The following is a 229759-nucleotide window of genomic DNA, read 5'->3' on the forward strand; positions in this document are numbered from 1 at the left end:
GATGCTCAGAAGTCGTTCACTTCCTACTGATGTGTACTCCGATCCCTGATTAGCCAGCGAAATCCCGTTAGCTGCTGATACGGGATAGTCATTGTATTTCTTATAGAAGGTCTCGAAAGTGAATCGCAAAGAATTCTTTGGCAGGAACTGTGTACCTACTACATAATGGGTAGACTGAATGTAATCAAGTGCTTTGTTGACGTTTACACCGTTATTGTCGGCGTATCCCAGCGCCGTATAGGGCGGAATCTTGAAGTAAGTACCTACTGAAGCATTGATATCCCAGCGTGAGTTCAGGTGATAGGCAAAGGACAGGCGGGGCGACAAGGTCTTTAGCGGATTGGTGCCCGCGTCCGTAAACGTATTCATGTCCGTACGCACTCCCCCTGAGACCAGGAGCTTGTCGTTCAAGATGTTTTTTGATGCCTGCAGAAAGACGCCATATTTCCAGAAGTCAATAGAGTTGTTGAAATTAAGCACTCTTCCCGGTGTAATGAGCGTGCCCTCTTCGTCAAGAATATCATTTGAAAGTTTATTGAAGATATCGCCCCTGTAACCTACGTATTGCGTGCTCAGTCCTGCTGATAGCTTCCATCCGTTGATAAATTGGTTCACATCGAAACGCAGCTTATTCTCCACCTCCTGCGACTCCACCAGCAATGTTCTGGTCGATTCAATCTTGCGGTCATCTTCAAACTTGTCCAGGTTGTTCTCAAACATATTTCGGCTCAGAGAAACATTCATGTAGCCATTCCTGATTTTATGGTTCAGGTTGAATCCAACCGTATAGTTCCACTGGTTGATATAAGGCGTAGACCTTAATACGTAGGTGTTTTCTGGCGTAGACTCCCGCGTAGGGGCGAAGCTGAAATGATCGAGGGCTCCTAGTCCAATCGCTGTAAGGGTGGTCTTCGGACTGAATTTATGCGTGACCTTATATTGAAAATCTTCAAAATCCGGACGTATTGGTAAATCGATTAGTTTAAACAACAGGCTTAGGTACGATTTCCTTGCGGAAGCAAGGAAGGTCGTCTTCTCCGAAAGCGGTCCTTCCAGTGTTAACACCGACTCGGTAAAGCTGATCCTGGCATTCCCTGACAAACGCTCGGAATTCCCGTCCCGCTGTGTGATCACGAATGTAGAGGCCAGCGGATTATCATACCGCGCGTCGAAGGCGGAAGAGGATAGCTTCAGGCTCTCGATGAAGGAAACATTGAGGATACCTTGAGCGCCGCCCGAGCTTCCCTGCGTCTGGAAGTGATTCAAGACCGGGATCTCGATGCCGTCCAGATAATACACGTTCTCATTAGGAGCACCACCGCGTACGATGATGTCGTTCCGTTCACCCACCCCGTTGCTGATCCCTACTCCCGGTAGTGTTTGTACAACCTTCGACACATCAAAGTTTCCCCCCGGGTTGCTCTTGATTTCCTCCGTCGTCAGTTGCTGCACTGACAGGGGAGTGACCATGTCTGTTGCAATGGCCGACCGTCCCTTGTTAAAGTTCACCTGTACCTCGTTCAGGCTATTAACCAGAGGTTCTAAACGGAAATTAACAATTTGTGCATTTCCTGTTGATACCACTACATTGTATTTCTCTTCACCCAGATAACCCATATATCCGGCACTGATTGTATAGGTGCCCACGGGTAAACTGATCCGGAACTTACCCAGACTATCTGTCGCCGTGCTGATGCTGCTTCCTTTTACCGTTATGGTAGAGCCCAAAATCGTCCCGTTCGTGATCCGGTCAACCACCGTTCCGGTTACAATACCTGTTCGTTGTGCTGAAGCTCGCAGACTGAAAACTAAGCAAATTAAAATAATAAAGGTGCTGGCCTGGTAACGTTTTGTCATGTGTGTCGTTGTGAATGGTAAAACTACTAATAATCAAGTGATTATGTTTTACTCCATGCTTAAAAAAGGAGTAAGCACTGCAGGCTATAACAGTATATTACATCAGGCACATCCTCAAAGATACTCTAACCTCTGTAAACAACATAGTTGTTACAAATAATTTACCAAATCTCTTGACAGCTCTGTTTTATTTATATATTTGTCTATTAAAACTATAGAGTATGAGTGTATATTTATCTTCACTGCATCTGCACCCTGTTTGGCCTAAGAAAATAACCTGTTGTCGTTGTCGGTTAAACTAACTCATCATCCAGATTAATCCACTATATATCGGCTATACGACACATGAAAATTTCAAATATTTATTTTATCCTAACCTTATTATTGTTTCCGGGAATTCTCTTTGCTCAGGGGAACAATTTCATCCTTGTTGATGGAACCATTGTTCAACAGGAAACGAAAACGCCCCTTCAGGGCGTCAGCGTTCTCGTAAAAGGTACTGTAACAGGTACTCTGACAGACGCCAAAGGCGACTTTAGTCTGAAGACCCGCGCTAAATACCCATTCACGCTGGTATTTTCCAGTGTCGGCTTCGAAACACAGGAGTTCGAGGTGACCGGCCCCGAATCCAAATTGAACATCCAGCTTTTAACCCAGACCGTTCTCGGTAAGGAGGTTGTAGTTACGGCTTCCAGGGTTGCAGAAAGTATCCTTAAGTCGCCCGTAGCCATCGAGAAACTCGACATCCGTGCCATCAGAGAAAGTCCAGCTCCCGGATTTTACGATGCGCTCGAGAATGTAAAGGGTGTGCAGATGACCACCTCCAGTCTGACTTTCAAGGTGCCTAACACCAGAGGGTTCAACATTCCCAACAACTTTCGTTTCGTGCAGCTGGTTGATGGCGTAGACATGCAGGCAGGAACCCTGGGTGTTCCGCTGGGCAATGCCATTGGTCCCACTGAACTTGATATCGCCAGCGTGGAAATCACTCCCGGCGCAGCATCTGCCCTTTATGGTATGAGTGCCATCAACGGTATGGCTAACCTGCTTACCAAGAGCCCGTTTTTGTATCAGGGACTAAGTGTGTACACTCGTAACGGCGTCAACCACGTAGGTGGCACAGGCCGCGATGCGGGACTGCTTACCGAGAGTGCCCTTCGTTACGCCCAGGCGTTCAAGAACAAATTTGCCTTTAAAATTAACCTGAGCTACATGCGCGGTACCGACTGGCTTTCTGATACCCGTACCAATCAGAATCCCAATACTTTAAATACCGCTAATCCACGCTTCTCAGAGTTGAACGCGGACGCTGATAACCCAGCCTACGACGCCTGGAACAAATATGGTGATGATAACGGGAGTAATGCCGTAACCATCAGCGGACTGACCATCCCCGGCCAGACCGGCGCGCAAAGCATCATCGTACGCCGTACGGGCTACTGGGAAAGGGATGTAGTGAAACCCATTGTCGATAATATCAAGTTCGACGCTGCCCTACACTACCGTTTGTCTGATAATGCTGAGCTATCCTATGGCTACCGTATAGGAAAGCTGGACGGTCTCTTCCAAAGAGGAAATAAGATCCAGATGGATAACGTAACCGTGCAGAACCATAAGCTCGAACTGAAAGGCTCGAACTACTTTATCAAATCTTACGTGTCGATAGAGGATACAGGCGACTCATACAATATCAAACCGCTTGTAGATAATCTGGACATTACCAGCGGCGGAAAAAACTCAGTATGGCAGGCGAAATATAAAACAGCCCTTCAAAATGCACTCAATGCAGGTTCTTCTCTGGCCGATGCATTGAAGATCGGTCGTGTCGCTGCTGATGCCGGAAGAGCAGAGCCGGGAACCGCCTACTTCAATGAACTAAAAAATACCATCACCGGCATCAACAACTGGGATCACAAGGAAGTAGTGGGCGGCGACGCTCCTGAAACCGGCGGTGCCTGGTTGAACCAGATGAGCCGTACCTACCATACCGATGCGCAATGGGATCTGTCCAGCAAAGTGAAGATCTTCGATTTACTCGTCGGTGGTGATATGCGCATCTATGAAGTGATTCCGGATGGTAATAACTTCGTAGACTTCAAACGTCCTCTGGCCGACCGGAACAATCCACTTGCCGATGGAAGCTTTGGCGATAACGTCTATTACAAAAAGTTTGGTGGTTTCGCCCAGGTGACCAAAACACTGTTCGATGAAAAACTGAAGCTGTTCGGATCTCTGCGACTCGACTACAACCCAGAATTCGACGCGAAATTTAACCCACGCATTGCAGCGGTATATACCCTGGCTGAAAAGCATAACTTCCGTGCTTCCCTGCAGAACGGTTACCGTTTCCCTGCGCTTTTTGAAGCCATTTCTTTCGTAAACAATGGTAACATCAGACGGGTAGGTGGTCTCTCTTACATTAATGAAGGATTAAACTACCTGGACAATTCTTATACGCTCGCCTCCAGCGATATTTTTAACGCGGCTGTAAACGCCGATGTTGCGGCGGGGATGACGGCGAATAATGCAGCGCTAAAGAATAAAGGACTGCTTGCCGCCACCTCTTTGTCAGCAACCGAGCCTGAACGGATCAACTCTTTTGAGGTTGGATATAAGAGTGTCCTGCTTGAAAATAAGCTGGTCGTTGATGTAGATGCATATATCAACCAGTACGAAGGGTTTCTCGGGCAGGTTGAAGTATCTGTTCCTTATAAAAAAGCAGTATCGGGAGGTCCAAACTTCGCAGAGCAGGCACCTGTTGGAAGTGATGACGCGGTTCTCGCCATGCTGAGGGCAAACCGTGACGCACAGCAAACCCGTTACAGAGTGTACACCAATGCAAAGAACAAGTACAATAACTATGGTGCGGCTCTGGGTTTGACCTATAACTTCTTCCAGAAATACACCATCTCCGGGAACGCCAGCTATAACAACATTTCCGAAAATACGCAGCCTGATGTATTCGTGACAGGCTTCAATACCCCAAAATGGTCTACTAACGTATCTTTCGGAAACCGTGAGGTGGTAAAGAACCTCGGCTTTAACCTCGTCTACAGATGGCAGCAGGAGTTTTTATGGGAAAGCCCATTGGTTAATGGTACCGTTCCCGCTTTCGGAACAGTTGATGCCCAGGCAACCTATAAAATTCCAAAGCATAAAGCCACCGTGAAGATCGGAGGAACCAATGTATTCAACAATAACTACGTGCAATACGCAGGGGGACCTACTCTCGGTGGTTTATACTACGTAGCCATTACACTGGACGGACTACTGCAGAAATAGTTGATTAGATTATATTGTTGTGAAAGCTAGGATGCCGCGCAAAGCAGCTCCTGGCTTTTTTGCTGAAGGGTTGAGGGGGTTATTCTCTTTGAGGGCAGGGGCGCACGGAAATAGACTTCTTACGCCGCTCCTCAGACCTTGGCCGTACGGATCATCTCTACAATGCCGGACGTGCATGGGTCTCGCGTAGCAGAATACTCCGGATAACAACTGGATTCCGCCTTCCCTGGAAGATACCCGGGATAGTATGTCTGGGTGCTGAGTCCATGTCGAGTCCATATGGAGTCCGACTCTGCTATATAGAAAGTCGGACTCAACACGGATTCAACACCTACTCTTTATACCCGGAAACAAAAGAAGGCCTTCACCACTTGGCTTCGAATTCACTAGCCCACTTAGCGGAGATAGTCAGATTTTGATACGATTTGTATAAACTTTGAAAGTATTGTACTGGTTTGTGTGCTCCGGAATTCGGTCCTTTGAGAAAGGAATCTGTCTTCAAGCATTACTCATAAACGGGAGCCGACAACTGCGTCCGTATCCCTGGTGTTTGAAGGAAGCCAGAACGTACACTAACTAACCAGTTGAATTATGAAAATCCTCAGCACTTTTTTTTGCTTGACATGGCTCACGGCCATTAGCTTGTATGCACAAGAGTCTGCATGGAAGCCTGTACCTGGTAAAATACAAACATCATGGGCAGAACAAGTTGATCCGGTCAACCCCCATCCGGAATATCCGCGCCCGCATCTGGTGCGTGGGAACTGGAAAAGTCTGAACGGACTTTGGAACTACGCTATCCGCCCAAAGGGCGAAAACAGACCAAAGTCATATGAAGGGAAGATACTGGTGCCCTTTGCTGTGGAGTCCTCCCTTTCGGGAGTAGGGCGCAATGTGGGCAAAGACAGCATTCTTTGGTATCAGACCCGTTTTTCCGTTCCCTCATCTATGAAAGGTAAGCGCCTTATCCTGCATATGGGTGGGGTAGACTGGGAAGCAAAAGTCTCCGTAAACGGGAAGGAGGCCGGGACCCATCAGGGTGGCAATGATCCATTCTCTTTCGATATTACCTCCCTGGTAAAGGGGGGAGGGCAGCAGGACCTTTCTGTGCGTGTGTGGGATCCAACAGATGAGGGACCTCAGCCTCGCGGCAAGCAGGTGCGTAAACCCGAAGGCATCTGGTATACTCCTGTCACCGGAATATGGCAAACCGTCTGGTTAGAGGCCGTACCGGAAACCTATATCCAGTCAACGAAACAAACTCCGGATGTAGATAAGGGACAACTTAAGGTCACTGCGCAGGTTAAAGACCTCAAAGCCGGTGATCGGATCAGGATCTCGGCTTGGGATGGCCAGACAAAGGTTGCGGAGCAAGAGGTGAGCGGAGGTGCGACTGCAAGCCTGGATGTTGCTAATGCCAAGCTCTGGTCTCCGGCCAATCCTTTCCTGTACAAGCTGCGGATAGCTGTGTTGCGTAATGGCAAAGCCGTGGATGAAGCCGGAAGCTATTTTGCTATGCGGAAATCGTCTCTGGGACAGGATAACAAGGGTATTCAGAGGATGCTGCTGAACAATAAGTTCTTGTTCCAATACGGCCCGCTCGATCAGGGATGGTGGCCGGACGGCTTATACACGGCGCCGACCGATGAGGCTTTGAAGTTTGATATCCAAAAGACCAAAGAAATGGGCTTTAACATGATCCGGAAGCACATCAAGGTGGAGCCTGCGAGATGGTACTATTACTGTGATTCGATAGGAATGATGGTATGGCAGGACATGCCAAGCGGAGATCTGGGTAACCAGTGGGAACCGCGCCCGGGTGTATTGGGCAAGGGGACTGAACAAAAGCGTTCACCCGAATCTGAAGGTTACTACCGTAAAGAGTGGAACGCCATAATGGATGCGCTGCATAATTTCCCTTCCATCGTAGTATGGGTGCCTTTCAATGAAGCGTGGGGGCAGTTTAAAACAGTCGAGATAACCAACTGGACGATGAAGAAAGATCCTTCGCGGCTGGTGAACAGTGCCAGTGGAGGGAATTTCTTCCCGGCAGGACATATAGTCGATCTGCATAACTACCCCGAACCGGCTATGCCGCGGCCTGACCTCTTTGGATCCCGGCAGGCTGTGGTGCTGGGTGAATTCGGAGGCTTGGGTCTTCCGGTCGACGGGCATGTATGGCAGCAGAAAGATAATTGGGGCTATCAGAGCTTTAAGACCGCTGATGATCTGCTTAACCGGTATTCCACGTTCATGACCAGGATGCAGGATCTGATCAGAAACGGCTTGTCTGCCGCCGTGTATACTCAGACGACAGACGTAGAGATCGAGACCAACGGACTCATGACCTATGATCGTAAGGTGATCAAGGTGCCGGAGGCGAAGCTGAAGAGTCTGCACGATCTTCTTTATAAAACGGAATAGCGACAGCCCCGCGCTCGGCCATCTTCATCTGCATATAGTCGGTGGGTGGCATGCCGAACTGCTTGGCGAAGCATCTTCCGAAATGTGTCTGTGAGCTGTATCCAACCATTTCGGAGATCTCATAGATTTTGTATTCATTAGCTGCCAGTAGTTCGGCGGCTCGTTTAAGGCGGGCGATATTGATCAGCTCGTGAGGTGTCAGGTTGGAGATGGCTTTAATCTTTCTGTATAGCGTCGGCTTGCTCATGTTCATGGAGTCGGCCAGATGCTCTACGTCGAGATCGATGTTGGCGATATTCCTGTTAACAGCCTCATTCAGTTTTTCCAGGAATTGCTCGTCGGCTTTGGAGTAGGCCATGGTCTTGATATGAACCAGAGGGGAGTTCGCAAAGTACTCCTTGATCTTACTTCGGTTAACGAGCAGGTTGGCAATCTGAACCTGCAGATGTTCGGGCGAGAAGGGCTTGTCGATATAGGCATCTGCGCCGAGTTCAAGTCCCTGGATCTTCGATTGCAGCGTGTTCTTTGCGGTGAGCAGAATTACGGGAATATGGCTGTACTCGAAGTCTGACTTGATGCGGCTACAAAGTTCAAAGCCATCAATTCCGGGCATCATCACGTCGCTTACGACGAGCTGTACGGAGTGCTGACTTAAGCGTTCTAGGGCGGTCTCGCCATTTGCTGCAGTCAGGATATTGTATTTCTCATCCAGATCATCCGAGATAAAGTCTAATATTTCTTCATTGTCGTCCACTAAAAGAATTGTAGGGCGACTTGTAAGCTCTTCTTTCATAATATTCCTGGTTGGCATCAGTTGTTCATGACGGGGTTGAATTCAATTTGCTGGTGGAGCGGCAGTGTAACGGCAAAGACGTTGCAGCCATTTTCGGGTGGTCTCAATTCGAGGTTACCTTTATGCAGTTCGGCGAGCGAGCGGGAAATGGCTAATCCCAGTCCGCTTCCTGGTTGGTTCTCAGTCGGTTTCATGCGGTAAAACGTTTCAAAGATCTTTTCTTTCATGTGGATCGGGATGATATAGCCGTCGTTCCTGATCAGCACGGTGAAGTTTGCCTCGGTTTCCATGACAGGCAAAACTTCAACAGACGCAAACTGATCGCTGTATTTTATGGCGTTGTTAATCAGGTTGCTGATGATCTTGTCGAACGCTTCCGTATCGATATAGGCGAAGAAGCTCCTTGAAGGCAGCTTCAGGACGAAGCGGATGTTCTGCTGCTCTGCGGCGGGCTTGAAGCGCAGATAGTTGTCTTTGATCAGTTCGCAGATGTCTGCCCTGACAAAGTTGAGGCTGAACTCTTTTGTTTCCGTTTTCCGGAAGTCCAGCAGCTGGTTGGTGAGGTTCAGAAGGCGCTCGGTGTTCTTCTGCATGATCAGCAGGTTATTCTTAATGGAGGGCACTTCCTCTGCCCGTTTGATGATCTTCTCCATGGGACCCTTAATCAAGGTAAGCGGTGTGCGGATCTCGTGAGCAACATTGGTGAAGAATTCGATTTTCGCCTGGTAGATCTCCTTTTCCTTTTTGTGCTCGAGTGCCTCAAGCCTTCTTTTGTTCTTGGCTTTAATCCGTTGGTCATAGCTGCGGATGATAAGGTAGCCAAGGGCGATGAGCGATAGACCGTATCCGATCCGGGCCCACTTGCTTTTCCAGAGAGGTGGGATGATTTCAATTTCCAGCTGTGTTTCATCGTTGTTCCAGATGCCGCTGTTGTTGGCCGCTTTTACTTTGAAAACATAGTTTCCGGGTGGCAGAGAGGTGAAATAGGCCTTCCGGTTTGTTTTCAGATAGGTCCAGTCGTTATCCAGTCCCTCCATTTTATAGGCGTACTCTGTCGTATTCAGGGAGGTGTAGCTAAGAGCAGAGAAGTCGATGCTGAACGACGACTGCTCATGCGTCAGCTGGATCTTCTTCGTGAATGTGATCGACTCTTTGAGCGGTGAGCCCGCCGTACGGATGTCGATCTCCTGATCATAGATCTGAAAACCGGTGATGTAAACAGGCGGCTTATAGGTGTTCCTGAGGAAGGTTCGTGGATGGAACCTGATCAGGCCGTTTACACTCCCGAAGTACATACGGCCTGATGAGTCTCTGAATGCGGAGTTATAGTTGAACTGGTCGCTGAGGAGGCCTCGTGCTCTAGTATAAGTCCTTATTTTTTCGGTGTCAGGGTCGAGCACTGCAAGTCCCCTGGATGTGCTTATCCAGAGCTGCCCTCCATCGTCCTGAAGCATGGATAGAATGAGATTGCTGGGGAGGCCGTTACGCGTGGTAAAGCGGCTGAACTTGCCGCTGCGGGGATTCATTTTGCATAGTCCGCCTTCAGTAGCCAGCCAGATGTTATGACGGTGGTCTTCGAAGATCTTGTTTATCCGGTTATTGCTCGGGCTGTTCGTGTCATTTCTTTTGTAGGAGTAGGATCCTGACCGGCTTGTGCGGGGATTGAAATAGTAGAGACCTTCCCGATAGGATCCCAGCCAGAACGTTCCATTACTGTCTTCGAGCATGGTGCTGTAGAACATGCGTTCAGGTACTGCCCGGATATGAATGAAGTTATCTTCCCGGCGGTTGTACCGAAAAAGCCCTCCTGTGGTGCAGAAGTAAATATCTCCTGAACGGCTTCGGTAAATGGTATATATAAAATTGCTTTTGAGGGATTTACTTCCCGCACCTGCCGAATAATGTTTGATGATCTTCCCGGTTCTGATGTCCATAAGATCAAGGCCGTTCTCAAATGTGCCGATCCAGAGTGAGTCGCCTTCAGGCAACAGTCCGTGTATGTTGGTAGACGCGATGTCACCTTTCTTACCGCGGGGCCTGAAGTGCGTAAACTCCAGGGGTGCCACAGCCAGCTTGTTCAATCCGGCATCTTCTGTGCCTATCCAAAGGTTGGAATATTTATCCTGAACGATTTCGCGGACGATATTGCCACTCAGCGAATTCTCTCCCGGCATGGGGAAAAACTTCTCAAATGAATTGTATTGTTTGGGGTAATAGTTGAGGCCGCCGAAGTATGTTCCTGCCCAGATCCCGCCTTCACGGTCTTTACAGAATGTATATACGGCATTGTCGGACAGCGAGTAGGGGTTATTGTATTGTTTCTTAATGTTGAAGGCTTTGCCCGTGCTCAGGCTGTACAGGTAGATGCCGGATTCGGTTGCAATCCAGTAGCAGTCAGCTGTCTCACGCATGAAGTTCCTCGCAAAGATCTCCGTATTATCGGGGTTCTTCGTCAGGATGTTCGTGTATGTCCTGGTACGCAGATCAAACAGCTTGACCCCCTGGTTAGAGGTACCGATCAGCAGGGAGCCTTTGCCCGTATCAAAGATCTTTTCGATCCATTTAGATGTGATGTCAGGGGAGCTGTAAGATACGTTAAAGCTGCTGAATGACTGGGTAGCGGGAAGGTACTTCTCCAGTGTGCCGTAGCGGGTAGATGCCCAGATTTCACCATCCTGAAGAATGCTGAGAGAGGTAGCTTCAAAATATCTTTCGGTTGGGAATACAGAAAGCTTCTGGCGCCGTTCATCATATCTGAAAAGAGTAAAGCCGGCGATAAACCAGATGTTTCCATTCGGTTCGACCTGGATTTCACGTATATCTTCAGCGGGGCAGCCTTTCAGGAGCCTGAAGCTCTCTGTTAGCGGGTTATACATGAAAAGGCCCCGGTCTGTACCTACCCACATGCGTCCTTTCTGATCTTCGGACAGGCTGTGAATAAAATTACTTCCTATACTGGAGGGATTTGCGGCGTCATCGCGGAAGGTTTTGAAGGTGTATCCATCGAAGCGGTTCAGGCCGTCTTTGGTACCAAACCATAAAAATCCTTTTTTGTCCTGCATGCTGCAGATCACGGTATTGTTAGACAGACCGTCTTCTACCTGATAGCGACTGAAATAATAAGGCACTGAACCCATAGTGCGCAACGCATACAGGAGAGCAAACAGGAGGATTATGGTTCTGACTGGTTTCAAGGTTGAGTTTAAATCAAATATAAGATAGTAGAACGAAATAGTTCCGGAGATTTCACGTCCCTGCATATTGCTGCTCCGTGAAATTATGGGAACAGGGCTACACTTTTCAGTCTTTTTCTTCTTGGGATGCTATTCTTAGTAATTTTCAAGCGTATTGGAGAATTCATTTGTTCTCCGCAACATCAAAATGCCTTATGAAGATTGTCTTTTTTTGTGGTTCTCTGGAAGATGGCAAAGATGGTGTAGGAGATTATACCAGGCGGCTGGCATTAAAGCTGGTAGAAGGCGGCTGCTATGTGGGCATTGTCGCCGTGCATGATCAGTATGTAGGCGAACCTCTGAAGATGGAGGATTCTGCAGGCCTGAAGATGCTTCGCTTACCCAAGGAGCTATCCTGGAGGGAACGAAGCGGCCTCTCGGCTCAATTCGTTGATCGGATCGGTCCGCAGTGGATCAGCCTGCAGTATGTGGGCTTTGCCTATGATCGCTACGGTCTGCCCTGGCAGATGATCCCGCTGATCAGGCGAGTCTCCCGGAACAGAGATTTTCACTTGATGTTCCACGAACTCTGGTGTGGAATGTCATCTTCAGCACCATTGAAGGAATCAATTCTTGGAGGGCTACAATATTGTTTTATAAGGGCCATGCTGAACAGGCTCAAACCGTCGAAAATATTTACGAACATCGAACGCTACGCAACAAAGCTCAGTGCTTTCGGAGCGGCATCTCGTCAGGTGCCCGTGTTCAGTAATATACCATTAGCTGAGAAGGTCTCCGACCTGGTTTGGCAACAGGTTTGTGCAGAGAAGGGATTAGAGTCTCTGCTCGAAAAGCCGCAAACTAAGCTGATAGCAGGCTTTTTCGGTACCATCTATGGCATACCGGGTTTTCCGTCGCTGATTGAACGGATCGAGCAGGCAGCAGCCGGTCTTGGACTGGAATGCTGTATGTTGCTGATAGGTAATAGCAAAAAGGAGGATCTGATGAGATTAGCAGGAGGAACCATTACTGCCCGGATCTTTGAGCTCGGCCTGCAATCGCCGGGAATTATTAATCGCGCGATGGATTTGGTTCATTTCGGTGTGGTGACCACTCCTATAGACGGGATTAACAAAAGCGGTGGTGCTGCTGCCTGGATGGAGCGCGGGGTTCCGATGGTGATATCGGGCGAAGATGCGACTTATAAGGGCGAGGATACCGAGGCGCTATATGGTGTGTTCAGGGTGCAATCTCAGGAGGATGTGCTTAAGGCCTTTCTGAGGGAGCGAAATACGGAAAATCAGGAGCGGCTCAGTAGCGTGGCAAATTCATATATAGAGTCCCTCATAATAAAGAAAGCTGCATACCAGGTCTTGTCCTGATATGCAGCTTTTATATATTAATGGTCAAACCTGCGTTTACTGCTCGATGATAGGAGGCATGCTCACGCTATAGCTGATGGACTTATTAGCCAATTTGTTAATATTTCCCTTAGCCTGTACGTTGGTGAACGTATTGGTGATAACACCCAGCCAGGTATAACCTTGTTCGATGGTATTCCGCAGAAGATAAATATCTTTGCTTCCCGGAAGCGACTGGAGTCTGATGCCGTGTGCATTTGTATAGATGGTATTAGCTTCAACTGTTACGTTGCTTACAACACGGGGGATACCATAGGTACCTACTACGATACCTGAGGAATTGCCTTTCGACAGTCGGGTATCTACGATGTTATTTCTAACGGTAATATCGCGAAGGTTGTATCCTCCATTTCCCATCTGGATACCGCCAACATTATCACCTTTAGTTTTAACAGTATTGTCGCTGATCATGATGCCGAAACCATCTTCCTTTAAGCCCGGAGCGATGGCTATGCTTCCTGCAGACAAGGTATTGAAGGTCATGGTGTTTTTTTGTCCGAAGATTTCCAGACCGCTACGGTGGTTTCCATTACCTCCCTCGAATACGTTACGGGTGATGAGCGTGTTCTTGTAATATCCGGAGATACCACTACCACCAAGGTTGTTCGGGTCGTTCAGTCTGTTGTTGCTGATCTCTGCATCGATCACATAAGCGGCTGCACATTCGATGGCAAACTGCTTTCCAAACTTGTTATTGAAGGTATTGTTGGTGATACGGGTACTGTAGTTGTCCTGGCTCTGTAGTTGAATAGCAGGCGAGTTGGCATTTTGAGAGCCCCAGTCGGCGAATACGCAGTTGTTAACAGTGACATCACGTGTACCTCTCATCTCGAGACTGGTACGTCCGGCTTCAGAAAACGTACAGTTCAGGAAGCTGACGTTCTTCACCTGCCAGTCGTTCAACCCTTTGATCTGTACGGCACCACGGTCTCTACCGCCGGCGAAAGTCACGTTTTCAAAGTATAAGCCACTTACGTTATCAGTAACATATAAGGCGACCAGATCAGCGCCGGTGTTGGCTGCCTGGTTGGCGTTGATGGTGATGTTCTTCAAGCGCACATTGGTTGCGCGGGTAGGAATCCGGAATACATTGCGTCCGGAGCGGGTTCCTGCTGTAAGCTTAATTTCTGTTGCGTTACCTTCGATGGAGATATTGGAAGGAAGGATGATTTCATCAGAAATCGTGAACCTTCCGGCTGGCAGTACCAAGGTCTCTTTTTTGGCAGCGAAAGAATTGATCAGATCCTGAAGTTCTTTACGCTGATCCTGTCCGCTGGACACGATCGCACTGTTAGGTGCTGTGCTGGAAACGGCGCTATCCTGAATAGTGGGAGGGGTCTGAAGAAGCTCCTCAGATGACTCCTTCTTGCATGCAAAATTGATGGTAGCAAGAAGAAGAATTAAGATCATAATTGAATTTCTCATAGATATTGATTTCGTACTGCATACGAAATCAATATCATTAGGTTACTAAACCGTAAAAGTTTCTTCTACTTTTTTAAGTGCCAGACCTACAACGTGATGCATATCATAATATTTGTAGTCGGCAAGGCGTCCACCGAAGATAGTGTTCGCTTCCTGACGGGCAAGTTCTTTGTAATTCTTGAACATTTCATTGTTCTTTTCGTCATTCACAGGATAGTACGGCTCGTCTTTTTTAGTCCACTCGAGAGGATACTCTTTGGTGATCACGGTATGTTCCTGTTCTCCGAACTCAAAGTGCTTATGTTCGATGATGCGGGTATAGGGAATCTCTGAATTGATGTAGTTCACCACTGCATTTCCCTGGTAGTTGGGAATATCCAGCTTCTCATGCTCAAAGCGAAGACTGCGGTATTCGAGTACGCCGTGTTGGTAGTTGAAATATTCATCGATCATACCGGTGTAGACCTTTGTTTCGGCGAGTGCATCCAGCTCTTCGCGAGAGTCGAAATAATTTACGCCTAAACGTACTTCAGTCCCTTCCAGAAGGGCGTCGATCAGCTTGTTGTAGCCTCCGATGGGAATTCCCTGGTACAGGTCATTGAAGTAGTTGTTGTCAAATGTAAAGCGTACAGGCAGGCGCTTGATGATAAATGCAGGAAGCTCTGTGGCCTTTCTTCCCCACTGCTTTTCTGTATACTCTTTGATGAGGGTATTGTAGATATCTGCTCCTACGAGTGAGAGCGCCTGTTCCTCGAGGTTTTGTGGGTTTTCAATGCCTGCTTCTTTAACCTGCTGATCGATAATTGCCTTTGCTTCAGCCGGAGTTTTAACCTTCCAAAGCTGGTAGAACGTGTTCATGTTGAAAGGCAGGTTGTACAGATTGCCGTTGTAGTTGGCCACCGGACTGTTGGTGTAACGATTAAACTCTACAAAGGAATTTACATAGTCCCAGATCTTTTTGTTGCTGGTGTGGAAGATGTGAGCGCCGTATTTATGGACGTTTATCCCGTTTACATTTTCGCAATAGATATTGCCACCGATATGCGGTCTTTTATCAATCACCAAACATTTTTTTCCTCTTTTTTTTGCTTCATGAGCGAATATCGCTCCGTATAAACCTGATCCTATAATTAAGTAGTCGTATTCTTTCATTCGTTTAGTTTAGTCAATTCATCGCTGTCAAAATCGGGCCTCTTTGCTGCAGAGGGGCGTTTTTAAGCTCAGCGTACAGTAGGAACCTTGATCACCTTGGTTTGTTTTACCAGGGTATGTGGAATAACTAACGTTTTTTTAAGTTTTTTGTTCAGCAGGATGAATACGAAGTAGGGACCATAGTACAGGTACCTCTTCCACATGCGGCCCGGTTCATTCACCAGCCTGATCAACCACTCAAGCTTCATATTGATCCAAAATTGAGAGGGTCTTTTGATGGTTCCTGCATAGAAGTCGAATACTGCTCCTACGGCGCAGATGGTCTGAGCATCAATCTCCTTGTAGTGTTGGTGAGCCCATTTTTCCTGTTTGGGAGCGGTCATGCCGATGAAAAGAACATCAGGCTTCACCCTGTTGATGGCGTCGATCATAGCCTGATTATCTTCATCAGTAAACTCCTTTTTGAATGGGGGAGAGTAGGAGTTCACGCGGATTGCCGGGAACTCACTTCGCAGATGTTCTTTGATCTTTTCAAGGGTGGACTCTGAGGAACCCAGATAAAAGCAGCTGCCGCCTTCTTGCTGGAGCTTCTCCAATAGGTAGTGATGCAATTCTGCACCTGCAACCTTGTTCACCTTAATGCCGTTCAAAAATTTAGAAGCCACTGTCATGCCGACGCCATCGGGGAGCAGGACATGTGACATCAGCGCTTCTTTGAAGGCGGGGTCTTTGGTAGTCATCACGTAGGAATACTGGTTGATCGTGTTGATGACCGTTTTGTTCTTCAGGTCGATTTTATCAAGCGGTGCGCTGAAAACCGGAAAGTCAAGTACCATCGTTTCCATATGCTGATCGTTTTCTGTGACAGTAGGGCTGCTGGCCTGAATGGTTGAGCTGTAGATATGGAGAAGTTTGTTCAGGTTATTTTCAGGAGTGTAATGACTTTCATAAGTCTGGCGGGCATGAATGCTCCTGATCGACCTGCTTAGCGAGTCAAGGGATTCCCAGCGGGCGATGTTCGCACGCAGACTCAATATATCTCCCGGAGTGAACAGATAGCCATTATAATCATCCGCGATCAGGCTTTCCATCGCACCCAGCTTGCTGCCTATGACAAAGGTTCCTGTAGAAAATGCTTCGAGAATGGTCATAGGCATCCCTTCGAACCATATGGATGGAAAGATTAATGCGTTGGCGCTTTTCATCAGGCTCCTGATCGATTCATTGGAACACGCCCCCAGATACGTGATGTTCTCGTTCTCCTTTGCGGCTTGTTCCACATTTTTGCGCAGCGGGCCATCTCCAACTATGCGGATCTTATAACTGGTATTGGAGAATGCAGCAAGAAGGGTCGGAAGGCCTTTTTCCGGGCTCAGTCTGCCAACATAGAGGTAGTAAGACTCCCTTTGCTTAACGTTGTAGCCGCTGTCGCTGACAAAGTTTGCTTTCACATCGATCTGGCTTTCCTTAAGATGAAGGTCTGATTTGAGGAACAGCTGTTTCGAAAACTCATTCAGGGTGATATAACGATCTACACTCTGCCATGTCTTCAGTCGTTTATGCCAATAGGTGATCCCGGCGAGCCAGAAGGTTTGAAGCCAGGAGTCCCGGTAGACTTTGTTGCTGATAGCCTTCCAGGGAAAGTGCTCCTTCAGGCTCTCTGTGAACAGCTTCCCATTGTGGAAGAGAGTTGCAGAAGGACATAGAAGCCTGTAGTTGTGGAGTGTCACGACCACCGGGATCTTTAACTTTTTTGCAGCCCTGATCAAAATGGGCGAAGCCGCAAAATGCCAGTTGTGAATATGGATCACATCGGGTCTGTCGGTCTTGATCGCTGCCTTGAATTTTGCAAGAGAGAGGACATTAAATGGTCCGAGTATGAAGTTAAGAAGAACGTGGATCTTTTTTCCTCCATTGTTAAAACACAATTGTCGGGCATCAGCTGCATAGGAGAGCAACTCGCACTCATTCTTGAATACCTGGTCTTCGCCACCTCCTTGTCCATAAAAAGTATGAATAAGTAATATTTTCACAACTAGAGTTTTAATGGTTATGCTTTGATTGTTTTGCTGATCAAAGACCTGTCGATCGGAGCGGTCTTTTTGGAGAACTTAGAAAGTGCGTTGAGCGCTCTGTTAGAGTGCCTCTGAAAGTAGTGTATGTAGTTGGGTCTGTCGTGTTTACGGATGAGGTCCGCATCGACGGTGCCCTGAAAAGGAACAAATGAAGTAGATGTTAAGAGAACGGAAGGACTAATGAAAGCCCTCGTGTTGTGTATTCGGATTTTCCTTTTCTGAAAGTGGATATAAGCAAGCTCCCTGTGCCGGGTTTGCCCCTCGTGGATAAAATATTGTTTCACCAGTCCATCTTCCCACACGAACAGCTGCTTTGCGTAGTTCTCAATATTGCTGCAGGTATATCTCGCTTTATTGGGATGAATATCAGCGATGCATTCCTCGTGATACTGTGGGATATTGAATTCTTTGAATATCTGATGAATGCCGTGCCACTCATCGAAGATGAAGCAGGCGGGTGATTCCATTATCGACTGTGCATCGATAAGCCTGGAAGAGCGGTACAGCTGATTGATCCGACTGTCGTTTCTGAATAGCGTAAAGTGCCCGCGGTTGAAGATCTTTTCGTAAGAGGAGAGAATGTCGTCTGTGATGAAGTGCGACAGCTTGCCAAACATGAGGTCAACGTCACAGTAACCCCAAAAGTCGTAGCCCGCAAGCTGAGGTTCGAAAAGCTCTCCAAAGGCCGGCCTAAAATCGCAGAGCTTGTAAGAGAAACGGAATGTGGGCCGTATGTGGAGCCTTTGATGGATTGTTTCCTTTAAATCTTCAAGTGTCAGCTTTTCGACTTTCAGATTTTTCGGTATGGTGGAGCGGTCCATCTCCTGATCAGTAAAAAGGAGGAAATCGTAGTCCCCGTTTACTTCCAGAGATCGCATCCATAGCTTGAAATAATCGCGCACAGGACCGAACCACAGTACTATGACTGCAATTTTTTTCATTGGTAGATAATTTGTTTATAGCTCTGCTGAAGCTATCCATGAGTGTGATACTCATGCTGGTTCATAGATGTAATCGTTTCAGATGGAGCTCTGAAGAAGAGACGTCAGATCGATATGAGCGACAATGCTTTGTATTTCAGGCGCGTGATGACACTGTACCTCTTGACGAACTGTTTGATCAGGGCCTGATTCAGACTGACGAAAGGACTCAGTTTGAAGGTCTCTGAGCCGGTCTTGTCAAGTGAAGTAGCAAATCTGGATTGCTGGATGGAGGCTGTGTGGGTTGCTGCTTCCCCGAACCCAATGTTCTGTACTTTGGATAAAGCCGGGAATGCCGTATATGTATCTGTTTTGAACTGGTGATAACACCACCGGATTGCCCATGAGCTGATCTTACCTCTCATTTGCTTGTCGAGCATAGCTGCCATATCACTTCCCATCATGTTGAATCTTTTACGTGCCAGGGTGCTCGTGGTGAATTCCTGATAATCTTTCACTTCCCAGTCTACTGCATTCCATCGGTTGCGCCAGGTTCCCCAACCCCATGAGGAGCTTCGCCGCGTGAAGTAGTTGTCGTAAACGTATACCTGGGGGAAGGAGATGGGAAATGTATATCCGGAAACGGAGAGCACCTTCTTGTTACTTTGATAAAATGAGAGACTCTCGTTCATGTAGCTCAGGAAATTCGTGCTGGTGAGCAGGTCATCTTCGAGCACAATGACCGCTTCGTGCTTTGTCAATACCTCCGTTACACCTTCAATGATGGATCTGGCCAGGCCTTTATTTTCGGCAGAGCTGGCCACATTTACCTGTTTAAAGCCAGTGATCGAAGGCAGGTAGCTGCGTACAGCAGCAACTTTATCCACGTCGGCAGCTTTCGACGGACCGTCGGAAAAAACGTAAAGCTCCGTATGAGCTGCCAGCGTGTTAAGCTGCAGGTTTTCGACAGTACGCTGCAAGTTATCGAGTCTGTTATAACAGAAAATAATGACGGGACTGAGCATGTTATTTACTTTTTGAAGGTGTCCCATAAGACAGGGAATAGCGTTTTCAGCCAGAGCTTTGAGAAGACTGCCGGGTAAGAAAGCGGAAAATGGGAGCGGATGAAACCAAGATATTCTGAATAGGCGAGTCCCTTTGGACTTTTCAGAAAGGCTATTCTCTCCCGAAGATGTACCTTTGAGCTCTTCCAGTTTTTGTCATGATCGTGGATACACGTTCCGAGAAAACCTGGTGCGACAAGGACGTCAATGCCCGCCTTTCTTGCTTTCAACGTGTAGTCGTAATCAGCGATCCCGTGAGTGAAGGCGCTTGATAGAATGCCGATCCGCTTTACTGCGAGTGCGGGAACCAGCATGATATTGGCATTGCCGAGGTCGCATGGTTTAAATTCCTCCTCACTGAATATGAATTTGCCCTGAAGTGCGTACCTCGAGGTCAGCGCTTTGCCACCGTAGGTGATGTTGCCATTGTGATCGCAGGTGCTTCCTACGCATATCGCAGTAGGCTGGATGTTTGCTGCTGCCTGCATATTGTACCGGAGCAGCGTGTCGATAGCATTGTCTTTCAGGAGGGTGTCGTCATTCAGCAGGAGATAGTAGTCGTAATTTCCAGGAAGCGCAGCGTTCCATGAGTTGCGCATGCCGCCAGCCCAGAAGAGGGAGCCGCTGCCCTTCAGCAGATGTACCTCAGGGTAATGGAAGGCGACAGCCTCGGCCGTACCGTCAGGCGAATTATCATCAGTAAGGAAGATGTCCACCTGAGCTGCATCGGGCAGTTTCTGCCTCTTCAGGCAACGCAGACAGGACAGCGTTTTTTGTTTCCTGTTAAACGTGGTGAGCAAAATGGCAATCTTCATATTCGTCAAAAATGTGGTCAATGTGCTCCTGCGTATTTCAGGATGCGTTTGGTAATCGCTTTATAGTAGCTGATGGAATAATAGCGGATCCTGCGTGTTGTGCGTAAGCGCGGTATTCCGGTGGCCTTTCGAACCAGGCCCAGAAAGCTTCGGTCGGAAATGTTATTTCCGTAATTATCCAGGCGGAAAAGCAGGTAGTCATACAGGCGTGCGATTCCAAAGGTCTTTTCTGCCGGAAGATGCCACAAGGTAAGCCTCAGGTCAGTAGGGGCAACGTTCCTGTAGAATACGGGATTGGTCCAGATCCTCTTCATAAAAGGATTTTGCGCTGCTGCGTTCCATCCGTTTTTAAAGTAAAGATAGCTGAGGGTATGCGCCTCCTCGTTCAGCTTGCTGAGTCCTTTTTGATGCCGGTTGAGCAGCACCGGCCAGAGTTCAAGAAAGTCGGCATACAGCTTCCTTATATGGGCATTGCTGCATAGCAGAAATTCGCCCAGATGATAGGAGGGGATCTCATCGACTTTTTTACCCAGCAATTCCGCAAAAAGTACCTGCATGTCGAGTCTGCTTAAGCCATTGATCTTATGATGAACAGGACTGTCAATTTCAAAGGATATAAAGCCCTGCCGGACGGCCTCTGCAAAAAGGCGTTTGGCAGGCTTAATGAACAGGCAATCAGAGTCTGCAATAAGGTACAGGTCCTGTTCGTTTTTCCCGTTCAAAGCGATGTACTCCAGAATGGAAAATTCAAAGAACTGATTCTGGAAAGATCCGAAGTAGCCTTTTGGGGTTTTGTATTTGAAGTCGACGTGTATGACTTCAACTCCCAGTTCCTTCAGAATATCCGATACCTGTTTGCCATCCACAATTGGGAGCTGCTTTACATTTGTAAAAAGCAGGTGTTTTTCCTCCTTGTTGAATCGGGAGCTGCTGATGTAAAAAACGATGAGACATCTCCAATAGATGTTCTGATGACTTTGACTGGAGGACTTTTTCCCGGACTGGGGAAAATCACTTTCTTCTCCCTTTTCATCAGCGCATAGCCATGTACAGATGTGGTTCATAATTATGATTTGTAATTTTTATTTGTTTCCAGATAATAGAGACACATTCCAACGTGTCCCCAGTAGATCAGGGGAGCAACATAGCTCAGAGAGAATATGAGTCCGCTTAAACAGAAGGGAATAAGGACTACTGCCCGGTTGGAAATGTTGCTGCTGAACGCTTTATAGGCGATGTATATCAGGAAGGAAAACTTAAACAGTAGTCCGATGATGCCGTGATAAAACAGTATTTCAATAAAACCCTCGTGAAAATGATGGCCCGTATTGGCGTCCCACCAATCTACAAGCGGGTTGGGAAGGCTGTAGCCCTCGAATGTCCATCCGAGCAAGGGTTTCTCCCGGATGAAGTTCATGTACATTTCACGCTGTTCGATGCGGAATCCACCTGTGCCACTTTCTGTTGAGGGATTCAAGATCTCGGCGAAGCGATTGGAGAAGAAGTCCAGTAATCCCGGTGAGATGCTCGAAACGTAATAGAGTGCAATGATCGTCACCAGGAAGCTAGTTACCGTCAGACTCGCGATACCTGTAAGTGCTTTTTTGTTGGTACGAAGTACCAGAAAGAAATAGATGAGCGTGGCGAAAATGGCACTGCTCCATACAGACCGGTGCTGATGTATAAGGATGATGGTAAAGCAGAGAGCAAATAGAAAGAAAGACTGCAACGTTTGCCTGGTAATGAATTTATTCAGGTACCAGAGAAAGGGGATAATCATCATGAATATTGAATGCGCATGTATAATCCTGGTGTCTCCTGAAAACGGACCGCTATTGGGTTCTATATGTTCGAGGCTGAACGAAAAGCGGTGGCCGAAGAGAGCCATAAAGACCAGATAGGTAACCAGGTAAAAGCCTGCAACGAAGCCGAGAAGGTCTGCATTCATCTTCCTCATCACCGATTTGATAAATACCGTATAGACAATTGGAAAGATCACCGTGTAGATTTCGAAGTTGCGGAAAGGTACCTGGTATTCTATAAATGACTGGAGGATAAGCTTGACGATGAGGACGGAAAATAAGCCCACATAAATCTTCTCCTTCCAGTGCAGGTTTTTGAAGTCGATAAGCACGTATCCATAGATGAGAAGGCTGAGCGCTTTTACGGCTACGACATTGACGTAGGCATTTTGCGTGAAAAACCAGGCAAAACATTTTTCGACAATCAGGTAGCAGAACAAAATGATCAGCAGTTCCTGCAGGTATATGCGGTAGTTGAAAATTTTAACTGAAGTTATCATCGTTTACCAGTAACATCCATCCTCTATGCTTTCTATTCCCTGTGGGGTTTCACTCCGTTGGGGCCTTACCCAGTGTTCGTTCATCATATCTGCCACCCTTCCATGTACTTTCTTTGTTTCCCATCGTTTACCCTTAATACCGAAGAGCGTTTGCGTTGCACCTCCGAGGTGAATGGCTTTTTTACCCATCCGTTTGACGTGCGCCGCGAGTGGGAAGCCGTAGGCTCCGCAACCGATGATACCGATGTCAAAGTCGATATCTGATATCTGCTCTTTCATGTGGGAGAGCGCCTCAAACCAGTTTTTAAATCCGGTGCGTGTGTTTGCAATAGACTGCACCGCCCTTAGCGTGAGCAGCTCAAATTCCGGAAGCACCTGATGTTTGCTGAAGATGAGTTCTTTTCTGCCGTACTGCTCACGGATACTTGTCGCGAATGGGTGCACCACGAGTACCTTTTTGCCCTCGAGAGATAGAGACCATGGATTATCGTGATTGTAGGGCTCTAGATCTTGGAGGCCGATCCTGGTGGCATTCCGGAGTTCCTCTTTGAATAATTGTTCCTGCCAAACCCAGGAGCCCAGGATATCTACCTGGGTCATGTCGTCTAACATGAGTAAAGCAAATCTTTCGAGCATCTTCGGTTCTGCAGGAAAGAAGCCAGCATTGTTGGCCATCAGTTTCATTGAATTTTCCTCCCACCAGAATGCTTCGGCTCTGCCACGTATATAATTCAGCTTCTTGTTCTGCTGACTATGGATGCTCTTGTAGATGCCGATGCAGGATGCTTCTACCGCTCCCAGTCTGGCGATCATGACAGGCTGCGGACTGTTGATCGCATCTGTGATGGCTTTATTGGCTTCCTGGTTTCGGAGAACCCCATCTGCATCATAAAGCTCCTTATGGTCTGGGAAGACTCTCATGTAGATCTTCCTGGCCAATTTGAAGCATTGAATCATACTTGTATTCATCGAATTGTTTATGTTACTCACTCAACTTAAATCTAAATCCATCGCGCATCGCCCTTGCAACGGTTGAAACGTGTTCCGGGAAGTCGTTGAATGTTTTCTTTCTGAGAGAGAGCTTCCCAATGGCAAGGACACGTTGTACATTCATGAATGCGGCCCGACTGACTGCGATATACGGATTGCCGAACTTACGGTCGATAATGATCTGGTTCCGGATGCGGTAATAGAGCTTCCAGTCGACAGAGATACCGTTGAGCGGTGGGTTTATCATTTTAGTCATGATTGCGTCGCGTACAAATCCAACCTTAAATCCCGCCTGATGTACCCTTGCAGAGTAGTCTGTATCATCGTAGAAGATGAAGTAGCGTTTATCCACCCAGCCTACTTTCTCAATTACTTTCCTCGAAAACATGGGTCCCTCGAAAGGGAAGGAAACGATTGTCTTTATTTTCTCCTGGTCGAGGAAGTCGGATGACTTAACCGGAATGGTGGCCTCAGGCTTGAAGGGGTTTCTGAAATTGAATTTCGAACCGTATCTCCATTCTGATTCCGAGTTAAAGAATTTCCTGTCGGGTTGCAGTACGTCGAATTGATTTTTATAGACCGCATTAGCGGTGATCATCTTTTCTAGGCAATTGATAAGCGGATCGACATCATCGTCCATCATCCAGATCCAGTCGAAATTTCTGGCATAAGCTTCTTTCATTCCCCGATAGAAACCTGCTGCACCACCACCATTCTCCTGGTGGATAACGGTCAGATCGGGTTGTGCATCAAGCCATTGTTTTGTTCCGTCTGTGCTGCTGTTGTTGATGACAATGATGGCATCAAGTGGCTTGGTTTGCTTTCGGAGGGAATCGATGCATCCCTTTAAGAGAGCAAGCCTGTTGAAGGTAACGACTACTGCGGCGTATGTATTCATTTATATCTGTTTATAAACCTTTTTTTTTAGTGCGAAGACGAATGGTCTCAGAAGCTGGAAGAGGTGACTCGGGCGGAAGTAGTTGATGTCGATCAGCCGGATCTTTCGCAGGTACAGGAAGATCCACATGGTTGATGTGATGAAAACCTCTGTCAGCAGCCAGGCCCAGGCGGTGCCTGTTGCTCCGGTCTGTTTAGAGAGAAAGTAGTTCAGTATCAATCCTACGCCTGCTCCTACGAGCGTGATGTTGAAAAACTGCTTGTCCATCTTCAGGTTGATCATGGTCTGAATCCCGAAGAGATCACCCAAAGCAAGAATCAAGGGTACAAAGCACAGGATGCGTAATACGGTGGCAGCCTCGCCAAACTGGCTTCCGTAGAACATCTGGATCATCCATGGAGCCAGAATCCAGATGAGGGCACCTGAAACGGCAGTAAAGATGGTGATGAAAGGGACGAGCTGGCTAACTTTGGCCACGCCCTGAGCCTGGCTCTTTCCAAAGCTTTCGCCTATAAAGGGGAATAGCGAGAGCCGCAATGGCAGGGAGACAAAGGTTTGCATGATCATAATGAGTTTCCAGCCGGCGGTATAAAAAGCCACATCTGTGTTTGTTTGCACGAGTCCCAGGATGATCGTATTCGTTGTGGTATAGAGCGTTACCACAATCATGGAAAAGAAGATCATCTTCTCCGTCCACAGTAATGAAAGGATCTTTTTTAGCCTGACTACAAAGATCCGCAGGTCGTACTTTTTAATTGCCCAAAGAAAGGAGCCCAGGCCCACAGCGATCTGCGATAAGCTCAAAATCAGCGGCTGCAGTGCATAATCCTCTTCTTTTTTTACGATAAACAGAATCGATAGGGTGAAAAGCAGTTTTGATACAAAGTTGAATACCGCGATCTGGTGCAGCTCCTGCATCCCCTGATAAAGCCAGTTGGGTGTGATGACAAGCGAAAAGCACGCGATATAGGTGTATATAAAAAGTGCTTTATCTGCAGCGATAGCCGGAACCAGGAAAAGTGAGGGTATGAAGACCAGAAGGGAGAGGATAAGTAAGAAAACTTTAGCGAACAAGATCTCGCTGAAAATTCTGTTCCGTTCTTCCTGGTCGTGGGGAGCCCTCGCAATTGCACGTGTTGCCGTTAAGTCAAAACCATAATTAATGAGTAGTGAAAAATAGGTGACAATGGCGGCAGCGAAGTTTATCGCTCCAAATTTATCAGGACCAATAATCCTGGCGATGACGGGTACAGTTAACAGCGGCAGGAAGTTGTTGGCAAATTGAACAAGGCTTAACGAGAAGAAGTTCCTGGCCAGCCTTTTTCCTGAGCTGAGTTGTTTCGTTGACTCCAAGTTAGGTATTGCTAAGTAAAAGGCGATTGGATACCTCTCTGACCAGCGAGTGCAGCGAGTGTTTTTTCTGCGTGTTCATAGCAGTGTAATATTCATATCCGTACTTGTATTCTCCGCGCTTCTGAATAGCATTGAAGACGATCTGCATCCGGGGAAGCTTGTGTTCCTTAAAGATCTTCTTCACAAAGCCGAGATGTTTACGATAGGAGAAGTTCTGTCTGACGACATATAAAGAGGCATCGGCAACACGTGAAATGATCATGGCATCAGTCACCAGGAATATCGGCGGCGTATCCAGGATAATGTCGTCGTACTCAGAGCGAAGCCATTCTATCAATTCATCTATCTCGATTTGCTCGAGAAGCTCCGATGGATTTTCCGGCAACGTTCCTGTGCCGATGATGGATAAGTTGGGATGGAGTGCGGAAGATCTGGTTATCTGATCGATCGATGCGTGACCGTCAAGGAAGTCACTTAATCCGGGTCCTGTGCCGACGTTAAAGTTCGTGGCGATTTTAGGTTTGCGCAGATCGAGCTCCAGGATAACTGTTTTTCTTCCCGAGGCTGCGAGAGCCACTCCGAGATTGCTGGCAACAAAGCTTTTTCCTTCTCCCGCTATGCTGGAAGTGATGAGGGTAACCCGTCCGCTCTTTTTCTTGTCATGGAGATAGAGGAGATTGGTGCGCAGTGAGCGGAACTGTTCTCCGATAGCAAAGCGGCTTTTGTTATGCACCACGATCGGCGACTTGGAATATTCATACACGAGTTCTGCTGTGACAGGTACCCCGGTACGTTCGATCTGTTCTGTGGATACGATCTTGTTGTTCAGTAGTTGCCGGCCAAAGAGGATAGACGCGGGTAGCAGGATACCTATGAAAAGAGCAAGCGAGTAGGTCAGCGGCTTCTTATATGTATCGAGGTAGGCGCTATCGACAGTCTGGCTGAAAGCCAGGGTCGATGCGTGGCTCAGGGCCGCTTCTTCACGTTTCTGTAGAAGATAGAGGTAGAGGTTCTCCTTGATGCTTTGCTGGCGCTTGATACTTACAAGCTGGCGTTCGTCGCTGGGCAGACTGCGTATGGAACCCTTGAACCCGGAGTTGAAGGATTCTAGTTGACGGCGGGTCGATACTAATGAACCTTTTATGTTGTTGATGTTCTGCTTGATCGCATTTTTTGTGCTGGCAATCTGTTGTCTGATCGGCTCAAAAGCAGGGTTCTTTTCAGGGAGGGTACCCATGAGCTGCTGATACTGAAGCTGAAGATCGATCAACTTGCTTACCCAGGACGTGAGAGCCGGATCGTCGATTCCAATGGTCGAAGGTGCACTGGTGTTGGCGTTATCGGGCGAATTGACGTAGCGTTCGATTCCCTTGATGACGTTCAGCTGTACGTCGACCTCATTCAGGTGGGCATCGTTCACCCGGACATTATCCAGATAGACCTTCGATTCAGATGAGATATCGGTTAATCCTCTACTGCTTCTGAAGCCTTCAACATCTTTTTCGACGGCGTTCAATTCGCCGGTTAATGAGGCAAGGCGTTCGTCGATAAACTTCAGTGCTGTGCCGGCGACTCTTTCCTTTTCCTTTTCAGAGGCCAGATTGTACTGAACAATCAGTTGGTTCAGTATGTCTTTTCCACGTTTCAAAACATTTTCCTGAATGCTTAGCTCCACCACAGAGGCGTTCTTGTTGACCTCTGCTGCTTGTATACGTCCGAGTAGCTGGTCTGTAGCGATTTCGGGATCCTTGATCCTGACGCTGATCACTTTGCCGACGTAATTTTCAAAATTTGGTGTTTTCTGAAGCTTCCATGAACCGAATTTGTTTTTAAGCTGATCGGAGAAACGGAACTCACGTACATTACCTTCCTCATCTTTCAGAGAAAAGATATCGTCGTTGATAATGGTGATCAGGAAATTACGGGATTCAAAGTCCTGGCCTTTGCGTACCAGAACGAACTTGACAGGTGATTGTCCGTAAAGATCTTCACTCACTATTTTGCCCTTTTCCTCGTAGTTCGTCCAGAGTTCCAGGTTTTTAACTACCTGCTGTATCACAGAGCGTGATTTCAGTATTTCGATCTCATCTTCTACACTTTTACCCGTCTGATAAGGCTTGATAATCTCGTTAAGTGATGACTCGGAGCTGGGATTACTTTTTTCTGCCTTTATGAGCAGTTTTGCTTTGACGATATATTCAGGTTTAGCATAGTGTAAATAGACATATGCGACAGCCAGAGAGCTGATGATACATACAAGAAACAAAGGCCAATAGTATAGGTACTTCGATATGGTTTCCCCAAAGTTACCCGAGCCGTTCTCTTCGTCTTTTTCTATAAAGCGCGTAAGGGGTGTGTTTTCACTATTCATTTGATGATTATTTTGGGGTTTTAGCGGGTCAGCAGGATAACCACGATGGACAGGGCAGAAAGCAATATGCTGATGTTCCTGTAGCTGTTATCCACGCTTGCGTACTTGTTTTTGCCTGGCTGTATATAGAGGATGTCGTTTGTCTTCAGGTAGTAATAGGGGGAGTTGAAAAGCTTTTTCGATGTCAAATCTATCGGGATATACTCGCGATTGCCTTCTTGCTCTCTGATGAGTATTATGTTGCTGCGCAAGGCAGTTATGTTGAGATCGCCCGCCAGGGTTATTGCTTCGGGTATGCTTATGCGCTGGTTCGTAACAGGATACACGCCCGGGCGCAGTACGTCGCCCATAACAGACACCTTAAAGTTCAACAATCGAACATTTACGACAGGCTGCTTCAGGTATTCGGTGAGCTGCTGCTGGATTTTTTCTCTTACACCCGAAATGGTGAGGCCAGAAACCTTTACACTTCCGATCAAAGGCAATTGTACCTGTCCCTTTTCGTCCACCAGATATCCCACTACCGGGTTATTGGCATTTTGAGCTGTTCCTGTTATAGTGTTTAAATTATAGTTGAAGACGGAGGAGGCTTCTGAGTTGAGGCTGCTCACGCTAATACCCAGGATGTCCTCGGGCTGTATGGTAATGGGATTGAAGTTGGAGATCGATTCTTTAGCCGGCGCATTTTGATTGAGGTCCTGAAAGTAGGGGACCCCCTTATAGCTGCATGCCGGAAGAAGAAGAACGAAAAGGACGGATAAAAAAATAAGATGTTTATACATAGTTGAGGATTTAAAGTCGCAGAGCTTCGCCACTCCAGTTACATGTAACTGCTTTTATGATAGGGAATAGGATGGTAGATGGCGTAAAACAATTCAAAAGTAGCTGAAAATCAACATCTAAAAATTGCTTCTCCGCGTTTGTTGAATGTTCTGTGGAATTTGAGCAAATACCTTTCTCTGCGTGATTTTAAATTTCGCAGCTGGTTAATTTTTGTTCGCGCAATGGCTCGCAATCTTATCGTTTGCAGAAAAAGTGTCTCAGAAATCAGACAGCCCGGCCGATGAATCCCGACCTTTTCCGATGCCGCTGGTCTGGTCCTGAGTAAAGGTTAAAACCTGAATTTCATATTTTGGTCAGGAGGTTCTCAAAACCTCGTTCCCGTTGCTTCACAATACTTTACAATATCGTACTCATATCCCCCCAGTGTCGCTTTTTTCTGCTCAAGCCGCTTTACTTTAGCTCTAAATCAGGCAGAGATAAACAGATAATATTTAAAAAAAACACATATGAAAGCAGTAATACTCGCAGGGGGTTATGGTACCAGAATTAGTGAGGAAAGTGGTGTCAGACCAAAGCCGATGGTAGAAATCGGAGGCAGGCCAATTCTATGGCACATCATGAAGATTTATTCACACTATGGCATCAATGACTTTATTATCTGTTGCGGGTATAAGGGTCATGTCATAAAGGAATATTTTGCAAATTACTTCCTATACAACTCAGATGTGACCTTCGACATGTCGAATAACAGCATGGAGGTGCATAGAGTGCATTCAGAACCCTGGAAGGTGACGTTGGTAAATACTGGCTATAATACCATGACCGGCGGCCGACTCAAGCGGGTTAAAGAATATTTGGGAAATGAGACGTTCTGTATGACCTACGGCGATGGAATGAGCGACCTGGATATCGGTGCAGTCATTTCATTTCACCGTATGCAGGGTACCCTGGCCACCCTTACTGCGGTTCAGCAGCCGGGACGTTTTGGCGCGTTCAATCTGGGTGCAGAAGATACTAAGGTCAGCAGGTTTCAGGAGAAGCCTCACGGGGAAGAAATGCCCTGGATAAATGGAGGCTTTTTCGTTTTGGAGCCCGAAGTGATCGATTATATTCAGGGAGATGAAAGCATTTGGGAGCGCGAACCACTCGAAATGCTCTCCAAGGAAGGTGAGCTTTCAGCGTACCGCCACAATGGCTTCTGGCAGCCTATGGATACCTTACGTGACAAGACCGCTCTGGAAGACATGTGGCAGCAAGGCAAGGCCCCCTGGTACAACAAGATCATGTCCACTAATCAAGTAAGCTACTAAATCTACAATCGCTTTATATGAAAATTTTAATTACCGGTAATATGGGATACGTAGGCCCAGGCGTTATCAGCCATCTACGTAAGACGTTTCCTGATGCTACTCTCGTCGGATACGATATGGCTTATTTTGCATCGTCCCTGACGAACGCAGTTGTGCTTCCTGAACATAATCTTGATGTCCAGTTGTTTGGCGATGTAAGATGTATGTCGCCTGAGATCCTCGAAGGTGTAACTGCTGTTGTCCACCTGGCCGCGATCTCCAATGATCCCATGGGAAATAAATACGAAAAGATCACGCTTGACGTAAATTACCGTTCATCAATTGTTATCGCCAAGATGGCGAAAGCAGCTGGTGTCAGCTCTTTCATTTTCGCTTCCAGCTGCAGTGTGTATGGCGCTGCAGGAGATCAGGCGAAAATAGAAAGTTCCGCATTGAATCCGCTGACGGCTTATGCTAAGTCGAAGGTATTTACAGAATTGGATTTGGAACACCTTGCAGATGATCAGTTTACAATAACGTGTTTGCGGTTCGCAACGGCATGCGGGATGAGTGACCGTTTGCGTCTTGACCTTGTTTTGAACGACTTTGTCGCTGCTGCTGTAGTCTCCGGACAGATCAGTATCCTGAGTGACGGAAGCCCATGGCGCCCTTTGATCCATGTGAAGGATATGGCAAGAGCAATAGAGTGGGGAATTAAAAGGGAGACCGCAAATGGCGGTGAGTTCCTGTCAGTAAATGCAGGATCAGACGAATGGAACTATCAGGTAAAGGATCTTGCAGAAGCCGTTGTAGCGGTAATTCCGGGAACTACCGTTCACTTGAATACCGAGGCGCTTCCTGACAAGCGTTCTTACCGTGTGAGTTTCGAGCAATTCAGAAGGCTTGCTCCCGATCACCAGCCGTTATATACTTTGAAGCAGACCGTTGGTGAGCTGTACGAAGGGCTTACTTCCATGAAGTTCTCCAATCGGGAGTTCAGGGATTCTTTGCTGATGAGGCTGAAATTGCTGACCAGCTTGCAGGAGCGGGAATTTATCAACGAAGACCTCGAGTGGCAGCACAAGCGGAAGCAAAGTTTCAATATACAATCTTCACTGGAAACCGTTTAATCAATATCAGATGATTTTTACAGAAACAAAATTAAAAGGCGCATTTGTAATAGACGTGAAGCGACTGGAAGACGAACGTGGTTTTTTTGGCCGTTCTTATTGCCAGACGGAGTTTGAAAAATATGGACTGAACACCTCTGTGGTTCAGGCTAACGTGAGCTATAATTTACAAAAAGGCACGCTGAGAGGCATGCATATGCAGCTTGCCCCTTTTGAAGAGACCAAGCTGGTGCGTTGTACCAGAGGGGCTATTTACGACGTAATCGTTGACCTGCGGGGAGATTCGGCGACATTCAGGCAGTGGATAGGTGTAGAACTAAGAGCCGATAGTTATAAAATGCTATACGTTCCTGAAGGGTTTGCACATGGCTTTATCACACTGGAAGATAATACGGATGTAACGTATCAGGTAACTCAATTTTATACAGCAGGTTCAGAAAGAGGATACCGGTTTGATGATCCCGCTTTCGGAATTGTCTGGCCGATTGAACCGCTTGTAATTTCTCCAAAAGACCTCAGTCACCCATTATTCGAGTCTGTACTGGCATCCTAAAGGAATGCCGGTTCAGAATTGGTTAAAATAATACGTAAATGATGAGCTACGATGAAAAAAATCGTCTATATCCCGCTGCAAAGGTTTTTATAACCTCTGCGTATAACGACCCTGAACCAATCTCGTCCTTCATGCAGTTTGCCAGGCAGGACAAGGTTAAAAGGCATGTTCTGGTAGATAGTCCCGAAGAAGCAGATATTATACTGTTTGTTGAGAACTCGCGATACCATTTTGATCCTTCCTTTAGTGTGTTAAAAAACAACATATTGGTGAAGAAGTATGGTACTAAGGTTTTTATGTATAATCCGCATGACAAGCCCTGGTTTGTACTAAGGGGGCTGTACGCGTGCATGCCGCAAAGGCGTCATAACCGTGAACTGATCGCCGCTACACCGTACTTTGAAACTACCAATGCTTTTATCGAATGTGATTTTAGTATCAAACCGAGGTTTCTGTTCTCCTTCATGGGGAGCCTGAGCTCTCCGATTAGAAAAAAAATTGTCAAGCTTAGTCACCCGCGGGGGTGTGTCAATGACTCGTTCGGCGAATCCTTTGGAAATCATGGTGTTTCATCTAAAATGCAATACGCGAACCTGTTTTCTGAAAGCAAATTTGTGCTTTGTCCCCGTGGTTTCGGACCCTCATCTATCCGTTTGTTTGAGGCCATGCGGGCGGGAAGAGTACCCGTTATTATTTCAGATGAATGGGTAAGTCCTGGAGGATTGCCATGGTCGGAGTTCGCTGTGTTTATACCAGAAAGCCGTGTAGATGAAATTCCGGAGCTACTAGAGAGGGAAGAGCCTGACTGGGAGAGAAAAGCGAAGCTGGCCAGGCAGGTTTGGGAGGAGAACTTTGCTCCTGATACCCTCTTTAATTATAGTATAAACAATCTGCTCACGCTAAAGAAAACAACGGCGACAGATATGAACATCTACCTGCGACTAAGCCATACAATAGCTTTTCTAAGGTATTGCTTCGGCAAGCGCGTGGTACAGGAAATAAGATCTTCACTTCACCTTTAAAAAAAATCATGATAATCGTTGATACAGCTCTGGCGAAGCGCCAGGAAGAAAACAGACCGGTAAGAGTCGGTATGGTAGGCGCGGGCTTTATGGGCAGAGGAATTGCTCTTCAGATTGCTCAGTACGTGCCGGGAATGGAATTGGTGGCTATTGCTAACCGTACCCTTGGTAATGCAGGACGAGCTTATACAGAGGCAGGTATTTCAGAGATCAATACTGTCTCTACACTGGAAGGCCTGGAAGCCAACATCCGGAATTCTGTGGTGAGTATTACAGATGACGCGATGTTGCTCTGTGAAGCAGAGGGCATAGATGCGGTGATCGAAGTTACCGGAGCCGTTGAGTTTGGTGCTAAGGTTGCGTTGGCGGCTATCCGTAATAAAAAGCATATCATCCTGATGGATGCAGAAGTGGATGGAACCGTAGGTCCCATTTTAAAAGTCTACGCGGATCAGCAGGGCGTGGTATTTACGAATGTTGACGGTGATCAGCCAGGTGTTGAGATGAACCTTTACCGCTTCGTGAAATCCCTTGGGGTAAAACCTGTGCTCTGTGGGAACATCAAGGGTTTGCACGACCCATACCGTAACCCAACTACTCAGGAGGGATTTGCTAAGAAATGGGGGCAGAAGCCCGCGATGGTAGCTTCATTCGCAGATGGAAGCAAGATCTCTTTTGAGCAGGCAATAGTAGCTAATGGTACAGGCATGCGCGTTGCGAAAAGAGGAATGCACGGTCCGAGTCTGCCTTCGGGAACACCTTTGAAAGAAGTGCTCAGTGCTTATCCCCTGGAGGATCTGCTGGAAGGACCCGGAATTGTCGACTATGTAGTTGGCGCAGAACCAGGTCCGGGTGTATTCGTATTAGGTACACATGATCACCCCGCCCAGAAGCATTACCTGAACCTCTATAAGCTCGGGGAGGGACCACTCTATCTTTTCTATACCCCATATCACCTCTGCCATTTCGAGGTACCATTAACCGTTGCACGAGCGGTCTTGTTTCAAGATGCAGCCCTCGCCCCCTTAGGTGCGCCTTGCGTTGAAGTTGTGGCTACAGCAAAGATCGACCTTAAAGCAGGTGAAGTTATCGACGGTATAGGCCATTATATGACTTACGGCTTATGTGAGAACGCAGATACCACAGCGACGCAAAACTTGTTACCGCTTGGTGTTGCAGAAGGTTGTATCCTGAAAAACGATATTGCGAAAGATCAGGTCATCACATATGATGATGTTATTCTTCCTGAAGGAAGACTCATCGACCAGTTAAGAGCTGAACAGGTTCAGTACTTCGGACGACTTCGTGAAACAGAGGAGTTGTTGAGCAGCATTTGATTTCATTCTGACAGAAATAGACAATAACATCATCAAGGGTGGTATGATCATCATATCACCCTTGCTTTGGTATTTCGAACACCTGCCTAATCGATACTCTGCCGCCCAAAAGTAGCAGAAATAACGCGTTCCAATCCTCCAGTTGAAGCTAACTTATACCTAAAATCAATTAAACATTAATATATTTGGGTCAAGAAAAGCTGCTTTTCTTCTTTCCGTTCTCAGCATTCAATGAAAACTCGCTATTCGTATCTTTTTCACTACTTACTGATTATAACAGATCTTCTGGTTGTAAATCTTGCGTTTTTTCTTGCATGGTATTATGTCTTTGGAGTAAAATCTTCATTTGAGTTGTCATATCGAAATATCCTACTGGTTACTAACCTGGTGTGGCTTTCATTGGCGAGCTTTTTTGGCATGTACCGCCGGACCCGGTTGGGGACACTTCGAGCTATCTTTAAGTCTTGTGCTAAAGCATATTTCGGTCACATCATCCTGATGGGATTTTATTTGTTTTTTTCCGGATTGAAGCCCATGGTGCCAGATAACTTTATCATCGCGTATTATGTCGGCCTCGGATCCATGTTTTTCATCAGCCGTCTTGGAGCAGCGTTTATCGAACTGGGCTTGTTCCGGTATCTGAATGTTAGAAGGCCGGTACTTATTATTCCACAGAATAGTATGGGACTTCGGCTTGCTTCTAATCTTGAAATGAACCAGAACTATCATTTTAGAGGCTTTAAATTTACAAGTGATACGGACCTTTTTGATTCCAGGACAGGTGCTTTGAATCCTGAAGTGTCTAAGGTATTCAGTGAATGTTCTGCAAAGGGGATCAATGATATCTATGTTATACTTAACTATGAGCATCTGAAATACGGGCCTGCTCTTGATGAAGAGGCTGAGCGCGCATGTGTACGTTTAAATATAGTGCCTGACCTCGTTGGAAAACTGTCTATGCCCTATAGCACCGAGCACATGGGGCAGTTTACCGTCATCAGCCTGCGGCATGAGCCTTTGGAAAGTATCCAGAACCGCTTCAAGAAACGGGTGTTTGATCTTATATTCAGCAGCCTGGTTATCTGCTTTCTCATGAGCTGGCTTGTTCCTTTGCTGGCAATCATTATCAAGGCTCAGAGCAGAGGCCCTGTTTTCTTTAAGCAGCTCAGGAGCGGCAGGAATAATGAACCGTTTTACTGCTATAAGTTTAGGAGTATGCGTGTAAATGACGACAGTAACTCCAGACAGGCTACCAAAAATGACGATCGAATAACGGCCATAGGAAAATTCATGAGGCGAACGAGTATAGATGAACTTCCTCAATTCTTCAATGTGTTAATCGGAAATATGAGTGTGATCGGGCCTAGGCCACACATGTTAAAGCATACAGAGCAATATAGTGCAATCATTGACCAATATATGGTAAGGCAGTTTCTGAAGCCAGGCATCAGCGGCTTAGCACAAGTGAATGGGTTTAGAGGAGAAACCGAGGACCCCGAATTGATGAGGAAGCGTGTAGAGTATGACTTAATGTATATGGAGAGCTGGCGCCTGTCTCTCGACGTAAAGCTTGTACTTCTAACCATTATCAACACCTTTAAGAAAGAAGAAAGGGCTTATTAGTCTGTCATTGTTTCATGTTCTTTTGGTTAAACATGTAATAATGACATATTTAAGAGTCGTAAGCGTCCTAAAAAACAGTAATTTCCCTGATGGCATTTCCTTTGAAAAGAGAGTTTAGTAATTAAAAACTAAAGGAGAAAAGATATGTCACTCATAAAATTCAGCAACACCCGAAGACCACAGTTTACACCAGCATTCAACGACCTTTTTGAGTCTGTCTTCAATGATTCATCAATCTCAGGCAGATTAATGTCAAAGATTCCGGCGGTAAATATCAGTGAGAACAAAGAAAAGTACTTTATAGACCTTGCAGCGCCTGGGCTAACAAAGGAAGACTTTAAAATCGAGCTTGATAAAAATCTGCTGACTATTTCAGTAGAACCAAAGGCGGAAACTCAGGTCGACCCGAAGCGTTATAGTAGACGTGAGTTCAACTACAGTTCTTTTTCGCGTTCGTTTGCACTGCCTGAAAGTGCTGATGATTCGGGAATTGACGCCGAATATCTTCAGGGAGTTCTATCAATCCACGTAGCAAAGAAGGAGCAGGCAAAACCAGTTTCCAGGAAAATTGAAATTAAATAATCGCTGAAATATGCGAGTCGTAAGCCGCCGGACATCGTTAAGGCGGCTTTTTTGCGTTTCTGCTATTCAGATTAAGGGGTGAAGTAAGACTTCGGTAACTGATACCAGAGGGATTTATCCGTAACGGAATTGTGTATTTGATCTGAAAGTCTTATTGAATGGGTACTTTTGCGCAAAACCAACACACTTAGTATTGATGAAGCGTTACTTTTTATTATTCATCCAGATGGCATTCAGTTGTCTGATCTTTGCACAAGCGATTCCTGAGAGGCTATCCTCTATACCTCACAAGTCGCAAGTCGGTGCATCTAATATGCCGCGCGAAATTGCCCCTGTTATCGCTCCGTTCACCATGCCGCAGTTTAAAAGGCCAGTTTTTCCATCCCGTAGATTGAGCATCACGAAAATGGGAGCGAAGCGAAACAGGATGTCGACGGGAGCAATTCAGTCGGCGATCGATAAGTTGAACAGCCAGGGCGGCGGCATAGTCATTGTGCCCAAAGGTATCTGGAAAACAGGGAGGATATCTTTGAAGAGCAATGTGAACCTGCATCTGGAAGAAGGTGCCGAACTACATTTTAGTTCAGAAGTGGAAGATTACCGTCCCGCGGTGTTTACCCGGAATGAAGGTATTGAGCTTATGTCGCTCGGCGCATGTATTTATGCAAATGGTCAGACCAATATCGCAGTGACAGGTAAAGGGAAGCTCGTAGGCCCCGGACAGGGTTCTGTACGCAAGCAGGTGATGGAGGTAGATGTTATCGAGAACGTTGTGCCCTGGGATAAGCCTGTTTCAGAGCGCGTGTATGAAGGATATAACGGCGAGTTTATTTTCCTTCCGATGTTTATATCACCCATTAACTGTAAAGATGTTTTCATAGAGGGAGTTTCATTGGAAAATACCGCCTTTTGGAATATCGTTCCGGTTTATTGTGAGGGGGTAATTATCAGAGGAGTTACAGTTAACTCCGTTGGTATTCCCAGGGGGGATGGCATTGATGTGGAGTCATCAAGGAATGTGCTGATTGAATATTGTACACTGGCGTCGGGTGATGATTGCTTCACCATTAAGGCAGGAAGGAGTAAAGACGGTCTCCGTGTGAACAAGCCTACAGAGAACGTTGTGATCCGTTATAGCCTAGCCCGAAAAGGTCATGGCGGTATTACCTGCGGAAGTGAAACTGCCGGTATGATCCGCAACCTTTATGTTCATGATTGCGTCTTTGACGAAACAGGAGTGGGCATCCGCTTCAAGACCCGTAGGAACCGCGGGGGTGGGGGAGAGAATATCACCTATGAGCGTATCCGGATGAACCTGGAACATACGGCCTTCAATTGGGATATGCTGGGTAGTACTACGCATATGGGTGATCTGGCCAGCAGATTTCCGGCAAGGGAGCTTAACGAACTAACCCCGGTGTTTCGTAACATCACCATCCGGGATATTATTGTAGAGAGGTCTTCGCAATTTATTAAGATCAACAGTATTCCAGAGTCTCCATTGAATAATGTTACCCTCGACAATATCTCCGTGGTTTCAGATAAACTCATCACTATCAATGATGCTCAGAATATCCTGATCAGGAATGCAAGTGTTCTGTCAAAAGACTCAGAGATACGAATTGACGCTTCCAAAAACGTTGTTTTCGACAAGATGAGTGTAGAGGTACAGGCTGCTAAGTAGTTACCTCAGAAGGTGGGTGGAGTCCTTCTGCCCACCTCTTCATGTTTTTAGCTAAAATGATACAGAGTTATGAATATATTCTACAATGAGAATTGTTCAAACGGTTGTACATTTGTCTCATTATAATACCTTATTCCCTTCAAACAGCATTCACGGTGGTTTGTTTGCGCTGCTATTTATGGTGCCGCAAGGGATGTAAGTTTTTTGTTATACTATATTAACCATATTTATGATTTATTTATTCGAAAGTGTTGCATCTGGCAGGTCCTCTTGCCGGAGCATCTTCAGAACATTGAAGATGGTCACTGTGTTGCTGTTGACTGGCGTGATCCAGGCAGGCGCCGTTGATCGTCCGTTCTATTCATCCGAATTGATGTCTTCATCTGCCGCTCCTATCACAGGAACGGTAGTTGCCTCTGACGGCGAGCCCCTGCCGGGTGCCAGCATCCTGGTAAAAGGTACTACCCAGGGAGCCTCTACTGATATCAACGGTAAGTTCCGCTTGAACCTTACATCAAACGGACCGGTAACCCTCGTAGTAAAATATGTTGGTTTCAAAACCAAGGAAGTAGTTGTAAATGGAGGTCAGGCAAATGTGACGATCACCCTTGATAGCGATGATTCTATCCTTGATGAAGTTGTAGTAATCGGTTACGGTACTGTAAAGAAGAGAGATCTCACCGGATCTGTTGCTTCTGTAAAGACCGAAGATATCACACGCGTGCCTACTCACAATGCCGTTGATGCGATCCAGGGTAAAGTTGCGGGTGCCGACATTACGCGTAGCTCAGGTGCTGCAGGTGGTACCCCTAATATCACCATCCGTGGTAACAGAACCATCCTGGGGGCACAGAACGGACCGCTTACCATTATTGACGGTTATCAGGGTGGAAACATCAACGACCTGAATCCAAATGATATCGAGTCTATCGATGTATTAAAGGATGCATCTTCTACAGCAATCTATGGTGCGCAGGGTGCAAACGGGGTAATTATTGTTACCACCAAAAAGGGTGCTGAAGGGAAAGCCAAAGTATCTTATGATGCGTACTATGGCGTCAACAACTATATGTTCCCTGAAGGCCGCAGCGGACAAGATTACATCAATCTTCGCCGTGAAGCGTATCGGACCAGCGGCCTCTGGAAATCAGAAGCAGATGATCGCCTGATCTTCTCTGAACTTCCCGGAGAATGGGAAGCTTTACAGGCCGGTCAGTGGGTTAACTGGGTAGATGAGTTGAAACAAACCGGCTCTCAGCAAAGCCACGCAATATCTGTAACTGCCGGATCTGAAAATACAAAGATTTTCGCTTCAGGAGGTGTCTTCCAGGAAGATGGTATGTTGAAGAACAATGACTATACCCGTTACAACGGAAGGTTTAATATTGATCAGAAGATCAACGACTGGGCAAAAATCGGCGTACTTACGCAGGCAACTTACTCCAAGCAGAACACACGTGTTGACCCTATGGGAAGAGCAATAAGCACCAGCCCTTTCGGAACGGCATATGACGCAAACGGTATGGTTGTTACGTATCCGATCGTATCTGACGCAACGACAATCAGTCCACTTGCTGACGAAAAGAACGAGCACATTGCACGCAACAACACTTTAAGGTCTAACATGATGGTGAACGGGTTTGTGGAGTTGAAGCCTGTAAAAGGTCTGACCATCCGCAGTAGCCTGGGAACGAACATCACTTCCACTCGTCAGGGTGTTTATAATGACGGACAGTCGCTGCAACGCTACAACCAGAGAACTTCTTTCGCATCATCAGAGAGCGGTTTAGACAGAAACCTGAACTGGGATAACGTAGTAACCTATAACAAGGAGGTAAACGACCACTCATTTACCGTTACTGGAATCACCAGCTACATTCAGGGCGATTACGATGGTACATATGCAGATGGCGTTGGTCAGTTATTAGGATCTCAATTATTCTATGGGTTAAACTCTACATCGACAGCGAACGTACGGAACATCCGTTCCCCGTATACTGCTTGGAATAACATGGCTTACGCCGGTAGATTAAACTATAGCTATAAAGGAAAATATTTACTTACAGCGTCAGGACGTTATGACGGATCATCCCGTCTGGCACCAGGAAACAAATGGGATTTCTTCCCCTCAGTTGCTCTTGGATGGAATATCAAGGATGAATCATTCCTGAAAGATGTCAGAGCGATCAGTAACCTGAAACTTCGCGCAAGCTATGGGGTATCAGGTAATTTTGCCCTTCCAGTTTACGGAACCCAGGGGGTTGTAGATTTCGGCACACAAATGAGTTTCGGTGAAGTTGCCGCTCCGATCTATACTTTCGCTGCAACCGCAGGAAACCAGAAGCTTGGATGGGAGAAGTCAGCTACTACTGATATCGGTTTTGATCTTGGATTGTTGGGCAACCGTATTAACATTACGGCAGATTACTACAATACCATTACATCTGATATCCTGTTACAGCGCACATTGCCACTTTCTTCAGGTGTTTCTAACGTTTTTGAAAACATCGGAGAAACCAGAAATCGTGGTATCGAGCTCGGTATTACGTCTGAGAACATCAGAAATAATAACCTGAGATGGTCTACTACTCTAACGTTCTCCAAGAACAAGGAAGAGATTACCGAACTGATCAACGGTGTTGACCTGATAAGCGGTGAGCGTAATTCCCTACTGATCGGCAGACCTGTAAAATCATTCTATACGTTCAGAAAACTAGGTATCTGGCAGACTGAAGAAGCTGATCTTGCTAAACAATATACTTTTGAAGGTAAGCCTTTCCAACCCGGCGATATCAAGCTTGCGGATTTGAACGGCGACGGAAAGATCACAGCTGATGCCGACCGCGAATACATCGGATCAACTGTTCCGAAGTGGGTAGCAGGTTTACAAAACACCGTAAGCTACAAATCTTTTGACTTTAACGTGTTTGCTGTAGTTCGTTACGGACAGATGCTTGATGCTCAGGTTCTGGGTCGCTACAACACCTCAGGAACAGGAAACGGCCCGGCAAGTTTAGATTACTGGACACCGGAAAACCCAACAAACGATTATCCTCGTCCGAAAAACGGTACTACAATCAGCAACTATGCAGGTTATCAGACTTTGAGCTTCGTTGATGGTTCTTACTTCAAGATCAGAAACGTAACCCTCGGTTACACCCTGCCTACGGCCGTTGCGAACAAAATGAAGGTTAGTAAGCTACGCTTCTATGCGACAGCCTCAAACTTGTTCACTATCTCAAAGAGTCATCTCGTAAAGGATTACGATCCTGAAAGAGGAGGTAACGAGTCTAATCCACTGGGTAGTCAATTCGTATTCGGTTTAAACTTTAACCTGTAAGATTAACAACAATGAAATTAAGAAATATAGCAATCGCGGGGATGGTAAGTGTAACCTTATTTTCCTGTAGAGATCTCGAAGAATATAACCCATCTGGCAGCACAGCTGAAGCAGTATGGAACACTCCCGAAGGATTTGTTACCCTGGTGAACTCAGCTTACCAGCAGCAAAGAAACTGGTACGGTAAGGAAGACGGCGTATTTATGTCGGAATCCGGATCAGACCTTTGGTATAACAGCGATAAAGGCAGCTATGCTGCTCAGCTTACACAATATGCCGGACTTGGAGCTGCGACAGGTAACCCGAACCGTGCTGCATGGACCCTTCTCTGGAGAGGTATCAACCAGTGTAATGCTGGTATCAACAGAATCGATCAAGCTGGTTTCACCAACGAGGCGGAAAAGAACAAGCGTTTAGCTGAACTTCGTTTCATGCGCGCTTTTTACTACTGGCATGTGGTTGAAACATGGGGTGGTGTGATGCTCAGAACCGAGGAAACTAACGATCCTGCAGGTGTACTGACTGCTAAACGCAGCTCCGTGGAAGATTTCTACACTCTGATTCTTTCAGACCTGCAGTTCGCTTCTGAAAACCTTCCTTTAAAGAAAGACTGGGGTAACGAATACAGCCGTGCCAGCAAGCAGGCGGCCCTCGGATTTCTGGCAAGAGCATACCTGTCAAGAGCATACTATGCATCAGGTACGGAGCGTGCAGACTTCTTTACCAAAGCACGTAATACGGCTAATGAGGTCATTAATAAAAAAGGTGAATTTGGCGTAGACCTTTGGGCGAACTATGCCGATATGTGGAAACCTTCTAACAATAAAGGAAACAAAGAAGCATTGTATGTGATCAGTAACTCTTCAAACTTCGGTTTGAACGCTGACCTGAATGGTAACCGTTTATACCAGGTTTTCCAGGCGCCATACAACGGCAGACCCGGTCTGGAGAGAGATCTCGCCAACGGATACGAGAGCAGCCGTCGCCTGATGTCTTCATTACACTTACTTGACCTTTTTGATGCAAGCAAAGATGCGCGTTATAATGGCAGCTTTCAGGAAGTATGGATTGCGAACAAGGCTTATACGTGGACAGCGGCTGATGTTACAGCCTATGGAAAAGACGCAAGCCTTGTAGGAAAGAAGATCAATATCGGCGATACTGCCATGGTTGCTACCAAAAACGTTATACCAAACAAGGCACTTAAGACCTACGTGGTATATGACAGGAACGATGTCTATAATTCCAACAGAACTATTGTGAACGGTCGTTTCTATGTAAACATGAAGAAATTCATGGATCCGGATCGTACCAACGCAAACGCACAGCCAGGGTTCAAAGACGTGATCGTGATGCGTCTTGCTGAAATGTACCTGATCTCCGCAGAGGCTGAAATGGAGCTCGGAAACAAGGGTGCGGCCGCAGAGATGATCAACGTATTGCGCAGACGTGCAGCTGTAAAAGCTCCTGCAGACCGTACTGCAGAGATGCTGGTTACCGCATCTGACATCAATAAAGAATTCATTCTTGATGAAAGAGCACGTGAGTTAGCTGGTGAGCATATCAGATGGTTTGACTTGAAGCGTATGCTGGGCAGCGGAACTAACGGAGATGCTTTCGCGGCTTATATCAGAGCGAAGAATCCGGATATTACCGAAGTTAAGAACTTCCATATCCTTCGTCCGATCAGACAAGAAGAGCTAAACTCTCTTCTGAATGGTGCTGAATTCGGGCAAAATCCAGGTTACTAAGCAAGGAATTTTTATATGAGGTTGAATAGGCTGTCCCCAAAAAGGGCAGCCTATTTTGTTTTAAGGGATTTTGTAGTCCGATTTTTAGGCGTAATTATTACCATCCCGCGTCTAAACAGATACACAGATAGGTTCCCGCGTTGTACTGCCGAAAGGTGAAATCTACATCTCGGATTCGCTCAGCGTTCAGGGTCTGGGATCAGTCGGCTTCGGCTGAGTTGGTGGTGCTATAGGTTTTGGACCTGGCTCCGTTGGTCTGGGATCCAGTGGGGTTGGTGATGGATGCGGGCTTGGAGTAGAGTCACTGGGCAGGGGAGTAGGGGCAGGCGTCGGTACAGGATTTACGTTTGTATCTACGGTATCCTGACTGACGATGCGTTGACTGATTAACACCTTGCTGCCTGACGCACTCAATGAAAGGAGCGCTATAGAAATGATAGCTAAAATAGGAACGATGAAATGTTTCATAGTAGTAGAATTAAGTAGTAGATATTGATGACTTATCTAAAACTGTGCCACTACTAGATTACTACTGGTTGATTCCTAATAGATTGACGATTCGTAATTGGCTGTCTTGCTCGTCTCAGAACAATTCAGGGAATCATCAAACATAAATTTTAAAAGTGTTGTTGTAGGACCATGTACCTAATGAAGACACCATAACTATCCGGTAAACACTGGTATCCATCGGTGCGTGTACTAAAGTAAGAGTTCTGTAAGTGATTTAAATAACAAAGATTGCATGAATGATTTGAATGGTAGAAAGCGCGTTGTGATCAGTAACATATCCCCGAACGTAGAGGATGGACGGTATCCGGCAAAATCTGCAGAAGGCGAGTATGTGACGATTTCCGCAGATGTATTCAGTGACGGTCACGACGAGATTGACGCAAGCGTGTTAGTTCAATATCCCGGGAGTGAGGGCTGGATCGAATTCTATATGGATCCGACCTTCAATGATCATTGGACTTTCCGGCTGAAGACCAGCAGCACCGGTGTTTACAGCTTCAAAATACAGGGTTGGGTAGATCATTATGCAACCTGGCGCAAAGGACTGAAGAAGAAGTATGAGGCTGGTCAGGATCTGCAGGTAGAGTTGCTTATCGGTGCTGACCTGCTTACCCAGGCCTTGAACAAGGCTGGAAAAGATCATAAAAAGCTCCTGAACTCCTGGGTCAAGGTATTGAAAAAGACAAAAAGCGTCGAAGAGGCCGTTGCCTTGGCACTGCAAAGCGATGTATACAATGTCGTCAGGCAGTATAAAGATCCCCAACTTATTACTGATTCTCCTTCCCTTAGGATTGAAACGGAAAGAAAGAAGGCAGCTTATAGTACCTGGTATGAACTATTTCCGCGTTCTGCCGCTGCTGTTGAAGGCGCACATGGAACATTTCAGGATGTGAAGCGCCTCCTTCCTCGTGTTTCGAAAATGGGTTTTGATGTGCTGTATTTTCCGCCCATACACCCTATTGGAGAGAAAAACCGAAAGGGGAGGAATAATTCTCTAACACCTGTGGAAGGTGATCCGGGATCTCCCTGGGCAATAGGCAACCGTATGGGGGGGCACAAGGATATCCATCCTGAACTGGGTACACTGGAGGATTTTATGGAACTTGTTGCAGAAGCAAGGAGTCAGAATATCGAGGTAGCCATGGATATCGCTTACCAGTGTGCTCCTGATCATCCTTACGTCAAGGAGCATCCTCAATGGTTTAAGTGGCGTCCTGATGGCTCTGTGCAGTATGCAGAAAATCCGCCAAAGAAATACGAGGATATCCTCCCCATCAATTTTGAGACCGAGGATTGGGAGAACTTGTGGAGTGAGCTAAAGAGCGTAATTGATTACTGGATTGATAAGGGAGTGACCATCTTTCGGATCGATAATCCGCATACAAAAGCATTTCCGTTTTGGGAATGGATGATTGGCGAAGTGCGAAAGGTGCATCCTAAGATTATTTTCCTGGCAGAAGCTTTCACCCGTCCGCGTTTAATGGAGCGGCTTGGAAAAGCAGGTTTTAATCAGTCGTATACCTATTTTACATGGAGAAACACGAAGACGGAGCTGCAGGAATATATGAATGAGCTGACAGCTTCACCTATGCGTTATTTTTTCAGGCCCAACTTCTGGCCGAATACACCAGATATTCTGCCGCCTTCACTCTCCTCCGGAGGGGAGAATGCGCACATTATGCGACTCATATTGGCCGCTACGCTTTCCTCCAGCTACGGAATCTATGGTCCGGTCTATGAGTTCGGTATCAATACCCCTCATCCAGGAAAGGAGGAGTACACTGATAACGAAAAGTATGAGATTAAAACCTGGGACTGGGGCCATTATACCCGTATCAAGGAGATTATTGTGAGGGTGAACAAGATCAGGCAGCAAAACCCGGCTTTTCAAACAACGTGGAATATCACTTTCGCAGAGACAACCAGTGAGCATATACTGTGCTTTGTGAAATATGACCCGGATTCAAAAAACAGGATGGTGGTGGTTGTAAATCTCGATGTTCATCATCTGCAAGGGGCTCACGTGCGTCTTCCTCTGGCTGAACTCGGAATGGTTCAGGGAGAGGCCTATAAGTTGAAGGACCTTTTGAGTGGAAGCACCTATACCTGGCAGGAGGAGTGGAATTACGTTCAGTTGAATCCCTACGAAATGCCTGCACATATATTTAAAATCGAACCTATAAAAATCTAACCTATAAGACATGCCCGAGAAGATAACTCAATTGGACGACAAGCTGCACTGGTATAAGGATGCAGTGATATATGAACTGCATATAAAGGCATTTAATGATGGAAATTGCGACGGGATTGGAGATTTTCAAGGGCTTCTGCAGAAGCTGGATTACCTGCAGGATCTGGGTATAACGGCTATATGGCTGTTGCCTTTCTACCCTTCACCATTAAGAGATGATGGTTATGATATAGCTGATTACTACAACATCAATCCCTCTTATGGAACGATAAAAGAGTTTCGGTTGCTGCTGAAAGAGGCACATAAGCGAAATTTGAAAGTCATTACTGAGCTTGTTATCAATCATACATCTGATCAGCATCCATGGTTTCAGCGTGCGCGAAAGGCGCCCAAGGGCTCACCGCACAGAGAGTACTATGTGTGGACAGATGATCCGACCCAATACAAAGACGCCCGGATCATCTTTCAAGACTTCGAGGCATCTAACTGGTCCTGGGATCCGGTGGCTCAACAATACTATTGGCATCGTTTTTTCTTTCATCAACCCGACCTGAACTACGATAACCCTGCGGTTCAGGAGGAAGTATTTAAGATGATGGATTATTGGTGTAAAATGGGCGTTGATGGGTTTCGCCTGGACGCTGTGCCGTATCTTTTTGAGCGCGACGGTACAAACTGCGAGAATCTGCCTGAGACGCATGCATTTCTGAAGCGCCTCCGGAGCTACGTTGATGAACGGTATCCCGGAACCTTATTGCTGGCGGAAGCCAATATGTGGCCGGAAGATTCCGCGTCTTATTTTGGCGATGGGGACGAGTGTCAGATGAATTATCATTTCCCTGTTATGCCCCGAATGTTTATGGCGGTGCAGATGGAAGACCGTTATCCAATCACAGATATTTTCGACCAGACACCAGAAATCCCTGAAACCTGCCAATGGGCTATATTCTTGAGGAATCACGATGAACTGACGCTGGAAATGGTGACAGACGAGGAGCGGGATTATATGTACAAAACGTATGTCAAGGATCCGAAGGCCCGCATCAACCTGGGGATAAGACATCGTTTAGCTCCTTTGATGGAGAACAATCGCAATAAGATTGAACTGTTGAATTCGTTACTCTTCACCTTGCCAGGAACACCTGTATTGTATTATGGTGATGAGATTGGTATGGGTGATAATTTCTACCTCGGTGATCGCGACGGTGTACGTACCCCAATGCAATGGGATGCAGACCGGAATGGCGGTTTTTCTAAGGCTAATCCGCAGCAGCTGTATCTGCCGATGATTTTGGATCCGCAGTACCATTATTCATCAGTAAACGTTGAGCTTCAGCGTACAAACACATCGTCTCTCTTGTGGTGGACTAAGCGTGTCATCAGCATGCGTAAGAAATATAAGGCCTTAAGCCGGGGAGACATGAAGTTTATTCATTCGGAAAACTCGAAGGTTCTTGCTTTCATCCGCTGCTACGAGGACCAGAAAGTGCTTGTCGTAGCCAATCTATCACGGTTCATTCAATCTGCTGAACTGGACCTTGACGAATATGCAGGTCACGTGCCGATGGAAGTTTTTAGTCACAACCGTTTCCCTGTTATTAAGCTGGAGCAGCCTTATATGTTTATGCTGAGTCCACATTCCTGTCAGTGCTTTGTTCTGCATGATGAACGGGTAGAGGTGCTAGATAAAGAACATTCAGAGGTACTTGAGATAGGAAAGTGGAAAGAACTGACTGAGTCACAAAATCTGGAGTTTCTTGAGACGAAAGTATTGCCTGATTATATGATGAGAATGCGCTGGTTTGGTGGGAAAGGGCGTGGAGTAGAGCGTATTGAGATTATTGATCATGCACCTGTACCTCTGGCGGAAAATTCCGCTGTGTTTCTTCTAATTGAGGTGTCCTACCAGAATGGGCTGCCAGATCTCTATCAGTTACCGGTAACTTTAGGAAGGGGGCAATTCTCTTTCAAAATTCAGGAAAGCTGTCCGCAGTCTATTATTGCTGCGATACGGGTAGGTTCTGAGGATGCTATCCTCTATGATGCCCTGTATGGTTTTGACCTTCAGGACGCCTTGATCCGGAGAATAGGAAATAATCAGGATGTAACCCTAAAGAATGGGGAGCTTACATTTGGTGGCACCCGTGAGCTGAAGAAATATGTTAACAGCCACGAAAAGATTAAACCGAGAGTAGTATCAGCAGAGCAAAGTAATACGTCGCTGACTTACGATAATTGTTTCTTCATGAAGTTCTACCGGAAGGTCGATCTCGCCATTAACGCGGATATGGAGGTGACACATTATCTGACCAAGCATGCGAAGTTCAAGCATATACCAGCCTTTATCGGATCTGTAGAGTGGAAATTTAAAAAAGGCACTATGGTTCTTGCGATGATGCAGGAGATGGTTCAGAGCAACAGCGACGGGTGGACATATATGCTTGATCGTTTGAATGACTTCAACGACAGTATCTTGTCTAATCCCAACCTGGGGGCAATTAGCACGGAAGTAAAAGGAAATTTACTACATCCGGCGACGTATGAAGAAATCCCTGAAGACTTCAAAGCACTTCTTGACGGAAGGGTTTCCGATAATGTACGATTACTCGGGATCCGCACCGCGGAAATGCACCTGGCACTTGCTTCAGGAGAAAAACTGGAAGCCTTCAAGTCTGAAGATTACTCGCTTCATTATCAGCGATCTCTTTTCTCATCCCTTCAGTCTTTGGTAAGGGTGACTTTCCAAAGCCTGAATAAGAATTTGAAGAAGCTGCCTGAGAAATACAGGAGTGAAGCATCAGAGTTGCTGGGCATGAAAGAAGAAATTCTATCCGTACTAAAGCTTATATATAAAAGAAAGATAGATGTGACCAAGATCCGGATACATGGAGATTATCATCTTGGCCAGGTTCTTTTTACGGGAAAGGATTTTATTATACTCGATTTTGAAGGGGAACCCGCAAAGAGCTATAGCGAGCGACGGTTGAAATACTCTCCACTGAGAGATGTTGCCGGGATGATAGAATCATTGCGATATGCGGCTTATGGAAGCTTGTTCCTGGATAACCTGATACGTGAAGAAGATGTGAGTAAGCTGCTGCCTTATGCAGAACAATGGTATCATTACATGAGCGGATTTTTCATGCAGGCGTATCTGGAGCGTGTGAAGGGAGCGAGATTTATTCCGAAGGAAAAAGAGGATCTTGGCGTGTTGTTACAGACATTTCTTCTTCAGAAAGCTATTTATGAGCTTAACTATGAGTTGAATAACCGTCCGGGATGGGTATTGGTGCCAATGAGGGGGATCAAGGCCATAATGAGTAATTATCGTGCTCATCAAACTAAATCTAATCAGAATGAACATGTCAGGTAGTCTTCCGAATACGCATTTTTCTATGTTTACCGATTTCGATATATCATTATTCAGGGCCGGTAAACATTATCATCTGTATAACAAGCTGGGTGCACACCCGATTCGCTACCAGGAGACGGAAGGGACGTATTTTGCTGTTTGGGCGCCAAACGCCCGTTTTGTTTCCGTTATCGGGAATTTCAATGGCTGGGACAGGCAAAGGCACCCGATGAACGTAAGGTGGGATGGATCAGGAATCTGGGAGGCTTTTGTTCCAGGGGTGGGACCTACTGAATATTTTAAGTATTTCATTGAGGGAGTGAATGGCTATAGTGTTGAAAAGGGTGATCCATATGCTTTTCACTGGGAAACCCCTCCGCAGACGGCGTCTGTCGTCTGGGATTGTCAATATATCTGGGAAGACGGAGAGTGGATGCAAAGTCGCCAACGGCAGCATGCATTGAAAAAGCCGATATCTATCTATGAGATGCACATCGGCTCATGGAGAAAGAACGGAGAGGACGGAAGTTTTCTAACCTATCGTGAAGTGGCAGAGCAACTTCCGCAATATTGTGTATATATGGGCTTCACTCATGTGGAGTTTATGCCGGTAATGGAGCATCCTTTTTTCGGCTCATGGGGATATCAGTTGACCGGTTATTTCGCTCCTTCGAGCCGTTTCGGTACACCTGAAGATTTCATGTACCTGATTGATCAGTTGCATCAGGCAGGGATAGGTGTTATTCTGGATTGGGTTCCCTCGCATTTTCCGGTTGATGAACATGGGTTAGGGTACTTCGACGGAACACATTTGTATGAATATGCCGATCCAAGAAAAGGATTTCACCCGGACTGGAAAAGCAACATTTTCAATTTGGAGAGAAATGAGGTTAGAGAGTTTCTCATATCGAATGCATTTTATTGGTTGGATAAGTTTCATATTGATGGATTACGGGTTGACGCTGTAGCTTCTATGCTATATCTGGACTATTCGAGATCAGAAGGGGAATGGATACCGAATATATACGGAGGAAGAGAAAATCTGGAAGCTATTAGTTTCCTTCAGGAATTTAATGAGGCAGTTCATCACTTCTTTCCTGATGTTATTACCATTGCAGAAGAGTCAACATCATGGCCGGGGGTTACACATCCTGTATCGGAAGGAGGACTGGGCTTTGATCTCAAATGGATGATGGGCTGGATGCATGACTCGCTTAGTTATCTGCAGAAAGAACCCATTTATCGCCAATATCATCATGGCCAGTTAACTTTCAGTCTCGTATATGCTTTTTCTGAAAAGTTCTGCTTACCCCTTTCTCATGACGAGGTAGTTCATGGGAAGGCATCATTGATCAACAAGATGCCCGGTGACGCTTGGCAAAAGGCTGCTAATTTGAGGCTGATGTACGCTTACATGTATGGACACCCCGGAGCGAAGCTGATCTTCATGGGAGGCGAGTTTGGTCAGGCACACGAGTGGCAACATGACTATAGTCTCGACTGGCATGAGAATCATCACCCGTTGAATAAGGGTATACAGACCTTGGTCAAAGATCTCAATGCTCTTTATAGAAGCCCTTCAATGTATGAGCTAAACTTCAGTCCGGAAGGATTCAGATGGATTGATTGCTGCGATGCGGAACGTAGTGTGCTAAGCTGGATTCGAAGAGGAGAGTCGGGTGCAGAAGAGCTACTGTTTATTGCCAACTTTACGCCTGAGGCGCAACATAATTATAGAGTTGGTGTTCCGACTCCCGGCTTTTATGAAGAAGTACTAAATTCCGACAATTTAAAATATGGCGGCAGTGATCTACTGAATCATGGAGACCTTGAAGCTTTCCCGGTGCCGGTAAGTGGTTTCACACATTCGCTTTCCGTTTCCGTGCCTCCATTAGGTGTAACGGTACTCAGGTTTTTGCGTGGGAACCCTGATTATATCTTTTGATGTATGAGCAGGTATCGCAGGACTTTTTTTTGCAGAAACAGCTTGTCGATCGTTTTCCTGTTCTTGTTTGTAGTGACCTGGATGGCACAGGCCTGGACAGGCTGGAGGGAACACAATGAAGATCTTGCGACAGGCGGGGCACAACAGCTTTTGTTTTCAGATTACCTGTCTTCCGGGCATTTCATCTCGGCAACGTTCGAGAACTTCCAAAGTGAATTTCTGCAGATGGCGCTATACGTTGTGCTAACGATTAGTCTACGTCAGCGCGGCTCAGCTGAGTCCAAGCAGCTGGAAGGAGAGGAAGAGGTAGACAGAACGCCACAGCCATCACCCAACGCGCCATGGGCGGTTCGTAAAGGAGGCTGGGTGCTGAAGCTTTACAGCAACTCGCTTTCGATCGCATTTATTACTTTGTTTTTTGTGAGCTGGGGGCTTCATCTTTACGGAAGCTGGCAGGACTACAATGTGGAACAAGCATTGGATCAAAAGCCTGCGGTCGACATATTTGCTTTTCTTTCGGAGCCAATTTTCTGGTTTGAGACTTTCCAAAACTGGCAAAGTGAATTCTTGTCTGTGGCCTCCATCGTGATACTGACAATCTATCTGCGTCAAAAAGGGTCCCCGGAGTCCAAGCCTGTAGACGCTCCCCATTCAGAGACGGGAAAGTAAAATAATCTCAACAAAAGATATCGTAAGCTGTTAATTCTTTACATCTTATAAATGAACATGCCATGTTAGAAAACGTAAATCCAACACACAAAGAAGGGCCCGTTGCGAGGGTAATTGAGGAGCAAACAGCCAAAATACCGTCAGACGTATTTTTATGGGCTGCTTTAGCTTCGATGGGAGTATCCCTTACATTAAAATGTATGAACAAAAAGCACACTGCTTTATTCGTTGGCCAGTGGGCTGCACCATTTCTTCTGCTCGGAATTTACAACAAGATTGTAAAGACTGAAGGACACGATTAATTCTGAACGAGCCGGAATCAAGTATTTTAAACGATTCCGGCTTTTCTTCCTTTATCTCGCGGGTATATCTCCTGTACCCGAATCTAAACCTGCGTTTCCGGCGAGTCTAAGCCGGCACAGCTTCCCCGGACAAAATACGATTCTTCCAAAAACTTATTCCGCCTCGTCTGTTTATAGGAGACAATCTATTTATATGATGACATCAGAAAATACACCCGGCTACCCGAATCAACGGGATGCTAAGACAAAAAGCTTATGGCAACGCAATGATCCCAGTTCCCGACTGACGCAGTCAGAAGAAGGAGAGGTTTCAAAAACGTTCGATGTGGTTGTCGTTGGTGGAGGTATCACCGGATTGACAACTGCATTATTGTTGCAGGAAGAAGGTCTAAACTGTGTAGTTACTGAGGCGGAGAAACTTGGTTTCGGCACTACAGGTGGTACGACATCTCACATTAACACCATGCTGGATACCTCCTACGATATTATCGAGAGAGACTTTGGTCCTGATAATGCCAAGTTGGTTGCAGCTGCAACAATGGAGTCCATAGCGCTGATGTATAATCTGATCAAGAAGTATAATATCGACTGTGATTTTAGTTTTCGCGATGGTTATATGTTTGCAGAAAACGAAGAAGAGGCACAGAGCTTGAAAGAAGTTCTCGCAGCTTCTCAGAGGGCAGGTGTAGATGTTGAGGAAGCCGGCCGTTTGCCCATTCCGCTCGAATATGAATCTGTCATCGTATTCAAAAACCAGGCGCAAATACATCCGATCAAATATCTCGACGGCTTGGCGAAGGCCTTCACATCTCAAGGGGGGCTGCTTTTGGAAAATAACAAAGTACAGGAAACGCACTTGGAGGAGGGTATCCACACACTTACCTGTGAGCGGATTACTCTCCGCGCGAGGAAAATAGTATACGCAACACATATTCCACCCGGGATCAATATTCTTCATTTGAGGTGTGCTCCTTATCGCAGCTACGTCCTGGCAGCTCAACTGGAAGATGGCTGTCCAGACGAGTTGATATACGACATGAAGGATCCCTATCACTACTTCAGATCACATGAGATAGAGGGTAAGAAATATCTTATACTCGGAGGTGAGGATCATAAAACAGGACACTCGGAACCCGAAGAATCGTTTGCAAGGTTGGAGCAGTATCTACGTGCCCATTTTCGCGTAAAGTCTGTAGATTACAGATGGTCAGCTCAGTATTATGAGTCGGCTGATGGTTTACCGTATATCGGAGAATTGCCTTCTGCAGATAAGGGAGTTTATACAGCTACAGGCTTTAGTGGAAACGGAATCACCTGGGGAAGCTTTTCTGGATTGCTTTTGAAAGATATTTTACTGGAACGTGAGAGTCCTTTCAGCTCCCTATTTGTTCCGGCACGTCTGAAGCCCGTAGCGGGCTTTAAGGAGTTTGTGCGGGAGAATGCAGATGTAGCCTATCGCTATATTGCAGACCGGGTAAAGATTTCAAAATTAGATTCTGTCAGTTCACTTGCAGCAGATTCAGGAACCGTGGTGAAATACGAGGATAAAAAAATTGCTGTATATAAAGACGGAGACGGAGGGGTCCATGCATTAGACCCGGTGTGCACTCATGCCGGCTGTATTGTAAAATGGAATGGTACGGAGAAGAGCTGGGATTGCCCATGTCATGGAGGACGTTTTGACATCCATGGGAAGGTACTTACAGGTCCTCCCCGGAAAGACTTACAAAAGATCGATATTAACGAATAAAAGCATGATATCTCACTTTGATGAACCTTTTCATGTTCTGGTCAATACAGAGGGTTTGATAAGGAACTTTTTTATCACCCCTGTATATCATAAAATAAATACCGAGGCGACATTTGCCGTGTCGACAGATGGAAAAGACCTGGGAAAGTTGAAAAGGCAAACACCCGGCCGCTGGATCTGGACCGAAGGCAAAGCCGATGAAGATCTGGCCGATGAGATCGGGCTTCGTATTGATGATCATTTTAACTGATTACTTCTTTACGAGGCCTCTGACCAGGCTTTTCCATTGAAGCTTGGACACCCCCAACATAGCGCCCAGGGCCACAAACACGTTTCTTACCTTACCCCACAGGCTTCCGGCATGTGTGTTGGGTACTTCGTTTCGTCCATGAACCTCTGCCTGTATAAATGATCGGCTCCTCTTCACAAGGAAAGTCGAACTTGTTTCAGGCTCGAAAAAATGAGCCACGGCCCTTTTGCTGTTTAAAGGACTTTTAGTCGGATGTACCTTAATCGCCAGGTATTCTTCGTCCGAAGAAGAATCGCTTTGATCGTCTACCTGCTCTATCATCACCCATTCGTAACCTTCGCCATCATCTGTTTTCGGTGGAGGTAGATCAATTCTGATGTGATCTCCTGGAGCCGGCTTCCTTGTTACAGGATTGCCGAACGCGTCTGTCAGCTTGAAATTCGCTGAGGCTCTCCCACAGACTTTATCCCACTCTGATATATTGAGCAGCCGGGCTTTGACCACCAGGAAATGTTCAATTGCCCCTCTTTCGGACTCGTGTTTGACTGACGAGATCGTATCTGTTTGGATACCCTCGTGCTGTTCAGGAATATTTTTATTCTCGTGTTTCATTGATTTTTTTATCTGGTAGAATTTCAACACGTTATTAACAAATTTTAACATGAAAGGTGCTGCAACAGCGGATGAAAATTTCTATTATTGATAAACCTTTAAACCTATATGAAATTAACCTTCCTTATCATTATTTGCGTGTTTATCACTATGCCGTTGATGGCTCAGCAGATGCACACCCTTCGAGGCTCCGTAATTGACACTGCTTCCAATATCAAGATGGTCAATGTTTCCGTAAGCATGATGAGTGCTAAAGATTCTATTCTAAAGGATTTTGGCCGGACCAATGCAAATGGAGAGTTTCAGTTGAGTAAGCTTAAGCCAGGCAGGCATATTCTGATGATGACCTATCCCGGTTATGCAGATTATATCGAATATATCCAGATTGATTCGACAAAGAAGGAAAAGGATATAGGACAGGTTAAGCTTATTTTGAAGGCTAATCTCCTGGCAGAGGTTCTTGTAAAAGCAAAAGCTGTAGCCGTGAAGGTGAAGGGAGATACAACCGAATTTAATGCAGGCAGTTTTGAGATCCAGCCTAATTCAAGGGTGGAGGATCTGTTGAAGCAATTTCCTGGCATTCAGGTAGACAAAGACGGTAAGATCACGGCCCAGGGCGAGACCGTTAAAAAGGTTTTGGTAGACGGAGAGGAGTTCTTTGGAGATGATCCGACTTTGGTAACTAAGAATATCCGTGCGGATATGGTTGATAAAGTGCAGTTGTATGATAAGAAGAGTGATCAGGCAACTTTTACCGGTATTGATGATGGTGAGAAAACCAAGACTTTGAACATCAAGCTGAAGGAAGATAAGAAAAGTGGCTATTTTGGAAAGCTCGAGGCGGGCGGCGGTACGGATGATTTTTACCGGGGACAGTCGATGATCAATATATTTAAAGGTAAGCGGAAGTTTTCGGCTTATGGGTTGGGGGGCAATGATGGAACGGTCAGCCTGGGTTGGGAAGATGCAGGTAAATACAGCAGTGGAGTGCAGGTAAGTGATGGGGGAGGCATCTATATTTCGGGTGAGCGGTCAGATTACAACGGGCAAGGAATACCGGTTTCGAGAAATGGAGGATTGCATTACGATGCAAAATGGAACGACGACAAGCAGTCGATTAATACCAACTACAAGATATCTCATCTGGACGTTGATGGTAATTCAAGTACGGTAACCCAGAATAATCTCCCTACAGGAACTATCAATAGCAATGCCACAAGTGACTACAATAACATGACCTTTAGACAAAAGTTAGATGCCACTTATGAGGTTAAACTTGACACCAGTAGTACAATAAGAGTTATCGTCGACGGTGGGGTCTCGGACGTTGACAGGAATGAATCTTATTTTTCCACAGGTGGCCGGGGGGATGGAACGCTGCTGAATACTAGCAGACGAACAAATACAAATGAAGGAACGGAACAACAGTTCTTTGCCAGTGCGCTTTATACGAAAAAGCTAAAAAAGAAAGGTCGGACATTCTCGCTTTTAGCAAGTCAGGATCTGAGAAAGAATGAAACAACCGGTTACCTTAATTCGACAAATGAATTTTTTGGACAGAATGGGGAGAGAGAGGGAACACAAGTTATTGATCAGTTAAAGAAAAATGACAGCAGAAACTCTTCCTTCCGCACGAACGTCACTTACACAGAACCTTTGAATACATCACTCTCTCTGATATTCAATTATGGTTTAAACCTTCGGAATAGTGCAGCAGACAGAAGGTCTTACAACATGTCTTCATCAGGAGAATATGACCGTCTTGATTCGGCGTTCAGCAATAATTTTGAGGTGGACGAAACGTATCATGAGGGTGGTGCGAGCTTCAACTATAAGAAGGATAAGGCGACATTCAATGCAGGAACAAAAGCAAGTACCGTGGATTTTAGCCAAAAGGATCTTTATAGTGGACAGGTGTATTCACGAAACTTTATTAACTGGAATCCTCAGGCCAGCTATCAATACCGCTTTTCACAGCAGAATCTTTCCGTGTCAGTTATTCGGGAAATACCTCACAACCCTCTATTAATCAGATACAGCCTATACGGGTGAATGATGATCCTTTGAATGTAGTTGAAGGAAACCCTGACTTGCGTCCCTCGTTTAGAAGCAGGTTTGATATGAATTATAGTTCCTATAAAGTGATGAGTGAGCAATATATATCGCTTTATAGCAGCTATTCGTTTACGTCAAATCAGATCGTTCAGAACACGACAACGGATTCTGCTGGAAGGACGGTATACAGATCGGTGAACTTATCTAGTAAGCAGCCGTCTAATTTATCTTTAAATGCTTATTTCGACAGAAAGCTTTTCGGCATTATCAACGTGGGTCTAAATCTGGGTGTATATGGTAATACATTTTATAACTACGCGAATGAAGCACTAAATAAGACTGAATCCTATAACTATAACGGAGGGCTGCAAATTTCAAAGTATAAACAGAAGAAATACGAATTTTCGATATCGTTCAATCCGGGCTACAGTACAAATGAATCATCGCTGCAGCCGGATGTAGATAATAACGGATATACATTCAATTCCTACGGAGCTTTTGCCGTCTATTTACCTGGTAAGTTCCAGATTGCCTCGAATGCTCGATACGAATTCCGGGAAAAGACGCAGTCTTTTAATGAGGATTTTGAAAGGTTGATTATAGATGCGCGAATCGAGAAAAAGTTTTTCAAGTCGGAAGCTTTCAGGCTTACGTTACGTGGTAATGATCTTCTAAATCAAAATAAAGGGATAAACAGGAGCTCGTATAATAACATCGTAGTCGAGAACAGGTATAATACAATAAGACGCAATTATATGATATCAGCTATCTGGGACTTTAACAAAATGGGAGGAGGAGTAAAGAAATGATAAAAAGGTATGTTTTAATGATGGCAGCACTGCTTTTGCTGGGCGTGTCAGGTATGGCCCAGCACGCACGATTTGTGGGTGAGGGAGTCATTGAATATGAGAAGAAGATAAACATGTATGCAAAGATCAAGAAGAGGATTAATAAGGAGAATGAGATGTACATGTCTAAGGTATATGATCAGTTTGTCAAAAACCAGCCCCAGTTTACGACGGTTAAAAGCAATCTTGTTTTTACAGCTGCTAAAAGCTTGTACACGCCTGTTGTGGTAACCGTGAACGCACAGAATAGCGCGTTTGGTATGGATCCGAATGGTAACCAGCCGAATCAGGTTTTTACAGATTTTTCCAGTGGCATGTCCACTATTCAGAAATCGATCTTTGAAGAGACTTACCTGGTTAAGGACAGCATGAGACAGATCACATGGAAGTTAACAGGTGAAACACGTGAAATTGCAGGTTATCAATGCCGGAGAGCAAATGGGTTGATGCTTGACTCGGTCTATGTTGTGGCTTTTTACTCGGAAGAAATTCCCGTATCCGGAGGACCGGAATCGTTTGGAGGGCTGCCTGGAATGATATTGGGTGTTGCAATTCCATATGAAAACGTCACATGGTTTGCTACTCAGGTTTTTGATAAGACAGTTGATAAAGCCGCTATTAAGGCTCCTCAAAAAGGTAAACTGATGACATTTAGTGACCTTAAGAAAAGGTTGAATGAGCTTGTAAAGCGATGGGGAGATGAGGCCAGGACTATGCTTTTCGACTATCTGATATAACAAACGGGACTTCTAAGATCCCGTTTGTTAGTCAGTTCAGATGACTGTTTTATTATTCTTCGGCAGCTTGCTCATTAACAAAGCCTTCTGCGACTTCTGTAAGGGCAACATCAGTAGCTTTCTCATTCTCGAGGATTTCGGTGAGCAAGTTTACAACATCTGTATGTCCCATGTTTTCTGCGAAGGTCTTTAATGAGCCATAGGTAGCGATTTCGTAATGTTCTACCTTTTGGGCTGCGAGGATTAATGCTGCATCCCGCACCATTGAGCCATCTTCAGTTTCTTCGATCATGCTGGTTGCTTCTTCAAGAAGTCCTTCCATCGCGTCGCACTTCTTTGCTGAAGCTTTTTCTTCAAGCAGACCGAATACTTCTTCTACCTTTGCGATATGTTCCTGTGTTTCGGCAGTGTGCTTTTCAAAAGCAGCTGCAAGCTCTGGGCTTGTTGATGCTTTTTGCATTTTTGGGAGAGCTTTCGCTAAGTGTTTTTCCGCCCAATAAATATCCTTCAATCCGTCTACAAAGAATTTATGAAATTCTGAATCTTTCATTTTTCCTGTAACGCCTGTTGGTTTTTTTTTGGTTGATTTCGAGGTAGTTGCCATGATTTATGTTTGTTTAATAGGTTATTAAAATGTTCTTAAGTAACCTCGGCCTACGGAAATTGTTTACTAATTTTTTATTTAGCCATGGCCGGGAGAGCTATCATGCTGGTGGGCGGCACTCCGAAAATGTGCGGTTATAAGCACATCAGCGAGGTAAAAAGCATCGTGACGAACCAGCTATGGCTGATGTTGAGTCTATTATTGTTACTTTTGCACACCTTTTATTTACAAGGTTGGATTATGAACAAAGATGAACTATCCATGGCGATGGTGGAAAAGCAGATCGAGGATAGAAAGAGAACTTTTAAGGACAGAAAAAGAACTAATATTTTAAAAAGCACAGAGCAGAAGGCCATCTCCTGGCTTGTGTGCAGAATGCCCGGAGTTGTCACCCCTGATATTCTTACCGGAATTGGGTTGCTTGGGAGCATTCTTGTTCTTGCAGGCTTTCTGATGGCAACGTATGTCGATGTAAGATACCTGCTGATGGGTATTGCCGGGCTTTTTATTAATTGGTTTGGCGATTCACTGGACGGCAGGATTGCCTACTTCAGAAATATTCCGAGAAAATGGTACGGCTTTTCGCTAGATATAATTATGGACTGGATAAGTACCATCCTGATGGGCTTTGGATTCCTGGTTTATATCAAAAACGAGTTCGAGATCGTTGCCTTTCTTTTCGTTGCCTTCTACGGATGGGCTATGATTATATCACAAGTGCGCTATAAGATTACCGACAAGTATACCATCGACTCAGGAATGTTCGGTCCGACTGAGGTGAGGTTTATTATATGTGCAGTACTCATTTCAGAGGTGCTCTTTGTTGGATCAATGAAGTGGTTTGGTGTGATCATGTGTCTCGCCCTTTTCATCATCAACTTAATCGATACCCGTACCTTGTTGCAACTGGGAGATAAGCGGGATCTCGCAGAGAAGGCTGCTCTGGCCAATGCAAAATGATCAATAGAAGAGGTCTGCTAACCTTTCTCAAAGCGCAGTTTTCTGCATTTATGGGAGGAATAATCGATATTCTGACAATGATATTTTGCACGGAAGTCCTTGGGCTTCACTACACGCTTTCTATCGCTGTCGGGGGAGTGGTGGGTGCTATTGTGAACTTCTCCATCAACCGCAACTGGACTTTTAAGCTGAAGGGGCAGAGATACAGGACAGTAGACGCTCAGCTAATCCGGTTCTTTGTAGTGGTTGGCGGGAGTATACTGCTGAAGTCAGCAGGAACTTTTGGCCTGACGGAATCGTTGGGTATGGACTATAGGTTAAGCAGGATTTTGACGGATATAGTGGTTTCTCTTGGATTTAATTATACTTTGCAGAAGCACTGGGTATTTGTACCGGTCCGTTCTTCTGATGCTATCAGGCGAAGATCTCGGGATAGTCGAGATATGCTTTAAAGATAAAGGCTACAGTGTCTGAAGTCTGGATCAAGCCTTCCCTGACTAGCCTGATTGTCTCCTTTGGCGATATGGTGAGCAGTTCAATTTGTTCTGTACTATCCAATCGTTGTGCAGAATTTATCTCAGCATCCTTCACCAGGAAACCGTACGTGATTTGATTGGTCTTTGTCGGGTTATTCGCAACCTTACCCAGAGCAATCAGTTTATCTTGGCTTATTCTGATGCCTGTTTCCTCTTCCAGTTCTGCAATTGCGGATTCCTTGATGCTTTTTCCATCCTGCTGCATTCCGCCGGGAAGCTCAATGAATATGTTCTGAAGGCCGTGCTTGTATTGTTTGACCAGTATGAAGTTGCCGTCGGGTGTTAAAGGAAGGATCATCACGACGTTGCCTATCGGAGAAAAAAAGTAATCATCTATGACTGTGCCGTCAGGTAGCTTTACTTTGTGCTGTAAAACCGGAAACCACCTGCTTGGGGAGACATCTTTCTCTTCAAGTACTTGCCATGACATGTTTACATTCATACCTTAAATGTATAAAAACTTAGGAATAACATTGGTCCCAATCTTTCCATACGGGCTCATACCCTTGTCGCCTGATAACTTCAGCAATCTCGGCAGCACTGCGGTCGTCTGAGATCTCAAATTGTTCAAGGGAATCGGGTGCCGAGGAGTAGCCTCCTGGATTGGTCCTTGAACCTGCACTGATGCTGGTTATTCCGAGACTGATAATGTTGTCGCGGAAGCTCGGTTCTTCTCGCGTTGAAATCGAAATTTCCAGGTTTTCATTAAATAGCCTCCATGCACAGATGAGTTGGACCAGCTCCCGGTCATTCATGTAGTTCTTCGGTCCTGGCGCATATGAATGCATGTCTCCGCCCACCTGTATTGGTCTTAACCGAGGAAAAGATACTGAGAATTTTGTTTTCCAGTATGTCCTTTCCAAGTACTGGAGATGCAGGGCTGTAAAGAAGCAATCGGTACGCCAGTCCTCAAGGCCAATGAGTGTTCCGAGACCTATCTTGTGAACTTCAGCTTTTCCGAGCCTGTCAGGTGTGTCCAACCGATAATCGAAATTGGACTTTTTGCCCTTAGGATGGTGCACCTTATACCGCTCCCGATTATAGGTTTCCTGATATACGAGCACAGTATTTAATCCTTCTTTTATCAATTCACTATAGTCTGTTTCCTCTAGTGGTTGTACTTCCAGTGAAATACTCGAAAAGAAGGGTTTTAGTATGCTGATGGTCTTTTTAAGGTAGGGAACGCCCACCGTTAGATTGGCTTCACCTGTTACAAGAAGGATGTGATCATATCCCATGCTTTTAATGATATCCGCTTCACGCAGTATTTCACCAGTGCTAAGGGTCTTGCGGCTTATCTTGTTATCGAGGCTGAAAGCGCAATACGTGCAAATATTTTGACATTCGTTGCTGAGGTACATCGGGATATACATTTGCAGGGTTTTGCCGAACCGCTTCTGAGTAAGCCTTTGGCTCTTCTGTGCCATTTGCTCCAAAAAAGGCAAGGCTGCTGGAGAGACCAGCGCTTTAAAATCGTCAATAGTCAACTTCTCTTTAGTCAGAGCGCTCTCTACATCTTTGGACGTTTTATTTAGAATATCAGCCTTTTGGTGCTCCCAATGATACTGATTGAAGATCTCTTTGAACATGGATTAGCTGTTTAAAAAGGATGTAAGGGGACTGCTGGCTTGCGCATGTTGTGCGAGATTCCCGAGTCGTGATTCGTAAGCGATTCTGCCAGCCTCCGTGGCTAATCTGAACGCTGAGGCCATCATCTCGGGATCTTCAGAAACCGCAATAGCTGTGTTGACGAGGACAGCGTCTGCACCAATCTCCATTGCCTTCGCCGCATCAGAGGGAGCGCCCAGGCCTGCATCAATAATCACGGGAACTTGGCTCTGTTCGATAATGATTTCAAGAAAGTCGAGTGTGCGAAGACCCTTATTGGTTCCGATGGGAGCTCCCAACGGCATTACCGCTGATGTACCGGCATTCTCAAGCTGTTTACAAAGGACAGGATCAGCATGTATATAGGGTAGGATGATGAACCCGAGTCTTGCCAGTTCTTCGGTTGCTTTTAGCGTCTCAAATGCGTCTGGCATAAGATACCTGGGATCCGGATGGATTTCAAGTTTCAGCCAGTTTGTTTCTAAAGCTTCGCGAGCTAGCTGTGCTGCGAAGATGGCTTCCTTTGCATTTCGTGCTCCCGATGTATTTGGCAGCAATTGTGTATTGGTATCTTGCAAATGCTCGATCAGCGAATCGGTTTCAGTTTGGAAGTCAATTCGTTTGAGGGCAACGGTGACCATATTGGTGAATGAAGACAATACAGCCTTCCTCATTAGTTCAGGACTGCCAAATTTTCCCGTGCCGAGAAACAGCCTGGAGTTAAATTCCTGGCCCGCTATGGTTAACTTTTTCATTGGGAGTGGATAATAAATGTTTGATAATGGACGATTGTTGACGCGAATCTGTGAGTGCGCTTGATATGGCAACACCCTGAATACCCGTGTTCAGGATCTCACTGATATCTTCTAGTTGTATTCCTCCAATGGCATAAACAGGAGTTTTCCGTTCCATTTCAGTAAGCTGGCCTAAAATGCTTTGGTAACCGGCCAGGCCGAGGATAGGGCTTAACTTTTCTTTTGTTGAGGTATACCTGAAAGGTCCTAATCCAATATAATTGCAGGTCTCTTTTATACGCTGGCGTATATGCTGAATAGTGTTTGCGGTTCCGCCTATTATTTTGTTTCCGAGAACTAATCTCGCCTGAAAGACATCGGTATCCTGTAGTCCTAAATGAACGCCGTCGGCATCAACGTCTTTCGCTATCTGCACATGATCGTTAATAATCAATGTGGCACCGTATCCTGATGTGAGCAACCTGATTTCTTCAGCCAGCAGCGAAACCTCGCGGAGTGCTTCGTTTTTAAATCTCAACTGAATCCATGTGCACCCGTGATCGAGTACCTTTCTGATGTTGAGAACCTGTTCATCCTTTGACTGGCCTTGAGAGATATATTGAAGTTTACTATACATAATGGTAAGCTAAGAGATTTGGAGTGCTCGCTAGCACTCTTTCGATATAGGATTTAGCATGAATGCAGGCGCTTTCTGTGCTTTCGCCCCTTGCGAGAATGCATGCGATAGAAGAGGAGAGCACACATCCTGATCCGTGTTTAGGATGTATTATTTGCTCGGCGGGGGTTAATGTTGTTACTCTGGATTTCACGAACAAATGGTCGGTTCCCGGATTAGTGGGATGATGACCGCCCTTGAGGAGAACATTGGTGTAGATGGATAGTGCCCTTGCCGCGTCTACCGCGTCGTCAACTTTCGCCAGACGGGTTGCTTCTTGTAGATTTGGAGTGATTAAGCTGATCTTAACGAGCTGTGTGAGCAGCTCGTTAAGATCGCCGTGATTGTAGAAGTTAAAGCCTGAAGAGGCCGATAATACAGGGTCCCATACGATCTTGTGGATTCCTGCTGCTCTTAAGGTGTCGAGGAGATGTCCGAGTACCTGACTATTTTCAATAAGTCCGATTTTGACAGCAGCAATCTTGTACTGTTCAAGCAGAGGTTTGGCCTGGGAAAGGATCTCCTCGATTGAAAGCCATCTCACACTTTCAAATCTATCTTCTGTTTGGCAGCTGATAGCGGTAGTCACGCCAAAGCCAAGACACATATGTTGCTCAATCGTCTTTATATCAGCAAGGAGACCTGCTCCGCCGCAAGGATCGAGTCCGGCAAAGCTAAGCACTATTGGTCTTTCGTATTCCATATTCTTCTTATTTGACGGAACTGGTATATGGGCGTGGTCGAGGACCAGATCGATCCCAGCACTGCTGCTCCATCGAATGACTCCTTCAACTGATGGATATTGGAGGCATTTATGCCGCCAATGGCTACGGCTTTGACACGTTGATGTGAACTCCGTTTAGAGAGGTCGATTTGTGCGGTGTAGCCCGGTTTGGAAATACTGTCGAACACTGGTCCGATCAAAGCATAGCTGAATACATTGCTAAGAAGTTCCAGACCTTGGATACTATGAACGGAAGTGGATAGCTCGTAACCTCTGCTACTCATGCTGTGAAGTGTTTCGTGGCTCAAGGTGATACGCTCTTGTTCATTGTAATGTATCCGGTTTATTCCATAGTCAGTGGCGACGTGGTGGTGCTGATGGATGCTGACTTTCTTGAGATGTTGGTTGTGGATTTTTTCTATGAGAGCCCTGGTGTCCTGTTCGCTACCTTGAGGCCTCCTAAGATGGAAAAGATCAAGGCCTTCATCGAAAAGGCGATTGATGAGGATCGCTTCTTCAGCTACTTTGGACGGACTGGATATCAGGATCAGCATTATGAATAAATTGAACTTCCCTTGGTCTTGAACTCTTCTGCTTTCTCAAACATGCCGTTCGCTGCTGATTCACGGATTTCCTGGGTGATCTTCATCGAACAAAATTTTGGACCACACATGGAGCAGAAGTGTGCGATTTTGGCGCCCTCGGCAGGCAGAGTTTCGTCATGAAATTCACGGGCTGTATCCGGATCCAAGGACAGGTTGAACTGATCTTGCCAGCGGAACTCGAATCTGGCTTTACTTAATGCATTGTCACGATACTGTGCTCCTGGATGTCCTTTGGCGAGGTCAGCAGCATGAGCGGCAAGCTTGTAAGTAATTACGCCGTCTTTCACGTCCTTTTTGTTTGGAAGACCCAAGTGCTCTTTCGGAGTGACATAGCAAAGCATAGCCGTCCCGAACCACCCGATCATAGCTGCACCGATGGCGGAGGTTATATGGTCATACCCCGGGGCTATATCAGTTGTCAGAGGTCCAAGGGTGTAGAAAGGCGCCTCATGACACTCTTTCAACTGTTTGTCCATGTTTTCTTTTATCAAATGCATGGGGACATGTCCTGGTCCCTCTATCATCGTTTGTACATCATGTTTCCAGGCGATCTTTGTAAGTTCTCCCAATGTTTCCAACTCGGCAAATTGCGCTTCGTCATTAGCATCGGCAATTGATCCGGGGCGTAGCCCGTCGCCTAATGAAAATGCGACGTCGTACTTTTTCATGATTTCGCATATGTCCTCGAAGTGCGTGTAGAGAAAGTTCTCCTGATGATGTGCCAGACACCACTTAGCCATAATGCTGCCTCCGCGTGAAACGATTCCCGTAAGGCGTTTTGCGGTTAGTGGAATGTACCTCAAGAGTACACCAGCATGTATTGTGAAATAGGAAACACCTTGCTCCGCCTGTTCTATAAGGGTATCCCTGAAGAGTTCCCATGTCAAGTCTTCTGCTTTTCCGTTCACTTTTTCCAATGCCTGATAAATAGGTACGGTTCCAATAGGGACCGGTGAGTTGCGGATGATCCATTCCCTGGTTTCGTGTATGTTTTTTCCTGTTGAAAGATCCATAATGGTATCTGCTCCCCAGCGACAGGCCCATACCGCTTTGTCGACTTCCTCATCTATGCTTGACGTTACCGCACTATTGCCAATGTTTGCATTGATTTTGACGAGAAAGTTGCGCCCGATGATCATAGGTTCACTCTCAGGATGATTGATATTGTTGGGTATGATAGCTCTTCCTGCGGCGATCTCGTCTCTGACAAACTCAGGGGTAATGAAGCCTTTTGGTGTATTAGCACCGAAACTCATACCCCCGTGTTGATGGAGAAGCGGACTATCTGCATCATGTATTTGTTCGTTGACCGCCTCGAAACGCTGGTTTTCTCTGATGGCAACGTACTCCATTTCTGCGGTGATGATACCTTTTTTGGCGTAATGTAGCTGAGTTACGTTTGCTCCGGCTTTAGCGCACAGCGGTGGTTTGATGTGCTCGAAACGCAGAGGATCCAGGTTCTTGTCGGCGTATCTCAACTTTCCGTATGATGAGCTTACTTGTGTAAGCTGTTCTACGTCTTTGCGTTCAAAAATCCAGGACTCTCTCAGGCGAGGAAGGCCTTTGCGGATATCCAGCTCCATGTTTTCATCAGTAAAGGGGCCACTCGAGTCGTATACTATAACTGGTGGATTGACCTCCTTTTCGCCATTAGAAAGGAATGTAGGAGAGAGATTAATCTCTCTCATCGCGACTCGAATGTTATGGAGAGAACCAGGAACGTAAACCTTACGTGAGCCTGGTAGAGACTTTTTTATCATACTTAGCCTCCCTGAGTTGCTTGGATGATGATAATTGAGTCGTTAGGCTGTAACAAGTAACTGTTTTGCACCGCTTTCGCTATGACAGTATCGTTGACAGCAACGGCTATACCTTTCGTATTTCCATCGAGCTTGTCGGAAATAATAGCCTGTAGGGTAGCTGATTCAGCCACCTCGAATGTTTGTTGATTGATAGTGATTTTCATTCCTAAATAGATTAGACTTTAGGAATGACTATAGGAGCGAATACAGGGATTCCTGCACACGTTGTCATTGAACTTTTCCCTTCGGCAGTACTAGCTGCATCAGGTTCAAAGGGTTTTATCTCAGCCTACAGGCACCCCTAAAGTTTTATAAAAGTATATTATATATTTTGAAGATCCAAATGGTCTAAGCGTATTGTTCTCCAAACTTCGATTTTACATCCGCGACAATTTGCTTGACCTCCTGTTCGCTATCCCTTGGAATGATCATCAATGTATCGTTAGACTCAGCGATGATATAATCCTGGAGACCGCTAACGATCAGTTTTTTCCCTTCTGGTATGTTGATCATACAGCGGGATGTCTGGTTGAGGATTGTTCCGCTTGAAGGGATTACAACGTTCTGATTCTCGTCTTTGCCCGATAGCGAATACAATGATGCCCATGTCCCCAGATCAGACCATCCGAATTCAACAGGTAAAACATATACGTTTTGAGCTTTCTCCATAATCCCGTAATCAATGGAGATATTCTCGCAGGCTGGGTAATTTTCTTTAAGAAATGCAGGTTCGCCTTCTGTATTGTAGACATGTCTTCCTTGCAGAAAAAGCTCGTTCATTTCAGGCAGCTGGGCTTCAAATGCCTTCAGTATCGCAGCTGCGCTCCAGATAAAGATGCCGGCGTTCCATAGGTAATCTCCACTTTCGATAAATGCTTGAGCTCGCTCTTTGTCGGGCTTTTCTGTAAACTGAGCCACTTTTTTAAAACCTTCACCGAGCTCTTCGTTATTGAAACGAATGTATCCATATCCGGTATCGGGCCTGGAAGGTTGGATGCCCAGGGTGATCAGACATGAGTTTGCTTCTGCAGTTTGCAATGCTTTCGATACATCCGCGCCGAATTGAGTAGGGTTGAGGATGAGGTGGTCAGATGGTGCTACAACAATTGATGCATTTGGGTTAAGCTCACTTATTTTGTGGCATGCGTATGCAATGCATGGAGCTGTATTGCGCATAACAGGCTCACATAAGATTTGATATTCCTGAATGCCTTTTAATTGTTCGGCAACAAGATCTTTGTACTTCTCGTTTGTTAGGATGTAAATATTCTGCTCCGGAACTATGTTCTTGAATCGTTCGTAAGTAGCCTGTATCAGGCTCATTCCTGTGCCCGCTATATCAATAAATTGTTTGGGTTTAGCTGTACGGCTCACGGGCCAGAATCTGCTTCCGACTCCGCCTGCCATGATGACCGCATAGTGGTTTGAGCTCGAGTTATGTTTCATCGATGTTTATATACGTTAAATGTTGCTTGAAAATTATGTAAAAGTATAATTTTCTAAATAGGGATTCTCAGATGGGAATCGTTTTATGAAAAACAGGGTAATCTTGATCTTCATAAGGAAGTCAGGATTGGGCATGTGAGAGCTGAAGAAAGTTGATTACAAACTTTTCGACACTTGTGACTGAAGTACATGAAATGTATGGAAGCATTTTTCGCATTTATATTTTCGAACGTCTCTCCCCATGCTTAGGAATTTACCGGCGAAAGACCGTTTGATTCTAATTACATCTGCGGACTTGCACTTGGGGCATTTCTTGTCGGGCGAAAAGATCTTGATCATAGCACTGCATGTTTGAGTCTCTGTAAAGGTCGGAAGAGATGTCAATGAAGTCAAGGTTTCACGAACTTTTGATAAAATGGTAAATTCTGATAGTGCTGAAGATCAACTTGGGGCATTATGAGGCACACTAAACAATGTTCGTGAACTTTTGTTGATAATTTCTCAAAAAAATACAGAGAAAGGTGAGTGATTGGTAGAGGTTGTTGTTGTTTGTTGAAATTTATAAAAAAAACGTTATATTTGGTCGACATTTAATCTTTGAATATGCAAACACGATACTTATACCTACTGCGTTTCGTGCTTTTGGTTACAGATATCATCCTGATAAATGTTTCTTTTTTTTTCTCATTTTACGCGATTTTCGGTGTTGACTCCTCTCCTCTAGAAGGATCATATAAAAACTATCTGCTGGTTTGTAATTTGATCTGGTTTTTTACTTCTAATCTCTGCGGGCTTTATCGAAATGAATCTCTTAGTCAAATTGTGAGTATCTACCGGGCAACTTGGCGAGCTGTTGCTCTTCATGCTGTCATCTTTGTGTTCTATTTGACTTTCTCAGACAATTATACTATCTCCCGGCCTTTTATCATCTCTCTCTACGTCGCTATGGGTGTCGGCTTTCTATTGAGTCGGTTTGCTGGAACATTTTTTGAATTTGTGCTTTATAGGCACTTCAAAGTAAGCAAGCCTGTCGCAGTACTAGGAAAGAACCATACGGGGCTTCGTCTTGCCGGATATCTTGAAAAGAGCCAAAACTTCAAGTTTGAAGGTTTTCTTCATGACGATGAGGATACTCTATTTGTTAAGGAGGACGGCTCATTGATGCCTTCTACCTGCAAACATATCGCAGATGCAGCGAGTCGTGGTATCAAAGATGTCTATGTATCTCTGACACCGGATCGGATGGTTGATGCGAAGTATCTTCTTGAAGAAGCCGAAAAGCAATGTGTAAGGCTAAAGTTTGTTCCAGACCTGAGTGGCTCTCTTGCGGCACCATTTACTGTTAGCTACCTCGGGGAGTTTCCTGTAATTAGCATGAGACATGAGCCCCTGGAGAACATGCAAAACAGGTTTAAGAAGAGGGTGTTCGATGTTATGGTTAGTTCCCTGGTTATTATCTTCATCATGAGCTGGCTCGTTCCTATCATCGGAATTATCATAAAGGCTCAGAGCCGGGGCCCGATATTCTTCAGGCAGCTAAGAAGTGGCAGAAACAATGAGCCCTTTTGGTGCTACAAGTTTAGAAGCATGCGGATGAACAACGATAGCGACAATAAACAGGCTCGGAGAGGAGATGATAGGATTACTCCCATAGGTCGATTCCTCAGAAAAACGAGTCTGGATGAATTTCCGCAGTTCTTCAATGTTCTCAAAGGCAACATGAGTGTTATTGGTCCCCGGCCCCATATGCTTAAACATACAGAACAATATAGCGCGATTATAGACCGATATATGGTAAGACAGTTTCTTAAACCAGGGATCAGTGGTTGGGCGCAGGTGAATGGTTACAGAGGAGAGACTGAAGATCCGAAGTTAATGGAAAAACGTGTTGAGCACGATATCTGGTACATGGAGAATTGGAGTTCCATGCTTGACGTAAAGATTATCTTTATGACAGTAATCAATATTTTCAAAGGGGAGGAGAACGCTTTTTAATTACGAATTTCGTATAAATCTCTGTAATTTTTATAACGGACTGAAAAACAATTTATTGTTTTTGCTATTATATGAATATCTTTGAACCCAATAAAAAACAACAACTTATAGACAACAATCTATATTACATCGCTCAAACTGTAAACAAATAAATATGAAATCATCGCTCTTAATGCTTATGACAGGATGCTGCATGCTGGTCAGCACTCTCACGTTTGCTCAACAAGAATGGCTACCGGACGGTACCCTTGGACATCCAGCTTTCAAAAACTCGGTAGGTATCACCGTAGGGACACAGGGAATTGGCGCCGAAGTTGGCGTGCCTCTATCAACTAGATTCAATTTACGTGTAGGAACCAGTCTGCTTCCTTATGAAGGAGACGTAGTGAAGAAATTCAACAGTACTTACGATTACAACACTGATTTCAAGGTTGAATTTATGAACTTCAGTGCTCTCTTAGACTGGCAGCCGTTTCCAAATGCAGGATCGTTCTTCCGCAAGTTTGCTTTAACTGCAGGAGGTGCGTATTTCTACAAGGCAGGTGGTACTGCTAATGTAATGCTTAAGGATGACTACTATGTAGGATTGATTCCATTTACACCCGAAGAAGTTGGTGAGATCAACACGGTTGTAGATTGGAAAGGTTGGGCTCCTTATGCAGGTCTGGGATGGCATAACATAACTATCGCAGATAACTTCAACTTAGGTCTCAACCTGGGAGCTTATTACATTGGATCGCCAGACATCAACATGACTGCCACCAATTGGTTATCATCTAATCCGGAAATTAACGAGCCAATCTTAAGAAGAAATCTTAAAGACTACAAATGGCTTCCAAAATTTGAAATCAAGTTCGCATACAACTACTAATACCTAGAAGGTCATGAAAAAAATATTTTACTTATCACTTATGGCATTTATAGGCACATTCGCTGCCTGTAAGAATCCTACGGACGATATCACTATTAGAATCGAGCCGAATGTTTTTAACTATTCTACCGCTATCAAGGTAGACGATATTACCGGCAACGCTTTGCCATCAGGTTTAAAGGTTGAAGTGTCTGGTCCGGATGCTGATGCAATTTATACTCTATCAGGAACCAAGGATTTTGAAGTTAAAGATGGTTATATCTACACAGCTGTAGATCCTCATAGAGATCCAAAGACAAACAGCCCTATCGAATTTAATGTTAAGGTGAGCGGAGACGCGATCATGGACGTAAATATTCCGTTTGAAGTAGTCGAAGGACAAGGTTACCAAATGAAGCCGATCAAGATTTTAAATCTGAATAATCCTCCGGTTGGCGCGTCTGTCGCAAAGCCCGTAGTAACACTTGCTACATTGGCTCAACAGGATCAGGCGATTTCGACAAATCCTAATGCTTCTCTTGTGACAAGATTGGAACTTGAACAAGGAACTCAGTTCTTGAATGCTGCCGGTCAGGTTTTAACAGGTACAAATTTATCTACGATATTGGTTAACCTTGATCCTAGAACAGCAGCAGGTATTGCTCTTTTCCCTGGTGGAAGTTTGGCAAGTTCATCTATCGTAAATGCTGCTGGACAAACTATCGAAGGTGCATTCAACCCTGCAGCAGTTACTAATATCGAATTCTTTGTGAATGATCAGGGAGTTAAGACCTTTAATAAACCTGTTCGTGTTTATCAAAACATAGATCCTTCTTATATCAATCCAAATACAAACGCTGTTATTAAGGCTGGCGATTTCCTGGAAATATATAGTTATGAGGTTGAGACAGGCTTTTTCACCTTTGAAACAACTGCTCAGGTTGTAAACTATCAGGGTAGGTTATCTGCAGTATATGACATCGACCACTTGACAACTTACATTGCTGGTTATCTCGAAGGTGCATGTCCTCAGGCAAGTGTCAACTTAGTAGCTGACTGGATGACAGAAGGTGTATCTTATCCTTTGAACGTGAAGTTTGTTAACGCAGCTCAACAAACTATTTCTGAACAGGTGGTATCGGTAGCTACAAAGAACACAAGCATCTCTGTTCCTGCTATTCCTTCTGGATCTACCTTGATCGTAACTCACTCAGCTACTGGCCAGGTATTATTTAGTGGCGCTGTTAACATTACATGCGGTAGTTCTGTAAACGTAACATTAGCTAGTGTTCCACAGCAACCGGTTGTTACTATGCAGCTATATGTAGTGTGCCCTGGCAAAACCGTGAGGGTAGAAGCATTGCCATCCTTCCAGTTATACTACAGACTCGCAGGATCTAATGCATCTTTCATGCCATTAGGTGAGGTTGTAAATGGATATATCTCTACTACAAGTCTTGATGTAACCAAGAGATATGACTTCAGAGGTGTTTGGAACGACAGAATAAAGACTGTGGGTAACAAGGCTATTGAAGCAAACAATTCTACAACAGTAGGACCAGAAGGAGGTTTCTTAGGAAATATTGCTCCTGCAAATAATCTTCAAATGCTTACCGAGGCTTGTGCTGAGATAGGTCAATAGAAAGAAGTAAAATATAAATAAAAGCCATCCTGCGAAAAGCAGGGTGGCTTTTTTGTTTTATTGGGCGCCCTCGCCAATAATGATCTTCGTCACTTTTTTTGTTTTCCACTTTTATATGAGTTTTACTTACAACATTTAGGAAAAATAAAAATTATGAAAAGATCTCTTTTACTCCCAATTTTGCTTTTTTCGTTATTTTCATGTGAAAGTTCATCAGAGGACTCAGCTCAGGATGAAGCGTCCAACACTCATCTTGTTGAATTTAAAATTGGAAACATTTATGAAGATCTGCCCGAACTGAAAGCAGCATCCTCGTTTTCTTCGGCAGACTCGACATTAAATCAATTTGGTTTCTTATACTATCTTGTGTTTGATGCTACAGGTAAATTTCTTCATCAGATCAAACAGACTAAAGGTGATGCTTCTTTCGGCCTAGTATCCGACCAGCTCAAAATCGGGGAATATACCGCGGTGCTGGTGAGTTGCACTAACGAAATCCTAATAAGTCCAAACTTGACCTTGTTAAATAGTACAAAGCTTAGATCAACATCGAATACAGGGGATATTTTCTATAAGAAGGTTTCTTTCAATGTTACCGCTGATGGTTTTTCGCAACCCGTATTGCTAGAGCGAATTATTGGATGCGTAGAGATGAGAATTACAGATAGGATTGCTGATAATGTGGCAAAGATCGAATTCGCGATCGAGAACGAGATGCAGTTCTTTAATGTGAATACAAATCAGGTGGAAACAACTACCATTGAATTTCGTTCAACCAGCGCTGAGCTAACATCATCCAATCGAAATACGTTTAAGCTCAACTTGCTCATCTTGAATGATCAGGTTCCGCTCATTGCAACTGTAAAGCTTTTCGATTCGTCGAATGGTGTCATTAAGGCAAAGAAGATCACGGGTATTCAGAATGTCCGGCGAAAAAAGACGATACTTTTAGGGAAAATGTCAGATTTTTTAAGTGGGGGATTTTCGGTTGGGTATGATGACGCTTGGTCGCCTGACTCTACGATAATTAATTTCTGAAATTCAGAATGCGCTTTGAGAATTGCGCGCCCTATGGTGATTATCAGAGACTCTGATACAAGTAAGAGGCTGTATCACAAACAAGTGATCAGCCTCTTTATTTTCTTATTTATATTTCCTCTGTTCCTGAAACAGCTGCACGTATCTTAGCTTCAAGCTCATCTGCGAGTTCTACATTGTCAAATAAAACCTGCTTCACAGCATCTCGTCCTTGTCCAAGTTTAGTATCATTATAGCTAAACCAGGAGCCGGATTTTTTTATCACTTCGTACTCAACTCCCAGGTCGATGATCTCACCCACTTTTGAGATACCCTGCCCGAACATGATGTCAAACTCGGCTATTCTGAAAGGAGGAGCTACCTTGTTCTTTACGATTTTTACTTTTGTGCGATTACCCGAAACTTCATCGGAATCTTTGATTTGTGACGTCCGGCGTACATCAAGGCGAATAGAAGAATAGAATTTCAATGCATTTCCCCCGGTCGTTGTTTCCGGATTTCCAAACATCACGCCAATCTTCTCACGTAACTGGTTGATGAAGATACAGCAGCAGCCTGTTTTAGATATCGTACCGGTAAGCTTTCTAAGTGCCTGGGACATCAGACGAGCCTGAAGCCCCATCTTGGACTCTCCCATTTCACCTTCAATTTCACCTTTCGGTACTAACGCAGCCACCGAGTCGATTACAATAATATCAATTGCACCGGAACGGATCAGATTATCAGCGATTTCCAGAGCTTGTTCTCCGTTATCGGGCTGGGATATTAACAGGTTTTCTACGTCTACGCCCAGTTTCTGCGCGTAAAATTTATCAAAGGCGTGCTCCGCATCTATAAATGCAGCAATTCCACCTTTTTTCTGACACTCAGCTATCGCATGAATAGCCAATGTGGTTTTACCGGATGATTCAGGGCCGTAAATCTCAATGATACGGCCTTTTGGCAATCCGCCAATACCTAGCGCTACATCAAGTCCGATCGACCCTGTGGATATTGCTTCCACAGCTTCAACTGCCTTGTCCCCTAACTTCATGATAGTCCCCTTTCCGTACGACTTTTCAAGTTTATCCAGGGTTAGTTGAAGTGCCTTTAATTTATCTGAGTTGCTCATGTATTTAGTATAATTAGTGTCAAAGATAGTTATAAATTCCTAATGCTAATTTTTTTATCAAAATAAAAATTATTTTTTTGATGCTGTTGATGATACAAGTATCTGTAAACGAAAATTGAAAACAAATACCTAAGCAACAATAATTGGCGAAAGCGTCGGCAATATGTGTTTCCCAAAGTATTTACAAAATGACTTAAGCGGGCAGATATCACATTTGGGACTTCTCGCTACGCAAATATACCTTCCATGCAGTATGAGCCAGTGGTGGGCAACGCCAAGCGTCTCTTTCGGCAGGTATTTTACTAACTGTTTTTCTACAGCCAAAGGCGTAGTTGCCCTTGTAGTCAGTCCCAGCCTGTTGGCGACTCTGAAGACGTGCGTATCTACTGCAATTGCAGGAGCATCATAGATGACCGAAGCAATTACATTAGCAGTTTTTCTGCCTACTCCCGGCAGTTTTTGCAGTTGTTCGACGTCTGAGGGGATGACTCCGTTAAAATCCGATATAAGCATTTTGGCCATACCGACAAGATGCTTCGCCTTATTATTCGGATAGCTGACTGACCTGATGTACGTGAAGACCTCATCCGAAGTGGATGCCGCGAGCGAATATGCATCAGGAAAGCGATCAAATAAGGCAGGTGTTATCTGATTTATTCTTTTATCAGTACATTGGGCTGAAAGAATTACAGCCACAAGCAGCTCGTAAGAATTGGAATAGCGAAGCTCTGTTTGAGCATCTGGTTGATGCGCAGAAAAGTAATCAACAAAAGCCTTCACACGGTCTTTTTTTCGCATGAGCAAAGTAACGAATACGCTTTATAATTTTTGCGTCAGAGAATAGGCTTTTATAAAATTGATTGATGTTTCTGAGGGCTCTCTAATCTCCTTGTCTAATTCTTCCTTTAAAAGCATGTAGAACGAAAGCTCGTCCGAAGTTAAAGCCTCAAGGGTTTCACTTTGAAAGTCATCGGCTGGATAAAGGCCGGAAGAGAGTGTAGAGAATTGTATCATAAGCAATGCCGTTGTTATATTAAACTAACGGCATTGCTAGGTAAATTATTTTGAAGACCTTAAAATAATGTTCTTGTCAAATAGATTTGATACTCAGTTCCTTAGCTTCAAACATCTTTCTTAGGTTGTTCAGAGCGTAACGCATCCTCCCAAGAGCAGTGTTGATGCTGACATGTGTTATCTCAGCAATCTCCTTAAAACTCATATCTCCGTAATGTCTCATGATCAAAACCTCTTTCTGCTCATCCGGCAGTAGTTGGATCATTTTTCTCAAGTCTTGATGAGTCTGATCTCTTACCATTTGATCCTCGATGCTTTCATCATAGAAGCCCAGCACATCAAAGATGTCAAACCCATCTCCGTTGGTAATAACAGGGGTTCGCTTTTCCTTTCTGAAATAGTCGATAACCAGGTTATGAGCTATCCTTAACACCCATGGTAGAAACTTACCTTCCTCGTTGTATTTTCCGGTTTTTAAGGTGTTGATGACTTTGATGAAGGTGTCCTGGAAAATATCCTCTGCCAGATATTGATCCTTAACCAACATGTAAATAGATGTATATATCTTGGATTTGTGTCTGCTAACCAACTCTTCCAAACCCGTCTCCTGACCAGCTATATAAATATGTATAAGCTCCTGGTCGCTTTTCCCTTGAAGTTTCATAGGACTCCTCTCTTAATTTGCTTATTATAATTACTAAAAAGTATAGAGTAGAGTTTTATCCAAATTGTCTTTTTATGCTAAAGAGTTGTGTGTGTAGAGAATAATTATATCAAATATAACAAAATATAATCTTTCATGTGACAATATTTTTGTTACAACCAGGTTATAGTAACTGGCTCCGCTTTGTGTGTCTTTATCCTTTTTCTTTGATAAAATTACCGAAAAAAGAGCTGATTAAAGTGCCTCAAATGTTAAGATATGTTAAAGCACTGACCCTACCTTGGGCGACTAACGCTTACCTTTGTATCAAACCAAGATCATTGCATGAATATTGAATCAGAACAAGATCCAAGACACGCTATTCTAATTAAGGGCGCACGCGTTCATAATTTAAAAAACATAGATGTAAATATTCCAAAAAATAAGCTGGTGGTTATAACCGGTTTGTCAGGCTCTGGCAAGTCCTCCCTAGCTTTCGATACGCTCTATGCTGAGGGGCAACGTCGCTACGTGGAAAGTCTTTCATCCTACGCAAGGCAATTCATGGGTAGGATGAACAAGCCGGATGTCGATTACATCCGCGGGATTGCACCCGCCATTGCGATTGAACAAAAAGTAATTACCAGTAATCCACGTTCTACGGTTGGAACTTCTACGGAGATATATGACTATCTGAAGCTGTTGTTCTCTCGTATAGGGAAGACGATTTCGCCCGTTTCAGGACAAGTAGTAAAGCGCGATTCTGTAACAACGGTTATCAACTACATCACCTCTTTACCTGAAGGAGATTCCGTAACAATTCTTTGCCCTCTCCATCCGCATAACAACCGTAGCCTGAAAGAAGAGCTTGCAGTCCTTCTACAAAAAGGATTTGTACGCGTCCAGAAAGACGATAAGCTCACGCGTATAGAGGAACTTCTGGAAGATTCAAGCCTGAAAAACGATAAGCTGACAAATAGCGACCTTGTAAAAATAGTAATCGACCGTATAACAATCAGTGAAGACGACGATACCGTCAGCCGCCTCGGCGATTCTATTCAGACGGCGTTCTTTGAAGGTAAAGGCGACTGCTTTGTCGAATATAAAGGCGATATGCGGTTTTTCTGCGATCGCTTCGAACTCGATGGAATCCGTTTTGAAGAACCAAGCCCTAATTTTTTCAGTTTCAATAATCCATACGGTGCTTGTAAGCGCTGCGAAGGATTCGGAAGGGTTATCGGCATAGATGAAGACCTTGTCGTTCCGGATAAGAGTAAGTCCGTCTACGATGGCGCAATCGCTCCATGGAGAGGGGAGAAGATGGGGACCTGGCTTCAGGAATTTTTAAAAAGCGCGCTAAAGTTCAACTTTCCGGTACACCGCGCGTTCAATCAGCTTACGGATGAAGAACGGCAATTGCTTTGGACAGGAAATAAATACTTCAGGGGACTAAATGATTTTTTCGCAGAACTCGAATCTCAAACATATAAGATTCAATATCGCGTGATGCTCTCCAGGTACCGTGGAAAGACGAATTGCCCTGAGTGTAAAGGGAGTCGGCTCAGAAAGGATGCCTCTTACGTAAAGATCGCAGGAAAGTCGATTACCGATCTTGTTCTCATGCCACTTGATTCCTCTTTAGACTTCTTCAATTCACTAGACCTGACAGCTAACGAAACCAAAATAGCAAAGCGCCTGCTTGCTGAAATTACGAGCCGTGTCAGCTTTCTAAATGACGTTGGTCTTGGTTACCTAACTCTTAACCGACTTTCCAACACCCTTTCCGGTGGAGAGTCCCAACGAATCAATCTGGCAACCTCTTTAGGTAGCTCACTGGTTGGTTCCGTCTATGTTCTTGATGAACCGAGTATAGGTCTTCATCCAAGAGATACGCATAGATTAATCGGAGTACTCAAATCCCTCCGCAATGTCGGTAACACGGTATTGGTGGTGGAGCATGAAGAAGAAATGATGAAGGCAGCAGACCATTTAATCGACATCGGCCCTGATGCAGGAACTAACGGTGGACATCTCGTTTTTTCGGGAGATTACCAGCAGATCTTAACCGATGAGAAGAGTCTGACCGGAAAATATCTAAGTGGACGGGAGGAAATTGCAGTTCCATCAAAACGACGTAACTGGACAGACTTTATCGAAGTAAAAGGAGCGAGAGAGAATAACCTCAAAAGTATTGATGTGAAATTCCCCCTTAACGTGTTTACATGCGTTACCGGAGTTTCCGGATCTGGCAAGACCTCATTGGTGAAAAGGATTTTACAACCTGCTCTGCAGAAAGTTATCGGTAACTACTCAGGCGAGCAGACTGGCGCATACGATAGCCTCGAAGGAAACTTCGACAGCATTGATCATGTGGAATTGGTAGATCAGAATCCGATCGGCCGTTCTTCCCGCTCAAACCCGGTGACATATGTGAAGGCTTATGATGATATAAGAAACCTTTTCGCTTCTCAACCCTCCGCTAAGGCAGCTGGACTCAAACCCGCAGCTTTCTCATTCAACGTAGAAGGTGGACGCTGCGACGTTTGTCAGGGTGAGGGTGAGGTGAAGATAGAAATGCAGTTCATGGCCGACTTATTCCTGCCCTGTGAAGCATGTCAGGGCCAGAGGTTCAAGCAACACGTTCTCGATATTGAATACAAAGAGAAAAATATATCCGCGGTTCTCGATTTCACCATTGAAGAGGCGCTGGAGTTTTTCAAAGATGAACCTAAGATCACCAGCAAGATTCAGCCTTTGGTAGACGTAGGTCTGGGATATGTGCATCTGGGTCAGTCATCTAATACGCTCTCCGGGGGTGAAGCTCAGCGCATCAAGTTGGCATCGTTCCTGATCAAGGGAAATAACCGTAGTAAAACCTTGTTTATCTTCGATGAGCCAACAACAGGCTTGCATTTTCACGATATAAAGAAGCTGCTTCAATCTCTAAATGCACTTTTAGATCAGGGGAACACCATCCTGGTCATAGAGCATAATGTCGATGTTATTAAATGTGCCGATTGGGTGATCGACATCGGTCCCGAAGGGGGAGACCGGGGCGGAAATCTTGTCTTTGAAGGTCTCCCGGAAGATCTTGCCAAGGTAAGCGAATCTTATACAGGCGCTTTCCTTAAAGATGTGTTAGCATGATATAAACATTAGATAGCCAATTGTGAAAATCTATGGCCCGGCTCCAGGATTATCACTATATTGGCTATCCTCAATGATTTAGGGAAATCCGGTTATTCCTATAACTGGTCCCCTATAGATTCAATAATTCAAAATGAACGAACAATCCAAACTAATTCGTATTCAGGCAGAACGAAGCCCTAATCGTGAACATTCTGTGCCCTTATATCTTACTTCCAGCTTCGTCTTCGATGACGCTGAGCAAGGAAGAGCCGTATTTGCAGACGAAGAACCAGGGATCATTTACTCCCGTTATTCCAATCCCAATACAAACGAATTAATTGATAAAGTGTGTATGCTCGAGGGGGCAGAAGCCGGTCTCGCCTTTTCATCAGGTATGGCCGCAGTATTTGCTTCCTTGGCCGGACTTCTTAAAAGTGGAGACCACGTCCTTGCCTGCAGGTCAATTTTTGGCTCTACGCATCAGCTATTGACGCAGTTACTTCCCAGGTGGGGCATAACCAGCTCCTACGTGGATGCACTAGCTCCCGAAACATGGGAAGCTGCCATAAGACCAGAAACAAAGATGATATTTCTGGAAACTCCTTCAAACCCAGGCCTCGAGCTCGTTGATCTTGAATGGCTGGGAAGCCTGAAGAAAAAGTACCCTCATATCATTCTGAATGTTGATAACTGCTTCGCAACTCCATATCTGCAGAAACCTCTGCAGTACGGTATTGACATCGTGTCACACTCCGCAACCAAATATATGGACGGCCAGGGGAGAGTGCTCGGTGGTCTTATTGCTGGTAGGGGTGACCTGATAAAAGAACTTCTTTTCTTCATCAGACATACCGGACCTGCCATGTCTGCCTTCAACGCCTGGATTTTTTCGAAAAGTCTGGAGACTCTACCTATCCGTATGGACAGGCACTGTAGTTCTGCTCTTAAACTGGCGCAAATGCTGGATACACATCCCGAAATTGAGGTGGTGAGATATCCTCATCTGCCTTCCCATCCGCAGTACGAACTGGCTAAACGGCAAATGAAGCAGGGAGGTGGGATCGTAACTTTCATCGTAAAAGGTGGATTCGATCGGGCGAAGAAATTTCTGGATGCATTGCAGATGGTTCTGATCACATCTAACCTCGGTGATTCTCGTACTATAGGAACACACCCGGCTTCTACAACGCATTCAAAGCTGTCAGAGAATGAAAGACAGGCCATAGGTATTTACCCTGGGTCTATACGCGTTTCTGTGGGTCTGGAAGATGCCGACGATATTATTAACGATATTAACCAAGCACTAGAACGTTCTAAATAATCAGATATGAAAATCGAGTTAAACCGGTTAAATAATGCTGTGCACCTGGCTGCTACAGCGCCTTCTTCTCCAGTTAAAGTTCATATTGACGGATCTCCGGAAATCGGAGGTGAAGGACTTGGAGTAAGACCCATGGAGCTCGTATTGATGGCTCTGGGCTCCTGCAGCTCCTTCGACCTGATATCTATTTTGAATAAACAGCGGCAGGAAATTCAGGATATATCTGTCGACGTGGAAGCAGATAGGGCTGATGCTGTACCTGCCGTATTCACGCACATCAGGATGGCTTTTAAGCTAAAGGGAAATATCGATCAGGCAAAGGCTGAGAAAGCAGCAGAACTCGCCGTAAAGAAATACTGCTCTGTGCATGATATGCTGGCAGCAGGAGGCGTGAAGATCGACTATATGATTCAGATCGTTCCGGCTACTTAAGATTCCAGATCTTCTCGGCTTTACACCCGATAAGCCAGAAAGAAATAGCTAGTATTCCGAAGAATATGGCTTTATCCGTCCTGTCCCACATGTATTCAAAATACCGTGTGTAGATATTAATAAGCAGAAAGGTGATCCCAAATTCCCTGGCGATTTCATCTTTCTGCTTTAAACCATAGAGCATCACACCTAATGATGCGACCGAGGATATAATCCCCCAGGATACCAGGTCTACCTGATCTGTTTTCAACCAGTCTTCAATCGTTGCAAGATTCCCGAAAATAGAGAGGATCCATAAAGAGATGAAGAAGTAGAATAAACCAATTACGTATGTGAGTGAGTTAAACCCAGGTAGCTTTCTATAGTGCTCAAGTAGTAGCCCCGCAGCAGTCAGCACAGCACCAAATACCACGAATCTGAGCGGGTAATTTAATCCGAAGAAATAATTTCCCCAATTTGTCTGATAGCCGGTTTCGGTACCAAACCAGCTGCCTAAAGATATCAAAGCGAAAGCCCAGATCAGCTTTGACTGGAATTTCAAGGCCAGCGCACCGTATACAAAAACGGAAAGCAGGAAGAGAGATGAGAAGTGTCCTGACCCATTATCAAGTGCCTTCCCCACAAATGCAATACTGATCGCTGTGAAAAGTACCCCGGAGAAGAGTGTGGCTTCATTACTAAACTGTCTTTCAGGAAACCTGGCCTTCTGACGCTGGCCATAGTAGTACATCCAGGCCGCAATCCCGGCTGCAGCAACACTGATCAGTATATCAGGGGTATTATACAGACTTTGCAGAAGGTCGATAATCGCATCATTGATAACCAGAGAAGCCACGGCTATCAGTCCGCAGGCAAGTGCAATCCAGAAGGAATACTGTGCCAGTCGCCGCCAGTCAAATTGCTTAACGGCGTAAGAAGAACGTAACTGCTCTGCTTTCGCCGCATCAATCAGTCCTTCTTCTTCCCAGTATTTAATCGTACTGTCCAGGAATTCTGCTTCAGGTTTATCAATGTTTAGGTTTTTCATAGGCGATCGGTGCTAACGCAAGAGGTTTAAAACAGCGACTTTGTCCTGGCTGATCTGGTCAGTCAGCTTCTGGAGTGAATGGAACTTCATATCCCCCCTTAAAAAGTACAGAAAGTGCACGCGTATGTTCTGGCCGTAGATATCTCTATCAAAATCGAAAATATTGATCTCAATATTTCTACTCATGCCATTTAGGGTTGGTCGGGTGCCAATATATCCCATTCCCTTGTACAATCCCTTACTTTCCGGATATTCCTCTACCATAACTGCGTAAATTCCATCTGCAGGGATCAGCTTGTAAGTCTCCTGGAGAAACAGGTTAGCTGTTGGAAAACCAATAGTCCGGCCTATTTGATCGCCTTTAATAACAAGGCCTGTCAAATGAAAAGGATAGCCAAGGAAGTCCTGTGCCGTAGTCACGTCACCCGCCGTCAGAGCCTGTCTTACTTTGGTCGAACTTACTGCAACATCATGAATATCTTCTTCTGTAATCTCTTCAACCTGGAATCCGAATAAAGGTGCGCATGCCTCCAATTTGGCAAAATCACCCTCTCTATCCTTACCAAAGTGATGGTCATAACCGATGATAATCTTTTTTGTGCCGATCTTATTGACCAAAATTTGACTGATGTAATCGTTTGGAGAGAGATTTGAAAAATCTCTCGTGAAAGGGGTCACAATGAGATGATCTACTCCCAATTCCTCAATAAGCTCTTGCTTCTCTTCAATTGTGGTAATCAGCTTCAGACTCTGGTCTTCGGGGTGAAGAATCATCCTGGGATGTGGAAAGAACGTAAGGATGACACTCTCGCCCCCCATGCGCTTCGCTTCTTCTACAAGTCTTTTGATGATCTTGCGGTGGCCCTGATGAACGCCATCAAACGTACCTATGGTGACAACAGCAGTTTCAAGCTTTTGAAACTCATCAATGTGCTTATAGACTTTCATTCTCTTTCAGACTTCTGATATGTCCGGAAAGCTCCATAACTTCAAATGCTTTTTCTATCCGGAAATCTCCGCTCCTTGTTCTTCTCAATCTCGACAGATAGGCACCGTTGTTCAGTTTTCTGCCGAAATCATAAACCAGCGACCGGATATAGGTTCCTTTGCTGCATACTACGCGGAACTCTACTTCCGGCAATTCAATCCTCGTAATCTCAAATGATGAAATGGTCACCTGTCTCGATTTCATCTCAACAGCTTCGCCCCTTCTCGCCTTTTGATAAACGCGCTCGCCGTCAATCTTTACTGCAGAAAATGCAGGGGGAAACTGCGTTATTTCACCAATGAACGCGTTGCAGGTGTCCCGTATAGATTCTTCACTTAGTCCGTCGATCGGATAAGTGGCATCCACTTCCGTCTCCAGATCATAAGATGGCGTTGTTGCCCCAAGGATCATAGTTCCGGTATATTCCTTCTCCTGAGCCTGAAATTCGTCTATTTTTTTGGTGAGTTTACCTGTGCAGATAATCAATAATCCCGTGGCTAAAGGATCCAGCGTGCCCGCGTGTCCAACCTTCAGTTTCAGTGGTTTGAAAGCATTTCTGATCTTACTTACCACGTCAAAACTCGTCCAGCGGTAAGGCTTATTCACTAACAGGAGTTCTCCGTCTACAAAATTGAATGGCGGGAACTCAGTTTTCTTTTCTTCTATATCCATCACATAACCTGCAGATCAATGCCTGCCAGGAGCAAAATTACAATAATCCCGCCAACAACGATGCGGTACCAGCCGAAGGCTCTGAATCCATATTTCGTTACAAAGCCAATAAAGCTCTTGATTGCGATGATCGCAACAACAAAACCAATGATGTTCCCGATCAGTAACAGGTTAATTTGTTCCCCGCTTAGTTCATAACCGCTCTTGTAAAAATCATAAAGCTTCTTGCTGGTCGCGCCAAACATGGTCGGCACGGCAAGAAAGAATGAAAACTCGGCCGCAGCTTTACGGGATAGCTTTTGAGACATACCACCTACGATAGTAGCTCCCGAACGGGAAACACCCGGAATCATAGCCAGGCACTGTAACAGACCGATCTTGAAAGCAGTAGGATAGGTGATTTCATCCGTAGAATCAATGGTAGGCTTATTGAACCACTTGTCTGCAAACAACAGGATGATTCCTCCTAATACCAATGATATCGCTACAGCCAGCGGACTTTCCAGCAGCTGGTCGATCGTATCGCTCAGCAATAAGCCAAAAACGGCAGCCGGGATAAACGCAACCAGGAGTTTGAAGTAGAAATCAAAACTTTGGAAAAAGCGTTTGAAGTACAATACAACAACAGAAAGGATCGTCCCCAACTGGATCACGATAGTGAATAGCTTTACGAATTCATCATTTGCGATTCCCATGAGGGAAGAGCCGATGATCATATGGCCGGTCGAAGAAACAGGCAAAAACTCGGTAAGGCCTTCAATGATGGCCAGAATAATAGCTTCAATAAAGTTCATTTTTCCTATTTACGCTTTTTCAAAATGGCGAAAAAGCCGATAGTAAAGCCGATAACTACCACGATCGGGGCCAGAACGATCTTACGGAATTCGTAGATGTCTGTCGTGCCGCTCATGAGAAAAAAACCAATCGTAACAACTGCTATGCTCAGCAGTAAAAGACGGTAATTGCTTTTGTCGAAAACAAACTGAGCTTGTTTCTGCTCGGTGGTTTCCAGAAGAGGTTTCTTTGCCATTATTTATAGAGATCGTAAATTTTCAAACGTAAATATTTGCTCACTGCGAACCATGTACTGGCTGTTGAGATCAGAATTCCTGTTCCCAAAACAATCAGGAACACAACTCCGAATTCAAACCAGTTCCGGAGAATCACCAGTTCCGGTATCTGCTGCTGAGCCAGATACAAGGTCAGCAATAGTAATATGATAGCAATTAAGCCTCCCAGGAAGCCGTGAAGGATTCCGTAACCAATAAAAGGCGCACGGATAAACCCTTTGGTGGCGCCCACCAGCTGCATACTTTTAATCAGGAACCTTTGCGAATAGATCGCCAGACGTATGGTATTATTGATCAGCGCCACGGCAATGATCATCAATACACCTGCAAAAGCCAAAATAACAAGACCGATCAGCTTCAGGTTCTGGTTCACCATATCAATTAACGACTTCTGATAGATCACCTCCTTCACAAGCGGATTCTTTGTCAGTTCTCCGCTCAGTTTCTCGATGCTCGCGTTATTCGCATAGTCCGCCCGCATGTAAACATCAATGGAAGATAGCAGGGGGTTGTAGCCAAGAAACTCCACAAATTCCTCTCCAAGATCCTTTTGTAAATTCCTCGCAGCAAGTTCTTTACTTACATACTGTGTTTTCAGAATGTAAGGGTTTGTATCCAGCTGCTTCTGAAGAGCAAGTACGTCAACCTCCTTCGCCCCGTCGCTAACAATGATATTTAAAACGATGTTTTCTTTCACATAGTTAGACAAGTTCCGGGCATGAACAAGGATCAGTCCCAGAAGGCCTATCATTAACAAAACCAGTGCAATACTGATCACTGTTGATATATAAACCGGCTTGGTCTTTTTTGAGTAAGCGCTCCTCTCGAATTCTTCCATAGTGCTTTTTTAAGATATGCGAAAATAGGAAATAGTTTGGAAGTATGGAAGTTGGCTCCCGCGACTCTAAATCAATTTTACTATTTTCGCAATCCAAAGAATTTGAATCACATGGATTACCAGTTTAGAGACATTGAAAACAAGTGGCAGCAGTTCTGGGCCGAAAACCAAACGTACAAAGTAGACAATGCATCAGAAAAACCAAAGTATTATGTACTCGATATGTTTCCTTACCCTTCAGGGGCAGGACTTCACGTAGGACATCCCCTTGGCTATATTGCATCTGATATTTTTGCCCGCTTTAAAAGACTGCGCGGTTTCAATGTGCTTCATCCGATGGGTTATGATTCATTCGGACTTCCGGCAGAGCAGTACGCTATTCAAACCGGTCAGCACCCCGCAATTACCACTGTTGATAATATCGCTACATATCGCCGTCAGCTTGATCAGTTAGGCTTCTCTTTTGACTGGAGCCGCGAAGTACGTACCAGTGATCCTGAATATTACAAATGGACGCAGTGGATCTTCATGCAGCTGTTCAACTCATGGTATGATATGGAAGCAGACAAGGCAAAATCTGTCGACCTGCTTATTGAACATTTCCGCACAAACGGAAGTGCAGGCATCTCTGCAGTGTCAGACGAGGATACCCGATCTTTTACTGCTGACGAATGGAACAGTATGTCTGAACAGGAACAACAGCAGGAACTGCTGAAATACCGTCTGACATTCCTTAAAGAGAGTACCGTCAACTGGTGCCCTGCATTGGGGACCGTTCTCGCGAACGACGAAGTGAAAGAAGGTTTTTCTGAGCGCGGTGGTCACCCTGTCGAACAAAAGAAAATGTGGCAGTGGAGCATGCGGATTACCGCTTATGCTGATCGCCTCCTGAAAGGTATCGACTGTATCGACTGGCCGGAACCGCTTAAGGAAATGCAGCGCAACTGGATTGGTAAGAGCATAGGTGCATCCGTGAAGTTCCCGGTGGAGAACAGCGACAAGATCATCGAGGTCTTCACTACCCGTGTAGATACCATCTATGGCGTAAGCTTTCTCGTGATTGCACCCGAACATGAATTCGTTAGCTCCCTCACCACTGCTGAGCAAAAGAACGAGATCGAGGATTATATCAATAAAACAAAAAAGAAGTCAGAGCTTGACCGCATGGCTGATACCAAAACCGTATCAGGCGCATTTACCGGCACATACGCATTGAACCCATTAAACGGAGAGAAGATTCCGGTCTGGATCGCAGACTATGTTCTTGCCGGCTACGGAACAGGTGCTGTAATGGCTGTGCCTTCGGGAGATCAGCGCGATTGGCTTTTTGCAAAGCAATTCAACCTTCCTGTCATTCAGATCCTCGACGCTCAGAAAGATATAGAGGAAACGGCCGACGCTACCAAGGAAGGTAAATATATTAACTCCGGTATCATTAACGGCCTTACTTATGAAGAAGCGCTTCCTGTCTTGATCCAGAAGCTCGAAGAGCTTGGTGCAGGAAGAGCAAAAATTCAGTACCGTATGCGCGATGCCATCTTTGGTCGCCAGAGATACTGGGGCGAACCGGTTCCTGTATATTTCAAAGACAACTTGCCTTATCTGATCGATGAAGCTGAACTTCCTTTGTTGCTTCCCGAAGTAGATAAATACCTGCCTACAGAAGCGGGAGATCCGCCGCTGGGTCGCGCGCTCGACTGGAAGTACAAAGGGCAGTATGCTTATGAATTAAGCACCATGCCGGGATGGGCAGGATCAAGCTGGTATTGGTACCGTTACATGGCTTCTCCGGATGAACGTAAAGAAAATGCCTTCGCTTCAAAACAAGCTATAGGGTACTGGAAAGATGTGGATCTTTATATCGGAGGTTCAGAACATGCAACGGGACACCTTCTGTACAGCCGCTTCTGGAACAAGTTCCTGAAAGATTTGGGTTATGTTAATGAAGAAGAGCCTTTCAAGAAACTGATCAACCAGGGAATGATTCAGGGTAGATCGAACTTTGTCTATCGTGTGGCTGATGAAGAGGGAAGGGGAACCAACACCTTTGTATCCCACGGGCTAAGGGACCAGTATAAAACGACTGCTTTGCATGTCGACGTAAATATCGTGGAGAACGACATACTTGACCTGGAGAAGTTTAAAACCTTCCGTTCTGAGTTTGCAGATGCTGAATTTATCCTCGAAGGTGGAAAATACATCTGTGGCGTAGAAGTGGAAAAGATGTCAAAGTCGAAATTCAATGTCGTAAACCCTGATGATATCGTTGAACGCTACGGCGCTGACACTTTGAGACTTTATGAAATGTTCCTCGGACCGCTTGAACAAAGTAAGCCATGGAACACAAACGGTATCGAAGGCGTTTTCAAGTTTCTGAGAAAGTTCTGGAAACTGTTCCACGATGACCAGTTTAACTTCCGTGTCACAGATGCTGAGCCAACAAAGGCCGAGTTGAAGTCGCTTCACAAGATCATTAAAAAAGTAGAGGAAGATATCGAACGGTTCTCGTTCAATACCTCGGTCTCCAGCTTCATGATCTGCGTAAATGAACTGACGGAACTGAAATGCAACAAGCGTGCTATTCTGCAGGAACTCGTTATTGTTCTCGCGCCTTATGCACCCCATATCACAGAAGAACTGTGGCACTTACTTGGGCATCCGCAAGGATCCTTAAGCCACGCAGATTTTCCAAAGTTTGTGGCCGAATATCTTGTCGAAGATGAGTTTGCTTATCCGATCTCTGTAAATGGAAAAATGAGGATGAATCTGACTGTTTCATTGTCCCTTGAACCGGCAGAAGTTGAAAAGCTGGTTCTTCAGAATCAGGATGTGCAGAAATATCTTGACGGCAAATCACCAAAGAAAGTAATCGTCGTTAAGGGACGCATTGTTAATATCGTGGTCTGATAGAATAAAGCCGGTAGGACATAAAGGAGGGTGTATCATAAATCATGATCACCCTCTTTTCCGTTTAAGAGCTTTTCAGTTGAAAAGCTTAATCAAGTGCTGGGCTAATACAAGTGCCACCTTATGCGAATGAATCCTCGCTGACAACCGCAGGTAATCATGTCTATACTAAGCTGCAACCAAGCTGACAGAAACTGGTGACCTGCTTAGGTGTGTAGCCGCATTGTAGGCACCTTGTAGCCACGGTGTAGCCACGTTTTGCCGGGAAAAGGTGGCTACACCGTGGCTACAAGGTGGGGTCACCGTTGTTACACCCCTAAATAGGTCACACAGAAACCTCATGAAGATCCTTCCTTCGTTACACACAGAACCCCAGAAATAACTTAACAAGACTAGAGAATTTATGGAAGATGCCTCTAGTCCCCTCGGAACGAAAAGAGTGATCATGGTATATGATACACCCTCTTTTCGTTATATGATTATACTTGCACACGCTTTGCCACAACAAAGCCGGACTTCCGCTGTTAAGTTTAAAAAGTTGTCATGAATCGCATAAAGACGCTTGCCCTTTTAAACTTTCTGTTTTACATCATTGCTTTCGCTGTCTCCACACTGAGTCAGACAAATCTTATCAACAACAAGGACATCGGAGACGTGTCTGATAAGTACGATACGCTTTTTACTCCTGCGGGAATCACTTTCTCTATCTGGGGAGTGATCTACATAGCTTTGTTTGCATTCACTATTTATCATATCATCAAGGCCTTCCGGGAAGATCTCCTTTCAGAAGCCAATAAAGATACCGGCAGAATGGGAGTGATGTTCATGATCAACAACATCGCCACCGCTGCCTGGGTATTTGCCTGGGTTAACGAGCAGTTTATTCTCTCAGTGCTGCTGATGTTGATTCAGCTGACTACATTGATTGCTATCAACGTTCGGTTGAAAATTTTCAATCCGCACCGCTCTGTTTACGCTAAGATCTTTACCCATTTCCCGCTGGGTATCTATTTTGCCTGGATCTGCATCGCTACCATTGCCAACATCAGCTCAGCCCTTGTCGGTCTCGGCTGGGACGGCGGGGGCATCTCTCCCCGGTACTGGACCATTATCCTTATTGCAGGGGCAACCCTTATATCCACAGCAATCATCATCCTGAAAAAAAACGTATTCTTCGGTCTGGTGGTTATATGGGCTTTTTACGGGATCATCTTAAAGCACAATGAAGGCGACCCATCCCTCTACAAGGAGATAATCAGCGCAGCATGGGGCGGAATAGCCTGGGTGGGACTGGCAGAATGCATCCAGCTCTACATCAACTATACGCAGGCACAGAAAAGGCTCAATAAGTTGGCAGATCCAGATCAGCCTCCAGTATCAGATTGATCAGACCTCCTTTGAGGTTATACAGATTATTAAAGCCATACTTTTCCTGGAGTATCTCTATGGCGCGAACACTGCGAACACCCGACTTGCATATGAGCACTACCTTCTTGTCGCGTGCTACCTTGTCGCCTTTATCAGATATTTCTGCAAGCGGTATCAGCGTTCCGCCGATGTTCACGAGCTCAAATTCGTGGGGCTCACGTACGTCAATGATCTCCATCTCGACGCCTTCATCCTGCCAGTCCTGGAACTCGGCCGCTGAAATTTCCTTAAGAGGTGCTGCCTGCTTCCTGATGCCGCAGAAATGTTCATAATCGATCAATTCATTTATCGAAGGGTTCTCGCCGTTCAAGGGATTAGCGGGATCCCTTTTCAACTTAAATGTGCGTGATTCGAAACTTAATGCATCAAACGTGTAGAATCTGCCACTCAGGGGTTCACCTACGCCAGTAATTACCTTGATGACCTCCAGCGCTTGCAGACTCCCGATGATCCCGGGTAGAACGCCCAATACTCCTGCTTCTGCACAGTTCGGCACGGCGCCTGCTTCCGGGGGATTGGGATAGAGGTCTCTGTAGTTAGGTCCCCGTTCTCCCGCAGCATTCACGTAGTTGAAAACCGATACATGGCCTTCAAACTGATAAATAGATGCATACACATTGGGCTTATCCAGCAGGACGCTTACATCATTGACCAGATATCGAGTCGGGAAATTATCAGTACCGTCGGCAATCACATCATAATCGTGGGCAATCTCCAAAGCGTTTGCAGATGTAAAGAGGATTTGATATACTTCGATCTCAATATAGGGATTAAGAGAAAGCAATCGCTTCTTCGCTGCTTCAACTTTAGCTGTGCCCAGCTCTTCTACGCCGAAAAGCACCTGCCTGTGCAGGTTACTATCCTCTACAATGTCAGCGTCTATGATCCCGATATGTCCTACCCCTGCAGCAGCCAGGTAAAGGAGGAGAGGGCTGCCCAGGCCGCCTGCACCAACAACAAGAACGCGTGCGTTTTTTAGCTTCTCCTGAGCTGCCATGCCGAAATCCGGCATGATCACATGGCGGTTATAGCGTAGAAGTTCTTCTTTTGAAAACATAAATTCTTCTATTCTGATATTGCATTGCCGCCCGCAATTGCAGGAATGATGCTGATGAAAGATTCGTCGTGTACCTGAGTGTGATGACTGTCCAGTGTCCTGATGTCATCCTCACCTACGAAAATATTAATAAATGGGCGAATTGCACCGCTATTATCCTGAATGTGTTTTCTTACATCGGGATACGCCTGGTTGAGATTTTCAATGACTTCCTGAACCGTGCTGCCCGAAATGATAATTCTGGAGGTGTTGGAAGTGAACTTTCTTAAAGGTGTAGGAATAATTACTGTTGCCATATTGATGTTTGAGATGATTGAGGTATAGTGATGTTCAGGTGAAGCTCTTTGAACTCGCCGGAGCCGTCCAGGATCCAGCATCGTTCTTCCTTCACCATATTCCCCTTTAGTGGTATAATGATGTAAAAAAAGTTAGGTAAGGCCATCTTGGTATCCTCGGTAGACGGTATGGCCGGTGAATCAGGATGGGAGTGAAATATGCCAAGCAATGTCAGACCATGTGATTCAGCGAATTTTTCGGCCGCTATATAGGCCGATGAATTGATTCGAAAATGACTCTTCCTGTCGCCTGCGGAAACATTGTCGACCTCTGCAGCAAATAGTATGGATTTTCCATCTCCCCATAAAAAACCGCAGCACTCGTTGGGATAAGCTCCTTTGGCACTGATGCGGATCAAACTGTGAACAGCTGGATCCATCTGGACGCCACTGTCAAAATGCATAGTTCAGAGCTTTCAGTTCTTCCATTAGCGGAGATCCGGATAATGTCTCCTTAAGGAGAGAGGTAATGGCATTAAAATCACTGACTGAGCTCCCTTCCGCGGAAAGATGCTCCGGCTGAAGCCCCCATTTAAGGATCCTGACGGTATCTATTGGGTCAACCTCCCGAAGCGCACTTTGCGTAATTTCTCTTAAGCCGGACAAGAGAATATCGCGCGTTTCCTGCTCCCCTCCCAATGTTTCGAGGGTTCTGAGCAAAGCAAAGAGTGCGCCTGGATCTGCGGGCGGCAGTTGTGAAATAACGATGTCCCCTTCAGTATTCACCGACCGGGTTTTGCACTCATATACATTGATTAGCAGATTTAAATCCCCCGGATCTGACCAGTCCAGCTGACCTCTGAAAAACTTCTCGCAATATCCCTTAGGGTTGCCCTGGAAGATAACCGGTATGCGGCTTCCCCGCTGTTTGATGTAAAATAAAGCCACCTCCAGACTCTCAACCGGCCACTCCAGGTGACGTACGAGCGAAAACCTGCATTGTCCCTCACTGGAGCTAACGAGCGCATTTAGAAGAAGGTCTCCGGCTTCGGACACATTCTGGGCGGTAACGTACTTGCCTGGACTGTGAACGGAAAGGTAGGCCGCATCGACCGCATCTCTGAAGCCCATATTCATCAGGCTGTTTTCCAGAATATGGGTAAATCGAACCATCGAATATCTTACATGGCTTCGCCTGGCATAGGTATCCAGAATATACTCACAAACCTTCTTGGTTGCAGCATATACCTCCTCGGTATAATACCGGCTCGCTTTTCCTGTTGAAGAAAATGTACATTGTTTAACAAAGGAATAGCGCTCGCATGTTTTGATCAGGTTCCAGGTGCCCAGAATATTCGCTACAACAGTCTCCCTGACGTGGGTTTCAGCCCAACCAGGGTCACGCTGCGCGGCTGTATGAAAGATGAACTCAGGCCGGTAGAGCTCAAAAAGAGATTCCAGATCCTGCTCGTTGGACACGTCGGCCTGGACGTATCTGACATTATCATTTAAAAGGCCACCGCCGGGCGCCGGCTTCATGTCGACCACCACAATCAGTTTAATGCCGAATGCATCAAGCTTTTCCACCAGACACTGTCCTACGCAACCATAGCCAGTGACCAAACACACCGATCCGGCAAGCATATCCTGAAGTTCCATTTGAGGAACAGATAAGGTTCTTTTTGTTGTCGGCGTGAATGGATTTTCATCCAACCGCCCATCCTGATCGTATATTTCAATCAGATCACGGGTTAGATCTGTTAGTTCAGCCAAGGCTTCTTTTTCATGCACAAAAGGTGATAGTCCCCATATCTTCGCGTGTATAGTTTTCACCATATATTGTTGTCTTTATACCCATGGGTAAATATAGCTATATCGCGTGCTAGTAGATTACACGATACTTACACGATTTTTTTCCATGATTTCTCCATTTTTCTCTACAATGTCTTCCTCAAAAAAGATGTCGCCTGTATAAACCTGTGGGGCCGGCATTTGTATTAATATCATGGACAGAGATTAACAACATCGTCCGGTTTGTTAGCTTTACAGCTCCTTAAACTTAAAAACAGATAATGGAAATATTGATAATAGGGATTTTGATCTTGCTTAACGGAATCTTTTCCATGAGTGAAATAGCCCTTGTTTCTTCAAGCAGGTTCAAGCTCGAGCGCTCTGCAAAGCGCGGACATGCAGGAGCCCGTAAAGCACTTGCCCTTGCCGAAAATCCCAATACATTCCTCTCCACCGTTCAGATCGGGATCACCCTGATCGGGATTCTCACAGGTATTTACAGCGGAGATAAAATAACCGACGACCTCGACAGGCTCGTCAGCCGTGTGGACTTCCTTGAACCCTATTCTGATTCCCTCTCTGTGGGCCTTGTCGTTGTGATACTGACCTATTTCTCTATTGTCTTCGGAGAATTATTGCCAAAGCGGATCGGCCTTGCTTTTCCTGAAAAAGTAGCCTCCCTTGTTGCTACGCCCATGCAAATCATTTCGCTGGTGACAAAACCATTCATCTGGTTGCTCGCGAAAACCAACGATGCCTGTCTGAAGATTCTAGGTATATCCCAAAAAAAGGAGGGCCCGATCTCGGAGGAAGAGATCAACTCCATTATCCGGGAGAGCACACTTCACGGAGAGATTGAACAGATCGAACAGGATATCGTAAGCCGCGTTTTTGCTCTGGGCAACAGGAAAGCATCCGAACTCATGACACACAAGAGTGATCTGGTTTGGTTTGATGTGAATGAAGATCCTGAAGCTATACGCAGCAAAATGCAGCTCCAGGTACATTCAGTATATCCGGTGGCGAATAAGAGCCTTGATAAGATCGTTGGCGTGCTCTACGTCAAAGAACTGTTTCCGCGTGATCTCAGCGGCAAGTCATTCAACCTGAAGAGCTATCTCCGGAAACCCCTTTTCGTGCATGAAAATTTGCCAGCCTATCAGGTGCTTGAGCAATTCAAAAGCGCGAAAGTACACCATGCCATCGTCGTAGACGAGTACGGGTCGGTTGAAGGAATGATCACCATGAACGACATCGTCGAAGAAATTGTGGGTGATCAGACAGAGCAGCCCGACGACGAACTGAAGATCGTTACTCGCGACGAGAACTCCTGGTTGGTCGACGGACAGTATCCCTACTATGAGCTCCTCGAATTTTTGCATATAGAAGACAATTCGGAAATGAACTTTACAACAGTTGGCGGGTTAATCTTACATCTGCTCCGCTCAATACCGGTTGAAGGAGAAAAGGTCCAATGGCTTAATTTCGAAATAGAGGTCATGGACATGGATGGTCAGCGCATCGACAAAGTGATGATCTCCAGGAAACACAAAGATCATCAGGTTATATCATAAACTTTTGCAAGAAGATGAAATATAGAAATTTTAAAGACAAACAGATATCTGAGATAGGCCTGGGAACATGGCAGTTAGGTAGCTCAGACTGGGGGCCCGTGAATGAGGACCACGCGCTGAGCGTTTTATCAGCCTTTGCGGAAGCTGGCGGTAACTTTATCGACACGGCCGATGTGTATGGTATGGGAGTGAGTGAAACGGTGATCGGAAAGTTTCTTACGACTATAGATAAAGAGTTCTTCGTGGCTTCTAAACTGGGCAGAAGACATGACGGCGACAATGCCTGGCCACAAAACTTCACTTATGAAAAAATGCGTGCTCATGTGGAAAGCTCTCTGGAGCATCTCCAGCTTGACTCGCTGTTCCTGGAGCAGCTGCATTGCATCCCGACTACAGAACTGGAGGCCGGACGGGTGTTTGATCATCTGCGCAGGCTACAACAGGATAAGCTGATCCAACACTGGGGAGTAAGCGTAGAAACTGCCGAAGAAGCAAAAATTTGCCTTCAGCAAAGCGGAATCGCATCTTTGCAGATCATTTTCAACTTGTTCCGGCAGCATTATGCTGAAGAGTTCTTTGTCGAAGCACAGGAGAAAGAGGTAGCCATTATCGCACGGGTTCCCCTGGCAAGTGGTTTGCTGAGCGGCAAATACAAAAAAGACAGTCAGTTCCTTCCCACAGATCACCGTAGCTATAATGCAAATGGAGAGGCCTTCAATGCAGGAGAAACATTTTCCGGCATCGAGTTTCAGAAAGGTGTAGACCTGGCCGTACAAATTGCCGCTATGTTCCCTGACGAGCGGACTCCTCAATGGGCCATCCGCTGGATTCTCGATCATCCTGGAGTGACCACAGTAATTCCGGGAGCTTCATCACCTGAGCAGGTACGATCAAATGCATCAGCCTCTTCGATGGACAGTTTGCCGTCTTCGGTCCACCAGCAATTGAAGGCACTCTACCAATCGGAAATCCGTCCCGGAATCCGCGGACATTTTTAATCATCATCATGCGCCGGGAAATCATCTTTCCCGGCACACTTTGAAGGTCAGAATTTGTAGCTTTACCGCGAAATAACCTGTTAGGCTCATATATTCCGCCAGAAGGCAGAGTCGAAGACCTCTAAAGTCGATTTAAGCATGATACAACCGATCACTCATGTGATTACCTGCTGCATTCTTTGCACATTGTTTCTTCTCCATATCCGAAGCCGTATCCCCGGGCTTTTTACTATCTGCCTGCTCTTATTTAGTTTACCGCTTTCTTCCCAGCAACGGGAGGTGCTGAAACACTATTCAACTGAACAGGGACTCTCTCATGACGGGGTTTTATGCATTACCCGCGACAAGGATGGCTTTATGTGGTTCGGTACCTGGGATGGACTGAACAAGTTCGACGGGAACACCTTTACTATCTATAAAAGTTATCCTGGCGACAGTTCCAGCCTGACCAACAACAAGTTCAGGAACATCATCGAAGATAAAAAAGGCTATCTGTGGGTTAAAACATACGACCATAATGTCTACCGTTTTGACAAGAATACAGGGAGATTTCTCGCGATCAACCGCCGGAATAACGTACGGAGCCTCAATATCAGCCGTATCTTTCTGTCAGATGACGGGAGTGCCTGGCTGACTACAGCCGACAAGGGTTTGCTGCATGTCGTCTTCAGTCCTTCGAAGAACGAACCGGCTATACATCATTATACAAGATCTGCCCTGGCTGCATTTAAGCTTCCGTCCGACTCTATAAGCTTCTTTTTTGAGGACAAGCAAAGGAACGCCTGGGTCGGTACAAATGCGGGACTGGTCAGAATAAGTCCATCTTCTTCCGAGGCAAGTTCCGCAAAGGCCCCTGCACAGCTGCCGAAGGTCTTTTCGCCACAGCTATCGTTCACTTGCGTAGCGGCGCAGGGAAAGAACCTCTACTTCGGCACGCGTGACGGAAGACTGGTCACATTTAACACGAACTCTAATCAGTTTCTCGTCAGGGACCTATGTCCGGGAAATTCCATAAATGCCCTTCATGTATCCCGTAGCCGCAGGCTCTATGCCACCACTTCGGGAAGGGGCTTGATCAGCATGGATCTCGAGACGCTGACGCCCACTATCGCCGGCAAGCAGCCGGGTAGCGCTTTTTTCTCGATCTATGAAGACCGGGGAGGCCGCCTCTGGCTTGAACCGGAGAAAATCGGCATCGTTAAATACGACCCTGCGAGCAGCACGTTCAAGACCTTCACACAGAAGAAAGACTCCCATTCGGTTAGTCCAAGCAACAGCTATATGGTTTTTGAGGACTCAGGGGGCAAACTCTGGACCCGCCTAAAAGACGGAGGTTTCGGGTATTATAATAGTACAGGGGATAAGATCGACTATTTTTATAACGAACCCGGATCTTCAGATCAGCAGTTCTCGAACATTGTTACAGCCGTTTACCCGGATCCTTCAGGCATCCTCTGGCTCGCTACTATTGATGGGGGCGTTAATAAAATTACTTTTCCGGGAAGCTACTTCAACCAGAGACTGATGGTGAAGAATCCCGTTAACAAGTCCCAAAATGAGGTGAGGGTCTTGTTTGAAGATTCACGTCGCCGCCACTGGGTGGGAACCAAAGCGGGAGAGCTGAGCGTTTTCCTCAACGGCAAAAAGCAAACGAACATCTTCGAAGGGATTGAGGCTTCTGCCATTGGGAAAGTCTACACTATCATGGAAGACAGTGATGGTGTGGTCTGGATGGGCACGAAAGGTTCGGGGCTGCTCACTGCTACTCCTCTCAACGCTTCCCGCACCCGTTACAATCTGAAGCTGTATCTCGCAGATCCGGATAACCCCGGTAGCCTGAGCCACAATACCGTTTATTCAATCGTTCAGGACAGTAGGAAGCGGATCTGGATAGGATCATTTGGCGGCGGTATCAATGAGGCCGTGAAGAGCTCCTCGGGAGTGTACTTTCGTAATAAGAATAATTTCTTCGCTTCATATCCAACCCGTGCCAACTACATCAGACACCTCTGTGAAGATCCGACCGGAAAGTTGTGGATTGCCACGACTAACGGCCTCGTTATTGCCGACACACGGAATCAGAAACTGAAGGCGAATTTCAAGTTGATCAGAAAGATTCCCAGCGACAGTACAAGTCTCGGAAATAATGAAGTACAGTTTATTTTCAGAGATCGCAGCAAGGCCATGTGGCTGGGCACCTTTGGCGGCGGTTTGAATAAGCTCGTGTCCGACTTAAAATCAGAAACGAGGAAGTTTCGTTCGTACACACAGCGTGATGGTCTTCCCAACGATGTTATTTTAAGCATCGCGGAAGATCAGTCCGGTAAGCTATGGGTGGCCACGGGCAAGGGACTAGTGCGTTTTGACAGCAAAGCGGGCACCTTCAGCAACTACGATTCCTATGATGGGCTCGGACAAGCTAAATTTTCGGAAGCTGCTGCTTTCAGATCGTTTAATGGCGATATGTATTTCGGCTGTCTCGAAGGCTACATTTCGTTCAATCCTTACAAAGTCGAAAACAAAAGAATAAAGGCCGGCATGGCACTCACCAATATTCAGCTGTACAATACAGATGTTATTCCGGGAGCACCAGGTTCGCCGCTGAGTAAGTCGCTGAACAATACCTCGCATCTGGAGCTTAGGTACAACCAGGACGTGATTAGCATTGACTACGCCGTCCTCGATTACAGGGCTGGTCATAAGATCAGCTATGCTTATATTCTCCGCGGGTATGATAAAGGCTGGCATATCGTCGGGAACCAGCGCAAGGCAACTTATACCAATCTTCCGCCGGGAGATTATGAGTTCGTTGTCAGGAGCCTGAATAAAGATATGTTCAGCAATGTGCCGGAAAAGAGTATCCGGATTACTGTCCTCCCTCCGCCCTGGCTTACCGTATGGGCATACCTGGTTTACGTGCTTGTTGCCTTGGCTCTCCTTGAAGGAGCCCGCAGGATTGTCGTCGCCATGATCAGGCTGCGTAACAAGGTGATTGTGGAAAAGAAGATGACCGACCTGAAACTGCAGTTCTTTACCAATATTTCCCATGAGCTCAGAACCCCTCTGACGCTGATCGTCAGTCCGCTCGACGAAATCAGCCGTACGGAACAGATTTCAGATCAGGGTAAGCACTATATTCATACGATCCGGAAGAATGCCGACCGTATGATTCGCTTCGTGAATCAACTGCTCGACTTCAGAAAGGTCCAGAGCGGCAAGATGCGTCTGGACATCTCACAGGTCGATGTGGTATCCTTGCTTCGTGGTATCGCCGCTCATTTCGATGGACTGGCCAAAGAAAAGAAGATTACCTTGTCTCTCGATTCAAACGACAGTACATTGCTGGCCTGGCTTGATCCTGCAAAAATTGACATTGTCGTTTATAACATCCTGTCCAATGCTTTCAAATTCAGTCCTGCGGGAAGCCAGATCACGATCCATGTCGCACGTAAAGAAGAAGACAGGTTTGAGATCCTGATCAGAGACCAGGGTCCCGGAGTTCCGGAAGATAAACTGCAGGAGATATTCGACCTCTACTATGAAGGCGATGCCTCGAGCAACAAGCTTAAGGGAACAGGTATCGGCCTGGCACTCTCTTCAGAACTCATCCGGGCCCATAAAGGGCATATTTCCGCCAGCAATAACCCGGAAGGTGGAATGACTTTCACTTTGTCTCTCCGGCTGGGTAAAGGCCATTTCTCCGAAGACGAGGTCAGTTTCGTGGAGTCGGAGAGCGCTTCCCCACATCCGCTTTACTCCGGGGTGGAGCATGTACCTACTCCAGTTTCGGAACTACTCAGTCAGGATGATTATATGGAACGTTTCCATGTGCTGCTCGTCGAAGACAACGTTGACCTGAGAACCTTTATGGCGGGCCAACTATCCACTTTCTGCAGGGTGTCTCAAGCCGGTCATGGTGGCGAGGGACTCGCGCTGGTTGAAATGTCTATGCCTGACCTCATCATCAGTGATGTTATGATGCCTGAGATGGACGGTATCCAGATGCTTGACCAGCTGAAGAATAATCCCGCTACCAGTCATATCCCGGTAATTCTGCTTACCGCAAAATCGTCAATAGAAGCGCAGATCGAAGGCCTGAACTATGGTGCAGACTTTTACGTCACCAAGCCTTTCGATATGCAATATCTTCTGGCACTCGTCGGGAATTTCCTGAAACGACGCGCGCAGCACGTAGCGTCTCTGGTGGCGGACGACAAAAAAATCGTTACGCTCCAGCCCGACGAAATTCTGATTAGCTCCAGAGACGAAGAATTTGTTAAGCAGGTCATCAGGATCGTGGAGACATCCATGGAAGACAGCAATTTCAACATTGACAGCGTTGCAGAAGCTGTAGGCTTTGGAAGAACCACCTTCTATAAGAAATTGAAGAGCCTCACGGGTATGGCACCCGTCGAGTTTGTCCGCGAAATGCGACTGAAGCGCAGTAAACAACTTCTCGATGCCGGAGAATACACCATTTCGGAAGTTGCTTATATGACCGGGTTCAAGAGCTCCGGCTATTTCAGCACCTGCTTCAGAGAGAAGTTCAAGCAGTCGCCTTCCGCCTATTTGAAAAGTGTCAAAGAAGATACTTATCCGGGCGAGATCTGACAATAGGAGCGGCTCCTGTGTTGAAATGCAGGAGCTTTGCCAAAAATTGAAAGTCTTACGTCAATTTCTGAATGTCACACGGACTTATATCGGATACTTTTGATTGATATACCAATTTGCTATGAACCCACACACCAAATTAACCGGCATTGCCTTGCGGAAGCTTCTGCCTTGTCTTTTTTTATTGCTATCGGCCACTATCCTGCTTGCAGCTCCAAAGCCCCCGGCATGGGTAGCGAAAGTCGGATCAGCTACCCTGAAGTTCAAAAAGCAAACCTTCCTGGCGAACAATTATGGTGCCCGGCCTGATGGCTACACGCTAAATACGCAAGCCATCCAGAAAGCAATTGATGAATGTGCGGCAAAGGGTGGGGGTGTAGTGAAATTCAGTCCCGGAAAATACCTGACGGGTTCACTGTTTGTACGGAAAAATGTCAACCTTCAGATCGATAAAGGTGTGGAAATTTTGGGTAGCCAGAACATCGCCGACTATCCCGAAATCGACACGCGTGTTGCCGGTATCGAGATGAAGTGGCCCGCCGCCCTGATCAATATCATCGGTCAGCAAAAAGCTGCCGTTACAGGTGATGGTATCGTCAATGCACAGGGTAAACCCTTCTGGGATTTCTACTGGAACCTCAGAAAAGAATATGAACCAAAAGGACTACGCTGGATCGTCGATTACGACGCAAAAAGACCCCGCACCCTGCTGGTTGCGGAGTCGTCTGATATTCTGATCAAAGGACCTGAATTCCAGCAGGCCGGTTTCTGGACCATTCAACTGCTTTATTCAACCCGCGTAACTGTAGACGGTGTGACCATCCGGAATAATATCGGTGGTCATGGACCGAGTACAGATGGTATAGATGTCGATTCTTCATCCTGGGTGTTGATCCAGAATAGTGATATAGACTGCAATGATGATAACTTCTGCTTAAAGGCAGGACGCGACTGGGATGGGCTGCGTGTGAACAGACCTACCGAGTATGTGGTCATCCGCGATTGTGTCGCCGGTGCAGGAGCGGGACTCCTGACGCTGGGTAGCGAGACCGCCGGAAGCATCAGGCATGTATGGGCTTCTAATCTGAAAGGGACAGGGACGGGAAACGGACTCAATATCAAATCCGCTACCACGCGGGGAGGTATTGTGGAAGATATCTGGTTTACCGATATCGAAATGACCAATGTGGCCAATATGTTAAAAGTAAGTATGAACTGGAATCCTGCCTACAGTTATTCCACGCTTCCTGCAGGTTATACGTTTGACAATATTCCTCCTCATTGGAAGGCCATGCTGACCAAGGTGGAGCCAGCTTCCAAAGGTATCCCTACTTTTAGAAACGTCAATATTTCCAATGTTCGGGTAAATGGTGTCAGAAACAAGGCGATCTGGGCAGAGGGACTTCCCGAGTCTATGGTAAGCGGATTTCAGTTTCAGGACATCACCGTGAACGCTGCAGCCAGTGCAGGATCGATCGACTACGCCAAAGACTGGACGTTTCAAAATGTGATGATCGAAACGCTGGATAGCAGTACCGTCGTCATCACCAACTCCAAAGAGGTAAGCATGCAAGCGAAGAGCAGATAGTAGGTGCAATTCTCGCATTTACAGGCCCAGGCGACAGTTTTTAAAACATTTCCGCCAATTTTTAAAAGCCGGTGAATGGCGCTGAGAATACATTTGTGCACCAGAAAACCAATATAACAAACAAATTATAGATGAAAGGAAGAAGTACAATCAGGGCGCTCTCGTAGCGTCCGAGGCTGTTTATAAACCACCACAAGAAAGGTGCGGTCCACAACCAGGATCGCCGGTCCGGCTGAGCTTACTCAGAAAACAACAGAGCTGTAAAGCCCGGCCAGTACGAAGCGGTCTCGCTTCAACTACGCAATTATTCACTAACAAAATTCATTATGGTAAAAATTAATTTACTAATCTGCTGTCTGCTTTTCTGCCTCTTCAACTCTTCTATTGCCCAGGTCAAAGAGATCTCCGGCGTCGTAAAGGAGAAAAGTAATGGCATGCCCATGGTGGGCGTGACTGTCATGGTCAAAGGTACCAGGCAGGGTAGCCAGACTGATGCTCAGGGAAGATATAGAATACCTGTTGCCGGAAAGCTTCCTGTCACACTTACCTTCAGCTCACTTGGTTTCAAAACATTCGAGAGAACTGTTACAGCGTTCCAGCCTGTCAACGTTAGCCTGGAAGAAGATGTAAGCAGTCTCGAACAGGTTGTTGTTATCGGTTATGCCAAGGTTAAACGTAAAAACCTGACCGGTGCCTCCTCATCGGTGGGTGCTAATGAGCTGGCTATTGCTCCCGTAACTACCGCCGCTCAGGCCCTGACCGGAAAAGCTGCCGGTGTAAACATCGTCACTCAAAGTGGTGCTCCGGGAGCTGACGTGAACATTACGATCCGCGGTGGTACTTCCATCACGCAAAGCACCGAGCCTCTGTATATTGTTGACGGTTTCCAGATGGATAACGCATTGCGCAATGTCGACATCAACGATATCGAGAGCATTGACGTAATGAAGGATGCATCCTCTACGGCTATCTACGGTGCCCGTGGTGCAAATGGGGTGGTTCTGATTACGACCAAGTCAGGAAAGTCAGGAAAAACGGAAGTGAGCTATAACGGTTACATGGGTATTGAAAAGCTCGGCAAGGAGCTTAGCCTGCTCGGACCTGAAGATTATACCAAATACCAGTTTGAATTTCAGAGTCTGGCCGGAAAGGAAACCAATTGGGCGACCTACTTCGGAGGAGATCCTTCAGCACCTGATTTCTATACAGGTGCCTATAGCCGGATCGCAAGCGACTATGGCACAAGAGAAGGCATCAATTGGCAGGACGTGGTTTTTGGCGGTTCGGCCATGAATAGAAACCACAACGTCAACATCAACGGAGGAACGGACAAAACCCGGTTCATGCTCAGCTATAACAATACGGGACAAGATGGTTTGATCAAAAAATTTGGCTACAACAAGAATGGTGTCCGTTTGAAGCTGAACCACGAGCTTTTTAAGGGTGTTCGCTCTGATTTTAACCTGAACTTTCAGGATACGCGGCTTGAAGGCGGCGGCTCTCTGGGAGGTGCACTTAAAATGACGATACTTCAGCCGGTTACAGGTGGTAAACTCTATACCAATGAGCAGCTGATCGGTACTGATATCAGCGACGATATGCTTGCTTACGATTCACAGTACGACGTATTCAATCCGATCATCACCAACGATGCAGTAACGAAGATCAACAGGAACCGTCAGTTCACCGGTAACGGTGGAGTGGAGGTCGACATTACCAAAGACCTGATGTTCCGTACTGCAGGAAGTTATCTGTGGAGACAGGTGAGATACGACTTCTGGGATGACGGCCGTACCAAATCGGCTGAGAACCTGGGTGGCCCTTATGGAAGCCGCGATAATAGCGAGCGGTTCACCTGGCAAATCACCAATACCCTGAACTGGGGACATAATTTCAACGATCATCAGGTGAATGCCTTACTGGGCCAGGAAAGTTATTACAATGAAGGAATGAACCTGGACAATTCTTATTATGAGTTCCCGCTCAATAACTTCGGCTTGAATGACGTGAGCATGGCTAAAAATAAGTTAAAGGCTAATGCGGGATCAGGGAAGAATGCCAATAGTATCTCTTCCTTCTTCGGTCGTGGTTCCTACAGCTATAAAGGTAAATACATTGCCAACTTTACGCTTCGTGCTGATGGTTCCTCCAAGTTTTCCGAAGGGAATAAGTGGGGATACTTTCCATCTGCTTCTGCAGCATGGCGCATCTCCGACGAGAAATTCATGGCCGGAAAGACAGTGATCAATAACCTGAAGCTTCGTGTAGGTTTCGGTACCTCAGGTAACTGTGAGATCGATAATAATATGTACGCCACCGACTACGGATCAGGAAGCTACGCCATTAACAACGGTGCGTTCCCTACACTGGTTCCCGGAAACGTCGTAGGTAATCCCAAGCTGGTATGGGAAAAGACGGTTTCTACAAATATCGGTCTGGATATCGACCTGTTTAGAAGCCGCATCAGCATGGGCTTTGACGTCTACAATAACGAATCCAACGATTTGCTGATCAGAAACAAGGTTCCTGAGTCTACAGGATACAGCTACCAATATCAGAATATCGGATCCGTAAGGAACCGTGGTCTTGAAATGGTTCTGAATACAGAAAATATTCGCTCTAATAATTTCAGATGGAACACCAATTTCAACATTGGCATGAACCGTTCGAAGGTACTGGCCATCTATGGAAGAGGTGATGCAGATTATCTGCAGCAGAATTATGACAGCCGCGTTGACTTTAGATTGGAAATAGGAAAGCCGCTCGGTCAGATGTATGGTTACCGTTATGACGGAGTGTACACGACGGACGATTTCATCCAAAACGCTAACGGCACGTATAAGCTGAAAGATGGTGTCGCTCGTGCGAAAGGAGCTTCGGTTGCTAATATTAAACCGGGAGATGTTAAATACAAGACATCGAGTGTCGATGCCAACGGAAATCCGGAATGGTCAACCAATGATCGCACCATCATTGGTAACGCCCAGCCTAAGTTCCAGGGCGGTATGTCGAATACCTTTGCATATAAAGGTCTTGATCTGACCGTGTTCATGAACTTTACCGTTGGCAACGACGTTTTCAACATGAGTTCACAGCGTTTTATCGGGCCATACCTGCCAAATCAGAATACACTCGATGTCATGAATGATCGCTTTACGCTGATCGATCCGCTAACAGGACGTGAAACCAAAGATCTGAGCAGATTGGCGGCCATGAACCCACAGCAATATGATGCAAATGCCATGTGGAGCCTGAATTCAAACAATAAAATTGCGATTACTGATGCCCTCGACTACTATGTTGAAGATGGCTCATTTCTCAGAATCAATACGGTAACTCTAGGTTATTCATTGCCGAAGCTTGCACTCAAGAAAGTGAAGATTAAAAATGCAAGGGTGTATTGTACGCTCAACAACCTGCATACTTTCACCAATTACAGCGGTTACGATCCTGAAGTATCAGCAACCTCAAGTGCGCTTACTGCCGGCGTCGATAACTCGGCATTTCCACGCGCAAAAAGTGTTGTTTTTGGTCTCAACCTAACATTTTAATCACGCAGATCATGAAAAGAATATTAAATATCACCTGTATAGCCGCTGCGGCATTGATGTTATCCTCCTGCAAGGAGTATTTGGAGATTCCCTCCGAAACGAAGTTTGACAGTGAAACCATTTTTCAAACTGTAGACCGGGCGGAGATGGTTGTGGTAGGAGCTTACTCCCAGACCTTTAACCGCGAGTTATATTATCAGTTGGGAATGGGCACTGACGAGTGTTTTTCGACCGAAGGCGAAACAAACAGTAAGAACCAGGTAGCCAATTACGTTTACACCACTTCAAATATTCCGACTTCTACCTATACATCCATGTATGCCGGTATCGAGTATGCAAACGTGGCGATCAGCGGACTTCAGAAAATGGATGTATCCACTGAAGCTGAGAAACGCAAGATCAACATGCTGCTGGGAGAAGCGTATGCTATCCGGGCGATGAACTACCTGAATATCGTACGATTCTTTGGCGATGTACCTTACGCAACAAAACCGGTTGCCGAAACAGGTATTTTCGAGTCTTCACGCGTTAGTCGCGATACCATCTATGATGGTTGTGTGGCCGACCTGCAAAAAGCTGTTGAGCTGCTGCCCTGGAAAGGCGAAGGGATGGTGCCCACACCTGAACGCTTCACAAAGAATTCCGCTTACGGAATATTGGCGAGAACAGCACTCTATGCTGCCGGATACTCACTCCGCTGGGATTTGAACAGCTACGCACCGGGTTCGGTAACTATAGCAAAGCGCTCGGATGCTACCCGCATCAAAGAGCTTTATAAAATCTCGGCAGATGCCTGCAAGGCTGTGATCGACAGAGGTGAGAACGCACTCCTTCCTAAATACGAAACCGTCTTCAGGGATCTGGTGAACGCACGCTACAATGCGGAGTCTATGCTTGAATACGGTCAGTATGGGAATGATAACAACGGATCCTCTGCCGGATATACCAACGGCATTTTTGTCCATACATCTTCCATGTTCGGAAAGAGTCAGCCCGCTATGGCGGCTCTGCCAACCTACTGGTTTGACTTCGGGAACGGCGATACCCGCCGCGACGTGACCATCTGCAATTACGGCATCAACAGCGACAACAGTCGCCAGATGAATTCCTACAGCAGCAACACTATCGGTAAGTTCCGCGTGAACTGGGCAGAAAAGATGGGTACCGCGATCAACAAGCGTGATATCAACTGGCCGGTACTGCGTTATTCTGATGTCCTGCTGATGTATGCGGAGGCCCTTAACGAATACAATAACGCACCTACGGCCGAGGCGAAAGCCGCATTTGAGAAAGTACGGGCACGCGGATATGCCGGAAATACGGCTGCTATGGGCACCACTCCAGGCGATTATGAAGGCTTCAAAAAAGCAATCATCAACGAACGTAAGCTCGAGCTGGGTTTTGAATCATGGAGAAGAACGGATCTGGCACGCTGGGGAATTCTGTATGAGACCTTAAGCGAAACCAAGGAGAAACTGGTCAGGTTAGCCGGCAAGACTCAGGAGTTTGCTGATGTTGATGCTTACCGGGTATATAAAAAGACGGTGGCTAACTCATTCTCCGATCCGGTTGTTGCTATACCCTATACAGGATATAAGCAAATGACGAGTGCAGACTCAACCCAAATGGTGAAAGACGGATTTGTCGTGTTGAGAATGCATGGCGCATCACCGCTGTACTCTCAAGGGGCACTTACCCCAACAGCCGCTGTAGTGAACAACCTGTTCCGCGGTCTGGAGAAGAACAAAGTGGAACTTCTTCCGCTGGCCATATCGATTATCGATGTGAACTCGGGGTTGGCGGGACAACAGCACCCTAAATACTAAAACCTAAATACTAAAGCATACAAGACTAAAGGCCTCCAGGGGCCTTTAGTCTTTTTTACACTTTGCCAGAGTCATGCCGTAAATCATGTGCGCTATGAGCAGCTGACCATAGAAACGCGTATACGGAATCTTCGGTTCTCGTGGATGCATTCTGAAAGTCAGCTCCCAAACCGTTATTCCTCCCAAACCGGCAACAGCACCGCTAATTAGGCCGTTCAGTAATGTCTGGCGCGTATGGGTTTTCTGCCAGTAAGCCTGCAGAGCAAGCCCAAGTCCCATTCCCACCTGATAGTGCGCCATCCATCCGATGGGAAGTGCCATCTTCTCGGCTGATCCGGGCAGGAAATCATCGGCAAGTTCAGCAAGCAACTCCGGCTCACGGAAGTTCTCCTCTTTTTTTCTCGCAACAGCATAGCTGTAGAGCGTCATCGCCGATGTGGCGACAATTCCGGACAATAATGTTTTGACTACATTCATATCAGTGTTTTTAAGACTAGTGCCATATTCTGTGCCAGTTTATATTCAAATCGTCAGAACCATCTCTCCAGTTTCAATCCGTAGGTGAGCAGGAGGTTCTCACTATCGGTCACCTCGATCCGGTTATAAGCGAGCGAACTGTTTAAGCTCAGCCAGGAGTTGAGTTTGAACCCCAGGTTGAAAGTAGAACGGAGATTGTAATCCCGTTTCCGGGTAAGTGAAGGTTGCCAGAACGTACCCCCATCCATCGTGAGCAGCTTTTTTACAATGAAACGGAACTGTAGCCTGAGTGAATTGCGATAGGTATGGTAGTTCACACGCGTGGTATCGTTCAGATGCAGATCACTCAGGTCATAGAGAATCCCGTCGCTGATATTCAGGTAAGCGTTCGGCCGGTCTACTATGCTGTAGGCCACGCCTGCGCCAGCCAGTAGCTGGTTGTTTATACGCAGGGAATAGCTGGTATTGTAGGTAGCAAGTCCCCAATAGTAGAAGTCCCTTCTCTTACCGTAAAGATTGAAATCGAGGGATGAGGAAAAGTCGTTATTGGTCAGGGTGCTGTTCGATTTACCATAGGCCCAGCTGTTGCCGAAGTTCAGCAGGATCTTTTTCTTCTTCATTTCAAAACGGACCTGATTATTCAGCAGGTAGGAGCTGCCGTCTTTTGCCCGGTTTATCGAACCCGTTGAGTTGAACAGCGCATGGTATTGAGTAGAATCATTAAACTGCGCGGAAAGCGGCGAGGGTATTGAAATGAGCAACAGCAGAGAGAGAAATTTATGCATATTCATCGGCGGTAGATCCATCATAGCGACAAATAAAATTGTGCATTGTTTTGATTCAGGTAATTGACGCAATCCCTTGCGGAAAGTGCTCTGATTCTCAAATTGCATACCTGTTTTCCTGTTTGTGCCAACTATTTGCACAGGATGTTGTTTCTCTTATATGATTGTACAAATGCATAATGATGAAACCTCGAAAGAACTTTCAGCAATCGAAAAGTTACTCTCTTATTCTCTTGAGGAAGTAAGCATTTTCGATGAGCTTGCCGAGGATAAGGCCAGCGGAAAGTTCCGCTCTGCCTTTGCCAGGTATTCGTTCCTGCGCGAACAACAGGCGATGAGCATGAAGTTTTACCTTCGTTCAAAAGGCTTACGTCTGAAACCTACGTCGGACGGCGCCGGTGACAAGGAAGGACATTCGTGGGATGAATTGAAGCAAGCACTTGGACGCTCAGATTACGCTGCCATCGCGCGCATTACTGGCAAGGCTGCCAGACACACAGTGCACCTCTATCTCGATGCACTGAAAAACACACATACCCGCAATGCGTCCATACGCAGGATGCTGACTGAGCATCTTAAGCAAATTAAAAAAATCAACGCTTCCCGGTCCTAAGATCGGAAAATCCTCAGGAGGTGCCGGTCTACTAAGTGCGGGCATCTTCTGATCATCTTCTCTATGAGTATCCCCTGAAAGCGTAGTGACTCCACTTGGATTATTCGCTCCAACTTCCAAACCTAAATTGACCAATATGGAAATTAAGTAGCGATCAATCTGAGCGAAGCGCAGCCGACGGAAGAAGAGAGAGAAGTCCTGGCGTCAATGAACTACTACGGGAATAAGATTTTGGCGGCGTTGCTGCCCCTGTCAGGATAAAGGCGCGGACTAACCCCGGAGTGCGGCAGCTAAACAGCACAGAACGAACGTTATCGGGGAAAGGGCAACACCTGGAAAAGATGATGCTCCGATTATAAAAGGCAGGAGAATTAGTATTTAGAAAAACGTATGTTTGCGCCCTGCTGAAAAGGACCCAGGCTGTCTAAGAGGATGATAATGTTATCTTTTTTGTAACATAATGGCTTTTTCTGCAACTAACTACAAAAAAATAACGCAATCAAATGAAACTCTTATCTCTCCTGTGCGCACTCTTTATTTCAATCAACGTCTTTGCACAGATGCCTCCGGCAGCAGCAACCAAGGGACGGATCTCGGGTGTAGTGATCGACTCGCTAACGAAAAAGCCGGTCGAATATGCTTCGGTTGCACTAACCATTGCCGGAGCAGCAAAAAGCGTTAATGGCGCACTGACGGATGCCAAGGGTGCTTTCGTTATGGACAACGTTGTTCCCGGAAAATACAAAGTCAGCGTAAGCTTCATGGGCTATAAGCAGAAAGAAGTGAACGATGTAGTTACTACAGGAGCGAAGCCCGATAAAAACCTGGGCCGGGTCATTCTGGCGCCGTCGTCTAACCTGCTGAAAGAAGTGGCCGTTACGGGTGAAGTGCCGATGGTCGAGAACCGGGTGGATAAGGTGGTTTATAATGCCGAAAAGGACGCAACGGTTTCCGGTGGAAATGCGGGTGACGTTTTAAGAAAGGTGCCGATGTTATCGGTTGATCAGGATGGAAATGTTTCGCTCAGAGGAAGTCAAAACGTGCGGATCCTCATCAACGGAAAGCCTTCGGGTGCGGTAGCGGCGAGCACAGCAGATGCGATGCGGATGTTGCCGGCTGACCAGATCAAGAATGTTGAGGTTATCACCAGCCCTTCCGCCAAATATGATGCAGAGGGAACCGGCGGTATCATCAATATCATCACTAAAAAAAGGGAAATATCAGGTGTAAGCGGATCCGTCAGCGGCGGTGTTGGTACTCGTCAGAATAATGGAAATGCCAACCTGAACATCAACAAGAACCGTTTAAGCATCACAGCTAACCTCGGAGGGAATGGTTCATGGCCACAGACAACCAGGACGATGAACAACAGCTTTGCCCCGGTATTAGGTACAAGATCCATACAACAGGGCGAGAGTAATACAAAGCGTTTTGGCGTAATGGGTTCGGGCAATGTGAGCTATGATTTTAACGACTATAACAGCCTGTCTACAGGGATACGCGTGAACCGGGGACAGTTCAAAACCGACGGGTCCTCTTTTAACAGCAGAACCTTCCTGAGGGAAGACGTGATGCAGAGTGAGGAGTATTCTTTTGATAATCTGAATAAGACCACTTTCAGCGGTTTTGACTGGAATGCTGATTATACGCATAAGTTTAAAACTCAGGGTCATGAACTGAGCCTTGCAGGGCAGTGGAGTCACAGCAAGAATGAGACGGATTTTTCGTCTTTGTATTCTATACTGACCCGTGCCGATCAGATGGGTAATAATGACGCTTCGAACGATGAATATACCGTTCAGCTAGACTATAGCCTGCCGCTGAATAAAGTGTTCAAACTGGAGCTAGGTGGAAAAACTATCACCCGGGAGATTACCAGTAATTCCCTTTTCAATACAGCGGTAAATGGCGGTGCCTTTGAATATAATCCGCTGCTTTCTAATATCTATGATTATAATCAGGACGTCCTCTCGGGATACTCAGTCTTGAGTATACAAGCAAGCAAAAGTGTAGGCATCCAGGTGGGGGGACGTCTGGAACGTACCGAGATTGAAGGACAGTCGGCAGCCGGATCTTCAGAGCAGTTAGCTGTATCCAATGACTACACGAATTTTATTCCGAGTTTCGCTATCTCAAAAACGTTTAAGAACTTTCAGACTCTCCGTCTAAGCTATAGCAAACGCATTCAGCGTCCGAGCCTGCAATATCTGAATCCATTCCGTGATATCAGTAATGACCAGTTCCAGAGGCAGGGTAATCCGGCTTTGTCGCCAGAGGTATCACAGACTGTTGAGCTCGGTTTTTCCAAAATGATTAAAACCTCTATGATCAATACCTCTGTGTATTTCAGACACACGGCGGATATTATCGAGAGCATCACACGTCCGGATCAATATGAAGGCCGTTCCGTTACTCTGACATCATATGATAATATTGGAACCAATAACTCCGTAGGAGCAAGCTTTTTCGGCTCTGTAAGTCCTGTAAAGGGAACTACCATCCGCGGTAACTTTGATATTTACTCGTATAAACCAAGTACGGGTATGTCGTTTTCCGATCTGGCTGGCGAATCTAAAACCTATGCCCTGTATAAAGCGTATATCAGCGGGTCAGTTACCTTACCTAAGGACCTGATTGCGGAGACGTTCTACATCCTGAACTCACCAAGAAGGACATTCCAGGGAGAGAGCCCATCTTTCAGCATGTGGCAGGTTTCCTTCAGTAAGCAGATTCTGAACAAGAAGGCTAAAATCGGACTGAATGTGATTGATCCGTTCAATGAAACGAAACACTTCAAGTCGAATATCAACAGTCCCGAGTTAGTTCAGGTTCAGGATTTCGGAATTCCGTTCCGCTCCGTGGGGATCAACTTCAGCTATACGTTTGGTAAAACGAACTTCAATCCACAGCCGAGAAAGAAGAGAGGCGTTAGCAATGATGACCTGAAACAGGATGGTGGACAGACAGGTCAGGGTGGTATGACGAATTGATTTTTCGTACCTTCGCGAAAAATTAATTTTCATGTCTGAGCTAAGCATTTTCTCGTATCTGCCAGCAGACGATCCAGAAGTTCTGGAGCAGCTGCAGGACCGGATAGAACTCGTTAGGCACAAGCTTAAATTTGTTGAGCTTGTGCCAACTGTCGCCTGTATAAGCAGCCTGTCGCCCCTGAAATTAGCGGGAGGTTTGGTTCCTGAACTGATCAGGCTTGCAGGCGGGACGCCGGTTGAACTTGAGGATCTTGCTGCTGCAGACCCGCAATACATCATCGTTGCGCTGGAGGGTTCTCCTCTTAACACAGCGATGAGCGAGGTAGAAACGCTTATGGCGCTGCCTGGATGGGAATCTCTTGACGCCGTGAAGAATGGCAGGATCTATCTTGCAGACGGTGAGGGTCATTTCTCTGACTCGCCAGCAGGCATTGTGGAGACGATTGAAATGATCGGAGAGATCCTTAATCCCAAGCAGTTCGCGTTTGGTTATGAAGGTGAAGGCTGGATAAAGTTCGGCGTCTAAAACAGAACCTCTGTCGGGCTGTTCATAAAGAAAAACATCCATGGCGATTTTATTTGAGCCTATTCAAGTCAGGAGCATTGAGTTCCGGAACCGCATCGTTGTGTCTCCGATGTGTCAATATTCAGCAGAAGAAGGTTATGCCAACGACTGGCACCTGGTCCATCTGGGGAGCAGAGCAGTTGGCGGTGCAGGATTAGTCATCGCGGAAGCGACTGCGGTCTCTCCCGAAGGCCGGATCTCACCGGGCGATCTCGGGATCTGGCTGGACGATCATATCCCTATGCTTAGCCGGATAGCAGCTTTCATCCATGAACAGGGCTCCGTAGCAGGTATCCAGATTGCGCATGCCGGACGGAAAGCCAGTCACGATGCCCCCTGGAAAGGCGGCTCTTTTCTTTCAGAAGATGAAGGAGGATGGAAGACTGTCGGACCTTCAGCTTTGCCCTTTGCCGCGGGAGATTCTCTTCCTCACGCGTTAACAGCTGAAGGGCTGGAGAACGTAATAATTGATTTTCATGCTGCTGCTAAACGAGCGCTGGAGGCAGGTTTCAAGGTTCTTGAAATACATGCCGCACACGGCTACTTACTTCACGAATTTTTGTCGCCTTTGTCAAACTTCCGGACCGACGAGTATGGAGGTTCTTTTGAAAACCGTAGCCGTTTGCTGGTGGAAGTAACCGAAGCAGTGAGGAAGGTCTGGCCGGAAGAGCTGCCTTTGTTTGTGCGCATCTCTGCCAGCGACTGGGTTGAGGGGGGCTGGACACCGGATGACTCAGCGCAACTTGCAATTATTCTGAAGGAAAAAGGTGTCGATGTTGTTGATTGCTCATCAGGCGGGAACGTGCCGAATGCTCAAATTCCTGCAGGTCCGAACTACCAGGTTCCATTTGCAGAACAGGTGAGGCGTGATGCTAATATTCTGACTGGTGCCGTGGGCATCATTACTGATGCTCATCAGGCTGAAGATATATTACAAAAAAGGCAAGCAGATTTTGTTCTGCTTGCCCGTGAGATGTTAAGGGATCCTTATTTCCCCATGCATGCTGCACAGCAGCTGGGTGTTGAAATGGATTGGCCTGTACAATATGAAAGAGCTAAAAGATCACGTTAAGATTCTTAAGCACCCGCGGCCAGTATCTGCTGGTCGGCGGATATAAATTTGTTCAGTGCTGATTCAAGATTCAGATAGTCGGATACATAATCCACTTTCTGAGGACCGTTAATGAACAGAGTTGTCTGATTTTTAATCGTGTTGATGATGGCTGGTGTAAGCTCTTCAGGAAGAGCAGGACAGCCGAGGCTACGACCCAGACGGCCATGTTGTTTAACGAAATCCTCGTTCACGTAGGATGCTCCGTGGATAACGACTGCACGATTAAGTGCATTTGAATTATAAGCATTATCCATTCCGTTTATCTTCAGCGACAAACCATGTTTACCGTGGTAAGTATTTGCAGTCACATAGAATCCCAGACTACTTTTGTTGGACTCGGCGATATTGGAGAAGCTGGTGGCATAGTTGTCGCCACTTCCTTTACCATGTGCTACGAGTGTGTGAAACAGCAGCTTTTTGGCGTTCAGGTCGATGATCCACATTCTTTTCTCGGAGCTGGGTTTATTGAAATCGACAACAGATAGTATCTGTTTGGTATCTGATAGGCGACCTGCATCTTTCAGGTTATAATACCCTGTGATAGCTTTGGCAAACACGTCATAGTCAAGAGATGCGTCGGCAAGTCCCGCAGCTGTATAAACACCAGATATATACTGGTCAAACAGACTGGCTGCAGACATTACTTTTTCTTCTTTAACTGTAGACTGGCTTATTTCTTTCCTGATTTCGGGATGGTTGCTGATCTCTGTATCTGACTTCAATCCCCATCCGATTGCCGGAATGCTGAGTGCTAAAATGATGTAAGTTGCCCCTTTTAAAATCCTGTTCTTCATAAATTCCCCCCGTTGATTTGAAAAGTAAGGTTTCTTTCTATAAGCAGATGAATTAGGTTGTGTGTGTAGCGGTTAACAGTACAAATATACGGAAATTATTTTGGATGTCAAATAGTTAGGTCACGGGAAGGTCAGAATCGTGGGACAATTAGCCGCTATCCTAACCCTCCCGTGATCGATCAGCGTGAACATACATGAATACCTATAATCAATTCATTAGGTATGAATTTAGCATAAAGGTTCCGCTTTGGCAGCTGATCTTTCCCTCAGCCAGACGTTCTTATGGATTTTTGAAAAGATCAAGGTTTACAGCTTCTCCCATTCTTTTGTAGCCGGCTTCGTTAGGGTGCAGGAAATCATTATCGTGCATATTGGGTAATATTACCCCGGGTTCCCCGCTGACCATAGCCTTATCAAAATCGATCACACCATCGAATTTTCCACTGTTTCTGATCCACTCGTTTACATAGGTGCGAGCTTCCTGACGGAAAGGCGCATCATAGAAGGATTTGGCAAAGGGAAGAATGGTAGCGCCATAGACTTTGATTCCTCGGGCATGGGCCTTATTGATCATCGTTTCGTAAGCCTCGGTTAGCATTTTGGCCAGAATAGGCGCGTTTTCGGCGTTTCTGATGCCGCCAATATCATTAATGCCCTCCAGGATGATGAGCCACTTTACTCCTTGCTGGTCGAGTATGTTGTAGTCGAAGCGTTCGAGGGCTGTCGGGCCCAGCCCCCCTCTGAGCACGCAGTTGCCCCCGATGCCGAAGTTGAGAACGCTGATGTTCTTTGTACGGGAGTCTGCGAGCAGTCTTTGAGAAAGGATGTCGGTCCACCTGTTTTGTTTATTTGTACCAGAGCCTCGTCCGTCAGTGATCGAGTTTCCCATTACTGCGACAGCAGCTGAATGTTTGCTGGCATTGACGTCGATGTTCATGATGCTGTACCAGTGATCGGTTTTAATCGGAGTGTCAAAAACGGCCTTCGCTGACTGGTCGCCTCTTACGAGGTAGGAAGTAGTACGGGATCCCGGATGTCCGCTGACTGTCTTGCCGGCTTTACCATAAAAAATCGTAATTGCCAGCAGGGAGTTAGGTTTCAGGTTGAAGCTGAGCGGATCAGAGTAGATGTCAGCTCCGGGTGCGAGCGCAAATCCCTTTTGATTGCTGAAGCTTAGGCTCCGGATGCTTTCCGGAATAACCTGGCAACTATCTGCAGGTAAGGCGACGGACACGGCATTTACGACCAGGGAATCCTTGCTGTAGGCATTAGAAAGCCGTAAACGGATGTTTTTACCTCCAATCGAAACTCTTACAATCTGTCTCAGGGTGTTGCTGGACAGGCCGGGATCGGGTGGCATATTATGCGGTTCTACCTGCATAGGGGCCGTGGCCCATGTTCCCACCCAGCCGGAGGATCTCTCTGCAGAGGCTGAAGAAGATTTTTTTAACGAACAGGAGAGGGACAGACTCAGCAGGGAGCATATTAGTAGCGTGTGTTTAATCAGTTTCATTGCAGAATGGGTGCTTAGGTTATGGTATAAATCGGTTAGTTTTTACAGGTCTTGGATAAGCAAATGTAATGAAGCGGCCTGCGTTCTCTTGCGATTTTTATTCGGGAAAATGGCATAAATGTTCATATCCCCGGCAAAGGAGTACACCGCACCGTGTGCTGTCAGGGCTTACGAGCGGATGCGTGAACGAGCGGGAAAGAAGGCGAGGAGGGCTGCAAGGGGAAGGACCGAGTCTGTTGCTTAACATTTGTTCTATGATTATAACATTAATAACCCCTGAAAATCACTATTAATACCGTTTTTGGCTGTGTGAAAACTAGTCGTAATATCATTCAGCCTGAAGGGTAGCTTTCGGTGTGTGTGAAACGATTAAGACCCATTATTAACCAGTTAACATTAAGCGTTTTGAACAGTAAATTTCTACTCTCGTTCCTGTTCCTTCTGGCACATTTAGTTGCTTTAGGAGGTGAAAAGGAAAATTCCGGTTTTGTTTATTTCAAGGATCAGGGAAACTACTTCCCGCTTACAGAAGGAGGTGTACCCATTCCTGTTGTTGTTGATGATCTCGACTTCAAAGGTGTTCTTCATGCGGTAGGGAACTTGCGGGAAGATTTCAAAAGAGTGACCGGACATGCTCCTCAGTCATCAGGCGGGAAGTACCGGATCATTATCGGAACGGCAGGTAAGTCGGCCGTTATAGACGGTCTGATCAGGTCAGGTAAAATAGCAAAGAAAAATTTGGTTGGTAAGAACGAAAAATTTATTATCGAAGTTGTCAAAAATCCTGTGCCAGGTGTAGAATCTGCCCTGATTATTGCTGGCAGCGACAAGAGAGGAACGATCTATGGAACGTATGAACTCTCCACCCAGATAGGCGTGTCGCCCTGGTATTACTGGGCAGACGTTCCTGTGAAGAAGCACACAGAGCTGTATGTCAAGCCTGGAACATATACGCAAGGCGAGCCAGCAGTGAAGTATCGTGGGATATTTCTGAATGACGAAGCTCCGGCTTTGAGTGGTTGGAGCAAAGCCACTTTCGGAGGGTATAACCATCAGTTCTATGAGAAAGTATTTGAGCTGATTCTGAGACTTAAAGGAAATTTCCTTTGGCCTGCTATGTGGGGTAATGCCTTCTATGATGACGATCCGAAAAATGGACAGCTTGCCGATGATCTTGGTATTGTTATGGGAACCTCCCACCACGAGCCGCTTGCCAGGGCGCAGCAGGAGTGGAAGCGTCATGGAAACGGAGGTGCATGGGATTATAGTGCTAATGCGGCTGGTTTGAAGGAATTCTGGAAGGGGGGAATGGAACGTGCGAAGAACTGGGAAAGCCTGATCACCATTGCGATGCGTGGCGATGGAGATGAACCAATGAGTGAAGATCAGAATAAGGATTTGCTGGAGAGGATCGTCAAAGATCAGCGCCAGGTCATACAGGAAGTTACAGGTAAGAAAGCGGAGATGACACCGCAGGTCTGGGCTTTGTATAAAGAGGTGCAAGACTATTACGATTCAGGTATGCGGGTTCCAGATGATGTTACACTTTTATTTTGTGACGACAACTGGGGTAACGTGAGAAAGCTACCGGAGCTGACTGCTAAAAAGCGTAAGGGAGGCTATGGGATGTATTATCATTTCGACTATGTTGGTGCACCCCGAAACTCAAAATGGATAAACGTTAGCCAGGTGCAACGCGTCTGGGAACAGATGAACCTAACTTATCAATATGGAGTGGACCGTATCTGGGTAGTGAATGTGGGCGACTTAAAACCGATGGAGTACCCCATTTCCTTCTTCCTGGATATGGCCTGGAATCCTAACCGCTTCAATGCAAATAACCTTTTGCAGCATACTGAAGAATGGTCTGCGCAGCAATTCGGCGATCAGTATGCGAAAGAAGCAGCTAGATTAATCAACTTATATACGAAGTATAATCACCGGGTCACCCCGGAACTGCTGGATGATAGAACATTTAGCCTGGCCAACTACAACGAATTTGAAACAGTGGTGAAAGACTATCGCAATCTGGTTATCGACGCTATGCGCTTATATTATCTCATCCCTAATGAATATAAGGATGCATTTGATCAGCTGGTGGTATTCCCGATCAACGCATGTTCCAATGTTTATGAGATGTATTATGCTGTCGCAAAGAATAAGTTCTACGCAGCAAAAGGGGATGAGCAGGCGAATTATTGGGCCGATAAAGCGAAGGAGCACTTTCTTCAGGATTCCGTTCTAACCCTTCATTATAACCAGGATATCGCAAACGGCAAATGGCCTCACATGATGGACCAGGTGCGTATCGGGTACAGAAGCTGGAATAATCCGCCGAAGAGTATTATGCCGAAAGTACAATATGTGCAGGCAAAGGCACCGGCAGAAAAGGTATTTGTGGAGGAAGAAGGGGTCGTATCTATTGAAGCGGAAAATTTCAGAACATCTTCGAATAGTAAAAAGGTGAGCTGGACAGTGATTCCAGATCTGGGTAAAACGCTATCGGGACTGACAACGATGCCTGTGACGGAGACTCCGGATAAGCAGGTTTATGTGGAATACGAAATGGATATTAAAACGACTGGAAAAGCAAAGCTGATCGTCTTAACATCTCCAACACTGAACTATAATGCGAACCGTGGTTTGCGCTATGCGGTGTCTGTAGATGGCGGTGCGGAGCAGGTAGTCAATATCAACGGGCACTACAGGGGTGAGCTGGGTCGCTGGCAGGCGCAAAGGATCATTGAATCGACCACCGAGCACGAGATCGGTAAAGCAGGATTGCATAGGATCCGCATCCGCCCACTGGAACCAGGGATCGTTTTTCAAAAGATCATGCTGGATCTCGGCGGACTTAAGCCATCATATATGGGAGCGCCGGAAAGCAAGCGCAGTCAGAACTAAATTCAAGCCAGGTTAGGCGCTCGTTATAAATCAAAATGCCGGTCCATTGTGTTGGACCGGCATTTTGATTTTGTACCAGACGTTTTTGACGCTTCTGCAAACGTAGTAGTTCTGTTATTTATCGGGATATAACAGATATTTCTTTCTCATCTTTCTGAATTCTTTTAAGCCTGGTTCCCAGCTTTTGCGAATCTCGGCTTCGGATTTACCGGCGATGATGCTTTCTCTTAAGGTGGCGGTGCCTGAGCGGTAGTCGAAGCTGCCAACAGCCGGATGAAGAGTATGATCAAAGAACTTCTTTTTATCCGGAAAAGCATTATACATCTCGATAAGCCATGACAGGTTGATTTGCCCGGTCTTCCTGAGTATATTGGTGTCGTAGTTCCGAAGATCTATTCCGTAGCAAACGCTGTCTTTGTATAGTGGGTTTTCACTCATTCCCTTGATACCGACCGGTTTGAAGGAGAACTCGTATTTTTCCTTCAAATCAGGTGCACCCAATACAGTAAAGGGCATATATGTGCCTCTCCCATAGTTGATCATGGTTCCTTCGAACAGACACATGGAGGGGTAAAGTAGAATGGACTGCTGGGTGTTTAAGTTCGGGGAGGGGTTGACAGGAAGCTCATAAGGCATGCTGTGGTTGTAATTGGCCACTTTGATGATATTGAGTTTGCATTTTGGGTACTTGTCCATATAGCCCTCTCCGTTAAGCATCAGAGCAAACTCACCAATAGTCATGGCGTGGGTAATGGGGATTTTATGCTGGCCGATGCCTGACTTGAATTTGTCTTCGAGAATCGGTCCATCGATAAAGTAACCGTTTGGATTCGGGCGGTCGAAGATCATGAGCTCTTTGCCGTTTTCAGCACAGGCCTCCATGACATCTTCCAGTGTATTCAGATTAGTATAGAACCTGCAGCCTACATCCTGAATATCAAAAATTACCAGGTCTACGTCTTTAAGTTGCTCCTTAGAAGGCTTCTTAGCTTTTCCATACAGAGAGAAGATGGGGATGCCGGTCTTTGCGTCCACTTCATCATCAACGTGATCTCCATTGCTGGCATTTCCTCTGAAGCCGTGTTCAGGTCCGAATACCTTTACGATTTTGATGCCCAGGCTTAACAGGCTGTCTACGCTGAGCTTGTTGCCGATGATGGATGTTTGGTTAGCCACCATTGCCACGCGTTTCCCTTTCAGGTAGGAGAGGTATTTGTCCGTCTGGTCTGCACCGGTGATGATTGATGTTTTCCCTTTTGGGGCATCCGCTTGTGTTTTGGCCAGTAGCTCAGGACAGAGACCAGTCAGGAGTAAAAGTAAAATTAGGAACGAGGCGGCTTTCTTCATTTTTCAAAATGCTGAGTAAGGGTGAGTTGATTCTCTAAGCTAAATAAAATAAACAGCACAAGCAAGAGTTTGCGTTTTTATCATGATTGTGGCATAAAGCAGCATTTAGACTCGATGAGGAATCGGCTCACAAATAAAAAGGCCTGAGATCTTGCGATTTCAGGCCTTTCGTTGAATTTTTTGAGATTATTTAGGAAAGCAGATTTCTCCAGCTTACGCGTTCTCCGATGATTCTTTCTAATTGATCTGCAGCAACACGCTCCTGTTCCATTGAGTCGCGGTGACGGATCGTCACTGTATTATCTTCTAAGGTTTGATGATCTACCGTGATACAGAAAGGAGTACCGATTGCATCCTGACGGCGGTAGCGTTTTCCGATAGCGTCTTTTTCTTCGTAGATAACATTATGATCAAGTTTCAGCAGATTCATGATCTCTCTAGCTTTTTCAGGTAAGCCATCTTTCTTCGTCAAGGGGAAGATAGCTGCCTTTACAGGAGCCAGGGCAGGGTGTAAACGCAACAGGGTACGGCTGTCCTTTTTGTCTTCGGTGCTGATATCCTGCTCTTCGAAAGCGTTGATCATGGTCAGCAGGAACATACGGTCAAGACCTATAGAAGTTTCGATTACGTAAGGTACATAGTTGCCGTAAGGTTTGCCTTCTTCATTCAGATCGTTATCGAAGTACTGCATTTTCTTCCCTGAGTATTCCTGGTGCTGTGTCAGATCGAAGTCTGTACGGCTGTGGATACCTTCTACTTCTTTGAATCCGAATGGGAATTGGAATTCGATGTCGGTAGCGGCGTTTGCATAATGCGCTAATTTAGTATGATCGTGGAAACGGTATTTCTCAGGAGAAGTACCCAAAGCCTGGTGCCATTTCAGACGTGCGGTCTTCCAGTAGTCGAACCACTTCTTGTCTTCTCCGGGGCGTACAAAGAATTGCATCTCCATCTGTTCGAATTCACGCATACGCATGATGAACTGGCGTGCGATAACCTCATTACGGAATGCCTTACCGATTTGTGCGATTCCGAAAGGGATCTTCATACGACCTGACTTCTGCACATTGAGGAAATTGACGAAGATCCCCTGAGCAGTTTCCGGACGAAGGAAAACTTCTTCGCTTCCTTCCGCCATCGCACCGAACTGAGTGCTGAACATCAGGTTAAACTGGCGTACTTCAGTCCAGTTGCGCGTGCCTGAAACCGGGCAAGCGATTTCATGGCTGACGATCAGGTCACGAAGAGTACTCAGGTTTTCTGATTTCAACGCGGCGTCCATGTCAGCCTGCAACTGGTCGGCCTTATCTTGTTTGCCGTCTTTTTCGTAGCGGGCGATCTTATCTTCTAAAAGCTGATCAGCACGGTAACGCTTTTTAGAATCTTTATTATCGATCATCGGATCGTTGAAGCCATCAACGTGTCCGCTGGCCTTCCATACTTTAGGGTGCATGAAGATGGCAGCGTCAATGCCTACAATGTTTTCGTGCATCTGCACCATTGCTTTCCACCAGTATGTTTTGATGTTATTTTTTAGTTCAGCGCCTAGTTGCCCATAATCGTAAACGGCACTTAAGCCATCATAAATTTCGCTGGATTGAAATACGAAGCCATATTCTTTGGCATGGGAGATCACATTCTTAAAGATCTCGTCGTTATTTTTACTCATGATGCTACAAACTTAAATTTTTTATACGATTATCGTATATACTCCTGGCGTTTGTTTGCTCCTAAAAACTGCCCAGGTTTACTAATTTAGCGCGATCGGAGGCGTTTTTCCGAATCAACGGTATAGGATTTTCACATATATGAGCATAGTAGTTAAACACCTGACGAAAGTTTACGGCGCGCAGAAAGCGATAGACGGGATTTCTTTTTCGGCCAATAAGGGCGAAATACTGGGTTTTCTTGGTCCGAATGGTGCCGGGAAGTCGACTACCATGAAGATCCTATCCTGCTTTATTCCACAGACTTCCGGATGTGCAGAAGTTGCCGGCTTTGATGTAAGCAGTCAAGCGATGGAAGTGCGCCGGCATCTGGGTTATCTTCCCGAGCATAATCCTTTGTATCTGGATATGTACGTGAAGGAGTCGCTGGGCTTCATAGCCGACATTCATCGGATTGGGCGTAAGCAGGAGCGAATTGCTGAAATTATAGACATTGCCGGCTTGGGCAGGGAACAGCATAAGCGTGTGGGTGAGCTTTCAAAAGGATACCGGCAGCGGCTGGGTATTGCACAGGCGCTGATCCATGATCCTCAGGTGTTGATACTGGATGAACCGACCTCGGGTCTGGATCCGGCACAGCTTGTCGGTTTGCGGGCATTAATCAAAGAGTTAGGGAAAGAAAAGACCATCATTTTCTCCACCCATATCATGCAGGAGGCCGAGGTGCTCTGCGATCGCGCGGTTATCATCCATGAAGGCAGGATCGTTTCAGACTCGACGCTTCCGGACCTGATGAATAGTTATCCGGGACTCAAGTTAGAGGACATTTTTCTGCGTCTGATCGGATCGATTCTGTAAAAGTATCAACAAATTGTTAGTGGGGACGTTAGTGTTTTGACAATTAAAGTCTTACCTAACAACAACACTATGAAAAATGTATTTCTATCTTTCGCATTTGCGTTGGTTGCCGGTTTTGCCAGCGCACAGGTCACCACGCCACAGACATCTTCTGCCTCCCAGGAAGCGGCGATCTCTGAGGGAAACTGGATGATTGGAGCCGGAATAGGATCGACGAATTACAATTTCGATACAGAAACGTTTAATATTAGTCTGGAACCACGGGCTGCGTATTTCATCACGGATAATGTAGCTGTCGGTGCTCAGGTAAAATTAGGACTAACCGCTTATGACGGCGGTTCCGTATTCGAATACGGGGTAGCACCATTAATCAGATATTATTTTCCGGAAGGGGCAACCCCGACCAGCAGATGGTTTGCTGAAGGTACAGTGGGTGTAGGTGGAAGTCATATCAAGGACAATGATAATGACGAGCCTGTTTCGCTGCTGATCGGTATCAGCGGAGGATATTCCCATTTCGTGAGTCGTACTGTAGCACTTGAAGCAGCTCTTGGATATACCTATAATAAGTCAGATGTGGGTGCTGGCAGTGGAATGTCAGGATTAGCATTGACGCTAGGATTCAATATCTATCTGCCAGGGCAGGCCAGGTAAGCGAGATTATCACCCAATCATTGAATTAACCGGACTGGATCCGGAAATTCAAAGCGGGCTTTTGAACATCTTTTCAGAGTCCGCTTTGAGATTCCTGCAACTATTGTTGAAGATAGCGGTTTAACCACCTCCGAAATATAAATTTTATCTGCGTTGTAGGATAAGATTGATTTACTTTGTACTACAGATATGAAAAGAATAGTCATTGGCTTGTTGTTTGGATTCATCGTTCAGGAATCTATAGCCCAGCAAACTTCGAACACTCCGTATCCTGTCAGACCCCGTGTCAATATGGATCTGGAGGTTTCGTTTCCGGGGGGGACGTATGGGGACCTGTTCGATATTGGCTTTGGAGGTTCAGGTGGTCTCGATATTCCCGTTACCAGAGCGCTCTATGCAACTGGTACAGCTGGTGTTACGTCTTTCTACCGGAAAGATTCTGAAACGCGTACGTTTATTCCAATGAAAGTTGGAGCTAAATATTATATAACCAGAATGATCTATGGTCAAGCAGAGATCGGGACCAGTGTGGGTGTGCAGCAGGGGGCAGGTACGGCCTTTATTTTTGCTCCCGGAGTTGGGCTATCGTATCCGATGACGGAGAGAAGCTCCGTTAACGCAGGTTTTAGATATGAATCCTGGGCACGCGACGGCGGTAATATTGAACAGCTGGCAATTAAAATAGGTTACCAATTTTAATCCATGTTTGCTGTATTCATCAAGGAATTTTCCGGTTTCTTCAGTTCCCTCGTAGCCTATATTGCTATAGGCGCTTTTCTTGCAATGACCGGTTTGTTCTTGTGGGTGTTTCCGGAGTCAGCTATCCTGGAGAATGGTTACGCTACGCTGGATAGTCTGTTTGGTATTGTGCCTTATCTCTTTATCTTTTTAATTCCCGCTATCACTATGCGTTCTCTCGCGGAGGAGAAGAAGGACGGCACGTTTGAGTTGCTGGCTACCCGGCCCCTCAGTGATATTGAAATTATCGGCGGCAAGTTTCTGGCCTGCCTCGGTGTCGTGATATTTACGCTCCTGCTAACTCTTGTCTATTATTTCACCATACGATCCATTAGTGTGCCTGAGGGACAAGTGGATTCGGGAGCGATTGCCGGATCTTATATCGGTTTGCTTCTTTTGGGTGCCTCATACATCTCCATCGGGATGTTCGCCTCTTCTATCAGCAAGAACCAGATTGTTTCGTTTTCGCTTGCGGTATTCCTTTCCTTTTTCGCATTTAGTGGATTTGACTCTCTGAGCATGCTGTTGTCATTGCAGCATGTAGATGCGTTTATCAGCTCCCTTGGAATCAGTGAGCACTACCAGTCATTAGGCAGGGGAGTGGTAGACTCGAGGGATGTACTCTATTTTGCGTGTTTCACTGTGTTCTTTCTGATGCTTACGAAGACTGTTTTGGGAGGAAGAAAGTGGTGAGCAGGAAGAGGAAAGCTATTCGGGAACTTGGGGCGCTGATCATAGTCATCGTGATCCTGTCAGTTTTATCCCAGCATTATTTTCTGAGATTGGATCTGACATCAGACAAGCGGTTCACACTGTCCGATATTACCAAAAAGGAACTTGCTGATCTTGACCAGGATATTCAGGTACAGATTTATCTCGACGGGGAGTTTCCGGCAGGGTTTAAACGTTTACGCAATGCAGTAAGTGACCTGATGGTCGATTATCGATCCTATTCAGATCGAAAACTAAGCTATGTGTTTGTGAATCCAGCAGAAGGAGGACAGGAACAGCAGGCTGGTCTGATGCAGGAGCTGAGTGCACGCGGACTGATGGCTACAAACCTGAGTGTTAAAACAGAAGAGGGATTTTCGCAAAAAATTATTTTTCCATCAGCTCTGATCCGGTATCAGGGTAGAGAAATCCCGGTCAACTTTCTTCAGTCGCGTATGGGGACCTCTCCTGAAGAGGTCTTGAATAACTCTATTCAGAATCTGGAGTACGCGTTCACCAGTGCGATACGGAAATTGAAAAAAGGTGGCCGGCAGAATATTGGATTTACAGAAGGTCATCAGGAACTGAACGATCTGCAGCTGGCAGACGCGATGGGCTCGCTCCAAAGTGCCTACCAGGTGGGAAGGGTTGACCTGAAGAGCATCAGTCTGAAGGGAATGGAAAGCCTGTCGCTCCTGATCATTCCCAAGCCCCAGCACGGGTTTACCGAAGCTGAGAAATTTAAGATTGACTACTTCGTGAGCCGGGGAGGAAGTGTGTTGTGGGCAATAGATCAGGTAAACGCAGAGTTAGATAGCTTGCGGGGCCAGGGAACACAACTGGCTTTTGTGAAGTCGCTGAATCTGGATGATATGCTCTTCCGCTATGGATTGAAGCTGAATTACAATCTTCTAGCCGATATGAACTGCGCACAGATCCCGTTGAAACTAGGCGGGAATGGTGGCGGCCAGGCACAAATGCAAATGGTTCCCTGGATGTATTATCCACTATTTGTTCCTGTTAGTCACCATCCGGTAGTTAAAAATATTGAAGCCGTCAGATCAGAGTTTTCTGGTACGATCGATACGTTGCCGCTTCGTGGGGTGAAGAAGGAAGTTCTGTTAAGCTCCTCGCCGTTTAGCCGGGTACTTCAGGTACCTGTGTTGATCTCGCTACAACAGGTAGAGCAGGAGCCGGATCCTCAACAATTTAGGGGGCAAGCGCAGATCACGGGTGTTGCGTTAGAAGGGGAGTTTCCGAAGGTGTTTGAAAACAGACCGGTTCCAGAGGGTGTTACTGGGAATTTGCCGGCAGGGCGACCCAGAGCGGCAAAGATGATTGTTCTTTCTGACGGTGATATCCTGAAAAATCAGGTAAGCGCGCAGGACAGTTCTCCTTTTCCGCTGGGATTCGACCGTTTTTCAGGGCAGCAGTTTGGAAATAAGACCCTGCTCATGAACATGGTCGACTATCTGACAGATGACTCATCTATCATTGCGCTACGCAGTAGAGAGGTAAAGAACTATCTGCTTGACCGGGCCCGAATCAAGTCTGAGAAGCTGCAGTGGCAGATACTCAACGTGGGACTACCGCTGATCCTGCTGGCTATTACGGGGCTGTTGGTTCAGGGTTTTCGTAAGCGCAAGTATTCAAGGTAATTGAGGCTGCCGCCTGGGGCCAATATGTGGATAAGGAATAGTGAATTGTGTATAAATCGCGTCGGGAGCGTACGGTTTAATTTCTTGTTTCATGGAAATTCTTTTCTATTTTTGATGCATACATAATCATATATGAGATTCATCGTTTCGACTTCAACCTTATTAAAGCAATTACAGGCGGTAAACGGAGCATCAAGCAGTAGTACTGTGCTTCCGATACTGGAAAATTTTCTTTTTGAGATAAAAGACGGAATTTTAACCATCTCCGCCACAGATCTGCAAACCAGCATGACGACATCCCTTCCTGTGGAGTCGAAAGAAGAAGGCAAGATTGCCATTCCTTCAAAGATCCTGCTGGAAACATTGAAAACTTTACCGGATCAACCGATTGCTTTCCATGTTGACGATTCTACATTTGCAATTGAAATTAATGCGGGCGATGGAAAATATAAGCTCAGCGGAGAGAATGGGGATGACTTCCCGAAAATCCCTAGCGTGGAAAACGCTTCGGCGGTAAGTCTGTCTGCTTCTGTATTGTCTGAAGCGATCAACAAAACGATATTTGCAGTAAGTAACGATGAATTACGTCCCGCTATGACGGGTGTGTTCTGTCAGCTTACTCCAAGCAATTTTACTTTCGTATCTACTGATGCGCATAAACTGGTGAGATACCGTCGCTTTGACGCAAAAGCAGAGCAAGCAGCTTCATTTATCCTTCCAAAGAAGGCGCTGACCTTGCTGAAGTCATCTTTGCCGACTGAGGATGTGGCCGTATCTATCGAGTATAATAATACCAGTGCATTTTTTCGCTTTGGGAATATCAATCTGATCTGCAGATTGATTGACGAGCGTTATCCGGATTATGAAGCTGTTATTCCGCAGAGCAATAACAATCGAATGACGATAGACCGCGCTTTATTTTTAAGTTCTCTTCGTCGTGTTGTGATTTTCGCGAATAAAACGACGCATCAGGTTCGTTTGAAGATTACAGGAAGCGAACTGAATATATCGTCTGAAGATATCGACTTCTCGAACGAGGCACATGAGCGCCTGAGCTGCCAGTATGAAGGTGAAGATCTGGAAATCGGCTTCAATGCACGTTTCCTGATCGAGATGCTGAACAACCTGAGCGGTGAAGAAGTGACTCTGGAGATGAGTACGCCGAACCGTGCAGGACTACTAGTTCCGCAAACTAATGATGAGAACGAAAACGTGTTGATGCTGGTTATGCCCGTAATGCTGAACACTTATGCATAGTATTTTGTACAATCTTGAAGTAGGCTCATCATCTGACAGGACGCGCGCTTAAGATTGCCGGAATTATCAACGGAATTTGTTGAATAACAAAGCATTTTGTTGGAAAAACGGAAATGGCACTGCCGTTTCCGTTTTTTTTATGCTCCTGATTATCAGGCGGGATGGTGGAGCTGGATTGAGCCTGGTATATAGTGTGGTCTGATAGTTGAACTAGGGGGGGTACTTAATCACCGCGAAGGGGAGTAAGCAAGAGAAAAGAAGCGCAGGCCCCTAGCACAAATTGTACAACTATGAAAAAATCAAACACGTTAAGTAAATTTCTATTATTCGCTGCGGCGGGAGTTACTCTAGGTTTAAGCTCATGTTCTGATGACGACGGCATCACCGCCGGAGAGTCTGTTAATGTTAAAATTGTAAATGCTGCGGAGTCGTCTCCGGCACAGGATGTTTATATTGAAGGAACAAAGATCAATAGTTCTGCTGTAGCGTATCTTGAAACCACGAACTACATTACGACGCCAAACTCTGGTAAGGATAGGAAAATTGAGTTCCGTACCTCTTCAGGATCATCTGACGTATATGAGACTGAAAAGGCAGATCTAAGGTCAAACAAGAACTATACACTTTTCCTGACTGGAACAGGATCATCAGCTGATATTGAGGTTACGGAAGATAATTTAAGTGCTCCTGCTTCCGGAAAAGCAAAGGTGCGTTTTGTGCACATAAGTAGTGGTTCATCAGAGAAAGTGGATATCTACAACGGAACTACAAAAGTTCTTGCAGGTGCAGAGCGTGGTGATGTAACCAACTTTGTTGAGGTTGATGGTGGCCTGAAAGCAATAGGGGTCACCACAGCTGGAAATACAGACGTTAACTCCATTAAGTCGTTAACTGTCCAAAATCTCGAAGCTGGCAAGATTTATTCAGTTATTATCTATGGTAGCACGAACGTAAGCACAAGAGTGATTGCTCATAACTAATTTCTTATTCATCTACTTATTTCAAAGTCCGGCCACGAAAAGTGGTCGGACTTTTGATTTATATACCAGCATGTATCGTTTCGAATGGTTTGTGCGTAACCCTATTATACACTAAGAAATACCTTATAAAGAGTTATTACTATGAAACTATTCCATTTACTACCTAAGAAAAGCAAGTTTTTTTCCATGAGCCTGGCACTACTTGCTTCGGCGACCTTATTCACCTCGTGTTTGAAAAATGACGGTGATGATGGTATCGATCAACCCATTTCAGGATTAAGCTTCGTTCATGCAGCGGCATCGCAGTCAGCTGTGGGAATCTATGTTGACGGAAGAATCCTTTTTCAATCTGCAGTTCAATACGGAGGAGCATCTCAGTATTTGTCTGCCGTATCGGGCAATCACCTCGTTCAGACGACCATTGGCGGAACCGTTCAGAAATTATCGGAAGCAACGATAGCCCTGGCAGAAGGTAAGTATTATACGGTGTTTGTGGCCGACAGACAACCTGTAGGTGATTCACTTACCACTGTGATGATTCAGGATGCTATAGATGTTAAACCAACAGAGGGTAAAGCGAAGGTTCGTTTCGTTCAACTGAGTCCTGGCGCAGAAGAGTATGATCTTTATATCCAGGGTGGCCAGAAGCTTTTCGATTCAAAAGCCTACAAGGAAAGCTCAGACTTTATGGAGATTAATCCTGCTAAGTACAAATTTGCTATTCGCCTAGCCGCAGGAGCCGAAGATAAGGCCGTTTCGGATGAGGTTAATGTGGAAGCCGGGAAGTTTTATACCATCGTGGTTGGAGGATCTGCTGCAGGCACGGGAAATAAAGGTCTCAAGGTTTTTCCGGTGTTAGCACGATAGTTGCAATATACAAGTAGAAGAAAGGGCGCAAGCCCTTTTTTTATGAGGTTTTTTATGCGAATGTACAGGGGTGTCATTACCTTTATTGGAAATAGGTACAAAGGTCTCTATGAAATATTTCAGCTTACTGCTTCTTGCCATAACTTTAACATCCTGTCTTGAAGGAGACGATGATTCGTTTCAAACAACCTCTTCGGTATTGTTTATGAACGTGTATAATGATGCTGAAAGTGGAATCGATATCCGGGTGAATGGAAGCAGCTGGCAAAACGGATTCAGGGCCTATGGAGAACCAGAAGGTTATAGTTCCTTCTATTCGGGCGAGATCACGTTTGCTGCCTACCCAAAGGGCTCTTCCGAGGGGAATGCTTTGGCAAGTGTCACTCAAGCGCTTGATCCGGACTCGAAGTACACTTGTTTTTTAACCGGGCGCTCAGGTGAAGCGAAAATGATTTTATTGCCCGATACAATGAGATCTCCTGCCGCAAATAAGGCCTTGATCAGATTCGTTAATCTCAGTCCTGGTCTTTCAAAGGCCGATATCGGGATTGCCGACAGTGGCACCGTTATCAGAAACCTCGACTATCTCAGCACAGCTTATATGACACTGGATACCGGGCTTAATGTGGTAAATGCATATCGTGTAGGCGTTGCCCAACCTCTTGCTTCGTTCAGGTTCAGAGCTGCATCACGGGGTATTTATACCATGTATCTCAGAGGTCTCCAGGAACGTGAGGGGAAAGATTCGCTTGCTATCGGAAATTATCTTCAGCCTTAGGAAAGCGTAACAATATCAGTCAACAGGACGGATAATACGGACATATTTTTACTTTTGTAGAAATACATAACGCTTTGGAATTTATTCAGACATTAATCGATTTTGTTCTTCATATTGACAAGCATCTCGTTGAGATTGTCAGCGAATATCAGACCTGGACGTATCTCATCCTCTTTCTGATCATCTTTGCGGAAACCGGCTTTGTTGTTACTCCTTTTCTGCCTGGAGACTCCTTATTGTTTGCTGCAGGGGCGATTATTGCTCGTCCGGAAAGTGGGCTCAATATATTTCTAATGATGATCCTGCTGATTATCGCGGCAATTTTAGGCGATTTGGTTAACTATCACATAGGTGATTATGTAGGTCCGAAGGCTTTTAGTGGGAAGTACAAGCTGCTCAAGAAGGAGTATCTGGAGAAAACTCAGAACTTCTATATCAAGCACGGTGGAAAGACAATTATCTACGCGCGGTTTGTGCCTATCGTACGCACTTTTGCTCCTTTCATTGCCGGTATCGGGACGATGAGCTATGGACGTTTTGCATCTTACAATGTTGTAGGAGCCATTGCCTGGGTGGCCAGCTTCCTGCTTATCGGTTATTTCTTCGGAGGGTTGCCTATTATAAAACAGAACTTTACCTATGTCATCTTTGGAATTATCATTATTTCGTTGATTCCACCTTTGCTGGAGATTCTGAAGAAGAAAAAGTAAGGTCGGGCTGACCTGCGTCTACCCACGCAGAGAACCAATAGCTACCAGTCTTCTTTATTGCAGCCCTCATTTGTCTTTCGATCATGCCATTGAGTGCCTGGTGAAACGCTGCGGCATATTCCCGTGAGTATTGTTTAGTTACTATTCCCCGGCGTTCAGAGAAGCTATACTTCATGTCTGAAGGGAAGGAGGCACTGAGTCTTGCTTCAATGCTGAACACGCTGTCTTTATACAGATGGGAGTTCTTTACGATGGTCCAGGCCTCTTTTAGCGGGTTTGAGATGTATTCAGCACGTCCGACGAAGTAGTTGTAATCATCGCTGAATAATTCAGGCAGGCGGCTTTCCCAGAACCCGTGGATGCCGGTTTGTTTGGTAAACTGCCCGTTGTAGTTCCAGGTCACGTGAAGGGGAACATGAGCATCACTGATGTAATGACCCAAGTGTGCGGAAATACGAAGGATAGCCAGGGAATCTCTACGTTGGAATGCTTTGACCAGGCTGTAGTAGGTTTTTTCTATCTGCCAGGGCACCGTGCCGTAAGCAGCCAGGGTGTCTTCGGTGTATTTGGCGACGGCATCTTTCCACCTCTCGGGGAGGCTGTCAAAAGGTGACTGACCATAACGTTCGGTGTCGAGAAAATGTCGTGGTCCCTCGTTGATATCAGTATACCTTCGCTTATCAGGATCTGTAGAATGTTCAGTTAAATAGCCTGCATTGTACTTGTAGAACCGGATCATGCCTCTAGGTAGCGTGAAAATCGCCATGCGATTAATCCGCTGATGGGCGAAGAAGCCCCAGGAACCGCAGAGCATCCACAGAAAGACACAGGATACAAAGACCAGACTCGGCTTTAGATTCATATTGTTTTTTCATGTCCCCTGTATTCTCTGGTAGTGTAGATGATAAAGATATGAAATCTTGGGGAAGTTGTATTTTAATCGTTACGGAGTACGAACCATAAGTTGGCAGCGTTTTATTCTTTTTTGCTAAACTAATACGTCAGATCAAATGAAATGTCCTAATTGTAACGAGACCCTGCTAATGAGCGAAAAGCACGGGGTGGAAATTGACTACTGTCCCAATTGCCGGGGAATTTGGCTGGACCGTGGGGAGCTTGATAAGATTATTGAACATTCGGCCGACCATTATTCAAGGAAGGACAATTATGAAAGTGATTATAAGAAGTACGGCTATAATGACTATGATAAGGACTATTACAAGCGACACCCGCATAAAAAGAAGAAGTCTTTCCTGAATGATTTTTTTGATTTTTAATAATAATCCTCAGAAAATTACTCAGCCTGTTTGATTATTAAATATATACGATTATATTTGCAGTCCCAAAAACAGGAACGGAATAAAAGCTTACAAATGGCAAATCATAAATCATCGATCAAGAGAATTAGATCAAACTCAGCGAAGCGCTTACGTAACCGCTACCAGGCAAAGACAACCCGTAACGCTATAAAGACATTACGCAGTGCTACAACTAAAGAAGATGCAGCACCTCTTTTAACGAAAGTAATATCTATGCTGGATCGTCTTGCTAAAAAGAACGTTATTCACAAGAATAAAGCGTCAAACAATAAATCAAAGCTGACTAAGTTTGTTAACAAACTAGCTTAAGCTCGACATATCTATTCTTCTTTAATAGTAGTTGGAACAACAAAAGCCTGGATATGCATTCAGGCTTTTGTTGTTTCTGGCAAGAAGGCGGGCACCTTTGCGGTTGATATTGCAATGAGCTGAGCGATTGTGCTTCAGATCATTTTTTCTTCAAAAGTGTATGTCTAGTTTTCGTTTATGGAAAGCTATGACAGAAAGATCACGATCAAGTCCTGGGCGGAAGAAGACAGGCCCCGTGAGAAGTTGCTCAGCCAGGGCAGAAGAATCCTTTCGGACGCAGAACTCATAGCGATTCTGATCGGCTCTGGCAGCAGGAGTGAAACTGCGGTAGAATTAAGCAGGCGTATTCTCGCTTCGCTCGACAACGATCTGGAGAAGCTCGGTAAGTTGTCAGTTTCGGAGCTTTCCAGATTTAAAGGCATTGGAGAAGCCAAGGCGATCAGTATTATTTCGGCTCTTGAGTTAGGCAGGAGAAGGAGGGAGAGCAGCACAAGTTTCACAGACCAGATCACATCGAGCAGAGACGTATACGAATTGCTTAGGAGGCAATTTGCTGATCTGAACCACGAGGAGTTCTGGATTGTTCTTTTAAATCGTTCTAATAAGGTTTTGTCATGCCATCTGATCAGCAAAGGAGGGCAGGCAGGAACGATAGCGGATCCAAAGATCATCTTTCAAACTGCGCTGGAGAACCATTCGGCGAGTATCATTTTAAGTCATAATCATCCTTCGGGAAATCTCAAACCCAGTCAGGCGGACCTCCAATTAACCAGGAAGTTGAAGGACGCTGGTGAGCTCCTGGATATTTCAGTTCTCGATCACCTGATCTTCACGGATGCGTCCTATCTGAGTTTCGCAGATGAGGGCCTGATGTAATTAGGGTTATTTTGTCGTATTTTCTATCTTTGTGCTTTATTAGTCGAGAATTTACATGAAGATTTCATATAACTGGTTAAGTCAATTTATTCAAACAACCAAAACCCCGGATGAGATATCGCTGATCCTGACGGATATAGGTCTGGAAGTGGAAAGTCTTGAAAAAGTACAAACCATTCCCGGAGGTCTGGAAGGCTTGGTTGTTGGATATGTAAAGGAATGCGTTCAGCATCCGAATGCTGACCGGTTAAGGATAACCAAAGTAAATGTCGGAGGGGTCGAAGACCTTCAGGTGGTTTGTGGCGCGGCGAATGTTGCTGCAGGGCAAAAGGTTATTGTGGCCACTGTAGGTACAACCGTTTACCCCGTTACGGGCGAACCATTCAAGATCAGCAAATCTAAAATCCGTGGAGAAGTTTCGGAAGGAATGATATGTGCCGAAGATGAAATTGGACTTGGATCATCGCATGATGGTATTATGGTGCTGGATGAGTCGGCTGTGCCGGGAACGCCTGCTTCTACATTCTTCGAACTAAAAGACGATTATCTTTTTGAGATAGGGCTCACGCCGAACCGGGCGGATGCGGCTTCTCACCTGGGAGTAGCACGTGATCTGGCAGCGTATCTGCGTACCGGTATCAGCATGCCGGATGTTTCCAGATTCAAACCCGATAATTTGTTGCTTCCTATCCCTTTTGAGGTCATGAATGATGAGGCTTGTCCCCGTTATTCATCTCTCACCATAAGTGGAGTTCAGGTAGCAGAGTCGCCTGAGTGGTTAAAAGAGAAACTGCAGGTGATTGGTGTGCGTCCGATCAACAACATTGTTGATGTAACCAATTATGTACTTCATGAACTGGGACAACCCTTGCATGCCTTTGACGCGGGTGTTATTACCGGTGGAAAAGTACTAGTGCGCAATGCCAAGGAAGATGAAGTGTTTGTGACGCTCGACGGCACAGAACGTAAGTTGCACCAGGACGATCTGATGATCTGTAATGCAGAAAGGCCGATGTGTATTGCGGGCGTTTTTGGAGGAGCAGAGTCGGGGGTTAAGCAAACAACGACTTCGGTCTTTCTGGAGAGTGCTTACTTTAACGCTGTGTCTGTGCGTAAGACGTCTAAACGACATGGTTTGAAGACAGATGCATCATTCCGATATGAGCGTGGTACGGATCCTGAAATGACGATCTATGCGCTGAAGCGCGCAGCCTTGCTGATTAAAGAAGTTGCGGGGGGACAGATCTCTTCAGAAATAGTTGATTTCTATCCTAATCCAGTTCAGCCTTTCGCCATTACGTTACGTTATCAGCATGTGAACCGACTGATAGGGGAAGTCATTCCGGAGGAAACGGTGAAGGCTATCATCGAAGCATTAGGTATACGGATAGTTTCAGCTGATGCAGAAGGTATGGAGCTGGAAGTTCCTTCGTACAAAGTAGATGTTACGCGTGAGGTGGACGTTATTGAAGAGATCCTAAGGATCTATGGATATAATACCATCGCTATTCCAACTCAGATAAGGGCATCTATGAACTATGGTACGAAGCCGGATAAAGAGTCGGTAAGAAATCATATCGCAGAATTACTGAGCTCAAACGCTTTTTCGGAAATATTAACCAACTCGTTGACGAAGTCGGCGTATTCCGATTCTCCTGAGACCGCTGTCAAGATACTTAACCCGTTAAGCAGTGATCTGGATGCAATGAGACAGAGCCTGCTCTTTACAGGCTTGGAAGCTATTGCATATAACCAGAACAGACGCAACTCGGATCTGAAGTTCTATGAGTTTGGTAAGGTGTACGAGAAGCTGGTGGAAGGGTTTTCTGAGACGCAACGCCTGTCGGTTTTCATGACTGGATCCAGGCTGACAGCCCAGTGGAACCATGAAGCTAAGGCGGTCAATATTTTTAATCTGAAGGCCGTTGTTGAGGCTGTGCTCAGACGACTAAATGTAAAGGGACTAACAGAGGCTGAATTCAGCTCTGCTGTTTTCGGACAGGCGTCTCAGTATAAGAAGGGAGATAAAACCCTGGTTTATTTCGGAGCCGTTTCAAAAAATGTGCTGAAAAGGATGGATATTGAAAATCCGGTCTACTATGCAGATTTTGATTGGGACATGATCCTGAAAGCGATCCGTAAAAACAAGATCAGCTATAACGAAGTTTCTAAGTTTCCGGCTGTAAAAAGAGATCTGTCGCTTTTAGTTGACAAGTCGGTCAGTTTTAATCAGTTGAAACAACTGGCATTCAGGACAGAGAAGTCGCTGCTTAAAGAGGTGAGTGTATTTGATGTTTACGAAGGGGATAAGCTTCCGGCTGGTAAGAAGTCTTACGCGATAAGCTTCCTGTTGCAGGACGAGGAAAAAACGCTTACCGATAAGCAAATAGATTCTGTAATGAATAAATTAATTTTTACTTTCGGGAAGGAAGTTCAGGCAGAAATCAGAAAATAAGGGCTTTGATTCTGAATTAAGTTTTATACATTAAATTAACGTATGTCGCTTGCCGGACAATTAAATAGTGTACTAGACAGGACTCATCGTTTGATTGAGCTTTGTGAAGCTTTACAGGAAGAAAATGATCTGTTAAAGCTTGAAAACCAATCATTGCAGGTGGCCGTAGAAACAGGCAAGACGAAGGCTGTTGAGATGGAGGAGAAGATGAAAGTGCTCAAACTGGCACGTTCATTAGAGGGGATCACAGTGAAAAAAATAAGTCCCGACGAAAAAACGCTTGACATAAAGCAAAAAATTAGCGAATTTGTGCGGGAAATAGACAAGTGCATTGTATTACTGAAGAAGTAGTGTAATCGTGAAACAAAAGCTCAATGGGAGAGATCTCCATAAAAATAAATATTGCTGACCGTGTTTATCCGTTAAAGATAAATATGGAAGAGGAGGAAATAGTGAGGAAGGCAGCTAAAATGATTAATGATCGTATAAAGGAATACCAGGAGAATTATGCGGTCAGAGATAAACAGGATTTACTATCCATGAGTGTGCTGCATTATGCGACAGCAACATTAAGGGCAGAAAAGAAATTAGCAGAGGGTGATACAGAGGCTTCTGAAACTGTTTATAAGCTAGATCAGTTGCTGTCGGATTTCTTCTCGAAGTAATATTCGTTCTTTATATAATAAGAGCATTAAGACTTAACCGCAGTTAATTCTTGAGTTTCACTATTGTATTAAACTTAACGCTTCAATATCAAAAGAGTTAAAAAATGTAAATCACTTGGCATGACCACTTGATTATGATTAATACTCTAATCTTACATTGATGAAGTTTTACAGTACATGGGGTTCAGGTTTAACCGCGGTTTTTTTATTTAGAAGAAGAATATGGATATAGTACTTTACATTTTATTAGGTGTTGCGGTTGGGATCGTGATAGGGAGGTATATGCTCCGGAAGCTGTTGAAAAGCCAGGAGCTTTCAGCGCAGAACAAGGTAAAAAAGATATTGAAGGACGCGGAGAACAACGCGGAGATATTAAAGAAGAATAAGCTTCTTGAAGCAAAGGAGAAGTTTCTTCAGCTGAAGGCCGATCATGAGCAGGAAGTGAATGCGCGTAATAATGCCATCAATCAGCGTGAGAATTCCATCAAGCAAAAAGAGCAGTCGCTGAACCAAAAGCTGGAGAATGCGAACAAGAAGGATCAGGAGCTTGATAACCTCAGAAAGAATCTGGAGAAGCAGATTGAAACTTCGAAGGCTAAGCAGGAGGAAGTGGAGCAGCTTAAGCTTGAGCATATCACTAAACTGGAAGCAATTGCTGGCCTTTCTGCTGAAGAGGCGAAGAATCAGTTAGTGGACAGCCTTCGCGAAGAGGCCCGTACAAAAGCCATGATTCAGATCAAGGATATTGTAGACGAGGCTAAGTTAACCGCCAGCAAGGAAGCTAAGAAAGTGGTTATCCAAACGATACAGCGTACTGCGACCGAGTCGGCCATTGAAAATACAGTTTCGATTTTCAATATTGAGAATGACGAAATCAAAGGACGTGTTATTGGTCGCGAGGGACGTAATATCCGCGCCTTAGAGGCAGCTACAGGAGTCGAGATCATTGTGGATGATACCCCAGAGGCAATCATTTTATCTGGTTTTGATCCGGTAAGAAGAGAGATCGCACGATTGGCACTGCATCGTTTGGTAACAGACGGGCGTATCCACCCAGCACGTATTGAGGAGGTGGTAGCGAAGACCAAGAAACAGATTGAAGATGAAATCGTTGAAATAGGTGAGCGTACAGTAATTGACCTGGGAATCCATGGATTGCATCCGGAGTTGATCAGAATGGTAGGGCGCATGCGGTACCGTTCATCATACGGACAGAATTTGTTGCAGCACTCCAGAGAGGTTGCTAATTTCTGTGCGACGATGGCATCTGAGCTGGGCTTAAATGTGAAGCTTGCTAAGCGTGCCGGATTGCTGCATGATATTGGTAAGGTGCCTGATGATAACCCTGAACTGCCACACGCTATTCTGGGTATGCAGCTGGCTGAAAAATATAAAGAACATCCGGAAGTATGTAATGCGATTGGAGCTCACCACGATGAGGTGGAGATGACGTCGATGATATCTCCGATCGTTCAGGCTTGTGATGCGATATCAGGTGCTCGTCCGGGCGCACGTCGTGAGGTTGTGGAAAGCTATATCAAGAGATTGAAGGAACTGGAGGCACTTGCGCTTTCATATCCTGGCGTTGAGAAGACCTTCGCTATACAAGCTGGTCGCGAGTTACGTGTGGTGGTAGAAAGTGAGCGTATTACAGATGCACAGTCTGAGATCCTTGCTACAGACATTTCCAATCGTATTCAAACGGAGATGACTTATCCAGGTCAGATTAAAGTTACGGTAATCCGCGAGACACGTTCTGTTTCTTACGCGAAATAGTCTTATTTTTGGAGCCAGTCTTCCCTTGAGGGGGAAGACTGGCTTTTTTATTTTATATGGGCAAGAAAAACATACACGATTCGACTCCAATCAGCCGGATCATCAACCGGTTCTCTGAAAGTCATACTACCTCTGTTAATAAGCTCATACACTACATCACTATTCCCCTTGTCAGCTTCTCTATACTGGCCATTGTGTGGGCAATACCCTTCCCTTACCTTGGTTTCCTGGGCAAGTATAATGGCTTTGTTAACTGGGCATCGTTTCTCATTGCGGGCACGGTTTATTATTATTACCGGATGTCGCCTTTTCTGACCTATGGGATATTGCTTCTGGTGTTTGCCTATTCGGCTATGATTGTTTCTCTGGAGAAATTTCATTTGCAAGGTGGGCCTGAGCTGCATATTATTCCGATGGCTATATTGCTGCCAGCTCTGTTGGCGCAGGTTGCGGGACATCGAAGTGAGCGTTCGACCCCTGATGCCGCATCAAGTTTCAGATCCTTACTGGACGGACCGCTCTGGTTGATGAACATCTTGTTCAGGAAAGTTGGTATTCTGAAAAGTCGTTAACAATAGGTTAACATTTTGCTGACGTTTTGGTAATTAACCTCTAACACCTCCTTAACATTGTGGTAATACTTTTGTGATGATAAAACAACGCAAAAGTGAAACGACTATTTGATCTTAAGTTTACAGCATTCCTTATTTTTTTGTTATTGCAGGTGTTTTCTGCTGCTGCACAGTCTCTTGGTAAGATTGCCGGAAAGGTAACTGACAAGAAGACCGGTGAAGCATTAATAGGTTTGACTGTGAAAGTCCAGGGGAGTACTAAAGGTACTTCTACCGATGTGGAGGGCCGATACAGCCTATCTGGCTTAACAGCAGGGAAACACACCTTGGTGTTTTCTTATGTGGGTTATACAAGCAAAAATGTTTCTGATGTCTCCGTAAGGGCTTCGCAAGTTACCAATATGGATATCGTGATGGAGGAAGCCGAGGGTAACAGTTTGAATGAGGTGGTGATTACTGCATCTGCGAAGCAGGAGAGCGTTGGTGCTCTGTATGCGATGCAACGTGTGAATGTAAGAGTGTCGGACGGTATATCCGCAGAGCAGATCAGGAGGTCGCCCGATAGAAATACCAGTGATGTCTTAAAACGGGTGAGTGGCGCAAGTATTCAGGAGAACAAGTTTCTTTTAATTCGCGGATTGAGCGATCGTTATAATACTACCCTTTTGAATAATGCTCCCCTACCCAGTTCAGAGCCTGATCGTAAAGCTTTTTCTTTTGATATCATTCCGTCTAACCTTGTTGATCAGATTGTAGTAAACAAAACTGCTGCCGCAGATCTGCCAGGAGACTTCGCCGGTGGTGTGATTCAAATTAAAACGAGGGATTTCCCTGAACAGAGATTAATCAGTCTGAATTATAGCGCATCATATAATACACAGTCAACGTTTAAAGATTTTAAAGGAGGGAAAAGAGGGGGTATTGATTTTCTGGGTTTTGATGACGGATTAAGGAAAATGCCCTCGTCATTTCCTTCAAATAGAACCAATTATGTAAACTCCTCTCTGGATCAGCGGGTAGCTTATACGAAGTCGTTCAAGAATAATTGGGGAGTTGAAGATTTCGGAGCAGCTCTGCCAACTCAAAGCTTGCAATTCACTTACGGAGATTCATACTTGCAAAGTAATATGAACAAATTTGGGTTCATTGCTGCATTATCATATCGGAATGGAAACAATATCACGGATCAAACCAGGGCTGATATTGAGCAAATTGGGGATGAATCTTTTAGCTTCCGTGACGACGTATACAAAAATACCGTAAATGTTGGCGGACTAGCGAACTTTGCCTATGCGTTCAATAACTCCAAAATAGCATTTAAGAACATCTATAATCGTGTTTTTGAAGATGCCTACACGAGTCGTGTAGGAGTTGCTTTAGAAGAGCCGAACTTCGATAATCAGAACTCCCAGTTTCAGCTGCTACAGAAATCATTACTCAGTTCTATTCTGGAAGGCGAGCATTCTTTTGCAAACAGAAGGAAATTAGATTGGAATTTGTCTTTCAGTGCGAGCAGTCAGGATCAGCCCGATTTGAGAAGAATCTATTACTCACGGCCAAGCGGTTCTTTGGAACCGTTTAAGGCGAGTATCAATGCTGGTTCGGGCAGTACAAAGAATGCGGGGCGTTTCTATTCAGATTTGCAGGACTACGTCTATGCAGGAGCCGTAAACTACACTCATCCCTTCAAGTTAGGGGAGCTTGATCAAACCCTTAAAGTTGGTGCGCTATCACAGTATCGTACCCGGGATTTTTCGGCGAGAGAACTCGGTTACGTAAGAACTACGGCGAATGCGGAGAGCGAAAGCTATTTGTCTCTTCCGCAGGACGAAATCTTTTCACCGCAGTATATCAGCAGAACCGGGTTTATTTTTGATGAGATCACGAATCCGAGCAACTCATATGATGCGAATGTATTTGTGAATTCGGGGTTCCTGATGTTGACCAATGAGCTGTCGCCTAAATGGAAGCTTAATTGGGGTTTACGGGTGGAGTCCTATCAGGAAAAGCTGAATTCAGCAAGTGTATTTGGAAGGCCTGTCACGGTGGATAATAGCTATGTCGATTTTCTTCCTTCAGCCAATCTTATCTTCAGTGTTGACGAGCAAACTAATTTGCGTGCCAGTTACTCAAATACAGTAGCCCGCGCTGAATTCAGGGAGTTGGCGCCCTTCTCCTTCTTCGACTTCGAGAGTAATAACGTGATCATAGGAAACGCTAATCTAAAGAGGACTCGTATTAACAACTTCGATCTTCGCTTCGAGCATTTTTCCCCCGGTGGACAAATATTTTCGTTGACCACCTTCTATAAAGAATTCAAGAATCCAATAGAGCAGGTGTTTAATAAAGGGACGGTAGCTGCCAGCAAAACAGCATCATTCCAGAATGCGACTAAAGCTACACTCTTTGGAGTAGAGATGGAGCTCAGACAGCGGCTAAGTTTCATCAAAGAATCTGATTTCTTCAATAATACATCAATATATACCAATCTTGCTTTTATGAAGTCTGACGTTCAGCTAAATCGCGAGGTGTTTTCGAATATCAATGACAGTCGCGCGCTGCAAGGACAATCTCCCTACCTGATAAACGGGGGTATCCAGTACAATGATAACAAGTGGGGGTTCAATGTACTCTATAATCGTATCGGAAGGCGTATCAATATTGTAGGATTCGGCAGGTACGATACGGACGGATTCCAATACGAGTATCCTGATATCTACGAAAATCCGAGAGATGTTATTGATCTTCAGATCTCTCGCAAGTTATTCAACAACCGGGCAGATTTGAAGATAAATGCAGGAGATCTTTTAAATCAGAAGGGTATTCTGTATCAGGATAACAACAACGATAAAACGTTCACCAAAGGAACGGATCAGTCTATCCGGACGATTAAGTATGGAACCAACTTTAGCATATCACTTGGGTACAACTTTTAATTAACAATTACTTAATGATTCCTTGAGCCTGAGGCAATCTGGGAGGGATATTTTTGGACTATAAGAAAAACTTAAAGATGAAAAAACTTAAATTTTTAGCGGTTGCACTGTTTGGTATCGCTAGTATCTTAACTTCTTGCAGCAGTAACGATGATGGCGGGGACCCGATTGCGGTTGAACCTTCAACATTATCAGGCAATATTACAACGAACACTACCCTTACAGCAGATAAAGCATGGATCTTGAACGGAGTGGTACGGGTGATGGACGGAGCGATCTTAACGATCGAGCCTGGCACAACTATTAAAGGCGACAAGGCATCAAAGGCGGCGTTAATTATTGAAAGGGGCGGTAAAATCAATGCGGTTGGTACCGCTAGCAAGCCTATTGTATTTACATCAAATCAGTTGGTAAACGAGCGTGGTATTGGCGACTGGGCTGGCGTGATCATTTGTGGCAAAGCCCCTATCAACCAAGCTGGTGGTACTGCTCAGTATGAGGGCGGTATTCTGGGAGCGGATGTTGCCAACTATGGTGGTACAGACGCCCAGGACAACTCGGGTATAATGAAGTATGTTCGTATTGAATATGCAGGGATCGCATACGCGACAGATAAAGAGATTAATAGCCTGACGTTGGCAGCTGTTGGAGCGGGTACAGTTCTGGAGAACATACAGGTTTCTTTTGGTGGTGATGATGGGTTTGAGTTTTTTGGTGGTACAGTGAATGCAAAGAACCTGATCGCTTACAGATGTACCGATGATGACTTTGATTTTGAATATGGATACAGAGGCCGGATTCAGTATGCAATCTCAATCAAGGATCCACTTGTTTTTGATAATTCATCAAGTGGTGCGTCAAATGGGATCGAGTGCGATAACGGGAGTACAGTTGACGTGACTCCTGTAAACAGACCAATGTTGTCTAACTTTACATTTATTGGTCCGGGCGTTGGTGCTAACGCTAAGCACAACTCAGGTGTGATTTTTAGAAAGGGGACTTCGTTTGTTTTAAGGAACTCGATCATAATTGACCATTTGAAAGGAGGTTTAGAACTTGCAACTCCAAAGGCCGGAGATCGTTTGTTCGGGGGTGAATCAGAGTTCAAATATAATCTGGTTTTTGCAAATGAGGCAAGTTTCAAGGCGAATGATGCTGGGACCAACTTTGCAAATAATGCTGCCCTGATGACTTTCCTTACGTCTGCAGCTAACGGTAATGTGGCTTTGGCAAATGCAGCGGCAGCGGGGATCACGAGTACCAGCCTGACTGCTCCAAATCTGTTGCTTACAAGTACATCACCGGCAAAGACAGGTGCAAACTTTCAGGATCTTACGGGTTTCGAAGCTGTTGCTTATAGAGGCGCTATGGATACCACGGACTGGACTGCTGGTTGGGCAAGCTGGACGCCTGGGACTAACGTTTATTAGAAAATAGTTCTGATAGCAAGGGGCTGGGGGAGAATACCCTCAGCCCCTTCTTCGTATGTAAGAGAGAAGGTTTCTTTGAAACAAGGACTTCAAACAACCATTCGGTTTTACCCTAAAGTCAATTCGAGAAATTTTCACGCAGTTAAGTAAACCGGCGATTGTTTTTACAGCTCGTTTCAGCTTTTGTTGAGGAACTTATTATCTAGGTCGATAGAGATCGATGATCTTCACCGACCTTTTTTGGCCTTTTACCGAGTTTTCGTCTGGATCAGCCTAGTCGCTATTGCCGGGACCTACGATTCCCTCTATATTTGATGAAAAGAATTAAGAATGGAAAACTCAAATCCGATATATAATAAAAAGACGGCGGCAGGGAAGCAGTGGGCAGGGCTCATATTTTTACTTTTGGGTATCGTACTGTTGATACGTTCATTTGGTGGCTTTATTCCGGACTGGATAACAAGCTGGCCAATGGTTCTCATACTCATTGGGGTTTTTACGGGAAGCCGGCATAATTACCGGAATCCGGGTTCCATCATTCTTATCTCTCTAGGCGTGTTATTTCTGATCGGAAGGGTAATTCCGGGGATTGACCTGCATGATTTTGTCTTTCCGGTTATTATCATCGGGCTTGGATTATATCTCATATTGGGTAAAACGAAGTTTAATAAGCACTTCGTTCACCGTGGCCGGATGAGGAATGACGTAATTTGGGATAAGCGTGTTAATGTACCTGAAGGGGAAAAGGTTACAGCAGATAGTGCAACTGTGGAACAGGAGCCTTTAAAGGATGCTGCTGATGGGAACACATTCGATACATCCTCTGCTTCTTCTGAGAAACAATATTATGATTACGCAGGAGCGACTGCGGGCGGCCCGGAAGATTACCTGGATACGGTTTCGATTTTTGGTGGGATAAAAAAGAATATTGTGTCGAAGGATTTCAAAGGCGGTGATATTGTGACGATCATGGGCGGTGCGGAGATCAATCTGACACAGGCTGATATTCATGGTACTATAGTCATCGACATTACGCAGGTATTTGGAGGGACAAAACTAATTCTTCCTCCGCAATGGAAAGTATCTTCGGATTTGGCTGCCTTGTTTGGGGGAATTGAAGATAAACGTCCGATTGTTCAGGCCATTCACCTGGCTGATGATAAGGTGGTTATATTGAGGGGCACATCGGTATTTGGTGGTATAGATATTCGTAGCTATTAATCAGAAGTTGTGTCATTACCATCATTTTCATCGACACGAGTGATTACCTATATCGGCGCAGCCTGGCTGATATGGACGGCTATGCACGCAGGTTCGCTATATCTGCTGGGGTTCAGTGTCAAAGTATCTGTCATTGATGCTGTTATCTGCAATACTTTGCTATTACTGGCTTCCTCCGTCGTGAGCAACACGCTTCGATTTTATCAACCGGGAAAAGGTCAATATCTCAACATTGTGGCCTGGTGCGCACTCCTGGCAGGTATGTGGCTTTTCCTTTCAAGATGGCTGCTGCTTTATATACTGAAAGGGGAGGAAATCTACGCCGACGTGTTGAATAGTTCGCTGCTGATGAGGGGAAGCACGGGCTTTTTGCTGATATGCGGTTCTGCTCTAGTCAGTATGTTGTATTATACGCAGCAGGAGCAGAAGGAGAATGAACGACGGAAGCGCGATGCCGAGAAGCTTGCCCGGGAGGCAGAGCTTTTTAACCTGAGACAACAATTGCAGCCTCACTTTCTTTTTAATAGTTTGAATTCTATAAGTGCGCTAATCGGGCGTCGTCCTGAAGAGGCGAGGACTATGATCTATCAGTTATCCGACTTTTTGCGTGGTACTCTTAGGAAGGAGGAAAATGAGGTAGTGACCCTGGAGGAGGAGTTTCAGCATTTGCAGCTATATCTGGATATTGAAAAGGTGAGATTCGGGCACCGGCTTAAGACGGAAATTACCCGTGATGAAAATTGCGGCAAATTGGTATTGCCAGCTATGCTACTGCAGCCGCTTGTGGAAAACGCCATTAAATTCGGACTTTACGATACGACCGGAGAGGTTACGATCAGTATAGAAGCGCGGTGTGCGAACCAATATTTGGAGATTCGTATTCGCAACCCTTACGATATTGATACGGTAAGGCCAAAGAGTGGTACAGGATTCGGTATCACCGGTATAAAAAGACGCCTTTATTTACTTTTTGCACGCACCGACCTGCTTGAAACAAGCGGAGAAAATGATATTTTTACAACCGTAGTAAGAATTCCACAGATATGACCAGGGCAATTTTGATAGACGACGAGCCTTTAGCAAGGGAAGTTGTCAAAGAGTATCTTGAGGATTATCCCGAGATCGAGGTAGTTGCCGAATGCGGTGACGGTTTTGAAGGCGTGAAGGCGATCGCTCAGCATCAGCCGGATCTTATTTTTTTAGATATTCAGATGCCTAAGATCACCGGCTTTGAAATGCTAGAATTGGTGGATTCACGACCCGCTGTGATCTTCACCTCCGCTTTTGACGAATATGCGATAAAGGCGTTTGAAACACATGCGGTCGACTATTTGCTGAAGCCTTTTGCCAAGGCCCGTTTTAAAGTGGCTGTGGACCGGTGGCTGGAAAAACAACATTTGGAGGAGACCAAGCAACACGTTCAGTCTTTGATGGAAAGTAGCGCAGCTGCGCCCGCGTATAATGAACGTATCGTGGTGAAGGTAGGTAGTACGATTAAGATCATACCATCGACAGATATTATATTTCTGGAAGCTTATGATGATTACGTTAAGATCAATACAAAGGATGGTACTTTCTTGAAAAATAAGACGATGCAATTCTTTGAAACAAATCTGGATGAAAAGCAGTTCGTTCGTGTTCATCGTTCTTTTATTGTTCAGGTTCCATTTATCACTGGACTGGTTCCGTATGAAAAGGAATCTTACAAATTGATTTTAAAGACAGGGGATAAGTTACCGGTCAGCAAGACTGGTTATACTAAATTGAAAAAGCTTCTGCAGATTTAAGACTATTCAGCAAGGCTCCGTCAGCGTCGTTTATTCCCAGCACATTCCTATAGAAACCCCCTTCTCATAAGGTTACGTGCCTGTGGAGATGCGCTGATCGTCTCCCAGTCCTAGGCTGACTAGCTTTTTGGGTTTGATCCAAATTTAGACTTTGGGAAATTTTAAAAAGCGACGAACTCCTCGATCTGTTGCCGGGTAAATTTAAGTGTGTCAGGTAGGAAAAAATTCCCTTCGGCATCGAGTTCCTTATGAATATAGGGGATGTGGATTTTCAGGGGCAGCAGGTTGATGTTGAGGTAGTGACAAATGCCGGTGAAGTGATCAAGCCCCCGAATATTGCCGTATTTTCCTGTAGAAATGCCTACGAGACCGGCTTTTTTCCCATAGAAACTTTCTGGAAAGCGGCAGGTGTCGATCATCACTTTGAGTATTCCCGGGAAGCTGCCATTATATTCAGGAATGACGAAGAGAAACTTTTCAGTTTTAGTAATAATAGACTGAAAGGGCTCAAAGCTTGCCGGCTTTTGTTTGTCGTACATGTCAGCATGTATGATGTCGTCCGGGAGGGCATCCAGGGACATGATCGTTGCTTCTAATCCGCTTTCAGCAATCATCTTTCTGTAGTATTGCGCGGTTTGAAGACTATAGCTATTAGCTCGGTTTGTGCTGGCAATAATAGTGATCATCTGTGGAGAATATTGTTTAAAAGGAGATGTAGGCTCTCTAATTAAATTGTTTAAAGTTCGTATCTTAGGCGATTGGTATGAAACCAGGCTGAGGGCAAAAATAGTAATTTAAATGGCTATTCCCCGAAGTATGAAAATAGTAAATAAGGTTAGAAACAGGACAAGGAATGAGTAAGATTATAGCTTTAGCTAATCAAAAAGGGGGAGTCGGTAAAACCACATCATCCATAAACCTTGCGGCTAGTTTAGCTGTGCTGGAATATAAAACGTTATTGGTCGACGCTGACCCACAGGCCAATTCAACTTCTGGAATCGGCTTCGATCCACGTACGATAAAATCAAGTATATACGAGTGTATCATAAATGAAGTAGATCCAAGAGATGCGATTCAGGCTACCGAGACACCGAATCTGGATCTTCTCCCTGCTCATATCGATTTAGTCGGTGCAGAGATTGAAATGATCAATCTGACTGACCGGGAGTATAAAATGAGAACTGTGTTGGAAAAGGTGAAAGATGATTACGATTTTATCATCATCGATTGCTCTCCATCATTGGGGCTCATTACCATCAATGCTTTGACGGCTGCTGATTCTGTGATTATTCCGGTTCAATGCGAATATTTCGCACTCGAAGGTTTAGGCAAGCTGTTGAACACGATCAAGATCGTACAAACGCGTTTAAATCCTAATCTGGAGATCGAAGGAATCTTACTCACTATGTATGATGTGAGATTAAGACTTTCTAACCAGGTAGTAGAGGAAGTTAAGGTTCACTTTAATGAACTTGTTTTTGAAACAATTATCCAGCGTAATACGCGTCTGAGTGAGGCACCAAGCTATGGAATCTCGGTGATCATGCATGACGCGAATTGTAAGGGATCGATTAATTACCTTAATTTGGCCCGCGAGATCATCAAAAAAAATGGGCTAACCAATGGTAAAGGTTTAAAAAAAGCAACAGTTAATTCATGACGCAGATAAGAAAAACAGGTTTAGGTAAGGGTTTAAGTGCGTTATTAGATGATAATGACCGTATGCAGCCGGTTCGCACACCTGCTCCGGAATCCAATTTATCTCCAGGTAATATTTCTCAGATCAGGATCTCACAAATTGAAGTGAATCCTTTTCAGCCAAGAACAGAATTTGATCAGGCATCTTTGCAGGAACTTTCTGATTCTATCTCTCTTCAGGGTTTAATACAGCCCATCACGGTTAGAAAGTCGGGATCGGGTTCCTACCAACTGATTTCCGGAGAGCGTCGTTTGAGGGCTTCTAAATTAGCCGGACTGACGGAAATACCAGCTTACATTCGTACAGCTAATGATCAGCAGATGCTGGAAATGGCGCTCATTGAGAATATTCAGCGCGAAAACCTGAACGCTATCGAGGTGGCGTTAAGTTTTCAAAGGATGATCGATGAATGTAATTTAAAGCAGGAAGAACTCGGTGATCGCGTCAGTAAAAACCGTTCTACAGTTACGAACTACATTCGCTTGCTGCGCTTACCGCCCGCTATTCAGGCTTCTATACGAGATAACGATGTTTCTATGGGACATGCAAAGGCTATATTGGGCTTGGAAGATGTTGATAAGCAGCTGTACGTTCATCAGGAGATCTTGAATAATGGTTTATCTGTCAGAAAGACGGAGGAGCTGGTTAGAGATATTCAAAGGTCAGGAGTAAAGAAGACGGGAGCTGCAAAAAAAGAACCTGTTTCCTTTCAGTTACAGAAGATACAGGATGACCTGGCATCCAAGTTCGCTACAAAGGTCCGACTGAAAGTTCAGGGCAAAGGAAAGGGATCAATTGAGATTCCATTTATGTCAGACGACGATCTGAGCCGCATACTTGAGTTATTAGACTGGTAAATGAGCTTTTATAAGATACTGCTTTGGATATTGTGCATGGCATTCACAGGATCGGTTTATTCGCAAACGGATACTGTTGTGGTCAAAGTGGATTCAGCTATGTCAAATCCCGACTCAAAGAAGCCAAAGACAATAGCTAAGAAAGATACTGTTGTCAGAGTGGCAGGTGAAAAGCCCGATAAGCCAGCTGTGGTGAAGGATTCAGCAAGGTTGGCAATCGAGAAAATGCCTGGACAGGCTGCCCGACGTTCTGCTATCTTACCTGGCCTAGGGCAAATCAAAAACGGGAGATGGTGGAAAGTCCCTTTCATTTACGGAGGGTTAGTTGGTACTGCACTCGTATTTGAATTCAATCATCGATATTACCGGGATATCCTTACGGAGTTACAAGTCAGATACAACGAGAAAAGTAATATTCCGGATGGTAGAGAACATAATCCCGAGTATGCCAACCTTGACGAAACTGCGTTATTAAGCGGAAGAGATTTTTACAGGAGAAACCGTGATCTTAGTGTCTTGGTTGGACTAGGAGTGTATGCAATAAATATCATTGATGCTTATGTGGATGCCAAATTTTTCAGATGGGATGTCTCAGATGAATTAGCATTTAAGGTAAAGCCATCTTTGCAAAGTTTACCAACGCATGCCTCCCTTGTTCCGGTGCCCGGAATAAAAATATCTTTAGCCCTTTGATTCGAATAAATAAACTATACTCTAATGAAGATAGCCCTTTTAGGTTATGGCAAGATGGGTCGAATTATTGAGCAATTCGCTCAAAATCGCAACCACGAAATTGTACTCAGAATTGACGAAAATAGTCTGGACCAATTAACTCTCGAAAACCTTGAGAAGGCAGATGTGGCTATCGACTTCAGTACTCCAGACTCTGTTATGAAGAACATTGAGATGTGCTTTCAAGCTCGCTTGCCGCTGGTAGTAGGTACTACTGGTTGGTATGCGCAACTGCAAAATGTGAAAGATAAATGTATCGAGAGTAACAATACCCTACTTTATGGCTCTAACTTTAGTATTGGAGTAAATATTTTCTTCTATGTGAATAGAATGCTTGCTAAAGTGATGAACCCATACCACCAGTATGAAGCTCAGGTTGAAGAGATCCATCATACGCAAAAATTGGATTCTCCGAGCGGAACTGCGATAACTATCGCTGAAGGAATTTTAGAGGGTTTAGACCGGAAGACAGAATGGGTCAATAATTTGGTTGATGATGGTAAAGAAGTCGTGAATAAGCCAGATCAATTGTTAATTGAATCATTAAGAATAGAAGATGTGCCCGGAACGCACACGGTGATCTACAGTTCGGAAGTAGATGAAATAGAATTTAAGCATACTGCACATAGCCGTGCAGGGTTTGCACTCGGTGCTGTTATTGCGGCTGAATGGTTGAAAGGAAGAAAGGGCTTCTACTCGGTCGAGAACATATTTGATTTTAATAATTAAAAGACACTTTATGGAAAATGCTGGACTATGGTTATTTACAATAATTTTCGTCGTTCTGACTCTTGTCGGAATGTGGAAGTTGTTCGAAAAAGCCGGTCGTAAGGGTTGGGAAGCTCTTATTCCTGTTTACAATATGGTCGTTATGTTGAGAATTACTGGCAGACCATTGTGGTGGATTATTCTGCTTGTGATTCCAGTTATAAACCTTATCGTTTGGTTGGGACTTGCAGTTGATTTTGCTAAGAGCTACGGAAAGAATTCTTTTTTAGCTCACGCAGCAGCTGTCGTTCTCCCATGTATAGTATTTCCTTTATGGGGATTTGACAAGAACGTGGTATACCTTGGACCATCAGCTTCGCAGGAATTTCGTGAGAAATACCCGTATAGAAAATCAGCTGCCCGGGAATGGGGAGACGCTATCATTTTCGCTGTAGTAGCGGCTACCCTTATCAGAAGCTTTTTATTGGAGGCATATACCATCCCTACGGGATCAATGGAGAAATCCTTGTTGATAGGTGATTTCCTTTTTGTGAGCAAGGTGAATTATGGAGCACGCGTGCCAATGACACCTATCGCTTTTCCTTTTGCCCATCATTCGATGCCTCTTACTGGTACGAAAGCCTACTGGGAAGGCTTGAAGATTGATTATCATAGACTGCCCGCCCTTGAAGATATTGAGCGTAACGATGTGGTGGTATTTAACTTCCCTATGGAGGCTGATTCTCCTTTCTTTCGTCCCGTTGACAAACGTGAAAACTATATCAAGAGGTGTATCGGAATAGGGGGGGATACTATTCGCATCATAAACGCTCAGGTGTATGTTAATGGCGAAAAGGGGATTAATCCCAAATTTGGTCAGAAGTATCATGTAGTAGTGTCCGATGGAACGGATTTTAACCCGCAACGTCTTGTAGATATGAACATTGATGCTCAACGTCAATCCGAGGTTGAGTACCTTTTCAACATGACTGAAGAGCAGGCGGCAGAAATCAAGGGTTGGGCAAACGTAAGGGACGTCAAGCCTTATATCCAACCGACTTCAGTAGTGGATACTGAAGTTTTTCCAAAGGATCCGCACTTTATGTGGAACATAGACAATTTCGGTCCGATCATAATTCCTAAAAAAGGATGGACCGTCAAGTTAGACAGTACAACTATTCCTGTCTACCGGAGGGCGATTGAAGTTTATGAGGGTAATACGATCGCGGTAAAGGATCAGAATACGATGCTGATAAATGGCCAACCTGCGACATCCTATACGTTCAAAATGAACTACTATTGGATGATGGGCGATAATCGCGACAATTCGCTCGATTCACGTTTTTGGGGCTTTGTTCCCGAAGATCATATAGTCGGAAAAGCCCTTTTCGTCTGGATGAGCTGGAATGAACGCGGTAGCTTCCTAAGTAAAATTCGTTGGAACAGGCTGTTCATGGGAATCAAGTAACGATGATTTAAGATATAAGAGAAAAGGCCGGGATAATCGATCCCGGCCTTTTCTCTTATATACAATTCTCCTGTGCTCCTAAGCTAATCTTTCTATCTGAAGCATATCTGCAAGCTCCTCCAGATCCTTGACCACCGGCTGGGAAAGCGGTATTCCTTCCACCTTACGTATAGCTTCGGCTGCAGTCTCGGGCTCTCCTGGAATAACCAGGGGCTGCTCTGGATCAATTGGCTTTGCAGCTTTAAAGCGCTCTATCCAGTTATCCATGTGATTTTTGAAGTCCTCTGCCGGGCGAAATCCATCAATCCGCAATGCACCATGGAAATGGCCAATACCTTCGCCTGGAAGGCTTGGAAGAGGGTCTAAGAAGGCCACGAAGGGTGGCACCCATGGACCATAGTTCGCACCCGATAAAATTGAGGTAAGAATATCAACCGTTGCACTTAGTCCGAAGCCTTTATGACTTCCATGTTCGCGGTCACTTCCCAAAGGCAGGAGAGAGCCTCCTCCTTTCAATGCGTGTGCGTCCGTGGTTGAACTACCACTGCTGGTCTGTACCCAGCCCTCCGGTATGCTCTTACCTTCCCTCTGTGCTATTTCCAACTTTCCGTTAGCAGCAGCGGCAGTGGCCATATCCACTATAACAGGAGGGTATTTGCCAGCCGGAAATGCGTAACACATCGGGTTAGTTCCCAATAAACGTTCAGTAGTGAAGGTCGGTGCAACAAGCGGACTCGCATTCGTCATAGCTATTCCGATCATGTCCCGGCTCACAGCTTGCATGGCATGGTAGCCGGCAATCCCGAAGTGATTTGAATTCTTAACAGAAACCCAGCCTGAGCCATACTTGTCCGCTTTCTCCATCGCGATCTGCATCGCAAAGGGAGCGACAACCAGACCCAAGCCACCATCTCCGTCAATTGTAGCAGTACTGGCGGTCTCGTGAATGATCCTGATGTTAGGAGCAGGGTTTATTCGATTCTTCTTCCAGAGGCGAATATAGCCGCTTAGACGAGCTACACCGTGAGAATCAATACCCCGCAAGTCGGAGGCAATTAACACGTCAGTAGCCAGAGCAGCATGTTCTTCGCTGCATCCCATAGCAAAAAATACAGACTTTGTGAAAGCCCTTAATTTAGCTTCCTGAAAGATATGAGAACTCATAGTTAAGGTTCAAGAATGGTGAATTTGAAGTCTAGTGGCTTGAAATGGCGTACCAGCTCAGCAACAAAGCTGTCTCCATAGCGAACAAAATAGATTCCGAAGTTTTCAGTACGCTCCTGCAAGCCTCCTCCTGGAAAATATTTTTGCTTCAAGCTGTCAATTTGTTGCAACGTATCCTCGTGGTTTCTTTTCTCAGCTTTAATCACCTTCTTCTCAAGGTTTTGAAGTGCATGGGCCAGCCGAGCTTTGATCGCCTCGGTACTCGGCACCAGGGTAGGATCTATTTTACAAGCCCGGAGCTTTAGCTTTTCGAAAAGCGCACCAAATTCTTTGACTTCATCCTGAAGCGACAGTGAGTTGCGGCTGTTTTTTATAACCCACTCTCTTTTGATCGCCTCTGTATCCTTGAATATGACTTTCGGTTGAATCTGCAGGCGGCATAACTTGCTGCTGAACGAGTCGTCAACCAGCATGGCCGAATTTCTTAGAAGGAGAATGGGGAAGTCGACATGAAACTGCTCAAAATTTTGCTTCAATTGCAGCCAATAGACCAGTTCTGCACCTCCTCCTATATAAGCCAGATTCGGAAGAATAACCTCCTGATATAATGGTCTCATAACTACATTAGGACTGAATCGTTCCGGAAAGGACCGGATCTCCTCCTGCAGTTCTTCCGCTGTAAACTGAAGTTCCGAATTCAGGACATAATATAAGCCATTGTTCTCTGTAATTCGCTCACGCATCGCATCCTTCATATAAAAGAAATTGATGTCTCTGCTGTTCACCTGAGGGTCAAAGCCGGCATCTTTAAGCTCTTTGCTTGTCTTCGTTATGGCTTCGAAACTTTTTTTATTCAGAATGTCTTCTTCGATAATCGAAGCGAACTGACGTTTCAGGTGTACGTCGTCAGCGTCAACGATAACCACACCGTATTCCGCAAACAATGCGTCAACAAGATGTCGGGTAGCTGAAGCCAGCGTCTTCTGTTCCAGGTAAGCATCACGGAGGACAGATGTCAGACGCTCCGCATTTTCAGAAATTCCGAGAGAATTGCAATAGGTTCGTAGTGCTTCATCTATTGATGCCGGATCGAGGCGCCCGGTGGCTCCACTGGCTTGAATATTCCAGGAGACCTTGTTACCAAAGAGCTTCACATGGTTGATTTCAGCAAAGTCATGATCTTCAGAAGCCATCCAATATACAGGGACGAAATCCTTTTCCGGATACTGAGCCTTTAGCTCAGTGGCAAGATTGATTGCAGTAACAATCTTATAGATAAAATAAAGCGGTCCGGTGAAGATATTCAGCTGATGACCGGTAGTCACGGTATACGTGTTGTCTTTTAGCAGCAGCTTGATATTGCTGGTAACTTTTTCATGCAGAGCAGGAACTGCGTCTGCGTACTGTTTTAGCAGAACGTCATGAAGAATCTGCCGGTCGGCACTTATCTTTTTCTCAGCTATAAGCCTTCCAAAGTTTTCCAGGGTTGGAAAATAAGATACAAAAGGTTTGAGTCTTGGATCCTGGGCCAGATAGCTCAGGGCCGTGGATGAAAAACTATTTGTTTCGTTATAATCGATGTAGGTTGCTTTCATCGTTTACGAAATTAGGGGAATTTTTCAACTCCCCTAATTCAAATCATTTATTTGACAATTTGTCCATACAAATCGAAATCTTCAGCTCGTTCAATATTCACGTTCACAAAACTTCCGACAGTTGCATAATTGGTTGAAGCATGTAGCAGAACCTCATTATCAACCTCCGGAGAGTCGTATTCTGTACGACCGACGAAGTAATCTCCTTCTTTTTTGTCGATCAGGACCTTAAATGATTTTCCAACCTTCTCCTGGTTCTTCTCGAAAGAAATCTCCTGCTGGACGTTCATGATCTCTTCAACCCTCTGTTCCTTCACTTCATCCGGGACGTCGTCGATCAGAGAATGGGCATGAGTCTTTTCCTCATGTGAATAAGTAAAGCAACCCAGTCTGTCGAAACGAGTTTCTTCTACCCAATCCCTCATCTCCATGAAATCAGACTCGGTTTCACCGGGATAACCGCAGATCAAAGTCGTCCTCAAAGCAATATCGGGCACTTTATCACGGATAGAATTAACAAGGTCAATGGTCTTCTGCTTGGTGATTCCACGACGCATAGATTTCAGCATCGGGTCACTGATGTGCTGAAGAGGCATATCCAGGTACTTGCAGATGTTATCCCGCTCATTCATTACATCCAGGATCTCCATCGGGAATCCGGATGGATAGGCATATTGTAATCGGATCCATTCCACTCCTGCAACATCCGAAAGATTGCGAAGTAATTCGTCCAGATTACGCTTTCCATAAAGATCCAGTCCGTAGTAAGTCAGGTCCTGAGCAATCAGGATAAGCTCCTTTGTTCCGTTTCTTACAAGCCCTTTCGCTTCGTTTACCAGATCATCAATTGATTTGGACACATGCTTTCCTCTCATCAGAGGGATAGCACAAAATGAGCAGGGGCGGTTGCAGCCTTCCGCGATTTTAAAATAGGCGAAGTGCGATGGAGTAGTGAGCAATCGTTCTCCCAGGAGCTCATATTTGTAATCAGCACCCAGGTTAGTCAGGATATTCTGCAGATCATTGGTGCCGAAATACGCATCCACGTTCGTGATCTCCGATTCTAATTCCGGCTTATACCGTTCAGAAAGGCAGCCGGTAACAATCACTTTTCCCACCTTACCCTGTTCCTTCAGCTCACTGTACTGAAGGATGGTGTCAATAGACTCCTGCTTGGCATTGTCGATAAAGCCACAGGTATTGATCACGATAATGTCGTCCTTGGTAACGGTATCAGCCTCATGAACAACATCTATCATGTTTCCACGCAGCTGACCCATCAGAACTTCCGAATCGTATATATTTTTAGAACAACCCAGGGTAATCACATTTACCTTGGGCTTCTTAACTGGCTCTCTCTTTTTTGCACTATTTGTTAACATTCCATTCCCATCTAAGCCGCCTATTTAAAGAGGCTATTCACAAATTCTTTCCTATCAAAAAGCTGAAGATCACTGATCCCTTCACCAACGCCGATGTATTTCACCGGGATCTTGAACTGATCAGAAATCCCGATCACAACACCACCTTTTGCTGTACCATCGAGCTTGGTAAGGGCCAAAGCATTCACGTCAGTAGCTTGCGTAAACTGTTTGCACTGCTCAATCGCATTTTGTCCCGTCGAAGCATCCAGTACCAGCAATATTTCATGAGGAGCCCCGGGAACAACCTTTTGCATGACAGTTTTGATCTTGGTAAGCTCGTTCATCAAAGCCACTTTATTGTGCAGCCTTCCCGCTGTATCTATAATCGCAACATCTTCGCCGTTAGAGACAGCAGAGTGGATGGTATCGTATGCTACGGAGGCAGGGTCAGAACCCATCGCCTGCGCCACAACCCGCACACCAACCCGCTCGCCCCACAGCTTCAACTGATCAACAGCCGCGGCCCTGAAGGTATCAGCGGCGCCAAGAACAACCTTGTTGCCCGCCTGCTTCAACTGGTGAGCCAGCTTACCAATCGTCGTGGTTTTTCCAACACCGTTTACACCTACTACCATAATGACGTATGGCTTGTGATTTCCGTACTCGAATTTGTCGAAATCGTTGCTATTGTTCTCTGCTAAAAGCTGCTGAATCTCATCCTTCAAAAGGTTGTTGAGTTCAGACGTGCCAAAGAACTTATCCCTGGCCACGCGCTCCTGTATACGATCAATGATTTTCAGCGTGGTAGCTACACCTACATCAGAGGTCACCAGGATTTCCTCCAGATTATCGAGAACCTCATCGTCAACGGTCGATTTCCCCATAACTGCCTTTGTCAGTTTGGAGAACAAGCCATCTTTGGTTTTTTCTAAACCCTTGTCCAGGGCCTCCTGCTGGACAGGGGTAGCTTCCTTCTTTTTAAAAAAATCGAATAATCCCATTGTGATGTAATATGCTGACTATACAAAAAAAGCCCTCCTGATGTATATCGGGACGGCTCCTTAATATTTTTAAAGGAATATGATCACTAAGCTTTTTTAGCTTCAGCAATAGCGTCTTTAACGTGGTCGTTATGTGCAATGATCTCTCTAAAAGTGTAAGCGCCGGTTTTGTCAGACTTAACCATCGTGATCACTTTAGAATATTCTTTGCCTTTTCCTGTTTTCAGGGTTGCAACTACTTTCTTTGCCATCTCTTTATATTTTAATTAGGTATGAGCCTGAATTATTTAATTTCTTTGTGAACAGTTACTTTCTTCAGGAAAGGATTGAATTTCTTCAACTCCAAACGCTCAGTAGTGTTCTTTTTATTTTTATTGGTGATATAACGAGACATCCCAGGTTCGCCACTAGCCTTGTGTTCTGTGCATTCTAAAATCACCTGAACACGGTTACCTTTCTTAGCCATTTTTTTCTTTTTTAATTAATTAAACGAATCCTTGTTTAAGGAATTTATTAATCACGGCGCTGATTCCGTTCTTATTAATAGTTTTGATTGCTGAAGTTGAAACTTTCAGCGTAATCCAGCGGCCTTCTTCAGGAATGTAAAATTTCTTTACTTTCAGGTTAGGATAAAATTTGCGCTTAGTCTTAACGTTTGAGTTTGAAACGTTATGACCTTTCATTGCCATTTTTCCTGTTAAATCACAAATTCTCGACATGACTATGTTGTGTATCTTTTTGTAAAAATCAGTCTCTTAAAGAGTTTGCAAATATCATAAGAATAATTTTAAAACGCAATACTTTTTGGCTAATTATTTTAATCACATGGATTTCCTGTCTATCTCCCTGCTTTATTTGCTTATCAGGTGAAGTGTTTCGGCTCTAAGTGGATGAGCAGCGACTATGCATTACCTTAAAAGACTCTCGCATAATCCCCAACATGCCTCCGTTAAGCCAAGCTGCCCTCTGCAACCCATGACCTGGCTCAACCTTAGTGTCAAGATACCTCGTATTATCGCGGGGGCGAATCGATACACTACAAGAGACCTGATTCAGCCTGTAAGGTAGATAGCTGTACCAACACCTTTTTCGATTTTTTAGCCGTTCTATTCCATAATATTTCTAAATTAAGGCCGCTAACTAAAAACTAATCCAACTTATGGCCATCACTACTCAAGTCTCTACGCCGGTAGAGGGCAAAAACAAACTGTGGAGTGTAATAACTGCATCCTCCGTCGGAACCCTCATCGAATGGTATGACTTTTATATCTTCGGCAGTTTGGCAACCATCCTGTCAACCCAGTTCTTTCCGGTTGACAATCCAACAGCGGCCTTCCTCTCCACTTTGGCAACTTTCGCCGCAGGGTTTATCGTCAGGCCCTTCGGAGCCCTTGTTTTCGGCCGGCTCGGCGACCTGATCGGAAGAAAGTACACCTTTCTTCTTACCCTGGTCCTGATGGGAGGCTCTACCTTTGCCATCGGCCTTATCCCCGGATTTGCATCTATCGGATACGCTGCACCTATTCTGGTGCTGCTGCTGCGCCTGGTTCAGGGCCTTGCCCTCGGCGGGGAGTACGGTGGCGCGGCCACCTATGTTGCCGAGCATGCACCACCTAACAGGCGAGGTTTTTATACCAGTTTCATTCAGACAACTGCAACCATGGGCCTCTTCCTTTCCCTGGGTGTGATCCTTCTCGCCAGGCATCTGGTCGGCGTAGATGCATTCAACAGCTGGGGATGGCGTATTCCATTTATCCTGTCTTCACTACTCGTCATCGTCTCCATCGTTATCCGCATGAAGATGCATGAATCACCGCTCTTTGCAAAGGTGAAAGCAGAAGGAAAGACCGTCAAAAATCCCCTGAAAGAATCCTTTGGGAAGAAGGAAAACCTGAAAATGGTGCTGCTGGCCTTGTTTGGTGCTACGGCAGGGCAGGGCGTCATCTGGTATACAGGTCAGTTTTACGCGCTCTCATTCATTCAGAAAACGATGAATATCGAATTTGTGCAGTCTAACTACATCATTGCTATCGGGCTGCTTCTCGCCACGCCCTTCTTCATCGTATTTGGCGGCTGGTCCGACAAAATCGGGCGGCGGAATATCATGATGGCAGGTATGCTTTTCGGTATACTGTTCTACCGCCCCATCTACAAGCAGATGTATGCCTTGTCTGATATCAGCACAAAAACTGAAGTGCCTTCAGGTAATATGATCGAGCGTACAACCACCAGGAGTGACGAAGGGGCTACACAAATCGTACAAACAACCGAGCGGCACTTTTCCGATGGAACCATTCAAAGACTGATTACTACCACGGGGACTGACGGCAAACAGGTGGAAAGCAAGGAGATCAATTTACCTACGTCCTCATTCTGGATACTCGTGGCGCTCGTCTTTGTTCAGGTTCTCTTTGTAACTATGGTCTACGGACCAATAGCCGCATTTCTGGTCGAACTGTTTCCAACCAATATACGTTATACTTCCATGTCGCTTCCCTATCATATCGGCAATGGCGTTTTCGGCGGACTCACTCCCTTTATCGCAATCAGCCTGACATCATTGCCTGGAGCCACGCCTTTTGACGGCCTGTGGTACCCTATAGGAGTAGCTGCCGTGTGCCTGATCATCGGATTGGTTTATATTAACAAAAGCACTTACAACACAACGAACGACTAAGATGAATTCACTACGTAAATACCTCGGCATACTATGGCTCCTATTAGGCGTTATATTAGGTGTATACCTGTTTTATAAAGCAGCTGTAGCACTGAGTTCAACAGGGGCGAACGCAGAAGATTATGTTTTCTGGATTGTAATCGTCACGATTTTTATCCCGATTCTGATCGGCTTTATACTATTCGGATACTACGCCTTCAAAGGGGAATACAGGCGCGAAATCCACTAATTTTTTAAACATTCATACAGATACCAATTTATAATGAGAGAACTAAAGATTTCTTCTTTTGAGAATTACAAGGAAGTTTATGACTACAGTGTAAAACAACCGGAAGAGTTCTGGGCGGAAATCGCCGAGAACTTCCAATGGCGGAAGAAATGGGACAATGTCGTCAACTGGAACTTCCGCGACCCGGAGATTAAATGGTTTGAAGGAGCAAAACTGAACATTACAGAAAACTGCCTCGACAGGCACCTGGAGCATAACGGCGATAAAGCTGCGATCATCTGGGAGCCCAACGACCCAGAAGAAGCACACCGAATTCTGACTTACAGGCAGTTGCATGACAAGGTTTGTCAATTCGCCAATGTGTTGAAAAACAATGGTGTAAAGAAAGGCGACCGCGTTTGCATTTACCTGCCCATGGTCCCGGAACTCGCCATAGCCACACTGGCCTGTGCACGTGTCGGTGCAGTACACTCCGTCATTTTCGGAGGCTTTTCCGCACAGTCAATAGCAGACCGTATCAACGATGCAGCTTGTTCTGTCGTCATTACTGCTGATGGGGGCTTCAGAGGTGCCAAAGACATACCGCTGAAAGAAGTGATAGATGATGCCCTGGTTCAATGCCGGAGCGTTTCCCGCGTCATCGTACTGACCCGCAGCCGCACCGCCGTCTCCATGATCAAAGGACGCGATGTTTGGTGGGAAGATGAGATAAAGAAAGTGGAGACACAGGGAAATCCCGAATGTCCTGCTGAAGAGATGGACGCCGAAGATGTGCTCTTCATTCTCTATACCTCCGGATCTACCGGAAAGCCTAAAGGCATTGTACACACCTGCGGTGGCTACATGGTCTACGCCGGCTATACATTCGCCAACGTGTTCCAGTACCAGCCCGAGGAGATCTACTTCTGTACCGCCGATATCGGCTGGATCACTGGCCATACCTACATTGTGTACGGCCCCTTAAGTCAGGGAGCTACCTCGCTGCTGTTCGAAGGTGTTCCTACCTGGCCTGGTCCCGACCGCTTCTGGAACATCGTAGACGAGTACAAAGTGAACATCCTCTACACGGCACCAACGGCAATCCGGTCACTCATGAGCTTTGGCGATGAGGTGCTCAACGGTAAAGATCTGAGTTCCATTACCAAGCTCGGATCCGTAGGTGAGCCCATCAATGAAGAAGCGTGGCATTGGTTCGATGAGAAAATCGGGAAGGGAGAGGCGCCAATTGCAGACACCTGGTGGCAAACAGAAACCGGTGGAATCATGATCAGTCCCATCGCAGGTATTACCCCAACAAAGCCCGGTTATGCAACACTGCCACTTCCCGGTATCCAGCCATGCCTGGTCGACGAAAACGGAGCGGAAATCTTCGGTAACGGCGTGAGTGGAAACCTCTGCATCAAATATCCATGGCCCGGAATGCTACGTACTACCTATGGAGATCACGAACGCTGCAGGCAAACGTATTTTTCTGCCTATCCAAATATGTACTTTACCGGAGATGGCTGCCTGAGAGATCAGGACGGCTACTACAAGATTACCGGTCGGGTAGATGACGTGCTCAATGTCTCCGGTCACCGTATTGGTACCGCTGAAGTCGAGAATGCCATCAACATGCACGCTGATGTGGTGGAAAGTGCTGTTGTGGGATATCCTCATGCCATTAAGGGCCAGGGTATCTACGCCTACGTGATCCTGGGGAACTCCACGCATAACGACAGGGAGCTGGTCAGCAAAGACATCCTGAAAACAGTTACCCGTCTTATCGGCGCCATCGCAAAGCCGGATAAGATTCAGTTTGTATCCGGACTACCTAAAACGCGTTCAGGGAAGATTATGAGAAGGATCCTTCGCAAGATCGCTGAAGGCGAAACGGGTAACCTGGGCGATACCAGTACCCTGCTTGATCCGGCAGTGGTCGAAGATATCAGACAGGGAGCTCTCTAGAATATGAAAGAACAATTCCTCATTCCGCCTGTTGTACTGATATCTATTAAAAACATATATCATGGACAAGCTAGAATTAAAAGGAAAGTGGAACGAAATAAAAGGAAAAGTTAAACAGGCATATGGCGATCTGACCGACGATGATCTTACGTATCAGGAAGGTCAGGAAGACGAGTTGTATGGACGACTTCAATCCAAAACAGGAAAAACCAGAGACGAAGTAGTCGATTGGTTGAGAGGCCTGTAGGTATTAAAAGAAAAGGCGGTTTGTTTATAAGCCGCCTTTTCTTTGTCTTATTGTTTTAATTCTGTTGGTATCAGCTTAATGAATTTTGATGAGTCAGACTCAAAATAGCTGTTCATCGAAACTTTTCCGTCTTCCGTCTTCATCGCCATTTCGCCGCTTACCGCAATCTTGTCGCCTACCTTCAATCCGGCAATCGCGTCCTTTATTGCCCCGTCCTGAGGAACCAGCAAGGCAAACCTGACGCCATAGATAGTCGAATCGCCAGCTGCGGCACTTTTTAAATCCAGTTTGTCTGCTCCGACGCCCTCTACATGGAAGGTCCAGTTCTTGAAGGTTAGTGCATGATCCCGAACGTACTTGTTCAGGTTTGTAATAACCCTGTTCTTCAGGATTTCCTTATTCTGAAAAATATTAACAGTGTCCTGCGTTTCCTTCAGCCGCACCAAAAATTGTTTCTGCGAAGGGTCCGCCTGCTGCTCGCATGACATGAAAGTCAAGAGGATGGCCATGAAGCCAAGGTGTAAGGTTCTTTTCATAATGTTCGGTTTATCAAACAAATCAATAGAAAAGTAGAGTGATAGTCAAGCGTTTAAACACCTATCAATGCCCTGTTTTGAAGGGAACCGCACGGTCCTCGTTAAAAAACACCCTTTAAACCCCCTTACTACGCAAATAAAGATTGATTATAAATTAAAAATATTTTGCCTGTGCATAAGGCGGGATGCAAGCGCATTCGTCAGCAGGGTCACCAATAGCAAATCTTATTGGGGCAAAATAGAAAGGAATCGTAGTTTTGGGGCAATGGAAAAAAATAAGGCTGTCTTTCTTGATCGCGACGGCGTACTAAATAGAGAATTAGGTGATTATGTATGCAAACTGGAAGACTTTCATGTTCTTGAACATAACTTCGAACCACTCAGGGCCTTGCAAGACAGGGGATACTTACTCATCGTGATTACCAATCAGGGTGGAACTGCCAAAGGCTGGTACTCTGAAGAGACGCTTGGGCAGATGCATGACCACCTCCGCGCTACTTATGAAGCTCAAGGCATACACCTCACCGAGATCTATTACTGCAGGCACCACCCCGATTATAATGGCCGCTGCCTCTGCAGAAAGCCGGGATCCCTGATGCTCGAAAAAGGTGTTGCCCGGTTTAATATCGATGCTTCTAAATCTTATTTCATCGGCGATCGCGAACGTGATGTCATCGCCGGGGAAGCAGCCGGATTAACTGGTATTCTGATTGATTCCGATCAGCCTATCAGCGAAGTGCTCCATCTGATCAACTAAAATAAAAAGGCTATCATCAGGCGTCTGCTCCATATCTTTAGAAATATGAAAGCTTCCACCCCATGATAGCCTCTGTATAAACTCGGCCTTCAAACTATGGTCTACTCAAAGGACGGGTCCTTCAGTACCCCAGGTTGAGTTCAGCTCCTTGCCTTAATTTGCGGGACTATGTTCCTCCAGTGAAGCCTTGTTCAGAAAAACAAACTTTTGATCAAACACATCTAAAACAATGTGGCTGTCCTTGTCAATTTTGCCTGCCAGGATCTCTTTCGATAACTCATTCAAAATGCGCTTCTGAATAACCCTCTTCAGCGGACGGGCCCCAAACTGCGGGTCATAACCCAACTGTGCCAGCCAGTCGAGCGCGTCTTCAGAGGCTTCAATCTCAACACCCATCTCTGCAAGCGTCTGCTGAACATGCCTGAATTGCAGCGTCACAATATCGCGCAGCTCACTTCTGTCAAGCGGAGTAAACATGATCAGCTCATCGATCCTGTTAAGGAATTCCGGACGGATCGTCTGTTTTAATAGCTCAAAAATCTGGTTCTTGGTCTTCGCCACAATCTCGTCCCTGTTCGTATCGATCAGTGTGCTGAAGTTCTCCTGGATCAAATGAGAGCCAATGTTGGAGGTCATGATGATGATTGTATTCTTAAAGTTCACCACGCGTCCCTTGTTATCGGTTAAACGCCCGTCGTCCAGTACCTGAAGCAGAATATTGAACACGTCCGGGTGTGCCTTTTCAATCTCATCCAGCAGGATTACGCTATAAGGTTTGCGTCTTACCGCTTCGGTCAGCTGACCACCTTCATCGTAACCCACATATCCTGGAGGCGCACCGATCAGTCTCGACACGGCATGTCTTTCCTGATACTCACTCATATCGATACGTACCATAGACGACTCATCATTGAACAGGAACTCAGCAAGCGCCTTCGCCAGTTCAGTCTTACCGACCCCGGTAGTACCCAGGAAGATAAATGAACCGATCGGCTTACGCTTATCCTGCAAGCCCGCACGTGAGCGGCGGATCGCATCTGATATTGCTTCAATGGCCTCGTTCTGTCCCGCCACACGCTTATGCAGTTCTTCCTCCAGATGCAGCAGCTTCACACGTTCACTCTGGATCATTTTCGCCACAGGGATACCGGTCCAGCGCGAAACAACGCCTGCTATATCCTCAGATGTCACTTCTTCCTTCAGCATACGGCTATCAGTCTGCTTCTCAGCCAGCTCCGTCTTCAGGCTTTCCACCTTATCCTGAGCTTCCTTGATCTTACCGTAGCGGATCTCTGCCACGCGTCCATAGTCGCCGGCCCTCTCTGCCTGTTCGGCCTCCAGTTTATAGTTCTCAATCTGCTCAACAAGGCTGTTGATGCCGTCTACCAGATCTTTTTCGCCCTGCCATGCTGCCCTGAGGGAATCACGATCAGCAGAGAGGTTCGCAATCTCCTCACTCAGCTCCTGCACCTTCTTCTCATCATTTTCCCGCTTGATCGCTTCGCGCTCAATCTCCAGCTGCATAATGCGCCGCTCCAGCTCATCCACAGCCTCTGGCACGGAGTCCATCTCCAGACGAAGTTTAGATGCTGCCTCGTCCATCAGGTCAATGGCCTTGTCCGGTAAGAAACGGTCTGATATATAGCGTTGCGAAAGCTCAACGGCCGCAATGATCGCCTCATCCTTAATCCGCACCTTGTGGTGGGTTTCATAACGTTCCTTTAGCCCACGAAGTATTGATATAGCATCCTGTGTATCTGGTTCATCCACAGTTACCTTCTGGAAACGACGTTCCAGAGCCTTGTCTTTCTCGATATATTTCTGATATTCGTTCAGCGTGGTCGCACCGATCGCACGCAGCTCACCACGGGCAAGAGCAGGTTTCAGGATGTTCGCCGCATCCATCGCACCTTCTCCACCGCCGGCACCAACCAGCGTGTGAATCTCGTCGATGAACATCACGATCTCACCGTCGCTTTGTGTCACTTCCTTGATCACCGCCTTCAAACGCTCTTCAAATTCTCCCTTGTACTTCGCACCTGCTACCAGGGCTCCCATGTCCAGGGAAAAGACGGTTTTCGACTTCAGGTTCTCAGGTACGTCGCCCTTGATGATCCGGAAGGCGATTCCTTCGGCAATCGCGGTCTTACCCACACCCGGCTCACCAATCAGAATAGGGTTGTTCTTCGTACGGCGGGATAGGATCTGGATCACGCGTCTGATCTCTTCATCACGACCGATTACAGGGTCAAGCTTGCCCGACTCCGCATATTCATTCAGGTTGCGGGCATATTTATTCAGCGCGTTATATGTCGCTTCCGCATTCTGGTCCGTCACCTTGCTGTCTCCCCGCAGGTCTACAATCGCTTTCTTGAGATCCTTTTCAGTAACTCCCGAATCCTTAAGGATAGAGCTCACTTTGCCGGAAGTGGTCAGGATTCCCAGCAGGATATGCTCAACAGATATAAATTCATCCTTGAACTCTTTCAGGTAAGACTGCGCCTTCTGCAAAGCGGAGTTCGTATCTGATGATAAGTAGATATTGCTTCCGCTAACTTTTGGATAGCTCTTGATCTCTGCATCCAGTATGCTGTTCAGGCGGTTGACGTTGACGTTTAATTTCTTCAGCAGGAAATGAACAACGTTTTCGTCCACCAACAACAAACCCTTCAGCAGGTGTGCATTTTCAATGGCCTGCTGCTGGTTCCCAACAGCGATCTCAGAAGCTTTCTGTACTGCTTCCTGGGCCTTTATGGTATAGTTGTTAAAGTTCATATTGCTTCCTTTTTGAGGTTCTATACACAAAAAAAAAGCCAGAACCTAAATGGTTCCGGCGATATGAAATTTTGTCTTCTTAAATTATTTCTGCCTGACTAAAAGTCTATTTGCTAAATACTTATATGAAGATTTGTCTGTTATACAGAATTCCCGAAAGGGAATTCACAGCCCTGGGGAGCGCTTACGACAAAGCCTTCTTCAATGCAGTTACCTCGTGCTCAGTGAGTTTCTTAAGAGGGCCGCTGGCCATCATCTTCATCATCATGTTGAGTTCTGCAGATACGGTAAGCACTACCTCCGTGGTATTGTCGCCCATATCGGCTACCAGCCATCTCATCTCCACATGGAAGGGAACCTGAGAACCTGGCACGATGATCACGCTCGTATTGGCAATCCTATTGGAGATCTTTAGCGCCAGCTTGGCCATATTCTGGATGGAGAAACTTGCTTCATCCGTACTGGAGCGCCATTCTGAGATCATCTCAGGCATCAGCTGCTCATGATTATTAAAGTCGGCCAGGAAAGTATATACTTCTTCTACAGGCTTATTGATATTTTCTTTACTTTCAAATACTGTCATAGGTGTTAAGATAAATCAGATGCAGACTCACTCCATTCAACTGGATTGTCTCTCCATCTTCTTAACAGTTCAACATCCTCTTTTGTTATAAAACGATGTTCCGATGCATAGTCGATCAAAGCATTATAATTGGACAGCGTAGAAAAACGGCATTTCGCATTCTTGAAGTTTTCAGTAGCTTCAGGTAATCCATAGCTGAATATGGCTACAATTCCGGCTACATCTGCACCTGCGGCACGCAAGGCTTCAACAGCCTGAATGCTGCTTTTTCCGGTAGAGATTAGATCTTCAACAAGTACCACACGCTGACCTTCATGTACTTCACCCTCGATGAGGCTTCCTGTACCGTGGTCTTTCGCTTTTGAGCGTACGTAGGCAAATGGCAGTCCCAGATCCTGTGCAACAAGCGCACCCTGTGGAATACCGGCAGTAGCAACTCCGCAAATAACGCCTACAGATCCGAACTCTTCCTGAATCAACGCAGAAAGGTTTTGACGGATGTAAGTTCTAATCGCTGGATATGAAAGTGTTATACGATTATCACAGTAAATAGGTGATTTTAATCCAGAAGCCCAGGTAAATGGTTTGGTAGGTTGAAGTTTTATTGCTTTTATTTGTAACAAAAATTCGGCAACTTTCTGCTCAATCTCACTTTTGTTGATCATGACACAAATGTATAGAATTTATATTAACGAAACAGCTTTAATCATCTCGGAATTTGTCCCGAAAGGACTTGATAATTTTCAAAATATTGATCATCAATCGTTTGTATTTCGTGATTTTTATAAACAAGCCAAGAAGAGCGGACCCGAAACTCACCTCATTTTGGTCCCCGATGCCCGCGATTACTTCAGGAAGTTACGTAAGCCTTACCAGGTCATCAAAGCGGCCGGAGGCGTCGTAAACACACCTGATCAGGAGTATCTCTTCATTTTCCGAAAGGGAAAGTGGGACCTCCCTAAAGGCAAACTGGACGAAGGTGAAAAGACAAAACATGCCGCAGTTCGCGAAGTAGAAGAGGAGTGTGGCATTAAAGTAGGCCGGCTCCTTGACAAGCTCACCAACACCTGGCATGTGTATGAAGAACGTGGACAGGTCATCTTCAAAAAGACAAGTTGGTTCACCATGGAAGCTAAAAAGCAGAAGCTGATCCCGCAGTTGGAGGAGGATATTACAGATGCCCGCTGGATGTCAGAAGCCGAATTTGCCCTCATTCGTGGAAATACGTATCCAACGATCAATAATATTCTCGAACTGCTTACCGTAAAATTATAGGAAACGCAGCGCCTCTTTGGGCACGAACTTGCTGATGTCGCCGTGATGTCTCAGGATGTCACGCACGATAGTGGAACTGATGGACGAATAACCCGGATTGCTGAGGATGAAAATGCTCTCAATGCTGGGTTCCAGTTCATGGTTCATCTGTGCAATGGCTTTCTCATATTCAAAGTCGGATACGGTACGAATACCTCTCAGCATATATAAGGCACCAACCTCCTTGCAGAAGTTGATCGTCAGTCCCTCGTATGAGGTGACCTCGATTTTCGCCTCGTCCGCGAAGACGGCTTCCATCATCTGAATGCGGGTCTCGGGACTAAGAAATGAGTTTTTGGTGCTATTCTTTCCAATCCCGATAACCACCTTGTCAAACAGTGAAACTGATCTTTTGATGATATCGACGTGGGCAATTGTAATCGGGTCGAAGGATCCGGGGAAAAGGGCTATCTTCATGCGCAATACAGAGTATGTTTATTCCGATTCTTTTAGTTCAAAAAAGCTAAACGATGAATATCCATACTTTCGCTGTTCAACAAAGTTAGGATGATCATCCAGTCGTTTCATCGTGTGGTGTTCCACAATGAGTACACCTCCGGGATTCAGTAGCTCCCGCTCAAAGACAAGCTGAGGGATAAGCGGAATCTCGGGTATATCGTAAGGAGGGTCGGCAAATATCAGGTCATACTTATCTGTTTCCTCACGTAGGTATCGGATCACGTCGCCCCGCTGTGGTTTGATGGCCTCGAGGGAATATTGCTTCACAACCGACATCAGGAAATTATAGCATCCCCGGTCCAGATCTACGGACACAATATCCTGCGCTCCCCGCGAAGCAAACTCCACTGACACACTACCCGTTCCGCTGAAGAGATCCAGCACCTTCAGCTCTTCCAGGTCATACTGATTATGCAAGATGTTAAACAAGGCCTCCTTAGCCATATCCTTTGTTGGTCGTACGGGTAACCCGGGCGGCGGATTCAGGCGCAGGCCCTTTAGCTTTCCACTGATTATTCGCATAAGCTCATACTAAGTAATGAAAAGAATTGGTGGGATGGCAACAACTTAAATGAATCAGGATGCTTCACCAGCGCGGTACTGTCGCTAAAACGGATATGCTGAAAATAACGTGCAATCCTTCTGTATAATTCGCTGTACTTCTCAATCTCGCCCGCCAGCAGCACGGGTGTGTCCGGCTGAAGCTCGAACTGCTGTTTCACCAGCAGCAGGTAGTAGTTAAAGTCATCGGCATTCTCAAAAGAGAAAATATTGTAAAAAACGAACTCGCCGTTTGCTACGACTACCATCTCGAAGGTTCCCGAATTAAACTGGATGATGACCTTCATGCCCTCAGTAGCCGCTCCATTAAGGGCGCTTTCAATAAGAGCTTCGGATTGAGAGTAAATCACCGCATCAGGAAACATCTTCTTCAAAGGGGATATAACCGCATCTTCTACAGCGCTAATCGCATGAACCTTGCCCTCCAGCATGCTGTTGGTCAACGTACTGCTTGGTTTTGTGCTCTGAACAAAGTTCTTAAAGCTGGATGATGAGCTTTCTGCATACAACTCTGCAGGAATAAAAACAAAATTGAACGTTTCAGAACTAACCTTTACCCGGCCGAAACGCTGGTTCAGGTAGGCATTCTGAGCCCCCAGTCCTGCTAAAGTATCTTCCATCGGAGCAGAAAGAACCGCATCATAAATAACATACAGCTCGTTCGTCTGTATATTCCTGATGGCGTATGAAAGTTTATGTTTGTTATGCTTGATGAGCAACTCACACAAACCTGCCTGTTCTGGCAGGTAGGTTTTATCTTTCAGATGAAGGGTTCCGACATTGTTCATTACGACAAAACTAACTGTTTTTTAGAAGGAATTTGCATTTTTGCATCTCAATATGAAGGTAAGTGATCTGCTGAACCAAAACTTTGGCCTCAATCCAACCAGTCAGCAGCTGGAAGTTTTCCAGAAGCTGGAGCGGTTTCTGAACTCCGAAGATCCCAGAGCATGCTTTGTTATGCGGGGCTACGCCGGAACGGGTAAAACCACAATCATCGGATCCTTGGTGAGGATCTTTCCGCGCCTGAAGCTCAAATCCTCTCTGATGGCCCCCACAGGGCGCGCAGCGAAGGTTATCAGCAACTATTCGGGCCGCAAGGCTTTCACCATCCATAAGAAAATCTACCGGAAGAAGAATGCTGCTACGCTGGAAATGGACTTCGTGCTCGGTCATAATATAGCCGAGGATACGATCTTTATAGTCGACGAGTCGTCCATGATCTCCAACGAGGAGGGTGGCTTCGGCAAGCACGGTCTGCTTCAGGACCTTATCTCTTATGTCTACCAGGGGAAGAACTGCAAGCTTATGCTGGTGGGCGACACCGCCCAGCTACCGCCGGTGGGCTCTGACGCAAGTCCCGCGCTTGACCCCGCACTACTCAGAGATGCGTTTGGCCTCCACGTGCATTATCATGAAATGACCGATGTCGTCAGGCAGCAGAAGCTCTCCGGTATCCTCTATAATGCCACCAATCTGCGGGAGCTGATCCGGACCGGAAAGGCTGAGTTTCCACGACTCAAAGTCGGCGGCTATCCCGATATCTATCAAATGACAGGGGAGAAGCTCTCGGAGGGTCTTCACTATGCCTACAGCAAGTTCGGTATGGATAATACCCTGGTGGTATGCCGGTCAAACCGCAACGCCAATAATTACAACCAGCAGATCCGCAACCGGATCCTCTCACGGGAGGATGAGTTGACCGGGGGCGACTATCTCATGGTGGTGCGCAACAACTACTTCTGGCTCGAAAAAGAAGAGTCTGCAAATGCCTTCATCGCCAACGGCGACATTGCCAGGGTACGTAAGGTTCGCAATATTCAGGAACTCTATGGTTTCCGCTTCGCGGATGTGGTGCTTGATTTTATAGATTATCCCGATGAAGAACCACTGAACTGCAAAATCTTGCTCGATACAATTTATGCAGACGGCCCCGGACTAAGCCGCGAGGATAGCCGCCGTTTCTATGAAGAGGTGATGAAAGATTACGCCGATATCCGGGATAAGAACAAACGGATGGAGGAACTCAAAAAGAATCCTTATTACAATGCTCTTCATGTAAAATTTTCTTATGCGGTAACCTGTCATAAAGCACAGGGTGGGCAGTGGGATGCGGTCTTTGTCGATCAGGGTTATATGACCGACGAAATGATGAACACCGACTTCCTTCGCTGGCTCTATACTGCCCTTACCCGTGCCGTTAAAGAGCTCTACCTGGTGAACTTCAGCGAGAAGTTTTTCTGAACAGAACGCGACTAAGCAAAACCGGAACCCATTCGTGACGTTACCACAAGAGTCATAGAAATCTCTTATTTGACCTTTTGACTTTGGAAGTCAAATATAAAGTCCAGATTTGCGTCATTATGTTCAGAAGACTTACGTTCGTTGCTATTCTAGGCCTTGTTCTGCTCCAGGCTTGCAGCAGCATAGAATACAGCCCCAATCAATCTTCCGATTCGAAAAGTCCGCGCGATATCAACAAGAAGAGTCTGGAAAAGCTGGCGCAGACACCTGGCGACGATACCATTCGTTTCGTACTCACAGGAGACAGTCAGCGGGAGTATAAGTACGCTGAAAAACTCGTTAAAACAGTAAATGAAATTCCCGGAGTAGATTTCGTACTCCTCGCTGGAGATATTTCAGACTTCGGACTCTTACAGGAGATGGAATGGGTGCACAGTATTTTCTCGAAGCTCCAAATGCCATACATAGGTGTGATCGGTAATCATGATCTTGTAGCGAATGGTGAAGATGCCTATAAAAGGATGTTCGGGCCCCTGAACTTCAGTTTTGTGTATCAGGGCGTGAAGTTTATCTGCCACAATACCAACAGTCGCGAAGACAAATTCAGCGGTAATGTCCCTGATCTGCCCTGGCTGGCACAGGAGCTGATGCCGCAGGACGACGTTTATGCCTATATTCCCGTCGGGCATGTTCCTCCCGATGGTATGGATTTCGATCCAAGGCTTGTTGAGGGATACACGCGCATGATCAATGCTTCGCCGAATACCCTGGCTGCTCTTTATTCGCATACACACTCCCATGATATCTATTACTTCTATGGTGATCCTATTCCGTATCTGATCACAGATGCCATCGAGAATCGTCAGTTTATGCTGATCGAAATCATAAATGGTAAACTTAACTACAAGAACATTGAATATTAAATACCTCATTGGCGCTCTTTTTACGGGACTTCTGCTTGCGCGTGCCAATACGGCAGCCGCACAGTTTCACAAGGAATTGATCCCCAGTTCTGCACTGACGCAATATGCCGGGAGTATTGGTTTTATGAGTATCGGAGCCGGCTACGAGCTCTTTAAGAATGACAGAGGATCACTCGACATCATGTATGGCTATGTTCCGCGTAGTAGGGGTGGGCGCCTGCATATCACAACTGTCAAATTTGCCTATCGGCCCTTCGAGGTGAAACTGAACGACTGGGCTAAGCTGTATCCTGTGAATCCGGGTGCTTTTATCAGTTATCACTTCGGACCAAAGTTTGACTTCCAATGGGATAAGGACACTTATGAGGATGGCTATTACTGGTGGTCCACGGCTCTGCGCCCGCATATCTCCGTTGGCACAGAAGTGAAGATCGATACCCGCAAAATAGCCCCCTCTTTGAATATCAAATCGATGAGTGTGTATTCTGAGTTTAATACCAATGAACTCTATTTGGTGAGCTATTATCAGAACGCCGGAACCTTATCTGTTACAGATATTTTCAAGCTGGGCTTTGGTATACGGGTAGCTTTTTAAACCTGTATTCTGTTTAGATCAGCTATATTTGCTTTCCAAACTTTGCAGATCTTCATGTTTCGTAACCTCACTGTCTTACTGCGCTATTTTACCTTCTGGATTATCTTCTTTTTTCTGGAAAGAGCAGTCTTTGTATTGTATAATACAGACACGCTCAATGAGGTGCCGATCTCTGAAATCATGCAAACCTTCCTTTATGGACTCTGGATGGACGCTTCTATGGCGGGCTACATCTGTTCCCTTCCGCTGGTGGTTTATGTTGTTTTGTGGCTGGTTCCCCGTTTGTCTATCCCCCGGAAGCTAATCAAAGTTTACAGTTATCTGCTGATTATTCTGTTTTCAATACTGACAATCATCAATTTCAATATTTACCGGGAGTGGGGCACCAAACTGAACTACCGGGTGTTCGAATTTGCTTTTGGCTCACCAGCCGAAGCCATGGCCAGCACGGCCTCTTCACCGATCTTTCTGACGCTGCTCATTCTCGCAGCGCTCATCGGCGCCTCGGTCTTTCTGTTTCGCCTGATCGTCCGCTTTGAAATAATCAGACGCGGCAGCTTCTTCATCAAGCTTCCCCTGGCTCTTTTCTTAATGGGACTCAACTTTCTGGCTATCCGCGGTGGCTGGCAGCTATCGCCGATGAACGAGAGCATGGCCTACTTTTCCCTGAAGCCCATCCTCAACTATGCGGCCGTTAATACCGAATGGAGCCTCATCCACGACATGATGAATGCGGGCGAAAAGAACAAGAATGTCTACGCCTTCTTTCGTCCCGAAGAAGCGAAGGCTATCGTCAAGGAACTGTACACGCCACCCGCCGGAGAAAATACCCGGATACTGCAGACAGACAAACCCAATATCGTGCTCATTATCATGGAGAGTCATACAGGGAATGTGGTGGAGAGCCTTGGAGGAGAGAAGGGTGTCAGTCCCGAGATGGAGAAGCTGATCAGCGAAGGACTTTTCTTTGATCAGGTGTATTCATCCGGTAGCCGTACCGACAAAGGTGTTGTTTCCGTGTTAAGTGCATTCCCTGCACAGGGCAAGCGCAGTATTATGAAAGAGAACGGCAAGCAGGTAAAGATCCCTGCATTATCGGCCACCTTTGGAGCTCAGGGCTATTCCACATCTTTTTATTATGGAGGTGAAAGCCGCTTCTTTAACATGAAGTCTTACCTGTTGAGCCATAATTATCAGGAGATCATCGACAGGAAGGACTTCGATAGCAAAGATCTGAGTTCCAAGTGGGGAGCTTTTGACGGAGCCGTATACCGAAAGATGCTTGAGCAGCTCGGCCAGAAGCGTTCGCCTTTTTTCAGTACGTTCCTTACCCTGACCAATCACGAGCCATTTGACATACCAGGTAAGGCACATTTTCCAGGTGATGATGTGCAGAACAAGTTCAGGAGTACTGCATTTTATGCAGATTCATGCCTCGGCGCATTCATCCGTGAAGCGAAAACAAAGAGCTGGTATAAAAACACGCTGTTCATCATGGTTGCCGACCATGGCCACTATCTCCCTTTTGAAAACCTGGAGATTTCCGATCCTAAACGATACCGCGTTCCGCTGATCTTCTTCGGAGATGTGATCAAACCGGAGTTTCGGGGCACCCGGATCAGCAAAGTGGGTAATCAAACCGATGTTGCATCCACTCTGCTCAGTCAGCTGGATATAGACGCTCGGTCATATCCCTGGAGCCGGGACCTGCTTAATCCTCAAACCCGCGATTTCTCCTTCTTTAACTGGGACCATGGGATCGGGGTGATCGATGCCAAGCAGGCAATCTCCTATGAAACGGTAGGCAAGCAGGTAATTTACAGACGCAATCAAGGGGTTCCTGCCGAAGAAGAACAAAAGCTCCTTCGATATGGCAAGGCCTGCATGCAGGAGGTTTACCAGCAGTTTGTGGATTATTAGATCTTAGTCTTCCTGTACCAGTCTGATCTCATAGTCAGATACCGTGATCAGCCTTTCTTTATACAGGCCGCCGATACTCTTTCTATACGCTTTCTTGCTGATCTTGAAACGTTCGTAGATGTCGCCGGGACTGCTTTTATCTCCAAGCGGAATCACGCCGTTATTTTTCTTCAGTTCTTCAAGCAGCACATCTTTGGTGTCCAGGATATGCCCATAGCCAGTAGGCTGAAGGGTCAGGTCGATCTTACCTTCCACGCGAATCTTCTTGATCCAGCCTTTGCGGATATCGCCGGGCTGTACGTCAGTAAAGACCTCGTTATGGTACAGCAGGCCGATGTAGCGCTCATTGATGATGGCGTTAAAACCCAGGTCTGTTTCTTCCGAAATGAGCAGGCTTACTTCATCACCTTCTTCGAACTCGAAGTTTTTGTCCTCCACAAAATCGGACAGGCGTGACGATGCCAGCATCCGTCCGTTGCTCTCGTCCAGATACACGTAAACGACATAGCTCTCACCCTTTTTCATAGGGCGCTTCTGATCGCGTTTAGGCACATAGACGTCCTTGTCGATTCCCAGGTCTAGATAGGCCCCGTCTTCTGACGCATCCGTTACCTCCAGAAAAGCAAACTCGTTTACACTCGCATACGGCGTCTGGTTGGTCGCGATGATCTTACCTTCCTTGTTCAGAAAAGTGAAAACATTAATCAGGTCGCCCGGTTCAGCAACTTTTGGCGCATGATTGTACGGCATCATTACCTCCGTTTCCCCGTCTGTCAGCAAAATACCCGTGTCTGTCTTCTGTACGATTCTGAGGTAATTAAATTTTCCGATGTCGATCATGCTCTTTGTGTTTTTATGCACCCCTGCTTAAGGGGTCATTCAGAACGCAAAGATAGCTACTTTTTCTTTTTCGCCACTACAGGCTCGGACTTCGCTGCGGAGTTTTTACTCGACTGATACTCTGATTTTTCTTTCTTGGCCTCCATCTTGGGCTCTTTTTTCTTGTCCTTGCTCATCTTTGTATATTTTATGTTTTTCAGGAAAGGTACGTCCGGTTGATGCATTAGGTAATATTCATCCCGTTTGAGTAAATTTAAATATTCGGGCTTGATTAATAATGAGTTGAGAAAAATGTTGGGTATGGAAAATGTAGTATGTGAATCAATCAATCACAGTGGCCATCAAGCTCGGATAGGGTGCCGGATTAAAGAGGTCTGCTTCTTTTATTTATAAGCAGTTTAATAGTTTTTTTATATTATTTTATAATATCTTTAACATTGATATCCGGCTTAAGCCAGTGCCGGTCATTTATTTCGCCTTATCCGATACATGAAGCAAAGTTTTTTGGCCCTTCTGTCGCTTTTTTTTGCATTATCGAGTTTCTCGCAGAATTCAGCACCTAAAATGACCATAAAGGGTGTCGCCATAGACTCCCTTACGAAGCGCCCCGTTATGGACGTTACTCTTTCTCTCCTGTCAGAGGCTCAAAACAACCTTCTAACAATAACAAAGAGCGGCATTTCCGGTGCATTCGAGTTTCCGAAAGTGCCCGTGGAGAACTATATTTTGTCGCTTTCTCTGGTTGGATACAGGCCTGTAAAGATCCGGATATCGAAATCATCAAGGGTAATATCGGGTTTGGTTAATCTGGGGAAGATCAGCATGTCGCCGTTCTCTAATGATTTGAAAGTAGTTACTGTCAGCGGTATCAAGCCCCTGGTTATTCAGCAGGCAGACCGATTGAGTTACGATGTTCAGGCCGATCCGGACAGCAGAGCAAGCAATGCTCTGGACATGCTCAGAAAGGTTCCCCTTTTGTCCGTTGACGGCTCCGACAACATCCGACTCAAAGGAAGCAACAGCTATCGTATGCTCATCAACGGAAAAGCATCTTCCCTGGTGTCAAATAATCCCGCCGACCTGCTGAAGGCTATGCCCGCCGACAATATCGACAAGATAGAAGTAATTACTACGCCACCGGCGAAGTACGATGCTGAAGGTCTTGCCGGTATCATCAATATCATCACGCACCGCAAATTAAGCGAGGGCTATAGTGTCAATCTTACGTCTACCTATAATACGGTAAACGGGCCTTCAGGAAACGTAAATGTAAAGGCCCGCTATGGTCGATTTGGTCTTCAGGGCTACATCGGTACCGCTCAGCCTGTGGAGCAGAGGGTGGCCACAGGATACAGGAACAGTATCGGCGGTGCAGTAGCTTCTGAATTGGTGCAGGATGGAACGATGGTGCATGACCGCGATAATTCCTTCGGTAGTGCTCAGCTTAGTTTTCAGGCAGACAGTCTGAACCTCTTTACAGCGGAGTTGGAATATCATCAGGGCGGTTCCGATCAACAGATTCGTCAGGTATCCAACTACCTGGACAGCCGGCGCTCGCTGAATCAGTCTTATGTGCTGGCGAGTGATATCGGGAACGAGCTTAAAGGAACAGACCTTAGTCTGAATCACGAGCTTTCTTTCAAACGGGCTAAAAGGCAACTGCTTACCTCCTCGTATAAGTACAGTCACTCGAGAGATATCTTCTCCAATACCGCCATCTACCTCAATACTCATAATTATACCTCGCCCGATTACTCGCAACGTAACAGATCCGGGTCCCACGAACATACGGCACAGGTCGATTACCTGCATCCGGTTCGTTCCCTGGAGATAGAACTGGGTGCCAAGGCAATCTTCCGCAGTAACTTCAGTCAGTGGGATGCAGAGAACCTGGACCGTACCGGCGGCACCTTTCAGAGCGATCTGAATCCGGCACAGGACCTTGATTATCAACAGAACATATATAGTTTGTATAATTCCTATCATCTGAGGTGGAAAGACTGGGATGGAAGAGCAGGATTGCGACTGGAAAGGAGCAGCGTGGATGCGGATTTCAGCATCACATCCGATCAGATCAATCAGCGCTATACCAACCTTTTCCCCTCGCTGTCTGTACAGAGAAACCTCAGCACATCCAACAGTGTCAGCCTGGGGTACCAACAGCGAATGGAAAGACCGGGTATTCTCCTGCTGAATCCGTTTGTGGATTATACCAATCCCGGATTTGTACGATCAGGCAATCCGAATCTTGAGGCGGTTCTCAATCATTCAATCGATCTGATCTACAGTAATTACTCCAAAAATCCCTTTACCCTGGGCTTCAGCTATGCGTTTGCCAATAATACGATCGAGCAAATCACGCTGCTAGATAATGACCAGGTATCGAGAACCAGTTACCTGAATGTGGGTAAGCGGAAGGCTGCAAGCCTGATCCTGAATGTCACCCATTCCTTCACTCCCCGCCTGAACACCACTATCGATGCGCAGATTATGCGAATCGCGCTTGACGGCTTTATTGGCGGGCAGGAGTATTCAAATACTGGTTTTCAGGGGCATGTTTTCTCCAATACCCGATACAGGTTTGAGAAAGGATATCGCCTTGGTGTGGATGTCTCTTATGATAGCAGGTATGTGTTGCTGCAGGGCCGCGACAACGATTTTCTTTACTATTCCTTTAATGCGTCAAAAGACTTGTTCGCCGACAAGGCAACGATATCGGTTTCGAGCAGCAATTTCTTTAACAAATACGCCCGTCTCGACTATAGTATCCGTGGTCTTAATTTCAATCAGAGATCTTTCAACGATATCTACTATCGCCGGTTCAATATACGGGTGATCTATAAGTTTGGTAAGCTTAAAGGCGATATTAAGACCAATCAACGCGGCATCCGGAACGATGATCAAAGTACGGGCCGCAGTAATCCTTCTTAATCTATCAGGAATTAAATAGGGAGTAGCTTGACTAGTCCGCTCCATCCTCAGGCTCAACCTCCCTTCGTACACATGCCTTGTTGTGGGCTTTTCTTATCCATCTCTACTAATGCTGTACACAGAAAGCGTGTTGAGTCAGTATCGGATTCAGATTGAATTCTATAGCCTCGCACAATAGAGTTGTTCAACAGCCGGGCACTGCCTTTTGGCTTGCGGGACTTGTACCTGGCACCTTATAAGTATGTCGGCATTGCACCCCTGTGCCGCCAAAGATGAATATCAGATTGGTGGAGAACAGAATTGGAGATTTTATTCCCAGATAGCTATATTTAGATATGAAAGTTCTGATGTTTTTCTGTCTGGCCGTTGTTTTGAGTTCCTGCACATCTTCCAAAGACGCAGATTTGATTGTCTATAATGCCAATGTGTACACTGTTGATGATCAGTTTGCCATCACGGAAGCTTTTGCGGTGAAGGATGGGAAGATCCTGGAATTGGGAACCTCTGAACAGATCAGGAAAGCCTACCGCGGAGCGGAAGAACTAGACGCAGCTGGTAAGGCGGTTTATCCGGGCTTTATCGATGGGCATTCACATTTTCTTTTATACGGAGAGGGGCTGCAGCAGGTTGACCTGACCGGCACAATAAGCTGGAAGGAAGTGCTTGCGAAGCTGACTGTTTTCGCGCAGAAGAACAAGGAAGGCTGGATTATTGGAAACGGCTGGGATCAGAATGATTGGGAAGAAAAGAATTTCCCGACGAATCAGGAATTAAACAAGCTCTTTCCGGAGCGGCCGGTATTTCTTTCGCGGATAGATGGGCATGCTGCCATCGTTAACGATGCCGCGATCAGGGAGGCGGGGCTGAAGCCCGGAACAAGCCTCACCGGGGGTGAAGTAGAAATGCTGAATGGAAAGCTGACTGGTATATTGATTGATAACGCCATCGATCTTGTAGCGAAGAAGATTCCGGCGTCTGGCACCGCACACTATACTAAGGCATTGTTAGATGCTCAACGGAATTGCTTTGCTGTTGGTCTTACCTCTGTAACGGATTGCGGACTGGATCACCAGGCGGTGGACCTTATTGACAGTCTGCAGAAAGCAGGGAATCTAAAAATGAGGATGTATGTGATGCTTTCTGATAGGCCGGCCAATTATGAATATGCCTTTAAAAAAGGTATGTATAAAACCGATGGGTTGAACGTGAGGTCTTTCAAAGTCTTTGCGGACGGTGCGCTTGGTTCACGTGGTGCATGCCTGTTACGTCCCTATGCCGACAAGCACGATCATCGCGGATTTCTCCTGAGTGATAAAAAGCATTTTCGCGAAGTGGCTGAAAACATCTACAGTAAAGGATTTCAAATGTGTACGCACGCCATCGGCGATTCAGCCAATCGCGAGATTCTGAATGTTTATGGTGAGGTGTTGAAAGGTAAGAATGACAAACGCTGGCGGATCGAACATGCGCAGGTGATCTCTCCGGAAGATTTCAGCCGCTTTGCACAGTACTCTGTCATTCCATCGGTACAATCTACCCATGCCACTTCTGATATGTATTGGGCGGGAGACCGCCTCGGTGCGGATCGCCTCAAAGGTGCTTATGCTTATCAGGATCTGTTAAAACAGAATGGTTGGTTGGTCCTGGGTACTGACTTTCCTGTTGAAAAGATAGATCCGCTGAATACATTCTATGCTGCAGTCGTTAGAAAGGATGCGAAAGGTTATCCGACGGCAGGTTTTCAGATCGAGAATGCGCTAAGCAGGGAAGATGCATTGCGCGGAATGACGATTTGGGCTGCCAAAGGTAATTTCGAAGAGTCGGAAAAAGGAAGTCTGGAGCCAGGCAAGTTTGCCGACTTTATTATAATGGATCTTGACCTGATGAAGGTAAAAGCCGAAGAGCTGCTGAAAGGCAGGGTGCTGACAACCTATCTCAATGGGGAGAAAGTTTATCAACGATAGTTCCCGGATCAAGCTACATCCTTCTTTTTTTTCGCGAAACTCTTTCGCTAGCTGACTTCAGCCGAGCTCTTCGGTGTGGAATAATATTCTCGTATATTGCATCCCCTTTCTTAAAAATTAGTTTAAGAAAGCGTTTTGTTGCTTTACTTTTTAAGAAAAAATAAAAATTGATTGAATCTTAGTCTTAATTTTTACTACTTTTAAATAGTTAATATTGAACAGACCACTTGTATTTATGTGTCAATTTTGCTTTTAAAGCGGTGGTTGGTGATTAAATGATAATATATTAACTGTTCTGGTATGGATAATTTAATAAATTGGGGCTTACACTATAAAAAATTTCCGTCTGTAATGGATTTGGTGAAAAATAAGCGTACGAAATGGATTTATTTTATCACTAGAACTTTATAAAAGTTATTCTAAAAGATTTATAAATGCCCAAAAGGCGGAGATAATAAGAAAAGAACAGTTAAGATCGGGCGATCGCGGAATTATGAGATTTTTTTATCCTTTTTGTTTTATCACTTTCTGTTGCTTTTTTTATGCTTGTTCCGTTGCCGACGGAAGAGATCCTAAAAAAGATTATGCAGCCTTTGTTGATCCGCTAATCGGATCTGGCGGGCACGGACACGTATTCGTGGGAGCATCGGTACCGCATGGCATGGTGCAGCTTGGTCCAAACAACGCATCAAAGGGCTGGGACTGGTGTTCGGGGTATCATGATTCAGATTCTACGATTGTGGGTTTTGCGCATACCCATTTGAGTGGTACCGGAATCGCAGACCTGGGAGATATCGCCTTCATGCCGATTGTATCGGATGAACGTAGTGCTCCAGGTTCGGACTACGTCAGGCACATATCTACGTTTTCTAAGCAAAATCAGATAGTAGAACCGGGATATTACTCGGTAAAGCTGAATGAACATCAGATACATGCAGAACTGACCAGTACAGAACGTGCCGGTTTTCAGCGATATACCTATCCGCAAACAGCCATTCCATCGGTGGTCATCGATCTCGACGAAGGTGTGAAATCTCTCGAAGCTCGGAAAGGGACACTCGGAGCAGGTTTTCGTCTGGTGAATGATTCCACAATTGCCGGCTATCGTCTTTCTGATGAATGGGCTACGGATCACAAGGTATATTTCACAGCTGTTTTTTCAAGGCCGGTAAAGGCTTTGCAGTTATATAAGGAAGGCAAGCCTGTATCTTCGGTCTCAGATACCGGGCTGCACATACAAGTGAAACTTGACTTTGCTAAATCGGCAGAACCCCTGCTGGTCAAAACGGGAATCTCCTATGTTTCTGAAGAAGGTGCTTCCGCTAATTTGAGCCAGGAAATACCGCACTGGAATTTTGATGAGTTGCGTACCGCTGCAAAAGCAAAATGGAACGAGTCTTTGTCGACCATTGACTTCCAGTCCGCCGATACCGCGGCTGTAAAGATCTTTTATACCTCTTTATATCATACGCTCATAGCACCATCACTCTTCTCCGATGTAGATGGTCGTTACCGCGGCGCGGATGGTGCCATACATCAGGCAAAAGACTTTACGCCTTATACGACTTTTTCCCTTTGGGATACTTACCGGGCTGTTCATCCGCTGTACACGCTCATCGACAAGAAAGTTCCTGATTATGTCAACACACTTTTATCGCTCTACGATCAGCAGAAAAGTATGCCTGTATGGTCGCTGGTGGGAAATGAAACGAATTGTATGGTGGGAAGGCATTCCATACCTGTAGTGGTGGATGCGGCATTGAAGGGCTTTCCTATTGATAAGCAGCGGGCTTTTAAAGCTGTGAGTTCGCTGGAGAAGATGGATGAAGCCGGGTTGAACCATGTAAGGACCCAGCAATATATTCCGGCTGATAAGGAACCTTGGTCGGTAGCCAAAGGCCTCGAGTATGCAATTGATGATTATGCTATCGCCGAGCTTGCTGCGAATCTTGGCTATACGGCCGAAGAGGATAAGTTTAGGGGCAGATCAAGAAACTATCAACAGTATTTCGACGCCTCCACCGGCTTTATGCGTGGCAAGCTGAGCTCCGGAAAGTGGAGGGCGAACTTCAATCCGTTTCATAGCATACACCTGGAAGATGATTATGTAGAGGGGAATGCCTGGCAGTACACCTGGCTGGTGCCGCATGATGTTTACGGACTGATTGGTCTATTTGGAGAGAAGAAGCGCTTTACTAATAAGCTCGACAGCCTGTTTACAGTATCGTCAGAATTGAACGAAGGGGCCTCTGTTGATATCTCGGGAATGATCGGCCAGTACGCACATGGCAACGAACCCAGTCACCACATTTTGTACCTCTACGCTTATGCCGGAGAACAGTCCAAAACGGCCGGGCTGGTCAGGAACGTATTTAAGGAGTTTTATACGACACGTCCTGACGGTCTGATCGGGAACGAAGATTGCGGACAAATGTCGGCCTGGTATATTTTCTCCTCACTCGGGTTTTACCCCGTTAATCCGGTCAATGGCATATTTGTATTCGGTTCGCCGATTGCAGATAAGGCTTCTATCCGTTTACAGAACGGGAAGACCTTTGAGGTTATCACCCAGCATAATTCCGCTGAAAATATCTATATACAGACTGTCAGCCTCAATGGAATGGGTTACCGAAAGCCCTATATCAACTACGATACCATCGTGAAAGGGGGGACCCTGGTTTTCAAGATGGGCAACAAGCCGAGTGACAGCTGGTATGATCAGCAGATCCGCATACCTGAATCTAATCAGGCCAGACCTTAAGTTTATTTCAATTAATCAATAAATCTCAAACATGAAAAGAGTTTCAAACATCCAAATGCAAGTATTATGAGAAGACTTCTATTTATTTTACTATTTCTGGTAGTGACTGCGCCTATCTATGCGCAAACTGTCACATTAAAGGGGAGTGTCTCCGATGAAGGCGGAAAACTACCCGGAGTAAGTGTTGGAGTCAGCGGCTCGAGTGTGAAGACTGCTACTGACGGGAACGGTAATTTCAGCATCCCGGTTAAGAGGAACGACGTACTGACGTTTACTTATGTAGGCTACCAGTCGCAGAACGTTACCTATACCGGTCAGGCAAGCCTGCAGGTGGTGTTAAAAGCCAGTTCAGTAGGCCTGGAAGAAACGGTTGTTGTAGGTTACGCCGTGCAGAAGAAGGCGACGCTGACTGGAGCGGTTTCGTCTATCAGTGCAGAGACACTGACTAAAAGAAGCGTAGCTTCCCTTTCGACCGCGATGCAGGGTACCATGCCGGGTGTGACGATCCAGCAGACCTCAGGTCAGCCTGGAGCCGACGGGTCGACTATCCGTATCAGAGGTATCGGTTCCATCAATTCCAATACAACGCCACTGGTGTTAGTAGACGGTATTGAGATGGATATCAACCAGGTAGATGCGAATATGGTAGAATCAATGTCGGTGTTGAAAGACGCTGCGTCTGCATCCATCTATGGATCACGTGCATCGAACGGGGTTATCCTGATTACGACGAAAAGAGGTAAAGCAGGAAGCATCAACACCACTTATAGTGGCTATTCAACTATTCAGACACCTACCAATATGCCTGAAGTTGTGCCGGCATGGCAGTATCTGCAGGCTGAGCTGAACGCATGGGATAATGCCGGTGTGAGTGTATCGCCATCTCAGCGCGAACAGCAGCTGAAGCTGATCGAGGATCAGAAAAACCTGATGCCGGATAACTGGAACAGGTATGATACCGATTGGAAAGAAGAAACCATGAAAGACAATTCAGTCATGCAGAGTCACAACCTCTCTATGAGTGGAGGAACAGAAAAGCTCAGGTTCTTCGGTTCAGGATCTTATCTGAAACAAGATGGTTTGATTCCGAACAACGATTACAGCAGATTGAACATCCAGCTGAATACCGACCTGAAGGTATTACCCTGGATGAACGTAGGTTTAATCTCATCACTTAGAGAGTCAAATACGAAGGCTCCGGGACTAGGTACGCCAAAGTCTATTATCAATAAATCCTTATATATGCTGCCAACCCTTTCTGCTGCCAGGGAACTTGATGGGAACTGGGGATATGGAAAGAACGGCGACAACCCTGTAGCACTTGCAAATGCGAGTGGTTACGATAAAGACAAAGTTTCGGAAGTATTGCTGAACGGAACTGTAACCATGACCCCTATGAAAGGAATGGAAGTGGTAGGACAGTATTCCCGTCGTGGTGTTACGACCCGAGGAACGAAGCTGATCACGCCGTATACTACATCCCTGAAAGGTCAGGTAATGGGTATTTATCCTGCAGAAGATAACCTTCGGGAGGACTGGCAGGAAACTATTCGCAACTTCTACCGTGCACAGGGATCTTATGAAAGAACAGAAGGTGGTCACTATGGAAAGTTATTAGTGGGTTTCCAGGCAGAAGACAACAATTACTCTTCATTCTACGGAGCGAAGAAAGTGTTTGAACTGGATCGCTATTACCTGGATAATGGGGATGGATCGACAGCAACATCAGGAGGTGGAGCAAACGGCTGGTCGATGATGTCAGGTTATGCGCGTTTAAACTACACGTTTTCAGATAAGTACCTGTTGGAGGTAAACGGTCGTTATGATGGATCATCCCGTTTTACATCCAATAACCGTTGGGGCTTCTTCCCATCTGTATCATCAGGTTGGGTTATTTCCAAAGAGAGCTTCATGGAGCCAACCCGCAGCTACCTGGATATGCTGAAGGTGCGCGTATCCTACGGATTGTTAGGAAACCAAAATATCGGTAACTATCCGTACACGGCTACCATCAACCCAGGTTATGGATACTATTTAGGAGATAACAAGGAGCTTGTTCCGGGCGTAGCACAGACTGCACTTTCAAACAGCAATATCAGCTGGGAGAAGTCCAAGCAGTTTGACGTCGGTCTGGATGTAGGCTTGTGGAACGATAAGCTGACGCTTACAGCCGATTATTATGTGAAGACTGTTTACGATATGCTGATGAAGTTCCCGCTTCCTTATTATGCCGGTATGCAGCCTGCTTTTACCAATGCAGGTGATATGGAGAACAAAGGATGGGAGTTAAGCATCGGGCATCGTAACAAGGTCAATGATTTCACCTATGGAGTAACATTAACTCTGAATGATAACCGTAACAAGATCACGAATCTGAACGGTTTGAACTCTCAGGATAAAACCATGGTGGAAGGCTATCCAAACCAGGGGATCTGGGGCTACCTGAACGATGGCTATTATGCTGACTGGGATGATGTGGCAAATTCTCCAAAGCTGGGAAGTGCAGCCAGGCCAGGCTTCGTGAAGTATAAAAAAGTTTATCAGGGCGAGAATGTAGATCCGAAGCTGATCGACACCCGTGATATGGTGTATCTGGGTGATCCTTTTCCTCACTACGAGTTCGGTCTGAACCTGAATGCAGGTTGGAAGAATTTTGACCTGACTGCGTTTATACAGGGTGTTGGAGAGCGGGCGATGTTCATGAGCGGCGTTGGTTTGAAGCCTTTCGCTGCGGGTGGTAACCTGTTTACTCATCAGCTGGATTCATGGACTCCTGAAAATACAAATGCATCTTATCCGCTGCTTGTTCCGGAAGCCAATACAGGTGATAATTATGTTCGTTCAGATAAATGGGTGCGTGATGCATCTTACGCACGTCTGAAGAACGTGGTACTCGGATATACATTCCCGAAGGCCTTGACTCAGAAATTGAAGCTGGGTAGTTTGAGAATGTATCTGAGCGGACAGAACCTGTTCACATTAAGCAATTTCGAAAAAGGATATGATCCGGAAGTAACGTACGATGGTTCAGTGGGCGGAGAGTTCTATCCGATCATGCAGACTTATACGTTTGGACTTGACCTGAAATTTTAAGCTTTAATATCATTCTGATGAAAAATACATTAAAAAGAATATTCAATATAAAAGTTGCTACAGCCGTTGTGGTGATGTTCAGCGTAACGAGCTGCAAGGATTATCTGGAGCAGGAACCTAAGAGTGATTACCTGTCTTCCAACTTCTATAATAACGAAGGTGCGATCAAGCAGGGTGCTAATGGATGTTATCAGCGCCTGAAAATGGATCATACTAATAGCAGCTCCAGCAATATACCCCTGTCTATTTTGTGGGATATGTACACGCCCTTCGGTATAGAGCGTGCGGATAACAGTTCTATCGGGGTAAACAATGTCGATCTTAGAACAAACTTCACCGGGGAGTTTATTTACGCCACCCTTTATACGTCTGTGGCCAGATGTAACAGCGTGCTGGATGGCGCGGCTCCGTTCTACGATCAGCTGAATGACCGTTCGAAGATCTACCTGGCAGAAATCAAGGTACTGAGAGCACATTTCAATATGCAACTGGTGTCTCTGTACGGTGATGTGCCTTATTTTACATCGAGCGTTACATCGGAGCAACTGAAGGAAATTGGCCGCACACCATGGGCAACGATCGTAGACTCGATCCTTGCTGATCTGGATGAGGCTGCAGCAATCCTGCCATGGAAAGCAGCAGAGTGGGGAAGGGTTGACCGGTCGGTAGCGCTTGGTCTGAAATCCAGAATGGCACTTTATGCAGGATCATGGAGCAAGTTTGGGTATGGTATGGACGGTGTAAAAGACGCTGCTCAGGCAGAAAAGTACTTCGGCATCGCCGCAGCGGCAGCCAAGAGGGTAATGGACGAGAGCGGTCGTGGTTTAGCAGCAAATTACAATGATTTGTTCACCAGAACCGGTCAGATGAAGGCTGATGCTAAAAATGAGAACATGTTGTTCATGTCATTTTCAGATGCAGGCGACAGAAGCACCCAATACATGTCACTCGGAGAGCAGGTGCGGATGATCGCCCAGAGTGGTCGTTTTCCTACGCAGCAGCTTGTAGATACCTATGAAACGCGAAATGGAAAGCGGATAGATGAGCCGGGATCCAACTACAATCCGAAAACACCGTTGGTGAATCGTGATCCGCGTTTGAAATACACCATCTATACCCATCATGATACGATCATCGGGAACACAGGAAGTAACAAGATGAAGTTCCTGATGGAGCTTTACAACCCTCAAACCCAGTCATGGGATGAGCAGGGCAATATGAAGCTGATTGATAATAAAGATTACGCAGGTGCTGTTGCGCAGTATGGATATGTGCAGAGCGGAGTTGGCTTCGCTTGGAGAAAATATAACCATTTTGATGATGAGGGAAGTGCATTGCCGACCTATAACATCATTCTGATGCGTTATGCTGAGGTGCTTCTGAATTATGCAGAAGCGAAGATTGAGCTTGGTGAGTTAGATGCAACAGCAGTGAACGCCATTGATCAGGTACGTGCCAGAGTAGGAATGCCAGGTATCATTGCGTCTGATCCAAGCCGTGCAGGCAATCAGGCAAAGATGCGCCAGATCGTTCGTCGCGAGAGAAAGGTGGAACTGGCAAAAGAGTCACTTCACTTCTTCGACATGCGTCGCTGGAGAATCGGAGCGTTGCAGAATGCAGAACCTACTTATGGTTACCCACTGGCAAGCGGCGTGGATGCTTCGAAGAAGATCTATCCGGACGGGTACACGCAGGCGACACCTGACATGGTTCCATCATACGGAGCTGCAGGATCAGAGAGAGACCTGAATGACATTGCCAGCTACCAGGCATTTGCCAGCAAGCTGCGGGTTAGAGACCGTAACCGTACCTGGGACGATAAACTGTATGTGTGGCCTATTCCACAAACAGAAAGGATGAAGGCTCCATGGTTAACGCAGAACAAAGGTTACGCACAATAAATTGAACCTCAGAAATTAAATCAAATGAATAATTACATAAAATATATTTCTAAATGGCGGTTAGCATTCGTGCTTCCGCTGTTGATGATCTTCTTAGGGGGATGCAGCAAAGACGAGGAACTCTCGAGAACATATGAGTCTGCTCAGATCGTGGGCGTAAAGGTGAACAATCAGCTTTATACTCCGCAATATACAGACAATGTTGCCCAGGTGGTGCTTCCCGCAGGACGCGATCTGACCAAGCTGAAGCTACAGCTTCTGGTGGTGAATGGTGAATTGATCGATTTCGAGAACAATGCGGAGTACGACTGCCGCAAGCCGCTTGCGGTGAGTCTTCAAGGTGCGGACGGTGCACGTTCAGATGTGCAGCTGAAGATCCAGTCGCCTCCTTCATTAAGCTCCTTCATCATTGAAGGACTGAATATCCCGGCTACGGATGTCCACTTCAGCTCTTCATCCCTGATCGTGCAGGTTCCTAAAGGTACTAACCTGAGCCGCCTGAACGTGACCATGGAGTTCCTGAACGGAACACTAATGGACTTCACCAACGGTACTCCTGCAGATTATACAGGTCCCAAAACCTTCAAGCTTCAGGGTGTTGACGGCGAAACCGTTTATTCTTACGATCTGATCATCACGACTGAGCCAGTTGGTCCGGCTTCTGTACGCTCGATGACAATCAATGGTGTGAAGACGGATTCTGTTGTAGTGAAAAACGGAACGACACTTGTACCTTATATTGACGGCCTAAGTAACTTCAGTTCAGCAAAAGTTGAGCTGGAAGTTGGTTTCGGAAACCGTATTGAAGCAGCCTTTACAGGAGCGTCTCTGAACCTGTTATCAGGTGCGAACAAGGTGAAGATCACAGGATCTGACGGTATAGAAAAAGAGTTCACGATCGCTAAACCAGCCTTGTCACTGATCCCGGTATTTTCTAAAGCTTACGATAGCTTCGGCTTTGGCGCAAACGATTTGAGTGGTGTAGCATTCAGCGGTGATAAACTTGTTGTAAGCAACTATTCAGCTGTGGCTCCGATGCAGGTTGGACCTAACTACTATGATCTGAGCGGACAGCAATTGGGCGTACTGAACAAGGCCGGTGTGACAATTGCACACAGCCTTCGTAAGGTAGCGTCTGATGATAAGGGAGCTTTCTTGGTGGTTCCACTGGGACTAACAGACGGCGATCAGACAACCTATAAGTGGGATAATGTTAGCGCGGCCCCTGTACCTTATATCACCTATTCAAAAGTTTCACTGGGTATTGACTATACACCGCGCTCGGCAGGTATCAACATCTCAGGAGATCTGAGTGGCGATGCTACGATTGCGATCGGAATGGCGCAGAAGACAGACGTCTTTGTATGGACAGTTAAAGGTGGGGTATTGAATACGAAACCTCAGCGTCTGGCATTCCCATACGATAAGACTGGTTTCTACTGGTCTGTACAGCCGCTTCCGCAAGGCTTGTCGGGCTTCGTTGGAGCAGCTTCAGGTACTAACTTTAACGGTGTGATCTCGATGAACAACACCCTTGGAGAATTACATAAACTAAGTGGAATTATCGCGACAGACAGCAAGGCCATTCGTCATAATGGACGGATCTACCTGGCTTATACGGCGTATGCGGCTGGAAAGGGAGCAATCATGCGCGTTTGTGATATCACAGACGGACAAGCTAGCTCTTATGAGACACCTATATTTGACGTGACGATGCCATCGACTGCGGCAAATGCCAACAATACCATGGATGCGGATATGGCAGTAGTGAACGGTAAACTGCATGCAGTGTTTGCATGTACGAATATCGGTATGCGACTATACCGCCTGGAAAAGTAATCGATCTCTAATCATAGAGCCCAGCATCAGACCGGTTGTCGCCGGAGACGGTGCTGGGCTTTTTAACAAACTTACCATGTTGAAATTTAGTAAACGACTCCTGCTCACCGCAGGCTTATGCGCAGTTCTGGCTTCCTGCGGTAAATCGGGCGACCCGGCAGAAGAAATGAAAGAGAATGATCCGATCACAGGATTCTTTGCGAATGAAATCAAGCCACCTCTGAATGCGAACTGCTTTCAGGGTGCGTATTACCGTAAGGTTGTATCCAGTCAGGATGTATGGCTGGGACTGGAAGGAAAGGTGGTACTACCACAAATCGTATTTGACGAGAATCGTAAAAACCCGGCAAAGCCACAGCAGTACCTGGACAATCCTTCGGTGTACATGGGAGGAAATATGGGAGGCCAGGAAACCGATATCGGTTTAACCTGGGAAGTGATCAGAGATGAGCAGGGGAATGTAACTGCCGACAGAAGGGCGTTCCGTCCTTTTCTGCGCCGGTCGGCCCATGTGAGCGGTCAGGCAGCCACCTATGAGAATGCATCTGCCCAGAAAGAATATTATTGGTATCCGGGAGAAGAAGTGACGATGTCGGTACAGATTGTGCAGTCGGGCAAGATCAGATTTATCGTAGAAGGTGCCGGAAAGCGCTTTGAGCGGGATTTCGATTGTGCAGGTTTCGTACGAGGAGCTAAGGGGGATTTCAAACGTGTAAATGCGATCGACCAGGTATCGAATGAAGGGAAACCCGCGCAGGCAACGAAGACCAGAGTGGAGGGTTCAGTCTGGAAGGAAACGAATCTCTTCAGGTTACAGGGAACAGAGCTTGTTAAGGTGCCGGTACATCAGAAGCGTTTTACTGACATGCGGTGTCCATCTGCAACGAATTTCAGGATTACGGCAAGCGAAGCCGAGCTAATGTTAGGGGCAGAGAGCATTACCATTGACGGAGGTGCAAAATAAACGATATGAAGAAACTCAAGATTAGCATTTTGAGCATATTACTCTGCTCATTTTCACTTCAGAACTGCTCAGGCAGTGAGGGTGTGGAAGCACCGGCACCGGTAGTGGAAGCGAAAAAGAACTTTGCAGGTGTTTGGATTACCAATGTAGCCAGCACGGCATTAAACTCCCGCGGAAATATACAGGAGGCGGTCAGTCAGTGTGAACGCTTCGGTATTAACAACATTTTCGTTGTCGTGTGGAATAAAGGGCGTACGCTGTATCCCAGTGAAGTGATGAAGCAGACCTTCGGAGTGGAGATCGATGAACAGTTCAAGGGGAGGGATCCGCTAGCCGAGATGATCGAGGAAGCGCACAAGAAAAATATCAAGGTGCATGCCTGGTTTGAGTATGGCTTTGCGGCTTCTAATAATCAGAATGGCGGGACGCTCCTTCAGACCAAGCCCCACTGGGCTGCGAAGGATGCAAGTGGTGCGCTGCTTAAAAAGAACGGCTTCGAATGGATGAATGCCTTTCATCCCGAAGTGCAGGATTTTATGACTTCACTGATCCTGGAGGTGGTACGCAAGTATAATGTGGACGGTGTTCAGGGAGACGACCGTCTGCCCGCATTGCCGTCGCATGGTGGGTACGATGACTACACCGTGGGCCTTTACAAGAAGGAGCATGAAGGAAAGAACCCGCCGGCCGACTATAAAGATGCTGCCTGGATCAGCTGGAGAGCAGATCTGCTGACGGCTTACTTCGGCAGACTGTACAAAGAAGTAAAGAAGATCAAGCAAGAGGTGATCGTTTCGAGTGCGCCAAGCATCCACCCCTGGGCTAAGGAAGAGTATCTGCAGGACTGGCCTGCATGGTTGAAAAAGGGTTATGTAGACATGGTGATTCCTCAGCATTACCGGTACAATATTGAGGCTTACCAGCAGGTGCTGAAGCAGCAGATCGGGTTTTTGGAAGCCAGGGATCGCGGTAAGTTTTATCCGGGTATTCTGATCCAGAATGCGGATTATAATCCATCTCCGGAATTCCTGAAGCAAATGATAGAGGAAAACCGCCGGCAGGGATTTAATGGTGAGAGCTTCTGGTTTTACGAAGGGCTGAAGAAGTTTCCGGAGTTCTTTCAAAATTATAACAAGAAGTAAGATATGCAACGTTCTGAAAGTCTGGATGCCCTTCGGGGATTAGCCATCTTGCTGATGGTATTGTCGGGGAGCATCGCATTTGGGGAAGTTATGCCCGGATGGATGTTTCATGCGCAGGTTCCGCCGCCCCATCATATTTTCAAACCGGAGTTGCCTGGGATCACCTGGGTAGATCTGGTGTTTCCATTCTTTCTGTTTTCGATGGGAGCTGCGATTCCCCTGGCGATGCGGAAGCGGATGCAGGAGCAGGTATCGGACGGGAAAGTCTTCGTTCAGGTGCTGACTCGATTTGTGCTGCTGGCATTTTTTTCCATTTTCACGATGCATGCGCGGGCATGGGTGATGAGCGATGCGCCATCACCAACGGAGCATCTGATCTCCATCGGCTGTTTCGTGGTGCTGTTTTTTATATACGGGCAGTTTAAGGGACTCTTGAATGTGCAGACAGAGCGGGTTCTGAAGGTGCTGGGATGGCTATTGGCGCTTGCCTTTCTTGCCTTCTTTCCTTTCAAAGAACCGGGATTCAGTGTTCAGAAGAGTGATGTCATCATCATCGTGTTGGCCAATATGGCTTTGTTTGGGACGCTGATCTGGTGGTTTACGAGAAATAATCCGCTGTGGCGGCTGGCCCTGCTGCCCTTTATCATGGCCGTATTCCTCGCATCGAAGGAAGAGGGATCGTTGAACGCCCTTGTGTTTAACTGGTCGCCGCTACCCTGGCTGTATAAGTTCTATTATCTGAAGTATCTGTTTATCGTACTGCCGGCTACATTTGCCGGTGAGTGGCTGTTGCAACGAACCGCTGATGATAAAGGGAATGAGAGAAGCAGGAGAGCGGATGGACTAGCTGTGGTAGCCGTTGTGTTAATCCTGCTGGTTAACCTGACGGGCCTTTACGGGAGATATTTGCTGGCGAACTTTATTGCCAGCATTATTCTGGGAGCGATGCTGCTCTACCTTTCTGCGAAGATAAAGTCAAGCAGTGCAAGCGGGCTTATACGTTTTATGAAGGCAGGTGTTTACCTGTTGATGCTGGGGCTGTTTTTCGAAGCCTATGAAGGAGGGATTAAAAAGGACTTTTCAACTTACAGTTACTACTTTGTTTCTACGGGCCTGGCTTTTCTGGTGATGGCGGCATGGACGATTCTGGAGGATCATGGCGTATTAAGACACGTCATGACATTCTTTGCCTGGAACGGCAAGAACCCGATGGTCGCTTATACTGCAGGGAACCTGTTCCTGATTCCGCTGCTGAAGATCACGCAAACCGCCGGATGGCTGGATAGTCTGAACGGCAATGCTGTTGAAGGCTTATTGAGGGGACTGATCTTTACAGGGATTGTTTCGCTGATCACCGTGTTTTGCGTGAGGAAGAAGATCTTCTGGAAGACCTGAGGCCATGTATTTGTTCTCTGCCTGAATAAAAAAGGCTTGCAGGCGCGCTTAGGTGTCTGCAAGCCTTTTTTTATTTTATTGCTTTGATCTTTGTGACCAGGAGGGCGATCAGGATACCAAAGCATCCGATGATGGCGTAAGAATATCTCAGATTGGCGAGCGCGGAGATGTACCCGATAAGAGGAGGACCCAGCAGGAAGCCGAAATAGCTTACCCCGGATACCATGGCCAAGGCCATTCCCGGTGCTACCTTCTTATTGTTTCCGGCGATGGTATAGACCATCGGTACAACACCTGATACACCCATGCCGACCATCATAAAGCCTATGGTAGCAGGGATGAGATAAGGGAGGCTAACGGATAGGAACATCCCTGCAGAGATCATGGCGCCACTGAACTGCAGCCACCTTTTTCTGCCGAACTTCATGATCATTTTATCCCCGAGGAAGCGGCCCGTAGCCATCATGATCATGAACGATGCGTAGCCCAGTACGACGTATGCCGTAGGTGCTTTGACAATGTCTTTGAAGTAAATGCCGCTCCAATCGAACATGGCACCTTCGGTAGCCATGCTGCAGAAGCCGATAATGCCGAGTTGGATGAGTACCCTGTCGGGTTTGTTGAGACCTTTGCCCTTCTTCTCTGCCACGGCAGGCTTGCTGCCAACGGCCAGGAATTTATAATTGAGCATGATATTGAGCCAAAGGACGGCAGTAATGATCCAGAAATGTGTGTAGGGAACCAGTCCGACGTTAATGAATACGAGTCCCAGTAAGGCACCGCAGAAGCCGCCCAGGCTCCACGCTCCGTGGAAGGATGACATGATTGGTTTCTCGTAGACCTGCTCTGCCACTACACCCTGTGTGTTTAGCGATATATTACAGATGTTCCCGATCACTCCCCAGAGGAACAAGAACATGGCGAGCTGCCACCCGGCTTGGGCGATGCCAAAGTTGGTGAGAGCCAGGGAATAAAAAGGAACAGCTGCCGTTAGCATCTTTTTGCTGCCATACTTGGTTACAAGCCTTCCGGAGAGAGGCATGGTGACCAGCTGACCCAAGGGCAGAGCCAGGAGGATGCTGCCCAGCATGGCGTCTGACAGGTTCAGCGTATGTTTGATATCGGGGATCCGGCTGGCCCAGGATGCGAAACAAATTCCCTGACCAAAGTAAAAAAGAGATACCGCGAGACGGATACGATTGCGATTTGGAGTATGTTGTTTGATTTCTACTGCTTCTGTATTCATGATAACGTTCCTGCCAGGATAAGCAGCTTTAAGAGAAAGCTGTTTTGATGGAGGGTGATTTTATTATGTGTTCTCTAAGGATGCTTAGGATTTGCGTTGCAAATATACACATAATATTTATGTTACATCGACAGGGCTCGGGCGCTTTCCCAACCGATGATCGCTGTTTTCCTGGTGGGTCCCCACATGTATCCGCCTAAAGTTCCCGAGGTTTGGATTACCCTGTGGCAGGGGATGAGGAAGGCGACCGGGTTGCTCCCGATGGCGGTTCCGACGGCACGAGAGGCACCTGGGGCATCTATTTCCCTGGCAATGGAGCCGTAAGTACTCAGGCCACCCATGGGGATCTTCAGTAGGGCTTCCCATACCTTCAGCTGAAAAGCGGAGGCTTTGAGATGAAGCTTGATCTGGGGTAGGGCAGTCCAGTCGTTCCGGAAGATGCGGAGGGCGTTTTCCTGGTGCTCTGTCGCGGTTTCCCTCAGCAGAGCAAGGGGGAACTTCGCTGCGAGTTTGTTGACGGCACTGCTTTTATCATCCTCGAAGGTCAGATAGCAGAGGCCCTTGCTTGTTGAAGCGGCGATGACCATGCCGAAGGGCGTGCTGGAGAAGGTATAACGGATGTGGAGGTTCTGGCCACCATTCCGGTATTCGGCGGGCGACATGCCTTCGATGGAGATAAAAAGGTCGTGTAGCCTGCTGGTGCCAGACAAGCCTGTCTGAAAGGCCGTTTCGGAAATGGAAACCCGCTCCTGAAGGAGTTTTTTTGCATGTTGGGTGCTGATGTACTGGAGGAACTTTTTGGGTGTGGTACCGGCCCATTCCGTAAAGAGCTTCTGAAAGTGGAAGGGGCTGAGATGGACATGTGCTGCTATTTCCTCCAGATCGGGCTGGGATTTGAAGTTTGCGAGAATGTATTCGATTGCCGAGGCAATTCGTTGATAGTTGATCTCTTCCTGGGTTTTCATACACACCTGTTATAGTTCAAATGTCGGATTTATGGAGGCTTAAAAAAATCTGAAACTTGCGTTATTTGATGGAGGTTTGAGGAAGCTGCTGTAGCATTTAAAACATTCGGCATGGTTTTAGGGTTTTTCAAAGAAGAGCCTGTCCCATAAGTGCTTCAACTCGTGCATTAAACCGAAAAATATGAAAAAGAGCTTTGCAATTGCGTTTGCCTTCGTGACTTTAATGGCTGCCTGTACCGGCACCGACAAGAATAAAGAACTGCGTGGATCTACGGCGGATACTGGTAAGCTGGCGGTAGCTACCGATAAGCCCACTGCTGCTGCTACTGTTGAAATACCCGGTTTAGATACGATGAAAGCGAATAATTCTCTTCTGCTGACAGGAAATGACCGTATGCAGTACAGTGATACGATTTTTAAGGTAAAGGCTGCTGAAAAGGTAAAGCTCACTTTTAAGAACATCGGAAAGATGCCGAAGAATTCGATGGGGCATAATTTTGTGCTGTTGGCTCAGGGAACTGACTTTACCGATTTTACAATGGCAGCGATGAAGGCCAGGGATGATGACTATATCCCGCAGTCGCTGCGCACATCCATTATTGCCCACACCCGTCTGGTCGGTCCCGGAGAAACAGACGAGATATTATTCTCAGTGCCTGGCAAGGGTATATACGATTTTCTGTGTTCGTTCCCCGGACACTACGGTACCATGAGAGGCAAGCTGGTGGCTGAGTAGAATTCTAGCTTTCAAAGGTCAGAAGGGTGTGCTGACTTGCCGTATGGATGTCCCTCCAGACGCGGTTCAGTTCTGAGTCTTTTCTTGCTGCTTCTAATCCACAGTAGGGCCAAAGATTTTCGCTTAGTCTTCTGGATGTATGCGCGAGCTTGCGGCTAGTCCGGCTTAGCTCTTCAAGGATTGTGTTTTGAAGACTACCTTTCTGAAGGTCATGCCAGGAGCGGTCGGCTGTCTGGAAGAAGTTCTTTCGCGCCTCCATCAGCAGTTGCTGCTGCCGGGTGAATACCTCCTGGACGATCTTAGCCTGAGATTCAGAGAAGCGTTGCAGATACCTGGCGTTCAGCACAAGCGTTTTGGCCAGCTCAAGGAAGTGCAGAGCCATTCCGGAGAAGTTGACGGCCAGCGTTGTTTCGGCCAGTTGAAGAAATGGGTAATTGCCGGCGTTGGTCTGCATCTTCATGTCGCCGTTTATCAGGAAAGAGCGATTGGTTTGTACAGCTAAATGGCTGACCTCAAAGCCGTGACTGCCCGTTGCGACCATGCCTATACTTGACCAGGTGGGAATACTGTGGATTTCTGATCGTTTGAAAACAAAGGAGCGGACAGAGGGCTCCCCCTTTTCGTCCAGTACATCCGATCCGTCCTGATTCCGGATGAAGCAGTTGGCGGTGAAGTGCGTGGCATGCAGGGCGCCGCTGGAGTATTTCCATGACCCGGTGACCAAATAGCCTTCAGGGCTTTTGACCGCAGTGCCGCTTGTTGCGCCACTACCGGTGATGCAGGTGTCGGGCTTGAGGAAGATCTCGTCACGAAGCTCATCTTCCAGAAAGCCGGCAAACCAGGAGGCCCCGCTGCAGAGGGTGACCGTCCAGCCTGTACTGCCATCCGCTTTTGCTAGGGATTCAAGCAGCCTGAGGATGCCTGGAAGATCCGTGTTGCGTCCACCATGTTCTTCAGGTAGGTAGAGCTTGAACCATCTTTCCCGTTCGATCAGTTTGATGATCTCGGGGTGAAGCTGTCCGGCTTCTTCAGAGGCTTGGGTGTGTTTACCGATGATGTCTGTGGCGGATGAAGGCAGAGAGAAGATGTCCATAGATGTGCTTGTTAGCTGCTGCGAAGTAAAGAAATTGTGCTGAGAGGGACAAGGATTGCTGTGGCCTTGTTACCCTGTTTAGATGAAGATATTCCCATTGCGAAGGAGGAGTATCGGTGGGTTTTCTGTCGTAAATGTCGATTTGTAAGCCAGTTGCAAATATTAGAGCTTGGATTTAATGACGTTTTCCTTAGTTTTGCGACGCTGCCGACAGGGGAGTCACCTACGCTACATGAGAAAATCGATCAGACGAAGGGCCTACTCGGGTCTAGTATTTAACATTCTATTAGTGAGTTTGCTGGCTTCTATGCTCGCCTCCACGCTTAAACTCATAACTGAGCATTACCAGGGTGAGATGCTGCATCGTTCGTCGCACTATTTTGGTGCGATATTGCTGTTTCCGCTGATAGGCTTTACATTGATCTTCCTGCTGAGGAAACTCGTTTTTTATAACAAGCCGAATAAAGGTATAACGGAGATATATAATACGCTGGAGAACAGAAAGAATGAGCTTCCTTTTTACAAGGTTTTGTCACATTATGCCAATGGTTTTCTGACGGTGATCTTCGGTGGATCAACGGGTATCGAAGTGTCGACAGTGGTTGCTACCGCTGCCATTGGTTCGAACGCTTATAAGAAGACTGGACTTGCCTATAAATACAAGACAGAAATTGTTGCTGCGGCAGTAGCGGCGGGAGTTGCCACGTTATTTGGAAGTCCCTTTGCCGGCCTCTTCTTTGCTTTGGAGGCGATTGCCCGGAAGGTTTCGTGGACAGTTGTATTATCTGTACTGTTGGCTGTTACAGTATCTTTCCTTACTAGTTATTTCATCGGCGCGGAGCCTTTGTTTAAGTTGCATCCTAAACCCTGGTCATTGAGCGCGCTTCCTTATTTGTTGGGGATGAGTGTTCTTGCCGGACTCATATCCGTGTATTTCACGCGAATCTGTTTGCTTGTGAAAAGTCGCTTTACATCGATTCGCAACAATACCCAGAGAATTGCACTGGGTGCCGGTATTGTTGGGATTGCTCTTTTGTTTTTACCACAGCTGTATGGGGATAGTTACCATGTGGTATCTGGCTTTTTAGCGAATACCACCAATATTACCTTTTCCTCTTCTCTGGGTTTGATGCTGCTGCTGTTGATTGTTCTGAAACCTCTCATTGCTTCGGTGACGCTTGGTGCTGGTGGCGATGGCGGTGTATTTGCACCAGGGATGGTGGTTGGTGCTTTCCTGGGTTTGCTCTTTGCATTGACGTGTAATCATTATCTGGGAACTAATCTGATCCTGATCAACTTCATGGTTGTAGGCATGGCTGCTGTGCTTAGCGGCTGTATTCATGCGCCGCTGACAGCGATCGCCTTGTTCACGACATTGTCGGGTTCAACATTGATATTAGTGCCGATTGTAATTTGCTGTGTTATTGCGAAGTATATAGCAAAGTGGATATACCCGTATTCGGTGTATAGTTACAAAGGCTAGGGTACTCAGAGTTTCATTCAATAAAAAAGCCTTCAGTTAAACACTGAAGGCTTTTTAGTTCTTGGTGTGGAGCCGGAGGGATTCGAACCCTCGTCCAAACATGGAACAAATTATGCTTTCTACATGCTTATCTGCCATTTAATTGTAGGGAAAGGGAAGGCTGGCCGATTGCCTGTACCGTTTTCCTTAGTCGCTTTATCTCGCCTGATTATCGCAACACTAATCAAGCCAGTTCTGTTGATCGATGCCCCGTATACTGGTTAAACAGAACAGAATACCAGCGGGACAAAAGCTGAGCTAATTCTAAATTAGGCAGCTAAGGCGTAGTTATTTTCGCCAATTGTAGTTTGAGAGTTCAGATTTAAGCGCTAGTCTCACAACGCGCTGCATGCTTACATACCTGCCACCATCCTGTCAATTCCGGTCGGCCCCAATATGTATTTGTTAATGAATTCCTACTCTTTCAGCGGGAGTATCCTTTAATTTTCTTCCCGGATAGGCAAGTAAACCCTTTTCGAGACATATCATGGCTTTCGCCAGATCTTCTCTATTCAAAACGTATGCCAATCTGATTTCGTCTATCCCATCACCTAAAGTGCTGTAAAAACCGGCGGCTGGTGCCATCATGACTGTCTGATTGTCATAGTCGAACTTTTCGAGCATCCATTGGCAGAACTTTTCGGCATCATCGACAGGGAACCGGGCGACGACGTAAAATGCTCCTTTCGGGTTCGGGCAGTAAACGCCCTCCATTTTATTAAGGGATGAAACGAGCTGATCGCGACGGGATGTGTACTCCTTGTTAATGACTTCAAAGTAAGAGTCAGGCGTATCAACACCTGCTTCGGCAGCAATCTGGTCAACCATACCCGGGCTTAGACGCGACTGTGCAAACTTCAGTGCGGTAGCCAGCACCGTTTGATTTTTAGTCACGAAGCAACCGATACGGGCACCACAGGCACTGTATCTTTTGGAAATGCTGTCAAAAACGATCACGTTTTCTTCAATACCTTCCAGATGCATAGGAGAGTGGAACTGATTGCCATCATAGCAAAATTCACGATATGCCTCATCGACGAAGAAGTAAAGGTCATACTTTAGACATAACTTCTTTAGCTGCTCAAGCTCCTCGTAGGAATACAGGTACCCTGTAGGATTATTCGGGTTGCAGATGAAAATGGCCTTTGTCCTTTCGCTGATCAGCTTTTCAAACTCTGATATGGGAGGCAGTGCGAAGCCATTCTCCATCACTGAGAGCACCGGTCTGATCACCGCACTGCTCATCCAGGCGAAGGCATTGTAATTCGCGTAGAATGGCTCTGGAATGATGATCTCATCACCTGGATCCAGGCAGGACTGCATGGCGATGGTTATCGCCTCAGAGGCTCCGCTGGTAACCAGAATGTCGTCTGCGGTGACATTATATCCTGCACGGTTGTAGTATTCAGCTAGTTTCGCGCGGTATGATGGGGTTCCTTCAGACTGGGTATAAGCCAACACTTTAAAATCGGCATTCCGGATCGCGTTCATCATGGTTTCCGGTGTCTCGATGTCAGGCTGGCCAATATTCAGATGGTAGACTGTCTTTCCCTGCTGCTTTGCTCGTTCCGCGAATGGTGTTAGTTTGCGTATCGGCGAAGCAGGCATTTTCTTCCCCTTGTTTGAAATAGTTGGCATAATACACAAACATAAAAAAAACCTCTCTGCTAACAGAGAGGTTTTTCTAAAATCTTTTGTTGTATACTACTGAGCTGTAACGCTTCCCTTGATGTAAATGTATTTTACAGGAGTTTTTGCGTTTGACTTGATGGTCAGCGCCTTATTGAAGGCACCAGGCGCAGCTGCGTTGAATGTCACAGTAATGGTACCTGTTTCGCCTTTTTTAATCGGGGTGCTGGTGTGCTTAGGCACTGTACATCCGCATGTAGACTCCACATTGCTGATGATAAGAGGCTGCTCACCGACATTGGTAAATTTAAAGTCGTAGCTGACCGGCTTACCCTGAGGGATTTTTCCGAAGTCATTTGTCTCTTTTTCAAACTTGAAATCAGGCTGTTGATCGGCCTGCATAGCTACAACGGTTACGAAGCTTAGCAATATAATGCAAAAAGTAAGAATCTTTTTCATGTACGTTCAGGTATTAATTTAAGTAAAGATAATTCAAGTAATTAACTATTCAAAAACTATACCATCAGGTAACAAAAAATTTAAGGTTCAGCATGCTGTATATTTTTTGGTTATTTTTGAAGAATTGACCCACGTACATATGTCAAAAAATCAATTTCAATCAAGTGGTCAGCTGAGTTCGTCAGAACTGAGCTTTGAAGACTTTAAGAATATAGTGATTAATGATTACCGTATCTGTTTCGAAAGCCGGCAGGCGAGTTTGATAGGCAGGCGGGAAGTTTTAACAGGGAAGGCGAAGTTTGGTATTTTCGGCGACGGAAAGGAAGTGGCTCAGATTGCGATGGCGAAGGCTTTCAGGAATGGAGACTGGAGATCCGGTTATTATCGGGATCAGACCTTCATGTTCGCCACAGGCATGGCTACCATCACCGAATTCTTTTCTCAGCTTTATGCCAATACCGATGTCGAAGCCGAGCCTTCTTCAGGCGGCAGGCAGATGAACTGTCATTTCTCAACGCGCGTCCTGAATGAAGATGGTAGCTGGAAGAATCAGTTATTGACAAAGAATACATCGGCAGACATATCTACAACAGGTGGCCAGATGGCCCGTTTAGTCGGCCTGGCACAAGCATCAAAATTATATCGAACTAATCCGGAGCTTAGCTATCTGACCCATTTCTCCTCAGGTGGAAATGAGGTAGCTTTCGGCACCATCGGGAACGGCTCCACGTCTGAGGGGGTGTTCTTCGAAAGTATAAATGCTGCAGGCGTATTGCAGATCCCGATGGCTGTGTCTATCTGGGATGACGGGTTCGCGATATCTGTTCCCTCAGAGTTGCAGACGACCAAGCAGGATATTTCTGAAGTGCTTAAAGGTTTCCAGCGGGATGAAAAGGGAGAGGGCTTCGAGATCTTCAAAGTGAAAGGCTGGGATTACCCTGGTCTGTGTGAAACCTATGAAAAGGCGATAGCCATATGTCGTGAGAAGCATATACCGGTAATGATACACGTATATGAGCTCACGCAGCCTCAGGGACATTCCTCGTCGGGATCACATGAACGATACAAATCGAAGGCGCGTTTGGAGTGGGAGATGCAGTTCGACTGTCTGTTGAAGATGAGGAACTGGATGCTGGAGTCTGCCATTATCACGGAAGAGGATCTGGCAGAACTGGAAGCTAAGGCGAAGGACTTTGTTAGGGTATGCAGAAAGAACGCCTGGGATGCTTTTCAGAAGGTGATGCGACAAGAAGCCGCCGAAGCAGAGTCACTGCTGAAGGCTTTCGGGATTAAGGCCTTCGATGAAATGGCCGAATCTATACAGGCATCCGTTGAAGTGTCGCGCAGAGAGATTCTTCAGCATGTGCGTAAAGCCTTGCGGACGCTTGCCGGCAAAGAGTCTTTAGAGAAGCAGAATCTGCTGAGCTGGTATAACAAGCAGATGCAGGATAACCACGAGCGCTACAACTCCCGGTTATTTACTGATTCTCTCGATTCCCATGTACATATACCTGTTGTTGCCGCTGAGTATGATGAAGACTCCAAGTGGATCGACGGCAGGGAGATACTGAATCATTGCTTTGACAGCAACTTTAGTCGCGACTCCCGGATCATTGCCTTTGGCGAGGATGTGGGCAGTATAGGCGATGTGAATCAGGGCTTTGCAGGGCTTCAGGATAAGTTTGGAACTTTGCGCGTAGCTGATACCGGTATTCGCGAGAGTACGATCATTGGGCAAGGTATTGGTCTTGGTCTGCGTGGTTTGAAGCCGATTGCTGAAATTCAGTACCTGGACTATATCTTGTATGCCATCAACGTGATCAGCGATGATCTGGCGAGTTTGAGCTACAGGACCAAGGGGGGGCAGAAAGCTCCGGTCATCATCCGTACACGCGGACACCGTCTCGAAGGAGTGTGGCATTCAGGTTCTCCAATGGCAACCTTACTGGGAATTATGCGGGGCATTCATATTTGTGTGCCGAGGGATATGACACAGGCTGCCGGAATGTATAACACCCTGCTGCGCGCTGATGAACCAGCAGTGGTTATCGAATGTCTGAACGGTTACCGTCTCAAAGAAAGGCTCCCGAACAACGTAGGTGAGTTCACTATTCCATTAGGAAAAGCGGAGATCTTGCGTGAAGGGACAGACATCACAATTGTCTCTTACGGTTCTACTTTGCGTGTGGTTCAGGAAGCGGCTCAGGAACTGGAGGATATGGGAATTTCTATTGAGATTGTTGATCCTCAAACCTTGCATCCCTTTGACCTGGATGGCTTGTGCGCAAAATCTTTGAAGAAGACAAATAAGCTGCTGGTGGCTGATGAAGATGTTCCGGGTGGAGCTTCGGCATTCATTCTTCAGCAAATTCTGGAGACCCAGAAAGGATATTACTATCTGGATAGCGCCCCAAGGACCATCTCTGCTAAAGAACATCGGCCGCCATATGGTACTGACGGTGATTATTTCAGCAAGCCTTCCGTGGACGATATCATTGAGGTTGTTTACGAGATGATGAGTGAGGCTAATCCGGGTAAGTATCCGCCGATATTTTAAGGACAATTTAATGTCATGTGAAGGGTCAGTTCTCAATGGAACTGACCCTTTTTTATTCTATAAGAAATTTATTCTTTATTCTGGAGATGCAGAAAGTGCTTTCTGGTGTTGTGAGGGCCTTTTTTAAGCTGATAGAAATAGACAAACCAGAAGAAAAAGGTGTGAAGCAGGATACCACAGGTTGCGAATTAGTTTTCAGCCACTTACTTTAGGTGTATAACTAACTGACCATCATAATTACCAGCATTTGATAATTTAACACATCCAATTATATAACAGAATTATTCACCTCTAAACGCTTTTATGTAAAAACTTTACGTTCCTCATTTTTTTAAAAACTAATTTTTTAAACCGGACCGCTTTGCTGATTTTTTTCAGTGGATAGACCTGTGTTGTCTGCTATGTAAGTGTCACTATGACATTTATAGCAGATTATTGAAATGTACCACCAATTATATTTATATGAAGAGATCAATACGAAATCTATTGTGTTTTCTTACAATAGTCCTTTTGTTTTCGAATTGTCGCAAACAGGAATGGGACGATTATTACGGAAGGCCCAATGACCTTGCTGCACCCATTTACCAGCAGCTAAAGGCTAAGGGGCAATTCAATACGCTTTTATCAGTTATTGACAAATCAGGTTACAAAGAAATCCTCGGTAACGCGGGTGCCTGGACCTTGTTTGCACCCACTGACGCTGCTTTCACTCAGTTCTTTCAGGAAAGAGGAATTTCGGGCGTGGATCAGATGGACACAACGATGGCGAGGAAAATTGCGTTGTATGGCCTGGTTTATAACCCCTACCGCAAGGATCAGCTGACAACTTTTCAGACTTCCGCAGGAGGGCAGCAGAACGCAGCCTTCAGAAGGAGAACTGCTTATTACGATTTTGTATACACAGAGAACGGCCGCAAAGTTGTAGACAACAACCGTAATGGCGTGACAACTGTTGTAAACGATAACAACAACAAATATCTTCCTTATTATATTGACAGCTACCTGTCCTCTAACGGCCTTGCTACGAGCGATTATTCGGCTCTGTATGGCGGTAAGACCTTCTCCGGATTCAATGTAGGGGATGCGCAGGTGATTGAGGCAGATGTTCCTGCCGAAAACGGGGTCATCCACGTAGTAGATAGGGTCCTTTTTCCACTACCAAACATTGAACAACATATTTCTTCTAATCCGGAATACAGTGAGTTTAAGAAGCTGCTGGACAGGATGGTGTCTTATATTCCAAGTGCAGATTACACACAACGTTACCGGGTACTATCGGGCTTGGCAGACCAGGTATATATTAAGACATATGATCCTGCACTTGCCTTTTCTCCGGTTAATGAGGGCTACCTTGCAGCTACCGCTACTGACGGGCAGTCCGCTTCATGGTCTATTGCCGTGCCAACCAATCAGGCAGTCAAAGATTACATGAAAGTTTTGCTCGAGAACTTCGGGAGCATTGAAAATGCCCCTCCTTCTGTGATATTAAGCTTTCTTAACTCCCATATGTGGACTGGAACGCTTTGGCCCAGCCAGCTTACGGCAACTCCAAATGCTTATTCGGAATACCCCACCTTTGCCACGTCTAATGTTGTCGAGCGAAAAGCCTTGAGCAACGGGAATTTCTACGGATTGAATAAGGTACAGGAGGCAAATGTTTTCAGGACTGTTTACGGAAAGCCTTATTTGGATCCCAAGTACGCTTTAATGAATCGTGCTATTGATGGGTCAGACCTACGCGCCGTGCTCGTTGTACCCTCAATTCAATACACTTTGTTTATGATTTCCGACACGCAGATGCAGCAGGCGGGTTTTAGCTACAACACCAATACCGGCCAATGGGGATACACTGCTCCGGGGGTAAGTGTGGTTTATGATGCGACATCTCTCGCGAGGCTCAACCGTTTCGTGCAAACATCTGTATTGAAGACGCCGGCAGATGAATTTGGAAATCTGGCAGGCGAGGGCGTGGCGGAAACCTATAATGGGGAGTATGTGAAATTTAAAAATCAACGGGTATACGGTAGCGGTAATATAGAAGATAATACTTTCGTGACTGTTGACTCTGTTAAGACTGCCGTTAACGGGCGGGTTTATTATACCACCGGAAATCTGAAGTTTGCGGAAAACAATGTGACCCCGGGTTCTAGTCTGGAGAAGCTGGCGAGATCTACAGACCCTGCGATAAGCAATAAGTTTAGTCATTTTTTTGATTTTGTAGTCGGTTCTTCACTCTGGAAAGCCTCTGACAAGTCAATCCTGGGAGTAGACGCCGGATCATTTTACACCTTGTTTGTACCTACGAACGAGGCGATAGAAGATGCCGTGAAAGCAGGGATGCTGCCGGGTGACAGGACCAGCGGTAAGCCCTTGTTCGTTGCAGCCCAGCAAACGCAGGCTTTCAGAAATGCTGTTGAGCGATTTATTTCATACGCTATCATCAATAAGACAACGGTTGCTGCAGACGGGAAGAAGACAGGAAACCAGCCGACTCTCCTGAAAGACAATAAAGGAGACTCCCGATTATTGCAGATATCCTATCAGAATGCAGCCAACCCGATGAGCATGGAGGTAAAGGATGATTCGGCTGCAGGTACAAAGGCCACAATCAATTATTCTTTCAGTAATAATCTTACTAACAGGGCATTGATCCACTCGATCAATAAGGTTCTGAATTTTTAAATAGCAGAGTATGAAAAGAAGTTTTTTAATTATACGCTCGTTCCTGCTGATGGCCGTCGCTCTTTTCTGTGTAACGGATCTGCTGGCTCAGGCACCTGCACGGGTAATCGTGAGAGGTCAGGTAATTGATTCGAAGGATAAGCTGCCGGTCATCGGAGCATCTGTAATTGAGGTTGACAAAGACGGTCGTACGATCACAGGTGTTTCTACCGATATCAACGGAAATTTTGCGCTACGTGTATCAAACACCACTAACCAGCTGGCCGTATCTTTTATCGGATACAAGACCTTCAGGACCGGGATCAATGGTAGGGCCGTTATTAACGTGCCTCTGGTGGGCAGTTCCAATGAACTTTCAGACGTGGTGATTACGTCCAGGCGGCCGGTCAGTAACGGTACGGGGATGAACATCGACGAGAAAAATTCGACGATGGCAACAACTACCATCAATGCGAAAGATTTGGAAGAGCTGTCTGCACAATCTATTGATCAGGCCTTACAGGGACGTATGCCAGGAGTAGATTTCGGTGCTTCATCAGGAGACCCCGGTGCGGGGATGTCCATCCGTATCCGTGGTACGTCATCTATCAACGGATCTGCGCAACCCATGATCGTTTTAGACGGGATGCCGTATGAAACAGAGATTCCATCAGACTTTAACTTTGGATCTGCTGATGAGCAGGGCTATGCGCAGTTGCTGAACATTGCGCCTACAGATATCCGTACGATCACTGTTCTGAAAGACGCCGCATCAACAGCGATGTGGGGTGCGAGAGCAGCAAACGGAGTTCTGGTTATTGAAACCAAGCGCGGCATGATCGGCAAACCATCTATCGCGTACAACTTCCGCGGAACAGCCTCTAAGCAGCCCGATCCTATTCCCTTGTTGTCGGGAGACCAATATTCGACTTTGATCTTTGAAGCCTTTAACAACAGGATAGACAATCTTCCGCTTAACCCGGCGGCAACTCCGGAGTTCCTGTATGATCCATTGATGCCGGCATATTTCAGTAACTATAGCCAGAACAGCAACTGGATTGAGTCGATCACCCAGACCGGGCTTACTCATGATCATAATGTTTCGCTTCAGGGTGGTGGTGAGAAGGCGAGATATTACGGATCGGTAGGCTACCTGAATACCAGGGGAACAACCGTGGGCACAGACCTCACGCGTATGACCGCAAAGATCAATCTGGATTATAACGTATCTCAACGAATTCGTTTCCGTTCAGATTTTACTTATACACATGTTGATAATACGCTAAACTATTCGGGTTCAGTGCGCTCGGTAGCTTATAGGAAGATGCCTAATATGGCCATCTACCAGTATGATGAATACGGTAATCTGACGCCGAACTATTTTTCACCTATTTCGAACATTCAGGGATCTTATCAGGGACTTAATAACCGGGGTGATATCAATGGAACGGTTAATCCTCTGGCGATGGCAAAGGAAGCCAGTAGCAGGTTGTATGGAGAGCGTATCACGCCTAAATTTAACCTGCAGTATGACCTGCTACCATCGGTATTGCTGACCACCTTCGATCTGCAGTTTGATATCAATAACATCAAGACAAAAACCTTCCTGCCGCAGATAGCAAGCGGAAGGCCTTCCAATGAAACGGTTGTTAACCGCGCGGTTGACAACGATGGGGATGCGTTCACAGTGAACACCAAGTTGAACTTCCTGTTCACTCCTAAACTTGGCGCAAACCAGACCCTTCAATCCCTGCTATCGTTCCAGACAACAGACGCAAGAAATGTGGGTCAGAATATTACGGTGTCAAATACGGCATCTTCCCTTTTGCAGGATCCTTCTAATCCCGGCCGTACGCAGAACTCTGACCTGGTGTTAACCTCGCCTCTTAGTCAGTACAGAAACGTTGGGGTGGTACTTTCCAACCAGTATTCAGCATTTGAGGACCGGTATATTGTAAACGTAGGTTTGCGCCTGGACGGGAACTCCCGATTTGGTGCGAATAACAGATACGGCCTGTTTCCGTCTTTATCAACACGGTGGAGGATCTCAGACGAGTTTTTCCTGCGCGATGTGAAATTTATCGACGATCTCAGTTTACGGATGAGCTACGGTGCAAGTGGAAGAGAGCCAAGCAAGGATTACCTGTTTTACAATACTTATGTGCCTTCAGAATCATACATGGGGCTTCCGGGCGTATTACCTGGTGCAATGGGACTTGATAACCTGAAATGGCAGACCAATATCGGCCGTAACATAGGATTCAACTTCGCTTCCTTTCAGAACCGGTTGCGGATAGATGTAGACCTGTACAATAACAAGATCAAGGATCTGTTGCTGCAGGATTTGCAGATCCCGGGTTCGACAGGGTATTCCAACATCCGCTGGTCGAATGTTGGGGTGATGGTAAACAAAGGCTTTGAGATTGGTGTGAATACCATCCCGCTGAAGAAGAAGAACTGGCAAATCACTTTCGACTTTAACCTTGCACAGAACGTCAACGTAATCAAAGAGATTTCTGAGTTCTACCCGAAAACTGATGGTAGCTTGCTGAACGGAAACAAGCAATACCGCTCATACCTGCAGGTGGGTAACCCATACGGATCGTTCTACGGTTTCAGGTATAAAGGCGTTTATTCAACGAAAGACGATGCGATTGCCCGCGATGCCGCTGGTAACCAGATTATCGGTCCAAACGGACAGGTGAAGTACATGGTATTCAACTATCCTTCCATTGGTTATGAGTTTCAAGCAGGAGATGCGATGTATGAAGACATCAACAAGGATGGCAATATCAACGAGGACGACGTGGTTTACCTGGGTAACAGTACTCCGAAGCTGATTGGTGGTTTCGGTTCTTCTGTAAGCTTCAAAGATTTCAGGATACAGGCCTTCTTTAGCTACAAGTTAGGCTATGAGCTGATCAATGAAACTCTTATGAATACGACGGATATGTATGGTTACGATAACCAGAGTACCATCGTCCTAAGAAGATGGCGGAATCCGGGAGATGTAACAGATGTGCCGCGTGCGCTGTACCGTTCAGGATATAATTCCCTGGGTTCAGATCGCTACGTGTCTGACGCGTCTTTTGTGCGGTTAAGAAGCATCACGGCACGATATAATCTGGGTCGCTCTGTTCTGAACCGCCTGAGTGTAAAGAATGCCAGCGTATTTGTAACCGCAGAGAACCTCTACACCTGGACCAATTACATGGGAGTTGATCCGGATGTATCGGCGAGAGGAGATAACAGTCCGTTCAAGTATCCTACGGATAATGCGATGACTCCTCCGTCAAAGAATCTTGTGCTAGGTCTCACAGTTGGTTTTTAATATAAAAAGAGAAGAAATGATAAAGCATATAAAATATAGTCTGGCAGCGTTGCTGTTCTTGCTTGTGAGCTCCTCGTGCAATAAGTGGCTTGAACTAAAGCCTGGCGATGGCCTGGTGAAAGAAGACTACTGGAGCACAAAGGAGCAATTGGAATCTGCCGTGATCGGGTGTTATTCTTCGCTGCTTAATCCTGCTCTGACGGAACAGATGTTTCTTTGGGGAGAGCTAAGGGCAGATATGATTTCGCCTACCAACTTTACCAGCTTTGACATGATCAGCATCATGAATGGCGAGATCCAGTCAACGAACCGGCTTACCAATTGGAACATACTGTATTCGACCATCAACTTCTGCAATATTGTAGTAGAGAACGGGCCGGAGGTATTGAAACACGATAATACCCTTACTCAGCAACAGCTTGATGCGTATATAGCGGAAGTAAAAGGCATCAGAGCGCTGATGTACTTCTATTTGCTCAGGGTATGGGGAGAAGCTCCTTTACAACTTAAAGGTACCGTAAGCGACGCGGAGCTGGAGATTTTACCTAAAAGCTCTAAAGAAGATATCTACAACCAAATTATCGCTGACCTGGATTTTGCTGCGCAGCATGCGCTGTCAAGCTATGGCAACGCGGGTCAGGACAAGGGCAGAATTACTAAGTACGGGGTCTATGCTTTGCAGGCCGATGTTTACCTGTGGCAGGACAAGTATACTGAATGTATAGAAGCCTGTGACCGTGTAATCAATTCAAACAGGTTTGGACTGTATGACGGAAGCAACCCTTCAGACTGGTATAGTACCGTCTTTTTCAGAGGAAATTCAAATGAAAGTATTTTAGAATTTCAGTTTGATCAGCAGCGTCTTAACTCATGGTTTACTATGTTCGTTGATCCTGCGGCACGCAAGTTCATTGCTTCGCCAACGATTATCCAGGAAGAAGTGTTCCCGGCAGACGGGCAAAATCCGGATGCGAAGGATATCAGAGGAGATGGAGCTTCCTACCGCGGATCCGACGGTCTAATCTGGAAGCACGCCGGTACACTGGACCTCAATACCCCGGTTTCGCAGACTAACTCGTACAGGCACTGGTTTGTATACCGGTATGCTGACATCTTATTGTTGAAGGCTGAAGCTTTAGCCTGGTCTAACAAAGGGCAGGAGGCGCTCGGCCTGATCGAAGTGATCAGAAAGCGTGCGAATGCACTTGAAACTACGGCTGAGTCGCCGGATGTGGCCTCTCCGCAATCTATGTCTGATTACATATTGCATGAGCGCTCAAGGGAATTTGCCTTTGAAGGCAAGCGCTGGTTTGACATCTTGCGCAATGCCAAGCGGAATAATTATGCCAGGCTGGACCTGATCACGGAAATGGTAGGGAAGATCGCGGCTCCTGATCGTCAGCAATCGATCATTACCAAATACCGTGATCCGAGAAGTCATTACTTCCCAATCAGTTTAAGCGAACTTCAGGCTAATAAGCTTTTGGAACAAAATCCCTTCTATCAATAAAATCAATCAGGAATGATGAAAAAGATGAAAAAGCAATATGGTACAGGAAGTTGGACGGTTGTCCTCGCCCTGCTGCTGGCATTCCTTTGGGGGTGTAAGAAAGAGGCTGTTGTATACGAGACAAGCAGCCAGGTAAATATTACCGGGTATCTCGACAGGTATCCTGAACAGTTTTCTGAATTCAGGAAGATGCTTGATATAACCGGTACCGCAAGCTTTTTACAGGCTTACGGTGGTTACACGCTCTTTCTGCCAACGAATGATGGTGTAAAGGAGTATCTTAAAATTGCCGGCAAGTCCAGTCTGGAAGAGCTTAGTGTCGACGATCTGAAAGGCATTGTTAAATTTCACTTGCTGGAAGATACACTGGCAACCAACACCTTCAGTGACGGTAAGCTTAGGTCGCTAACAATGTATGGTCAATACCTGATTACAGGTGCTTCAAACGTAGATGGGCAGACGAAGGTCACCATCAACAGGCAGGCTAATCTGGTGAAAGGCAACATTAGGGTTGGCAACGGACTGATCCACATTATTGATAACGTACTAAGACCCGAGAAGCTGACAATCGCGCAGACTATTGAGGCAAATCCGGACTTTTCTATTTTTGCGCAGGCGCTTAAAGAAACCAAGCTTTATGATACGCTGAATATTCTGCCGGATGCGCAAGCCGATAGCAACAGGCGCTTCCACACGCTGCTTGTTGAATCAAACCAGGTGCTTGCCGCTGCAGGTTATCCGACGTATGAGGCCTTGAAAGCGAAGTACAGCAATTCAGCTGATCTGACGAATCCTTCTAATGGCTTGCATGCGTTTATGGCTTACCACGTGTTATTTGGAGCTAAATACATTGCAGATATCGTTTCTAACCAGGCACATTCTACGCTCGCAAGACCTGAGATCATTACTGCCAAGCTTCAGGATAAACAGGTGTTGATTAACGATATGATCTTCAACGGGTCTTATGAACCAGGCTTCACCTTGTCGCGGGAAAAAAGCGACCGCTCGGTTGCGAATGGGGTGATTCATTTAACCGCACCTTTTATGCCTGTGGGAGCCGCGGCGACGACCGGGCATTTTATGATCAAGGAAAGGTTCCCTTTCCCGGTATATTGGGATGTTGCCACTTTTGAAGAGTCATTGAGGCATCCTAATTACAGGAGGAGCGGGGGAGCATCGTTCACCTTTTCGAAGAGTTCTGCTACGGCACCCTCGCCGATAAAGGGGTGGTGGTGGCCCAAGACTGGAGACGGCGTAACATACCGTAATGAAGGAGGAGGATGGGTGTATAACGATTACCTGAATCTCTTCCTGGGGAACTCAGCAGGTAACGCACGCCAGGAATTCATTGAAATGAAGACGCCGCTGATTGTGAAGGGAACTTACGCGGTGTGGGTATGCTATCGTCGACAGAATCAGAGTGGAAGATGGCCGACAAGGATTGGTACCCAGGCGCGAATCGTCATCGATGGGGATATCCTGCCTACCCCGTTTTATTTTGCAGAACCGCCTCCTGCTGGCTCATCAGCCGAACTCGAATCCTTGGGTTGGAAGTATTACACCTCTAACGGGAACCCCGATAATCCTTTCGTGAAGCAGACCCTGAGTGCGGCCGGGGAGACATCCAACAATCCCTGGGTTGCCAAGAAAGTTGGTGTAGTAACGATCAAGTCAACGGATATTCATACCCTTCGTATTGAGGCGCTTCAAGACACCCAAAATGCGAACAATCTGGATATGATCCATTTCATTCCGATCGATTATGTTTCTCAGATTCTGCCGAGGTTCATGCCCGACGGAACAGAGGACTGGACAAATTACCCTGGTACTCACTAAAAAAAATTATATCAATGCCGGCCTCACACCCGGCATTGATAACCATTTAGATTCATATATATATGATTTTACAACGACAAAGATTATTTCTATTGCTGGTGATATCCGGAATCTTCTTCTCTGCATGCACTAAACAATGGGACGAGCACACGGCAATAATAGATCCCGAAGCATCCGAAACACTTCTCGAGAAGATCAACGGTGACCCTGAGCTGAGCAAGTTCAGTGAGTTTTTGGAAAAGACCGGTTATGACAAGCTGATCGCATCTTCGAAGTCATTTACAGTTTGGGCTCCTACAAACGACGCAATTTCAAAGGTTGAGGCCGCCGCTATTGGGACTGACGATAAATTAAAGCTGTTTGTTGGCAATCACATCGCCGACCTGGCTTTCCAAACTACTCAATTACGGGCGGAGTACGTCAGGATTAAAACTCTCAACGGGAAGAATGTTACGTTTTCTGCAAAGGACGTTGACGGGGCATCCATACTCAAGGCAGATGTTTACGTTGGGAATGGCATTTTGCATACGATTGGTGCTGCCATTATGCCGAAGGTAAGTGCCTGGGAGTACCTCATATCTACGAATACCCTCCAGAAGCAGGCGCTGCAGTCGTTCGATTACAGCTATATTGATTTCAACACAGCTGAGGAAATCGGGGTTAACCCAACCACTGGAAAGCCGATATATAAAGAAGGTACCGGTATTGTACAGGCAAACCGCTTCCTTAACAGGAATTTCCCGGACCGCTTAAACGGTGTTATGCAGGTCAATGCAACCGACATCAGCGATGAAAACGGATTGTTTACGTATATCGTGCTGACCGATGAGGCCTTCCTCGCAGAGAAAGCCAGATTGTCAAGGTTTTATGCTTTAGGATCTCAGGACAGCACTGACAGTCTTACCCGTTTCAGTATTGTGAAAGATTTGGCGTTCAGAGGTATTCTGAACTCAAATAACTTCCCCGGAACCGCATTTTCAATAGGAGATAGCGTTAAGTTTCATCTGAACAAGGCTGATGTTGTGGAAACTCATCAGGTTAGTAATGGTGTGGTTTACGTGATGAAGAACATCAACTATGACCTGACAGGAACTGGGGAACAGTTCGACCGCTATACCAAGATTAAACCTGTTTTGATTGAAGGAGAATCGGCCTCCAATAGTACCGATTTCCTTTCTGTGAAGACCAACAGCCGCCCAACCAGACGTTCACCGGATGGGACATTATACACACAGCTTCTGGTTCAGAACCACGGAACGAATACCTATTGGGCAAGATACAGACCTGATGTTGTCAATTCGGTTAAATACAAAGTTTATTGGAGGGTAGTTAGAGATTACAATCTAGTTCCTGCAGCGGGAGCTACAGATCTGGTCTATTCCAAAATGCGTATTGCATTTAAGAGTGTAAACCCAGTAGTGCCTCCATTCAACTATGTGGAAAAACCAGGAGTGATTAAAAACGGTAGCCAGTTTCTACCAGATTATACAGATTATTATTTGGGTGAGTTTACTCCGGATAAATACTATTCCAAAACCTTAAAGTCTGGCATTGAAGGTGCCCTGTCAGTATTTCTGGTGGGAAACAACGTTACGACAAACGGGCAAACCGACCTCTTGCTTGATTATATCAAGTTGGTGCCGGTGCCATGATCAATTTCATTAAGCTTTAATATCACCTGAATATGCAAAGAATAAAGAATGCGGTGAAAACTATCGTGATCCCTTGTGTTTTAATGGGCGGCATCACTTTTCACCTTCAAGCGAGTCCGCAGGATTCTACAGCAACGGACCCGATAAAGACGAATATATCGCAGGCCAAAAAAGGCCCTGAAATTAAAGGAGAGGTCAAAGACGCGGTGACCGGTAAGCCACTTGCCGGAATTAACATTTCTCTTCCCGGCTTTTCCGCGGCCATCACAGATGATACAGGTCGTTTTTCGATCATAGTACCCAATTTACATACAACATTAATTGTTGAGGGCGAGGGATTCCATACCAAAGAAGTCGCGCTTAAAGGGCGTTCAAGCGTATCAACAGTTCTATACGAAACAACGTTTGAATCGGTTTATGATCAGGTAAATCTACCCTATACAAAAAAGCTAGCCAACCATGTTTCCGGAGCAGTTAAATCGGTGAATGTATATGATGCATGGAACCGCTACTCGGGAGAGAGCGCTGATACGTACCTGCAGGGGAAAGTAGCGGGACTGAACGCAGTCAGACGCTCTGGTACTCCAGGTATAGGTGCGAGTTTATTCCTGAGAGGATATACATCGCTGAATAGTTCCAATCAGCCGCTGATCATTGTTGACGGTATTCTGTATGATAATACCGATTTCGGGATATCATTGCTGTCGGGACATGTAGAAAATCCTATCGCTAACCTCGATCTTAAAGATGTTGACAACATTACGGTCATCAAGGATGCGACAGCATCAAGCTATGGAGTAAAGGCCGCGAATGGGGTGATTTTGATAACCACATCAAAGTCGAAAAGCCTTGCAACAAAGATTGACTTTGGTGCAATCGGCGGGTTTAACACCCGTCCTTCAACAATCCCGGTACTGTCATCCGGTGGATTCAGAACCTATCTGTCGGATGCCCTTGGCGGATACATGCAGAACATAGGTTACACGCCAGTAGCTGCCCAAGAGTTTGTGCAGTCGCAAAAGTTCATGACCGATGATATGGATGATCCTGAATTTTTCAAATATCATTACAGCACGAACTGGCAAAATAAGATCCTCACGGATTCGTACAATCAGAACTATTACCTTAAAGTGACCGGGGGTGACAATATTGCCACTTACGGTTTGTCTGTAGGATTTCTGAATAACCAGGGTGTAACAGATAAAACAGACCTGCAACGTTATCAGACGCGGTTTAATGCAGACCTGAACTTTACTAATAAATTAAAGGGAATAGCCAATCTCTCCTTTATTTCGAACAGGCAGAACCTGAAGGATCAGGGGCTGGCATTCAATACCAACCCAATCTTGCTCAGTCTGACTAAAGCTCCTTTTCTGGGGTTAAGGGATGTCTCTGCAGCAGGTGTGGAATCTCCGAATTATGCTGATGTTGACATCTTGGGTAAAAGCAATCCTGCAGCCATCATCGAGAATATGGACGGTGTAAATAGCAATTACCGGTTTATGGGATCGGTTGGCTTTAACTATGAGTTTACCAAAAGACTTAACCTGATTATCCTTGGAGGGGTTACATACAGTAAGGTGAGAGAAAATATCTTCATTCCTCAAAGGGGAGTAATGCCTTTGGAATTAGACAATGCTGTTGCCTTGAACCGTTCAGGAACAAACGTTGAGAGGCTTTATTCTTTGTTTTCAGATGCGCGACTTAACTATGCGAGGTCTTTCAATAATGTGCATAATCTAAATGCAAGTGTTGGGTTCAGGTATAATACCAATAAGATGGAGGCTGATTATGGACTCGGTTATAACTCCGCTACAGATGATTATGTAACGGTAGGAAATGGTCAGGCAGCCTTGAGAAGAATAAGCGGAGAGAACGGGCAGTGGAACTGGTTGAACACTTATGCTAGTATAGACTATGATTTCTCTAAGAAATACTTCGCCTCGTTTAATCTCGCCGTAGACGGATCATCCAGATTTGGAATGAACATTCCGGATGTACTGACCGTCGGGGGCGCTAAGCTAGCCGTCATGCCTTCTGTATCTGCGGGCTGGTTGCTTTCGTCGGAAGACTTTTTCTCTGCATTGAAGGGTATCGAGTTATTGAAGCTCAGAGCCAGCTATGGACTCGTGGGTAACGACGATATGGGGAACTATACAGCCAAGCAATACTACAAATCTCAAAGTTTCCTTGGGTCGCAGGGATTGGTAAGGGGCAATATTGCCAATACAGCTCTACGCTGGGAAACTGTTGAAAAGCTGAACCTGGGCCTAGATGCATCATTCCTCAAAGAGCGCCTGAGTTTCAGTCTTGACTGGTTCAGTAATCAAACACGTGACATGTTGATGCAAGAGGCAGTCCTTGCCGTTACCGGCTTTGACTACGCAGTGAGCAATAACGGCGGCATGAAGACCAATGGCTTTGAACTGGCTGTATCAGGACGGTTGTTGAACCGTAATCTGAAATGGGATATGGGCCTGACACTTTCCAAATACCGCACTGAAATCACCAGAATACCCGGGGACAGGCTGGTTACAGGTTATGCCGGCGCGAATATCCTAACCCAAAAGGGAATGGCTTCAAATCTGTTCTACGGCTTCAAAACTGCCGGGGTTTACGCAACAGATGCCGACGCATCATCTCTGCAGAGCCTAAGGGCTGATGGTACAATTGTTCCATTCAAGGGGGGAGATTTGCGCTTCATTGATCTGAACGGAGATAAGTACATCGATGACAATGACAGGCAGGTTATCGGTAATCCGAATCCTGATTTCGTTGGCATGTTAAATAACAGATTTGCCTGGAAGCGGTTCAGTATGGACGCCTTATTCACCTTCTCTGTTGGAAACGATGTTTACAACTTCATGAGAAGAGAGCTTGAATCAATGTCAGGCCTTCAAAATCAAAGTCCAAAGGTACTGAACAGATGGAAAGCTCAGGGACAAATTACCGATGTTCCAAGAGCGATCATCGGAGACCCCGCAGGCAACGCCCGCTTTTCAGACCGCTGGATAGAAGATGGCTCATATTTACGCCTGCGCACCTTGACGGTAGCCTATGATTTTCCGGTCGCTAACAAGGCAATTAAACAGGCGAAGGTTTATCTGACAGGCAATAATATCTTCACTATCACCAAATACCTGGGATATGATCCGGAGTTCAGTGCTACAAGCAGTGTGTTCACTCAGGGGATCGACACCGTGCTAGAGCCACAGTTCAGAACAATTCAGCTAGGAGTTAGAATCGGGTTATAAGCAATAAAGAATAAGACTATGAGACTTAATATAAAAAATTCCGTTGCTGGTGTGCTGATTGCGTTCACTTGCATCAGCACGGTATCCTGCAAGAAGATGTTTGATTTCGCACCGGAAGACGCACTGGAGCTGGATCAGGCTTACCGGAATGTTTACGATGCTGATGCAGCAGTCATTGGTATCTATGGCAAGCTGATGAATATTTCAGACCGGTACATGATCCTTAACGAGCTGCGTGCCGATCTTGAGGAGACGACGCCTCTCGCAGGCAAATATCTTACGGAAATAAACAATCATTCCACAACTGAGAATAACCCCTGGGCAGACCCTAAACCCTTTTATGAGATCATTATGAACTGTAATGATGCGCTGCATAATTTCGATCTGATGCTGCGTGATAAGAGGATGGTTCAGGCTGACTATAACATTCGTTATTCTGAAGTTGGAGCCGTGAGAAGCTGGCTATACCTGCAGCTGGGTATTCACTTCGGTACTGTTCCCTATATCACAGATCCGTTGGCGACAATACAGGATGTTCAGGACGAAAGCAAATTTCCACGCATTCCTTTTGATCAACTGATCACTAATCTTGTTCAGTTTACTGAAGCTTTGCCAAACAAAGATCCCATGCCCGCAGGAACATCTTTGGTTACCACCATGGATTCCTATAGCACCACCAAGATGTTTGTGAATAAATATCTGTTATTAGGCGATCTGAACCTTTGGCAGGGCAACTGGTCTGAAGCTGCGAAGTACTATCACAAAATGATGAATTACAGCTTGGTTCTTTATCCTGCGGCTAACTCTGAAAATTACTACAATACCTATACGCTCGGAAATAACCCTACTCGCATTGACAATGGTAACTGGATAAGTATTTTTACAGCCGCCTACGCCGAGCGTTATTCGAATTATGAGATTATCTGGCATCTGCCGTTTGATAAGAAATTCAGTCCTAGTAATCCATTGGTTAAGCTGTACAGCTCAGGAGATAATTACAAGGTTAAGCCCTCTGCTCTTGCTATATCGAAGTGGAAAGAGCAAACCCGGAACGACGGTACCCCTTATGATACCTACCGGGGTGAAGGTTACAGCTACAGAATGATGGGCGGAAACGCTTTGATTTATAAGCTGGTGCCAAACTACAGTCAGTCTAATCCATTTGAAACCGACGGTAAGTGGGTATTATACCGCGCCTCCATGCTGCACCTCCGGATGGCTGAGACTGCTAACCGGGATGGCCGTGATAAGTTAGCTTACGCTTTAATGAATGTGGGGCTGCGGGCGACCTATTCTCCGCGGAGTGTGCCGGGTAACGTAACCAACATTATGCAGAGTTTTGACGAAAACCCTTCTTACTACTTTGACGCGCGGTTTGGTAATTCGCCGACATTCAGAGCGCAATTTGCCTATAACCAGGGGGTGCGGGGAAGGGTTTCCCTTAGCGCGGTAACGGTAGACTCGACGCGCTATTTCGATATGAGTGTTCCGGGCAGTGAGACTAAGGCTGTTGTTGACAGGAAGGGGCTTACCCTGGAGATGGAGAACCTGATCATCAATGAAGCAGGGCTTGAACTCGCTTTTGAGGGTAACCGCTGGCAGGACTTGTTGAGAGTAGCGCTCCGCCGCGAGAAAGAGAGCCCGGGAACAGGAAAGTCTTTTCTTTACAACAAGATCTCTGCAAAATTTACAGCTGCCGGACTTCCCGTTCCGGCTGGGGTATCTAAGCTGGCCACTGATGTAAATAGCTGGTACCTTCCATTTAGATGGAAATAGAGAATTTTGTCATATGTATAAATAAAAAAACCGCTCTTTGAGCGGTTTTTTTATTTATAAGAAGTTCTTAACCTTGATAAGCAGCTTGCCTCAAATAATGGTCGGCTATTACCAGTGCCGCCATCGCCTCTACAATAGCTACAGCTCTTGGTACGACACAAGGGTCATGACGGCCCTTGCCTTTAATTTCAGCCGCGTTCCCCTCTTTGTCTATCGTCTGCTGATTATGCATGATAGTCGCCACGGGCTTAAATGCCACTCTGAAAGTGATATCCATGCCATTGGAAATACCTCCCTGAATTCCTCCGGAGAAGTTGGTCGTCGTGCTGACACCAGCGCTTTCTGAAGAGTGGAAAATATCGTTATGCTCAGATCCGCGCATCTCAGAACCTGAAAACCCTGAACCATATTCAAAGCCATGAACAGCATTGATACTCAGCATTGCTTTTCCAAGATCTGCATGCAGCTTGTCAAATACAGGTTCTCCGATTCCCGCAGGGCAATTCCTGATGATACAGGAAACTTTTCCTCCTACAGTATCGCCTTCCTTGCGTACGCCGTCGATCATTTCGATCATTTCGTTGGCTGTAGCAGGGTCCGCGCAACGAACAATATTGCTTTCCCTGATTTTAAGCAGTGCCGCCAGATCTTCTGAAGGTAGGTTAGGAGCATCAATCTTCCCTGCAGAAGAAACATGAGCGAATATCTCAATTCCCTTTTGCTTCAGAAACAGTTTAGCCACCGCGCCCGCAGCAACGCGGGCTGCAGTCTCCCTTGCAGAAGAGCGGCCGCCTCCGCGATAATCGCGAATGCCATACTTTTGCTGATAAGTATAATCAGCATGAGAAGGGCGGAAGATATCCTTGTTATGGTCGTAGTCCTTCGAACGTTGGTCTTCGTTGGGGATCAGTAGCGCCAGGGAGGTCCCTGTACTCTTTCCTTCAAACACGCCCGATAGGATGCTGGCGGTATCACTTTCTTTCCTTTGCGTAGTGATCTTTGATTGGCCGGGGCGCCTTTTATCAAGCTCTCCCTGAATAAACTCCAGATCGATATCTATATTCGGCGGGCATCCATCAATGATGACACCAATAGCCTTGCCATGAGATTCTCCAAATGTACTGATACGGAAAAGTTCTCCGAATGTATTTCCTGCCATGATTTAAGTATTGATAGTGAAGCCTGCTTTCTGTAGGTCATCCCAGAAGGAAGGATAAGATTTAACAACCACTCCCGGTTCCTCGATCTCCAGTTGTTCAACCTTCAAGGCCAGAGGCGCAAAGGCCATCGCCATACGGTGATCCTCATACGTTGCTATCGTAACCTGCTGAGGGAAATGAAGATCTGCGCAATCCAGATGGTACAGCTCGCCATCTTCTTTCAACAAGACACCGATCTTTGCAAGCTCATTCTGAAGCGCTTTGATACGGTCCGTCTCCTTAATCTTCAATGTTTCAAGTCCGGTGAATGTGGCATTATGCCCTAAGGCTGCGCTGACCACGATAACGGTCTGAGCCAGATCAGGACAATCTTTCAGATCAAAGAAAGTTCCCTTAGGAGCAGCACCTGTTTTAACCAGTTCGAGACCATTCTCAGTGAATGAAGATGCGATACCAAAATGCTCCATGATCTCCGTGATCCGGCTATCGCCCTGTAAGCTCTTAGCCTTTAAAAAAGGAAGCACAATCTTCGCCTGATCTGAAAGCGCGGCAATAGCATACCAGTAAGATGCGGCACTCCAATCTGGCTCAACAGTAATCTGTGAGTCCTGGAAAGGCTGATTTTGAATAGAGATCAAAGAGCCGTTCCATTGGTAGGTAATGCCCGCTTCTTCCATCATCGCCAGCGTCATTTCCACGTATGGTCTTGAGGTCAGCTCACCTTCGATATGAAGCTCGAGGCCCTTTTCAAGAAAAGGAGCGACCAGCAATAAGGCCGTGATGTATTGTGAACTCACGTTGCCGCGGATGCTCACCTGGTTTGTTGCCTGTTTAAAGTCCTTGCTGAACCGTAGGGGAGGGTAACCTTCTACACCCGCGTACTCAATTTGAGCCCCCAGTTGCTGCAGTGCATCTGTCAGGATCCCAATAGGGCGCTGCTTCATCCTTTCGGTGCCGGTAAGTACGGCCGCCGTTCCTGTTACAGGAAGGTAAGCAGTAAGAAAGCGCATCGCTGTACCCGCAGGACCAATGTTTGCGGTGAGTTCATTATCCACCTTCAGTAAGCTTCCGCTCCCGAAAGTCGCATTGTCTTCCTGGTTTTCCAGTCCACGCAGTATGCCGTTCAGGATCACCGTATCATCAGCAGAGGAAAGGTTGTTCACCACAACCTTCCCCTTGCTAAGTGCATTTAATATCAGTGCTCTGTTACTTTCGCTCTTCGATCCTGTTAGTTGAATCGTGCAGGACGTTTCAGTCCCCGGCTTCGAAAGGATTAAAGAAGTATGCGGCATATTAGTCAACTACTTTAGTAACGTTCATGATTTCAGTCTGCTTCTTGATAGACTCAGCATGGATCAGTTCCAGGAACTTAGTAGTAAAGTCAGCATCCAGTTTCAGTGCCTTGCCAAATTCAGCACGTTTGTTGATGATTTCATCCCAGCGGTTCAGCTGAAGGATGGTCATGTCGTTATCTCTTTTATATTCACCAATCTTTTCAACGATTCCCATTCTCTCAGCAATCTTTTGAATCAAGAGGTCGTCAATTTTGTCAATCTGTTTACGCAACTCAGCCAGTTTATCAGAAACACCTTTGTCCTTAGGCTCAGGCTGACGAACAGTAAGATTATCGATCAAATCAGACAAAGCAGCAGGAGTAAGTTGCTGTTTCGCATCTGTCCACGCTACAGAAGGGTCAATGTGCGACTCGATCATCACACCGTTCATTTCCAGGTCAAGTGCCTTCTGAGAGATGTAAGGAATAAGCTCACGGTTACCACAGATATGGCTAGGATCGCAGATGATAGGCAATTCCGGACAAAGTGTTTTAAGCTGGATAGAAAGCTCCCACATTGGCTCGTTACGGAAAGCAGACTTCTCGTATGAAGAAAACCCGCGAGAGATAGCAGCAAGCTTAGTGATACCAGCCTGGTTGATACGCTCAAGAGCTCCAATCCACAAAGAAAGATCAGGATTAACCGGGTTCTTAATCATCACCGGGATATCAGTACCGCGAAGAGCGTCAGCAATCTCCTGAACAGTGAACGGATTAGCAGTAGAACGAGCACCGATCCACAGGATATCAACACCAGCAGCAAGAGCCTCTTCCACGTGTTTCGCGTTGGCAACTTCCACAGTGATAGGCAAGCCAGTCTCTTTCTTAGCGCGGTTTAACCATTCAAGGCCGATGCTTCCAATACCTTCAAACTCACCCGGACGAGTACGGGGCTTCCAGATACCGGCACGAAGTGCAGAGATCTTTCCTGTTTTAGCCAGTAGGTGTGCGGTAGCAACAAGTTGCTCCTCTGTTTCAGCACTGCAAGGACCTGCAATTACAAGAGGTTGATGTTTTGTAGGTAACCAGTTTTCCAGTGGTTCTATGTTAAAGTTCAGTTTCATCGTATTGTTATTTGATATGTTGTTGAGTTAATTACTAGACGTGGTCATTTTTGAGGTATTCCCCCATGAGAGTAAAGTTGATGGTGTATCTCAGCACCTTGTTGATCGCCTCGGTATATTGAGCATGATCATTCCATTCAATGTCGACATAGAAGTTATATTCATGTCGCTTGCCCAGAACAGGCATTGACTGGATCTTGCTCATGTTCACATCGTGTTCAGCAAAGATATTCAGCACCTTGGCTAATGATCCAACCTCGTCGGTCGTTTCAAACGATAAAGAAGCCTTGTTCGCATTCGGAATATCCTCTTCTTTATGTTCCGCCAGGATCAGAAAGCGCGTGTAGTTCTTCTTGTTAGATTCTATTCTGCGCTCCAGGATCTCCAGTCCGTACAGTTTGGCAGCCAATTGATTCGCAATGGCAACCGTATCAGTGAGCTGCTCGTCGCGGATACGCTTTGCACAAGCCGCCGTATCTGAGCTCTCTTTAACATTCAGGTGCGGATATTCATCAATAAAATCAATGCACTGACGAATTGCGATAGGATGCGACTCCACATTCTTCACCTGTTCAAACTTCACACCGGGCAGAGCCAGGAGGTGCAGCTGAATAGGAAGATAAACTTCGCCGAGGATACACAGGTGATAGTCGCGCAATAAGGTGTAGTTTGGCAGCAGACTACCTGCAATAGAGTTCTCAATGGCCATGACCACATAATCAGCCTCTTTGTTCTTTAAGACATCGCAGGTCTTTTTAAATGAGCTGCACTCAACCGTTTCGATATCTTCTCCGAAGAATTTAAAAGCGGCCTCCTCGTGAAACGAAGCCTTTATTCCCTGTATTGCTACTCTCTTTTTTTTCATCAAAATACACGTTGTCTCTTAATGGCGATGAAGTTCTCATGTTCATGTTTTTCGCTGCTTTTGAAGAGCATGCCCATGATCGATTCATGTCAAAAAAAAAGTCCCGGCGTTCGGCCGGGACTCTATATAGTTCTTTATCTCAAAACATATTCGTCCCGCCTCTTACTGATAGTAGTAAAAGTAACCGAACAGATATGTGTTGTTGTTTTGCATCGTTGCTTTGTTATTCCAAATATACAGTTATAAATCAAAACGTCAAGAACTAATAGAAAATTTTAGCTTTCAAAACCTGCATAAAAATTCAGGGCCTCAACAATTTGCTCAGCTGTCAGATAGATGTTAAAGTCGCATTGCCCGATTTCAGACGGTAAAGCAAAACCTATATTGCCATTCACGTTCTTTTTGTCATTCTGCATAAATTCCAGAATATCTCCGTAAGAATCCCCTTTAAGGTGGTAATCCGGGAATACAGAACGTATATAAGATACGATCTCCTGCAGCTCCTCCTCCGGAAGGTTATTATGGCGGAACGCCAGATACGCCTCACAGATCATTCCGAGTGCGATAGCTTCACCATGTAGAAGAGCCCGTTTATCGTTTTTCAACGAGTAAGTCTCTACCGCGTGACCGATCGTATGTCCGAAATTCAAGGTTTTGCGAATGCTCTTCTCGAAGGGGTCAGTAGTGACAACGAAGTTTTTAATCTCCACAGAATGGTAGATGATTTCCTGATCTAAGTCAAGCGGATTGATCTCCTTTAATTTCTGAAAATAATCCTTATCCGCAATGATTCCGTGTTTTACAATTTCTGCAAAGCCGGAAATAATCTGCCGCTCATCAAGCGTCTTCAAGAATCTCGACGATATAAAAACCGCTTTAGGCTGTGTGAACGTACCGATGATATTTTTGATGCTCCCCAGGTCAATACCCGTTTTACCACCGACAGAAGCATCTACCTGCGACAGGAGGGTAGTAGGAACCTGTACAAAGTCAATCCCCCTCTTAAAGGTAGAAGCAGCGAATCCGCCCATATCCGTAATCACGCCACCTCCCAGATTGATCAGCAGACTATTGCGGTCTGCACCAAAGTCCAGGAGCATTTGCCAGACACCTATGCAGTAATCAATATTCTTATTTTCTTCACCAGGATCAACCTCGATGATGTCATAATCCTTCAGTGAAGGGAGCAGCTCACCGATCAGCGGCATGCAATGCTCAGATGTATTCAGGTCAGTCAGGAAGAACACTTTTGAATACTCGGAATTATCGAGGAAATCTTTCAGATCTTTTAGTTCATCATCAAAGAAAACCTCGTATCCGTTGCTTTGTATAGGAGTCATATTATTTCACTAAAATAGTATTGCCGTTAAACTCTACAGTATCGCCACGCTTCACTTTCAAGCGCTTCCTGTAGTCGACAACACCGTTGTATTTTACCAGACCATCCACTACAACAATCTGCGCCTCACCACCTGTTTGCACAACGTTGGTCGCCTTAAGTAATTGAATCAGGGGTATAAATTCACCCTCAAGTTCGAATTCTATCATATAACAAAGTTAAAAAGATTCTTTTCCCAGTTCCGTTAATAAGCATTAATTTTGAGCCCATGATCACTTCGTCTGATAATTCTTTCAAGACAAATAACGAACTCCCGGATTTTAGTAATACTCAGATAGCATTTAAGAGCAAGTCAGACAGTGACTTGAATAAGTCTTATTGGCTGTTTAAGGCGATGAGCAGCGCGGCCCTGACCAAGATGGGCTCTAAGGCGCTCACTTCCTTGCTGCGCTCCGGCTTGCCGATAGTTCCGCTGATCAAGAAGACCATCTTCGCTCAGTTTTGCGGAGGCGAGTCCATGCAAGAGTGCGAACCGACTATCCGGGACCTGCATGCAAACGGAGTAGGCACTATACTCGACTACTCAGTCGAAGGAGAGCAACAGGAGAGGAGCTTTGCAGCCACTGTCGAAGAAATCCTGGCCATCATCCGTAAAGCAAAAGACGATTCACGCATTCCCCTGGCAGTTTTTAAGCCAACAGGACTAGGTCGATATGCACTTTATGCCAAGGTAACAGCCGGCCAGTCGCTGAGCGTAGCCGAACAGGCTGAATACTTCAAGGTAAAAGCAAGGTTTAACCAGATCTGCAAGCTTGCACACGATCTGGAAGTGCCGGTGATGATCGACGCAGAAGAATCCTGGCTTCAGGGAGCTATCGACGATATCGCCTTAGATATGATGCGGATGTACAATCGCGATAAAACGTTTGTGTATAATACCTATCAGCTTTATCGCTCCGACAAACTTGCCTCCCTGAAAGCAGACATTTATCTGGCTGCGACAGATGAGTTCAAGCTGGGCGCTAAGCTGGTTAGAGGTGCATACATGGAAAAAGAGCGGGAGAGAGCAGCTCAGCAGGGCTATCCTTCGCCGATTCACAAAGACAAAGCAGCAACCGATGCCGACTTCAATGAGGCGCTCCGGTTCTGTATGGAGCATCTTAGCAACGTATCGTTTGTAGCCGGAACTCATAATGAAGAGAGTTGCTCACTGTTAGTGGAGCAGATGCAGCAGAGCCGTACCGAGCATAGCAACCCGGCGGTCTACTTTGCACAACTTCTCGGCATGAGCGATCATCTGAGCAACAATCTCGCGCATTGCGGCTATAACGTAACGAAGTATGTTCCCTATGGACCTGTTAAAGCAGTTCTGCCCTACCTGTTTCGCAGGGCAGAAGAAAATACTTCTATCGCTGGTCAGACAGGAAGGGAGCTCAGCTTGATAAAAACAGAGAAGGCGAGACGCAAGGCGTCTTAGCCCGGAGTGTTCAGCTTCTTCAGCAATTCTTCAGAAAGGTCGTCAGAATAAACGCCATAACCGTTTACGAACACGCCTTTTACGTGATATTTCTCTGATTCAATTCCGTAGACAATAGAATTATCTGCGGGATCAGTAGGACCTTCAAACCGGTGGAATTCAGCTATGCTGAAATCATCGGGGTTTAAGGTAATATTATGTTCGCTATTATGGAGCACGCCATTTGCAAGGTTAAAGTCAAGGGTAAAACCTCGTTTTTTTAAGTCGTTGAGCGCATCGACCATAGTTTGATAGTTTTCCATAGTCTTTCAACACTCGCAAATCGCATTTTGTTTACTGTTTTAGGAGCCCCGAGCGGTAGAGGAACTTCTCGAGCGAGTCGTCAGCAGTCATCAAATGAGTATGTAACCCGAGCTCTTTCGCGGTTTTCAGGTGCTGTGGGCTGTCGTCGATGAATAGTGTTTCCTCAATCTTCAGGTTGTTTTCTTTCAGCAGCAATTCAAATATCTCTTTGTTAGGCTTTCTTATCTTCACCAGATGGGAGTAGTACACCTTCTCGAAGAACTGATGATTTGAATCCACCTGATGCTCCCTTTTCAGGTAGTCATGAATAAAGCCAAGGTGAATCTCATTGATGTTGCTCAGAAGGAAGGTGCGGTACTGTGCCTTAGCTTTCAGCAGAAGTTCATGATTAACAGGAGGAACACCGATGAGGAGGCTAGTCCAGGCCTTATCAATCTGCTCGTCAGTAAGCTGCGGTTTACTGGTGATTTCTCTGATGCCATCTCTGAATTCAGCTGCAGATATACTGCCTGTTTCGAACTTGTCAAATAAGGAGTGATGGCCTGCATGAGCGAAGAATGTCTCCACGTTCTGGATACCTAAATCGGTAAATGAATTTTGTGTTTTCAGGAAGTCAATGAGAAAGATGACGTTACCGTAGTCGAAGATAATATTTTTGATGTTTTGCATATCTGCGCTTGAGATTTTAAATGCAAAAATGTACATTTGCCATCGCAAACAGAAAAGTTTGTTAACCGCGCCTATAGCTCAGTCGGTTAGAGTAGAAGACTCATAATCTTTTGGTCCCTGGTTCGAGCCCAGGTGGGCGCACAAGCAAAAAAAGCTTAATCTGCTGATTAAGCTTTTTTTATGCCCTCTATTAGCGTTTAAAGCTTGGTTTGGTGTGTTTCAATGAACAGTACGTTCGTTTTACAATAGTTGTTAATTCGTTCTAATTTACAAGATATTCGACTTGTTTTAGTGTTAAGTGACGCATTCTGACATTTGTCACCTTATAGTTTGCTGCTTATAGCAACACTTCATCAGCGAAACTGCAATACCCTTCATAGGTAATTATCAGATGATCACTACAGAGATGTCTAAGAGCTTACCTCCTTCTACTATTTTCTTGTCAGTTGTAGATCTACCTGTGATGGCTTTAAGTTGGTCGGTACGATAGTTGAATCTATCCAGTTCGCCATCGTTTATCCTCCTTTCCTGAACGACACCCGCTGCCGGGACTTTAAATCCCCCGAGTCTTCAACATGATCCGGTTGCTTCTTCTTCACCGTTGCTTCTGCCCCTATCCTCCGTTCCAGATTACGCAACATCTGATTACCTTCATAGCACATCGTATAAAAAGAGGCCCCTCGTTGCAGCTGCGCCCCGCTGAGTTCCATATTCACCGGCCCTGCGGGGTACTCTCCAGGTTCCTCTGCCGCATAGGCCGCGATCAGCGCACAGGGGCTAAAGTTCTTACTGTTCAGCAGCACGTATCCTTCTTCCATCCGTGTTTCGCTGTAAGCAAGGAGTGAGACGCTGAGCATCAGGAGCTGATCGGCTTCAGGTTGAGCCTCAAACCGGATCTCCTGCGCTTCCACTTGCGCGTATTTTTGCACTTCCACGTCTCTCACTTCGAGAAATTCGTAGTACTCCTGTCGAAAATTAAAGCCGATCAGGCTAAAACGGATCCGGTACTTGCTAGCTGATTTTCTGATGCCCGGGGGTACCCGGATGTCCGTCTTGGAATCAAACGCTCCCATAAACACACGGATCTTCCCTTGTTCATCACGCTCTACC

At 45.9% G+C, this 229759-nt stretch carries 180 protein-coding genes, 1 tRNA gene, 1 other RNA gene, 1 pseudogene and 1 riboswitch (1 of these 184 only partly in view); of the genes and pseudogenes, 104 read left to right on the plus strand and 79 right to left on the minus strand.

The genetic code is table 11. The annotated features are described in order from the left end of the window. Positions 1 to 1857, minus strand: the 5' portion of a protein-coding gene (locus tag ACO1NU_RS12090) for a TonB-dependent receptor (protein WP_448818744.1). 591 nt of this gene lie to the left of the window's left edge; 1857 of the gene's 2448 nt are visible here — the first part of the coding sequence; its start codon is at positions 1855 to 1857; its stop codon lies beyond the left edge, outside the window. Between the two features lie 345 nt (positions 1858 to 2202). Here ACO1NU_RS12090 and ACO1NU_RS12095 point away from each other — a divergent pair, with 345 nt between their 5' ends. Further along, complete coding sequence (locus ACO1NU_RS12095; protein WP_448818745.1) at positions 2203 to 5139, plus strand: TonB-dependent receptor; 2937 nt, start codon at positions 2203 to 2205, stop codon at positions 5137 to 5139. Between the two features lie 591 nt (positions 5140 to 5730). After that, positions 5731 to 7563: a glycoside hydrolase family 2 protein gene (locus ACO1NU_RS12100; RefSeq protein ID WP_448818746.1), complete on the plus strand. Its 1833-nt coding sequence runs from the start codon at positions 5731 to 5733 to the stop codon at positions 7561 to 7563. Here ACO1NU_RS12100 and ACO1NU_RS12105 read toward each other — a convergent pair. Both ACO1NU_RS12105 and ACO1NU_RS12110 read right to left on the minus strand, forming a co-directional pair. Next, entirely contained in the window at positions 7505 to 8356 is an 852-nt protein-coding gene (locus tag ACO1NU_RS12105) for a response regulator transcription factor (protein ID WP_448818747.1), read from the minus strand. The genes ACO1NU_RS12100 and ACO1NU_RS12105 overlap by 59 nt on opposite strands. 17 nt (positions 8357 to 8373) lie before the next feature. Continuing rightward, positions 8374 to 11550 (minus strand): ligand-binding sensor domain-containing protein, encoded by a 3177-nt coding sequence (locus tag ACO1NU_RS12110; protein WP_448818748.1) that lies wholly within the window; start codon positions 11548 to 11550, stop codon positions 8374 to 8376. Between the two features lie 194 nt (positions 11551 to 11744). On the opposite strand from ACO1NU_RS12110, the gene ACO1NU_RS12115 reads away from it, so the two are divergent. Continuing rightward, complete coding sequence (locus ACO1NU_RS12115; protein ID WP_448818749.1) at positions 11745 to 12911, plus strand: hypothetical protein; 1167 nt, start codon at positions 11745 to 11747, stop codon at positions 12909 to 12911. 36 nt (positions 12912 to 12947) lie between these two features. On the opposite strand, the gene ACO1NU_RS12120 is transcribed toward ACO1NU_RS12115, so the two are convergent. From ACO1NU_RS12120 to ACO1NU_RS12180, 13 genes are all read right to left on the minus strand, one after another. Then, positions 12948 to 14375 carry a hypothetical protein gene (locus ACO1NU_RS12120; protein ID WP_448818750.1) on the minus strand — a complete coding sequence of 476 codons (1428 nt, stop codon included), beginning with the start codon at positions 14373 to 14375 and terminating at the stop codon, positions 12948 to 12950. Between the two features lie 45 nt (positions 14376 to 14420). Next, positions 14421 to 15527, minus strand: coding sequence for a UDP-galactopyranose mutase (gene glf, locus ACO1NU_RS12125; RefSeq protein ID WP_448818751.1), 1107 nt, complete (start codon positions 15525 to 15527; stop codon positions 14421 to 14423). A 68-nt stretch (positions 15528 to 15595) separates the two neighbouring features. Further along, positions 15596 to 17560, minus strand: a complete 1965-nt coding sequence (locus tag ACO1NU_RS12130) for a WecB/TagA/CpsF family glycosyltransferase (RefSeq protein WP_448818752.1) — start codon at positions 17558 to 17560, stop codon at positions 15596 to 15598. Positions 17561 to 17577: 17 nt separating this feature from the next. Further along, complete coding sequence (locus ACO1NU_RS12135; protein ID WP_448818753.1) at positions 17578 to 18543, minus strand: DUF6625 family protein; 966 nt, start codon at positions 18541 to 18543, stop codon at positions 17578 to 17580. A 104-nt stretch (positions 18544 to 18647) separates the two neighbouring features. Continuing rightward, positions 18648 to 19574, minus strand: coding sequence for a glycosyltransferase (locus ACO1NU_RS12140; protein ID WP_448818754.1), 927 nt, complete (start codon positions 19572 to 19574; stop codon positions 18648 to 18650). After that, on the minus strand, positions 19553 to 20401 hold the full coding sequence (locus tag ACO1NU_RS12145; protein WP_448818755.1) for a glycosyltransferase family 2 protein: 849 nt from the start codon (positions 20399 to 20401) through the stop codon (positions 19553 to 19555). The genes ACO1NU_RS12140 and ACO1NU_RS12145 overlap by 22 nt, the downstream gene beginning before the upstream one ends. A gap of 17 nt (positions 20402 to 20418) precedes the next feature. Continuing rightward, entirely contained in the window at positions 20419 to 21465 is a 1047-nt protein-coding gene (locus ACO1NU_RS12150) for a hypothetical protein (protein ID WP_448818756.1), read from the minus strand. A 2-nt stretch (positions 21466 to 21467) separates the two neighbouring features. After that, entirely contained in the window at positions 21468 to 22703 is a 1236-nt protein-coding gene (locus tag ACO1NU_RS12155) for an O-antigen ligase family protein (RefSeq protein ID WP_448818757.1), read from the minus strand. Positions 22704 to 22706: 3 nt separating this feature from the next. Then, positions 22707 to 23624 carry a hypothetical protein gene (locus ACO1NU_RS12160; protein ID WP_448818758.1) on the minus strand — a complete coding sequence of 306 codons (918 nt, stop codon included), beginning with the start codon at positions 23622 to 23624 and terminating at the stop codon, positions 22707 to 22709. 61 nt (positions 23625 to 23685) lie between these two features. Beyond that, the gene (locus ACO1NU_RS12165) at positions 23686 to 24591 is read right to left on the minus strand and encodes a glycosyltransferase family 2 protein (RefSeq protein WP_448818759.1); all 906 of its coding nucleotides are present in this window, start codon (positions 24589 to 24591) and stop codon (positions 23686 to 23688) included. Further along, positions 24592 to 25944 (minus strand): flippase, encoded by a 1353-nt coding sequence (locus ACO1NU_RS12170; protein ID WP_448818760.1) that lies wholly within the window; start codon positions 25942 to 25944, stop codon positions 24592 to 24594. A gap of 1 nt (position 25945) precedes the next feature. Further along, complete coding sequence (locus tag ACO1NU_RS12175; RefSeq protein WP_448818761.1) at positions 25946 to 28315, minus strand: GumC family protein; 2370 nt, start codon at positions 28313 to 28315, stop codon at positions 25946 to 25948. A gap of 20 nt (positions 28316 to 28335) precedes the next feature. Then, positions 28336 to 29097 (minus strand): polysaccharide biosynthesis/export family protein, encoded by a 762-nt coding sequence (locus tag ACO1NU_RS12180; RefSeq protein WP_448818762.1) that lies wholly within the window; start codon positions 29095 to 29097, stop codon positions 28336 to 28338. 507 nt (positions 29098 to 29604) lie between these two features. Between ACO1NU_RS12180 and rfbF the strand changes: the two genes are divergently transcribed. The 10 genes from rfbF to ACO1NU_RS12230 all read left to right on the plus strand — a co-directional run bounded on the left by rfbF (position 29605) and on the right by ACO1NU_RS12230 (position 43409). Continuing rightward, positions 29605 to 30408 carry a glucose-1-phosphate cytidylyltransferase gene (rfbF, locus tag ACO1NU_RS12185; RefSeq protein WP_448818763.1) on the plus strand — a complete coding sequence of 268 codons (804 nt, stop codon included), beginning with the start codon at positions 29605 to 29607 and terminating at the stop codon, positions 30406 to 30408. 17 nt (positions 30409 to 30425) lie between these two features. Next, positions 30426 to 31517, plus strand: coding sequence for an NAD-dependent epimerase/dehydratase family protein (locus ACO1NU_RS12190; RefSeq protein WP_448818764.1), 1092 nt, complete (start codon positions 30426 to 30428; stop codon positions 31515 to 31517). 10 nt (positions 31518 to 31527) lie between these two features. Further along, the gene (gene rfbC, locus ACO1NU_RS12195; protein WP_448818765.1) at positions 31528 to 32070 is read left to right on the plus strand and encodes a dTDP-4-dehydrorhamnose 3,5-epimerase; all 543 of its coding nucleotides are present in this window, start codon (positions 31528 to 31530) and stop codon (positions 32068 to 32070) included. A gap of 38 nt (positions 32071 to 32108) precedes the next feature. After that, entirely contained in the window at positions 32109 to 33092 is a 984-nt protein-coding gene (locus ACO1NU_RS12200; RefSeq protein ID WP_448818766.1) for an exostosin domain-containing protein, read from the plus strand. A gap of 8 nt (positions 33093 to 33100) precedes the next feature. Then, a complete protein-coding gene (locus ACO1NU_RS12205; protein WP_448818767.1) occupies positions 33101 to 34429 on the plus strand; it encodes an NAD(P)H-dependent oxidoreductase in 1329 nt (442 codons plus the stop codon). Positions 34430 to 34660: 231 nt separating this feature from the next. Continuing rightward, positions 34661 to 36052 (plus strand): exopolysaccharide biosynthesis polyprenyl glycosylphosphotransferase, encoded by a 1392-nt coding sequence (locus ACO1NU_RS12210; RefSeq protein ID WP_448818768.1) that lies wholly within the window; start codon positions 34661 to 34663, stop codon positions 36050 to 36052. A 144-nt stretch (positions 36053 to 36196) separates the two neighbouring features. Further along, on the plus strand, positions 36197 to 36634 hold the full coding sequence (locus tag ACO1NU_RS12215; protein ID WP_448818769.1) for an Hsp20/alpha crystallin family protein: 438 nt from the start codon (positions 36197 to 36199) through the stop codon (positions 36632 to 36634). A 226-nt stretch (positions 36635 to 36860) separates the two neighbouring features. Then, positions 36861 to 38318 carry a glycoside hydrolase family 28 protein gene (locus tag ACO1NU_RS12220; protein ID WP_448818770.1) on the plus strand — a complete coding sequence of 486 codons (1458 nt, stop codon included), beginning with the start codon at positions 36861 to 36863 and terminating at the stop codon, positions 38316 to 38318. Positions 38319 to 38547: 229 nt separating this feature from the next. After that, complete coding sequence (locus tag ACO1NU_RS12225; RefSeq protein ID WP_448818771.1) at positions 38548 to 41658, plus strand: SusC/RagA family TonB-linked outer membrane protein; 3111 nt, start codon at positions 38548 to 38550, stop codon at positions 41656 to 41658. A gap of 11 nt (positions 41659 to 41669) precedes the next feature. Next, positions 41670 to 43409, plus strand: a complete 1740-nt coding sequence (locus tag ACO1NU_RS12230; RefSeq protein WP_448818772.1) for a RagB/SusD family nutrient uptake outer membrane protein — start codon at positions 41670 to 41672, stop codon at positions 43407 to 43409. 186 nt (positions 43410 to 43595) lie between these two features. On the opposite strand, the gene ACO1NU_RS12235 is transcribed toward ACO1NU_RS12230, so the two are convergent. Next, the gene (locus tag ACO1NU_RS12235; protein WP_448818773.1) at positions 43596 to 43877 is read right to left on the minus strand and encodes a hypothetical protein; all 282 of its coding nucleotides are present in this window, start codon (positions 43875 to 43877) and stop codon (positions 43596 to 43598) included. 274 nt (positions 43878 to 44151) lie between these two features. On the opposite strand from ACO1NU_RS12235, the gene ACO1NU_RS12240 reads away from it, so the two are divergent. From ACO1NU_RS12240 to ACO1NU_RS12270, 7 genes are all read left to right on the plus strand, one after another. After that, the gene (locus ACO1NU_RS12240; protein ID WP_448818774.1) at positions 44152 to 46110 is read left to right on the plus strand and encodes an alpha-1,4-glucan--maltose-1-phosphate maltosyltransferase; all 1959 of its coding nucleotides are present in this window, start codon (positions 44152 to 44154) and stop codon (positions 46108 to 46110) included. A 10-nt stretch (positions 46111 to 46120) separates the two neighbouring features. Further along, positions 46121 to 49483, plus strand: coding sequence for a maltose alpha-D-glucosyltransferase (treS, locus tag ACO1NU_RS12245; RefSeq protein ID WP_448818775.1), 3363 nt, complete (start codon positions 46121 to 46123; stop codon positions 49481 to 49483). Further along, positions 49467 to 51407, plus strand: coding sequence for a 1,4-alpha-glucan branching protein GlgB (gene glgB, locus ACO1NU_RS12250; RefSeq protein WP_448818776.1), 1941 nt, complete (start codon positions 49467 to 49469; stop codon positions 51405 to 51407). The genes treS and glgB overlap by 17 nt, the downstream gene beginning before the upstream one ends. A gap of 3 nt (positions 51408 to 51410) precedes the next feature. Then, positions 51411 to 52076, plus strand: a complete 666-nt coding sequence (locus tag ACO1NU_RS12255) for a DUF6766 family protein (RefSeq protein ID WP_448818777.1) — start codon at positions 51411 to 51413, stop codon at positions 52074 to 52076. A 62-nt stretch (positions 52077 to 52138) separates the two neighbouring features. After that, positions 52139 to 52378 carry a hypothetical protein gene (locus tag ACO1NU_RS12260; RefSeq protein ID WP_448818778.1) on the plus strand — a complete coding sequence of 80 codons (240 nt, stop codon included), beginning with the start codon at positions 52139 to 52141 and terminating at the stop codon, positions 52376 to 52378. A 193-nt stretch (positions 52379 to 52571) separates the two neighbouring features. Then, entirely contained in the window at positions 52572 to 54128 is a 1557-nt protein-coding gene (locus ACO1NU_RS12265; RefSeq protein ID WP_448818779.1) for an FAD-dependent oxidoreductase, read from the plus strand. 4 nt (positions 54129 to 54132) lie between these two features. After that, on the plus strand, positions 54133 to 54378 hold the full coding sequence (locus ACO1NU_RS12270; protein WP_448818780.1) for a hypothetical protein: 246 nt from the start codon (positions 54133 to 54135) through the stop codon (positions 54376 to 54378). On the opposite strand, the gene ACO1NU_RS12275 is transcribed toward ACO1NU_RS12270, so the two are convergent. Further along, positions 54379 to 54990, minus strand: a complete 612-nt coding sequence (locus ACO1NU_RS12275; RefSeq protein WP_448818781.1) for a hypothetical protein — start codon at positions 54988 to 54990, stop codon at positions 54379 to 54381. A 108-nt stretch (positions 54991 to 55098) separates the two neighbouring features. On the opposite strand from ACO1NU_RS12275, the gene ACO1NU_RS12280 reads away from it, so the two are divergent. From ACO1NU_RS12280 to ACO1NU_RS12290, 3 genes are read left to right on the plus strand one after another with little or no spacing between them, the layout of a single operon-like run. Next, positions 55099 to 57042, plus strand: a complete 1944-nt coding sequence (locus ACO1NU_RS12280; RefSeq protein WP_448818782.1) for an outer membrane beta-barrel protein — start codon at positions 55099 to 55101, stop codon at positions 57040 to 57042. Next, a complete protein-coding gene (locus ACO1NU_RS12285) occupies positions 56952 to 57854 on the plus strand; it encodes an outer membrane beta-barrel protein (protein WP_448818922.1) in 903 nt (300 codons plus the stop codon). The genes ACO1NU_RS12280 and ACO1NU_RS12285 overlap by 91 nt, the downstream gene beginning before the upstream one ends. Before the next feature lie 17 nt (positions 57855 to 57871). Continuing rightward, the gene (locus ACO1NU_RS12290; RefSeq protein WP_448818783.1) at positions 57872 to 58630 is read left to right on the plus strand and encodes a GLPGLI family protein; all 759 of its coding nucleotides are present in this window, start codon (positions 57872 to 57874) and stop codon (positions 58628 to 58630) included. Between the two features lie 52 nt (positions 58631 to 58682). Here ACO1NU_RS12290 and ACO1NU_RS12295 read toward each other — a convergent pair whose 3' ends face one another. Continuing rightward, positions 58683 to 59234 (minus strand): YciE/YciF ferroxidase family protein, encoded by a 552-nt coding sequence (locus ACO1NU_RS12295; protein WP_448818784.1) that lies wholly within the window; start codon positions 59232 to 59234, stop codon positions 58683 to 58685. 240 nt (positions 59235 to 59474) lie between these two features. Here ACO1NU_RS12295 and ACO1NU_RS12300 point away from each other — a divergent pair, with 240 nt between their 5' ends. Both ACO1NU_RS12300 and ACO1NU_RS12305 read left to right on the plus strand, forming a co-directional pair. Then, entirely contained in the window at positions 59475 to 60194 is a 720-nt protein-coding gene (locus tag ACO1NU_RS12300) for a CDP-alcohol phosphatidyltransferase (protein ID WP_448818785.1), read from the plus strand. Continuing rightward, positions 60191 to 60646: a GtrA family protein gene (locus ACO1NU_RS12305; RefSeq protein WP_448818786.1), complete on the plus strand. Its 456-nt coding sequence runs from the start codon at positions 60191 to 60193 to the stop codon at positions 60644 to 60646. Before ACO1NU_RS12300 ends, ACO1NU_RS12305 begins: the two co-directional genes overlap by 4 nt. Here the strand turns inward: ACO1NU_RS12305 and ACO1NU_RS12310 are convergent. The 9 genes from ACO1NU_RS12310 to ACO1NU_RS12350 all read right to left on the minus strand — a co-directional run bounded on the left by ACO1NU_RS12310 (position 60609) and on the right by ACO1NU_RS12350 (position 68325). Further along, positions 60609 to 61172, minus strand: coding sequence for an NUDIX hydrolase (locus ACO1NU_RS12310; RefSeq protein ID WP_448818787.1), 564 nt, complete (start codon positions 61170 to 61172; stop codon positions 60609 to 60611). The genes ACO1NU_RS12305 and ACO1NU_RS12310 overlap by 38 nt on opposite strands. 19 nt (positions 61173 to 61191) lie before the next feature. Then, entirely contained in the window at positions 61192 to 62319 is a 1128-nt protein-coding gene (gene thiH, locus ACO1NU_RS12315; protein WP_448818788.1) for a 2-iminoacetate synthase ThiH, read from the minus strand. A 3-nt stretch (positions 62320 to 62322) separates the two neighbouring features. Further along, entirely contained in the window at positions 62323 to 63093 is a 771-nt protein-coding gene (locus tag ACO1NU_RS12320; protein WP_448818789.1) for a thiazole synthase, read from the minus strand. Then, entirely contained in the window at positions 63059 to 63709 is a 651-nt protein-coding gene (gene thiE, locus ACO1NU_RS12325; protein ID WP_448818790.1) for a thiamine phosphate synthase, read from the minus strand. The genes ACO1NU_RS12320 and thiE overlap by 35 nt, the downstream gene beginning before the upstream one ends. Further along, positions 63702 to 64451, minus strand: coding sequence for a hydroxymethylpyrimidine/phosphomethylpyrimidine kinase (locus ACO1NU_RS12330; RefSeq protein WP_448818791.1), 750 nt, complete (start codon positions 64449 to 64451; stop codon positions 63702 to 63704). The genes thiE and ACO1NU_RS12330 overlap by 8 nt, the downstream gene beginning before the upstream one ends. Continuing rightward, complete coding sequence (locus ACO1NU_RS12335; RefSeq protein WP_448818792.1) at positions 64430 to 65026, minus strand: thiamine phosphate synthase; 597 nt, start codon at positions 65024 to 65026, stop codon at positions 64430 to 64432. Before ACO1NU_RS12335 ends, ACO1NU_RS12330 begins: the two co-directional genes overlap by 22 nt. After that, positions 65026 to 66837: a phosphomethylpyrimidine synthase ThiC gene (thiC, locus tag ACO1NU_RS12340; RefSeq protein WP_448818793.1), complete on the minus strand. Its 1812-nt coding sequence runs from the start codon at positions 66835 to 66837 to the stop codon at positions 65026 to 65028. The genes ACO1NU_RS12335 and thiC overlap by 1 nt, the downstream gene beginning before the upstream one ends. 2 nt (positions 66838 to 66839) lie before the next feature. Next, positions 66840 to 67043 (minus strand): sulfur carrier protein ThiS, encoded by a 204-nt coding sequence (gene thiS / locus ACO1NU_RS12345; RefSeq protein ID WP_448818794.1) that lies wholly within the window; start codon positions 67041 to 67043, stop codon positions 66840 to 66842. Positions 67044 to 67102: 59 nt separating this feature from the next. Beyond that, positions 67103 to 67192, minus strand: a riboswitch (TPP riboswitch). A gap of 35 nt (positions 67193 to 67227) precedes the next feature. Beyond that, entirely contained in the window at positions 67228 to 68325 is a 1098-nt protein-coding gene (locus ACO1NU_RS12350; RefSeq protein WP_448818795.1) for a mannose-1-phosphate guanylyltransferase, read from the minus strand. Between the two features lie 603 nt (positions 68326 to 68928). Between ACO1NU_RS12350 and ACO1NU_RS12355 the strand changes: the two genes are divergently transcribed. The 4 genes from ACO1NU_RS12355 (at position 68929) to ACO1NU_RS12370 (ending at position 73850) form a co-directional block, all read left to right on the plus strand. Continuing rightward, a complete protein-coding gene (locus ACO1NU_RS12355) occupies positions 68929 to 70320 on the plus strand; it encodes an undecaprenyl-phosphate glucose phosphotransferase (RefSeq protein ID WP_448818796.1) in 1392 nt (463 codons plus the stop codon). A gap of 154 nt (positions 70321 to 70474) precedes the next feature. Next, complete coding sequence (locus ACO1NU_RS12360; RefSeq protein ID WP_448818797.1) at positions 70475 to 71191, plus strand: hypothetical protein; 717 nt, start codon at positions 70475 to 70477, stop codon at positions 71189 to 71191. A 13-nt stretch (positions 71192 to 71204) separates the two neighbouring features. Then, on the plus strand, positions 71205 to 72812 hold the full coding sequence (locus ACO1NU_RS12365; RefSeq protein ID WP_448818798.1) for a hypothetical protein: 1608 nt from the start codon (positions 71205 to 71207) through the stop codon (positions 72810 to 72812). A gap of 153 nt (positions 72813 to 72965) precedes the next feature. After that, positions 72966 to 73850, plus strand: coding sequence for a FimB/Mfa2 family fimbrial subunit (locus tag ACO1NU_RS12370; RefSeq protein WP_448818799.1), 885 nt, complete (start codon positions 72966 to 72968; stop codon positions 73848 to 73850). A gap of 109 nt (positions 73851 to 73959) precedes the next feature. On the opposite strand, the gene recA is transcribed toward ACO1NU_RS12370, so the two are convergent. The 3 genes from recA to ACO1NU_RS12385 all read right to left on the minus strand — a co-directional run bounded on the left by recA (position 73960) and on the right by ACO1NU_RS12385 (position 76639). Then, positions 73960 to 74961, minus strand: a complete 1002-nt coding sequence (recA, locus tag ACO1NU_RS12375; RefSeq protein ID WP_448818800.1) for a recombinase RecA — start codon at positions 74959 to 74961, stop codon at positions 73960 to 73962. A gap of 129 nt (positions 74962 to 75090) precedes the next feature. Next, positions 75091 to 75759 (minus strand): endonuclease III, encoded by a 669-nt coding sequence (nth, locus tag ACO1NU_RS12380; protein ID WP_448818801.1) that lies wholly within the window; start codon positions 75757 to 75759, stop codon positions 75091 to 75093. A gap of 292 nt (positions 75760 to 76051) precedes the next feature. Continuing rightward, positions 76052 to 76639 carry an RNA polymerase sigma factor gene (locus tag ACO1NU_RS12385; RefSeq protein ID WP_448818802.1) on the minus strand — a complete coding sequence of 196 codons (588 nt, stop codon included), beginning with the start codon at positions 76637 to 76639 and terminating at the stop codon, positions 76052 to 76054. 324 nt (positions 76640 to 76963) lie between these two features. Between ACO1NU_RS12385 and uvrA the strand changes: the two genes are divergently transcribed. From uvrA to ACO1NU_RS12400, 3 genes are all read left to right on the plus strand, one after another. After that, a complete protein-coding gene (gene uvrA / locus ACO1NU_RS12390) occupies positions 76964 to 79765 on the plus strand; it encodes an excinuclease ABC subunit UvrA (protein ID WP_448818803.1) in 2802 nt (933 codons plus the stop codon). A 133-nt stretch (positions 79766 to 79898) separates the two neighbouring features. After that, positions 79899 to 81068 carry a trans-sulfuration enzyme family protein gene (locus tag ACO1NU_RS12395; protein WP_448818804.1) on the plus strand — a complete coding sequence of 390 codons (1170 nt, stop codon included), beginning with the start codon at positions 79899 to 79901 and terminating at the stop codon, positions 81066 to 81068. 6 nt (positions 81069 to 81074) lie between these two features. After that, a complete protein-coding gene (locus ACO1NU_RS12400; protein ID WP_448818805.1) occupies positions 81075 to 81500 on the plus strand; it encodes an OsmC family protein in 426 nt (141 codons plus the stop codon). Here the strand turns inward: ACO1NU_RS12400 and ACO1NU_RS12405 are convergent. Genes ACO1NU_RS12405 through ACO1NU_RS12430 form a run of 6 tightly spaced genes read right to left on the minus strand, consistent with a single transcriptional unit; the run spans position 81493 to position 86095 of the window. Then, positions 81493 to 82527 (minus strand): DUF2157 domain-containing protein, encoded by a 1035-nt coding sequence (locus ACO1NU_RS12405; protein WP_448818806.1) that lies wholly within the window; start codon positions 82525 to 82527, stop codon positions 81493 to 81495. The genes ACO1NU_RS12400 and ACO1NU_RS12405 overlap by 8 nt on opposite strands. A 12-nt stretch (positions 82528 to 82539) precedes the next feature. After that, a complete protein-coding gene (locus ACO1NU_RS12410; RefSeq protein WP_448818807.1) occupies positions 82540 to 83475 on the minus strand; it encodes a bifunctional riboflavin kinase/FAD synthetase in 936 nt (311 codons plus the stop codon). After that, positions 83462 to 84187: a tRNA pseudouridine(55) synthase TruB gene (gene truB, locus ACO1NU_RS12415; protein WP_448818808.1), complete on the minus strand. Its 726-nt coding sequence runs from the start codon at positions 84185 to 84187 to the stop codon at positions 83462 to 83464. The genes ACO1NU_RS12410 and truB overlap by 14 nt, the downstream gene beginning before the upstream one ends. Then, complete coding sequence (locus ACO1NU_RS12420) at positions 84187 to 84981, minus strand: undecaprenyl-diphosphate phosphatase (RefSeq protein ID WP_448818809.1); 795 nt, start codon at positions 84979 to 84981, stop codon at positions 84187 to 84189. Before ACO1NU_RS12420 ends, truB begins: the two co-directional genes overlap by 1 nt. 5 nt (positions 84982 to 84986) lie before the next feature. Continuing rightward, on the minus strand, positions 84987 to 85217 hold the full coding sequence (locus tag ACO1NU_RS12425) for a DUF3098 domain-containing protein (RefSeq protein WP_448818810.1): 231 nt from the start codon (positions 85215 to 85217) through the stop codon (positions 84987 to 84989). Next, positions 85217 to 86095: a cell division protein FtsX gene (locus ACO1NU_RS12430; RefSeq protein ID WP_448818811.1), complete on the minus strand. Its 879-nt coding sequence runs from the start codon at positions 86093 to 86095 to the stop codon at positions 85217 to 85219. The genes ACO1NU_RS12425 and ACO1NU_RS12430 overlap by 1 nt, the downstream gene beginning before the upstream one ends. Positions 86096 to 86206: 111 nt before the next feature. Between ACO1NU_RS12430 and leuS the strand changes: the two genes are divergently transcribed. Continuing rightward, on the plus strand, positions 86207 to 89002 hold the full coding sequence (gene leuS, locus ACO1NU_RS12435; protein ID WP_448818812.1) for a leucine--tRNA ligase: 2796 nt from the start codon (positions 86207 to 86209) through the stop codon (positions 89000 to 89002). Positions 89003 to 89545: 543 nt separating this feature from the next. Further along, entirely contained in the window at positions 89546 to 90388 is an 843-nt protein-coding gene (locus ACO1NU_RS12440; protein WP_448818813.1) for a hypothetical protein, read from the plus strand. Here ACO1NU_RS12440 and moeB read toward each other — a convergent pair. The 4 genes from moeB to ACO1NU_RS12460 are packed head-to-tail and all read right to left on the minus strand — an operon-like array spanning position 90345 to position 93598. After that, positions 90345 to 91487: a molybdopterin-synthase adenylyltransferase MoeB gene (gene moeB / locus ACO1NU_RS12445; protein ID WP_448818814.1), complete on the minus strand. Its 1143-nt coding sequence runs from the start codon at positions 91485 to 91487 to the stop codon at positions 90345 to 90347. The genes ACO1NU_RS12440 and moeB overlap by 44 nt on opposite strands. A gap of 8 nt (positions 91488 to 91495) precedes the next feature. Beyond that, the gene (locus tag ACO1NU_RS12450; RefSeq protein WP_448818815.1) at positions 91496 to 91783 is read right to left on the minus strand and encodes a MoaD/ThiS family protein; all 288 of its coding nucleotides are present in this window, start codon (positions 91781 to 91783) and stop codon (positions 91496 to 91498) included. Then, positions 91771 to 92226: a M67 family metallopeptidase gene (locus tag ACO1NU_RS12455; protein ID WP_448818816.1), complete on the minus strand. Its 456-nt coding sequence runs from the start codon at positions 92224 to 92226 to the stop codon at positions 91771 to 91773. Before ACO1NU_RS12455 ends, ACO1NU_RS12450 begins: the two co-directional genes overlap by 13 nt. Next, positions 92216 to 93598 carry an NAD-dependent epimerase/dehydratase family protein gene (locus tag ACO1NU_RS12460; RefSeq protein WP_448818817.1) on the minus strand — a complete coding sequence of 461 codons (1383 nt, stop codon included), beginning with the start codon at positions 93596 to 93598 and terminating at the stop codon, positions 92216 to 92218. The genes ACO1NU_RS12455 and ACO1NU_RS12460 overlap by 11 nt, the downstream gene beginning before the upstream one ends. Positions 93599 to 93834: 236 nt before the next feature. Between ACO1NU_RS12460 and ACO1NU_RS12465 the strand changes: the two genes are divergently transcribed. The 6 genes from ACO1NU_RS12465 (at position 93835) to ACO1NU_RS12490 (ending at position 107701) form a co-directional block, all read left to right on the plus strand. Next, a complete protein-coding gene (locus ACO1NU_RS12465) occupies positions 93835 to 95127 on the plus strand; it encodes a hemolysin family protein (RefSeq protein ID WP_448818818.1) in 1293 nt (430 codons plus the stop codon). A 14-nt stretch (positions 95128 to 95141) separates the two neighbouring features. Next, the gene (locus ACO1NU_RS12470) at positions 95142 to 96125 is read left to right on the plus strand and encodes an aldo/keto reductase (RefSeq protein WP_448818819.1); all 984 of its coding nucleotides are present in this window, start codon (positions 95142 to 95144) and stop codon (positions 96123 to 96125) included. A 138-nt stretch (positions 96126 to 96263) separates the two neighbouring features. Further along, complete coding sequence (locus ACO1NU_RS12475) at positions 96264 to 100736, plus strand: hybrid sensor histidine kinase/response regulator transcription factor (protein ID WP_448818820.1); 4473 nt, start codon at positions 96264 to 96266, stop codon at positions 100734 to 100736. Positions 100737 to 100857: 121 nt separating this feature from the next. Further along, a complete protein-coding gene (locus ACO1NU_RS12480; protein ID WP_448818821.1) occupies positions 100858 to 102324 on the plus strand; it encodes a glycoside hydrolase family 28 protein in 1467 nt (488 codons plus the stop codon). 326 nt (positions 102325 to 102650) lie between these two features. Then, entirely contained in the window at positions 102651 to 105875 is a 3225-nt protein-coding gene (locus ACO1NU_RS12485; RefSeq protein WP_448818822.1) for a SusC/RagA family TonB-linked outer membrane protein, read from the plus strand. An 11-nt stretch (positions 105876 to 105886) separates the two neighbouring features. Continuing rightward, positions 105887 to 107701 (plus strand): RagB/SusD family nutrient uptake outer membrane protein, encoded by a 1815-nt coding sequence (locus tag ACO1NU_RS12490; protein WP_448818823.1) that lies wholly within the window; start codon positions 105887 to 105889, stop codon positions 107699 to 107701. A gap of 45 nt (positions 107702 to 107746) precedes the next feature. Here the strand turns inward: ACO1NU_RS12490 and ACO1NU_RS12495 are convergent, their stop codons facing one another. Together ACO1NU_RS12495 and ACO1NU_RS12500 are read right to left on the minus strand one after the other, a co-directional pair. Next, entirely contained in the window at positions 107747 to 108178 is a 432-nt protein-coding gene (locus ACO1NU_RS12495; protein ID WP_448818824.1) for a hypothetical protein, read from the minus strand. A 53-nt stretch (positions 108179 to 108231) separates the two neighbouring features. Continuing rightward, complete coding sequence (locus ACO1NU_RS12500; RefSeq protein WP_448818825.1) at positions 108232 to 108963, minus strand: DUF481 domain-containing protein; 732 nt, start codon at positions 108961 to 108963, stop codon at positions 108232 to 108234. Between the two features lie 172 nt (positions 108964 to 109135). On the opposite strand from ACO1NU_RS12500, the gene ACO1NU_RS12505 reads away from it, so the two are divergent. The 4 genes from ACO1NU_RS12505 (at position 109136) to ACO1NU_RS12520 (ending at position 114203) form a co-directional block, all read left to right on the plus strand. Continuing rightward, positions 109136 to 109576, plus strand: coding sequence for a hypothetical protein (locus tag ACO1NU_RS12505; RefSeq protein ID WP_448818826.1), 441 nt, complete (start codon positions 109136 to 109138; stop codon positions 109574 to 109576). A 503-nt stretch (positions 109577 to 110079) separates the two neighbouring features. Beyond that, on the plus strand, positions 110080 to 112566 hold the full coding sequence (locus ACO1NU_RS12510) for a TonB-dependent receptor domain-containing protein (protein ID WP_448818827.1): 2487 nt from the start codon (positions 110080 to 110082) through the stop codon (positions 112564 to 112566). Between the two features lie 31 nt (positions 112567 to 112597). Further along, entirely contained in the window at positions 112598 to 113092 is a 495-nt protein-coding gene (locus ACO1NU_RS12515) for an ABC transporter substrate-binding protein (RefSeq protein ID WP_448818828.1), read from the plus strand. A 40-nt stretch (positions 113093 to 113132) separates the two neighbouring features. Continuing rightward, positions 113133 to 114203: an NADH:flavin oxidoreductase/NADH oxidase gene (locus ACO1NU_RS12520; protein ID WP_448818829.1), complete on the plus strand. Its 1071-nt coding sequence runs from the start codon at positions 113133 to 113135 to the stop codon at positions 114201 to 114203. Between the two features lie 5 nt (positions 114204 to 114208). Here ACO1NU_RS12520 and ACO1NU_RS12525 read toward each other — a convergent pair whose 3' ends face one another. Further along, complete coding sequence (locus ACO1NU_RS12525) at positions 114209 to 115039, minus strand: murein L,D-transpeptidase catalytic domain family protein (RefSeq protein ID WP_448818830.1); 831 nt, start codon at positions 115037 to 115039, stop codon at positions 114209 to 114211. Positions 115040 to 115319: 280 nt separating this feature from the next. Next, positions 115320 to 116552, minus strand: a complete 1233-nt coding sequence (locus ACO1NU_RS12530; RefSeq protein WP_448818831.1) for an SGNH/GDSL hydrolase family protein — start codon at positions 116550 to 116552, stop codon at positions 115320 to 115322. 405 nt (positions 116553 to 116957) lie between these two features. On the opposite strand from ACO1NU_RS12530, the gene ACO1NU_RS12535 reads away from it, so the two are divergent. Further along, a complete protein-coding gene (locus tag ACO1NU_RS12535) occupies positions 116958 to 119456 on the plus strand; it encodes a glycosyl hydrolase 115 family protein (protein ID WP_448818832.1) in 2499 nt (832 codons plus the stop codon). Between the two features lie 114 nt (positions 119457 to 119570). On the opposite strand, the gene ACO1NU_RS12540 is transcribed toward ACO1NU_RS12535, so the two are convergent. Both ACO1NU_RS12540 and ACO1NU_RS12545 read right to left on the minus strand, forming a co-directional pair. Next, entirely contained in the window at positions 119571 to 120803 is a 1233-nt protein-coding gene (locus ACO1NU_RS12540; protein WP_448818833.1) for an exo-beta-N-acetylmuramidase NamZ family protein, read from the minus strand. A gap of 190 nt (positions 120804 to 120993) precedes the next feature. After that, complete coding sequence (locus tag ACO1NU_RS12545) at positions 120994 to 122472, minus strand: glycine--tRNA ligase (protein WP_448818834.1); 1479 nt, start codon at positions 122470 to 122472, stop codon at positions 120994 to 120996. A 139-nt stretch (positions 122473 to 122611) separates the two neighbouring features. On the opposite strand from ACO1NU_RS12545, the gene ACO1NU_RS12550 reads away from it, so the two are divergent. The 10 genes from ACO1NU_RS12550 (at position 122612) to ACO1NU_RS12595 (ending at position 131681) form a co-directional block, all read left to right on the plus strand. Continuing rightward, positions 122612 to 123328, plus strand: a complete 717-nt coding sequence (locus tag ACO1NU_RS12550; protein ID WP_448818835.1) for an ATP-binding cassette domain-containing protein — start codon at positions 122612 to 122614, stop codon at positions 123326 to 123328. A 69-nt stretch (positions 123329 to 123397) separates the two neighbouring features. Beyond that, positions 123398 to 123982: a hypothetical protein gene (locus ACO1NU_RS12555; protein ID WP_448818836.1), complete on the plus strand. Its 585-nt coding sequence runs from the start codon at positions 123398 to 123400 to the stop codon at positions 123980 to 123982. A 189-nt stretch (positions 123983 to 124171) separates the two neighbouring features. Further along, positions 124172 to 124681, plus strand: coding sequence for a hypothetical protein (locus ACO1NU_RS12560; RefSeq protein ID WP_448818837.1), 510 nt, complete (start codon positions 124172 to 124174; stop codon positions 124679 to 124681). Between the two features lie 3 nt (positions 124682 to 124684). After that, a complete protein-coding gene (gene gldF, locus ACO1NU_RS12565) occupies positions 124685 to 125413 on the plus strand; it encodes a gliding motility-associated ABC transporter permease subunit GldF (RefSeq protein ID WP_448818838.1) in 729 nt (242 codons plus the stop codon). Beyond that, positions 125353 to 127089: a gliding motility-associated ABC transporter substrate-binding protein GldG gene (gene gldG, locus ACO1NU_RS12570; RefSeq protein ID WP_448818839.1), complete on the plus strand. Its 1737-nt coding sequence runs from the start codon at positions 125353 to 125355 to the stop codon at positions 127087 to 127089. Before gldF ends, gldG begins: the two co-directional genes overlap by 61 nt. A 132-nt stretch (positions 127090 to 127221) precedes the next feature. After that, on the plus strand, positions 127222 to 128346 hold the full coding sequence (gene dnaN / locus ACO1NU_RS12575) for a DNA polymerase III subunit beta (protein ID WP_448818840.1): 1125 nt from the start codon (positions 127222 to 127224) through the stop codon (positions 128344 to 128346). Between the two features lie 290 nt (positions 128347 to 128636). Beyond that, a complete protein-coding gene (locus ACO1NU_RS12580; protein WP_448818841.1) occupies positions 128637 to 129326 on the plus strand; it encodes a DUF4397 domain-containing protein in 690 nt (229 codons plus the stop codon). Between the two features lie 141 nt (positions 129327 to 129467). Then, entirely contained in the window at positions 129468 to 130193 is a 726-nt protein-coding gene (locus ACO1NU_RS12585; protein ID WP_448818842.1) for a DUF4397 domain-containing protein, read from the plus strand. A 109-nt stretch (positions 130194 to 130302) separates the two neighbouring features. Further along, positions 130303 to 130971 (plus strand): DUF4397 domain-containing protein, encoded by a 669-nt coding sequence (locus tag ACO1NU_RS12590; protein WP_448818843.1) that lies wholly within the window; start codon positions 130303 to 130305, stop codon positions 130969 to 130971. 74 nt (positions 130972 to 131045) lie between these two features. After that, entirely contained in the window at positions 131046 to 131681 is a 636-nt protein-coding gene (locus tag ACO1NU_RS12595; RefSeq protein ID WP_448818844.1) for a DedA family protein, read from the plus strand. Here ACO1NU_RS12595 and ACO1NU_RS12600 read toward each other — a convergent pair. Next, positions 131632 to 132543 (minus strand): zinc dependent phospholipase C family protein, encoded by a 912-nt coding sequence (locus ACO1NU_RS12600; RefSeq protein WP_448818845.1) that lies wholly within the window; start codon positions 132541 to 132543, stop codon positions 131632 to 131634. The two genes, ACO1NU_RS12595 and ACO1NU_RS12600, sit on opposite strands and share 50 nt — an antisense overlap. A gap of 148 nt (positions 132544 to 132691) precedes the next feature. On the opposite strand from ACO1NU_RS12600, the gene ACO1NU_RS12605 reads away from it, so the two are divergent. The 13 genes from ACO1NU_RS12605 (at position 132692) to ACO1NU_RS12665 (ending at position 147027) form a co-directional block, all read left to right on the plus strand. Beyond that, on the plus strand, positions 132692 to 132958 hold the full coding sequence (locus tag ACO1NU_RS12605; protein WP_448818846.1) for a TFIIB-type zinc ribbon-containing protein: 267 nt from the start codon (positions 132692 to 132694) through the stop codon (positions 132956 to 132958). A 96-nt stretch (positions 132959 to 133054) separates the two neighbouring features. After that, positions 133055 to 133309: a 30S ribosomal protein S20 gene (gene rpsT, locus ACO1NU_RS12610; RefSeq protein ID WP_448818847.1), complete on the plus strand. Its 255-nt coding sequence runs from the start codon at positions 133055 to 133057 to the stop codon at positions 133307 to 133309. Positions 133310 to 133486: 177 nt separating this feature from the next. Beyond that, positions 133487 to 134185: a RadC family protein gene (gene radC / locus ACO1NU_RS12615; protein ID WP_448818848.1), complete on the plus strand. Its 699-nt coding sequence runs from the start codon at positions 133487 to 133489 to the stop codon at positions 134183 to 134185. 55 nt (positions 134186 to 134240) lie between these two features. Further along, positions 134241 to 136640, plus strand: coding sequence for a phenylalanine--tRNA ligase subunit beta (pheT, locus tag ACO1NU_RS12620; protein WP_448818849.1), 2400 nt, complete (start codon positions 134241 to 134243; stop codon positions 136638 to 136640). Between the two features lie 42 nt (positions 136641 to 136682). Further along, positions 136683 to 136991, plus strand: coding sequence for a hypothetical protein (locus ACO1NU_RS12625; RefSeq protein WP_448818850.1), 309 nt, complete (start codon positions 136683 to 136685; stop codon positions 136989 to 136991). Between the two features lie 23 nt (positions 136992 to 137014). Beyond that, positions 137015 to 137305, plus strand: a complete 291-nt coding sequence (locus ACO1NU_RS12630; protein ID WP_448818851.1) for a cell division protein ZapA — start codon at positions 137015 to 137017, stop codon at positions 137303 to 137305. Positions 137306 to 137527: 222 nt separating this feature from the next. Then, the gene (rny, locus tag ACO1NU_RS12635; RefSeq protein ID WP_448818852.1) at positions 137528 to 139081 is read left to right on the plus strand and encodes a ribonuclease Y; all 1554 of its coding nucleotides are present in this window, start codon (positions 137528 to 137530) and stop codon (positions 139079 to 139081) included. Between the two features lie 56 nt (positions 139082 to 139137). Next, on the plus strand, positions 139138 to 139653 hold the full coding sequence (locus ACO1NU_RS12640) for a hypothetical protein (protein WP_448818853.1): 516 nt from the start codon (positions 139138 to 139140) through the stop codon (positions 139651 to 139653). 95 nt (positions 139654 to 139748) lie between these two features. Then, on the plus strand, positions 139749 to 142589 hold the full coding sequence (locus ACO1NU_RS12645) for a TonB-dependent receptor domain-containing protein (protein ID WP_448818854.1): 2841 nt from the start codon (positions 139749 to 139751) through the stop codon (positions 142587 to 142589). A 77-nt stretch (positions 142590 to 142666) separates the two neighbouring features. After that, positions 142667 to 144019 carry a hypothetical protein gene (locus ACO1NU_RS12650; RefSeq protein WP_448818855.1) on the plus strand — a complete coding sequence of 451 codons (1353 nt, stop codon included), beginning with the start codon at positions 142667 to 142669 and terminating at the stop codon, positions 144017 to 144019. 330 nt (positions 144020 to 144349) lie between these two features. Further along, positions 144350 to 145240, plus strand: a complete 891-nt coding sequence (locus ACO1NU_RS12655; RefSeq protein WP_448818856.1) for a LiaF transmembrane domain-containing protein — start codon at positions 144350 to 144352, stop codon at positions 145238 to 145240. Positions 145241 to 145249: 9 nt separating this feature from the next. Then, positions 145250 to 146287 (plus strand): sensor histidine kinase, encoded by a 1038-nt coding sequence (locus ACO1NU_RS12660; RefSeq protein WP_448818857.1) that lies wholly within the window; start codon positions 145250 to 145252, stop codon positions 146285 to 146287. Continuing rightward, positions 146284 to 147027, plus strand: a complete 744-nt coding sequence (locus ACO1NU_RS12665) for a LytR/AlgR family response regulator transcription factor (RefSeq protein WP_448818858.1) — start codon at positions 146284 to 146286, stop codon at positions 147025 to 147027. The genes ACO1NU_RS12660 and ACO1NU_RS12665 overlap by 4 nt, the downstream gene beginning before the upstream one ends. A 161-nt stretch (positions 147028 to 147188) precedes the next feature. Here ACO1NU_RS12665 and ACO1NU_RS12670 read toward each other — a convergent pair whose 3' ends face one another. Further along, positions 147189 to 147713 carry an NADPH-dependent FMN reductase gene (locus ACO1NU_RS12670; protein WP_448818859.1) on the minus strand — a complete coding sequence of 175 codons (525 nt, stop codon included), beginning with the start codon at positions 147711 to 147713 and terminating at the stop codon, positions 147189 to 147191. Positions 147714 to 147880: 167 nt separating this feature from the next. Between ACO1NU_RS12670 and ACO1NU_RS12675 the strand changes: the two genes are divergently transcribed. The 5 genes from ACO1NU_RS12675 to lepB are packed head-to-tail and all read left to right on the plus strand — an operon-like array spanning position 147881 to position 152491. Beyond that, positions 147881 to 148687 (plus strand): ParA family protein, encoded by an 807-nt coding sequence (locus ACO1NU_RS12675; protein WP_448818860.1) that lies wholly within the window; start codon positions 147881 to 147883, stop codon positions 148685 to 148687. Then, positions 148684 to 149583, plus strand: a complete 900-nt coding sequence (locus ACO1NU_RS12680; protein WP_448818861.1) for a ParB/RepB/Spo0J family partition protein — start codon at positions 148684 to 148686, stop codon at positions 149581 to 149583. The genes ACO1NU_RS12675 and ACO1NU_RS12680 overlap by 4 nt, the downstream gene beginning before the upstream one ends. Before the next feature lie 36 nt (positions 149584 to 149619). Continuing rightward, the gene (locus ACO1NU_RS12685; protein WP_448818862.1) at positions 149620 to 150276 is read left to right on the plus strand and encodes a DUF5683 domain-containing protein; all 657 of its coding nucleotides are present in this window, start codon (positions 149620 to 149622) and stop codon (positions 150274 to 150276) included. Positions 150277 to 150300: 24 nt separating this feature from the next. Then, complete coding sequence (gene dapB / locus ACO1NU_RS12690; protein ID WP_448818863.1) at positions 150301 to 151044, plus strand: 4-hydroxy-tetrahydrodipicolinate reductase; 744 nt, start codon at positions 150301 to 150303, stop codon at positions 151042 to 151044. Positions 151045 to 151054: 10 nt separating this feature from the next. Further along, positions 151055 to 152491 carry a signal peptidase I gene (gene lepB / locus ACO1NU_RS12695; RefSeq protein ID WP_448818864.1) on the plus strand — a complete coding sequence of 479 codons (1437 nt, stop codon included), beginning with the start codon at positions 151055 to 151057 and terminating at the stop codon, positions 152489 to 152491. A 78-nt stretch (positions 152492 to 152569) separates the two neighbouring features. Here the strand turns inward: lepB and ACO1NU_RS12700 are convergent, their stop codons facing one another. The 7 genes from ACO1NU_RS12700 to rpmB form a co-directional block, all read right to left on the minus strand. Then, positions 152570 to 153655, minus strand: a complete 1086-nt coding sequence (locus ACO1NU_RS12700) for an Ldh family oxidoreductase (RefSeq protein ID WP_448818865.1) — start codon at positions 153653 to 153655, stop codon at positions 152570 to 152572. 2 nt (positions 153656 to 153657) lie between these two features. Further along, a complete protein-coding gene (bshC, locus tag ACO1NU_RS12705; RefSeq protein WP_448818866.1) occupies positions 153658 to 155250 on the minus strand; it encodes a bacillithiol biosynthesis cysteine-adding enzyme BshC in 1593 nt (530 codons plus the stop codon). Positions 155251 to 155297: 47 nt separating this feature from the next. Beyond that, a complete protein-coding gene (rimO, locus tag ACO1NU_RS12710; RefSeq protein ID WP_448818867.1) occupies positions 155298 to 156632 on the minus strand; it encodes a 30S ribosomal protein S12 methylthiotransferase RimO in 1335 nt (444 codons plus the stop codon). A 20-nt stretch (positions 156633 to 156652) separates the two neighbouring features. Continuing rightward, the gene (gene ftsY, locus ACO1NU_RS12715; protein ID WP_448818868.1) at positions 156653 to 157615 is read right to left on the minus strand and encodes a signal recognition particle-docking protein FtsY; all 963 of its coding nucleotides are present in this window, start codon (positions 157613 to 157615) and stop codon (positions 156653 to 156655) included. A gap of 86 nt (positions 157616 to 157701) precedes the next feature. Next, the gene (locus ACO1NU_RS12720; protein ID WP_448818869.1) at positions 157702 to 157866 is read right to left on the minus strand and encodes a DUF4295 domain-containing protein; all 165 of its coding nucleotides are present in this window, start codon (positions 157864 to 157866) and stop codon (positions 157702 to 157704) included. 32 nt (positions 157867 to 157898) lie between these two features. Next, on the minus strand, positions 157899 to 158081 hold the full coding sequence (gene rpmG, locus ACO1NU_RS12725) for a 50S ribosomal protein L33 (protein WP_106293708.1): 183 nt from the start codon (positions 158079 to 158081) through the stop codon (positions 157899 to 157901). A 19-nt stretch (positions 158082 to 158100) separates the two neighbouring features. Next, positions 158101 to 158334, minus strand: coding sequence for a 50S ribosomal protein L28 (rpmB, locus tag ACO1NU_RS12730; RefSeq protein WP_106293710.1), 234 nt, complete (start codon positions 158332 to 158334; stop codon positions 158101 to 158103). 440 nt (positions 158335 to 158774) lie between these two features. Between rpmB and ACO1NU_RS12735 the strand changes: the two genes are divergently transcribed. The 4 genes from ACO1NU_RS12735 to ACO1NU_RS12750 all read left to right on the plus strand — a co-directional run bounded on the left by ACO1NU_RS12735 (position 158775) and on the right by ACO1NU_RS12750 (position 162715). After that, positions 158775 to 160292, plus strand: coding sequence for an MFS transporter (locus tag ACO1NU_RS12735; protein ID WP_448818870.1), 1518 nt, complete (start codon positions 158775 to 158777; stop codon positions 160290 to 160292). A 1-nt stretch (position 160293) separates the two neighbouring features. Then, a complete protein-coding gene (locus ACO1NU_RS12740; RefSeq protein ID WP_448818871.1) occupies positions 160294 to 160521 on the plus strand; it encodes a DUF6814 family protein in 228 nt (75 codons plus the stop codon). A gap of 33 nt (positions 160522 to 160554) precedes the next feature. Further along, positions 160555 to 162468, plus strand: coding sequence for an acetate--CoA ligase (acs, locus tag ACO1NU_RS12745; RefSeq protein WP_448818872.1), 1914 nt, complete (start codon positions 160555 to 160557; stop codon positions 162466 to 162468). A 61-nt stretch (positions 162469 to 162529) separates the two neighbouring features. After that, positions 162530 to 162715, plus strand: a complete 186-nt coding sequence (locus ACO1NU_RS12750; protein ID WP_448818873.1) for a CsbD family protein — start codon at positions 162530 to 162532, stop codon at positions 162713 to 162715. 47 nt (positions 162716 to 162762) lie between these two features. On the opposite strand, the gene ACO1NU_RS12755 is transcribed toward ACO1NU_RS12750, so the two are convergent. Further along, positions 162763 to 163251: a hypothetical protein gene (locus tag ACO1NU_RS12755; RefSeq protein WP_448818874.1), complete on the minus strand. Its 489-nt coding sequence runs from the start codon at positions 163249 to 163251 to the stop codon at positions 162763 to 162765. 265 nt (positions 163252 to 163516) lie between these two features. Between ACO1NU_RS12755 and ACO1NU_RS12760 the strand changes: the two genes are divergently transcribed. After that, positions 163517 to 164008 (plus strand): D-glycero-alpha-D-manno-heptose-1,7-bisphosphate 7-phosphatase, encoded by a 492-nt coding sequence (locus ACO1NU_RS12760; protein WP_448818875.1) that lies wholly within the window; start codon positions 163517 to 163519, stop codon positions 164006 to 164008. 153 nt (positions 164009 to 164161) lie between these two features. Here the strand turns inward: ACO1NU_RS12760 and clpB are convergent, their stop codons facing one another. The 3 genes from clpB to pyrE all read right to left on the minus strand — a co-directional run bounded on the left by clpB (position 164162) and on the right by pyrE (position 168031). Then, on the minus strand, positions 164162 to 166783 hold the full coding sequence (gene clpB / locus ACO1NU_RS12765; RefSeq protein ID WP_448818876.1) for an ATP-dependent chaperone ClpB: 2622 nt from the start codon (positions 166781 to 166783) through the stop codon (positions 164162 to 164164). Between the two features lie 184 nt (positions 166784 to 166967). Beyond that, entirely contained in the window at positions 166968 to 167366 is a 399-nt protein-coding gene (locus ACO1NU_RS12770; RefSeq protein WP_448818877.1) for an SRPBCC family protein, read from the minus strand. Between the two features lie 5 nt (positions 167367 to 167371). Beyond that, entirely contained in the window at positions 167372 to 168031 is a 660-nt protein-coding gene (gene pyrE / locus ACO1NU_RS12775) for an orotate phosphoribosyltransferase (RefSeq protein ID WP_448818878.1), read from the minus strand. 7 nt (positions 168032 to 168038) lie between these two features. Between pyrE and ACO1NU_RS12780 the strand changes: the two genes are divergently transcribed. Further along, positions 168039 to 168641 carry an NUDIX hydrolase gene (locus ACO1NU_RS12780; protein WP_448818879.1) on the plus strand — a complete coding sequence of 201 codons (603 nt, stop codon included), beginning with the start codon at positions 168039 to 168041 and terminating at the stop codon, positions 168639 to 168641. Here the strand turns inward: ACO1NU_RS12780 and coaD are convergent. Genes coaD through ACO1NU_RS12795 form a run of 3 tightly spaced genes read right to left on the minus strand, consistent with a single transcriptional unit; the run spans position 168636 to position 170488 of the window. Further along, positions 168636 to 169097 carry a pantetheine-phosphate adenylyltransferase gene (coaD, locus tag ACO1NU_RS12785; protein WP_448818880.1) on the minus strand — a complete coding sequence of 154 codons (462 nt, stop codon included), beginning with the start codon at positions 169095 to 169097 and terminating at the stop codon, positions 168636 to 168638. The genes ACO1NU_RS12780 and coaD overlap by 6 nt on opposite strands. Positions 169098 to 169115: 18 nt before the next feature. Beyond that, complete coding sequence (locus ACO1NU_RS12790; protein ID WP_448818881.1) at positions 169116 to 169661, minus strand: RsmD family RNA methyltransferase; 546 nt, start codon at positions 169659 to 169661, stop codon at positions 169116 to 169118. After that, positions 169652 to 170488, minus strand: coding sequence for a DUF3822 family protein (locus ACO1NU_RS12795; RefSeq protein WP_448818882.1), 837 nt, complete (start codon positions 170486 to 170488; stop codon positions 169652 to 169654). The genes ACO1NU_RS12790 and ACO1NU_RS12795 overlap by 10 nt, the downstream gene beginning before the upstream one ends. Positions 170489 to 170540: 52 nt before the next feature. Here ACO1NU_RS12795 and ACO1NU_RS12800 point away from each other — a divergent pair, with 52 nt between their 5' ends. The 4 genes from ACO1NU_RS12800 to ACO1NU_RS12815 all read left to right on the plus strand — a co-directional run bounded on the left by ACO1NU_RS12800 (position 170541) and on the right by ACO1NU_RS12815 (position 175382). Beyond that, positions 170541 to 171944 carry an ATP-dependent DNA helicase gene (locus ACO1NU_RS12800; protein ID WP_448818883.1) on the plus strand — a complete coding sequence of 468 codons (1404 nt, stop codon included), beginning with the start codon at positions 170541 to 170543 and terminating at the stop codon, positions 171942 to 171944. A gap of 119 nt (positions 171945 to 172063) precedes the next feature. Further along, positions 172064 to 172867: a metallophosphoesterase family protein gene (locus ACO1NU_RS12805; RefSeq protein WP_448818884.1), complete on the plus strand. Its 804-nt coding sequence runs from the start codon at positions 172064 to 172066 to the stop codon at positions 172865 to 172867. Then, positions 172857 to 173462 (plus strand): hypothetical protein, encoded by a 606-nt coding sequence (locus ACO1NU_RS12810; RefSeq protein ID WP_448818885.1) that lies wholly within the window; start codon positions 172857 to 172859, stop codon positions 173460 to 173462. Before ACO1NU_RS12805 ends, ACO1NU_RS12810 begins: the two co-directional genes overlap by 11 nt. 54 nt (positions 173463 to 173516) lie before the next feature. Beyond that, positions 173517 to 175382, plus strand: a complete 1866-nt coding sequence (locus ACO1NU_RS12815; RefSeq protein WP_448818886.1) for an LTA synthase family protein — start codon at positions 173517 to 173519, stop codon at positions 175380 to 175382. A 3-nt stretch (positions 175383 to 175385) separates the two neighbouring features. Here ACO1NU_RS12815 and ACO1NU_RS12820 read toward each other — a convergent pair whose 3' ends face one another. Then, positions 175386 to 176222: a CvfB family protein gene (locus ACO1NU_RS12820; RefSeq protein WP_448818887.1), complete on the minus strand. Its 837-nt coding sequence runs from the start codon at positions 176220 to 176222 to the stop codon at positions 175386 to 175388. Positions 176223 to 176786: 564 nt separating this feature from the next. Here ACO1NU_RS12820 and ACO1NU_RS12825 point away from each other — a divergent pair. The 9 genes from ACO1NU_RS12825 (at position 176787) to ACO1NU_RS12865 (ending at position 194212) form a co-directional block, all read left to right on the plus strand. Beyond that, positions 176787 to 179153 (plus strand): outer membrane beta-barrel protein, encoded by a 2367-nt coding sequence (locus tag ACO1NU_RS12825; RefSeq protein ID WP_448818888.1) that lies wholly within the window; start codon positions 176787 to 176789, stop codon positions 179151 to 179153. 335 nt (positions 179154 to 179488) lie between these two features. Further along, positions 179489 to 181117 (plus strand): amidohydrolase, encoded by a 1629-nt coding sequence (locus ACO1NU_RS12830; protein WP_448818889.1) that lies wholly within the window; start codon positions 179489 to 179491, stop codon positions 181115 to 181117. A gap of 493 nt (positions 181118 to 181610) precedes the next feature. After that, positions 181611 to 183878 carry a GH92 family glycosyl hydrolase gene (locus ACO1NU_RS12835; protein WP_448818890.1) on the plus strand — a complete coding sequence of 756 codons (2268 nt, stop codon included), beginning with the start codon at positions 181611 to 181613 and terminating at the stop codon, positions 183876 to 183878. A 66-nt stretch (positions 183879 to 183944) separates the two neighbouring features. Beyond that, positions 183945 to 186971, plus strand: a complete 3027-nt coding sequence (locus ACO1NU_RS12840) for a SusC/RagA family TonB-linked outer membrane protein (RefSeq protein ID WP_448818891.1) — start codon at positions 183945 to 183947, stop codon at positions 186969 to 186971. 17 nt (positions 186972 to 186988) lie between these two features. Continuing rightward, positions 186989 to 188872 carry a RagB/SusD family nutrient uptake outer membrane protein gene (locus ACO1NU_RS12845; protein ID WP_448818892.1) on the plus strand — a complete coding sequence of 628 codons (1884 nt, stop codon included), beginning with the start codon at positions 186989 to 186991 and terminating at the stop codon, positions 188870 to 188872. A gap of 24 nt (positions 188873 to 188896) precedes the next feature. Continuing rightward, positions 188897 to 190711 carry a hypothetical protein gene (locus tag ACO1NU_RS12850; RefSeq protein ID WP_448818893.1) on the plus strand — a complete coding sequence of 605 codons (1815 nt, stop codon included), beginning with the start codon at positions 188897 to 188899 and terminating at the stop codon, positions 190709 to 190711. A gap of 76 nt (positions 190712 to 190787) precedes the next feature. Next, positions 190788 to 191675, plus strand: a complete 888-nt coding sequence (locus tag ACO1NU_RS12855) for a hypothetical protein (protein WP_448818894.1) — start codon at positions 190788 to 190790, stop codon at positions 191673 to 191675. Positions 191676 to 191680: 5 nt separating this feature from the next. Continuing rightward, positions 191681 to 192817 carry a glycoside hydrolase family 10 protein gene (locus tag ACO1NU_RS12860; RefSeq protein WP_448818895.1) on the plus strand — a complete coding sequence of 379 codons (1137 nt, stop codon included), beginning with the start codon at positions 191681 to 191683 and terminating at the stop codon, positions 192815 to 192817. Between the two features lie 3 nt (positions 192818 to 192820). Further along, positions 192821 to 194212, plus strand: a complete 1392-nt coding sequence (locus ACO1NU_RS12865) for a DUF5009 domain-containing protein (RefSeq protein ID WP_448818896.1) — start codon at positions 192821 to 192823, stop codon at positions 194210 to 194212. Positions 194213 to 194282: 70 nt separating this feature from the next. Here the strand turns inward: ACO1NU_RS12865 and ACO1NU_RS12870 are convergent, their stop codons facing one another. Both ACO1NU_RS12870 and ACO1NU_RS12875 read right to left on the minus strand, forming a co-directional pair. Next, positions 194283 to 195458: an MFS transporter gene (locus ACO1NU_RS12870; protein ID WP_448818897.1), complete on the minus strand. Its 1176-nt coding sequence runs from the start codon at positions 195456 to 195458 to the stop codon at positions 194283 to 194285. 122 nt (positions 195459 to 195580) lie between these two features. Then, positions 195581 to 196423 carry a methylated-DNA--[protein]-cysteine S-methyltransferase gene (locus tag ACO1NU_RS12875; protein WP_448818898.1) on the minus strand — a complete coding sequence of 281 codons (843 nt, stop codon included), beginning with the start codon at positions 196421 to 196423 and terminating at the stop codon, positions 195581 to 195583. A 181-nt stretch (positions 196424 to 196604) separates the two neighbouring features. Between ACO1NU_RS12875 and ACO1NU_RS12880 the strand changes: the two genes are divergently transcribed. Next, positions 196605 to 197159 (plus strand): azurin, encoded by a 555-nt coding sequence (locus tag ACO1NU_RS12880; RefSeq protein WP_448818899.1) that lies wholly within the window; start codon positions 196605 to 196607, stop codon positions 197157 to 197159. A 4-nt stretch (positions 197160 to 197163) separates the two neighbouring features. Here the strand turns inward: ACO1NU_RS12880 and ACO1NU_RS12885 are convergent, their stop codons facing one another. Beyond that, positions 197164 to 198252, minus strand: a complete 1089-nt coding sequence (locus ACO1NU_RS12885; protein ID WP_448818900.1) for an acyl-CoA dehydrogenase family protein — start codon at positions 198250 to 198252, stop codon at positions 197164 to 197166. A 232-nt stretch (positions 198253 to 198484) separates the two neighbouring features. Between ACO1NU_RS12885 and ACO1NU_RS12890 the strand changes: the two genes are divergently transcribed. Then, positions 198485 to 199735, plus strand: coding sequence for a chloride channel protein (locus ACO1NU_RS12890; RefSeq protein ID WP_448818901.1), 1251 nt, complete (start codon positions 198485 to 198487; stop codon positions 199733 to 199735). Between the two features lie 64 nt (positions 199736 to 199799). Here ACO1NU_RS12890 and ssrA read toward each other — a convergent pair. The 3 genes from ssrA to ACO1NU_RS12905 all read right to left on the minus strand — a co-directional run bounded on the left by ssrA (position 199800) and on the right by ACO1NU_RS12905 (position 201862). After that, positions 199800 to 200167: a transfer-messenger RNA gene (gene ssrA, locus ACO1NU_RS12895) on the minus strand. A 12-nt stretch (positions 200168 to 200179) separates the two neighbouring features. Further along, positions 200180 to 201412, minus strand: coding sequence for a pyridoxal phosphate-dependent aminotransferase (locus ACO1NU_RS12900; protein ID WP_448818902.1), 1233 nt, complete (start codon positions 201410 to 201412; stop codon positions 200180 to 200182). 66 nt (positions 201413 to 201478) lie between these two features. Continuing rightward, the gene (locus tag ACO1NU_RS12905; protein ID WP_448818903.1) at positions 201479 to 201862 is read right to left on the minus strand and encodes a DUF1573 domain-containing protein; all 384 of its coding nucleotides are present in this window, start codon (positions 201860 to 201862) and stop codon (positions 201479 to 201481) included. A gap of 139 nt (positions 201863 to 202001) precedes the next feature. Between ACO1NU_RS12905 and ACO1NU_RS12910 the strand changes: the two genes are divergently transcribed. From ACO1NU_RS12910 to ACO1NU_RS12945, 8 genes are all read left to right on the plus strand, one after another. After that, the gene (locus ACO1NU_RS12910) at positions 202002 to 204419 is read left to right on the plus strand and encodes an alpha-ketoacid dehydrogenase subunit alpha/beta (RefSeq protein ID WP_448818904.1); all 2418 of its coding nucleotides are present in this window, start codon (positions 202002 to 202004) and stop codon (positions 204417 to 204419) included. Positions 204420 to 204881: 462 nt separating this feature from the next. Further along, the gene (locus ACO1NU_RS12915) at positions 204882 to 207101 is read left to right on the plus strand and encodes a fasciclin domain-containing protein (RefSeq protein ID WP_448818905.1); all 2220 of its coding nucleotides are present in this window, start codon (positions 204882 to 204884) and stop codon (positions 207099 to 207101) included. A gap of 10 nt (positions 207102 to 207111) precedes the next feature. Beyond that, on the plus strand, positions 207112 to 210411 hold the full coding sequence (locus tag ACO1NU_RS12920; protein ID WP_448818906.1) for a SusC/RagA family TonB-linked outer membrane protein: 3300 nt from the start codon (positions 207112 to 207114) through the stop codon (positions 210409 to 210411). A 16-nt stretch (positions 210412 to 210427) separates the two neighbouring features. Beyond that, positions 210428 to 211921 carry a RagB/SusD family nutrient uptake outer membrane protein gene (locus tag ACO1NU_RS12925; RefSeq protein ID WP_448818907.1) on the plus strand — a complete coding sequence of 498 codons (1494 nt, stop codon included), beginning with the start codon at positions 210428 to 210430 and terminating at the stop codon, positions 211919 to 211921. A 24-nt stretch (positions 211922 to 211945) separates the two neighbouring features. Then, a complete protein-coding gene (locus ACO1NU_RS12930; protein WP_448818908.1) occupies positions 211946 to 213757 on the plus strand; it encodes a fasciclin domain-containing protein in 1812 nt (603 codons plus the stop codon). A gap of 62 nt (positions 213758 to 213819) precedes the next feature. Then, positions 213820 to 215409 carry a fasciclin domain-containing protein gene (locus ACO1NU_RS12935; RefSeq protein ID WP_448818909.1) on the plus strand — a complete coding sequence of 530 codons (1590 nt, stop codon included), beginning with the start codon at positions 213820 to 213822 and terminating at the stop codon, positions 215407 to 215409. 32 nt (positions 215410 to 215441) lie between these two features. Then, a complete protein-coding gene (locus tag ACO1NU_RS12940; protein WP_448818910.1) occupies positions 215442 to 218663 on the plus strand; it encodes a SusC/RagA family TonB-linked outer membrane protein in 3222 nt (1073 codons plus the stop codon). A gap of 18 nt (positions 218664 to 218681) precedes the next feature. Beyond that, a complete protein-coding gene (locus tag ACO1NU_RS12945) occupies positions 218682 to 220439 on the plus strand; it encodes a RagB/SusD family nutrient uptake outer membrane protein (protein ID WP_448818911.1) in 1758 nt (585 codons plus the stop codon). A gap of 67 nt (positions 220440 to 220506) precedes the next feature. On the opposite strand, the gene aroC is transcribed toward ACO1NU_RS12945, so the two are convergent. From aroC to ACO1NU_RS12975, 6 genes are all read right to left on the minus strand, one after another. Next, on the minus strand, positions 220507 to 221598 hold the full coding sequence (gene aroC / locus ACO1NU_RS12950) for a chorismate synthase (RefSeq protein ID WP_448818912.1): 1092 nt from the start codon (positions 221596 to 221598) through the stop codon (positions 220507 to 220509). 3 nt (positions 221599 to 221601) lie between these two features. After that, the gene (gene aroA / locus ACO1NU_RS12955) at positions 221602 to 222891 is read right to left on the minus strand and encodes a 3-phosphoshikimate 1-carboxyvinyltransferase (protein ID WP_448818913.1); all 1290 of its coding nucleotides are present in this window, start codon (positions 222889 to 222891) and stop codon (positions 221602 to 221604) included. Position 222892: 1 nt separating this feature from the next. Beyond that, positions 222893 to 223996 carry a chorismate mutase gene (locus tag ACO1NU_RS12960; RefSeq protein WP_448818914.1) on the minus strand — a complete coding sequence of 368 codons (1104 nt, stop codon included), beginning with the start codon at positions 223994 to 223996 and terminating at the stop codon, positions 222893 to 222895. A 34-nt stretch (positions 223997 to 224030) separates the two neighbouring features. Continuing rightward, entirely contained in the window at positions 224031 to 224861 is an 831-nt protein-coding gene (locus tag ACO1NU_RS12965; RefSeq protein ID WP_448818915.1) for a prephenate dehydratase, read from the minus strand. Between the two features lie 275 nt (positions 224862 to 225136). Then, the gene (gene aroB / locus ACO1NU_RS12970) at positions 225137 to 226201 is read right to left on the minus strand and encodes a 3-dehydroquinate synthase (protein WP_448818916.1); all 1065 of its coding nucleotides are present in this window, start codon (positions 226199 to 226201) and stop codon (positions 225137 to 225139) included. A gap of 1 nt (position 226202) precedes the next feature. Then, positions 226203 to 226409: an RNA-binding S4 domain-containing protein gene (locus ACO1NU_RS12975; protein WP_448818917.1), complete on the minus strand. Its 207-nt coding sequence runs from the start codon at positions 226407 to 226409 to the stop codon at positions 226203 to 226205. Between the two features lie 59 nt (positions 226410 to 226468). On the opposite strand from ACO1NU_RS12975, the gene ACO1NU_RS12980 reads away from it, so the two are divergent. Beyond that, the gene (locus tag ACO1NU_RS12980; RefSeq protein WP_448818918.1) at positions 226469 to 227677 is read left to right on the plus strand and encodes a proline dehydrogenase family protein; all 1209 of its coding nucleotides are present in this window, start codon (positions 226469 to 226471) and stop codon (positions 227675 to 227677) included. Here ACO1NU_RS12980 and ACO1NU_RS12985 read toward each other — a convergent pair. After that, complete coding sequence (locus ACO1NU_RS12985; RefSeq protein ID WP_448818919.1) at positions 227674 to 227979, minus strand: phosphoribosylpyrophosphate synthetase; 306 nt, start codon at positions 227977 to 227979, stop codon at positions 227674 to 227676. The genes ACO1NU_RS12980 and ACO1NU_RS12985 overlap by 4 nt on opposite strands. A gap of 31 nt (positions 227980 to 228010) precedes the next feature. Beyond that, complete coding sequence (locus ACO1NU_RS12990) at positions 228011 to 228649, minus strand: HAD family hydrolase (RefSeq protein WP_448818920.1); 639 nt, start codon at positions 228647 to 228649, stop codon at positions 228011 to 228013. Positions 228650 to 228716: 67 nt separating this feature from the next. On the opposite strand from ACO1NU_RS12990, the gene ACO1NU_RS12995 reads away from it, so the two are divergent. Beyond that, a tRNA-Ile gene (locus tag ACO1NU_RS12995) sits at positions 228717 to 228790 on the plus strand. 374 nt (positions 228791 to 229164) lie between these two features. Here the strand turns inward: ACO1NU_RS12995 and ACO1NU_RS13000 are convergent. Beyond that, positions 229165 to 229759 (minus strand): annotated as a pseudogene (locus ACO1NU_RS13000) (hypothetical protein); the annotation flags it as partial.

This window comes from Arcticibacter sp. (genome assembly GCF_053551015.1).

What these genes read in the sequence shown, in the direction of transcription:
- ACO1NU_RS12095 (WP_448818745.1), top strand. Translation starts at nt 2,203, where the DNA reads ATGAAAATTTCAAATATTTATTTTATCCTAACCTTATTATTGTTTCCG.
- ACO1NU_RS12100 (WP_448818746.1), top strand. Translation starts at nt 5,731, where the DNA reads ATGAAAATCCTCAGCACTTTTTTTTGCTTGACATGGCTCACGGCCATT.
- ACO1NU_RS12105 (WP_448818747.1), bottom strand. Translation starts at nt 8,356, where the DNA reads ATGAAAGAAGAGCTTACAAGTCGCCCTACAATTCTTTTAGTGGACGAC.
- ACO1NU_RS12115 (WP_448818749.1), top strand. Translation starts at nt 11,745, where the DNA reads ATGAAGATTGTCTTTTTTTGTGGTTCTCTGGAAGATGGCAAAGATGGT.
- ACO1NU_RS12120 (WP_448818750.1), bottom strand. Translation starts at nt 14,375, where the DNA reads ATGAGAAATTCAATTATGATCTTAATTCTTCTTCTTGCTACCATCAAT.
- glf (WP_448818751.1), bottom strand. Translation starts at nt 15,527, where the DNA reads ATGAAAGAATACGACTACTTAATTATAGGATCAGGTTTATACGGAGCG.
- ACO1NU_RS12135 (WP_448818753.1), bottom strand. Translation starts at nt 18,543, where the DNA reads ATGAAAAAAATTGCAGTCATAGTACTGTGGTTCGGTCCTGTGCGCGAT.
- ACO1NU_RS12140 (WP_448818754.1), bottom strand. Translation starts at nt 19,574, where the DNA reads ATGGGACACCTTCAAAAAGTAAATAACATGCTCAGTCCCGTCATTATT.
- ACO1NU_RS12145 (WP_448818755.1), bottom strand. Translation starts at nt 20,401, where the DNA reads ATGAAGATTGCCATTTTGCTCACCACGTTTAACAGGAAACAAAAAACG.
- ACO1NU_RS12150 (WP_448818756.1), bottom strand. Translation starts at nt 21,465, where the DNA reads ATGAACCACATCTGTACATGGCTATGCGCTGATGAAAAGGGAGAAGAA.
- ACO1NU_RS12155 (WP_448818757.1), bottom strand. Translation starts at nt 22,703, where the DNA reads ATGATAACTTCAGTTAAAATTTTCAACTACCGCATATACCTGCAGGAA.
- ACO1NU_RS12160 (WP_448818758.1), bottom strand. Translation starts at nt 23,624, where the DNA reads ATGAGAGTCTTCCCAGACCATAAGGAGCTTTATGATGCAGATGGGGTT.
- ACO1NU_RS12165 (WP_448818759.1), bottom strand. Translation starts at nt 24,591, where the DNA reads ATGAATACATACGCCGCAGTAGTCGTTACCTTCAACAGGCTTGCTCTC.
- ACO1NU_RS12175 (WP_448818761.1), bottom strand. Translation starts at nt 28,315, where the DNA reads ATGAATAGTGAAAACACACCCCTTACGCGCTTTATAGAAAAAGACGAA.
- ACO1NU_RS12180 (WP_448818762.1), bottom strand. Translation starts at nt 29,097, where the DNA reads ATGTATAAACATCTTATTTTTTTATCCGTCCTTTTCGTTCTTCTTCTT.
- rfbF (WP_448818763.1), top strand. Translation starts at nt 29,605, where the DNA reads ATGAAAGCAGTAATACTCGCAGGGGGTTATGGTACCAGAATTAGTGAG.
- ACO1NU_RS12190 (WP_448818764.1), top strand. Translation starts at nt 30,426, where the DNA reads ATGAAAATTTTAATTACCGGTAATATGGGATACGTAGGCCCAGGCGTT.
- rfbC (WP_448818765.1), top strand. Translation starts at nt 31,528, where the DNA reads ATGATTTTTACAGAAACAAAATTAAAAGGCGCATTTGTAATAGACGTG.
- ACO1NU_RS12200 (WP_448818766.1), top strand. Translation starts at nt 32,109, where the DNA reads ATGATGAGCTACGATGAAAAAAATCGTCTATATCCCGCTGCAAAGGTT.
- ACO1NU_RS12205 (WP_448818767.1), top strand. Translation starts at nt 33,101, where the DNA reads ATGATAATCGTTGATACAGCTCTGGCGAAGCGCCAGGAAGAAAACAGA.
- ACO1NU_RS12210 (WP_448818768.1), top strand. Translation starts at nt 34,661, where the DNA reads ATGAAAACTCGCTATTCGTATCTTTTTCACTACTTACTGATTATAACA.
- ACO1NU_RS12215 (WP_448818769.1), top strand. Translation starts at nt 36,197, where the DNA reads ATGTCACTCATAAAATTCAGCAACACCCGAAGACCACAGTTTACACCA.
- ACO1NU_RS12220 (WP_448818770.1), top strand. Translation starts at nt 36,861, where the DNA reads ATGGCATTCAGTTGTCTGATCTTTGCACAAGCGATTCCTGAGAGGCTA.
- ACO1NU_RS12225 (WP_448818771.1), top strand. Translation starts at nt 38,548, where the DNA reads ATGATTTATTTATTCGAAAGTGTTGCATCTGGCAGGTCCTCTTGCCGG.
- ACO1NU_RS12230 (WP_448818772.1), top strand. Translation starts at nt 41,670, where the DNA reads ATGAAATTAAGAAATATAGCAATCGCGGGGATGGTAAGTGTAACCTTA.
- ACO1NU_RS12235 (WP_448818773.1), bottom strand. Translation starts at nt 43,877, where the DNA reads ATGAAACATTTCATCGTTCCTATTTTAGCTATCATTTCTATAGCGCTC.
- ACO1NU_RS12240 (WP_448818774.1), top strand. Translation starts at nt 44,152, where the DNA reads ATGAATGATTTGAATGGTAGAAAGCGCGTTGTGATCAGTAACATATCC.
- treS (WP_448818775.1), top strand. Translation starts at nt 46,121, where the DNA reads ATGCCCGAGAAGATAACTCAATTGGACGACAAGCTGCACTGGTATAAG.
- glgB (WP_448818776.1), top strand. Translation starts at nt 49,467, where the DNA reads ATGAACATGTCAGGTAGTCTTCCGAATACGCATTTTTCTATGTTTACC.
- ACO1NU_RS12255 (WP_448818777.1), top strand. Translation starts at nt 51,411, where the DNA reads ATGAGCAGGTATCGCAGGACTTTTTTTTGCAGAAACAGCTTGTCGATC.
- ACO1NU_RS12260 (WP_448818778.1), top strand. Translation starts at nt 52,139, where the DNA reads ATGTTAGAAAACGTAAATCCAACACACAAAGAAGGGCCCGTTGCGAGG.
- ACO1NU_RS12265 (WP_448818779.1), top strand. Translation starts at nt 52,572, where the DNA reads ATGATGACATCAGAAAATACACCCGGCTACCCGAATCAACGGGATGCT.
- ACO1NU_RS12270 (WP_448818780.1), top strand. Translation starts at nt 54,133, where the DNA reads ATGATATCTCACTTTGATGAACCTTTTCATGTTCTGGTCAATACAGAG.
- ACO1NU_RS12275 (WP_448818781.1), bottom strand. Translation starts at nt 54,990, where the DNA reads ATGAAACACGAGAATAAAAATATTCCTGAACAGCACGAGGGTATCCAA.
- ACO1NU_RS12280 (WP_448818782.1), top strand. Translation starts at nt 55,099, where the DNA reads ATGAAATTAACCTTCCTTATCATTATTTGCGTGTTTATCACTATGCCG.
- ACO1NU_RS12290 (WP_448818783.1), top strand. Translation starts at nt 57,872, where the DNA reads ATGATGGCAGCACTGCTTTTGCTGGGCGTGTCAGGTATGGCCCAGCAC.
- ACO1NU_RS12295 (WP_448818784.1), bottom strand. Translation starts at nt 59,234, where the DNA reads ATGGCAACTACCTCGAAATCAACCAAAAAAAAACCAACAGGCGTTACA.
- ACO1NU_RS12300 (WP_448818785.1), top strand. Translation starts at nt 59,475, where the DNA reads ATGAACAAAGATGAACTATCCATGGCGATGGTGGAAAAGCAGATCGAG.
- ACO1NU_RS12305 (WP_448818786.1), top strand. Translation starts at nt 60,191, where the DNA reads ATGATCAATAGAAGAGGTCTGCTAACCTTTCTCAAAGCGCAGTTTTCT.
- ACO1NU_RS12310 (WP_448818787.1), bottom strand. Translation starts at nt 61,172, where the DNA reads ATGAATGTAAACATGTCATGGCAAGTACTTGAAGAGAAAGATGTCTCC.
- thiH (WP_448818788.1), bottom strand. Translation starts at nt 62,319, where the DNA reads ATGTTCAAAGAGATCTTCAATCAGTATCATTGGGAGCACCAAAAGGCT.
- ACO1NU_RS12320 (WP_448818789.1), bottom strand. Translation starts at nt 63,093, where the DNA reads ATGAAAAAGTTAACCATAGCGGGCCAGGAATTTAACTCCAGGCTGTTT.
- thiE (WP_448818790.1), bottom strand. Translation starts at nt 63,709, where the DNA reads ATGTATAGTAAACTTCAATATATCTCTCAAGGCCAGTCAAAGGATGAA.
- ACO1NU_RS12330 (WP_448818791.1), bottom strand. Translation starts at nt 64,451, where the DNA reads ATGGAATACGAAAGACCAATAGTGCTTAGCTTTGCCGGACTCGATCCT.
- ACO1NU_RS12335 (WP_448818792.1), bottom strand. Translation starts at nt 65,026, where the DNA reads ATGCTGATCCTGATATCCAGTCCGTCCAAAGTAGCTGAAGAAGCGATC.
- thiC (WP_448818793.1), bottom strand. Translation starts at nt 66,837, where the DNA reads ATGATAAAAAAGTCTCTACCAGGCTCACGTAAGGTTTACGTTCCTGGT.
- thiS (WP_448818794.1), bottom strand. Translation starts at nt 67,043, where the DNA reads ATGAAAATCACTATCAATCAACAAACATTCGAGGTGGCTGAATCAGCT.
- ACO1NU_RS12350 (WP_448818795.1), bottom strand. Translation starts at nt 68,325, where the DNA reads ATGAAACATAACTCGAGCTCAAACCACTATGCGGTCATCATGGCAGGC.
- ACO1NU_RS12355 (WP_448818796.1), top strand. Translation starts at nt 68,929, where the DNA reads ATGCAAACACGATACTTATACCTACTGCGTTTCGTGCTTTTGGTTACA.
- ACO1NU_RS12360 (WP_448818797.1), top strand. Translation starts at nt 70,475, where the DNA reads ATGAAATCATCGCTCTTAATGCTTATGACAGGATGCTGCATGCTGGTC.
- ACO1NU_RS12365 (WP_448818798.1), top strand. Translation starts at nt 71,205, where the DNA reads ATGAAAAAAATATTTTACTTATCACTTATGGCATTTATAGGCACATTC.
- ACO1NU_RS12370 (WP_448818799.1), top strand. Translation starts at nt 72,966, where the DNA reads ATGAAAAGATCTCTTTTACTCCCAATTTTGCTTTTTTCGTTATTTTCA.
- recA (WP_448818800.1), bottom strand. Translation starts at nt 74,961, where the DNA reads ATGAGCAACTCAGATAAATTAAAGGCACTTCAACTAACCCTGGATAAA.
- nth (WP_448818801.1), bottom strand. Translation starts at nt 75,759, where the DNA reads ATGCGAAAAAAAGACCGTGTGAAGGCTTTTGTTGATTACTTTTCTGCG.
- ACO1NU_RS12385 (WP_448818802.1), bottom strand. Translation starts at nt 76,639, where the DNA reads ATGAAACTTCAAGGGAAAAGCGACCAGGAGCTTATACATATTTATATA.
- uvrA (WP_448818803.1), top strand. Translation starts at nt 76,964, where the DNA reads ATGAATATTGAATCAGAACAAGATCCAAGACACGCTATTCTAATTAAG.
- ACO1NU_RS12395 (WP_448818804.1), top strand. Translation starts at nt 79,899, where the DNA reads ATGAACGAACAATCCAAACTAATTCGTATTCAGGCAGAACGAAGCCCT.
- ACO1NU_RS12400 (WP_448818805.1), top strand. Translation starts at nt 81,075, where the DNA reads ATGAAAATCGAGTTAAACCGGTTAAATAATGCTGTGCACCTGGCTGCT.
- ACO1NU_RS12405 (WP_448818806.1), bottom strand. Translation starts at nt 82,527, where the DNA reads ATGAAAAACCTAAACATTGATAAACCTGAAGCAGAATTCCTGGACAGT.
- ACO1NU_RS12410 (WP_448818807.1), bottom strand. Translation starts at nt 83,475, where the DNA reads ATGAAAGTCTATAAGCACATTGATGAGTTTCAAAAGCTTGAAACTGCT.
- truB (WP_448818808.1), bottom strand. Translation starts at nt 84,187, where the DNA reads ATGGATATAGAAGAAAAGAAAACTGAGTTCCCGCCATTCAATTTTGTA.
- ACO1NU_RS12420 (WP_448818809.1), bottom strand. Translation starts at nt 84,981, where the DNA reads ATGAACTTTATTGAAGCTATTATTCTGGCCATCATTGAAGGCCTTACC.
- ACO1NU_RS12425 (WP_448818810.1), bottom strand. Translation starts at nt 85,217, where the DNA reads ATGGCAAAGAAACCTCTTCTGGAAACCACCGAGCAGAAACAAGCTCAG.
- ACO1NU_RS12430 (WP_448818811.1), bottom strand. Translation starts at nt 86,095, where the DNA reads ATGGAAGAATTCGAGAGGAGCGCTTACTCAAAAAAGACCAAGCCGGTT.
- leuS (WP_448818812.1), top strand. Translation starts at nt 86,207, where the DNA reads ATGGATTACCAGTTTAGAGACATTGAAAACAAGTGGCAGCAGTTCTGG.
- ACO1NU_RS12440 (WP_448818813.1), top strand. Translation starts at nt 89,546, where the DNA reads ATGAATCGCATAAAGACGCTTGCCCTTTTAAACTTTCTGTTTTACATC.
- moeB (WP_448818814.1), bottom strand. Translation starts at nt 91,487, where the DNA reads ATGTTTTCAAAAGAAGAACTTCTACGCTATAACCGCCATGTGATCATG.
- ACO1NU_RS12450 (WP_448818815.1), bottom strand. Translation starts at nt 91,783, where the DNA reads ATGGCAACAGTAATTATTCCTACACCTTTAAGAAAGTTCACTTCCAAC.
- ACO1NU_RS12455 (WP_448818816.1), bottom strand. Translation starts at nt 92,226, where the DNA reads ATGCATTTTGACAGTGGCGTCCAGATGGATCCAGCTGTTCACAGTTTG.
- ACO1NU_RS12460 (WP_448818817.1), bottom strand. Translation starts at nt 93,598, where the DNA reads ATGGTGAAAACTATACACGCGAAGATATGGGGACTATCACCTTTTGTG.
- ACO1NU_RS12465 (WP_448818818.1), top strand. Translation starts at nt 93,835, where the DNA reads ATGGAAATATTGATAATAGGGATTTTGATCTTGCTTAACGGAATCTTT.
- ACO1NU_RS12470 (WP_448818819.1), top strand. Translation starts at nt 95,142, where the DNA reads ATGAAATATAGAAATTTTAAAGACAAACAGATATCTGAGATAGGCCTG.
- ACO1NU_RS12475 (WP_448818820.1), top strand. Translation starts at nt 96,264, where the DNA reads ATGATACAACCGATCACTCATGTGATTACCTGCTGCATTCTTTGCACA.
- ACO1NU_RS12480 (WP_448818821.1), top strand. Translation starts at nt 100,858, where the DNA reads ATGAACCCACACACCAAATTAACCGGCATTGCCTTGCGGAAGCTTCTG.
- ACO1NU_RS12485 (WP_448818822.1), top strand. Translation starts at nt 102,651, where the DNA reads ATGGTAAAAATTAATTTACTAATCTGCTGTCTGCTTTTCTGCCTCTTC.
- ACO1NU_RS12490 (WP_448818823.1), top strand. Translation starts at nt 105,887, where the DNA reads ATGAAAAGAATATTAAATATCACCTGTATAGCCGCTGCGGCATTGATG.
- ACO1NU_RS12495 (WP_448818824.1), bottom strand. Translation starts at nt 108,178, where the DNA reads ATGAATGTAGTCAAAACATTATTGTCCGGAATTGTCGCCACATCGGCG.
- ACO1NU_RS12500 (WP_448818825.1), bottom strand. Translation starts at nt 108,963, where the DNA reads ATGCATAAATTTCTCTCTCTGCTGTTGCTCATTTCAATACCCTCGCCG.
- ACO1NU_RS12505 (WP_448818826.1), top strand. Translation starts at nt 109,136, where the DNA reads ATGCATAATGATGAAACCTCGAAAGAACTTTCAGCAATCGAAAAGTTA.
- ACO1NU_RS12510 (WP_448818827.1), top strand. Translation starts at nt 110,080, where the DNA reads ATGAAACTCTTATCTCTCCTGTGCGCACTCTTTATTTCAATCAACGTC.
- ACO1NU_RS12515 (WP_448818828.1), top strand. Translation starts at nt 112,598, where the DNA reads ATGTCTGAGCTAAGCATTTTCTCGTATCTGCCAGCAGACGATCCAGAA.
- ACO1NU_RS12520 (WP_448818829.1), top strand. Translation starts at nt 113,133, where the DNA reads ATGGCGATTTTATTTGAGCCTATTCAAGTCAGGAGCATTGAGTTCCGG.
- ACO1NU_RS12525 (WP_448818830.1), bottom strand. Translation starts at nt 115,039, where the DNA reads ATGAAGAACAGGATTTTAAAAGGGGCAACTTACATCATTTTAGCACTC.
- ACO1NU_RS12530 (WP_448818831.1), bottom strand. Translation starts at nt 116,552, where the DNA reads ATGAAACTGATTAAACACACGCTACTAATATGCTCCCTGCTGAGTCTG.
- ACO1NU_RS12540 (WP_448818833.1), bottom strand. Translation starts at nt 120,803, where the DNA reads ATGAAGAAAGCCGCCTCGTTCCTAATTTTACTTTTACTCCTGACTGGT.
- ACO1NU_RS12545 (WP_448818834.1), bottom strand. Translation starts at nt 122,472, where the DNA reads ATGAGTAAAAATAACGACGAGATCTTTAAGAATGTGATCTCCCATGCC.
- ACO1NU_RS12550 (WP_448818835.1), top strand. Translation starts at nt 122,612, where the DNA reads ATGAGCATAGTAGTTAAACACCTGACGAAAGTTTACGGCGCGCAGAAA.
- ACO1NU_RS12555 (WP_448818836.1), top strand. Translation starts at nt 123,398, where the DNA reads ATGAAAAATGTATTTCTATCTTTCGCATTTGCGTTGGTTGCCGGTTTT.
- ACO1NU_RS12560 (WP_448818837.1), top strand. Translation starts at nt 124,172, where the DNA reads ATGAAAAGAATAGTCATTGGCTTGTTGTTTGGATTCATCGTTCAGGAA.
- gldF (WP_448818838.1), top strand. Translation starts at nt 124,685, where the DNA reads ATGTTTGCTGTATTCATCAAGGAATTTTCCGGTTTCTTCAGTTCCCTC.
- dnaN (WP_448818840.1), top strand. Translation starts at nt 127,222, where the DNA reads ATGAGATTCATCGTTTCGACTTCAACCTTATTAAAGCAATTACAGGCG.
- ACO1NU_RS12580 (WP_448818841.1), top strand. Translation starts at nt 128,637, where the DNA reads ATGAAAAAATCAAACACGTTAAGTAAATTTCTATTATTCGCTGCGGCG.
- ACO1NU_RS12585 (WP_448818842.1), top strand. Translation starts at nt 129,468, where the DNA reads ATGAAACTATTCCATTTACTACCTAAGAAAAGCAAGTTTTTTTCCATG.
- ACO1NU_RS12590 (WP_448818843.1), top strand. Translation starts at nt 130,303, where the DNA reads ATGAAATATTTCAGCTTACTGCTTCTTGCCATAACTTTAACATCCTGT.
- ACO1NU_RS12600 (WP_448818845.1), bottom strand. Translation starts at nt 132,543, where the DNA reads ATGAATCTAAAGCCGAGTCTGGTCTTTGTATCCTGTGTCTTTCTGTGG.
- ACO1NU_RS12605 (WP_448818846.1), top strand. Translation starts at nt 132,692, where the DNA reads ATGAAATGTCCTAATTGTAACGAGACCCTGCTAATGAGCGAAAAGCAC.
- rpsT (WP_448818847.1), top strand. Translation starts at nt 133,055, where the DNA reads ATGGCAAATCATAAATCATCGATCAAGAGAATTAGATCAAACTCAGCG.
- radC (WP_448818848.1), top strand. Translation starts at nt 133,487, where the DNA reads ATGGAAAGCTATGACAGAAAGATCACGATCAAGTCCTGGGCGGAAGAA.
- pheT (WP_448818849.1), top strand. Translation starts at nt 134,241, where the DNA reads ATGAAGATTTCATATAACTGGTTAAGTCAATTTATTCAAACAACCAAA.
- ACO1NU_RS12625 (WP_448818850.1), top strand. Translation starts at nt 136,683, where the DNA reads ATGTCGCTTGCCGGACAATTAAATAGTGTACTAGACAGGACTCATCGT.
- ACO1NU_RS12630 (WP_448818851.1), top strand. Translation starts at nt 137,015, where the DNA reads ATGGGAGAGATCTCCATAAAAATAAATATTGCTGACCGTGTTTATCCG.
- rny (WP_448818852.1), top strand. Translation starts at nt 137,528, where the DNA reads ATGGATATAGTACTTTACATTTTATTAGGTGTTGCGGTTGGGATCGTG.
- ACO1NU_RS12640 (WP_448818853.1), top strand. Translation starts at nt 139,138, where the DNA reads ATGGGCAAGAAAAACATACACGATTCGACTCCAATCAGCCGGATCATC.
- ACO1NU_RS12650 (WP_448818855.1), top strand. Translation starts at nt 142,667, where the DNA reads ATGAAAAAACTTAAATTTTTAGCGGTTGCACTGTTTGGTATCGCTAGT.
- ACO1NU_RS12655 (WP_448818856.1), top strand. Translation starts at nt 144,350, where the DNA reads ATGGAAAACTCAAATCCGATATATAATAAAAAGACGGCGGCAGGGAAG.
- ACO1NU_RS12665 (WP_448818858.1), top strand. Translation starts at nt 146,284, where the DNA reads ATGACCAGGGCAATTTTGATAGACGACGAGCCTTTAGCAAGGGAAGTT.
- ACO1NU_RS12670 (WP_448818859.1), bottom strand. Translation starts at nt 147,713, where the DNA reads ATGATCACTATTATTGCCAGCACAAACCGAGCTAATAGCTATAGTCTT.
- ACO1NU_RS12675 (WP_448818860.1), top strand. Translation starts at nt 147,881, where the DNA reads ATGAGTAAGATTATAGCTTTAGCTAATCAAAAAGGGGGAGTCGGTAAA.
- ACO1NU_RS12680 (WP_448818861.1), top strand. Translation starts at nt 148,684, where the DNA reads ATGACGCAGATAAGAAAAACAGGTTTAGGTAAGGGTTTAAGTGCGTTA.
- ACO1NU_RS12685 (WP_448818862.1), top strand. Translation starts at nt 149,620, where the DNA reads ATGGCATTCACAGGATCGGTTTATTCGCAAACGGATACTGTTGTGGTC.
- dapB (WP_448818863.1), top strand. Translation starts at nt 150,301, where the DNA reads ATGAAGATAGCCCTTTTAGGTTATGGCAAGATGGGTCGAATTATTGAG.
- lepB (WP_448818864.1), top strand. Translation starts at nt 151,055, where the DNA reads ATGGAAAATGCTGGACTATGGTTATTTACAATAATTTTCGTCGTTCTG.
- ACO1NU_RS12700 (WP_448818865.1), bottom strand. Translation starts at nt 153,655, where the DNA reads ATGAGTTCTCATATCTTTCAGGAAGCTAAATTAAGGGCTTTCACAAAG.
- bshC (WP_448818866.1), bottom strand. Translation starts at nt 155,250, where the DNA reads ATGAAAGCAACCTACATCGATTATAACGAAACAAATAGTTTTTCATCC.
- rimO (WP_448818867.1), bottom strand. Translation starts at nt 156,632, where the DNA reads ATGTTAACAAATAGTGCAAAAAAGAGAGAGCCAGTTAAGAAGCCCAAG.
- ftsY (WP_448818868.1), bottom strand. Translation starts at nt 157,615, where the DNA reads ATGGGATTATTCGATTTTTTTAAAAAGAAGGAAGCTACCCCTGTCCAG.
- ACO1NU_RS12720 (WP_448818869.1), bottom strand. Translation starts at nt 157,866, where the DNA reads ATGGCAAAGAAAGTAGTTGCAACCCTGAAAACAGGAAAAGGCAAAGAA.
- rpmG (WP_106293708.1), bottom strand. Translation starts at nt 158,081, where the DNA reads ATGGCTAAGAAAGGTAACCGTGTTCAGGTGATTTTAGAATGCACAGAA.
- rpmB (WP_106293710.1), bottom strand. Translation starts at nt 158,334, where the DNA reads ATGTCGAGAATTTGTGATTTAACAGGAAAAATGGCAATGAAAGGTCAT.
- ACO1NU_RS12735 (WP_448818870.1), top strand. Translation starts at nt 158,775, where the DNA reads ATGGCCATCACTACTCAAGTCTCTACGCCGGTAGAGGGCAAAAACAAA.
- ACO1NU_RS12740 (WP_448818871.1), top strand. Translation starts at nt 160,294, where the DNA reads ATGAATTCACTACGTAAATACCTCGGCATACTATGGCTCCTATTAGGC.
- acs (WP_448818872.1), top strand. Translation starts at nt 160,555, where the DNA reads ATGAGAGAACTAAAGATTTCTTCTTTTGAGAATTACAAGGAAGTTTAT.
- ACO1NU_RS12750 (WP_448818873.1), top strand. Translation starts at nt 162,530, where the DNA reads ATGGACAAGCTAGAATTAAAAGGAAAGTGGAACGAAATAAAAGGAAAA.
- ACO1NU_RS12755 (WP_448818874.1), bottom strand. Translation starts at nt 163,251, where the DNA reads ATGAAAAGAACCTTACACCTTGGCTTCATGGCCATCCTCTTGACTTTC.
- ACO1NU_RS12760 (WP_448818875.1), top strand. Translation starts at nt 163,517, where the DNA reads ATGGAAAAAAATAAGGCTGTCTTTCTTGATCGCGACGGCGTACTAAAT.
- clpB (WP_448818876.1), bottom strand. Translation starts at nt 166,783, where the DNA reads ATGAACTTTAACAACTATACCATAAAGGCCCAGGAAGCAGTACAGAAA.
- ACO1NU_RS12770 (WP_448818877.1), bottom strand. Translation starts at nt 167,366, where the DNA reads ATGACAGTATTTGAAAGTAAAGAAAATATCAATAAGCCTGTAGAAGAA.
- pyrE (WP_448818878.1), bottom strand. Translation starts at nt 168,031, where the DNA reads ATGATCAACAAAAGTGAGATTGAGCAGAAAGTTGCCGAATTTTTGTTA.
- ACO1NU_RS12780 (WP_448818879.1), top strand. Translation starts at nt 168,039, where the DNA reads ATGTATAGAATTTATATTAACGAAACAGCTTTAATCATCTCGGAATTT.
- coaD (WP_448818880.1), bottom strand. Translation starts at nt 169,097, where the DNA reads ATGAAGATAGCCCTTTTCCCCGGATCCTTCGACCCGATTACAATTGCC.
- ACO1NU_RS12790 (WP_448818881.1), bottom strand. Translation starts at nt 169,661, where the DNA reads ATGCGAATAATCAGTGGAAAGCTAAAGGGCCTGCGCCTGAATCCGCCG.
- ACO1NU_RS12795 (WP_448818882.1), bottom strand. Translation starts at nt 170,488, where the DNA reads ATGAACAATGTCGGAACCCTTCATCTGAAAGATAAAACCTACCTGCCA.
- ACO1NU_RS12800 (WP_448818883.1), top strand. Translation starts at nt 170,541, where the DNA reads ATGAAGGTAAGTGATCTGCTGAACCAAAACTTTGGCCTCAATCCAACC.
- ACO1NU_RS12805 (WP_448818884.1), top strand. Translation starts at nt 172,064, where the DNA reads ATGTTCAGAAGACTTACGTTCGTTGCTATTCTAGGCCTTGTTCTGCTC.
- ACO1NU_RS12815 (WP_448818886.1), top strand. Translation starts at nt 173,517, where the DNA reads ATGTTTCGTAACCTCACTGTCTTACTGCGCTATTTTACCTTCTGGATT.
- ACO1NU_RS12820 (WP_448818887.1), bottom strand. Translation starts at nt 176,222, where the DNA reads ATGATCGACATCGGAAAATTTAATTACCTCAGAATCGTACAGAAGACA.
- ACO1NU_RS12825 (WP_448818888.1), top strand. Translation starts at nt 176,787, where the DNA reads ATGACCATAAAGGGTGTCGCCATAGACTCCCTTACGAAGCGCCCCGTT.
- ACO1NU_RS12830 (WP_448818889.1), top strand. Translation starts at nt 179,489, where the DNA reads ATGAAAGTTCTGATGTTTTTCTGTCTGGCCGTTGTTTTGAGTTCCTGC.
- ACO1NU_RS12835 (WP_448818890.1), top strand. Translation starts at nt 181,611, where the DNA reads ATGAGATTTTTTTATCCTTTTTGTTTTATCACTTTCTGTTGCTTTTTT.
- ACO1NU_RS12840 (WP_448818891.1), top strand. Translation starts at nt 183,945, where the DNA reads ATGAGAAGACTTCTATTTATTTTACTATTTCTGGTAGTGACTGCGCCT.
- ACO1NU_RS12845 (WP_448818892.1), top strand. Translation starts at nt 186,989, where the DNA reads ATGAAAAATACATTAAAAAGAATATTCAATATAAAAGTTGCTACAGCC.
- ACO1NU_RS12850 (WP_448818893.1), top strand. Translation starts at nt 188,897, where the DNA reads ATGAATAATTACATAAAATATATTTCTAAATGGCGGTTAGCATTCGTG.
- ACO1NU_RS12855 (WP_448818894.1), top strand. Translation starts at nt 190,788, where the DNA reads ATGTTGAAATTTAGTAAACGACTCCTGCTCACCGCAGGCTTATGCGCA.
- ACO1NU_RS12860 (WP_448818895.1), top strand. Translation starts at nt 191,681, where the DNA reads ATGAAGAAACTCAAGATTAGCATTTTGAGCATATTACTCTGCTCATTT.
- ACO1NU_RS12865 (WP_448818896.1), top strand. Translation starts at nt 192,821, where the DNA reads ATGCAACGTTCTGAAAGTCTGGATGCCCTTCGGGGATTAGCCATCTTG.
- ACO1NU_RS12870 (WP_448818897.1), bottom strand. Translation starts at nt 195,458, where the DNA reads ATGAATACAGAAGCAGTAGAAATCAAACAACATACTCCAAATCGCAAT.
- ACO1NU_RS12875 (WP_448818898.1), bottom strand. Translation starts at nt 196,423, where the DNA reads ATGAAAACCCAGGAAGAGATCAACTATCAACGAATTGCCTCGGCAATC.
- ACO1NU_RS12880 (WP_448818899.1), top strand. Translation starts at nt 196,605, where the DNA reads ATGAAAAAGAGCTTTGCAATTGCGTTTGCCTTCGTGACTTTAATGGCT.
- ACO1NU_RS12885 (WP_448818900.1), bottom strand. Translation starts at nt 198,252, where the DNA reads ATGGACATCTTCTCTCTGCCTTCATCCGCCACAGACATCATCGGTAAA.
- ACO1NU_RS12890 (WP_448818901.1), top strand. Translation starts at nt 198,485, where the DNA reads ATGAGAAAATCGATCAGACGAAGGGCCTACTCGGGTCTAGTATTTAAC.
- ACO1NU_RS12900 (WP_448818902.1), bottom strand. Translation starts at nt 201,412, where the DNA reads ATGCCAACTATTTCAAACAAGGGGAAGAAAATGCCTGCTTCGCCGATA.
- ACO1NU_RS12905 (WP_448818903.1), bottom strand. Translation starts at nt 201,862, where the DNA reads ATGAAAAAGATTCTTACTTTTTGCATTATATTGCTAAGCTTCGTAACC.
- ACO1NU_RS12910 (WP_448818904.1), top strand. Translation starts at nt 202,002, where the DNA reads ATGTCAAAAAATCAATTTCAATCAAGTGGTCAGCTGAGTTCGTCAGAA.
- ACO1NU_RS12915 (WP_448818905.1), top strand. Translation starts at nt 204,882, where the DNA reads ATGAAGAGATCAATACGAAATCTATTGTGTTTTCTTACAATAGTCCTT.
- ACO1NU_RS12920 (WP_448818906.1), top strand. Translation starts at nt 207,112, where the DNA reads ATGAAAAGAAGTTTTTTAATTATACGCTCGTTCCTGCTGATGGCCGTC.
- ACO1NU_RS12925 (WP_448818907.1), top strand. Translation starts at nt 210,428, where the DNA reads ATGATAAAGCATATAAAATATAGTCTGGCAGCGTTGCTGTTCTTGCTT.
- ACO1NU_RS12930 (WP_448818908.1), top strand. Translation starts at nt 211,946, where the DNA reads ATGAAAAAGCAATATGGTACAGGAAGTTGGACGGTTGTCCTCGCCCTG.
- ACO1NU_RS12935 (WP_448818909.1), top strand. Translation starts at nt 213,820, where the DNA reads ATGATTTTACAACGACAAAGATTATTTCTATTGCTGGTGATATCCGGA.
- ACO1NU_RS12940 (WP_448818910.1), top strand. Translation starts at nt 215,442, where the DNA reads ATGCAAAGAATAAAGAATGCGGTGAAAACTATCGTGATCCCTTGTGTT.
- ACO1NU_RS12945 (WP_448818911.1), top strand. Translation starts at nt 218,682, where the DNA reads ATGAGACTTAATATAAAAAATTCCGTTGCTGGTGTGCTGATTGCGTTC.
- aroC (WP_448818912.1), bottom strand. Translation starts at nt 221,598, where the DNA reads ATGGCAGGAAATACATTCGGAGAACTTTTCCGTATCAGTACATTTGGA.
- aroA (WP_448818913.1), bottom strand. Translation starts at nt 222,891, where the DNA reads ATGCCGCATACTTCTTTAATCCTTTCGAAGCCGGGGACTGAAACGTCC.
- ACO1NU_RS12960 (WP_448818914.1), bottom strand. Translation starts at nt 223,996, where the DNA reads ATGAAACTGAACTTTAACATAGAACCACTGGAAAACTGGTTACCTACA.
- ACO1NU_RS12965 (WP_448818915.1), bottom strand. Translation starts at nt 224,861, where the DNA reads ATGAAAAAAAAGAGAGTAGCAATACAGGGAATAAAGGCTTCGTTTCAC.
- aroB (WP_448818916.1), bottom strand. Translation starts at nt 226,201, where the DNA reads ATGACTCCTATACAAAGCAACGGATACGAGGTTTTCTTTGATGATGAA.
- ACO1NU_RS12975 (WP_448818917.1), bottom strand. Translation starts at nt 226,409, where the DNA reads ATGATAGAATTCGAACTTGAGGGTGAATTTATACCCCTGATTCAATTA.
- ACO1NU_RS12980 (WP_448818918.1), top strand. Translation starts at nt 226,469, where the DNA reads ATGATCACTTCGTCTGATAATTCTTTCAAGACAAATAACGAACTCCCG.
- ACO1NU_RS12985 (WP_448818919.1), bottom strand. Translation starts at nt 227,979, where the DNA reads ATGGAAAACTATCAAACTATGGTCGATGCGCTCAACGACTTAAAAAAA.
- ACO1NU_RS12990 (WP_448818920.1), bottom strand. Translation starts at nt 228,649, where the DNA reads ATGCAAAACATCAAAAATATTATCTTCGACTACGGTAACGTCATCTTT.